Raw genomic sequence first — 230,686 nt, 5'->3', positions numbered from 1 at the left:
CTGGAGCTTCGGCAGCAGCTCGCTCTTGGTGAAGTACGCGAGCCCGCTCGCGTTCCAGCTCATCGACGGGTAGCCGGAACAGCAGGTCGGCTCGTTCTGCGCGGTGACGTAGGAGACGTTGACGCCCTGGTTCTTGTATCCCTGGAGGTACTTCACGAAGTAGGAGGCGTACGCCCCGTAGTCCTCGGCCTTCAGCCAGCCCCCGTTGAGCGAGCCGCTGTCCTTCATCCAGGCCGGCGCCGTCCACGGCGAGGCCATCACGGTCAGGGACGGGTTCAGCTGCAGCGCCTGCCTCGTCAGCGGGACGACGTCCGCGAGGTCGTGCGCGAGGGAGAACTTCGACAGCGACGGGTCGCTCTGGCCGGCCGGCACGTCGTCATAGGTGTAGCCGTACCGGGCCAGGTCCGAGGCGCCCATCGGGTTGCGCAGGAACGACAGGCCGATGCCGTCCGTCGGCGAGAACAGCTTGCGCATGGTCGCGTCCCGGGTCGCCTGGGACAGCGCCCCGCTGCTGTTCATCAGCCAGGCGGCGGTGTCCGTGAAGGACGCGCCGCCGCCGGTGAAGGTCTGGTAGCGGGTGTTCTCGTCCACGGTGATGTTCTCGCCGCCGCCACCCGTCCCGGACTGGAAGGCGAACGGTGCCTGGGCCTGCAGGCCGCGCACGACGTGCCGGCCGGCCGAGTCGTCGGTGGTGGTGAGATAGGCGGTGACCTGCTCACCGGCCGCGTGCGCGGGGGGCACGGCCACGCTGACACCGGCGGCGGAGAGCAGCCCGGCGAGCAGCAGCCGGACTGTGCGGGGGGATCTCCTCATGGTGCGTCGCCCTTCCTCTCGGGTCGACAAAGCTGACAGGGCGTCTTGACTGGTCTGTGCGCCCTTAGTTAACTCACGGCGTGAGCTAAGCCCTGAGTGAACCACGAGAGCCGAGGGAAGGTCCATGCGAAGAACCGCCCTGCTCGCCTCCGCCGCACTGCTCGCCGGTCTGCTGCCCTGGGCGGCGACGGCGCGGGCCGCCGACGAGCCGGCCCCTGTCCCCGTCGACCGCTTCGAGGGTGAGATCCCCTTCGCCACCCAGCCCGCCGAGGGCATCTTCACCTGGGGCGGCGACGGCGACGACCCGCCCACCCTCCGTCTCGCCGACCGCGCCGACGCCCCCGAAGGCGGCAAGGTGCTCGCCGGCGGCTACGACATCAGCGGCTACGGCGGCTTCACCCACGACTTCGCCGCCACCGCACCCGCCCACGACTGGTCCGCCCACCGGGGCATCCGCTTCTGGTGGGACGGCCGGAACAACGGCCGGAAGATCGCCTTCGAGATCAAGGACGGCGGCGCGAACGGCGAGGCCTCCGAACTCTGGACCACCTCCTTCACCGACGACTTCACCGGCTGGAAGCAGATCGAGCTCCCCTTCACCGACTTCGTCTACCGCACCGACTACCAGCCCGTCGGCGGCATCGACCACGTCCTCGGCCTCAAGGAGATGTGGGGCTACGCCCTCACCCTCCCGGCAGGCACCAAGGGCGACTTCGCCCTGGACGACGTCGAGCTGTACGGGACGGCCGACCAGGCGCTGCGCGCCACCGTCACCACCGGCGCGCCCGTCGTCCCCGTCCAGGAGGGCAGGACGGCCGAGGTGCGCGTCACCGTGGCCACCACCGGCGACCAGCCCCTCGCCGACCCGGTCACCGTCACCTACGCCACGGCGGACGGCACCGCGACCGCCGGCACCGACTACACCCCCGTCTCCGGCACCCTCACCTTCCCGGCCGGCACCGCCTCGGGCACCACCCGGACCGTCGAGGTGCCCACCCGCCGGGACCGGGCGGCCGAACCCGCCGAGACCATCCCGCTGAAACTCACGGTCACCGGCGCGAAGGCCCCCACCGAGACCCCGCAGGTCGTCGTCGACGCGCACGGACTGCCCTACCTCGACGCCAGGCTGCCGGTCAGGAAGCGCGTCGCGGACCTGCTCGGCCGGATGTCCCTCGCGGAGAAGGCCGGCCAGATGACCCAGGCCGAACGCGGCGCGATGACCCGGCCCGGCGACATCGCCGGGTACGCCCTCGGCTCCCTGCTCTCCGGCGGCGGCTCGACACCCACGCCCAACACCCCCGAGGCCTGGGCGAAGATGATCGACGGCTTCCAGCTGCGCACCCGGGCGACGCGCTACCAGATCCCGCTGATCTACGGCGTCGACGCGGTCCACGGCCACAACAACCTGACCGGCGCCACGGTCATGCCGCACAACATCGGCATCGGCGCCACCCGGGACCCCTCGCTCGCCCAGCAGACCGGCGCGGTGACGGCCGCCGAGGTCCGCGCCACCGGCGTCCCCTGGGACTTCGCGCCCTGCCTGTGTGTGAGCCGCGACGAACGCTGGGGCCGGTCCTACGAGTCCTTCGGCGAGGACCCCGCGCTCGTCGAGTCCATGGAGACCGTGATCCAGGGACTCCAGGGCCGCGCGGACGGACGGGACCTGAAGCGCGGCGACAAGGTGCTCGCCACGGCCAAGCACTTCGTGGCCGACGGCGGCACCGCGTACGGCTCCTCGACCACGGGGACGTACACCACCGACCAGGGCGTCACCACGGTCACCCGCGAACAGCTGGAGGACGTCCACCTCGCGCCCTACCGCGAGGCCGTCGACCGGGGCGTCGGCACGGTCATGCCGTCGTACTCCTCCCTGGACATCGGTGACGGCAAGGGCGCGGTGAAGATGCACGCCCGCGGCGACATGATCGACGGCGTGCTCAAGGACCGCCTGGGCTTCGACGGCTTCGTCATCAGCGACTGGAACGCCATCGACCAGCTACCCGGCGACTACGCCGCCCACGTCCGCACGGCCGTCGGCGCGGGCCTGGACATGATGATGGTGCCGTACGGCTACAAGGACTTCACGGCCGCGCTCATCGACGAGGTGAAGGCGGGCCGGATCGGCGAGGACCGCGTCGACGACGCCGTCGCCCGCATCCTCACCCAGAAGTTCCGGCTGGGCCTCTTCGAACACCCCTACGCCGACACCGGCGGCGCCGCCGCCATCGGCTCCCCGGCCCACCGCGAGGTGGCCCGCCGAGCCGCCGCCGAGTCGCAGGTGCTGCTGAAGAACGCGGGCGGACTGCTGCCGCTGAAGAAGAGCGAGAAGGTGTACGTCGCCGGGTCCAACGCCGACGACATCGGCAACCAGACCGGCGGCTGGACCCTCACCTGGCAGGGCGCCTCCGGCGACACCGTCCCCGGCACGACCGTCCTCCAGGGCCTGCGCCGGGCCGGCGGCGACGTCACCTACTCCAAGGACGCCTCCGCCCCGACCGGCGGCTACGACGCCGGCGTGGTCGTCGTCGGCGAGACCCCCTACGCCGAGGGCGTCGGCGACGTCGGCAACGGCCACTCCCTGTCCCTGTCCGCCGCCGACCGGGCCGCCGTGGACAAGGTGTGCGGGGCCATGAAGTGCGCGGTACTGATCGTCTCCGGCCGCCCGCAGCTCATCGGCGACCGGCTGGACGAGATCGACGCCCTGGTCGCCTCCTGGCTGCCCGGCACCGAGGGCGAGGGCGTCGCCGACGTCCTCTACGGCGAGCGCCCCTTCACCGGACAGCTGCCCGTCACCTGGCCCAGGTCGGAGGCCCAGCTGCCGGTCAACGTCGGTGACACGTCGTACGACCCCCAGTTCCCCTACGGCTGGGGCCTGACCACCCGCACCCGGATTCCGGAGGGCGGTACCGCCACCCTGCGTGACCTCGGGGCCCGGGCGGCCGCTGCCGAACGGCACGGGGACGACCGGGCCGGGCGCGCGCTGGTCACCAGGGCCCGCCTGCTGGTCCAGCGGAAGGCGGGCGACCACCTCACGCAGGCGGTGTCCCGGCCCTTCGCCGACGCCGACCACCTGCTGCTGACCGGCAGATACGGAAAGGCGGTGGAGAAGCTGGCGCAGGCCTACCGCGCGGCCTGACCTCCGGAGCCGACTGCATGACCGGTTTGGGGAGGCTTCGGGTAGTTTCGAGGTATGAAGGCCGTTCCGCGGACCCGAAGCCTCCCCGCACTGCTGGCCGTCCTGACCCTGGTGCTGGCGACCCTGTTCGCGCTCGCGCCCGGGACGAGGGCGGACACCGGCATCTCCACGATCGCCGCGGCCCTGCGCAAGGGCCCGGTCTACGTCGACCCCGCGGCCCGCGACCAGCTGTCCGCGGCGGACGCCGACACCCTCGCCAAGCGGATCAAGGACGCCGGCAAGCCCCTGTTCATCACGGTCCTCCCGGCCGGCTACCGCACCACGAACCTCTTCACCGACCTGCGCGCGGCCACCGGAGTCACCGGCCTGTACGGCATCCGCCTCGGTGACCGCTTCGACGCCCGCGCCGACTCCTCCGTCATGTCGGCCACGGCCCGGCAGAACCTGGTCACCAGCGTCCAGGGCGAGGACGCCAAGGCCCAGCTGACCGACTTCACCGACCGCGCCCTGGCCAACATGGGCGGCCACGCCCCCAGGGGCTGGGGCGGCTCGGCCGGTGACGGCGGCGGAGCCTCCGCCACGGCACTGGTCACGGCGGCCGTGGTGCTGGTGGCCGCCGGCGCCGGCGGATACGCCCTGGTCCGCCGCGGCCGCAGGCGCCGTGAGCAGGAGCAGCGGGCCGCGCTGGACCGGCTGCGGGTGGTCGTGGACGAGGACATCACCGCCTTCGGCGAGGAACTCGACCGCCTCGACTTCCACCCCTCGGAAGCGGGTGCCGACGACGCCATGCGCGCCGACTACGAGCGCGCCCTGGACGCCTACGACTCCGCCAAACAGCGCATGACGGCGGCGACCAGGCCGGAGGACGTCCGCTCGGTCACCGAGGCACTGGAGGACGGCCGCTTCTCCCTCGCCCAACTGGCCGCACGGCGCGAACACCGCCCGCTCCCGGAGCGCCGGCCGCCCTGCTTCTTCGACCCCCGGCACGGACCCTCGGTCACCGACGCCACCTGGACCCCGCCCGGCGGGGCCGCCCGCCAGGTCCCGGTCTGCGCGGCCGACGCCACCCGGCTGGCCGACGGCCGCGACCCGGTGGTCCGCGAGGTCGACACGGAGTACGGCCGCCGCCCCTACTGGGACGCGGGCCCGGCCTACGGCCCCTGGGCCGGCGGCTACTTCGGCGGCGGCCTCCTGCCCGGCCTCCTCGTCGGCACACTGCTGGGCGGCATGATGGCCACCCCGTCCTACGCGGCCGACTACGGCACCGGCTACGGCGACTTCGGCTCCGGCGGCTACGAGGGCGGCGACGTCTCCGGCACTGACTTCGACGCCGGCGACTTCGGCGGCGGCTTCGGCGACGGCGGGGGCTTCGACGGGGGTGGGGGCGGGGGCGGGGACTTCGGCGGCGGCTTCTGACCCGACGCCGACGACTTCGGTGGGGGTGGGGGCTTCGGTGGGGGAGGCGACTTCGGCGGGGGCTTCGGCGGGGGTGGGTGTTGGGTCGGCTGCGGTGGCCCGTGTGGTACGGGAGCGTTGGGCCGCCCGCTTCTCGGTGATTGCCAGGCTTCCGCGAGCCGAGTCAAGGGCGCTCCCGTTCCGCTGCGCTCCACTCCCGCGTCGCCTTCGGCGATGGCCCTCCGGGCCACCCTTGACACGGCTCGCTCCAGCCCGGAGGAGAAGCGAGCGAGCGGCCCGGAAAGAGGTTGCCCGAGCGCGTTCGCGGCCACCGGCACCACATCGGCACCGCCCTCGGACGGGGCGCGGCCGCCGCTCGCAAGCACGCCGGGCCGGATCAGCGGCTTGCGGCCCCGGGGGGGGGGAGGGTGAGGGGGTGGTTGCGCGTCGTGCGGGGGAGTGGTTGTACGTCCGCGGGTTCCCAGCCCCGGGTGCCCGGGTGAGTCCAGCGGCTTCGGCACGTTGGACCGAGCCCACCCGAGTCCCCACCTCTCACCGCCTCACCGGACGGGGGCTCACCCCTCGCCGACCCATCCGCCCAGCCTCTCCATCGGACGGTCCTACGCCCCCCCACGCCCCCTCCCACCCCTCACTTCGCGGCGATTGGCGGATGTGTGCCAAGGGACGCGGCGAAGGGGCCAGGTCACGGGGTTGGGTGGGGGTGGGAGGGTGGCTCAGATCTGCCAATCGCAGGGCTCGTGTGGCCTGATGGACTGGCGGGGCTGAGGGGGCCACTCGTGGTCGCCGGGTTCTCGGGGGGCCGGCGGACGCCGGGGTCACGCGTTCTTGATCGCGGAGATGTCGAAGACCAGCTTGATCTTGTCGGAGATCAGGACGCCACCGGTCTCCAGGGCGGCGTTCCAGGTCAGGCCCCACTCGGAGCGCAGGAGCTCGGCCTTGCCCTCGAAGCCGACGCGCTCGTTGCCGAAGGGGTCCGTCGCGGCGCCGTTGAACTCCAGGTCGATGGAGATCTGCTTGGTGACACCGAGCAGGGAGAGGTCGCCGGTGATGCGGTAGTCGTCGCCGCCCAGGGCCTCCGCCTTGGTGGAGCGGAACGTCATCGTGGGGAACTCGTCGGTCTTGAAGAAGTCGGCCGACTTCAGGTGACCGTCACGGTCGGCGTTGCCGGTGTCGATGCTCTCCATCTGGATGTCCAGCGTGGCGGTGGACGCGGCGGGGTCCGCACCGTTCAGGCTCAGCGTGCCGGTGAAGTCGTCGAAGCCGCCCTTGACGTTGGTGACCATGGCGTGGCGCGCGACGAAGCCGATCGTGCTGTGGGCCGGGTCGATCGTGTAGTCACCGGTCAGCGCGGTCAGATCGGGGCCGGCGGCGGCCTGTGCGGCGGGGGCGGGGACGGTGGCCTTGCTGCGGCTGAAGATGCCCATGACGTGCTCCTAGTTGAACGTTGAACGAACTCGTGTCTCCGACGGTAGACCCATTCCGTTCAATTTTCAACATCATCCGCAACGTGTTCTCAAGCTTGCACACAGTCACCATGTACACCCTCTGGCGCACCCGGGGAACGCTCGGGCACCATCTGCCTGCACCACCTGCACAGCCGACCCCATAGGAAGCACGGCCCACCGCAGGAAGGTCCCCCATGAAGCTGAAGGCCCGCGCCCTTCTGACCGCGCTCGCCCTCGTCACCGCCCCCGCGGTCGCCGTACTCGGCACCGCCACCGACGCCTTCGCCGTCACCAAGATCAGCCACGCGACCGCCACCTCGATGTTCCGTCAGGCCGGCGTCACCTGGTCGTCCTCCGGCGGCTGCTCCGACCGGAACAACCCCACCTGCACGTCCTTCGAGCAGCTCAACCTCGCCACGGCCCAGGGCGCCCAGACCCTCAAGGGGGCCAGCGGCTGCGCCCTCAACATCACCGGCGGCACCGAGACCGGGCACGCCTCCGGCACCTACTCCCACTGGAACGGCTACAAGCTCGACTACGGCAAGAACACGTGCGTGACCTCGTACATCAAGAACAACTTCACGTACATCGGCCTGCGCGGCGACGGCGCCCCGCAGTACCGGTCCGGCTCCGGCAACATCTACGCCGACGAGGGCAGTCACTGGGACGTCCTGTACTACAACTGCGGCGGCTGCTGAGCCGGCGGGAGGGGGCGGTGACCGGTCCCATGGGTATGAGCCGACGCGCACTCCTGCTGGCCGCCGCCCTCGCCGCCACCCCCGTGGCAGGTGCCCGGGCGGCCGGCGACGACCCGTACGACGTGCTGCGCCGCCGCTGGCTCGGCATCGCGCTCGGCGCCGGGTACGACCCGGCTGCCGAACCGTACGCCTCCCGGCTCCGCCAACTCGGCGAGCAGGCGCGGGAGTTCCGGGCGGCCATGGCCCCCGCTCCGGCCTCCCTCTGGCCCGGGCACCCCTTCGACCCGCCGTCCGGCATCACCTTCAGCTACGGCCGCCTGTGGACCATGACCCAGGCGTACGCGCAGGACGGCACCGGCGTCACCGGCGACCCCGGCCTCCTCGCCGACGTCCTGCGCGGCCTCGACCATCTGTCCGCCACCGTCTACAACCCCGCCACCACCCGCTACGGCAACTGGTGGGAGTGGCAGATCGGCAGCCCCCGACTGTTGACGGACATCACGGCCGCCCTCCACGAACAGCTCGGCCCGGAGCGGGTCTCGGCGGCCTGCGCGGCCGTCGACCACTTCATCCCGGACACGATGCTCACCGACTACTCCGGCACCTCCACCGGCGCCAACCGCGTCGACCTGTGCCGCTCGGTCGCCCTGCGCGGCATCCTCGGCCGGGACCCCGCCCGGATCGCCCTCGCCCGGGACGCCCTCTCCCCGGTCTTCCCGTACGTCACCCGGGGCGACGGCCTCTACGCCGACGGTTCCTTCGTCCAGCACACCCAGGTCGCCTACTCGGGCACGTACGGCCAGGTCCTGCTCGACGGCCTCGGGCGGCTGTTCGCGCTGCTCGCCGGGTCGGCGTGGGAGGTGACCGACCCCGCCCGGCAGAACTTCCTGGACAGCGTCGAGCACGCCTACGCACCGCTCATCCACGACGGGCTGGTGATGGACTGCGTCAACGGCCGCGCCATCAGCCGCGGATACCTGCGCGGCGACGACCAGCACGTCATGCGCAGCGACCACTACCACGGGCAGGCCCTGATCGCCGCCGTGGCCCTGCTCGCGGACGGGGCGAGCGAGGCGGAGCGGCAGCGGTGGCACGGGCGCGTCAAGGGCTGGATCCAACGGGACACGGTGGTCCCGGTGCTGACGTCCCCTCAGTTCGGGGTGGCCGATCTCGCACGGCTGCACGCCATCGCCGGCGCGCCGGTTCCCGCGGCCCCCGAACCCCTCGGCCACCGCCTCTTCCCGGCCATGGACCGCGCCGTCCACCGGACGCCCCGCTTCACCGCCGCCCTCGCCATGGCCAGCGACCGGATCGCCCACTACGAGTGCGGCAACGGCGAGAACCCGCGCGGCTGGCACACCGGATCCGGCATGCTCTCCTGGTGGCCCCGCGGCCGGAGCGACCAGTACACCGACTGGTACTGGCCCACCGTCGACTGGTACCGGCTGCCCGGCACGACCGTGTCGGCCAGACGGCTCCCCGACCGGGCCGGCGGTGAGTGGGGTGCCCCCCGGCCGGACGTCCGCTGGGTCGGCGGGACCACCGACGGCACCCACGCCGCCGTCGGCCAGCACCTCAAGGGCCTCGGCTCCACCCTGGAGGCCCACAAGTCCTGGTTTTTCCTCACCGACGCCGTGGTCTGCCTCGGCGCCGGGATTGCCTGCTCCGACGGCGTCCCGGTGGAGACCGTCCTGGACAACCGCAACCTGGGCGAGAACGGCACCCAGCGCCTCGTGCGCGGCCGGGACTGGGCCCATCTGGAGGAGCACGGCGGATGGATCCTGCCGTACGGCGGCGAGCTGCGCACCCTGCGCGAGGACCGCACCGGGGCCTGGTCCGACATCAACACCACCAGCGACACCGAGCGGCGCACCCGGCGCTGGCAGACCCTCTGGCTCGACCACGGCACCGACCCGGTGGCCGCCGGCTACGTCTACGTCCTGCTGCCCGGCGCCACCCGCGAGCAGACGGCGGCCCGGGCGGGCGACCGGCACTGGCTGTGCGTCCTCGCCAACGACACGGTGTGCCAGGCCGTCGCCGTTCCCCTGCTGGGCCTGACGGCCGCGAACTTCTGGCGGGCCGGTACCGTGGGGGAGCTGACCGTCTCGGCCGGCGCGAGCGTGCTCGTCGTCCGCCGGGGCCGTACCGCCACCGTCCGGGTGAGCGAGCCGCCCCGCACCGGTGCCCCGCTGGAGCTGGTCTGGGACCACCCGGTGCGCGCGGTCACCCGTGCCGACGACAGCGTCGAGGTCCGCTCGGCGGACCGCCGTCTGAGGCTCCGTGTCACTCCGGGGATGGCATGTTCCACCCACGAATGTGAGGTGGCTCTCAGCTGACGGCTTTGTGGTCTACCTACAAGCCGTCGCCCTCCTGAGCAGTCGGAACGGCTGCATTCCGGGATGGTTCTGTTCACTGGTACCAGGAAAACGGGCCGGAGACTGTACAGAGTCGACGGCTCGCTTTTCTTCCGGTCCTTCGTAAGGTCGCTACATGACCGTTTTGGAAGAGACGACGGGTGAGCCGACCGGCGAGCCGACGGACGCACGCGGACGGGTCGCCGAACTGCACGAGATCCGTGCCCAGGCCGTTGCGGGCCCGAGCGAGAAGGCGACCGAGGCGCAGCACGCCAAGGGCAAGCTGACGGCGCGGGAGCGGATCGAGCTGCTCCTCGACCCCGGGTCCTTCCAGGAGGTCGAGCAGCTGCGCCGGCACCGGGCGACCGGTTTCGGCCTGGAGGCGAAGAAGCCGTACACCGACGGTGTCATCACCGGCTGGGGCACGGTGGAGGGCCGTACGGTCTTCGTCTACGCCCACGACTTCCGGATCTTCGGCGGCGCGCTCGGCGAGGCCCACGCCACGAAGATCCACAAGATCATGGACATGGCCATCGCGGCCGGTGCCCCCCTGGTCTCCCTGAACGACGGCGCCGGCGCCCGTATCCAGGAGGGCGTCTCGGCCCTCGCCGGTTACGGCGGCATCTTCCAGCGCAACACCAAGGCCAGCGGTGTCATCCCGCAGATCTCGGTGATGCTCGGCCCGTGCGCGGGCGGCGCGGCCTACAGCCCCGCCCTGACGGACTTCGTCTTCATGGTCCGCGAGACCTCGCAGATGTTCATCACCGGCCCGGACGTGGTCAAGGCGGTGACGGGCGAGGAGATCACCCAGAACGGCCTGGGCGGCGCCGACGTCCACGCCGAGACCTCCGGCGTCTGCCACTTCGCGTACGACGACGAGGAGACCTGCATCGCCGAGGTGCGGTACCTGCTGTCGCTGCTGCCGCAGAACAACCGTGAGAACCCGCCCCGGGTGGACTCCACGGACCCGGCGGACCGCCGCTCCGACGTCCTGCTCGACCTGGTCCCGGCCGACGGCAACCGGCCGTACGACATGACCAAGGTCATCGAGGAGATCGTCGACGACGGCGACTACCTGGAGGTCCACGAGCGCTGGGCGCGGAACATCATCTGCGCGCTGGGCCGCCTCGACGGCCAGGTCGTCGGCATCATCGCCAACCAGCCGCAGGTCCTCGCCGGCGTCCTGGACATCGAGGCGAGTGAAAAAGCTGCACGCTTTGTCCAGATGTGTGACGCTTTCAATATTCCGATCGTCACCTTCCTCGACGTGCCGGGCTTCCTCCCCGGTGTGGACCAGGAACACGGCGGAATCATCCGCCACGGCGCGAAGCTGCTGTACGCCTACTGCAACGCGACCGTGCCGAGGATTTCGCTCATCCTGCGCAAGGCGTACGGAGGTGCTTACATCGTCATGGACTCCCAGTCGATCGGCGCCGACCTCACCTACGCCTGGCCGACGAACGAGATCGCCGTGATGGGCGCGGAAGGCGCCGCCAACGTCATCTTCCGCCGCCAGATCGCCGGCGCGGAGGACCCCGAGGCCATGCGTCAGAAGATGGTCAAGGAGTACAAGGCCGAGCTGATGCACCCCTACTACGCGGCCGAGCGGGGCCTGGTCGACGACGTCATCGACCCCGCGGAGACCCGCGAGGTGCTGATCAAGTCCCTGGCCATGCTGCACACCAAGCACGCCGACCTACCTTCGCGGAAGCACGGCAACCCCCCGCAGTAACCCAGCGGACCCTCCGCGGCAACCCCGCGGACCTCTCTCTCACGGAGACTGACACCCATGAGCACTCCCGACATCCGCGTCGAGAAGGGCCACGCCGAGCCCGAGGAAGTCGCCGCCATCACGGCGATCCTCATGGCCCGCGCCGCCGCCCGCACCGAGCCTTCCGCCCAGACCCACCGGGGCCGCGCCAAGGCGGGCTGGCGCCGCCTGGAGCGCGAGGGCGGCTTCCGGGCGCCGCACAGCTGGCACTGACGTTTCCCGCGCGTGACCGCGGCCCCGCCACTCCCTCCGGGAGGGCGGGGCCGCGGTCACGTTCAGTCGACGGTGACGGTGACGCCGGGCAGGTCCAGCCCGGTCAGGCGTCCCTCGTCCGGGTCGCAGTCCTGAAGCTCCAGCCACCTCAGGCCGGCCAGCGCACGCAGGCCGTCGAGACCGTCGGGCAGCAGACAGTCGTACAGGCCGAGGGTGTTCAGCTCCGGACAGACCGGCACCAGCCGCTCGGACAGGTCGCGTGCCTCGAAGCTGTACAGCATCAACGTGCGCAGACCGGTCAGCGAGGACAGCGGCGCGAGCCGCGGCAGCGGGCCGTGGGGTTCCCCGACGAGGCACAGCAGCTCCACGGCGCCGTACGCGGTCAGGAAGTCCAGCCGGGTTCGCGCCGTGACGCCCGCGAGGGACAGACAGGGCAGCTCCGGCAGCACCGGCAGGCCCTCGGCACCGTCCGGACCGGGCAGCGGCAGCCGCAGCAGCCGCAGCGCGGGCAGCTCCGCCAGGACTTCCGGGTGCCGGAACGAGACCTCACCGAACAGCTGGAGCTCCTTGAGCCCGGGATGCCCCTTCAGCGGCGACAGGTCGGCCGTGCCCCGCACCTGGCAGGTCAGTTCCTCCAGCGGGGGGAGTCCGGCGAGGACGGACATGTCGTGGAGCCCGAACGTGATCCGCAGCGTTGTCAGCGATCTCAGCCGGGCCGCCGCCGACAGCTGGGCCGAGTGCGTCAGCACCACCGCGTGCTGGTGCAACGGAAGCCCGTCCATCACCCGTTCGGCGTAGGCGTCCGCGTCGAAATACGCCCACGCGTCGATGAGCGCGGCGACCACGTCCCGGCGCCGGTCCTGCGCGTACCCCTCCAGCAGCCCCAGCGCCTCCCCGCCGCCGATCAGGGCCGCGGTCCGCACCGTCTGGACCGCCGCGTTCGACGTCAGCCCGGCCAGGGACCGGGGCAGCCGCCGCAGCAGGCTCGGGCCGACCGCCGCCAGCGCGGGCGGGTCCGTCCTCCGGCTCGGCGGCAGCAACGCGGTCACCGCGTCCTGAAGCCGTCCGGCCAGCCCGTCGGAGACCTCCGGCACCGTCTCCTGGCAGGCCGCCGCCAGCAACCGCAGCTTCCTGCCGTACCGGGGTTCGTCGCGGGCCCGGTCCAGGACGCCGCCGAGCAGTTCCTCCCGCTGCGGCCGGTTCGCGTGCCCCGCCGCCATGATGATCGTCTCCCGCCACAGGTCCAGGTGGGCCCGCTCGACCAGGTTGCCGACGCGGTCCTCCTGCGTCGCCTCCTCGGCGGCCAGGTACTCCTGGAACGTCCGGTGGACGAAGTCCAGCCGCCCCTCGGCGGGGGAGCGCAGGATCCCCGAGCGGTCCCGCAGCTGCTCCAGGATCCGGACGCCGTCCTGCTCCTCCACGTGCCGCATCCCGGAGAGCTTCCTGCCGACGTGCACGGCCGCCTGCTCCAGCCCGATCTCGCTGCGGTTGTTGTCCGACAGCCGCCACGCGAGGTCCCTCAGCAGCACCAGCTTGTCGCTCAGGCTCAGCCGGCCGTCCACGGCGCTGGGCACGTTCCGGTCCGTGTCCCGCTCGTGCACCAGGGTGTGCAGGGCGTTGCGGTACAGCTCCATCCGGTCGCGGGGGAGTTGGCGGCCGCGGTTCAGGTGCATCGCGCACAGCATCGCCGCCAGCAGCGGAGTGCCCGCCAGGGACTGAAGATGCGGCCGGTCCTTCAGACTTGTCAGCAACGACTGCTCGTAGCGCGGGAGTTCCTCGACCGCGCACGGCAGGTCGTCGCCGAGTTGCCGTACCGCCCGGTGCCACTGCCGTACGAAGGCCGCGAGGTCCGGCGGGGCCATGCGGTCCAGGTGCAGCGCCGTGAACCCCTCGCGGCGCAGCCAGTCGGCACGTGCCGCCGCGGGACGCGAGGTGACGACCACCCGTACGTCCCCGTAGGCGGTCAGCAGCCTGCGCAGCCACCCGAGGACGCCCCGGCGCTCGCCGTCCAGCAGCTCGTCCACCCCGTCGACCAGCAGCAGGGCCCGGCCGTCGGCGAGCCGCCGCTCCACCCACGCCTTCGGCATGACCCCGGTGATCTGCCCGGCCACCGAGTCCAGCATCGCCTCCGGCCTCGGCAGCTCCCGGCCGCTGTACTCCCGCAGCTTCACGAACACCGGTGTCAGGCCGTTCCAGTCCGCCAGTTCGCCGGTGAAGGCACCCCGCGCCGCCGTGATCGCCAGCCAGCGCAGCAACGTCGTCTTGCCGGAACCAGCCTCGCCGCGCAGCAGCACCCGGGTGGCACCGCCGAGGGCCGCTTCCACCCGCATCCCGGCGCTCTCGCTCGACGGCTCCTCCCAGTCGCTCATCTCGGGGCGCGACGCGGGCAGGGAGCGGACCGTACGGCGCCGGCTCCCGTCGTCCCCGGTCGCCCGCAGACTCACGTACGCGACCGAGAGCCGCACATGCGCCCCCGCCCGGTCCGACGTGCGCCGGAACAGCTCCACCTCGTCCAGGCTCGTGCTGACCAGCTCCAGATAGCGGCGCCGGAAGTCCCCGTCGCGGTCCGTCCCCTCGGGTGCGAACAGGGAACGGTCCGGCAGCCGCTCCAGCACCCGGGCGATCTCCGTGCCCAGGGACGTGGTCCGCGCCAGCAGCTCGCTCAACGCCCGCGCCTCGAAGACCGGCAGGCCCCGCACGATCCGCACGTAGTACTCGACGCACTCCGCGAACAGCAGCTCGAACAGGCGGCCTTCCGCCTCGCCGAAGCCGGCCGGTGGCCGCACCGCCGCCGTCACCCGGCGCACGATCTCGGCCGGATTCGCGTCCGCCCCCAGAACCGCCTCGTCCGACAGGTCCGCCACCGCGAACGTGCCGCACACCGCGTCGACCACGGCCTGCCGGCCGTTCTCCTGAAGACCGGGGAACTCCCGCTCCAGGAACGGCGCCAGCCGGTCGTACACCGCGTCCGCGATCTCCTCGAACTGCCGTTGCACGCCCCGCTGGAACCGCAGCCCCGGCACCCGCAGCCGTACCAGTTCGGCCATGTCCAGCCGGCGTTCCTGCTCCCGCCGCTTCCCTCCGAGCCACATCTGGGCCGCGGCCTTCGCCACGGTCGTCCCCAGCCGTAACGCCGCCACCTCGGCGCCGCTCATCGCCCACCCCCTCCGCCGACGCTCCGCGATCACGGCATTGTCACCCGCCGCACCGGGCCTCGTCCCGCCTTCGCGGCCACGGCCCCGCACACGCACCCGCGCACACGCGGACGGCCCCCGTCCCTCTCGGCAGAGAGGCGGGGGCCGTTTCCGGTCGCGTGGGCGCGGAGCCCTAGCGCAGGCGCGCCATCAGGGCGTGCTCCACCAGCGTGATCAGCGCGCTCTTGGCGTCGGCGCGGTGGCGGGCGTCGGTGGTGATGATCGGGGTGTCGGGGCCGATCTGCAGCGCCTCGCGGACCTCGTCCGGGTTGTACGGCTGGTTGCCGTCGAAGCCGTTGAGGGCGATGACGAAGGGCAGGCCCGAGTTCTCGAAGTAGTCGACCGCGGGGAAGCAGTCGGCCAGGCGGCGGGTGTCCACCAGCACGATCGCGCCGATGGCGCCGCGGACCAGGTCGTCCCACATGAACCAGAAGCGGTCCTGTCCGGGGGTGCCGAACAAGTACAGGATCAGGTCCTGGTCGAGGGTGATACGGCCGAAGTCCATGGCCACCGTGGTGGTGGTCTTGTCCCCGGTGTGGGTGAGGTCGTCGATGCCGGCGGACGCGGACGTCATGACGGCCTCTGTGCGCAGCGGGTTGATCTCCGAGACGGCGCCGACGAACGTGGTTTTGCCCACGCCGAAGCCGCCCGCCACCACGATCTTCGCGGAGGTGGTGGAGCGGGAAGGACCGCCGCTAGAGCTTGCGAAGTCCACTGAGCACCCTTTCGAGCAGTGTCACGTCTGGCTGGCCACCGGCGTTCTCGTCGCCGCCGGGCTGATGGATGGCGACCAGGCCTGCCTCCGCCAAGTCGGCGACGAGAATCCTGGCAACGCCGAGGGGGATCGTGAGCAGGGCCGAGATCTCGGCCACCGACTTGATCTCCCGGCACAGGTTGCAGATCCGCTGATGCTCGGGCAGCTGGCCCTGCATCTGGTGCGGAGCGGCGGTGGTGTGCACCAGTGCCTCGATGGCGAGCTGGTAGCGCGGGCGGGTCCGGCCGCCGGTCATGGCGTACGGACGCACCAGGGGGTTGTTCGACGCCGAGGCCGGGGCGGGCTCGGGGCGGCGCTGCGGCTGGACCGGCTGGATGCGCGGGGCCTGGGGCTGGTCGTACGGGGACGGGCCGGGGCCCTGCGGTGCGTACGGCTGCCGGTGGCTGGGTGCGGAAGGGAAGTTGTACCGGTTCGCCGAACCGTCGCCCTGACCCTGGGCAGGGCCGTACGACCAATTGCCCGAAGACGAACCGCCTGGGGGTGTTGCCACTTTCTCCTCCTCCGACTGCGCCGGGCGCCCATCCCTGTGGAGCCGCGTCCCGAAACCTTACGGCCCCGGGACGCGAAAACGCACCGTCCGATTACTAGTTGAGAAGGCTTCCCTGGAGCTCCGCGCGGAGATCCGGGGTGAGGACCGTGCCCGCGCGGTCCACCAGAAGGGCCATCTCGTACCCGATGAGGCCGATGTCCGCCTCCGGATGGGCCAGCACCGCGAGTGACGAACCGTCCGAGATGGACATGAGGAAGAGAAATCCTCGCTCCATCTCCACAACCGTCTGGTTCACGCTGCCGCCCTCGAAGATGCGCGAGGCACCGGCGGTCAGCGAGGTCAGACCGGAGGCGACGGCCGCGAGCTGGTCGGCGCGGTCGCGGGGGAAGCCTTCGGACATCGCCAGAAGGAGTCCGTCGGCGGAGACCACCACCGTGTGGGACACCCCCGGGGTGTTGTCCACGAAGTTGGTGATCAACCAGTTCAGGTTCTGTGCCGCCTGGCTCATCGGGCTCACACTAACGCTCCTGGTTGTAGGTGCTGTCAGGACCGAGGCCCTGGCCGTTCGTTTCACTGCCTGCGCTGCGTCCGCGCTGGACGCCCCGACGCAGGTTGCTCAGCCTGCCCCGGACGTCCTCCGGGGCGCGGGAGACCTGGGGGCCTCCCTGGGGGGTGGTTTCGGCGGCGCCCTCGACCAGATTGGCCTTGGGTACCCGCCGCGGCAGACCGGAGGCGGTGACTCCGCCCGCCTTGGGCTTGCGGAGCTGCGAGGCCTGCTGCCAGCGCTCGTCGTTCGCCGAACGCCAGCCGTTGTCGTCGCCCGCACCCGGGGTGTTCGCCGGAGCCGGCGCTTCCTGCTGCGGGCGCGCCGTGCCGTTCGGGGAGCCGGCGCCGTTCGAACCGCTCGCGGGGGCGCCACGACGGGGCAGCCCGGCGTCGGTCAGCTCGTGTGCGGCGGGAGAAGCCGTTCCCGGACGGTCGAAGCCTACGCGGTTCCGCTCACTCGCGTCAGCGGCCTGCGGGGATTCCGCTTCCGGAGCGTACTGGGCCGGATAGCCGTGCTGGAAACCGTCCTGCTGCGGCCAGTCGTCCTGGTAGGAGGGCGTCTGGGCAGGTTCCGCATACGGGGCCGTCGGCTCCGGGTAGCCACCGTTCGGGGAGAAGCCCTCGTGCTGCGGCACCTCGCCGTTCGGCGCGTAGTACTGCTCGTCGTACGGCTGCTCGTAGGGCTGCTCGTACCCCGAGTGCTGCCGCTGCTCCTCGTACGCGGGCGCGTCGAAGGACTGCTGCGGCTGCGCCTCGTACGCCTGCTGCCGCTCCTGGTACGCCTGCTGCGGCTGTTCCCGGTACGACTGCTGTCCGGTGAACGGGTCCGTGTAACCGCCGGGGGCCTCGGCCGCCTGCGGGGACTCCGGCTGGTGGTCGTGCTGCGCCTCCAGCGCGGCGCGGCGCTCCTCACGCTTCAGGGAACGGCCGACCGGGTCCAGCCCGCGCAGGTCGTCGGGGACCTCCGTGTAGCGGCTGTCGTCGAAGCCCAGCTCGGCGGCGGTGCGCATCGGCTGCACCTGCGGGAAGCTCTCCCCCCGGAACTCCTGCTCCGGGATGATCTGGGAGACGGTGAACTCCTCGCGGTCCAGTGGCATCTCGCCGCCGCCACCGTGCGTGATCGCGTCCGGCAGCATGACCAGGGAGGTCGTGCCGGCCTGCTCGCCCGAGGGGCGCAGCTGGACGCGGATGCCGTGCCGGTCGGACAGCCGGCCGACCACGAACAGGCCCATGCGCTGGGAGATCGCGGCGTCCACGGTCGGCGGGTTGGCCAGCTTGTGGTTGATGTCCGCGAAGTCCTCGGCCGTCAGGCCGATGCCCTTGTCGTGGATCTCGATCATGACGCGGCCGTCGGGGAGACGGGTCGCGGTCACCCGGACCTTGGTCTGCGGGGAGGAGAACGTGGTGGCGTTCTCCAGCAGCTCGGCCAGCAGGTGCACGAGGTCGGTGACCGCGCGGCCGTGGATCTCGGCCTCCGGCACGCCGGACAGCTCGATGCGCTCGTACTGCTCCACCTCGGAGGAGGCGGCGCGCAGGACGTCGACCAGCGGGACCGGCTGGTCCCAGCGGCGGCCGGGCTCCTCGCCGGCGAGCACCAGGAGGTTCTCGCCGTTGCGGCGCATACGGGTGGCCAGGTGGTCCAGCTTGAAGAGGTTCTCCAGCTGGTCCGGGTCCGCCTCGTTGTTCTCCAGGTCGGTGATCAGGGTCAGCTGGCCCTCGATCAGCGACTGGTTGCGGCGGGAGAGGTTGGTGAAGATCGCGTTGATGTTGCCCCGCAGCAGGGCCTGCTCGGAGGCGAGCCGGACCGCCTCGCGGTGGACCTGGTCGAAGGCGCGGGCGACCTCGCCGATCTCGTCCTTGGTGGTGATCGGGATCGGGGCGACCCGGGTGTCGACCCGGCCGGGGTCGGTGCGGGAGAGCTGGTCGACCAGCATCGGCAGGCGCTGCTCGGCGATGCCGAAGGCGGCGTTGCGCAGCTGGCGCATCGAGCGGCTCATCTGGCGGGCCACGAGACCGGCCAGGATGAACGCGGCCAGCAGGGCGATGACGACCACGGCACCGGTGATGAAGGCGGAGGTCTTGGCGTCGTCGGCGATGCCGGAGGCCTCGTTCACCGCCTTGTCGGCCAGGTCCGACTCGATCTGCCGGTAGGCCTTGTACTTCAGCGTGTTGGCCGCCCACCAGTTCTCGGCCGTGATGCCCTTGCCGGCGAGCTCCTCACGGGTGGAGGAACTGGTGTCCTGCATGGTGGCGAGCGCCGTCACCATGTCGGTCGGGTCGGAGGGCGGGGCGACGTACTTGGGGTCCTCGGCCTTGGCCTGCTGGACCATCGCGGCGCCGTCCGCCTTGATCTTCTCCTTGGCGTCGTCGAGCTTCTGCGCGTCGGCCTCGGTGCCACCGCCCGTGTACTCCTCGATGGCGATGCGCTCGAGGTAGGCGTACGAGGACAGGGAGACCCGCTGGGTCGCCAGGTTCGGGGCGTCCGGGCCGGGCTTGACCAGCAGGTGCGTGCCGATCGACCGCTCCAGCGACAGTGCCGCCTTGGTCAGCGACATGGCGTAGACGGTACGGCCGTAGGAGGTGATGTTTCCGGTGCCCAGGCCGAGTTCGTTGGCGAACTCCATCAGGGGGTGGGCGACGGCGACGTAGCCCTCCTCCGTCTGGACGCCGGTCGTCTTGGAGGTGTAGGCCGCCTGCCGCAGCTGCGACAGCTTCGGTTCGGCCTCACCGAACAGCTTCAGCCGGCGCTGCAGACCGGACTCGTCCGGCGCGCTCTTCGTCGCCTCGTGGAAGGCGGCGGCGGCCTGGTCCGTGGCCTTGCGGGCCTGGTCGACGGTCGCGGCGTCCTTCTTCAGCAGCAGCGGTGCCGCCGTGACGTCACGTTCGTTCTCCAGCGCGTCGGCGTAGCCGAGGGCGGCGCGTACCAGCCGGGCGGTGCTCTCGGCGTCGCGGGCCTGCTGCCAGGTGTCGATCGAGGCCTTCACCTGGAAGCCGCCCATGACGAGACCGACCGCCACGGGTATGAGCAGAATCGCGTTCAGCCGGGTCGGCACCCGCCAGTTCCGCGGGGAGAAACGGCCGCCGCTGGACGCGGGAGTGGCCGCCGGCTCCGCACCGGAAACGGGGGTGGGCGCCGCCGCAGCGCGCGGCGGCGGGGTGAAGTTGCCCCGCGCCGACGGCTCGGGACCGTTCTTGCTTCGCCTCACTCGACCAACAACCTCTCGGCGGTCGGCACCTACGTCGTGCCGCAGTCTCTCAGAGCCCGGTTCGCCACAGACCACTACGGAGTACGTCTTCGACCATTGGGCAGTTCAGGCATTCCAGCACGTGGACCAGCGCACTTCCAAACAGTGGAAACCGGCAGAGCGCGCACTTGTAAGCGCCAGATAAAACGGTCATAAAGAGCGAGCTGCGCCAAAAGGCGGGGCGTTTGTGAGCACAGCGGCACCGCACGACCGCGTCGCGTGGCGATACCGGGCGATTCCTCTGCCGAACTGTTATGAACAGCGGAGCCGACCGTGGCAAAGGCCACAGTCGGCTCCCTGAACCCCTTACGACAACTGCCGTACGGTCCGTCGCACTTGAGTGCTACTTCAAGCGGGCCATCAGAGCGTGCTCCACCAGCGTGATCAGGGCACTCTTGGCGTCGGCGCGGTGCCGGGCGTCGGTGGTGATGATCGGGGTGTCCGGTCCGATCTGCAGCGCCTCGCGCACTTCCTCCGGAGCGTAGGGCTGCTGGCCGTCGAAGCCGTTGAGGGCGACGACGAACGGCAGGCCGCTGTTCTCGAAGTAGTCGACGGCGGGGAAGCAGTCGGCGAGGCGGCGGGTGTCGACGAGGACGACGGCGCCGATGGCGCCGCGGACCAGGTCGTCCCACATGAACCAGAAGCGGTCCTGTCCGGGGGTGCCGAACAGGTACAGGATCAGGTCCTGGTCCAGGGTGATGCGGCCGAAGTCCATGGCCACCGTGGTGGTGGTCTTGTCCCCGGTGTGGGTGAGGTCGTCGATGCCGGCGGACGCGGACGTCATGACGGCCTCTGTGCGCAGCGGGTTGATCTCCGAGACGGCGCCGACGAACGTGGTCTTGCCCACGCCGAAGCCGCCCGCCACCACGATCTTCGCGGAGGTGGTGGCCCGGCCCGCGTCAGAGCTTGCGAAGTCCACTGAGCACCCTTTCGAGCAGCGTCACGTCCGGTGCGCCGCCGTTGTTCTCGTCGCCACCCGGCTGGTGGATGGCGACCAGGCCGGCCTCGGCGAGGTCGGCGACGAGGATCCGGGCCACACCGAGCGGCATGGCCAGCAGCGCGGAGACCTCCGCGACCGACTTGACCTCGCGGCACAGGTGGCAGATCCGCTGGTGCTCCGGGAGCAGTCCCATGAGCGCTGCGGGGTCGGCCGTGGTGCTGATCAGCGCCTCTATGGCGAGCTGGTAGCGAGGCCTGGTCCGGCCGCCGGTCATGGCGTAGGGCCTCACCAGCGGCTGGTCGCCCTCGTCCCCGTACGGCTCCGCGTACGGATCATGATGGGCGGTGGGCGGGGTCATGAATCCTCCGGGCGGGACAGCAAGTCGGTCAGTCGAGCCGTCGGACGAGGCCGGTGGGGGGATTGTGGCGGCCGGACGGTGTTTTCGTGAGGTGGGTGGTGCCGGGGGCGGTCAGTGAAGCAGACTGCCCTGTAGTTCGGCGCGCAGGTCCGGGGTGAGTACCGCACCCGCCCGGTCGACGAGCAGTGCCATCTCGTAGCCGACGAGGCCGATGTCCGCATCGGGATGGGCCAGGACCGCGAGGGACGACCCGTCCGAGATGGACATGAGGAAGAGGAATCCTCGCTCCATCTCCACGACCGTCTGCGCCACGCTGCCACCCTCGAAGATCCGGGATGCCCCGGCCGTCAGGGAGGTCAGCCCGGACGCGACGGCCGCCAGCTGGTCGGCGCGGTCCCGTGGGAAGCCTTCGGACATCGCCAGCAGAAGGCCGTCGGCGGAGACCACCACCGTGTGCGACACCCCAGGGGTGTTGTCCACGAAGTTGGTGATCAACCAGTTCAGGTTCTGTGCCGCCTGGCTCATCGGACTCAACTAACGCTCCTGCTGGTGAGTGGGGCTCGGGAAGCTGCCGGTCTGGCCGCTGCCGGCCTGACGGCCCTGAGCGATACCCCGACGAAGATTGGTCAGCCGTCCGCGTACGTCGTCAGGCGCACGCGAGACCTGCGGACCGGCTTGGTGCTGTTGCTGCTGAGCCGTGCCGGGCACGAGGTTCGCCCGTGGCACGCGGCGCGGCAGGCCGGAGGTGGTGATCCCGCCGGCGGCGGGCTGCCGGACGCGCTCGGCCTGTCGGACGAGTTCGTCGTTCGGCGAAGTGCGCCAGGAACCGGTGTTCTGCGCGGACCGCTGCGGCTGCTGGGGCTGCTGCTGAACGGGCGCGGGTGCCTGCGGCTGCTGCTGCGGCGCGGATGCGCCGTCCTGCTGCTGGCCGTGGAACCAGTTGGTCTCCAGCGTGTCGTACAGCGGGGTACGACCGTCACCCGGGCCGCTGGCCGGCGGCAGCGCCTCCGGCTCGGAGCGGACCGGACGCTGTGGGGCCGGGGGCTGCTGGCGCGGGGCGCCGAAGCCGTCCCGGCCGGCCGGCTGCGGGCGCTCGAACTGCCCGGTGTGGCCGGGGTTCTGGCGGCCGGGCAGGGCGTGCTGGCCGGTGGAGCCACCGTCGTAGCCGCCGTCGTACGCCTGCGGGGCACCCGGGGCCGGGAACTGGCCCGTGTGCTGCGCGCCGTTGTCCGGACGCCCGGCGGCCGGCGTGCCGAACACGTCGGGGCGGACGAACGAACCGGTGCCCTGCTGCTCGGCACCCGGACCGTCGAACCGGCCCGGCTGCTGGGCGGCGTCGGGACGCGCGAACTGGCCCGTGTGCTGGGCGGAGCCGCTCGTGCCGGGCAGCGCGGGGCGCTGGAACTCGCCCGGCGCGGCCGGACCCTGGGCGTCGATGCGGGGTATCTCCGCGGTCGAGCCCGGACCCTGCCGGTCGTCCACCCGCGGCATGCGTGCGGTCTGCGCCGGGTCCTGCTCGTCGTGGCCGCGCGGGGCGTCCAGCGAGGCACGGGACAGCGGGGCCTGGGCGTCGCTCCAGTCCGGCGTGCGGGACGGCGCGTCGGAGCCGGGCAGCTCGGCCCGCGGGCCGCCGCGCGGCGGCAGCTGGGGCTGGCGGCCCTGGTCCGCGGGGGCGCCGGAGCGCTTCTGGCCACGGCCGCCGAAGAAGTCCTGCTGCGGCGCGTTCGGGCCGGCGGCCTGCAGGCCCTGCGGGGCACCCGGCGTCTGACCGCCGAAGCCGCCCGCACCGGAACCGGCGGGCGCGGGCCGGCCCTGCTGCGGGGAACCGGGGCGGCCCTGGGGACCGCGCGCTCCGCCGGGCGCACCCGGACGGCCGCCCTGGCCCGTGCCGGGCAGCGCGGCCCGGGGACCCTGGGCGGAGCCGACCTGGCCGCGCGGGGCCCCTCCGGCACCGAGCAGACCGCCACCGGCCGGGGCGCCACCGAGGGCACCGCCGTTGTTGCCGTTCTGCCGCCGGGCCGCGGCGGCACCCGCTGCGGCCTGCGCGGCGGCCGGACCACCGGTCGAGGGCGCACCGGGCTTGCCCGGAGCGGGCTTCTTGCCGCCCTGGGCGACGTCGACGGGCAGCATGACCAGCGCGGTCGTACCACCGGAGTCGGACGGGCGCAGCTGGATGCGGATGCCGTGCCGCTGCGACAGACGACCGACCACGAACAGACCCATGCGGCGGGAGACGGAGACGTCCACGGTGGGCGGCGAGGCGAGCCGCTCGTTGATCGCCGCGAGGTCCTCGGGGGAGAGGCCGATACCGGTGTCGTGGATCTCGATCAGCACACGGCCGTCGGGCAGCGCGTGACCGGTGACCTTGACCTTGGTCTGCGGGGAGGAGAACGAGGTCGCGTTCTCCAGCAGCTCGGCGAGCAGGTGCACGAGGTCGTTGACCACGCGGCCGGCGACCTCGGTCGTCGGCACGGCGGCCAGCTCGATGCGCTCGTACTGCTCCACCTCGGACGCGGCGGCGCGGAGCACGTCGACCAGCGGGACCGGGCGGGTCCAGCGGCGGCCGGGCTCCTCACCCGCGAGGACGAGGAGGTTCTCACCGTTACGGCGCATACGGGTGGCGAGGTGGTCGAGCTTGAACAGCGAGGACAGCTGGTCCGGGTCGGCCTCGCGGGACTCCAGCTCGGAGATCAGCGACAGCTGGCGCTGGATCAGACCCTGGGAGCGGCGCGAGAGGTTGGTGAACATCGCGTTGACGTTGCCCCGCAGCAGGGCCTGCTCGGCGGCGAGGCGGACCGCCTCGCGGTGCACGTCGTCGAAGGCCGCGGCCACCTGGCCGATCTCGTCCCGGGAGTGCACACCGACGGACTCCACGGAGGTGTCCACGTCCTGCGGGTCGGACTCGGAGAGCTGCTTGACCAGCTCGGGCAGACGGTCCTGGGCGACCTTGGTGGCCGTCTCCTGGAGCCGGCGCAGCGAGCGGATCATGGACCGGGCCACGACGAACGCGCCGACCAGCGAGACACCGAGCACGATGAGGATCAGCACACCGGAGATGATGGCGTCACGCTGGGTGGCGCTCTTCAGCTCGCGGGCCTTCTGTTCCATCTCCTCGAGCAGCGTGTGCTCGATCTTCTTCATCTGCTCGATCTTGGTCGAGCTGGTGTCCACCCAGTCGCGGTAGGAGCGCTTCGGCAGGTCCGCGAGGCCGCCCTTGTTGGCCAGGGCACGCCCGGCGTACTTGTCCGCGGCCTGGATGGTCGGGTTGCCGTCGTCGACCGGCTTCAGGAGTTCCGCGGCGGCGCCGGAGTAGATCTTCCGGAAGATGCTGATCTCGGAGGTCTCGCTCTGCTGCGCCGACTCGGCGTACAGGCGGTCGTTCTCGGAGAGGTTGCCGGCCGCCGTGGTGTTGTCGGGCAGGGCCGCGGCGATGACGGCGCGCTGCACGGACGCGTACTCCTTGGCGGTGGAGAAGGCCGCCAGGGCACGGGTGCGCTGGATCATCTCCGGGTTGCTGGACGCCTCCGCCATGTCCTGCGAGAGGTCGATCAGCTGGCTGATCAGGCGGTGGTAGGACTCGACCGTCTGGGTCGAGTTGTCCTTCGACTGGTAGGCCGTGCGGCGGATCTTCGCCAGGTTCTGCAGCTGGCTGCTCAGGCCGACGAGGCTGTCGCGGACACCGCGGAGCTGACCGTTCTTGGTGGCCTCGTCGATCGCCTCGGAGGCGTCCACGAAGTTCTGGGCGGCGCGGTCCGTCTTCTGCTGGTAGCCCTTGACGGTGTAGTCGGTCGCCTTCAGCCCGTGCGCCAGGGGACCGGCGGACTGGTCGCGCTCCTCCTGGAGCGCCGCGGCCAGCTCGGTGGCCTGCTTGGTCATGTCCGTCAGCAGCTTCATGTTGTCGAGCTGCTGGATGTCGTCCATGTTCTGGTCGATACGCAGCGCGCCCAGCGAGGTGGCCGCGACCACCGGCAGCGCGAGCAGCGACACCAGACGGGTGGAGATGCGCCAGTTGCGCAGGGCCAGCCGCGAACCGGGGCCGGTGGACCCTTGAGCGGACTTCGCCGCGGGCGTGGGGCTGCCCGAGGGTGTCGCCGTCGTGGACGCCGACGAGGCCGACGCGCCGGGGCGCCCGCCGTCTCCGGCCTGGCCCGGGCCCGGGTTCTGGGCGTGCTGGGGCGAGGAGCTGCCCTTCATGGGGCCAGTCCCGTCGTGCGACTCCGGCTCCGCCGAAGCGCTGCCATCCCTCTTGAAACGTCCCTGCACTAGCGTCGCAACCTCTGGACCAGGCGCCCCTCCGCGCGAACGGAAGGACACGGTGTCGGCGTCTGGAGAGCGCCCTGAATACGCCCCCCGGTGGTCTTGAGTGACCGGCGCTGGTTCCCCCTATCTCGCCGCCACTCGGCGCTGAGTGCGCCCCCTGTGCGCCGGCTCGATCCTGCGGCGGTCCGTGGAATTCCAGCACAGTGCAGGATCTCCAACAAGGGCAGTGGACCGAGCTGTGACCTCCGTGACGGCCTGTGAGTGGCGGATTACCAGCCGTGGAACCTGTTTCGGCCAATATCGGGCATACATTGGCGAGTCGCCGCTCGGCGCCCGGTGTCCCAGTCGCCATGATCAGGAGCGGAATGATGGCTTCAGGGGGTCAATGTCCGTTTCGTTGGGGCGGACGGGTAGCCGGAATTGACCGTTTTGCCTGTGAGTTCGTGAGCAAACTCACATGCTTACGGTGAGCAGTTGGCGTCTTCGTCGGGGAATCGGATGTTTAGCCTGACGCTTTACAACGAGCGCCGCTCTGCCAACCCACCCGACACAGAGGCCACAGGACGACAACGGTGAAGACGACGATGATGTTCCGCAACATAGCCAACCCGCGACGCACGACCCTGGCGCACCTCGATGACGCCGGCGAGCTGCACACGCCCGAGCTGCCGGAGCACTCCGTCGACCTCCCCGCCCAGACGGCCAACCCCCGGCGCACCGTCCTCGTCGACGTCCCGGCCGGCGTGGGCGCCGCCGCCGGAGAGTGACCCACCGCCGCGCCGGACGCGGCCGGAAGGGGCCGGGTGACGGTCCCGCCGGCCGCGTCCGTGTTTTCCCGTGTTTTCCCGGGGGATGTCGCCCGCGCGCGTGCGCTGCCGGAGAGGTTTCGGTGACCCGCCCCTGACCTGGGGCGATACCCCCAGAAGCGAACAACTTCGGCTGGCTCCGATAGCCTGAGGCGTCAGTACGCCGGTTCTAGTTGAGGGGCGCAAGGATCCCGTGCGCATCGCCAGGTTCTCCATCGACGGGAACGTAGCCTTCGGCGCGGTCGAGGGCGACAAGCAGGACGAGCTCGTCCTCGACATCATCAAGGGCATTCCGTTCGCGGACTACCAGCTGTCCGGGACGAAGGTGCCGCTGAGCAAGGTCAGGCTGCTCCCGCCGGTGCTGCCCAACAAGGTCGTGGCGTTCGGCCGCAACTACGCCGACCACGCCCGTGAGCTGGGCAACGAGGTGCCCGAGGCGCCGTTCGCCTTCTTCAAGCCCTCCACCTCCGTGATCGGCCCCGGCGACGAGATCCAGTACCCGTCCTTCTCCGAGGAACTGCACCACGAGGCCGAGCTGGCCGTCGTCATCGGCCGGATGTGCCGCGAGGTGCCGCGTGACCGCGTCAAGGACGTGATCTTCGGCTTCACCTGCGCCAACGACGTCACCGCCCGCGATGTGCAGAAGCGCGAGAAGCAGTGGGCCCGGGCCAAGGGTTTCGACACCTCCTGCCCGCTCGGCCCCTGGGTGGAGACGGACCTCGGCCTCGCCCGCGCGAACGACCTGACCATCCAGCTCACGGTCAACGGGGAACAGCGCCAGCTGGGCCGCACGAGCGAGATGATCCACTCCATCGAGGACCTGATCGTCAACATCTCGGAGGCCATGACGCTGCTCCCCGGCGACGTCGTCCTCACCGGCACCCCCGCGGGGGTCGGCCCCCTCAACGTCGGCGACGAGGTCGCCGTCACCATCGAAGGCATCGGCACTCTCACCAACAAGGTTGTCAAGCGTGGCTAGCGCACCCGGCTCCCCCGTACGCGTCCGTTTCTGCCCCTCGCCCACCGGTAACCCCCACGTGGGCCTGGTCCGCACCGCCCTGTTCAACTGGGCGTTCGCCCGGCACCACCAGGGCACCCTGGTCTTCCGCATCGAGGACACCGACGCGGCCCGCGACTCCGAGGAGTCGTACAACCAGCTGCTCGACGCGATGCGCTGGCTCGGCTTCGACTGGGACGAGGGCCCCGAGGTCGGCGGCCCGCACGCGCCGTACCGCCAGTCGCAGCGCATGGACATCTACGCGGACGTCGCGCAGAAGCTCCTGGACGGCGGGTACGCCTACCGCTGCTACTGCTCCCAGGAGGAGCTGGACACCCGCCGCGAGGCCGCCCGCGCCGCCGGCAAGCCCTCCGGCTACGACGGCCACTGCCGCGACCTGTCCGCCGAGCAGGTCGAGGAGTACGAGGCCCAGGGCCGCACCCCGATCGTCCGCTTCCGCATGCCGGACGAGACGATCACCTTCGACGACCTGGTCCGCGGCGAGCTGACCTTCACCCCGGAGAACGTGCCGGACTACGGCATCGTCCGCGCGAACGGCGCCCCGCTGTACACGCTGGTCAACCCGGTCGACGACGCCCTGATGGAGATCACCCACGTCCTGCGCGGCGAGGACCTGCTCTCCTCCACCCCGCGCCAGATCGCGCTGTACAAGGCGCTGACGGAGCTGGGCATCGCCAAGCAGACCCCGGCCTTCGGTCACCTGCCCTACGTGATGGGCGAGGGCAACAAGAAGCTGTCCAAGCGTGACCCGCAGGCGTCGCTCAACCTCTACCGCGAGCGGGGCTTCCTGCCCGAGGGCCTGCTCAACTATCTGTCGCTGCTGGGCTGGTCGCTCTCCGCGGACCAGGACATCTTCACGATCGACGAGATGGTCGCGGCCTTCGACATCTCCGACGTGAACCCCAACCCGGCGCGCTTCGACCTCAAGAAGTGCGAGGCGATCAACGGCGACCACATCCGCATGCTGGATGTGAAGGAGTTCACCGAGCGCTGCCGCCCGTGGCTGCAGGCGCCGTTCGCCCCCTGGGCGCCGGCGGACTTCGACGCGGCGAAGTGGGAGGCGATCGCCCCGCACGCCCAGACCCGGCTGAAGGTCCTGTCGGAGATCACCGAAAACGTCGACTTCCTGTTCCTCCCCGAGCCGGTCTTCGACGAGGCGTCGTGGACCAAGGCGATGAAGGAGGGCAGCGACGCCCTCCTGCGCACGGCCCGCGAGAAGCTGGAGTCCGCGGACTGGACCTCGGCGGAGTCCCTCAAGGAGGCCGTCCTGGCGGCCGGCGAGGCGCACGGCCTCAAGCTCGGCAAGGCGCAGGCCCCCGTCCGCGTGGCCGTCACCGGCCGCACCGTGGGACTGCCGCTCTTCGAGTCCCTGGAGGTCCTGGGCAAGGAGCGGACCCTGGCCCGGATCGACGCGGCGCTGGCGAAGCTCGCCGCGTGACCCGAGCGTGAAAGGGGCGGTACCCGGTGGTCCGGGTACCGCCCCTTCGCCGTCGCGGCTCGTAGCCGCCGACCGGTCCAACGAGCCGCACTCCGGGGCGGGTTCCGTGGAAGATCCGTTGTGGAACGCCGGTGCCGTCATTACGATCACCGCGATCTGGCAAGGACGCCGTGCCCGTCGGAGCAGGTGTCCAGGAACTTGAAGGTGTCCCCGTCGGAGTAGAAGTAGACGGCGCCGCAGGAGTCGCTGGTGGACGCGCTGTCGGAGGCGGACGCCGGTCCCGCCGCGGCGACCGCCAGACCGAGGGCTGCGATGACGACCGTGAGTATCTTCCTGAACACGCGGAGTCCCTTCGTGAGACGCCTGCCGGCCTCACCGTGCCGACGCCGACCACCGGACAGCCCCACACGAGTGAGGCCTGCTTCTCCTACCGCGTCGGCCTCACGGAGAGCGGCGGATACATCATCGGGTCGTACGGTTCCTGGACCCCTTCCTGCGCCTGACGCCCCCGGTCCGGTCCGATCCCCGTCAGTCCCGCCGTTCTCCCGAGGTGCCGGGCGTTCCGGGGTTACGGTCGTGACATGAGCATCAGAGCCGTGGTCTGGGACGTGGACGACACCCTCTTCGACTACACGACCGCGGACCGCGAGGGCATGCGCGCCCACCTTTCGGCCGAGGGCCTGCTCCTCGCGCACGAGGGCGTGGAGCAGGCCCTTCTGCGCTGGCGGGAGGTCACCGATGCCCAGTGGGCCCGGTTCTCCGCCGGTGAGGTGGACTTCATCACACAGCGCCGCGACCGCACCCGGGTCTTCCTGGGCCGGGAGCTGACCGACGACGAGGCCGACGCGTGGTTCCAGCGCTATCTGGCCCACTACGAGGCCGCCTGGAGCCTGTTCCCGGACGTGCTGCCCGCCCTGGAGGCCCTCGCCGCCAGCCACCGGCACGCGGTGCTGTCCAACTCCAGCGTCACGGTCCAGGAGCACAAGCTGCGCACCCTCGGACTCCTCGACCGCTTCGAGGCCGTCCTGTGCGCCGCCGAGCTGGGCGTCTCCAAGCCGGAGGCGGGTGCCTTCCTGGCGGTCTGCGAGGCGCTGGGGCTGCCTCCGCACGAGGTGGCGTACGTCGGCGACCACCCGGAGATCGACGGCCGGGGCGCCGCGGAGGCCGGGCTGCTGTCCGTGTGGATCGATCGCGGAACGGCCGGTGTGCGGGCCGTGGGGGAGGCCGTGGCGCACCGGATCTCGACCCTCGCCGAACTCCCGGCGCTCGTGCGCGCCGATACCCGTTTTGGAGCCCCGTCCACCTTCGGGTAATGTTCTTCCTGCGCCGAGGGGAACGGGCCGAAAGGCCGGAACCTCACGGAGCAAACTAGAACGAGAACCCCTCAGGGGGTTGAGTTCCAGTGGCCTATGGTGTAATTGGCAGCACGACTGATTCTGGTTCAGTTAGTCTTGGTTCGAGTCCAGGTAGGCCAGCTCGCAGAGCTCATCTGCAAAGCCCCCGTTGTGTAGCGGCCTAGCACGCTGCCCTCTCAAGGCAGTAGCGCCGGTTCGAATCCGGTCGGGGGTACTGATCCTGATCTTGTCGGGATCGCTAGGGCCCCCGTTGTGTAGCGGCCTAGCACGCCGCCCTCTCAAGGCGGTAGCGCCGGTTCGAATCCGGTCGGGGGTACTGACTGGTCTAAACCATCATTGGTCTATGGTGTAATTGGCAGCACGACTGATTCTGGTTCAGTTAGTCTTGGTTCGAGTCCAGGTAGACCAGCTCGGACCTGCGGAAACGCAGAGTCCAGGCCCCCGTTGTGTAGCGGCCTAGCACGCCGCCCTCTCAAGGCGGTAGCGCCGGTTCGAATCCGGTCGGGGGTACGCACAGGGAAGGCCCCCCACCTCGGTGGGGGGCCTTCGCCGTTCCCGGGGTTCACTCGAAGCCGTAGCGTCGCGCCGACTCCTCCTCCTGCGCCAGCCGGCGCAGGGCCCCCAGCATCGGCTCGGTCAGCACGGCCCCGAGCACCGCCGTCTCCACCTTCTCCGCCTCCGACGGATGCGTCTCGACGAAGTCGAGGTCGAGCTTCGCCGTCTCGTGCATCAACTTGGCGTACGAGGCGAGCAGTTCGGTATCCCGGTCGTAGCCGAGCCGGCGGAACGCGGCCACCGCCACCACCAGGGAGCGGTACGCGGGCGAGATCGACGTCAGCAGCTTCGCGTTCGACCAGCCCAGCCGGTCCAGCAGCTCCTCAGCCTCCCGGTGTGCCGCCCGCACGAACTCGTCGTCCTCGTCCGGCTCCGGCACCTGCGGCAGCGCCCACAGGGCCGCGCCCAGCCGGATCGTACGGCCGAGGGAGTCGTCGTCCACGTGCCCCAGCACTTCGCGGACGGTCGCCACCGGCAGCCGGCCGACCTGGATCATCGCGCGCACCAGCCGCAGCCGCCGCAGGTGCGTCTCGTCGTACTCGGCGGTCGTCGTGTTGACCTGGCGGCCGGGCGGCAACAGCCCCTCGCGCAGGTAGTACTTGATCGTCGCGGTGGCCACACCGCTGCGTCTGCTCAGCTCGGCAAGCCGCATCCCTTGCGCTCCTTATTGGATAACGGCACTATCCAAACACCGACTGTTGGATAGCGCCGCTCACCGATGAGGGGGAAGGTCATGGTGGCCCGTACGACCGCCGACGCGAAGGGCGACGTCGTCGTCCTGCTGATCGGCATGCGCATCAACCGCTTCCGGGCGGTGCACCTGTGGCTGCCCGTGATGCTCGGGATGCTCCGCATGCTGCGGGAACTGGAGAAGGACCGCGGGCGCGGGCTGCTCGCCAAGGTGCTGCTGACGGCGTCGCCGCGGACGTATTACGTCGTGCAGTACTGGGAGACCAAGGACAAGCTCTACGCCTACGCGACGGCGCCGGACGCCTTCCACCACCGGGCGTGGGCCGCGCTCAACCGCAAGGAGCGCACCGGCAGGCTGCGGGGGCAGGTCGGGATCTGGCACGAGGCGTACGTCGTGCCGGAGGGGTCGTACGAGGCGATCTACGGGGACATGCCCGCGTTCGGGCTGGCCGCCGCGCACGGGCAGGTGCCGCTCGCTGCGCGGGGACGGTACGCGAAGGACCGGTTCGCTCATCGGTCGGGCGAGGGCGAGGGCGCCTAGTCGCCGTAGGGGGCTTTCGCAGGCGCGAGCGGGTGCGTCGTGGTTGATCGCGCGGTTCCCCGCGCCCCTTGCGTCGGCTGTCCTGCCCTGGGGAAACAGGGGGAGAAGCGTGCCCCGCCCTCGGGGGAGGCCTGCCGCGGCGTCGGGGCGGGCCTTTCCCGGGGGCGGGGTCTTCGCTGGACGTCAGCCGGAGCGGCGCAGGGCCTCCGAGAGGCGGGCGGCCGCGTCGATGACCGCCTGGGCGTGCATACGGCCCGGGTGGCGCGTCAGACGCTCGATGGGCCCGGAGACGGACACGGCGGCCACCACACGGTTGGAGGGGCCGCGTACGGGCGCGGAGACGGACGCGACGCCCGGCTCGCGCTCGCCGATGGACTGGGCCCAGCCGCGTCGCCGCACACCCGACAGGGCCGTCGCCGTGAAGCGGGCGCCCTGCAGACCGCGGTGCAGGCGCTCGGGCTCCTCCCAGGCCATCAGGATCTGTGCCGACGAGCCGGCCTTCATCGTGAGGGTCGAGCCGACCGGGACCGTGTCCCGCAGGCCGGACAGGCGTTCCGCCGCGGCCACGCAGATCCGCATGTCACCCTGGCGTCGGTAGAGCTGTGCGCTCTCGCCGGTGACATCACGGAGGTGGGTGAGCACGGGGCCCGCCGTCGCGAGCAGGCGGTCCTCGCCCGCAGCCGCCGCGAGCTCCGCGAGGCGCGGGCCGAGGATGAACCGGCCCTGCATGTCGCGTGCCACCATGCGGTGGTGTTCCAAAGCCACGGCCAGGCGGTGGGCCGTGGGTCGTGCCAGTCCGGTGGCCCCGACCAGACCCGCGAGGGTGGCCGGACCGGACTCCAGAGCGCTCAGGACGAGGGCCGCCTTGTCCAGAACGCCGACGCCGCTACTGTTGTCCATGCAACGATACTCACGTCTCACTCTGTGAAACGCAAGTTCAATTTTCCGTGGAACGCGCCACCCTGGAATCACACAGCGGCCCGCAGACCAACGGGCCCGGCGGTGGACGCCCGGAATCACGACTTCAAGGGCCCTGCAAGGGAACGCCGCTTCCTCAAGATCTCTAGTTTGGCCGGTGCACTTCTGCCGGCCGGAGGGAAAGCGATGGGTAGGACACTCGCGGAGAAGGTCTGGGACGACCACGTCGTCCGGCGCGCCGAGGGCGAGCCCGACCTCCTCTACATCGATCTGCACCTGCTGCACGAGGTGACCAGCCCCCAGGCCTTCGACGGTCTGCGCAAGAACGGCCGCCAGGTGCGCCGCCTCGACCTCACCATCGCGACCGAGGACCACAACACCCCGACCCTCGACATCGACAAGCCCATCGCCGACCCGGTCTCCCGCGCCCAGCTGGAGACGCTGCGCAAGAACTGCGCCGAGTTCGGGGTGCGGCTGCACCCGCTGGGCGACGTCGAGCAGGGCGTCGTGCACGTCGTCGGCCCGCAGCTGGGCCTGACCCAGCCCGGCACGACCGTCGTCTGCGGCGACTCGCACACCTCCACGCACGGCGCCTTCGGCGCGCTGGCGTTCGGCATCGGCACCTCCCAGGTGGAGCACGTGCTGGCCACCCAGACGCTGCCCCTGGCCCGCCCGAAGACCATGGCGATCACCGTCGAGGGCGAGCTGCCCGAGGGCGTCACCGCCAAGGACCTGATCCTGGCGATCATCGCGAAGATCGGTACGGGCGGCGGCCAGGGCTACATCCTGGAGTACCGCGGCTCCGCCATCGAGAAGCTCTCGATGGAGGCCCGGATGACCATCTGCAACATGTCGATCGAGGCCGGTGCCCGCGCCGGCATGATCGCCCCGGACGAGACCACCTTCGCGTATCTCCAGGGCCGTCCGCACGCCCCGGAAGGCGCGGACTGGGACGCCGCCGTCGAGTACTGGAAGACCCTGCGGACCGACGAGGACGCCGTCTTCGACGCCGAGGTCGTCATCGACGCCGCCGCGCTGTCGCCGTTCGTCACCTGGGGCACCAACCCCGGCCAGGGTGCGCCGCTTTCGGCGTCCGTCCCCGACCCGGCTTCGTACGAAGACGCTTCGGAGCGCCTGGCCGCCGAAAAGGCCCTGGAGTACATGGGGTTGGCGGCCGGACAGCCGCTGCGCTCCATCGACGTGGACACCGTCTTCGTAGGCTCCTGCACCAACGGCCGCATCGAGGACCTGCGGGCCGCCGCGGATCTGCTGCGGGGCCGCAAAGTCGCCGACGGCGTACGGATGCTGGTCGTCCCCGGCTCCGCGCGGGTCGGACTGCAGGCCGTCTCCGAGGGCCTGGACGTGGTCTTCAAGGAGGCCGGCGCCGAATGGCGGCACGCGGGCTGCTCGATGTGCCTCGGCATGAACCCCGACCAGCTGGCCCCGGGCGAGCGCTCCGCCTCCACCTCCAACCGCAACTTCGAGGGCCGGCAGGGCAAGGGCGGCCGTACCCACCTGGTGTCGCCGCAGGTCGCGGCCGCCACGGCCGTTCTGGGCCACCTCGCCTCGCCCGCCGACCTGTCCGACGTCCCCGCTGGAGTCTGATCAGCCATGGAAGCATTCACCACCCACACCGGCCGGGCCGTCCCGCTGCGCCGCAGCAACGTCGACACCGACCAGATCATCCCTGCTCACTGGCTCAAGAAGGTCACCCGCGACGGCTTCGAGGACGGGCTGTTCGAGGCCTGGCGCAAGGACCCGGAGTTCATCCTCAACCGCCCCGAGCGGCAGGGCGGCACGGTCCTGGTCGCCGGCCCCGACTTCGGCACCGGCTCCTCCCGTGAGCACGCCGTCTGGGCCCTGCAGAACTACGGCTTCAAGGCCGTGATCTCCTCCCGCTTCGCCGACATCTTCCGCGGCAACTCGCTGAAGAACGGCCTGCTCACGGTGGTCCTGGACCAGAAGATCGTGGACGCGCTGTGGGAGCTGACCGAGCAGGACCCCACGGCCGAGGTCACGGTGGACCTCGAGGCGCGTGAGGTGCGTGCCGAGGGCATCACCGCCTCCTTCGAGCTGGACGAGAACTCCCGCTGGCGGCTGCTGAACGGCCTGGACGACATCTCCATCACGCTCCGGAACGACTCCGACATCGCCGCCTACGAGGCCGGGCGGCCCGCCTACAAGCCGCGGACGCTCCAGGTCTGATCCCGCCGGACCCGGACCCCCGGGCGGGTCGGATTTCGGCCACCTCAACACCCCCTCTGTACCCCCAGTCGCCACGATTGGGGGTACAGCCATGTCTGCACCCGAACGGACCTGCGGTCCTGCGCGGGTTCGCTCAACTTCCCGCGTTATCAAGGTCGTTGTTCGGGTAGGTGAGTGCTGTGTTCGCGGTCTCCGCAAGTGCCTGGAAGGCCATTTGAGGCGGTAGTTGCCCCCTGCGCAGGCGACAACTCGCCCCAGATGGCACAATCTGTGCATGGAACACGACGGCCAACTCCAGCTCTATACGGCGGTCGCGAACCAGCTCAAGGAAGCGCACTCAAGGGTGCGCGCACTGCAAGTCCCGGAGGGCGTACGGATGGCGCTGACCCGGAAGCTGCTGGTCATTACGGCCGCGGCCAAGCACGATCTCGCCGCTGCGGCAAGGCGGCTCGAGCGGTTCAACGCGGACCTCGACGCGGGTCGGATCCCCGGCGATGACCACTGAACGGCCCGAGACCACCGATTCCGTTGCGGCACGAGGGTGATAAGCCCGTTTCGTGTTTGATTTGCGGTATATATCTGCCTAACGTGCGAAAAAGCTTGAACACTTTCGTTCTGGCGAGGTCTCCGAAGGGGAAGACGTGAACAAGGCGCAGCTCGTAGAAGCGATTGCCGACAAGATGGGCGGCCGCCAGCAGGCCGCCGACGCTGTCGATCATGTCCTGGACGCCATCGTCCGCGCGGTCGTCGCGGGCGAGCGGGTCTCGGTCACCGGCTTCGGGTCCTTCGAGAAGGTGGACCGCCCCGCCCGTTACGCCCGCAACCCTCAGACGGGCGAGCGGGTTCGGGTCAAGAAGACCTCCGTGCCCCGCTTCCGCGCCGGTCAGGGCTTCAAGGACCTGGTGAGCGGCTCGAAGAAGCTGCCCCGCGGCGGCGAGGTCTCGGTCAAGAAGGCGCCCAAGGGCAGCCTGACCGGCGGCGCCGCGGCGACGGTCAAGAAGGCCGCCGCCAAGAAGACCACCAAGGCGGCCGCGAAGAAGGTCACGGCCAAGAAGGCGACGCCGGCGAAGAAGACCACGGCGACCGCCGCCGCCGCGAAGAAGACCACGGCGAAGAAGGCGACGCCGGCGAAGAAGACCACGGCGACCGCCAAGACCGCCGCGGCGAAGAAGACCACCGCCAAGAAGGCGACGGCCAAGAAGGCTCCGGCGAAGAAGGTCACCGCGAAGAAGGCCCCGGCCAAGAAGTCGACGGCCCGCAAGACCACCGCCAAGAAGACCACCGCACGCAAGGCGACGTCGTAAGGCCGCCGTAGCACTCACGCGTCGGGCCGGACTCCCCAGGGGAGCCCGGCCCGCGGCGTGTGTAAGGGCAGTTACAGGGTTTGAAGGGTTACGAGGGTGATCCGCAGGGCGTCGCCCCGTCCCTCGGTCTCGATCCGCACGCGCTGACCCGGGCGCAGCAGACGGAGGTCTCCGGCGTCGAAAGCGGCGGCGTCGAAGGGCACCGGGGTGCCGTCGTCGAGCAGCACCTGTCCGCTGCGGGTGTCGGGGTCGTAGGTGTACGCGGTGGCCTGCATGCCAGCAGCGTACTGGGGGTTCCGGCTCCGGGCTTCGCCCGTCCGGCACCGGGCGCGCTCACGACCCCGGGATCAGCAACCCCGCCGACGCGGCGGCCGTGTACGGCCCCACCCCCAGCGTCAGCGCCGTACGCAGGTCGTCCCCGGTGTCCACGTCCTGCCGTACCGATTCGACCCCCCTGAGCAGGAGTTCCGCCGCACCCGAAGCCCGGTGCCGCCTGCGCGAGTCGATGCCGAACGCCGGGCGCAATTCGCGATCACCGGCCGCCGTCAGCAAAGTCGTGCCCAGCTCCGCCGCATCCGCGAGAAACGCCCGTGGGAATTCCGCGGCGACGGTCAGCACCCGGGAGAGTTCCGCCGGACGCAGGGCCGGCAGATCGGCGTTCAGGGCCGCGACCGGAACACCGGGACGGATTTCCCGTACGACGGCCGCCCCATGGGCCAGAGCGGCGTTCAGCCCGTCGCGGGGGGCGTCCGGGACGATCCGCGCGCCCAGGGCCGCGAGCTCCCGGGCGGCCCGCTCGTCGTCCGTGACGACCGCCACATCCGACACCGCCGCGCAGGCCAGCGCCGCGCCCACGGTGTCCTGCGCGAACGCCAGTGCCAGCCCCGGGCGCACCCCGTCGCCGGCGGTGTCCGCGAGCCTGCTCTTGGCCTGCGTCAAAGGCTTCAGGGGGATGACCAAGGTCCACTGCACCGGCGTACCGCCCCTCTCTCGTCCGGCACATTGTCACCCGGGCCGTCCGGCGCCACCCCTACCGGGAGGCGCGCGACGCTCCTCTTGAGGGTGGGGGCCGGTGACGGGCGGGCGTACGGTGTTCTCGACAGACCGGCGGCCCGGGGCCACACTTGTGCGGCCCCCGCCGGGGTGGCAGTCCTAGAGGAAGGTGTCCTTGTGCCCCGCCGCAGAATCGGCTTCTGGTATCGCTTCGCCGCGGTGCTCTGCAAACCGCCGCTGGTGGTTCTGATCAAGCGGGACTGGCGTGGAATGGAGCACATTCCGGCCGAGGGCGGATTTATCACCGTGGTGAACCACAATTCCCACGTGGACCCCTTCGCATACGCGCACTATCAGTACAACACCGGACGGGTTCCGCGATTCCTGGCGAAGAGCGGCCTTTTCAAGAAGGGATTCGTCGGCGCCGCCATGCGCGGCACCGGGCAGATCCCCGTCTACCGCGAGTCCACCGACGCGCTCAGCGCCTTCCGGGCCGCGATCGACGCCGTGGAACGCGGCGAGTGCGTCGCCTTCTACCCCGAGGGCACCCTGACCCGCGACCCGAACGGCTGGCCCATGACCGGCAAGACCGGTGCCGCCCGGGTCGCCCTGCAGACCAAGTGCCCGGTCATCCCGGTCGCCCAGTGGGGCGCCAACGAACTGCTGCCGGCGTACGCCAAGAAGCCGAACCTCTTCCCGCGCAAGACCCACCATGTGCTGGCGGGCCCGCCCGTGGACCTCTCCCGCTTCTACGACCGCGAGATGACCCCCGAGGTGCTGAAGGAGGCCACCGAGGTCATCATGGCGGCCATCACCCGCCGGCTGGAGGAGATCCGCGGCGAGAAGGCGCCCGAGACGCCGTACGACCCGCGCCGCGAGCGGATCGAGCAGCGGCGGCGCACCCAGGTGCAGACGCAGGGCAAGCAAGCGGAAGGGCAGAGCAAGTGAGCAAGCCTGTGCGGGCGGCCGTCATGGGCACCGGTTCGTGGGGCACCGCCTTCGGCATGGTGCTCGCCGACGCCGGCTGTGACGTGACCCTGTGGGCCCGCCGGCCGGAGCTGGCCGAGGCGGTCAACTCCACCCGGACCAACCCCGACTACCTGCCCGGCGTGGAACTCCCCGGGAATCTGCGCGCCACCGCCGACGCCGCCGAGGCGCTGCGCGACGCGGACTTCACGGTCCTCGCGATCCCCTCCCAGACCCTCCGCGCCAACCTCGCCGAGTGGACCCCGCTGCTCGCGCCGGACACCGTCCTCGTCTCCCTGATGAAGGGGGTCGAACTCGGCTCCACCATGCGGATGAGCGAGGTCATCGAGGACGTCGCCAAGGTCGGCGCCGACCGGGTCGCGGTGGTCACCGGACCCAACCTGGCCCGCGAGATCGCCGCCCGCATGCCCGCGCTCGCCGTCGTGGCCTGCACCGACGAGCAGGTCGCCCAGCGGCTTCAGGCCGCCTGCCACACGCCGTACTTCCGGCCGTACACCAACACCGACGTGGTCGGCTGCGAACTCGCCGGCGCGGTCAAGAACGTCATCGGGCTCGCGGTCGGCATCGCCGACGGCATGGGACTCGGCGACAACGCCAAGGGCTCGCTCATCACGCGCGGCCTCGCCGAGACCACCCGGCTCGGCCTCGCGATGGGCGCCGACCCGCTGACCTTCTCCGGACTCGCGGGCCTGGGCGACCTGGTGGCCACCTGCTCCTCGCCGCTGTCCCGGAACCACACCTTCGGCACCAACCTCGGCAAGGGCATGACCCTGGAGGAGACCATCGCGGTCACCCGGCAGACCGCCGAGGGCGTCAAGTCCTGCGAGTCCGTGCTGGATCTGGCCCGTCGGCACGGCGTCGACATGCCGATCACCGAGACGGTCGTCAGCATCGTGCACGAGGGCAAGTCGCCGGTCGCCGCGCTCAAGGAGCTGATGGCCCGCAGCGCCAAGCCCGAGCGGCGCTGAGAACGCCCCGCGCGGCCCCCTCCCGGGCCGCCGGCGCGACGCTGTGCGACCGTCCGCGCGACGCTGAGCGACGGCCCGGGAGCGCGCGCTGACTTGGGCACCACCTCCGGGTACTCTCAACGCGATATGAGCACCGAGAACCTTCCCCAGAGCCCTGAGCAGCCATCACGCAAGCCGCGCGTGGCCGTCGTGTTCGGCGGCCGCAGCTCCGAACACGGGATCTCCGTGGTCACCGCCGGCGCCGTCCTCAAGGCCATCGACCGGACGAAGTACGACGTCCTGCCGATCGGCATCACCGCGGACGGCCGCTGGGCGCTGACGGCCGACGAGCCGGAGCGGATGGGCATCACCGACCGCCGCACCCCCCGCGTCGAGGAGCTGGCGGAGTCGGCCGAGGGCGGCGTGGTGCTCCCCGTCGATCCGGCCAGCCGCGAGGTCGTCTACAGCGAGCCGGGCTCGGTGCCCAAGGCGCTCGGCGAGGTCGACGTGGTCTTCCCGGTGCTCCACGGCCCCTACGGCGAGGACGGCACCCTGCAGGGCCTGCTGGAGCTGTCCGGGGTGCCGTACGTGGGCTCGGGCGTGCTCGCCTCGGCCGTCGGCCAGGACAAGGAGTACATGAAGCGGGTCTTCACCTCCTTCGGGCTCAAGGTCGGCCCGTACCTGGTGATCCGGCCCCGCGAGTGGGCGCAGGACGAGTCCGCCGCCCGCAGGAGGATCGTCGACTTCGCCGGCGAGCACGGCTGGCCGCTGTTCGTGAAGCCCGCCCGCGCCGGTTCGTCGATCGGCATCACCAAGGTCGACGACCTGTCCGGGCTGGACGAGGCGATCGCCGAGGCACAGCGGCACGACCCGAAAATCCTCATCGAGGCGGCGCTGCGCGGCCGCGAGATCGAGTGCGGCGTCCTGGAGTTCGAGGACGGCCCGCGCGCCTCCGTCCCGGCCGAGATCCCGCCGCCGGACGCGCACGCGTACTACGACTTCGAGGCCAAGTACATCGACTCCACGCCCGGCATCGTCCCGGCGCCGCTCACCGAGGCGGAGACGGCCGAGGTGCGCAGGCTCGCGGTCGAGGCGTTCGACGCGGCCTCCTGCGAGGGCCTGGTCCGCGCGGACTTCTTCCTCACCGAGGACGGCGAGTTCGTGATCAACGAGATCAACACCATGCCCGGCTTCACGCCGATCTCGATGTACCCGCAGATGTGGCAGGCGAGCGGGATCAGCTACCCCGAGCTGGTCGACCGCCTGGTGCAGGCGGCGCTGCGCCGCTCCACCGGCCTGCGCTGACCCGGCCGCGTCCGGCGGCGGCTCAGTGCCGCATGGAGGCGACCCCTAGGGGGTTCGTCTTCTTCACGGCCGCCGCCAGGTCCTTCATCACCTGGGCGCTGTCGTCCGGCCCGGACAGCCTCTTCGGCAGCGTCACCTGCACATATGCGGAACGACCGGACGTGGTGAACCGCCAGGTCCCGTCGTCCTCCTTCTCCATCAGCCAGTCCACGCCGTCGACCCCGCCGCCCATCGCGTTGGGGTCGTCCCCCTTCGCCACGGCGGGATCGACCATCTTCGGCGGCCGGACGATGCCGCAGCGCAGTATGATCTCCGGGCTTCCCCAGCCCGCCGTGTAGGCGGACCGGGGCTCGGGGTCCCGGCGGCCCAGTCCGTCCACCTTGTGCGGCAGCACCTCGTCCAGGGCCCGGCAGATCGGGGCGGTCTTCGCGTCGGGGGTGGGAACCGCGACGGTGTGGTCGTCGTCTGCCGTGGAGCAGCCCGCGACCGCGAGCAGCAGGGCCGGCGCGAGCAGGCCGAAAGGCCGGTGACGGAAGAAGTTCACCGGCCAAGCGTAGACGGGGGCTACAGATGCACGACCGGACAGGTCAGGGTGCGCGTGATGCCGTCCACCTGCTGGACCTTGGCGACCACCATGCGGCCGAGTTCGTCGACCGTCTCGGCCTGGGCGCGCACGATGACATCGTACGGACCCGTCACGTCCTCGGCCTGGAGCACTCCGGGGATCTTGCAGATCGTCTCGGCGACGGTCGACGCCTTGCCGACCTCCGTCTGGATCAGGATGTACGCCTGTACCACGGAACCTCCAAGGCGGCCACGAGGATCATGTGGGGAAAAGGAACGCCACGGTATCGCGTCGCCGCTCCCCGCGGGGAGACCTGCGGGAACCGGGCTTGCGCGCCAGGGTGCAGGCACCACGGACGTTGACGGTCACCTGGACCGTGCAGCCGGTCGACACGGCCGCGCGGGCAGACGTCACGACCGCGGCGACAGACACCTCGACCGTATCGGGGACACTGATGACGCGCGACTGGGCACGGCAAGGGAGAGAAGGGGAGCAAGGGACATGAAGGGCACTGTTGGTGAGCTCGGGGAGTTCGGGCTCATCAGGGAGCTCACCTCCCGTCTCACCACCACCCCGGCGGTCCGGGTCGGCCCCGGCGACGACGCCGCGGTGGTCGCCGCGCCCGACCGCCGGGTGGTGGCGAGCACCGACATCCTGCTGGAGGGCCGGCACTTCCGCCGCGACTGGTCCACGGCCTACGACGTCGGCCGCAAGGCCGCCGCGCAGAACCTCGCGGACATCGCGGCGATGGGCGCCGTCCCGACCGCGCTGCTGCTCGGCCTGGTCGTCCCGGCCGAACTGCCGGTCACCTGGCCCACCGAGCTGATGGACGGCCTGCGCGACGAGTGCCAGGTCGCCGGTGCCTCCGTGGTCGGCGGGGACGTCGTACGCGGCGACACGATCATGGTGTCGATCACCGCGCTCGGCGATCTGCGCAACCAGGAGCCCGTCACACGCGCCGGGGCCCAGCCCGGCGACCTGGTGGCCGTCACCGGCTGGCTGGGCTGGTCCGCCGCCGGGTACGCGGTGCTGGCCCGCGGCTTCCGCTCGCCGCGCGCCTTCGTGGAGGCCCACCGGCGCCCCGAGCCGCCGTACCACGCGGGCCCGGCCGCCGCCGCGCTCGGCGCCACCGCCATGTGCGACGTCAGCGACGGCCTGATCGCCGACCTCGGGCACATCGCCGAGGCCAGCAAGGTCCGTATCGACATCCGCTCCGGCGCGATCGACATCCCGACCCAGATGAACGACATCGGGCAGGCCGTCGGCGTGGACCCGCTGCAGTGGGTGCTGACCGGGGGAGAGGACCACGCGATCGTGGCCACCTTCCCGCCGGACGCCAAGCTCCCCGCCCGCTGGAAGGTCATCGGAGAGGTCCTCAACCCCTCCGCGCTGCCCCAGGTGACCGTCGACGGGGCGCCCTGGACCAGCAAGGGCGGCTGGGACCACTTCGGGGACATCGAGTCATGATCACCAGGGTTCTCACGGTGGCCGGCTCGGACTCCGGCGGCGGCGCCGGCATCCAGGCCGACCTGAAGACGATGCTCGCGCTCGGCGTCCACGGCATGAGCGTGCTCACCGCGGTGACCGCGCAGAACTCCCTGGGCGTCCAGGGCGCCTGGGAGCTGCCCGTGGACGCGGTGCGGGCCCAGTACCGCAGCGTGGTCGACGACATCGGCGTGCAGGCCGTCAAGACCGGCATGCTGTCCTCCGCGGAACTGGTCGAGACGGTCGCCGAGTTGATCTCCGGCACGGACGCGCCGGCCGTGGTGGACCCGGTGGGCGTCTCCAAGCACGGCGACCCGCTGCTGGCCGCCTCCGCGCTGGACTCCGTACGGACCCGGCTGCTGCCCGTGGCCACCGTGGCCACCCCGAACCTGGACGAGGTGGCCCAACTCACCGGAGTGCGGGCCGAGTCCGAGCAGGACCTGCGGCGGGCCGCGGCGGCGGTGCTGGAGTTCGGGCCGCGGTGGGTGCTGATCAAGGGCGGCCACCTGTCCGGGGACGCCGTCGACCTGCTCACCGACGGTTCCGAGGAACACCTGCTCAGGGCCCCCCGGTACGACAACCGGCACACCCACGGCACCGGCTGCACCCTCGCCTCGGCGATCGCCTGCGGCCTGGCGAGGGGACGGTCCGTGCCGGAGGCGGTCACGGCGGCCAAGGCGTACGTCACCGGCGCGATCGCCGCCGGGTTCGCCCTCGGCGCCGGCATCGGGCCCGTGGACCACGGCTGGGCGCTCAGGCGGGATACTCCCTGAGCTCGATGGCGGTCGCCGCCTTCTCCGTCAGCCGCTGGAAGAACCCGGCCGGCAGCCGGGAACCCAGCAGCCGGTACACACGGTCCCGGCTGCGGATGCGCCGCTCGGTCGCCGGGGCGAAGAACGGACCCGCGTTGCCGGAGATCTTCTGGCACCCCTTGGCGAAATCCCGGATCCGGTCCCGCACGACGGCCGGCCGCAGCTCGGTGAGACGGACCCGGTCGGCGTGCCCGTCCGGCAGGTCCGGCAGCGCCGGCCCGCGCCACAGCGCGAGGGCGTCCCGCAGGAGGCCCACCGCCCGCGGAGGATCACCGGCGGCGAGCGCCGCACGGCCCTCGGCGGCCAGGAGGGCGAAACGGTGCGCGTCGACGGCGTCCGGGCCGACGACGAGGGTGCAGCCGGCAGGGCCGGCGTCGAGCAGCAGCGTGAGCAGGGCGCGGGGCCGGGGGCCGCCGGGCTCCAGGGGAACGCCGTCATCGGTGTGGATCTCGACCGGGCCCAGGATGCCGAAGCGCATTTGGTGGATTCTGGCAGGTGGCGGCCGCCCGTGGGTACGGCAAAAAGCCGGCCCACCGTGAGGTGGACCGGCTCAGTGCAGCGAACCAAGCAGTGGCCGCGCGCTCAGCTGTTGCGTCAGCGCGAGACCTTGCCGGCCTTGATGCACGAGGTGCAAGCGTTCACGCGCTTCGGCGTCCCGCCGACCACGGTACGCACACGCTGGATGTTCGGGTTCCAGCGGCGGGGCGTACGGCGGTGCGAGTGCGAGATGTTGTTGCCGAAGCCCGGCCCCTTGCCGCAGACGTCGCAGTTGGCAGCCACGGGTCACTCCAAAGACTTCAGATGCACTTACGGTTGATCCCGGCAGGCCGGGATCGAGATCGTAAGAACTGAGATCTTGAGTGGCGTTGCCAGGGGGAATGGCCCGATCAGATCGGGCAACCGGAGCAGCATACAACGACTGCGTCCGTGCAGCGAAACTACCATGGCAGCTCAGGCCCCCGCTCCCGGCCCTCTTCCGGAGAACACCGCTCCGGGGTCTACGCTGCGTCCCACGTCCAGCCAGCTCAGGGAGGCGCAGGTGGCGCAGGTGCCGCAGACATTCTTCGATGCTCTCGCGGTGCGCACCTGGTGCGGTCTGGCGCTCCGGGCACTGGGACGGGCCCGTGAGGAGATCGACGCCATCAACGTCTACCCGGTGGCCGACGGCGACACCGGGACCAACCTCTACCTGACCCTGGAGTCGGCGGCGACGGCCGTGGAGGCGGTGTTCGCCGGCTACGAGACCGGCTGCGCGGAGCCGTCCCCGGCGGACGCGGTACGGGCCATGGCCCACGGCGCGCTCATCGGGGCCCGCGGCAACTCCGGGACGATCCTGGCGCAGCTGCTGCGGGGGATGGCCCAGGTGCTCGTGGAGGCGGGTGACGGCTCTCACATCGACGGTCCGGGGCTGCGGCTGGCCCTGCGCCGGGCCGCCGACTCCGCGCGGCAGGCCGTCGCCCACCCCGTCGAGGGCACGGTGCTCACGGTCGCCTCGGCCGCCGCCGACGCCGCGGAGGGAGCCGAGGGCGACTGCGGGACGGTCGCGCGGGCCGCCTACGAGGGTGCGCGGGCGGCCCTCGCGGCGACGCCGGGCCAGCTGGCCGTGCTGGAGCGGGCCGGTGTGGTCGACGCGGGCGGACGCGGGCTGGTGACGGTGTTGGGGGCGCTGGTGGAGGCGTTCACGGGCGAGGCGGTGCGCGAGGCGGCTCCGTGGGGGGCTCCCTGCCGGGAGGCCCCGTCGCGGGACACCTCCCGGACCCCGGAAGCGGATCACGGCGGGCACGCGCGCGTGGAGAGCGCCGAGGCCGGCCCGTGCGGGGCCGGACTCCGCGCCGACGCGGCCGCCGACCGTGGGCCCGCGTTCGAGGTGATCTATCTGCTGGAGGCCGACGACGCGGCGGTGACTCGGCTGCGCGCGCGGCTCGACGCCCTCGGGGACTCCCTGGTGGTGGTCGGCGGAGACGGACTGTGGAACGTCCATGTGCATGTCGACGACGCCGGCGCCGCCGTGGAGGCCGGGGTCGAGGCCGGGCGGCCGTACCGCATCCGGATCACGCACTTCGGGCTCGGTGACGCGCACACCGGCCGCGAGCGCCCGCCGCGCGAGCGCGCCCAGCGGGCGGTCGTCGCCGTCGTCCCGGGTGAGGGGCTGGCCGGGCTGTACACCGAGGCCGGCGCGACCACCGTGCTCGCCCGCCCCGGAGAGCCGCCCGCCAGCGGGGAGCTGGTGCAGGCGGTCCGGCGCGCCCACGCGCGCGAGGTCGTCCTGCTGCCCAACGACGCCGAGCTGCGCCACACGGCCGCCGCGGCGGCCGAACAGGCCCGTACCGAGGGCATCCGCGTGGCCCTGATCCCGACCCGCTCGGCGGTCCAGGGCATCGCCGCGCTCGCCGTGCACGAGCCGGGGCGCCGGTTCGACGAGGACGTCGTCCAGATGACCTCGGCGGCGGGCGCCACCCGCTACGCCGAGGTCGTCGTGGCCGAACGCCAGTCCTGGACGACGGCCGGCATCTGCCAGGCCGGGGACGTGCTCGGCCTGATCGACGGCGACGTGGCGGTGATCGGCGCGGACGTCACGGCCACCGCGCGGACCGTGCTGGACCGCATGCTCCAGGCCGGCGGCGAGCTGGTCACGCTCGTCGTCGGCGACGAGGCGCCCGAGACCGTCGCCACGCACCTGGAGGCACGCGTACGGGAGACCTACCTGGCCGTGGACACGGTGGTGTACCGCGGCGGCCGGCAGGGAGCGCTGCTCCTCATCGGCGTGGAGTGACCGGAGTGACCGGCGTGACCGGAGTGACCGGCGTGGAGTGACCGACCCGGGGTGGCCGACCCGAGGTGACAGACCCGGGGTGACCGGCCGGAGGTGACCCGTCGGCCTACTCCGCCTCCCGCACCACTTCCGCCCCTTCCGCCTCCGCCGCCGCCTCCAGCAGCTGGGTCGCCTCCGCCCGCCGTGCGTGGACCGTCTCGTCCCCGTCGCCCGTGCCCTCGTAGGCCGCGAGCACGGCACGCGCGCGTGCCGCCGCCCAGGCCGGGCGGCCCAGGTCGGCCTCCAGCCAGCCCGCGGCCAGTTCGGCTCCGGTACGGCCGTGCAGCCCGGCCCCGCCGAGCGTGGCGAACACCGCCACGGCCCGGGTCGTCTGCTCCAGCGCCGCCTCGAACGCGGCCCGGATCGCCGCGTCCTCGGCCTCCTCCGACGCCGAACGGGCCAGCAGCTCCGCGAACTGGCGATGAGTGCCGCCGAGTTCCGCGGACAGCTGCTCCCGGTCCGCCGGGTCCGCCGCCGCCAGCGCCGTCTCGCACTCCCGCACCGCGGACGCCATCAGCTCGCGCGCGTCCGGCGCGCCGGAGTCCCGGCCCAGCGCCAGCCAGGCACGGGCGCGCAGCGAGCGGACCAGGAACTGCGCGTTGCCGAGCGAGCGCCACAGGCCGCCCGCGCGCGTGTAGGCCCGGTCCGCCTCCTCCGTCAGCCCCGCGTTGCCCAGCGACTCGGCGGCGAGATGGGAGAGCGTGGCGTGGTCCTGCTGCTCGGGCCAGTGCCGGGCCAGCTCGGCGGCCTTCAGCCGCTGTTCGGCGGCGGCCCGGTGTTCGCCCAGTTCGCCCAGGCAGTCCCCGAGCCACCAGTGGGCCTGGACCACCGCCCCGTCGCCGTGCGTGTCGGCACTCAGGTCGGCCAGCGCCGACTCCAGCACCTCGGCGGCCTCCGCGTGCCGGCCCCGGCGCAGCAGGAACCCGCCCAGCTGCTGCCGCGCCCAGGCGCCCAGGGTGCCGCTCTCGCCGGCCTCGTCGGCCCAGTGCGCGGCCTCCAGCGCGTGCTCGGCCGCCTCGTCGGCCACGTCCCGCCCGCCGAGCACCTCGGCCAGCTGGAGGTGCAGCTGGGCCCGCCCGACCGGCTCCACGTACGGCCCGCCGTGCTCCAGGGCACCGCGCAGCGCCCGCTCGGCTCCGGCCAGGTCGCCGGCCTGGTGGGCCAGGGCGGCGACCTGCACCTCGTACTCCACCGCGAACCAGGGCAGCCCGGCGGACACGTACGCGCCGGCGGCCCGCCGGAACAGCTCCGCCGCCCGCTCCGCGTCCCCGGTGAGCCCGGCCAGCTCGGCGAGCATCGCCCGCGCCTCCGCGGCCCGCGCCGCCGGCCGTACGTCGTCCCCGCCGCGCCCCTCGACGAGCGCGATCACCTCCCGGGCGGCCGCCTCGGCGTCCGTCAGGGCGGCGTGGGCGTCCCCCGCGGCCCCGCGTCCGGCGGCCTCGTGGACCCGTCGCATCAGGATCCGCGCCCGGCTCATCACGACCGACGCGGTCTGGCGCACTCCGGTGCCCTCGTCCGCGTACAGCGCGAGCACCTCGTCGTACAGGCCGGTGACCGTGGCCAGGGCCGCGTCCACCTCGCCCGCCAGTGCGCGGACGTACGCCCCGCGCGCGCGTGCCGCCAGCGCCTCCCCGGGGTCGCCCGCCTCCGCGTAGAGCCGCGCCGCCCGCTCGAACAGGGCGAGCCCCTCGGGGCCGTGGGCCATCGCCTCGTGGTCGGCCAGCTCCGCGCGGTCACGCGTCGGCAGACCGGCGCCGTCCGGGGCGGCCCGCCCGACCGCCGCCCACGCCTCCAGCGCGTGCGGCTGCAGGGTGTCCGACAGCCGCCGTGCCTCCGCGACCAGGGCGGACAACCCGGGGCCCGCGGCCGTCCCGGAGCTCTCCGGGGCGGGCGGGGGAGGGGCGGCCACCGGTGCCGCCGCCGCCCGTACGGTCCGCACACCCAGCGGCAGCCGCTCCACCAGCGGGTGCTGGGCCATCCGGGCGCGGATCCGGTCGCCGACGCAGGAGGTGCCGTTGCGGCGGTCGAACCGCTCGGCGAGTTCCGTCGCCTCCGCGCGCGCGTGCGCCGCCAGTTCCCGCGCGGTCCAGGTCCGCCCGGCCGGTCCCGGCACCCGCCGCGCGCCGAGACCCAGCTCGGTCAGCCGCTCCGTCAGCAGGGTCACCACGGCCATGAAGTCGAGCCGGCTGCGCGGCTGCCCGGTGTCCGTGAAGTAGGCGGGCCGCTCGGCCAGCAGTTCCAGGCCCCGCGCCTCGTTGCCCGTCAGCGCGCAGAACTCCACATGGTCGGCGTACGCGCCCCGCATGCTCTCCATGGGCCGCACCAGCCGGAAACCGCGCAGATGATGGGCCCGGGCCTCGTCCACGCGGCCCAGGCGCAGCAGCGGGGCCAGCGAGGAGGCCAGCACCGTGTGCGGCTCGTGCGCGCAGGCGAACTCGCCCTCCAGCACCGGCCGCCACAGCTCGACCGCCTCCGCGTCCCGGCCGCACCGGGCCTGCCAGGCGCCCTGCCGGTGCAGCTCGCAGGCGTGGCAGTCGGCCATCCCGTCCCGGTCCGCGGCCAGCCACGCGGTGTACGCCCGCTCCGCGCGCGCGAGGTCCCCGATGTGCTCGGCCACACTGAACTCGGCACCGCGCACCGCCCGTTCGGAGTGCCCGGCGATCCGGTAGCGGTGCTCCATCTCGCCGAGCCACTTCTCGACCGAGGCGAGCGGAACGTGCGGCTGGTCCAGCATGCCCGCCGACATCCACTTGAAGACCCAGTGCAGCGAGTGCGTCTCGTACTCGTCGAAGTCCTCCGGCCGTTCGTCCCACATGCGCAGCAGCCGCGCGAACGGGACGAACATCTTGTCCTTCTCGGAGCTGTAGTTGTAGACCTTCAGCTGGTGTCCGAGCGCCTCGATCACGGCGAGCGGGACGTCGAGCCGCTCGGCCTCGGCGAGCAGCTGCTCCGCGCGCGCGTTGCGGGCCGGGCCCTCCGGCTGCTCGGAGTTCTCCGCCAGCGCCCGGCGCAGCGCGTCGAAGTCCGTGATCTCACTCATCGTCCGTGCCCCTCCCCGTGGGTCGCCCATTCGAGCAGCCCGATGAACGCCCGGTTGAGCAGTGCCGAGTCGGCCGGCCGCAGCGGGCGCTGCGCCATCAGCAGCGCCTGCCCGTAGAGCGACTCGGTCGCGGTGCCGATCAGCTCCGGGTCGCCGAGCGCGCCGATGCGCCGGACGAGCGGGTTGAGGTGGTTGAGCACCAGACGCGCGCGCGGGGCGCTGCCGCGCAGGGAGCCCAGAATGCCCGCCCACAGGTCGTCGGCCTGCTCCTCGGCCGCCGCGCGGGCCTGTTCGTGCCGGGCGGCCCGGTCGTCCAGGTGCAGCGCGGGCACGGTCAGCGGGTGGAAGGCCCGCAGGACGACGTCACAGCCCAGCGGGTCGAGCCGGTCCCGGGCGGCGGCCAGGAAGCCGGACAGCGCCAGCTCCTCGCCCGGGTCGACCGCGTCCAGGTGCGCGGTCACGGTGTCCGCGTCCAGCTCGGCGACCACCGTCCCCGGCCGCACCCGCGGCAGCGCCTCGACCAGTTCGCTGTCGTACGTGTAACCGCCGTTGACCACGCCGACGCCCTGCGCCGAGGCGATCGGCGCGACCTGCCGGTACTCCTCGACCGACCGCGTGAAGTGCACCACCGGGTGCCGCCGCGCGAACTCCTCCAGCGAGACCTGCCCGTCGGTCGTCTCGAACGGCAGCCACGGCAGCATCGTGCGCAGCATCTCCGGATCGTGCCGGGCCAGGGACTTCACGCCCAGGTGGTGCACGGCGAGGAAGGCCGACAGCCGCTCCGGATCACCGGCGGCGAGCCCGGTGAGCCAGGACCGAATCCTTTCGCCCAGCGCCTCCCGTACGGCGGCCAGGGTCTCGTCCTCGTACAGCGCCTCGCGCGACGCCGTCGGCCGCAGGCTGTCGGTGTCCAGGACACAGCGCACGAAGAACGCCCAGTCCGGCAGCAGCTGTTCGGCCCGCTCGGTGAGCAGCATGCCCTTCAGGTGCACCCGGTGGGTCGCCCGCTGAGCGGGGCTGACCGCCGACGGCAGCACGTACGCCACCCCGCGGACCCCGGCCAGCGGCACCCCCAGGTCGATCGAGTCCAGCGGGGTGAACCCGAACAGCTCGTGGCAGTGCCGGGCCAGCGCCACCCTCCTGCCGGCCGGACTCGGATGGGCACGGTCCCAGGGCGCGGGCAGTTCGGTGACCGGCTCGTCACCGACCCGGACGTCGTACGGCAGCAGCGAGCCGAAGTCCCGGGCCAGGGCGCGGACCCGCTCGGGCGCGAGCCACTCGGCCGCCCCGGCCCGCGCCGTCAGGTACACGGTCGTGCCCGGCTCGGGCCGCTCCGCGTCGGACAGCGTCCGCACGGTGTACGACCCGTCGTCCCGGGCCGTCCACTCCACCGGCGGCGCCTCGGGCGCCCGGGCGCTGCGGCTGACGACCCGGATCCGCTCGGCGACCACGAAGCAGGCGAGCAGCCCGATGCCGAACTGGCCGAGGAAGTCCGACCGGGCCTCCTGCAGGCCCTCGGCCCGCTTGGAGCTGCGGCCGATGGTCGCCAGCAGGCTGTGCACGTCGGGCTCGGTGAGCCCGACACCGGTGTCCTCCACCCGCAGCCCGCCGTCCACCGGGTACAGCCGCACCCGCGCCGGGGCGGCCGGGTCGGCGGCCCGCCGGGCGGTGATGGCGTCCACGGCGTTCTGCAGCAGCTCGCGCAGGTAGACCTTGGGACTGGAGTAGAGGTGATGGGAGAGCAGGTCCACCAGACCGCGCAGGTCGACCTGGAACGTGTGAGGTGGGTGAGGTGACTGGGATGCCTGGGCTGACTGCGAGGTCTGGGAGTCCATCGTCACTGCGCCGGAGGGAGAGGTGCGTGCGGCGCGGGGTCGGGCGGTCCCGGCGGGGCGGTGACCGCGAAGGATGGCCGGAGCGCGTCATCCTAGGGCCGGACCAGCCCGCCTGACCAGGAGTTTCCCTGATGTTTACAGCACCTCGCCGAGAAGGAGCAGGGCGGCGTCTACGGCATTGTCAGTGCCGTGGTGTGCAATGGATCTCGTGCCCGCACTGCAAGAACCACTGAAGCAGCCCCTGAAGTCAGTGCTCGGCCCCGCCACCGCCAAGGTGATGGCCGAGCACCTCGGCCTGCACACCGTCGGCGACCTCCTGCACCACTACCCGCGCAGATACGAGGAACGCGGCCAGCTCACCCACCTCGCCGACCTGCCCATGGACGAGCACGTCACGGTGGTCGCCCAGGTCGCCGACGCCCGCCTGCACACCTTCGCCTCGGCCAAGGCGCCCCGCGGCAAGGGACAGCGCCTCGAAGTCACCATCACCGACGGCAGCGGCCGGCTCCAGCTCGTCTTCTTCGGCAACGGCGTGCACAAACCGCACAAGGAGCTGCTGCCCGGCACCCGCGCGATGTTCGCGGGCAAGGTCTCCGTCTTCAACCGCCGTCTCCAACTCGCCCACCCGGCCTACGAACTGCTCCGGGACGACAGCGGCGAAGCCGTCGAGACCTGGGCCGGCGCCCTGATCCCCCTGTACCCCGCCACCGCCAAGCTGGAGTCCTGGAAGATCGGCAAGGCGGTCCAGACGGTGCTCCCCAGTGCCCAGGAGGCCCTCGACCCCCTCCCGGACACCCTCCGCGCCGGCCGCGGCCTGGTCCCCCTCCCCGAGGCCCTGCTCAAGATCCACCGCCCGCACACCAAGGCCGACATCGCCGACGCCCGCGCCCGCCTGAAATGGGACGAGGCATTCGTCCTCCAGGTCGCCCTGGCCCGCCGCCGGCACGCCGACACCCAGCTCCCGGCCGTCCCGCGCCGGCCGAAGCCCGACGGCATCCTCACGGCCTTCGACGACCGCCTGCCGTTCACCCTCACCGAGGGCCAGCAGAAGGTCTCCCGGGAGATCTTCGACGACCTGGCGACCGCACACCCGATGCACCGCCTGCTCCAGGGGGAGGTCGGTTCGGGGAAGGCGCAGCCGCTGGACTCGCTCGTGCTGACACCGTCGGGTTTTCGGCGGATGGGCGACATGCGGGTGGGGGATGAGGTCGTTGTGCCCGCCGGAGAGATCGCCCTCATCGATGGAGTCTTTCCGCAAGGCGAGCGAGATGTGTGGCGCATCGTGCTTTCCGACGACAGTTCCGTGGAATGCGACGACGAACACCTCTGGATCGTTGGCACGAGTTGCGCCTGGCATCGCGGGCAGCCGCCCAAGGTGATGACCACACGGGAAATCCGTCACGACCTGTTCAAGGCCGACGGATCGTCGAAGTGGTACCTCCCGGCGGCGACTCCTGTGGACCTGGGCGACGACTCCGTAATTCCCCTCGACCCCTATCTGTTCGGGCTCCTGCTCGGTGACGGTTCGTTCAGGCACAACCTGCGGATTTCCACCATCGACACAGAGATCCGTGACGCGGTGGGAGCTTCTGTGGGGCCTGAGTGCCGGCTCGTTCCGGTAACTGGTTCCCGAGGTGACTACACGATTCAGCTGACACAGCGGTCGGGCGGAGTCCGCAATCCCGTCATTCAGATCTTGCGTGATCTGGGCCTGTGGGGCCGGGCGTCGCACGGCAAGTTCATCCCCGAAGAATTCAAGAACACATCGATCAAGAACCGTCTGGCTCTCCTGCAGGGCCTCCTGGACACCGACGGCACTGTGGACGCAAACGGCATGAGCATTTCCCTGTGCTCGGCCTCGGTGAGGCTGGCGGAGGACGTCGCCTGGCTTGTGCGGTCGCTGGGCGGCCGGGCGCGCATCCTGCGGAAGAAGTCCGCCTTCACCGTCTCTGTGGCACTGCCGGACGAGTACGCCCCCTTCAGGCTCACACGCAAGGCAGAGCGCGTCGGCCCGCGGCCGAAGTACAACACTTTCCGGCGTGGCATCCGGGCGGTCGAGTACGTGGGGCGCAAGCCGGTCCAGTGCATCAGCGTCGCGCACCCCAGCCGTGCCTATGTCACCGACCACTTCGCGGTGACGCACAACACGATGGTGGCCCTGCGCGCCATGCTCGCCGTCGTCGACGCGGGCGGTCAGGCGGCCATGCTCGCGCCCACCGAGGTCCTCGCCCAGCAGCACCACCGCTCCGTCACCGAGATGATGGGCGAGCTGGCCGAAGGGGGCATGCTGGGCGGCGCCGAGCACTCCACCAAGGTCGTCGTGCTCACCGGCTCCATGGGCATGGCCGCCCGCCGCCAGGCCCTGCTGGACCTGGCCACCGGCGAGGCCGGCATCGTCATCGGCACCCACGCCCTGATCGAGGACAAGGTCCAGTTCCACGACCTCGGCCTGGTCGTGGTCGACGAGCAGCACCGCTTCGGCGTGGAACAGCGCGACGCCCTGCGCGGCAAGGGCAAGCAGCCCCCGCACCTCCTCGTCATGACGGCGACGCCCATCCCGCGCACGGTCGCCATGACGGTCTTCGGCGACCTGGAGACCTCCGTCCTGGACCAGCTCCCGGCCGGCCGTTCCCCGATCGCCAGCCACGTGGTCCCGGCCGCCGACAAGCCCCACTTCCTGGCCCGCGCCTGGGAACGGGTGCGCGAGGAGGTGGAGTCCGGCCACCAGGCCTACGTCGTCTGCCCGCGCATCGGAGACGAGGGCGACGACCCCAAGAAGGCGGGCGGCAAGAAGTCCCCCGAGGACGAGGCGGAGAAGCGCCCGCCGCTGGCCGTCCTGGACGTGGCCGACCAGCTGAGCCGCGGCCCCCTCCAGGGCCTGAGGGTCGAAGTCCTGCACGGCCGTATGCACCCGGACGACAAGGACGCCGTGATGCGCCGCTTCGCGGCCGGCGAGACGGACGTCCTGGTCGCCACCACCGTCATCGAGGTCGGCGTCAACGTCCCCAACGCCACCGCGATGGTCATCATGGACGCCGACCGCTTCGGCGTCTCCCAGCTGCACCAGCTGCGCGGCCGGGTCGGCCGCGGCTCCGCCCCCGGCCTGTGCCTCCTCGTCTCGGAGATGCCCGAGGCGAGCGCGGCCCGCCAGCGCCTGAACGCCGTCGCCTCCACCCTCGACGGCTTCGAGCTCTCCCGCATCGACCTCGAACAGCGCCGCGAGGGCGACGTCCTCGGCCAGGCCCAGTCCGGCGCCCGCTCCAGCCTCCGGGTCCTCGAGGTCATCGAGGACGAGGAGGTCATCGCCGAGGCGAGGGAGGAGGCGGCGGCCCTCGTGGCCGCGGATCCGGAGCTGGAGCGGCTGCCGGGCCTCCGGACGGCCCTGGACGCCCTCCTGGACGAGGAGAGGGAGCAGTACCTGGAGAAGGGGTGAGGCACGGCGCCCCAGCAGGGGCGCGGGACCGTCCTCCGTATGCGGCTACCGACGCGCGGAGGCGTCCGGCCACAATGAACGTACAGCCGCCCACGAAGAAGGACCCCACATGACCCGCGTGATCGCCGGCCGAGCCGGCGGACGGCGCCTCTCCGTACCCCCCGGCACCGGCACCCGCCCCACCTCCGACCGCGCCCGCGAAGGTCTCTTCTCCACCTGGCAGTCCCTGCTGGGCGGCCCCCTGGACGGCGAACGGGTCCTCGACCTCTACGCCGGTTCGGGCGCCGTGGGCCTGGAGGCGCTCTCCCGGGGCGCGCGTCACACGCTCCTGGTCGAGGCCGACGCCCGCGCGGCGAGAACGGTGCGGGACAACGTGCGCAGCCTCGGCCTCCCCGGCGCCGAGGTGAGAGCGGGCAAAGCGGAACAAGTCATCAGGACCGCGCCCCCGGCCGAGCCGTACGACCTGGTCTTCCTCGACCCCCCGTACGCCGTCACGGACGACGATCTTCGCGAGATCCTGCTCACACTCCGCTCGGAGGGCTGGCTCGCTGAGCAAGCGCTCGTCACCGTGGAGCGCAGCACCAGAGGCGGCGAATTCCGGTGGCCGGACGGCTTCGAGGCGATCCGGTCCCGTCGCTACGGCGAGGGAACGTTTTGGTACGGTCGCGCCGCCTCTACGTGCGAAGACGCACGATGACCGGACCGGAGAGCGAGGGATCACAAGTGCGCCGCGCCGTCTGTCCCGGGTCGTTCGACCCGATCACCAACGGACACCTCGACATCATCGCCCGGGCCTCCCGTCTCTACGACGAGGTCTACGTCGCGGTGATGATCAACAAGTCCAAGAAGGGCCTGTTCGAGATCGAGGAGCGGATCGAGCTGATCCGCGAGGTCACCTCCGACTACGCCAACGTCCGCGTGGAGGCGTTCCACGGCCTCCTCGTCGACTTCTGCAAGCAGCGCGACATCCCCGCCATCGTCAAGGGCCTGCGCGCCGTCAGCGACTTCGACTACGAGCTGCAGATGGCCCAGATGAACATCGGCCTCACCGGCGTCGAAACGCTGTTCGTGCCCACGAACCCCACCTACAGCTTCCTGTCCTCCTCCCTCGTCAAGGAGGTCGCGGCCTGGGGCGGCGACGTCTCCCACCTGGTGCCCGCCCAGGTCCTGGAGGCCCTGAACGAGCGCCTGCGCAAGGACTGATGGGGCTACAGTCGTCCCGTCCGTCTCCAACCCGGCTGTAGAGAGTGGCGAGCACAGGTGGACGTGCAGAAGAAGCTCGACGAGATCGTCTCCACGGTCTCCGGCGCCCGGTCCATGCCCATGTCGGCGTCGTGCGTGGTCAACCGCGCCGAGCTGCTCGCGATGCTCGAAGAGGTGCGCCAGGCGTTGCCCGGCTCCCTCGCGCAGGCGCAGGAGCTGATCGGCGGGCGTGAGCAGATGGTCGAGCAGGCCCGCCAGGAGGCCGAGCGGATCATCGAGAACGCGCACGCCCAGCGCGGCTCGCTGATCTCCGACACCGAGATCGCCCGCCGCTCCCAGACCGAGGCCGACCGGATCCTCGCCGAGGCCCGCCAGGAGGCCGAGGAGATCCGCGCCGAGGCCGACGACTACGTCGACTCCAAGCTCGCCAACTTCGAGGTCGTCCTCACCAAGACCCTCGGCTCGGTCGGCCGCGGCCGCGAGAAGCTCCTCGGCACCGGCCCCGGCCTGGACGAGAACGGCTACGAGGACGAGGACGCCCCCGAGCGCAGCCACGACCCGGAGACCCTGCGCCACAACGCCGACCAGTACGTCGACGTCAAGCTGGGCGCGTTCGAGGCGGTCCTCGCCAAGACCCTGGAGGCCGTCGGCCGCGGCCGGCAGAAGCTGCACGGCCGGATCGCCACCGACGACCTCGGCGCCCTCGCCGACGACACCACGACCTTCCAGCACTCCAGCGACGCCGACTACCTGGCCGATCTCGCGGCCCTCGCGGACAGCGACCGCACGGGCCGGCGTCCGCAGGAGCAGCCGGAGCAGCCGGAACCGTCCTACGAGCCGCAGCCCGCCTATTCCCCCTCCCCCGGCTACGCCCCGGCGGCGGCCACTTCCCTCCAGGAGCAGCAGGACCCGTACGCGGGCTTCCCGCGGCAGCCGGAGTACGCCCCGCAGCAGGACCCGTACGGCTACCAGCAGGCCGACCCGTACGCCTACCAGGGCTACGACGTGCAGCAGGCCGCCTACGACCCCCAGCAGGCCCACCAGCCGCAGCAGCCCCAGCACCAGCCGCAGCAGGGCTATGCTCTCGACGAGACCAGCCTCTTCGACACGAGCATGATCAGCGCGGAGCAGCTGAGGGCGTACGAGCAGGAGCGCGGCCTCTAGCCACGTACCCGGATTGGGCGCTGAGCGAAAGGTCCAGTATCCTGGCTCTTCGGTTGCGCGTATGCCCGCGATCACCGCTGCCCGGTAACACCGACGGGCGGCGTCCCCACGAGTTCGAAGATCGAAAGCAGGAATGGCCTCCAACGCCCGCCTTGACCACCGCAACCCCCTCGTGTTCGACACGCACGAGCTGGGTCGGCGTCCTGGCGCGCTGCAGCGCCTGACCCGCACGATCGACGCCCCCCGGGACCTCGGTATCCAGGGAGTCATCGGAGTGCCGGAAGGCGCCCCGCTGGAACTCGAACTCCGACTCGAGTCGGTCCTGGAAGGGGTGCTCGTCACAGGCACCGCCCGTGCACAGGCCGAGGGGGAGTGCGTAAGGTGTCTGGAGCCGGTCGGGCTGGAGCTCGAAGCGGACTTCCAGGAACTGTTCTCGTACCCTGACGCCGACGACCGGGGCCGCGTGATCGCGGAACCGGGCGACGACGCCGAGGACGACGAGGACAGGTTCTTCCTCGAGGACGGACTGTTCGACCTCGAACCTCTGCTGCGCGATGCGGTGGTGCTCGCACTGCCGATGCAGCCGGTGTGCCAGGACGACTGCCCGGGCCTGTGCTCCGAGTGCGGAGTGCGGCTCGCGGACGACCCGGACCACCATCACGACGCCGTCGACATTCGTTGGGCGGCTTTGCAGGGACTCGCCGGTTCACCTGAAGACGGCGAGAAGGACGAGATGAGCGGCGGCGCGCCTCAGTCAGCACGCGCCGACGAGAAGCAGGAGAAGTAGCCGTGGCTGTTCCGAAGCGGAAGATGTCGCGCAGCAACACGCGCCACCGCCGGTCGCAGTGGAAGGCTGCGGTCCCCACCCTGGTTGCGTGCGAGCGCTGCCACGAGCCCAAGCAGCAGCACATCGCGTGCCCGTCTTGTGGCACCTACAACAAGCGCCAGGTCCTCGAAGTCTGAGCGGGCTGGTGAGAGGCACTGTGTCCACGGCGAAGAAGAACTCTCCCCGCGTCAGCGGGGGTGGCCCGGCGGACAACCAGGCCTCGTCCCACACGCTTCTGGAAGGGCGGCTCGGCTACCAGGTCGAGTCCGCCCTTCTGGTGCGTGCGCTGACCCACCGTTCCTACGCGTACGAGAACGGCGGTCTGCCGACGAACGAGCGGCTGGAGTTCCTCGGGGACTCCGTGCTGGGCCTCGTCGTTACGGACACGCTGTACCGCACCCACCCCGACCTGCCCGAGGGCCAGCTGGCCAAGCTGCGGGCCGCGGTGGTCAACTCGCGTGCGCTGGCGGAGGTGGGCCGGGGGCTCGACCTGGGCGCCTTCATCCGGCTCGGCCGGGGCGAAGAGGGCACGGGCGGCCGGGACAAGGCGTCCATCCTCGCCGACACCCTGGAAGCGGTGATCGGCGCGGTCTATCTCGACCAGGGCCTCGACGCGGCCTCCGAACTGGTGCACCGCCTGTTCGACCCGCTGATCGAGAAGTCCTCCAATCTCGGCGCCGGCCTGGACTGGAAGACGTCCCTGCAGGAGCTGACCGCGATCGAGGGACTCGGCGTGCCCGAGTACCTGGTCACGGAGACCGGTCCTGACCACGAGAAGACCTTCACTGCTGCCGCCCGCGTCGGAGGCGTCTCGTACGGCACCGGCACCGGCCGCAGCAAGAAGGAGGCGGAGCAGCAGGCCGCCGAGTCCGCCTGGCGGTCCATCCGGGCCGCGGCGGACGAGCGCGCCAAGGCGGCCGAGGAGGCCGCCGCCAAGGACGACGACGCGTCGTCGTCCGCCACCGCCTGAGCAAGCAGCACCCGAGCGCCCGCCCCGGCCGTCCACGCCGGCGCGGGCGCTCGGCTCATCCACCGGTCCGTACGTTTCCGACGGGGGTCCCGATGCCCGAGTTGCCCGAGGTCGAGGTCGTCCGGCGGGGCCTGGAGCGCTGGGTCGCCCACCGGACCGTCGCCGCGACCGAGGTGCTGCACCCGCGTGCCGTGCGCCGGCACCTCGCCGGGCCCGATGACTTCGCGCACCGCCTCAAGGGCCACCACGTCGGCGCGCCCTGCCGGCGCGGCAAGTACCTGTGGCTGCCGCTGGAGGAGACCAACCAGTCCGTCCTCGCCCACCTCGGCATGAGCGGCCAGCTGCTGGTCCAGCCGCACGACGCGCCGGACGAGAAGCACCTGCGCATCCGCGTCCGGTTCGCCGACTCGCTCGGCACCGAACTCCGCTTCGTCGACCAGCGCACCTTCGGCGGACTGTCGCTGCACGACAACACCCCCGACGGCCTGCCCGACGTCATCGCGCACATCGCCCGCGACCCGCTGGACCCGCTCTTCGACGACGAGGCCTTCCACCGGGCACTGCGCCGCAAGCGGACCACCGTCAAGCGGGCCCTGCTGGACCAGTCGCTGATCAGCGGGGTCGGCAACATCTACGCGGACGAGGCCCTGTGGCGCGCCCGCATCCACTACGAGCGGCCGACGGCGAACCTCACCCGCCCGGTCACGACCGAACTCCTCGGCCATGTGCGGGACGTGATGAACGCGGCCCTCGCCGTCGGAGGCACCAGCTTCGACAGCCTGTACGTCAACGTCAACGGCGAGTCCGGCTACTTCGACCGGTCCCTCGACGCCTACGGCCGTGAGGGCCTGCCGTGCAAGCGCTGCGGCACGCCCATGCGCCGCCGGCCCTGGATGAACCGGTCCAGCTACTTCTGCCCGAGGTGTCAGCGGGCGCCGCGCGTCTCGTCGTAACGCGTGCGGGCCGCGAGGACGTCGTCCATCGCGCCCTCCACACAGTGGATGAGCGCCAGCAGCCGCTCGGCGACCTGCCGGCCCAGGGGCGTCAACCGGTAGTCCACGCGGGGCGGGTTCGTCGGCTGCGCCTCGCGGTGCACCAGGCCGTCGCGCTCCAGCGCGTGCAGCGTCTGGGACAGCATCTTCTCGCTCACCCCGTCGACGTGCCGGCGCAGCTCGTTGAAGCGCAGCGACCCCTCGTACAGCGCGCCGAGCGTCAGCCCGCCCCAGCGGCCCGTGACGTGCTCCAGCGTGCCGCGTGACGGGCACGCCTTGGCGAAGACGTTGTACGCGAGGTCGTCGTGGTCATCGGTGCTGACGGTCATGGCAGCAAGGGTACGCCCGCACAGCGCTAACCACTAGGTTGCACTAACTTCTGGTTAGTGCTTTCCTGTGGTTACCGCTTTTGAGCTGCTCACACAGTCGAGCTGCCGCTTTTCGCTGCCCTTTCGAGGAGTCCGCATGACCACGCCCGTCGTTTCCATCGCCTACCACTCCGGCTACGGCCACACCGCCGTCATCGCCGAGGCCGTCCGCGCCGGGGCCGCCGACGCGGGTGCCGAGGTGCACCTGATCAAGGTGGACGAGATCACCGAGGAGCAGTGGGAGACGCTGGACCGCTCCGACGCGATCGTGTTCGGCTCGCCCACCTACATGGGCACCGCGTCCGGCGCCTTCCACGCGTTCGCCGAGGCCACCTCCAAGCGCTGGTTCGGCCAGGACTGGAAGGACAAGCTGGCCGCCGGCTTCACCAACTCGGGCTCCAAGAGCGGCGACAAGCTGCACACCCTCCAGTTCTTCCAGACGCTCGCCGCCCAGCACGGCATGCACTGGGTCAACCTCGGCCTGCTCCCGGGCTGGAACAGCACCACCGGTTCCGAGAACGACCTCAACCGCCTCGGCTTCTTCGCCGGCGCCGCCGCCCAGAGCAACAGTGACGAGGGCCCCGAGGGCGTCCACAAGGCCGACGTCGCCACCGCGGAGCACCTGGGCCGCCGGGTGACGGAGACGGCGAAGGTGTTCGCGCGCGGACGGGTCGCCGCGTAGGAACGAGCCGGCGCGCCGCCCACGGCCCCGGGATTCCCCTTGGAGGGGACCCGGGGCCGTCGCCGTGATCGGTGGTGGCCGTGCCCGGCGGTACGGCCGCCGCAGGAGGGCGGCCCGGCTTCGCACCGGGTCGGCCGTCGGATGGAAACGGCTACACCGTCCGAGGGGGATCACCCGTTCGAGACGGTCACCGTCCCGAACTGCACCGGCTGACGTAGAAGGCTCCGTCGAAGCGGCCTCCGGCCTGTTACTCAGGTCGGAGGCCGCTTCGCGTTCGTCCGGGGGCCCGGGGCGGAGGGTGCGCTCAGGCTCTCCGGCTGCCGCCGCGGTCGGCTCAGAAGCCGAATTCCTGGGCCCACAAAGGCCCGCCCGAGCCGAAGTGGACACCGACGCCGAGCGTCTTGAAGCCGCAGTTCAGGATGTTGGCGCGGTGGTCGGGGCTGTTCATCCAGGCGGTCATCACGGCCGCCGCGTCGGTCTGGCCCCGGGCGATGTTCTCGCCGCCGAGGCCGGTGACGCCGGCCTTCACCGCCCGGTCCCACGGCGTCCTGCCGTCCGGGTCGGTGTCGCCGAAGAAGCCCCGTGCGGCCATGGCGTCGGTGAACGCCCCGGCCAGCCCGGTCAGCGAGGAGTTCGCCGCCACCGGGCTGCAGCCGGCCTTCGCCCGCTCCTCGTTGACCAGGTTCAGCACCTCGGCCGCGACGACGGCCTCCTGCGACACCGTCACCGGCGCGGACGCCGCCGACGGCGCCTTCGTGGCCGTGTGGGAAGGGGCCGGCTTCGGCTTGGCCGGGGCCGGCGTCTTCGTGGCCGTGCGGTGGGACGGGGCCGGCTTCGGCCTGGTCTGCGACGGGGTCTTCGTGGCCGTGTGGGACGGGGCCGGCTTCGGCTTGGCCGATGTCGCCGGAGCGGACGGCTTGGCCGACGCCGAGGACGGGGACGGCTCGGCCGGCTTCGGGGTCGCGGACGGTTCGGCCGGAGTGGAGGGTGCCGAGGGCTCGGCAGGCTTGGTGGGCTCGGCCGGCTTGGTGGGGACGGTGGGCTTGGCCGAGGTGGCGGACGCCGACGGCTCGGCGGGCCGGGTGGGCTTGGCCGGCTCGGCGGGGGAGCCGGGCTCGGCCGGCCTGGCGGGTGCGGGCCGCTTGGACGGCGTGGTCCTCGGCGCCGGCTTCTCGGCGGCCTTCTTCGACGGCGCCGGCCTGGGGGACGCCGGCTTCACGGGGGAGACCGGCACGGAGCCCGACGTGCTGGAGGAGCGGGGCCGCTCGGTGCCGCCACCGGCGGAGCCGCTCGCGCGACCGCTGTGGCCGGCTCCGGCACTGCCCGAGGTGCCGCCCTGAGCGCTCGCCGTGTTGCTGGGGGCGGCCGCCGTCTGCACATGGTCCCGGCCCGTGGTGTGCGAATCGCCGCCGAGCCGGTAGTTGTCCAGGCCCGGCACCACGCCCGTGGCCACCGCGATCGTGCCGAGGGCGACGGCGACGGACACGCCGAGCAGGCCCGCGCGCACCGGCCGTACGGCCGCCTTGCGCCGCCGGTGGTCAGGGGACGGTCCGCCGTCAGGACCGAAACCGTCCTCGCCGGAACCGTCGTCGCCGGAACCGTGCCCGCCGGAGTCGCCACCGGAACCGTGCCCACCGGAATCGGGCGTGGCTCGCTCCGCTTCGGCGCCCGTCGCGAACAGGTAGGCCTGGGCCTGAGCCGTGGCCTCGGCGTACGCCTCGGGGTTCAGGTAGGGAGCAGTGCCCATGGGTACCGGGCGCGACCCCGTGGACGGACGCGGGGAGCCGTCGCTCCCGGTGCCCGAGCTTTGCGTGTGCGTAGCGCCCGTGACGCGGCCCGTGGCGGCGCGGCCGGCGGCGGAGCGTCGGTGGCGTCCCATGTCCTTGCCCTCTTCCTGGTACGCGCGGCCGGCCCGCTGCCCGCACGGCGAGTGACTCGTCGGCGGGTCACTCCCTCTGGCCGATCCGACTCACTCGATCGAGCGAGTTTTCATATGCGATGCACTGGATCCGGACGGTACCCCATGGCGCCGGGGGACGACGTGTCCCAGGCGACACCGGCCGGTTAGGTTGCACTCATGAGCGAGGAAGTACGACTGGTCGCCTGGGTGCGTGGGCGTGTGCAGGGTGTGGGTTTTCGCTGGTTCACGCGTGCCAAGGCACTGGAGATCGGCGGGTTGAGTGGTTTTGCTCTCAATTTGGCCGACGGGCGGGTCCAGGTGGTCGTGGAGGGGGCGCGGGAGGGCTGTGAGGGGCTGCTGGACTGGCTCCAGGGCACCGACACGCCCGGGCGGGTGGACGGTGTCACCGAGATCTGGGACACACCGCGCGGCGGCTACGACGGCTTCGCCATCCGCTGATCCGGCACCGCGGGGCCCGCGGGTGGCAGTGCCGTGAGCTGCCAGTGGCACGTGCGGAGAGCGGAAACCCCCTGGTGGTTGCCAACAGGGGCGTGGCATGGCAGGCTCCGCTGGTACTGCTGGTCGCCACGCCCTGAGGGTCCGGAGGAGTCGCAGCACCGCCGTCTTCCCGGCCGTGCGCCCCGGTTCGCCCGCCAATACAGGGCGTGATCGTGTTGACCGTCAAACTTTTTGGTGAGACGCTGAAAGCCCCGCGCACCTTAGCTGTTTGGCATGGAGCAATAGCAGAGCAACACCCGGATGTGCCAAGCACCGCGGGTGCGAATCCCTCACGACCCACACCGCATCGGTCGGTCACTCAGTGTGGAGGACCATCCATCATGGCAAAGGCGCTTCTCGGTTACGTCGGCGGCTCCGACCCTCGACTCCTCGCCGAGATGCGACGGCTGCAGCAGCGTGTCCAGGACCTGGAGTCCGAGCTCGTACGGATCCAGGCGGAGAACGAAGCGCTGTCGGCCGCCGCCTCTCAGGACAGGATCATGGAGAGCATCGACGCACACCAGGCGGAGCCTGCGCTGACCTGATCACTGCGTCCGCTCCACGACAGCAGTCGCAGCGGTCGGGCTGCCCGTATCAACCGCTCAGTTGATCCATCGACTGGAACCCAGTCGTTCAGAGTTGCAAGGGACGCTTCGGCGTCCCTTCGTTCTATCCCCCCGCATCCTTTCACCCTCTTTAACGTTTGGTGTGCCCTGCGTGTTCAGCGGTGAAACCGTGGGGTTGCGAGTGTTCGTGGAGTGAGATAGCGGCGCCGGGTAGAGTCCGGCGGCGTGCACCTCAAGGCCCTGACCCTCCGTGGATTCAAGTCGTTCGCCTCCGCGACCACACTCCGCTTCGAACCGGGGATCACCTGTGTCGTCGGCCCGAACGGCTCGGGCAAGTCCAACGTCGTGGACGCCCTCAGCTGGGTCATGGGCGAGCAGGGCGCCAAGTCGCTGCGCGGCGGCAAGATGGAGGACGTCATCTTCGCCGGCACCACCGGCCGCCCGCCGCTGGGCCGGGCCGAGGTGTCCCTGACCATCGACAACTCCGACGGGGCGCTGCCCATCGAGTACGCCGAGGTCACCATCACGCGGATCATGTTCCGCAACGGCGGCAGCGAGTACCAGATCAACGGCGACACCTGCCGTCTGCTGGACATCCAGGAACTCCTGTCCGACTCGGGCATCGGCCGCGAGATGCACGTCATCGTCGGCCAGGGCCAGCTCGACTCCGTCCTGCACGCCGACCCCATGGGCCGCCGCGCGTTCATCGAGGAGGCGGCCGGAGTCCTCAAGCACCGCAAGCGCAAGGAGAAGGCGCTCCGCAAGCTGGACGCGATGCAGGCCAATCTCGCGCGCGTGCAGGACCTCACCGACGAGCTGCGCCGCCAGCTCAAGCCGCTGGGCCGGCAGGCGGCGGTGGCGCGCAGGGCGGCCGTCATCCAGGCGGACCTCCGTGACGCCCGGCTGCGGCTCCTCGCCGACGATCTGGTGGGCCTGCGCGAAGCCCTCCGGACCGAGGTCGCCGACGAGGCGGCCCTGAAGGAACGCAAGGAGACCGCCGAGCAGGAGCTGAAGAAGGCGCTCCAGCGGGAGGCCCTGCTGGAGGACGAGGTACGCCGGCTCACCCCGCGCCTCCAGCGCGCCCAGCAGACCTGGTACGAGCTGTCCCAGCTCGCCGAACGCGTGCGCGGCACCGTCTCGCTGGCCGACGCCCGGGTCAAGAGCGCCACCTCCGCGCCGCCCGAGGAGCGGCGCGGCCGGGACCCGGAGGACCTGGAGCGCGAGGCCGCCCGCGTCCGCGAGCAGGAGGCCGAGCTGGAGGCCGCGCTGGAGGCGGCCCAGCACGCCCTCGACGACACCGTCGGCCACCGCGCCGAACTGGAGCGCGAGCTGGCCGTGGAGGAGCGCCGGCTGAAGGACGCCGCCCGTGCCATCGCCGACCGCCGAGAGGGCCTCGCCCGGCTGACCGGGCAGGTCAACGCGGCCCGCTCGCGCGCCGCCTCCGCCCAGGCCGAGATCGACCGGCTGGCCACGGCCCGCGACGAGGCACGGGAACGCGCGGTGCGCGCACAGGAGGAGTACGAGGCGCTGCAGGCCGAGGTCGACGGCCTGGACGCGGGCGACGCCGACCTGGCCGGGCGGCACGAGGCCGCCAAACGGCAGCTGGCGGAGGCGGAAACGTCGCTGGGCGCGGCCCGCGAGGCCCTCACCGCCGCCGAGCGGAGCCGCGCGGCGACCCAGGCCCGCCATGAGGCGCTGGCCATGGGACTGCGACGCAAGGACGGCACCGGAATACTCCTCGGCGCACGCGACCGCCTCACCGGCATCCTCGGCCCCGCCGCCGAGCTGCTGACGGTCACCCCGGGCTACGAGGGAGCCCTGGCCGCAGCCTTCGGCGTGGCGGCGGACGCGATCGCCGTGACCACTCCGGCTGCGGCGGCCGAGGCGATCGAACTCCTGCGCAAACAGGACGGCGGCAGAGCCTCCCTCATCCTGACCAACACCCCGGACCCCACCCCCCGGACCCCCACCCTCCACGCAGACCCCCACGCCGCCCGGGGCGCGGGGAACGGCGCGAACACCCACGACGCCCCGTCGGCCAACGACGGCGCCCAGGCTCCCCCAAGGGGCGCGGGGAACTGCGCGACAAGCCCCCACGCACCCGCAGACACCCACGCACCCGCAGACGCACCCGCAGACCCCCACACCCCCGCAGCCACCCCCCGACCCGGCGCCCCCGCCATCGCCCCCACCCCCGGCCCCCACTCCCCCCGCACCCCCCTCCTCGCCGCCACCCTCGTCCGCGGCCCAGCCGAACTCCTCCCCGCGGTCCGCCGCCTCCTGCAAGGAATCGCGGTCGTCGACACCCTGGAGGACGCCGAGGCCCTGGTCTACGCCCGCCCGGAGCTGACCGCGGTCACCGCCGAGGGCGACCTCCTCGGCGCCCACTTCGCGCACGGCGGTTCCGCGGGCGCGCCCAGCCTGCTGGAGGTGCAGGCCTCCGTGGACGAGGCCGCCGCCGAGCTCGCCGACCTGGCGGTCCGCTGCGAGCACCTGGCCGAGGCCCAGCACACGGCCGCCGAGCGCCGCGGGCACGCCGCCGCCCTCGTCGAGGAGCTGGGGGAGCGGCGGCGGGCCGCCGACCGGGAGAAGTCGGCCGTGGCCCAGCAGCTCGGCCGGCTGGCCGGACAGGCGCGCGGTGCCGCCGGCGAGGCCGAGCGGTCGGCCGCGGCCGCGGCACGTGCGCAGGAGGCGCTGGAGAAGGCCGTACAGGAGGCCGAGGAGCTGGCCGAGCGGCTGGCCGTGGCCGAGGAGATGCCGGTGGACGAGGAGCCGGACACCTCGGTGCGCGACCGGCTCGCCGCGGACGGGGCCAACGCCCGGCAGACCGAGATGGAGGCCCGCCTCCAGGTCCGTACGCACGAGGAGCGGGTCAAGGGACTTGCCGGGCGCGCCGACTCGCTGGACCGGGCGGCCCGGGCCGAACGCGAGGCACGCGCGCGTGCCGAGCAGCGCCGGGCCCGGCTGCGGCACGAGGCGGCCGTGGCCGAGGCCGTCGCCTCCGGTGCCCGGCAGCTGCTCGCGCACGTCGAGGTGTCCCTCGCCCGGGCGGAGCGGGAGCGCTCCGCCGCCGAGGCCGCCAAGGCCCGGGGCGAGCGGGAACTGGCCGCCGCGCGTACGGCCGGCCGTGAACTGAAAGCCGAACTCGACAAGTTGACGGATTCGGTGCACCGCGGCGAGGTACTCGGGGCCGAGAAGCGGCTGCGCATCGAGCAGCTGGAGACCAAGGCGCTGGAGGAACTGGGTGTCGAACCGGAGGGGCTGGTGGCGGAGTACGGGCCGCGCCAGCTCGTGCCGCCCTTGCCCACCGCCGACGGCGAGCGGCTGCCGGACGACCTCGAGCACCCCCGGAACCAGCCCCGCCCCTTCGTGCGTGCCGAGCAGGAGAAGCGGCTCAGGGCCGCGGAGCGGGCGTACCAGCAGCTGGGCAAGGTCAACCCGCTGGCGCTGGAGGAGTTCGCCGCGCTGGAGGAGCGGCACAAGTTCCTCAGCGAGCAGCTGGAGGACCTGAAGAAGACCCGCGCCGACCTGCTTCACGTGGTGAAGGAGGTCGACGAGCGCGTCGAGCAGGTGTTCACCGAGGCCTACCGGGACACCGCTCGCGAGTTCGAGGGAGTCTTCGGCCGGCTGTTCCCGGGCGGCGAGGGCCGCCTGGTGCTGACCGACCCCGACAACATGCTCACCACGGGCGTGGACGTCGAGGCGCGTCCGCCGGGCAAGAAGGTCAAGCGGCTCTCCCTGCTCTCGGGCGGCGAGCGCTCGCTGACGGCCGTCGCGCTGCTGGTGTCGATCTTCAAGGCCCGCCCGAGTCCGTTCTATGTCATGGACGAGGTCGAGGCCGCGCTGGACGACACCAACCTCCAGCGGCTGATCCGGATCATGCAGGAGCTGCAGGAGGCCTCGCAGCTGATCGTGATCACGCACCAGAAGCGCACCATGGAGGTTGCCGACGCGCTCTACGGCGTCTCCATGCAGGGTGACGGCGTGTCCAAGGTCATCTCCCAGCGGCTGCGCTGAAGCGCTCGGGATTCATCTGAAGATCATCTGACTCCGTGTTCAGTTCTTGAACGCAGAGGGGTCAGGGGTATCTAAAAATTCACAGCCGTTGAAGTATTGACTTCGAAACTTGAAGGCATAGTCTCTGCAACGTTGCCTTTACCTTCAGGTGTAAGCGGTGCAGGCGTATGCGCCACTGGAAGCCTGAAGGGCTCGCCCCCCACCCGGCAGCGTTGCCGCGGCCCGAGGAGTTACACGTGACCAGCACAGCGCAGGCGCCTCAGCCAGGAGCCAGGACGGCTCACCCCGAACATCTCGGGCACGTCATCTTCATCGCGGCGGCTGCCGCCATGGGCGGCTTCCTCTTCGGTTACGACAGCTCGGTGATCAACGGTGCCGTCGAGGCCATCCGCGACCGCTACGACATCGGCTCCGCCGCGCTCGCCCAGGTCATCGCGATCGCCCTGATCGGCTGCGCCATCGGCGCCGCCACCGCCGGCCGCATAGCCGACCGGATCGGCCGTATCCGCTGCATGCAGATCGCCGCCGTGCTGTTCACGATCAGCGCCGTCGGCTCCGCGCTGCCGTTCGCCCTGTGGGACCTCGCCTTCTGGCGCATCGTCGGCGGCTTCGCCATCGGCATGGCCTCCGTCATCGGCCCCGCCTACATCGCCGAGGTCGCCCCGCCCGCCTACCGCGGCCGGCTCGGCTCCTTCCAGCAGGCCGCGATCGTGGTCGGCATCGCCATCTCCCAGCTGGTCAACTGGGGCCTGCTCAACGCCGCCGGCGGCAACCAGCGCGGCCACCTGATGGGCCTGGAGGCCTGGCAGGTCATGCTCGGCGTCATGGTCGTCCCGGCCGTCCTCTACGGCCTGCTGTCCTTCGCCATCCCCGAGTCGCCGCGCTTCCTGCTCTCCGTCGGCAAGCGTGAGCGCGCCAAGGAGATCCTCGCCGAGGTCGAGGGCAAGGACATCGACCTGAACGCCCGCGTCGCCGAGATCGAGCACGCGATGAAGAGCGAGCACAAGTCCAGCTTCAAGGACCTGCTCGGCGGCTCCTTCTTCTTCAAGCCGATCGTCTGGGTCGGCATCGGCCTGTCCGTCTTCCAGCAGTTCGTCGGCATCAACGTCGCGTTCTACTACTCCTCGACGCTGTGGCAGTCGGTGGGCGTCGACCCGACGGAGTCGTTCTTCTACTCCTTCACGACCTCGATCATCAACATCGTCGGCACCGTGATCGCGATGATCTTCGTGGACCGCATCGGCCGCAAGCCGCTCGCCCTCATCGGCTCGGTCGGCATGGTCGTCGGCCTCGCGCTGGAGGCCTGGGCGTTCAGCTACCACCTGGTCGACGGCAAGCTCCCGAGCACCCAGGGCTGGACCGCGCTGATCGCCGCGCACATCTTCGTCCTCTTCTTCGCCCTCTCCTGGGGCGTGGTGGTCTGGGTCTTCCTCGGCGAGATGTTCCCGAACAAGATCCGCGCCGCCGCCCTCGGTGTCGCCGCCTCCGCGCAGTGGATCGCCAACTGGGCCATCACCGCGAGCTTCCCGTCGCTGGCCGACTGGAACCTCTCCGGCACGTACGTGATCTACACCGTGTTCGCCGCGCTCTCCATCCCGTTCGTCCTGAAGTTCGTCAAGGAGACGAAGGGCAAGGCCCTGGAGGAGATGGGCTGATCACCGGCCCCCGAACTCGGGGAGAAGGGCCAAGTCCCCGCTGCCCCTCTCCTCGTACCGTCCGCCGCCCCCGGCCCGGCCCCCACCGGCCCGGGGGCGGCGGTGCCGCACCCACCACCCGGCGGCCGGCCGCCCCGGCCGCCCGAAGCCCCGGCCGCCCGGCGGCCCGGAGGGAGCGATTGGCGGATCCGTTCCACCACCCGCCCCCCCCACACCACGGATCGCACGAGCCTGACCTGCGCAAACGCCGGGCGGCTCCGACCGGCGCCGGAACGGATCCGCCAATCGCCGGCCTCAGCCGCCCAGCCCCGGAAGCACCCGTTCGGCGAACAGGTGCAGGCTTCGCCAGCCCTCCTCCAGCGGCATTCCGCCCACCAGGGGGTGCAGGACGAGACTGTCGGCACCCAGCGCCACGCACTCCTCCGGCGTCAGGATCCGGTACACGCCCTCCGCGCGCAGTTCGTCCACCGTCGTGGCCGCCGACTTCACCGCCGAGCGGATCTGCCCGGACTGCCAGGAGGCGTACGTCCGCGCCTCGTGCAGGAAGTGCTCGCCGTGGTGCGCCCAGGCCCGGTCCGGGTCCTCGGCGATGTGCAGCAGCGGGGTCTCGGCAGCGGGCATCATGACCCAGCCCTCCGTGCCGTGGGCGGTGAGCTGCTCCTTGTAGTACGCCTCCAGCTCCGGCAGATGCGCGCTCGGGAAGAACGGCAGGCCCAGCCGGGCGGCCCGGCGGGCGGCGGCCCTGGAGGAGCCGCCGACCAGCAGCAGGGGATGCGGATCGGTGTACGGCCGCGGGGTGAGCCGTACGCTGCGGCCCCGGTACTCGAACTCCTCGCCCGACCAGGCCTTCAGCAGCGTCTCCAGCAGCTCGTCCTGCAGCCGGCCGCGTCGCTTCCAGTCCACGTCGAAGAGGGCGTACTCCTCGGGCCGGTAGCCGATCCCGGCCACCGTCACCAGCCGCCCGGCGCTCAGCAGGTCCAGTACGGCGATCTCCTCGGCCAGCCGCAGCGGGTCGTGCAGCGGACCGATCACCGCCGACACGGTCACCGCGATCCGGCGGGTGGCCCCGAACACCGCGCCCGCGAAGGCGAACGGCGACGGCAGCCAGTTGTTCTCGGCGCCGTGGTGCTCCTCGGTCTGCACGGTGCTGACGCCGTGCTCGTCGGCGTACGCGGCCATCTCCAGGGCGGCCCGGTAGCGGGCGGAGAGGGCGGCGGGGCTCGCGCCGGGAGCGACGAGGTTGAAACGTACGACCGTGACGGGCATGGGAAAGTCCCCCTCCGGTGCGCTGCGGTGGAGGGGGACGGTAGCTGACGTAGCGTCAGATAGCCAGGAGGGTGACCGGCCGACGGCGCGGTCAGACGGCGGCGGTCGCCCGCTCCTCGGTGGTCTCGGACACCTCGGCCGGGGTGGTCACCGACGGCTTGGGCAGCACCAGGTACAGCAGACCCGAGATCACGACCGTGGCGACCCAGCCGAGGCCGTACTCGCCGATCACGTTGTTCTTCGCGAGCGGGCCGGTGAACCAGTCCGAGGTGGTGAACATCAGGCCCGACAGCAGGCCGATGGCCCAGGCGGCGACGGCGGCGGGGGAGAAGCCGCCCTTGTACCAGTAGGCGCTGGTGCGGGTGGTGTCGGTCATCGCCTCGCCGTCGTACTCCGTGCGGCGCAGCATGTCCGCGCCGAACACGCCGACCCACGCGGAGAAGGCGACCGCCAGCAGCGACAGGAAGGCGATGAACGAGCCCATGAAGCTCGTCGCCACCAGCATCAGCACCCCGCCGAAGATCAGCGAGATCACGGCGTTGACCGAGACCGCCCAGTGCCGCGGCACCTTGAAGCCGAGGGTCTGCGCGGTGAAGCCCGCCGAGTACATCGACATCGAGTTGATCAGCAGCATGCCGATCAGCGCGATGAACAGGTACGGCACCGCGATCCACGTCGGCAGGATCTCGCCGAGGAAGGAGACCGGGTCGGTCGCCGAGGCCAGGTCCGGCGTCGACACCGCCATCACCGCGCCCATCAGCACCATGGGGAGGACGACGACCCCGGCGCCGCCGACCGCCGTGCCCACGATCGCCTTGGAGGACGCCGTGCGCGGCAGGTAACGCGTGAAGTCGGGCGCGGACGGGATCCAGCTGACACCGCCGGCCGCGATCATGCCGACGCCGGTGATCACCGCTGCCGTGGAGCCGGCGCTGTGGTCCATGACCTTGGACCAGTCGGTGTTGGCGACCAGGTAGCCCAGGACCAGCACGGAGAAGACGCCGAAGAAATACGTCGCGTACTTGTTGCACTTCTGCACGGCGTTGATGCCGAGCCCGGAGATCGCGAAGGTCGCGACGACGAACACCAGCAGCGTCACCATGTCCAGCACGCTGTTCGCCTCGATGCCGAACAGGATGTCCAGGATGGTGAGCATCGCGTAGGCGCCGGTGACCGCGTTGATCGTCTCCCAGCCCCAGCGGGCCACCCAGATCAGCGAACCGGGCAGCAGATTGCCGCGCTGTCCGAAGACCGCGCGCGACAGTGCCATGCCGGGCGCGCCGCCCCGCTTGCCCGCGATGCCGATCAGGCCGACGAGGCCGTACGACACGATCGGTGCCGCCACGGCGACGACCAGCGCCTGCCAGATGTTCAGGTGATACGCCACGACCAGGCTCGCGCCCATGGTCAGCAGCAGCACGCTGATGTTCGCGCCGACCCAGGTGGGGAACAGCTCTCGGGTCCGTGCGGTGCGCTCGTGGTCGGGGACCTGCTCGATACCGCGGGTTTCGAGAGCGCCCTCGGTCTCGACGGATTTGCTCATGGAAGAGGTGCCAGACGTGGGGGGACAGTGTGACGGTGGGACTCTACGCGCGTGGATAGAGTTGCCACCATCGTACTTTGCTCCGAGTCCTCATGCTACGTGCAGTTTGTCTCTCGGAGGAAGCCACAAACGGGGCTCTGGTGACACCCATGGCCGATACTGGTCGGGTTATGGAAACCGTCATCCTTGCTGTAGTCATCGCCGTGGTCGTGCTCGGTGCGCTCGGCGGGCTGATCGTGGGCAGCCGACGCCGGAAGTCGCTGCCTCCGCCGCCCCCGAAGACGCCCGACATCACCGCGCCCCCGGCCGAGCCGCACGTCGGCGACGAGGCCGAGACGCCGCGCGACGAACCGCGCCGGACGATCGAGGAGGTGGATCTCCCGGGCGGCCCCGCACCGGTCGTCGTCGAGGAACCCCCCGTTGTCGAGGCTCCCGAGATCGAGATCCCGGAGCCCACCGCAGGCCGGCTGGTCCGCCTGCGCACCCGCCTGTCCCGCTCGCAGAACGCCCTCGGCAAGGGCCTGCTCACGCTGCTCTCCCGCGAGCATCTGGACGAGGACACCTGGGAGGAGATCGAGGACACACTGCTCACCGCCGACGTCGGCGTGCAGCCGACCCAGGAACTGGTCGAGCGCCTGCGCGAACGCGTCAGGGTGCTCGGCACCCGCACCCCCGAGGAACTGCGCGGCCTGCTCCGCGACGAACTCCTCACGCTGGTCGGCACCGACGTCGACCGCACGGTCAAGACCGAGCCCGAGGACCGCAAGCCCGGCATCGTGATGGTCGTCGGCGTCAACGGCACCGGCAAGACCACCACCACCGGCAAGCTCGCCCGGGTGCTCGTGGCCGACGGCCGCACGGTCGTGCTCGGCGCCGCCGACACCTTCCGCGCCGCCGCCGCCGACCAGCTCCAGACCTGGGGCGAGCGCGTCGGCGCCTACACCGTGCGCGGTCCGGAAGCCGGCGATCCCGCCTCCGTCGCCTTCGACGCGGTCAAGGAGGGCAAGGAGATGGGGGTCGACGTCGTCCTCATCGACACCGCCGGCCGCCTGCACACCAAGACCGGTCTCATGGACGAGCTGGGCAAGGTCAAGCGGGTCGTGGAGAAGCACGCGCCGCTGGACGAGGTGCTGCTCGTCCTGGACGCCACCACCGGCCAGAACGGCCTGGTGCAGGCCCGTGTGTTCGCCGAGGTCGTGGACATCACCGGCATCGTGCTGACCAAGCTGGACGGCACGGCCAAGGGCGGCATCGTGGTCGCGGTCCAGCGCGAGCTGGGCGTGCCGGTCAAGCTGATCGGGCTCGGCGAGGGCGCGGACGATCTCGCGCCGTTCGAGCCGGAGGCGTTCGTGGACGCCCTGATCGGCGACTGACCCCGCCCCGGCCCTCCGGAGGTGCCCCGTCGGCCGGGAACGTTCCCGGATGATCGCGAGAAGCGCCCGCCCCCAAGGTGCAGTTGGGGACGGGCGCTTCGCCTTTCGGCGGCGGGTCAGGGACGCGAGCGGTGGGCGACGTACGCCAGGGTGCCCAGCAGGAGCCGTGCCGCCGGGGGCCGGGTCGCGCAGTCCAGCGCGGGCGGGCGCAGCCAGCGCACCGGGCCCAGGCCGCCCCGGTCCGAGGGCGGCGCGGTGAGGTACGTGCCGGGGCCGAGACCGCGCAGGTCGAGGGCGGCCGGGTCGTCCCAGCCCATGCGGTAGAGCAGCCGGGGGAGGTCGGCGGCGGCGCCGGGCGCGACGAAGAAGCGGGCGCGGCCGTCCGGGCCCGCGGTGACCGGGCCGAGGGGGAGGCCCATGCGTTCCAGCCGGACCAGGGCGCGGCGGCCGGCCGGTTCCGAGACCTCGATGACGTCGAACGCCCGGCCGACCGGCAGCATCACCGAGGCGCCCGGGAACTCGGACCAGGCCTTGGTCACCTCGTCCAGCGTGGCCCCGGCCGGCACGTGGGGGGCGAAGTGCAGCGGATGCGCTCCCGGCGCCGGGCAGTCGGACCGGCCGCACGAGCAGACGTCCCCGGCGGCCCGCGCCCCCAGCACCACGTCCCAGCCCCACAGCCCGGTGAACTCGGCGACGGCCGTGCACTCCGCGGAGCGGCCGCGCCGACGCGTGCCGGAGCGGATCTCGCGGATGCCGCCGATCGTGAAGCCCATGCCCCCTCCAACGGGTCCGGCGCGCCGGTGGTTACGACGCGGAACGGGACGGAAGCGGAACGTAACGCTACGGCTCCGCCTTCCCATGCGGTCGCACGGACAAGGCGGCGCCTTGGAGCGCACCGGGTGGCGCACCGGGGTTCATGCGCCCCTGGATGCATCACTCCGCCGACTCCCGGCCGTCCTGTGTCAAGTGAATCGTGCGGAGCCGACCGTGAGTTCATTCGAAGGGGTGGCGAATGGTGGCGTTTCCGGGATCCCCGTGGCTGGACGGGTGATCGTAGGACTACTGTGAGTGTGCGAGTCCTGGGGGCACATGCGCTCGTGGGTATGCCGGAGGCAAGTCGCCAGCTCGTTCGAGGGGTGACAACCGGCGGACGGAGAGCCGTACTTACCGGCATTCTGATAGGGCTTGGCGCATCAGGGCGACACGTGGTCTCAGGAATGGGGGCGTTCCAGTGGGCGGCAACGGCGGTATCGGGACGAACGCTGACAAGCGCCCCAACGAGCTGCTCGGCTCGTGGTTCGTGCGCAGCGGCTGGTCCAAGGGCGAGCTGGCCCGCCAGGTGAACCGCAGGGCACGCCAGTTGGGGGCCAACCACATCTCCACGGACACCTCCCGGGTGCGCCGCTGGCTCGACGGGGAGAACCCGCGCGAACCGATCCCGCGCATCCTCTCGGAGCTGTTCTCTGAGCGCTTCGGCTGCGTGGTCTCCATCGAGGACCTCGGCCTGCGCGCCGCCCGCCAGTCGACCGCCGCCTCCGGCGTCGACCTGCCGTGGACCGGCCCGCAGACGGTCGCCCTGCTCGGCGAGTTCTCCCGCAGCGACCTGATGCTCGCCCGGCGCGGCTTCCTCGGGACCTCGCTCGCCCTGTCCGCCGGTCCCTCCCTCATCGAGCCCATGCAGCGCTGGCTCGTGCCCGCCCCGGGCTCCCCGGTCCCGGCCGAGCCCCGGCCCATGACCGACCCGCGCAGGCCGGGCCGGCTGTCCCAGCCCGAGCTGGACCTGCTGGAGTCCACCACGCGCATGTTCCGCCAGTGGGACGCCCAGTGCGGCGGCGGGCTGCGCCGCAAGGCCGTCGTCGGCCAGCTGCACGAGGTCACCGACCTGCTCCAGGAGCCCCAGCCCGAGGCCACCACCCGCAAGCTGTTCCAGGTCGCCGCCGAGCTGGCCGAGCTGGCCGGCTGGATGTCGTACGACGTCGGCCTGCAGCCCACCGCGCAGAAGTACTTCGTGCTCGCGCTGCACGCGGCCAAGGAAGCCGGAGACAAGCCCCTCGGCTCGTACGTCCTCTCCAGCATGAGCCGCCAGATGATCCACCTGGGCCGGCCCGAGGACGCCCTGGAGCTGATCCACCTCGCCCAGTACGGCAGCCGGGACTGCGCGAGCCCGCGCACCCAGGCCATGCTGTATGCGATGGAGGCCCGCGCCTACGCCAACATGGGCCAGCCCGGCAAGACCAAGCGCGCGGTCCGCATGGCCGAGGACACCTTCGCCGAGGCCGACGAGTGGGACGAGCCGGACCCCGACTGGATCCGCTTCTTCTCCGAGGCCGAGCTGTACGGCGAGAACTCCCACTCCTTCCGCGACCTCGCCTACGTCGCCGGGCGCAGCCCCACCTACGCCTCCCTCGCCGAGCCGCTCATGCAGCGGGCCGTGGAGCTGTTCGCCAACGACCCCGAGCACCAGCGGTCGTACGCGCTCAACCTCATCGGCATGTCCACCGTGCACCTCCTCCAGCGCGAGCCCGAGCACAGCACCGAGTACGCCGCGCAGGCCATGGAGATCGCCAAGAAGGTCCGCTCCGAGCGGGTGAACACACGGATCCGCAAGACGGTCGACACGGCCGTACGCGACCACGGCGACCTCGCCGCCGTCATCGACCTCTCCGACAAGCTCGCCGTCGACCTGCCGGAGAACGCAGAGGCGGTCTGACCCCACAGCACCCCGAGCCCCGGCCGCGGCCGGTCCTCCCGAACTGCCCGACTCGGCTCCCCCATGCCAGGTCATCGAGAGGCCCGCCGCGGCCGGCCCGTTTCCCCGCGCCCGGCCTCTTTCCCCGCGCCCGAACCGGCACCGCCCACGCGTACGCGGTCGCCGTCCGGGCCGCCCGCGCCGCGTGCCGTCTTGCGCATACGGTCGCTCTCCGCCGTGATCACCCGACGCGTGGTTGCCGTGCGATTCCCGGTGGTTGCGCCACGATAACGATCGGTGTGCCCGGCATCCGGCAGTTCATGGACGCGTAACACGCAAGGCGCCTTCGTCACCCCGGCGAAACAACGAGGGGCCTCCACCGAAACCGCGCTGCGCCAGTCTCATGGCGCATAAACCGGCCCGTCCCCCAACCGCCGGACCGCTCAGGCACCGCCCGCACGGGGCCGTATCAACCGACGAGGAGACGCCGATGGCACCAGCCGTCATGCTTGCGGCGGACGCACCCAGACTGTCGTCCGCCAACACAGGCTTCATGCTCATCTGCTCCGCCCTGGTGATGCTCATGACCCCGGGCCTGGCCTTCTTCTACGGAGGCATGGTCCGCGTCAAGAGCACCCTGAACATGCTGATGATGAGCTTCATCAGCCTCGGGATCGTCACCATCCTCTGGGTGCTCTACGGTTTCTCCCTCGCCTTCGGCACGGGCAGCAGCCTCCTCGGCTGGAACGCCGACTGGATCGGCCTCAGCAACATCGGGCTGACCGAACTCTGGGACGGCTACACCATCCCGGTCTTCGTCTTCATGGTCTTCCAGCTGATGTTCGCGATCATCACACCGGCCCTGATCAGCGGCGCCCTCGCCGACCGGGTCAAGTTCTCCGCCTGGGCGCTCTTCGTCGCCCTGTGGGTCACGATCGTCTACGTCCCGGTCGCCCACTGGGTCTGGGGCGCCGACGGCTGGGCCTACAAACTCGGCGTGATCGACTTCGCGGGCGGTACGGCGGTCCACATCAACGCCGGCGCGGCGGCGCTCGGTGTCATCCTCGTCATCGGCAAGCGCGTCGGCTTCAAGCGCGACCCCATGCGCCCGCACAGCCTGCCCCTGGTCATGCTCGGCGCCGGTCTGCTCTGGTTCGGCTGGTTCGGTTTCAACGCCGGCTCCTGGCTCGGCAACGACGACGGTGTCGGCGCGCTGATGTTCGTCAACACGCAGGTCGCCACCGCCGCCGCGATGCTGGCCTGGCTCGCCTACGAGAAGATCCGGCACGGCGCGTTCACCACGCTCGGCGCCGCCTCCGGCGCGGTCGCCGGCCTGGTCGCCATCACCCCGTCCGGCGGCGCGGTCTCCCCGCTCGGCGCGATCGCCGTCGGCGCCGTCGCCGGTGTCGCCTGCGCCGCCGCCGTCGGCCTGAAGTTCCGGTTCGGCTTCGACGACTCCCTCGACGTCGTCGGCGTCCACATGGTCGGCGGCATCCTCGGCTCCCTGCTCATCGGCTTCTTCGCCACCGGCAAGGGCCAGTCGGAAGCGACGGGCGTCTTCTACGGCGACCACTCCTTCGACCAGCTGTGGAAGCAGTGCGCGGGTGTCTTCGCGGTCCTCGCCTACTCCCTGGTCGTCTCCGCCGTCCTCGCCTTCCTCCTCGACCGGACGATCGGGATGCGGGTCACCGAGGACGAGGAGATCTCCGGCATCGACCAGGCCGAGCACGCCGAGACCGCATACGACTTCAGCGGCGCCGGCGGCGGTGTCGCCGGAAGCCTCACCGCCTCGGCCCAGGCCGCCGCGCAGACCAGGAAGGTGGACGCATGAAGCTCATCACCGCCGTCGTGAAGCCCCACCGGCTCGACGAGATCAAGGAAGCCCTCCAGGCCTTCGGCGTCCACGGACTCACGGTCACCGAGGCCAGCGGCTACGGCCGGCAGCGGGGCCACACCGAGGTCTACCGCGGTGCCGAGTACACCGTCGACCTGGTCCCCAAGATCCGCATCGAGGTGCTGGCCGAGGACGACGACGCGGAGCAGCTGATCGAGGTCATCGTCAAGGCCGCCCGCACCGGCAAGATCGGAGACGGCAAGGTGTGGTCCCTCCCGGTCCAGACGGCCGTACGGGTGCGCACGGGCGAGCGCGGGCCGGACGCGCTCTGACACGGGAGAATCCGGGTCGGGGGAAACAGGACGGGAGTCACCGGGTGACGGGTACGGATGTGCACGAAGAGACGGACGACGTGGGACCCGGCGGCTACGCGGCGGCCCGGCTGCGCCTCCTCACCGAGGGGGCGCGGTCCGGGCCGCCGCGCCGTACCGCCCTCGCCGGACTGACCGACGACTGGCTCGCCGGGCTGTTCACCGCGGCCGCCGCGGCACTGCCCGGCGTCTCGCTCGCCGCCGTCGGCGGCTACGGCCGCGGCGAACTGTCCCCGCGCAGCGACCTCGACCTCGTCCTGCTGCACGACGGCTCGGACCCCCGCGCGGTCGCCGCCCTCGCCGACCGGCTCTGGTACCCCGTCTGGGACCTCGGCCTCGCCCTCGACCACTCCGTGCGCACCCCCGCCGAGGCCCGGAAGACGGCCGGCGAGGACCTGAAGGTCCACCTCGGGCTGCTGGACGCCCGCCATCTCGCCGGCGACGCGGGCCTCACCGCCGGCCTGCGCGCCGCCGCCCTCGCCGACTGGCGCAACCAGGCCCCCAAACGGCTCCCGGAGCTCCAGGAACTCTGCGCCGACCGCGCCGCACGCCAGGGTGAACTCCGCTACCTGCTGGAACCCGACCTCAAGGAGGCCCGGGGCGGCCTCCGCGACGCCACCGCCCTGCGCGCCGTCGCCGCCTCCTGGCTCGCCGACGCCCCGCGCGAGGGCCTGGCCGAGGCCCGCCGCGGGCTGCTCGACGTACGGGACGCCCTCCACCTGGCCACCGGCCGCGCCACCGACCGGCTCGCGCTGCAGGAACAGGACCAGGTGGCCGCCGAGCTGGACCTGCTGGACGCCGACACCCTGCTCCGGCAGGTGTACGAGGCGGCGCGGGTGATCGCGTACGCCAGCGACGTCACCTGGCGCGAAGTGGGGCGCGTCCTGCGCTCGCGGGCCGTGCGGCCCCGCCTGCGCGCCATGATCGGCGGCGGCAAGCCGGTCGCGGAACGGTCACCCCTGGCCGAGGGCGTGGTCGAACAGGACGGCGAGGTGGTGCTCGCGCGCACGGCCCGCCCCGAACGCGACCCGGTGCTGCCGCTGCGCGCCGCGGCCGCCGCCGCGCAGGCCGGCCTCCCGCTCTCCCTGCACGCCGTACGCCGCATGGCCGCCACCACCCGCCCCCTGCCCACCCCGTGGCCCGCCGAGGCCCGAGAGCAGCTGGTCACCCTGCTCGGCTCCGGCCGTCCGACGGTCGACGTCTGGGAGGCCCTGGAGGCCGAGGGCCTGATCACCCGCCTGCTCCCCGACTGGGAGCGGGTCCGCTGCCGCCCCCAGCGCAACGCCGTCCACCTGTGGACGGTCGACCGGCACCTGATCGAGACCGCCGTCCGCGCCTGCGAACTCACCCGCCGCGTCAGCCGCCCCGACCTGCTCCTGGTCGCCGCCCTGCTGCACGACATCGGCAAGGGCTGGCCCGGCGACCACTCGGTGGCCGGCGAGATCATCGCCCAGGACGTCGCCACGCGCATCGGCTTCGACCGCGCCGACGTCACCGTCCTCGCGGCACTCGTCCGCCACCACCTGCTGCTGATCGAGACGGCCACCCGCCGTGACCTGGACGATCCGGCCACCGTCCGCTCGGTCGCCGAGGCGGTCGGCACCCAGGGCACCCTGGAGCTGCTGCACGCCCTCACGGAGGCGGACGCCCTCGCGACCGGTCCGGCAGCCTGGTCCGCCTGGCGCGGCTCCCTCGTCGCCGACCTGGTGGGCCGCGTCCGTGCCGTCCTCGCCGGAGACGTTCCCGACGAGCCCGAGCCGGCCGCGCCCAGCGCCGGGCAGGAGCGGCTCGCCATCGAGGCCTTCCGCACCGGCGGCCCGGTCCTCGCCCTGCGCGCCCAGCCGGAACCCGTACCCGACGAGGAACGGTCCGACGACCCGGAACCGCTGGGCGTGGAACTCCTCATCGCCGTCCCCGACCAGCCGGGCGTCCTGCCCGCGGTGGCCGGCGTCCTCGCCGTGCACCGCCTCACCGTCCGCACGGCGGAACTGCGCGCCCTGAGCCTCCCGGACGACGTGGACGACGACAGCACGGTCCTCCTCCTCAACTGGCGCGTCGCCGCCGAGTACGGCTCCCTGCCCCAGGCGGCCCGCCTGCGCGCCGACCTCGTCCGCGCCCTGGACGGCTCCCTCGACATCGCCGGCCGGCTCGCCGAACGGGACGCGGCCTACCCCCGCCGCCGCGGCTGGACCGCCCCGCCGCCCAAGGTGACGGTGGCCCCGGCGGCCTCCCGGCACGCCACGGTCATCGAGGTCCGCGCCCAGGACGCCCCGGGCCTGCTGCACCGCATCGGGACGGCCCTGGAGAAGGCGGGGGTGAGAGTGCGGAGCATGCACGTGTCCACCCTGGGGGCCAACGCCGTGGACGCCTTCTACGTGACGAGCGGCGCGGGTGCGCCCCTGCCCGGCGACGACGCGGCGTCCGTGGCCGGGGTGCTGGAGGAGACGCTGCGGGAGTGACGCGGCGGCCGTCGCCGCCGTGCTCCCCGCGTGACCGGGGGCAGGCGTCCCCGTCCGCCGAACACGGCGGGCGGGGACGAATTGGTTGCCGGGCCGGATACCCTGGAGGGCAGCCCAGACGCCCCCGACTCCGAGGACCGACGCCACCGTGTTCGATACCCTCTCCGACCGCCTTAGCGCGACGTTCAAAAATCTCCGCGGCAAGGGCAGGTTGTCCGAGGCGGACATCGACGCCACGGCCCGCGAGATCCGTATCGCGCTCCTCGAGGCGGACGTGGCCCTGCCTGTCGTCCGCACGTTCATCAAGAACGTCAAGGAGCGCGCACTCGGCGCCGAGGTCTCCAAGGCGCTGAACCCCGCCCAGCAGGTCCTCAAGATCGTCAACGATGAACTGATCACCATCCTCGGCGGCGAGACCCGGCGCCTGCGGTTCGCCAAGCAGCCGCCCACCGTGATCATGCTGGCCGGTCTCCAGGGTGCCGGTAAGACCACCCTCGCGGGCAAGCTCGCCCGGTGGCTGAAGGAGCAGGGACACTCCCCGCTGCTGGTCGCCGCCGACCTCCAGCGCCCGAACGCCGTGAACCAGCTGAGCGTCGTCGCCGACCGCGCCGGTGTCGCGGTGTACGCCCCGGAGCCGGGCAACGGCGTCGGCGACCCGGTGAAGGTCGCCAAGGACTCCATCGACTTCGCGCGGTCCAAGGTCCACGACATCGTGATCGTGGACACCGCCGGCCGCCTCGGTATCGACCAGGAGATGATGCAGCAGGCCGCGGACATCCGCGACGCCGTCTCCCCGGACGAGATCCTCTTCGTCGTCGACGCGATGATCGGTCAGGACGCGGTCAACACCGCCGAGGCCTTCCGCGACGGCGTCGGCTTCGACGGCGTGGTCCTCTCCAAGCTCGACGGTGACGCCCGTGGTGGCGCGGCCCTGTCCATCCGGCAGATCACCGGCAAGCCGATCATGTTCGCGTCGAACGGCGAGAAGCTCGACGAGTTCGACGCGTTCCACCCTGACCGGATGGCCTCCCGCATCCTCGACATGGGTGACCTGCTCACCCTGATCGAGCAGGCGGAGAAGACGTTCAGCCAGGAAGAGGCCCAGAAGATGGCCTCGAAGCTGGCGTCCAAGAAGGGCCAGGACTTCACCCTGGACGACTTCCTGTCCCAGATGGAGCAGGTCAGGAAGATGGGCAGCATCAGCAAGCTGCTCGGCATGCTCCCGGGCATGGGCCAGATCAAGGACCAGATCGCCAACCTGGACGAGCGGGACGTCGACCGCACGGCCGCGATCATCAAGTCGATGACCCCGGGCGAGCGCCAGGACCCGACGATCATCAACGGCTCCCGCCGCGCCCGCATCGCGCGCGGTTCCGGTGTCGAGGTCAGCGCGGTCAAGAACCTCGTCGAGCGGTTCTTCGAGGCCCGCAAGATGATGTCCCGCATGGCCCAGGGCGGCGGTATGCCGGGCATGCCGGGGATCCCGGGCATGGGCGGCGGCCCCGGCCGTACCAAGAAGCAGCCGAAGAAGGCCAAGGGCAAGCAGCGCTCCGGCAACCCGATGAAGCGCAAGCAGCAGGAGCTGGAGGAGGCCCAGCGCCGCGAGGCCGCCGCGCAGAACGGCGGCGCCTTCGGCCTGCCGCAGCAGGGTGGCCAGGACTTCGAGCTGCCCGACGAGTTCAAGAAGTTCATGGGCTGACCGGGCCCGCACCTCGCCGGAGGCGTCCTTCCGCCGGAAGGGCGCCTCTGCGCGTGCCGGTGCGCACCCGGTGTCGTACCGTCCCGGTATGACCAACCCCGCTCCGCCGCGCCGGTCGCCCGACCAGCCCTGGCGTACCGAGGGCGCTCCGGAGGAGCCGCAGCGGCAGCCGCCCGGCGGGCGGAGGATGCGGGGCGGCTGGTGGCGGCTGATCCTCACCGCGCTGATCGTGTACCTGATCGCGAACCTGGTGCTGTCGTACTTCGACCAGGCGAACGAGCCGACGATCTCCTACACCGAGTTCAGCAAGCAGGTGAACGACGGCAACGTCGACAAGATCTACGCCAAGGGCGACTCCATCCAGGGCCAGCTCAAGAAGGAGCGGAAGAACCCGGACGGCGGCGAGTACACCAAGTTCAACACCGAGCGGCCGTCCTTCGCGGACGACGATCTGTGGGCGAACCTGACCAAGCACCAGGTCAACGTCACGGCCGAGCCGGTCGTCCAGCACCGGAGCTTCCTGTCCAACCTGCTGCTCTCGCTGGCGCCGATGCTGCTGCTGATCGCCGTGTGGGTGTTCATCGCGCGGCGGATGAGCGCGGGCCTCGGCGGTGCGGGCGGCATGCTCGGCCGGAAGGCGCCGCCGAAGCCGGTGGAGCTGGTGCCGGGGGAGAAGCGCACCACCTTCGACGACGTCGCGGGCATCGACGAGGTCGAGGGCGAGCTGAACGACGTCGTCGACTTTCTGAAGAACCCCGACGCGTACCGCCGGATGGGCGCCAAGATGCCGCGCGGTGTGCTGCTCGCGGGGCCGCCGGGCACCGGGAAGACGCTGCTGGCGCGGGCGGTGGCCGGGGAGGCGGGCGTGCCGTTCTTCTCCGCCTCGGCCTCGGAGTTCATCGAGATGATCGTGGGCGTGGGCGCCTCCCGGGTCCGGGAGCTGTTCGCGGAGGCCCGCAAGGTGGCGCCGTCGATCATCTTCATCGACGAGATCGACACCATCGGACGGGCGCGCGGTGGCGGCGCCTCGGTGGGCGGGCACGACGAGCGCGAGCAGACGCTGAACCAGATCCTCACCGAGATGGACGGCTTCTCCGGCTCCGAGGGCGTCATCGTGATCGCCGCCACCAACCGCGCCGACATCCTCGACCCGGCCCTGACCCGCCCCGGCCGCTTCGACCGGGTGGTCCAGGTCTCGCCGCCGGACCGCGGCGGCCGGGAGGCCATCCTGGAGATCCACACCCGGGACATCCCGCTCGCCGCCGACGTCGACCTGGCCCAGGTGGCCCGTACGACGCCGGGCATGACGGGCGCGGAGCTGGCGAATCTCGCCAACGAGGCCGCGCTGCTCGCCGTGAAGCGCAAGCAGCAGCAGGTGACCCCGGCCGACCTCTCCGAGGCACTGGAGAAGATCCAGCTCGGCGCGGAGCGGGCGCTGGTGATGCCGGAGGAGGAACGCCGGCGCACCGCCTATCACGAGAGCGGGCACGCCCTGCTGGGCATGCTGCAGCCGGGTGCCGACCCGGTCCGCAAGATCACGATCGTGCCGCGCGGCCGGGCGCTCGGGGTGACCCTGTCGACGCCGGACGCGGACAAGTACGCGTACACCGAGGAGTACCTACGCGGCCGGATCATCGGCGCGCTGGGCGGCATGGCGGCCGAGCACGTCGTCTACGACGTGATCACCACCGGCTCCGAGAGCGACCTGGAGCAGGTCACCAACATCGCGCGCGGCATGGTGTCGCGCTGGGGCATGAGTGAGCAGGTCGGCCGGCTCTCCGCACTCCCGAACGACGCTCAGCAGGCCTACGGCCTCGCCGCCGCCCCGCAGACCCTCGACGTGATCGACGCCGAGATGCGGCGGATCGTGGACGAGTGCTACGAGGAGGCGTGCCGCAAACTCCGCGACCACCGGGGACAGCTGGACGCGCTGGCGCGGGCCCTGCTGGAGAGCGAGACGCTGGAGGAGGCGGACGCGTACCGGATCGCCGGGATCACCCGTCTCACCAAGGGCAGCGACGCCTGAGACACCGGGGGCACCTCCTTCCGGCCGGTCCGGCTCCGGTCCGTGTCCTCCGCCGACCGACCACACCCCGGTCCGCGGGCGGAAGACGGACCCCTAGGGCACCCGGGCGATCAGGTACCGGAAGACGTTGCGCATCCACACGGTGCCGTCCGGGCGCCGGTGCGGGTGCAGGGCCTCCGCCAGCTCCTTGTCGATCTGCTTGGCGTCGCTCGCCGCGACGGCCGCGTCGAACAGGCCGGTCGACAGCAGGCCCCGTACGGCGCTGTCGAGGTCGGCGTACCCGAACGGACACGCGACCCGGCCCGAGCCGTCCGGTTTCAGCCCGGCCCGGCCCGCGACCTCCTCCAGGTCGTCACGCCGGGCGGGCCGCCAGCCGCGCGCGCCGCGCGGCGGATCCGCCGGCCGGGTGGCCACCCGCAGCACGGAGGAGGTGGCGCAGCGCTCCGGCGGCCCCCAGCCGGCCAGCACCACGGCGGCCCCGCGCGCGGCCGACGGAAGCGCGCCGGCGAGCAGCTCGCCGAGCCCCTCGGAGTCGCCCGCGAGGCAGCCGACCGGTTCGAAGACGGTCACCAGGGTGTACGGGGCCGTCCCCGCGCCGTCCGTCCCCGCGCCGTCCGCGTCCGCGGGCGGGCCGTCGAGGAGCCTCGCGGCCGTACGCGCGCGCGTGCCGCGTCCGGCGCCCGCGCCCCTGCCGGGCCGGGTGTCCGGCAGGAGACGCTCGCGGGCCAGGGCGAGCCGTTCGGGGGCGGCGGAGTCGGCGCCGGTGACCGCGGCGCCCCGGGAGGCCGCCATCAGCAGGGCGAGCCCGGAGCCGCAGCGCAGGCCCAGCAGCCGGGTGGCGGGGCCCACTTCGAGTCGGTCGTACACGGCTTCGTAGAGCGGTACGAGCATCCGCTCCTGGATCTCGGACCAGTCACGCGCGCGTGCGCACCGGTCCACGCGGGGTGCCGAATCCGCGTGAGACACGTGCTGCCGCACGAGTGCAGGTGTCATAGAAGTGCCCCAATCCGCCGACAGTCGCCGCTGTGCCCGGTCGTGTGGCCCCCGTGCCGTGCGCGCGCACTTCCCACGTATGCCAGGTAACTCCCGGCTCGCGGTGCCGTCCAGGGGTCGTGGGCCCCGGCTTGGTGCCCGGACACCGGTGTGGCGAGATTTCACGTCCCGGCAATATGAACGGCCCTACGGTGTCCGCACCCGGGTACGGGCCGGTGGCGGGGGGGTGGAGCGGCGCGCGGTAACGTCACGAGGGCCGGGGACGCTGACCGGAGTGAGGCGGCGTACCGAGAGCGGCCGAAACACCTCTTGCGCGGCAGCCGGTCATCGTCGCACCAGCGCTCACGGGTGGGGCGTAGTGCGGACTACGCACCGGCTTGGTAGGAGCTGTGACGCTTCTCCGCAGATCAGCGCACCCGCCCTCGTCAGGACGCATCAGTGGCAACTGACGGGTACGTGCAAATTATTTGGGATGCCCCGGAATAGGAACACAGCGGCACCCCCGCTCGTTGTCATTACGTGAGCACGACACAGACACCACCTGTTCTCGCCGCAGAGCTGGCGCAGGCGTGGGCCGACATTCAGCGGTACCACCCCGAGCTGCCGGACCTTGCCGCGCCAGAGTCCCTGATCGGGGAGTCGTCGTCCGCGTGCGGTCACGAACTCTCCTTCGAGCGACTGCTCCACGAGGCCGTCCACGGCATCGCCGCCGCACGCGGCATCCGCGACACCTCCCGGGCCGGCCGCTACCACAACCGCCGCTTCCTGGCGATCGCCGAGGAGCTGGGCCTGGACCATCCCGAGGAACCGCACCCCAGCAGCGGTTTCTCGCTGGTCACGCTCAACGCCGAGGCGAAGCGGCGTTACCGCCCGACCATCGAACGGCTCCAGCGCGCCCTCAAGGCCCACACGGTGGCCACCTCCGCCGACACCTCCCGCACCTTCCGCGGCCCGGCCGCCCGGCACGGCTCCTCCGGCGGCGGTGTCCGGGTCAAGGCGGTGTGCGACTGCGGCCGCAACGTCCGGGTGGTCCCCTCGGTCCTGGCCCAGGCCCCGATCGTCTGCGGGGGCTGCGGCAAGCCGTTCCGGATCCCGGAGGTCGTAGGGGCGGCGTGACCGAGGCCGCGGACGTACCGGCATCTCGTGGGTGCCGGGACCGCGGCGACGACGGGCCTCCGTGCGGTTCACCACGGGCGGGCGCGGCCGGCACCCTCACCGCACCGGGCGGCCACCCGGCGTACGCACACCTCCACGCCGGGTGCCGCTCAGGCATGTCCCGCGCCGGCTCGTCCCCCCTCGGCCGAGATCGACCCGCAGGGTGTGGCACAATGGCTAGCTGTACTCGACAGTCGCACAGGACCCCTCTCTCCTCCGACTGACGCGTCCATCGGGCACTCGGGTACCGCAACCCCACGCGGCATTCTCGCCGTGCCCAACCACGTCAAATTCAGGAGAGTCCACTCCCGTGGCAGTCAAGATCAAGCTGAAGCGTCTGGGCAAGATCCGTTCGCCTCACTACCGCATCGTCGTCGCCGACTCCCGTACCCGCCGTGACGGCCGGGCCATCGAGGAGATCGGCAAGTACCACCCGACCTACAACCCGTCGGTCATCGAGGTGGACGCCGACCGCGTGGCGTACTGGCTGGGTGTCGGCGCGCAGCCGACCGAGCCCGTTCTCGCCATCCTGAAGAAGACCGGCGACTGGCAGAAGTTCAAGGGCGAGCCGGCCCCCGCGCCGCTGCTCGTCGCCGAGCCGAAGGCCGCGCGTCCGTCGTTCGAGGCTCTCGGCGGTGACGACGAGGGCAAGGGTGAGGCCATCACCCAGAAGAAGAAGGCTGAGAAGAAGGACGAGGCGGCTGCCGAGTCCGAGTCGACCGAGGCCTGAGCAGCATGCTCGAAGAGGCGCTTGAGCACCTCGTGAAGGGCATCGTCGACAACCCTGACGATGTGCAGGTCGCCTCGCGCGACCTGCGCCGCGGGCGCGTGCTCGAGGTCCGGGTCCACCCGGACGACCTCGGCAAGGTGATCGGCCGCAACGGCCGCACCGCGCGCGCTCTGCGCACCGTCGTGGGCGCCATCGGCGGTCGCGGTGTACGCGTCGACCTGGTCGACGTGGACCACGTCCGCTGACGCTTCATCGCAACCGGCTCGGGCCGGGGAGGGCCACAGGGCCGTCCCCGGCCCGTAGTCGTCTACGGAGTCATGCCGTAGGCACACGACAGGAGATTTGGACAGGTGCAGCTGGTAGTCGCACGGGTCGGCCGTGCCCATGGCATCAAGGGCGAGGTCACCGTCGAGGTACGTACCGACGAGCCGGAACTGAGGCTCGCGCCCGGCGCCGTACTGGCCACGGATCCCGCCTCCACGGGACCGCTGACCATCGAGACGGGGCGCGTCCACAGTGGCCGCCTCCTGCTGCGCTTCGCGGGCGTCAACGACCGCACCGCCGCCGAGGCGCTGCGCAACACCCTGCTGATCGCCGACGTGGATCCGGAGGAGCTGCCGGAGGGCGAGGACGAGTACTACGACCACCAGCTCATCGACCTCGACGTGGTCACCGAGGACGGCACGGAGGTCGGCCGGATCACCGAGATCTCGCACCTGCCCTCGCAGGACCTGTTCATCGTGGAGCGCCCGGACGGCAGCGAGGTGCTGATCCCCTTCGTGGAGGAGATCGTCGCCGAGATCGACCTGGAGGAGCAGCGGGCCGTCATCACGCCCCCGCCGGGCCTGATCGACGACCGCGCCGAGATCGCCTCCTCGCGGGACTCCGAGGACTCCGAAAGCTCCGAGGACGGCCAGGGTTCCGCGGCCGCCGGGGAAGAGTCGTAATGCGCCTCGACGTCGTCACGATCTTCCCCGAGTACCTGGACCCGCTCAACGTCTCCCTCGTCGGCAAGGCACGCGCGCGGGGACAGCTCGACGTCCAGGTGCACGACCTGCGCTCCTGGACGTACGACCGCCACAACACGGTGGACGACACCCCGTACGGCGGCGGCCCCGGCATGGTCATGAAGACCGACCCCTGGGGCGACGCCCTGGACACGGTCCTCGCCGACGGCTACGAGGCCGGTGCCCAGGCCCCCGCGCTGATCGTCCCCACGCCCAGCGGCCGCCCCTTCACCCAGGAACTGGCCGTCGAGCTGTCCGAACGCCCCTGGCTGATCTTCACGCCGGCCCGCTACGAGGGCATCGACCGGCGGGTGATGGACGAGTACGCGACCCGTGTGCCGGTCTACGAGGTCTCCATCGGCGACTACGTCCTCGCCGGCGGCGAAGCGGCCGTACTCGTCATCACGGAGGCCGTCGCCCGGCTGCTGCCCGGTGTCCTCGGCAACGCGGAGTCCCACCGTGACGACTCCTTCGCCCCCGGCGCGATGGCCGGCCTCCTCGAAGGCCCCGTCTACACCAAGCCGCCCGTCTGGCGCGGCCGGGACATCCCCGAGGTGCTGCTCAGCGGCCACCACGGCAAGATCGCCCGCTGGCGCCGCGACGAGGCCCTCAGGCGTACCTCCGCCCACCGGCCCGACCTGATCGAGCACTGCGATCCCAAGGCCTTCGACAAGAAGGACCGCGAGATGCTCTCCATCCTGGGCTGGGAACCCGATCCGCGGGGTGAACGGTACGGCCGATTTTGGCGCCGGGCCGACGGCGTGGAAGAATAGACCGCTGTTGTGCGTCCGTCCGGCGTGCGCCCCTGCCACAGGGGGACACGACGCCCGTTCCGGCCCGCACGGCAATCCTCTTGGAACCCTAGTTTCCGTTGATGACCTGTGGCATCAGCGAAGAAAGCAGACGAAATGTCTCACCTGCTCGACACCGTCGACGCCGCGTCGCTGCGCACCGACATCCCGGCCTTCCGCCCGGGTGACACCGTCAACGTCCACGTCCGCGTCATCGAGGGCAACCGCTCCCGTGTGCAGCAGTTCAAGGGCGTTGTGATCCGCCGCCAGGGCTCCGGTGTCCGCGAGACCTTCACGGTCCGCAAGGTCTCGTTCTCCGTCGGCGTCGAGCGCACCTTCCCGGTGCACACCCCGATCGTCGAGAAGATCGAGCTGGTCACCCGCGGTGACGTGCGTCGCGCCAAGCTGTACTACCTCCGTGAGCTGCGCGGCAAGGCCGCGAAGATCAAGGAGAAGCGCGACAACTGAGCGCTTCCCCGGCGTCACAGCGGGGCCGGATAGCATCTGGCTCCGATGGACACCGAAGCACAGCCGACGGAACGCGACCGCTCCTTTGCCCCCGGGACTCCGGGTGCGGAGGGCCGGTCGCGTTTCGCGTTGGTGGCACGGGCCGCCGACTGGGTACCGGGCGGCCGGATCACCCTCTCGCTCCTCACCGCCCTGGCGTTCCTGCTGCTCCTCAACACCCTCGTGATGCAGCCGTTCCAGATTCCGAGCGGATCCATGGAGCAGGGGTTGAGGATCGGGGACCGCGTTCTCGTAAATAAGTTGGCGTACCGTTTCGGTTCCCAGCCGCGCCGCGGTGACGTGGTTGTGTTCGACGGCACGGGGTATTTCGGGGACGCCGACTACATCAAGCGTGTGGTCGGTGTGGGGGGAGACCATGTGGTCTGCTGCGACAAGAAGCGGAGGATCGAGGTGAACGGCCGGGCGGTCGACGAGACTGCGTTCCTCTATCCCGGGGACAGCGCCTCCGGCGTGCCCTTCGACATCGTCGTGCCCTCGGGCCGCCTGTTCGTCCTCGGCGACCACCGCAGCGACTCCAGCGACTCCCGTGACCATCTCGGCTCGCCCGGCGGCGGCATGATCCCCGTCGGCGACGTCATCGGCCGGGCCGACTGGATCGTCTGGCCGTACCGCCACTGGACCCATCTGAGCCGGCCGTCCGCCTACGCGCGCGTGCCCGCCGCACCGGCGGAGGGCGTCCATGGGTAGCCGCGGCAAACCGCGCGGGGTGCCCGCGGACCCCGCCGAGAACCTGCTGCCCACTGGGGTCCGCCGCACCTCCGTGCCCGGCGGCGGCCGTACGCGCGCGGAGCGCCGCAAACTCCAGCGCAAGGTCAAACGCAAGCGCAGGCGCTCGGCCGTCCGGGAGATCCCTCTCCTGGTCGGTGTCGCCGTCCTCATCGCGCTCGTCCTGAAGACGTTCCTCGTCCAGGCGTTCGTGATCCCGTCCGGGTCCATGGAGCAGACGATCCGGATCGGCGACCGGGTCCTGGTCGACAAGTTCACCCCCTGGTTCGGCTCCGAGCCGCAGCGCGGCGACGTCGTGGTCTTCCACGACCCCGGCGGCTGGCTCCAGGACGAGCAGACCACCAAGAAGAACGACCCCGTCGTCGTCAAGCAGCTCAAGGAAGGACTCACCTTCATCGGCCTGCTGCCGTCCGACAACGAGAAAGACCTGATCAAGCGGGTCATCGGGGTCGGCGGCGACCACGTCAAGTGCTGTGACGCGCAAGGGCGCGTCACCGTCAACGGCGTACCGCTCACCGAAGGCGACTACCTCTACCCGGGGAGCGAGCCCTCCTCCACCCCCTTCGACATCACCGTGCCCGAGGGCCGGCTGTGGGTGATGGGCGACCACCGGGACAACTCGGCCGACTCCCGTGCCCACCAGAACACGCCCTACGGCGGAACGGTCTCCGAGGACTCCGTGGTCGGCCGGGCCATGGTCATCGGCTGGCCCGTCGGCCACTGGACGCGTCTGGAAGAACCTAAAACCTTCGCAAGCGTCACCGACTCGGCCTCGGGTGCGACCGCTGCTCCCCAGCGTTCGCATAGGGTTGATCCCGAGCATCCGAACGGAATGACACAGCTCCCGACCCCTGCGGAACTCCCGCTCGTTATGGGAGTGGTGGGCCTGCGTCGTGTGTGGGGCAGGCAGCGGCACAGAGTGAGGAGTTGGCGTGGGGGATGTGGCGGTTGGCGCACGGTCGGGACACGACGGCGAGGAGCACCGCGGGCACCCCGTGGAGCCGGACGTTCCCGTACCGGACGGCGCCATGACCTCCGGGAATGACGCGGACGCGGGCGGCGACGGCACGCAGGACGGCGAGCAGCGGCCCCCCGCCGGCGGCGCGGACGCGGACGCGGACGCGGGGACACCCCGTCCGAGGAAGCCGCGCTCCTTCTGGAAGGAGCTGCCGATCCTGATCGGCATCGCGCTGGTCCTGGCACTGCTGATCAAGACCTTCCTCGTCCAGGCGTTCTCGATCCCGTCCGACTCGATGCAGAACACCCTCCAGGAGGGTGACCGCGTCCTGGTCGACAAGCTCACCCCGTGGTTCGGCTCCGAACCCGAGCGCGGTGAGGTGGTCGTCTTCCACGACCCGGACGACTGGCTGGCGGGCGAGCCGACGCCGAACCCGAACCCGGTGCAGAAGGTCCTCAGCTGGATCGGCCTGATGCCGTCGGCGGAGGAGAAGGACCTGATCAAGCGGGTGATCGGGGTCGGCGGCGACACGGTCGAGTGCAAGGGCAGCGGCCCGCTGAGGGTCAACGGCAAGGCGCTGAACGAGCCGTACGTCTACCCGGGCAACACGCCGTGCAGCGTGGACGACCAGGGCGGCCAGTTCAAGGTGAAGGTCCCCGAGGGCTTCCTCTGGGTGATGGGCGACCACCGCCAGAACTCCCGTGACTCCCGGTACAACCAGTCCGACAGGAACCACGGCATGGTCCCCGTCGACAAGGTCGTCGGCCGCGCGATCGTCAAGGCCTGGCCGATCAACCGCTGGGGCACCCTGCCGATCCCGGACACCTTCGACCAGCCCGGCCTCGACCAGCAGTCCGCCGCCGCCTCCCTGACGGTGGCCCCGCAGGGCATGGCCGTCGCCGCGGTGCTGCCGCTGGCGGTGTGGCGGCGCAGGCGCACGGACCGGACCGGGACCCAGGCGGCACGGAAGGCGCCGGCCGGACGGCCGTGACCCACGAGCCGGCCGGTCCGCAGGATCCGAGGACCGACGGCCGGCCCCGCACGGAAAGCACCTGGCCGAGGCCGCCCGCGGCCTGGAGCCACCCCCGGTGGGCCGGGGGACCCCGGCCGGGAAAGAGGGGCTGCCCCCGCTCGGAACCGACGGGTAGGGTGCGGGTCCATGGGTGGCGAGAGCATGACGCGTACGGCCCCGCACGGCGGCGGCACCGGCACGGCACGGGCCGGCGGTGGCCGGTTCGGACAGCGGCTGTCCGGAGTGGCCGTGGCGCTGGGGCTGGTGCTGTTCCTGGGCGGATTCGCGTGGGGAGCGGTGGTCTACCGGCCGTACACCGTGCCCACCAGCTCCATGACCCCCACCATCGACGCCGGTGACCGGGTGCTGGCCCAGCGCGTCGACGGCGACGAGGTACGCCGCGGCGACGTCGTCGTCTTCGAGGACAAGACCTGGGTCACGGGCGCCAAGGTGGTCAAGCGCGTGGTCGCGGTGGGCGGCGACACCGTCTCCTGCTGCACCGGCGGCAAGCTGACCGTCAACGGCAAGCAGATCGACGAGCCGTACCTGCCCAAGGGCAGCGCGGCCGAGATCACGGACTTCGGCACGGTGACCGTGCCCGAGGGCCGGCTGTTCCTCCTCGGCGACGAACGCCAGGGCTCCCTGGACTCCACCGCCCACCTCGCGGACGCGGCCAAGGGCACCGTGTCCCGCGACACCGTCTCCGCCCGCGTGGAGGCCGTCGTCTGGCCCTGGAAGGGCGCGCTCGAGCGTCCCACCGGCTTCGAGACGCTCGGCGCCCTCTCCCCGCCCGGCCCGCTGCGCACGATCGAGCTGCTCGTCGTGGCCGGCGCGGTCCTGGTCCTCGGCGGCGGCGCCTACGGCCCGATCGCGGGACGCCTGAGCCGCTCCCGCACCCGTACCGCCCGCCCGGAGGCGGCCGGTGCCCGCTGAGACCACGCGGCCGGCCGAGGAGTCGTACGAGGGCGACGGCGGCCCGCGCAAGGTGGCGCGGGTGGTTCTCCTCGACCCCGACGACCGCATCCTGCTCCTGCACGGCCACGAGCCGGACGACCCGGCCGACGACTGGTGGTTCACCCCGGGAGGCGGCCTGGAGGGCGCCGAGACGCGCGAGGAGGCCGCGCTGCGGGAACTCGCGGAGGAGACCGGCATCACCGACGTCGAACTGGGGCCCGTCCTCTGGCGGCGGCGGTGCTCGTTCCCGTTCGCGGGCCGCCGCTGGGACCAGGACGAGTGGTACTACCTGGCCCGTACGCGGCAGACGGCCACCGCGGCGACGGGGCTGACGGAGCTGGAACGGCGCAGCGTCGCCGGAGCGCGCTGGTGGACGTGTCAGGAACTGACCCGGGCACGTGAGACGGTGTATCCGACCAGACTCGCCGGGCTGCTGCGCACGCTGCTCGTCGAAGGTGCCCCGGCCACACCGGTGACCCTCGACACGGAAATCGTCTGAGGGCTCCGGGGACTGGCGCACAATGGTGGGATCGCACGGCTGAAGGGGAACATGCCATGAGCGCCGAGGACCTCGAAAAGTACGAGACCGAGATGGAGCTCAAGCTCTACCGGGAGTACCGAGACGTCGTCGGTCTGTTCAAATACGTGATCGAGACCGAGCGGCGTTTCTATCTCACCAACGACTACGAGATGCAGGTGCACTCGGTTCAGGGTGAGGTGTTCTTCGAGGTGACCATGGCCGATGCCTGGGTCTGGGACATGTACCGGCCGGCTCGCTTCGTCAAGCAGGTGCGCGTTCTGACCTTCAAGGACGTGAACATCGAGGAGCTGAACAAGAGCGACCTGGAGCTGCCGGGCGGCTGATGACCTGCGGTTTCCTGCGGTGTTGCCCGTTCGGGTGACGGAGTTTTCCACAACCGCCGGGTAGTCCACCAAGATCAACACTGGGGGACGGGATGCGTGACGGTTGGCGCCGGAGGTGGTGCCGACATGAACGCACGAGCAGCGATCGGCAAGTACGGCGAGGACCTGGCGGCGCGGTGGCTCGCCGAGGCCGGTATGACGGTCCTGGAGCGCAACTGGCGCAGCGGACGGTCCGGCGAGATCGACATCGTGGCGCGGGACGGTGACGCGCTCGTCGTCTGCGAGGTGAAGACCCGCCGGGGCGGGGACTACGAACACCCGATGGCCGCGGTGACCCCCGAGAAGGCGGCCAGGCTCCGGGCGCTCGCCGAGCACTGGATCCAGGCCCACGGAGGAGCCCCACCGGGCGGCGTCCGCATCGACCTCGTCGGCGTGGTCCTGCCCCGCCGGGGCGCCCCGACCGTGGAGCACGCGCGGGGGGTGGCCTGAATGGCGTTCGCCCGTACGTGCTCGGTGGCCCTGGTCGGCGTCGAGGGCGTGGTCGTCGAGGTCCAGGCAGACCTCGAACCCGGCGTCGCGGCCTTCACCCTGGTCGGCCTCCCCGACAAAAGCCTGACGGAGAGCCGCGACCGAGTCCGGGCGGCGGTGGTGAACTCGGGCGGCGAATGGCCGCAGAAGAAGCTCACCGTCGGTCTCAGTCCCGCCTCGGTCCCCAAGGCCGGCTCGGGCTTCGACCTGGCCGTCGCCTGTGCGGTGCTCGGCGCCGCCGAACGGATCGACCCCCGTGTCCTAGCCGACATCGTCATGATCGGAGAGCTGGGCCTGGACGGTCGGGTGCGGCCGGTCCGGGGCATCCTGCCGGCCGTCCTCGCGGCGGCCGATGCGGGGTATGAGCAGGTGGTCGTACCCGAGTCCGCAGCCGCCGAGGCCGCGCTGGTCCCCGGTGTGTCCGTACTCGGTGTGCGCAGCCTGAGGCAGCTCATCGCGGTGCTGACCGAGGAACCCGTCCCCGAGGAGGCGCCGGAGGAACAGGGACGGCCCGATCCCCTGCTGGCCGGACTACGGGTCCCGGGAACGGGCGCCGCCACCGGCATGCACAGCATCGGCTCCGCACAGCACGACCACGATCACGACTTGGCGGATGTCGTGGGTCAGATCTCCGCCCGCACGGCCGTGGAGGTGGCCGCCGCAGGCGGACACCACCTGTTCCTGGAGGGGCCGCCCGGCGCGGGCAAGACCATGCTCGCCGAACGCCTGCCCCCGGTCCTTCCCCGACTCACGAGGGAGGAGTCACTGGAGGTCACGGCGGTGCACTCGGTTGCCGGGCTGCTTCCCCCGGGCAAGCCGCTGGTCGACGTCGCTCCCTACTGCGCCCCGCACCACTCCGCCACGATGCAGTCACTCGTCGGCGGCGGCCCGGGCATCGCCCGGCCCGGCGCGGTGTCCCTTGCCCATCGCGGAGTGCTGTTTCTGGACGAGGCGCCCGAATTCCACAGTCAGACCCTGGACGCTCTGCGACAGCCTCTTGAGTCGGGGCACGTGGTGATCGCACGCAGCGCCGGTGTGGTCCGTTTCCCGGCGCGGTTCCTGATGGTCCTCGCGGCCAATCCCTGTCCCTGCGGACGCTTCTCACTCCGCGACTCGCTGTGCGAGTGCTCCCCATCGGCGATCCGTCGCTACCAGTCCCGGCTGTCCGGCCCCCTGCTGGACCGGGTGGATCTGCGTGTCGAGGTCGATCCGGTCACCCGGGCCCAGCTCACCGAGCCCGGCGCCCGCGGAGAGTCCACGGCGACCGTGGCCGAGCGGGTGAGGCAGGCCCGGCAGCGGGCCGCAGCTCGCCTCACCGGCACTCCGTGGCGCACCAACAGTGAAGTGCCCGGTCGTGAGCTGCGAGGCCGGTACCACGCCGTCGCCGGGGCAATGGACGAGGCCGAACGCAGCCTGGAGCGGGGTGTGCTCACCGCCCGCGGGATCGACCGGGTGCTGCGCGTCGCCTGGACGGTCGCCGACCTCGTCGGGCACGACCGTCCCGACGCGACCGACGTGGCCCTGGCGTTGCAGCTACGCACCGGTGTCCCCCGAGGGTTGCCGATGGCCATCGGGGCGCTGACGTGACCGGAGGGGAGGATCCCGACGCCGAACTGCTCGGTCGTGTCTTTCTCGGTCGGGTGATCGAGCCGGGGGACGAGGTCGGGGGCCGGTGGGTGCGGGAGTTCGGGGTGGGGGAGGTGGTGCGGCGGCTGCGGTGCGGCAGGGACGCGCTCCCCGGGGTGAGCGGCACCCGGTGGGCGGGGCTCGTCGCGCGGGCCGGGCGGGCCGAGCCGGAGCGGGATCTCGCGGTGGCCCGGGCCGCGGGGGCGCGGTTCGTGTGCCCGGGTGACGGCGAGTGGCCCCGCCAGCTCGACGACCTCGGGGACGGACGGCCCCTCGGGCTGTGGGTGCGGGGCCGGCCCAGCCTGCGCATGTGGGCGCTCCGCTCCGTGGCCGTGGTCGGCGCCCGCGCCTGCACCGAGTACGGCACCCACGCGGCGGCCACCCTCGCCTCCGGCCTCGCCGAGCGCGGGTGGGTCGTGGTGTCGGGCGGTGCCTACGGCATCGACGGCGCCGCCCACCGGGGCGCCCTCGCCGCCCGCGGCGCCACCGTCGCCGTCCTGGCCTGCGGCGTCGACCAGCCCTACCCGCGCGGCCACGCCGCACTGATCGCCCGCATCGCGGAACAGGGACTGGTGGTGGGCGAACTCCCGCCGGGCGACCACCCCACGCCCACCCGGTTCATCCTCCGCAACCGCGTGATCGCCGCCCTGACCAGAGGCACCGTCGTCGTGGAGGCCGCCCGCCGCAGCGGCTCGCTGGCCACCGCGCGGGCCGCACAGCGCCTCGGCCGGTTCACCATGGGCGTGCCCGGCCCGGTCACCAGCGCCCTCTCCGCCGGCGTCCACGCACTGCTGCGCGAGGAGGCCACCCTGGTCACCGATGCCACGGAAGTCGTCGAACTCGTGGGCGCGATGGGTGACCTGGCACCGGCCCGGCGCGGCCCGGTCCTCCCGCGTGACCTGCTGGAACCGGCCACCCGCACGGTGCTCGCCGCCCTGCCCGGCAACCGCGCGGCCCCCACCGACGAGATCGCGCTCGACGCGCGCACCACCCGGGACGAGGCCATCGCGAGACTGTACGAACTCCGTGCACTTGGTTACGTCGAACGACACGGCGATGGCTGGAAGTTGACACGCCAGGCGATGATCTCGGTCCGGACCGGTCGCCGCCCGTGCTGACCGACCGTGTTCGGCCGTCCGGGGGAACCCCCGACGCCCTTGGCGTTTCCCGGAGTTGGCGACTGCTGCCGGTCACGGAGAGCGAGCTGCGGGGCGCGGTCACCCGCCCGGCACGAGCCCCCCGCGCAGGGGTGGAGCCTCGTTGTTCGCACACCGCGACTCCTCAGTCACGCTACGCTCACGACGGTGGTGGCGCAGACCGCGTCAACCCGCCACCAGACCGACACCTCACCCAGTCAGCCCACTTCACCGCACGAACCCCACCCCTTCCCACTTAGCAGCACTTCACGGCACTTCACGGCAGAACGGCACAAGGCGACGAATGCCCCAGCACACCTCCGGGTCCGACCGGGCGGCGGTCCCCCCCACCGCCCGCGACGGTGGCAGCGTGCGACCGCCCGCCCCCTCGACGCTCGACGAGCTGTGGCGGTCGTACAAGGCGACGGGGGACGACCGGCTGCGGGAGCAGCTGATCCTGCACTACTCGCCGCTGGTCAAGTACGTGGCGGGCCGGGTGAGCGTCGGGCTCCCGCCCAATGTGGAGCAGGCCGACTTCGTCTCCTCGGGAGTCTTCGGACTGATCGACGCGATCGAGAAGTTCGACATCGACCGGGAGATCAAGTTCGAGACGTACGCGATCACCCGGATCCGCGGCGCGATGATCGACGAACTGCGGGCGCTGGACTGGATCCCCCGCTCGGTCCGGCAGAAGGCACGGAATGTCGAGCGTGCCTACGCCACCCTGGAGGCGCGGCTGCGGCGGACGCCGTCGGAGGGCGAGGTCGCCGTCGAGCTGGGCATGGAGGTCGACGAACTGCACGCGGTTTTCAGCCAGTTGTCGCTGGCCAACGTGGTCGCCCTGGAAGAGCTGCTGCACGTCGGCGGCGAGGGCGGGGACCGGCTCAGCCTGATGGACACCCTGGAGGACACCGCCGCCGACAACCCGGTCGAGGTGGCCGAGGACCGGGAGCTGCGGCGGTTCCTGGCGCGGGCGATCAACACGCTGCCCGAACGGGAGAAGACCGTGGTCACGCTGTACTACTACGAAGGGCTCACCCTCGCCGAGATCGGCAACGTGCTCGGCGTCACCGAGAGCCGGGTCAGCCAGATCCACACCAAGTCGGTGCTCCAGCTGCGGGCCAAGCTCGCCGGCTTCGGACGGTGAGTGCTCCCTTTCGGGAGGGCCTGTCCGTAAAGTGGTCGACGTGCCAAGGATTCGAGCGGCCTCCGTGGCCGAACACCGGTCGATGCAGCGAGCCGCCTTGCTGGACGCGGCTCGGTCCCTGCTGTCCGAGGGCGGGACGGAGGCGCTGACCTTTCCCGCGCTGGCCGAGCGGACGGGACTGGCGCGGTCGTCCGTGTACGAGTACTTCCGGTCACGGGCCGCGGTGGTCGAGGAGCTGTGCGAGGTCGACTTCCCGGTGTGGGCGGCGGAGGTCGCGGCGGCGATGGAGCGGGCCGGCTCGGCCGAGGGCAAGGTCGAGGCGTATGTGCGCCGGCAGCTGGCGCTGGTCGGGGACCGGCGGCACCGGGCGGTCGTGGCCATCTCCGCGAGCGAGCTGGACGCCGGCGCCCGGGAGAAGATCCGGGCGGCCCACGGAGGGCTCGTCGCGATGATCGTCGAGGCCCTGGGGGAGATGGGGCACGGCGAGCCCCGGCTGGCGGCGATGCTGCTGCAGGGAGTGGTGGACGCTGCGGTGCGGAGGATCGAGCTGGGGGCCGCCGAGGACCCCGCCGCCATCACCGACGCCGCTGTGGCCATGGCCCTACGGGGCGTGACGGGCTGAGCCCTGCCGCGGCACGACCGGCAGCAGCCGCGACGGCCCCCTGCCCAGCAGCCACGGCGGCAGCAGGGACAGCGGGTCGAGATAGGTCTCCCCGCGCAACAGACCCCAGTGGACGCACGTCTCCGGCCCGCAGTGCGCCCCGCCCGGCTCCACCACCCCCACCACCCCTCCCGCGGCCACCCGGTCGCCCTTCCGTACCGAAGGGCGCACCGGCTCGTACGTAGTGCGCAGACCGGTGCCCGCCAGGGCCACCGACACCACGCCCCGCCCGGCCACCCGTCCCGCGAACGTCACCCGGCCGGGCGCCACCGCGCGCACCGGCGAGCCGGCCGGCGCCGCCAGGTCCACGCCCCGGTGGCCGGGGCCGTACGGCGTCGCCGGCGGCTGCCAGCCGCGCAGGACCGGCGGGCGTGAGCCCACCGGCCAGCCGCGCCCGACGGCCGGCACCGGTGCCGCCGGTGCCGGCGCCGGAGCGGGCGGCGGGGCCACTGCCCAGGCCAGGGGCATGAGCGCGACCACCGGCAGGACCGGCGTCAGGAACACCCACAGCGTCACGCATCGCATCACTCGTCGCATGGCGGAACCGTCCCGCGTCCGCGCCGGTCACGGCCGCGCCCTGTGGACTACTCGCCGGTTGTGGAGAGCGCCGTCACCCGGTGCCTCGCCGGTCCCGTACACTTCTTCTGGCGATCCGGGTCACCGGGTCGACTTCGCACGCCCCGGTACGGCAGCCGGCAACGGTTCGTACCAAGCGCCTCTCGGTCCTTCGTGGCACGGCGCATCGCGGGCGTCAGGCGCGACCGCCGTCCGGCGGACGCGGCACAACCGAGAACACCAAGGAGATACGGCCATGGCCGTCGTCACGATGCGGGAGCTGCTGGAGAGCGGCGTCCACTTCGGTCACCAGACCCGTCGCTGGAACCCGAAGATGAAGCGCTTCATCTTCACCGAGCGCAACGGCATCTACATCATCGACCTGCTCCAGTCGCTGTCGTACATCGACCGCGCCTACGAGTTCGTCAAGGAGACCGTCGCCCACGGCGGCACGGTCATGTTCGTCGGCACGAAGAAGCAGGCGCAGGAGGCCATCGCCGAGCAGGCCACCCGCGTCGGCATGCCCTTCGTCAACCAGCGCTGGCTGGGCGGCATGCTCACCAACTTCTCGACCGTCTACAAGCGTCTGCAGCGCCTCAAGGAGCTCGAGCAGATCGACTTCGAGGACGTGGCCGCCTCCGGCCTCACCAAGAAGGAGCTGCTGGTCCTCTCCCGCGAGAAGGCCAAGCTGGAGAAGACCCTCGGCGGTATCCGCGAGATGCAGAAGGTGCCCAGCGCCGTCTGGATCGTGGACACCAAGAAGGAGCACATCGCCGTTGGTGAGGCCCGGAAGCTGAACATCCCGGTCGTCGCGATCCTCGACACCAACTGCGACCCCGACGAGGTCGACTACAAGATCCCGGGCAACGACGACGCGATCCGCTCCGTCACCCTGCTCACCCGTGTGATCGCCGACGCGGTCGCCGAGGGTCTCATCTCCCGCTCGCGCGTCGCCACCGGCGACAAGGGCGAGAAGGCCGCGGGCGAGCCGCTGGCCGAGTGGGAGCGCAACCTGCTCGAGGGTGAGAAGAAGGACGAGGCTCCGGCCGCCGAGGCCGCCGCCCCGGCCGCTGAGGCTGCTCCGGCCGCCGAGGCCGCCGAGGCCGCCGAGGCCGCTCCGGCCGCTGAGGCCGCCGAGGCCGCTCCGGCCGCTGAGGCCGCTCCGGCCGAGGCCGAGAAGGCCGCCGAGGGCGAGCAGGCCTGACGCCGAATCGTCAGCGTTCGACAGCGGGGGCGGCACTGATTCCCACGGCGCCTCCGGCGCGGTGAAGTCCGCCCCCGCTGTTCACCCGTAGGTCGGCACGACGTATGCGGTCCGCGACCCCGGTGGAACGCATACCGTGCGGATCCAGAAGATCTTCCAGACTTCGAGAAAGACTCACAGACTCATGGCGAACTACACCGCCGCCGACGTCAAGAAGCTCCGTGAGCTGACCGGCGCCGGCATGATGGACTGCAAGAAGGCGCTGGACGAGGCCGAGGGCAACGTCGAGAAGGCCGTCGAGGCGCTGCGCATCAAGGGCCAGAAGGGCGTCGCCAAGCGCGAGGGCCGCTCCGCCGAGAACGGCGCCGTGGTCTCCATCATCGCCGACGACAACTCCTCCGGCGTCATCGTCGAGCTGAAGTGCGAGACGGACTTCGTCGCCAAGGGCGAGAAGTTCCAGGCCGTGGCCAAGGCCATCGCCGAGCACGTCGCCAAGACGCAGCCCGCCGACATCGAGGCCCTGCTCGCTTCCGAGATCGAGGCCGGCAAGACCGTCCAGGCGTTCGTGGACGAGGCCAACGCCAACCTCGGCGAGAAGATCGTCCTGGACCGCTTCGCGCAGTTCGGCGACGGCTTCGTGCTCGCCTACATGCACCGCACCATGCCCGACCTGCCCCCGCAGATCGGTGTCCTGGTCGAGCTGGACAAGCCGAACGCCGACGTCGCCAAGGGCATCGCCCAGCACATCGCCGCCTTCGCGCCGAAGTACCTGGCGAAGGAGGAGATCCCGGCCGAGGTCGTCGAGTCCGAGCGTCGTATCGCCGAGGAGACCACCCGCGCCGAGGGCAAGCCCGAGGCCGCGATCGCCAAGATCGTCGAGGGTCGTCTGAACGGCTTCTTCAAGGACGCCACGCTGCTCGGCCAGCCGTACGCGCTCGACAACAAGAAGTCGGTCCAGAAGGTTCTGGACGAGGCCGGTGTCACCCTGAAGCGCTTCGCGCGCATCAAGGTCGGCATCTGAGTCCGTACCGCGATCGAGGCGTGACCCACGGGTAGATCCCCGAGGAATTCCCGGTAGGGTCGACCGCAGTCGTCCGCGTACACCGTCACCCGGTGTGAGGCGGACGGCAGCAGATCTGACGAGGAGGCCATTGCCGCGCATGGGAGCGAAAAGCGACCCCATCGGCAATGGCCTTCTTCGTATGTGCAACACATGAAAGAGGCGGGATCCCCATGACCACCAAGGCCCAGAAGAGCGACGACGGCAAAGTGCGCGGCCGGTTTCTGCTGAAGCTGTCCGGAGAGGCCTTCTCCGGTGGCGGGGGCCTGGGCGTCGACCCGGATGTGGTGCACAAGATGGCCCGCGAGATCGCGGCCGTGGTGCGCGACGGGGCCGAGATCGCGGTCGTCATCGGCGGCGGCAACTTCTTCCGCGGCGCCGAACTCCAGCAGCGCGGCATGGACCGCGCCCGCTCCGACTACATGGGCATGCTCGGCACCGTGATGAACTGCCTCGCCCTCCAGGACTTCCTGGAGAAGGAGGGCATCCAGTCCCGCGTGCAGACCGCCATCACCATGGGCCAGGTCGCCGAGCCGTACATCCCGCTGCGCGCCGTGCGCCACCTGGAGAAGGGCCGCGTGGTCATCTTCGGCGCCGGAATGGGCATGCCCTACTTCTCCACCGACACCACCGCCGCCCAGCGCGCCCTGGAGATCGACGCCGAGGCGCTGCTGATGGGCAAGAACGGCGTGGACGGGGTCTACGACTCCGACCCCAAGACCAACCCCGACGCCGTGAAGTTCGACGCGCTCGGGTACGGCGAGGTCATCACCCGTGACCTCAAGGTCGCCGACGCCACCGCCATCACGCTGTGCCGTGACAACAAGCTCCCGATCCTCGTCTTCGAGCTCCTCGCGGAGGGCAATATCGCCCGTGCCGTCAAGGGTGAGAAGATCGGCACGCTGGTGGGTGACCAGGACAGCCGGGACTGACCGGTACGTCCCCGGCGCCCGGGCCGCGCCACCTGTCCGAGGGACGGACGGGACGCGCCCTGGCCGGGGGATGGACAATGTCCTGCCGGTCGGGAACCGTGCAGGAAGAAGACGCGACGCAGCCGGCCGCCGCCCCGACAGAGGAACCGCAGCCGGGCCTTACTCAAGACACGCAGGAGCAAGTGGTGATCGAAGAGACCCTCCTCGAGGCCGAGGAGAAGATGGAGAAGGCCGTCGTGGTCGCCAAGGAGGACTTCGCCGCGATCCGCACCGGCCGTGCGCACCCGGCGATGTTCAACAAGATCGTGGCCGACTACTACGGTGCCCCGACACCGATCAACCAGCTGGCCTCGTTCTCCGTGCCGGAGCCGCGCATGGCGGTCGTGACCCCGTTCGACAAGACCGCGCTGCGGAACATCGAGCAGGCCATCCGCGACTCCGACCTGGGCGTCAACCCCAGCAACGACGGCAACATCATCCGTGTGGTGTTCCCCGAGCTGACCGAGGAGCGCCGCCGCGAGTACATCAAGGTCGCCAAGAGCAAGGGCGAGGACGCGAAGGTCTCGATCCGTTCCGTGCGCCGCAAGGCCAAGGACGCCATCGACAAGCTGATCAAGGACGGCGAGATCGGTGAGGACGAGGGCCGCCGTGCGGAGAAGGAGCTGGACGACCTGACGGCCAAGTACGTCGCACAGGTCGACGAGCTCCTCAAGCACAAGGAAGCGGAGCTGCTCGAAGTCTGATGAGCGACTCTTCCTGGGGAGCGCCGCCATCGGGGCAGGCCGGGTACTGGGCATCCACCGTCGGTGGGCCGGTCCAGGGGGCTGCCCCGGCGGGTCCCGCGTACGATGCGCCTGTGGCGCAGCAGACTCGCCCCATGCCCATCGTGCCCGACGAACCCGTGTTCGGCGGAGACCAGGACGACGACCGAGGGGCCGCCCGGCTGAGCGGCCCCTTGTTCCGAGACGAGACGTTCCAGGCCCGGGAACTCCCGGCCGAGACCCAGAACCCGGAGCCCATGTCCGACGTCCCGCAGACGCCGCCGGCGCCGCAGAAGAAAAGCGCGGGCCGTGACCTGAGCGCCGCCATAGGGGTCGGCGTCGGGCTCGGTGTGGTGATCGTCGCGTCCCTGTTCATCGTCAAGGCCGTGTTCGTCGGCGTCGTCGCGATCGCCGTCGTCGTCGGCCTGTGGGAGCTGACCAGCAGGCTCCAGGAGCGCAAGGGCATCAAGGCACCGCTCGTGCCGCTCGCGGTGGGCGGCGCGGCCATGGTCGTCGCCGGCTATGTGCGCGGCGCCGAGGGCGCGTGGGTCGCCATGGCCCTCACCGCCCTCGCCGTCCTGGTCTGGCGCATGACGGAGCCACCGGAGGGCTACCTCAAGGACGTCACGGCCGGTGTCTTCGCCGCGTTCTACGTGCCCTTCCTGGCGACGTTCGTGGCGCTGCTGCTCACCGCCGACGACGGCCCCTGGCGGGTGCTGACCTTCCTGCTGCTGACGGTGGTCAGCGACACCGGCGCCTACGCGGTCGGCTGGCGCTTCGGCAAGCACAAGCTCGCCCCGCGCATCAGCCCCGGCAAGACCCGCGAGGGCCTGCTGGGCGCGGTGCTGTTCGCGATGGTCGCGGGCGCCCTGTGCATGCAGTTCCTGATCGACGACGGCGCCTGGTGGCAGGGGCTGCTGCTGGGCCTCGCGGTCGCGGCCAGCGCCACGTTGGGCGACCTCGGCGAATCCATGATCAAGCGGGATCTGGGCATCAAGGACATGGGCACCTTGCTCCCCGGTCACGGCGGCATCATGGACCGCCTGGACTCGCTGCTGCCCACGGCACCCGTGGTCTGGCTGCTGATGGTCGTGTTCGTCGGCAGCGCCTGAACCGGGGCCGCGGTCCCGGCCGGTGATCGCTGGCCGTAAGGCTTACGGGCCTCCGTCCTGAACGCAGGACGGGGGCCCGCCGCCTGTCCCGGAGCTGCGCCGGCGCGAGGGGTGGATCCGCGTCTGTCTCGGGAGCGGATCCGCGTGGGTTCCGAGGCGGGTGGTCGGTGAGCCGGTGAGCCGGTGAGCCGGGAACAGGGCCGCGTACCCGGATGCCGCAGCAGGAATCGGCGGCCGTGCGCCGTGCGCGGCAGACTCCCTCAGAGGACGGCGTTCCCCCTGCCGCCCGGTGACGCAGCAGGGAGTGTGCCCGATGCCCCTCGATCCCGCCCCGCCCCCGGCGGACCGGGCCGCTCCGGTCCGGACCCACGGCCCGCCCGCCCCGCCGGTGAGGTTCTGGCCCGTCGACGACCTGCCCGCGCTCGATCCGGATCCGTTCCTGGACGAGCTGCTGAGCGAGGAACCGGTGGCCCGGATCCGGCTCCCGTACGGGGCCGGCTGGGCCTGGCTCGTCACCCGGTACGAGGACGTCCGCTTCGTCACCTCCGACCCGCGCTTCTCCCGGGCACAGGTCGTCGGCCGCGACGTCACCGCCATGCGCCCGGTGCCGGTGGCCTCGCAGACCGCCGGACTGCAGTACGTCGACCCGCCCCGGCACGCCCTGCTGCGCCGGGTCGTCGCCCGCGCGTTCACCGGCGGGAGCATGCGGCGACTGCGCCCGCTCGCCGAGCGCAGGGCCGCGGAGCTGCTCGACGGGATGGCACGCGCCGGCGCCCCGGCCGACCTCATGGAACATCTGCACGGCCCCTTCCCGATCGCCGTGCTCCGCGACTTCCTGGGCGTGGCGGAGAAGGACTGGCACCACTGGGCAGGGGCGGGCGAGGCCCTGTTGTCAGCGGGCGCCGGGTCCGCGGAACGCGCCCAGGAGGCGGCCGGGGCCACCCGCGCACGGATCGCTGCGCTGCTCCACAGCCGCCGTGCGGAGCCCCGCGAGGACCTGGCCGGAGTACTGGCGCGGGCCGCCGCCACGGGCGAGATCACCGACGACGAGGCGGTCTCCCTCGCCATGGCCGTCCAGGTCAGCGGCGGTCACGCGGTCCGCAACAACAGCGGTTCGATGATGTACGCGCTGCTCACCCACCCCGAGCAGCTGGACCGGCTGCGCAGTGAGCCGGAACTCCTGCCCAGGGCCGTGGAGGAGCTGTTCCGCTACGTCCCCCACCGCAACGGCGTGGGCATCCCCCGGGTCGCCACCGAGGACGTCGAGGTCCGCGGCCGGCTGATCCGCGCCGGCGACGTGGTCTACAACGCCTATCTCGCCGCCAACCGCGACCCCGGGGTGTTCCCCGGCCCCGGCACCCTCGATCTCGACCGCGAGGGCGCCGCCCATATGGCCTTCGGCCACGGCCCGCACCACTGCCTGGCCGCCGTCATGGCCCGCATGGAGGCGGAGGTCATGATCGGCTCCGTCCTGGCCCGCTTCCCCGGCATCCGGCTGGCCGTGCCCCCGGAGGAGGTCGAGTTCCAGCGCCAGGGCCTGATCCGCGGACCGAGAACCCTGCCGGTGACCTGGTGAGGAATGGACTGCCACCGGGAGCGGCGCACGTGAAAAGCCGGTCGTACGTGTGCCGAAGCCGAGGCCTGCGGGGCCTGTCGTGCTGCCGGGGGCCCAGGGGCAGAGGCCGGCGGTCGTCGACTCGGCACAGTGCCTTCCGAGCGCCCGTGCGTCATGATCTGGCGATGGATGAGTACGCGTGGCCCTCGGGCCCTGAGGTGCCGGCCGCGGACGTGGTGCCGGCCGGCTGGGCGGCGACCGTCGCGGCCCTCCCGGTGGGGACCCCGGTCACCGGAGAGGTCATCGGTCGCCAGCCCTTCGGCGTCTTCATACGTATAGACGGCGTGCCGAACGCCATAGCGCTCGCGGAGATCACGTCCATGCCGCAGGGAATGGACCTCCCGGCCCTTGGAGCCTTCGTCGAGGGTGAGGTCTTCTGGCACGCCCACAACCACCAGGTCAGGGTCCGGCTCGACGAGTGGCGGGCAGCCGACGAGTGATCGTCCCTGGGCCGTCCCTGGGCCGTCCGAGGCCGCTCAGGGGCGACGGGTGATGCCTACTAGTGACAGTCGTAGTGAGCGACACCCGCAGGTCACCCAATTGGATCTGCGACACTGGTACAGCCATGCCTAAGCCCGGAGAACTCACTTTTGTCGCGCCGCGCGGAGCCAAGAAGCCGCCGCGGCATCTCGCCGATCTCTCGCCCGCCGAGCGCAAGGACGCGGTGGCCGAGATCGGTGAGAAGCCGTTCCGTGCCAAGCAGCTCTCGCAGCACTACTTCGCGCGGTACGCGCACGACCCGGAGCAGTGGACCGACATCCCCGCCGGTTCGCGCGCCAGGCTCCAGGAAGCGCTGTTCCCGGAGCTGATGACCGTCGTGCGGCATCTGTCCACCGACGAGGGAACCACCCGCAAGACGCTGTGGCGGCTGTTCGACGGCACCCTCGTCGAGTCCGTCCTGATGCGGTACCCGGACCGGGTGACCATGTGCATCAGCTCGCAGGCCGGATGCGGGATGAACTGCCCGTTCTGCGCCACCGGCCAGGCGGGCCTGGACCGCAACCTGTCCACCGCCGAGATCGTCCACCAGATCGTGGACGGGATGCGGGCCCTGCGCGACGGCGAGGTGCCCGGCGGACCGGCGCGGCTGTCCAACATCGTCTTCATGGGGATGGGCGAACCGCTCGCCAACTACAAGCGGGTCGTCGGTGCCATCCGCGCGCTGACCGACCCGGCGCCGGACGGGCTCGGACTGTCCCAGCGCGGGATCACCGTCTCCACCGTCGGACTGGTTCCGGCCATCCACCGGTTCGCCGACGAGGGCTTCAAGTGCCGGCTGGCGATCTCCCTGCACGCTCCCGACGACGAACTGCGCGACACCCTCGTCCCCGTGAACACGCGGTGGAAGGTGCGCGAGGTGCTGGACGCCGGGTTCGAGTACGTAGAGAAGAGCGGGCGGCGGCTGTCGATCGAGTACGCGCTGATCCGCGACATCAACGACCAGGCGTGGCGCGGTGACCGGCTCGGACGGCTGCTCAAGGGCAAGCCCGTGCACGTCAACCTCATTCCGCTGAACCCGACGCCGGGCTCGAAGTGGACCGCCTCGCGGCCCGAGGACGAGAAGGCGTTCGTCGAGGCCATCGCGGCCCATGGTGTGCCCGTCACCATCCGGGACACCCGTGGTCAGGAGATCGACGGAGCCTGTGGCCAGCTCGCGGCCACCGAACGGTAATCTGGCCCGGTCCACACATCTTCATATTCCGACAGGGGAGCGCCACAGCGCTGAGAGTGCGGCGGACAGGGCCGCAGACCCTCTGAACCTCGCCCAGGTCATTCTGGGTAGGGAGTTCGGTCATCACTCAAGCTGTTGCGCCCTGCCCGGGTTCTCCTCGTGAGCCTCCCGGGCGGGGCCGCGTCTCTTCCTGGCCAACCCCAGGAGGACATCCAGTGCAGAACAAGACCTTCGTGGCCGTGGCGGTCGGGCTCGGCCTGATCAGCCTGTCCGCGTGCGGTTCCGGCGACGGCACGTCGTCCGCGGACTCCAAGACCGTGACCCTGGTCAGCCACAACTCGTGGGCCGTCTCCGAGAAGGTGCAGCGCGACTTCGAGAAGCGGTCCGGCTACAAGCTCAGGGTCCTCAACGACGGCGACGCCGGGCAGGCCGTCAACAAGGCCATCCTCACCAAGGGCAACCCGCAGGGCGACGTCTTCTTCGGCGTCGACAACACCCTGCTGTCGCGGGCCCTGGACAACGGGCTGTTCCAGCCGTACGCGGCCAAGGGCCTCGACAAGGTCGGCGCCTCGTACCAGCTCGACAAGGACGAGCACCGGGTCACGCCCGTCGACTACGGCGACATCTGCGTCAACTACGACAAGGCCTGGTTCAGCGAACACAAGCTGACCCCGCCGCGGACCTTCGCCGACCTCGCCAAGCCCGCGTACAAGAACCTCCTCGTCACCGAGAACGCCTCCACCTCCTCGCCCGGCCTCGGCTTCCTGCTCGGCAGCGCCGCCGCGTACGGTGACGACGGGTGGCAGGACTACTGGAAGAAGCTCAAGGCCAACGGCGTCAAGGTGGTCGACGGCTGGGAACAGGCCTACTCCCAGGAGTTCTCCGGCTCCACCGGCGGCAAGAAGGCCGGCGGTGACCGCCCGCTCGTCGTGTCGTACGCCTCCTCCCCGCCCGCCGAGGTCCTCTACGCCAAGAAGCGGCCCAGCACCGCCCCGACCGGCGTCGCCACCGCCACCTGCTTCCGGCAGATCGAGTTCGCCGGACTGCTCGCCGACGCGAAGAACCCGAAGGGTGCCAAGGCGTTCCTGGACTTCTTGATCTCCAAGGAGTTCCAGCAGGACATGCCGCTGAACATGTACGTCTACCCGGTGGTGCGGGGCGCCGAGGTGCCCGCCGAGTTCACCGAGTACGGCCCGGCCGCCGAGGACCCCGAGACCATGGCCCCCGCGAAGATCGCCGCCAACCGTGACCAGTGGGTCAAGTCGTGGACCTCGCTCGTACTGAAGTAGCCGCTCGCAAGAGGGGCACGCGCGGGAGCGCGGCGCGGCTCGGGCTCATGGCCCTGCCCGTCGCGTTCTTCGCGTTGTTCTTCGCCTGGCCGGTGGCCGCGATCGTCACGCGCGGGCTGAAGGTGGACGGGGTCTGGCAGTTCGGGCGGATCGCGGACGTCGTCGGGCAGCCGGACGTCCGGCACGTGCTGTGGTTCACCACCTGGCAGGCGCTCGCCTCCACCGCCCTCACCCTGTTGACGGCGCTGCCCGCCGCCTATGTCTTCGCCCGGCTCGACTTCCCCGGCAAGCAGGTGCTGCGGGCCGTCGTCACGGTGCCGTTCGTGCTGCCCACCGTCGTCGCCGGCAGCGCGTTCCTCGCCCTCGTCGGGCACCACGGGCTGCTCGACGAGCTGTGGGGCGTACGTCTCGACACCACGGTGTGGGCGATCCTGCTGGCCCACGTCTTCTTCAACTTCGCGGTCGTCGTCCGCACGGTCGGCGGGCTGTGGGCCCAGCTCGACCCCCGGCAGGAGGAGGCCGCACGGATGCTGGGCGCCTCCCCGTCGGCCGCCTGGCGCAAGGTCACCCTGCCCGCGCTGGCGCCCGCCGTGGCCGCCGCCGCCCTGATGGTGTTCCTGTTCACCTTCACCTCCTTCGGTGTGGTGCAGATCCTCGGCGGTCCCACCTTCTCCACCCTCGAGGTCGAGATCTACCGGCAGACCTCCGAGGTCTTCGACCTGTCCACGGCGGCCGTCCTCACCCTCGTCCAGTTCGCGGCCGTCGGCGCGATCCTCGCCGTGCACGCCTGGACGGTACGGCGGCGGGAGACCAGCCTGCGCCTGGTCGACGCCGGGGTGACCGCGCACCCGCCGCGCGGAGCCGGACAGTGGGCGCTGCTCGCCGGGGTCCTCGCCACCATCGCCCTGCTCCTGGTCCTGCCGCTCGCCGTCCTCGTCCGGCGCTCGCTGGACGCGGACGGCTTCGGCTACTACCGGGCGCTGACCGACCCGGACGGCGGTACGTTCCTGGTCGCGCCCGTGCACGCGGTGTGGACGTCACTGGAGTACGCCGCCACCGCCACCGCCATCGCCGTGCTGATCGGCGGGCTCGCCGCCGCCGCGCTGGCCCGCCGGGACGCGGGCCGGCTGGTGCGGGGCTTCGACGCGCTGCTGATGCTGCCGCTCGGCGTCTCCGCCGTGACCGTCGGCTTCGGCTTCCTGATCGCGCTCGACGAGCCGCCGCTGGACCTGCGCCAGTCCTGGATCCTGGTGCCGCTCGCCCAGGCCCTGGTCGGCGCCCCCTTCGTCGTACGGACCATGCTGCCCGTGCTGCGGGCGGTGGACGTCCGGCTCAGGGAGGCGGCGGCCGTGCTCGGGGCCTCGCCCTGGCGGGTGTGGCGGGAGGTGGACCTGCCGCTGGTGCGGCGGGCGTTGCTGGTCGCGGCCGGGTTCGCGTTCGCCGTGTCGCTCGGCGAGTTCGGGGCCACCGTGTTCATCGCCCGGCCCGACAACCCCACGCTGCCGGTCGCCGTGGCCCGGCTGCTCAGCCGCCCCGGGGACCTCAACTACGGCCAAGCCATGGCCCTTTCGACCATTCTGATGGTGGTGTGCGCCGCCGCGCTGCTGATCCTGGAGCGGCTGCGCACCGACCGGACGGGGGAGTTCTGATGCTGCTGACCCTGGACGCCGCGACCGTGCGCTTCGGCGGCCGGGCCGTGCTCGACGCGGTCGGCCTGGACGTCGCCGAGCACGAGGTGGTGTGCGTCCTCGGGCCCAGCGGCAGCGGGAAGTCGACGCTGCTGCGGGCCGTCGCGGGCCTGCAGCGGCTGGACTTCGGACGTGTGCTGCTCGACGGCCGCGACCAGTCGGGCGTGCCCGCGCACAAGCGGGGCGTCGGTCTGATGTTCCAGGACCACCAGCTCTTCCCACAGCGGGACGTCGGCGCGAACGTGGCGTTCGGGCCGCGCATGCACGGCGTGTCCAGGGGCGAACGGGACGCCGAGGTGCGTCGGTTGCTGGAACTGGTCGGGCTGCCGGGGGCCGCCCGGCGGGCCGTGGCCTCCCTGTCCGGCGGCGAGCAGCAGCGCGTGGCCCTCGCCCGGGCGCTCGCGCCCCGGCCCCGGCTGCTCATGCTGGACGAGCCCCTCGGTCAGCTGGACCGCTCGCTGCGCGAACGGCTGGTGGTCGAACTGCGGGAGCTGTTCGGCCGGCTGGGGACGACCGTGCTCGCCGTGACCCACGACCAGGGCGAGGCGTTCGCGCTGGCCGACCGGGTGGTGGTGATGCGGGACGGGCGGATCGCACAGTCCGGGACGCCGGTCGAGGTGTGGCAGCGGCCGGCCGACGCGTTCGTGGCCCGCTTCCTCGGCTTCGAGAACGTGGTCCCGGCGACCGTCGCCGGCACGGCCGCCGACAGCCCGTGGGGCAAGCTGCCCGTGCCCGACGGCTCGCCGCAGGGCAGCCGCACCGTCCTGGTCCGCCCCGCCGGGGTCCGTCTCGTGCCGGCCGACCAGGGTCTGCCCTGCACGGTGACCGCCCGCACCTTCCGGGGCACCCATGTGGCCGTCCGTCTCCAGCCGCAGGACGGCCCGCGCCTGGAGGCCGCCTGTGCGCTCCGGGACGCGCCGGAGCCCGGGGTCCCGGTGGGCGTGGAGTTCGACGTGCCGGAAATCGTCGTACTGGACTGATCACGCGCCCCTAGGGTGAGGTCATGCCTTTGCTTCCGCATGACCGTTACTGTGCTGAACTCGTCCACCAAGTCGACGGGTTGAGGGCCGTGGTGACCTCCGGCGCCGACCTGTCCGCGACCGTGCCGACCTGCCCGGACTGGTCCCTGGAGGATCTCGTGCGGCACATGGGGGGTGCCCTGCGCTGGGTGGACGCCCTGGTGCGGGCCCGGGCGCAGGAGAACATCCCCGAGGAGCGGGTGCCGCTGGGCGGCGGGCCGGAGGAGCGCGGTGACGCCGCGGCGCTGGACAAGTGGCTCGCGGACAGCGGCGAGCTGGTCGTCGGCGCGCTGCGCGAGGCCGGCCCGGACGCCGGGGTATGGGGGTGGGCGGGGGAGCTGAACGCCGGCTTCTGGGCCCGCCGGATGACCCACGAGATCACCGTGCACCGGGCCGATGCCGCGCTCGCCGCCGGACTGCCCTACGAGGTCGCGCCGGACATCGCGGCGGACGCGCTGGACGAGTGGCTCCAGCTCGTGGAGTGGATCCAGCGCAACCTGCCCCACGAGGCGGCGGAGGAGCTGCGCGGGCCGGGGCGCTCCCTCCATCTGCACGCCACCGACACCGACCCGGCCCTGAACGCCGAGTGGCTCGTCGAGCTGGGCGCGGAGGGCGTGAGCTGGCGGCGCGGGCACGAGAAGGCCACGGTCGCCCTGCGCGGCCCGCTCACCTCGGTGCTGCTCGCCTTCTACCGCCGGCTGCCGCTGGACAGCCCCGGCCTGGAGGTCCTCGGCGACCGGGAGCTGCTGGAGTTCTGGCTGGAGCGGGCCACCTTCGGCTGACCCCCGCGGGGCCGGGCGCGACCGCGGCCCGGCCCCTGGGGATAGGAGGCCGGGCCGCGGCGCGGTATCGGGGCCGGACGCCGGACGTCAGGCGAGGTACGGCGCCCCCGCTTCAGGCGCTGTACGGTGCCGGGCGTCAGCCGTTGCGGCTCGTGCTGCGGCGGCGCATGCCCAGCCAGACCGCGCCACCGCCGACGACCACCAGGGCCGCCGCGATGCCGGCGATCAGACCGGTGTTGGAGTCGGCACCGGTCTCGGCGAGGTTGGATTCACCGACCGCCGGGGACGGCGCGTTGTTCGAGGTGTCCGCGGGGGCGGACGTGGACTCGGAGGCCGACGGGGTCGGGGTCGCCGACTCGGCCGGCGCGGACTCGGACTCGGACTTGGACGGGGACGGGGACGGCGGCGGGGTGCTGGGGGTCGGCTTAGGGGGCCGGCTCTCCGTCTTGCAGGCGGTGGACGGGGTCACGAGGTCGGGCTGGATGTCCTCGTCGACGGCCTGGTCGGCCTCGACGTGCACCCGGTAGGTGGCACTCGGCTTCCAGTTCTCCGCGAAGGTGATCCGGCTGCCCTTCTTCGACCCCTTGACCGGCTGCTCACCGACCTTCGTCTCGATGCCGCCGATCCCCTTGAGGAAGACGGTGACGGTGGCGTCCTTGGCGGAGGCGTCCGTGTCGGTGACGACGATGACACCCTTGCCGCCGTCGCACTTGGCCTCGGCGGAGAAGTCCTTGATGTTGCAGGCGAGGGCGGAGCCGGCCAGGCCCAGCACCAGCGCCGTCGACCCGGAGGCGACACCCAGGAGGCGCACGGAACGGCGTACGCTACGGCGAGTCATGGACAACGTTTGTCCTTTACAGAGTGCAATTGCGGGGGGCTGTGGGGGCGTTGGGACGACGGATGAGGTGAGGCCCCGGCGCCCCCAGGAGGCTCACAGGTTTATAAGCGCTCCATAAGTAGTGTCAACGCATATGCCGTCAACAGGCGTTGACTTTGCCCGCTTATTAACCGCCCAGACGTTTGATGGCCTCCGGCGCCTGCTCGATCCGGTCAACGAGGGTGATACGGGACTCCATCGCCCGCCCCTCGGCCAGCGACCGGAGCAACGGCCAGGCCGGCAACTCCCGTGTCCAGTGCACGCTGTCCACGAGCACCATCGGGGTCGGCTCACCGCGCGACTCGTAGTAGTTGGGCGTCGCGTTGTCGAAGATCTCCTGTACGGTCCCGGCGGCGCCCGGCAGGAACACCACCCCGGCGGTGGAGCGGGCCAGCAGGCCGTCCTCGCGGGTGGCGTTGGCGAAGTACTTGGCGATGTGCGCGGCGAAGGCGTTCGGCGGCTCGTGACCGTAGAACCAGGTGGGGATGCCCACCGACGCCCCGCCGCCCGGCCAGCGTTCGCGCACCTCGAAGGCGGCCCGCACCCAGTCCGTGACGGACGGCCGGAACGAGGGCGCCTTGGCGAGCAGCCGTAGCGCGTCGTCGAGCATGTCGTCGGCGAACGGAGCCGCGTACGCGCCGAGGTTGGCCGCCTCCATCGCGCCCGGCCCGCCGCCGGTTGCCACCGTGAACCCGGCGCGGGTCAGCTCCCGGCCGAGCCGGGCGGCACCGGCGTAGGCGGTGGTCCCGCGGGCCATCGCGTGGCCGCCCATGACGCCCACCACCCGGGCGCCGGCGAGGAGTTCGTCCAGAGCGTCGGAGACGGCGTCGTCGTGGACGGCGCGCAGCATCGAGCCGAAGATGTCACCGTCGGCCTTGGTCCGCTCGAACCAGGCGTAGGCCCGCGCGTCGGGCGTCGCCTCGTACCCCCCGTCCAGGGACTCGAACAACTCGTCGGGCGTGTAGACGAATCCGCGGTACGGGTCGAAGGGGAGCCCGGGGACCGGCGGGAACACCAGGGCTCCGGACGACCGGACATGGGCGGCGGCCTCGGCGTCCATCGGGCAGCCGAGGAAGACGGCGCCGGCGGTGTCGAGTCGGAGCAGGACGGCGGTGCGGCCGGTCAGGTCGACGGCCTGGACGCGGAACCGGGCGAGTGAGCCGTGCTCGGCGACCACCTCGTCGAACTCGGCGAGGGACTCTATCTCGTGGTCGTGGGCGGCACGGGGCGGCTGGGCGGGTGTCGGATGCACCCGCCCATGCTGGCACGGATGTTCGGGCCGCGGGGGTCAGCCCTGCACGGCCGCCGGGTCCATCCACACGACCTCCCAGGTGTGGCCGTCCAGGTCGTCGAAGGCACGGCCGTACATGAATCCGTGGTCCTGGGTCGTGCCGCTCGCCGTGCCGCCGGCCGCGATCGCCTTCTCCACCAGCTCGTCCACCTTCTCCCGGCTCTCGGCGCTCAGACAGATCAGCACCTCGCTGGTGGTCGTCGCGTCGGCGATCTCCTTCTTCGTGAAGGTCGAGTAGAAGGGCTTGGTCAGCAGCATCGCGACGATGGTGTCGCTGATCACCACGGAGACCGCCTTCTCGTCGCTGAACTGCGGGTTGATCGTGTAGCCGAGTTCCGTGAAGAACTTCTTCGAGGCGTCGAGGTCGTTCACGGGCAGGTTCACGAAGATCATCTGCTGGTACATGCGGGCCTCTCCCGTAGGGGTCGTGCGCGGTTCCCCGCGTTCGAAGGGGTAGACGGCCCGCGCGCCCCGGACTCATCGGTGCCCGGCGATCTTTTTGCCGGCTCTCCGCACGGCGGGGTTCCCCGGGCGGTGGTCAGCGGGCCAGGGGCAGTGCCGACAGGCCGGCGATCCCCAGGGTGAGCGGGGCGAACAGGGCCAGCAGGGCGACCGCGCGCAGAGCGGCGGCCCCGCGCAGCATGGTGGGCGGCGCCCCGAGGCGGAGCAGTGCGGCGGTGGTGCCGGCGCGGCACTGGCGGGCCTCGACGGCCGCGGTGAGCAGGGTGGCCAGCGTGGCCCCGGCGACGACCAGCACGCCGAGGGCGGACAGCGGTCCGAAGGCGCGGGCCGGTCCGTCCTGCAGGACGGTCGTGGCGTAGCCGGCGGAGGCGACCGCGCAGACCACGCCGAGGGGGCGGCCGATCCGGGCGGCCTCCGTCATGAGGACCCGGCCGGCGAGCAGCCGGAGCGCACCCGGGCGGGTGCACTGCAGGAGCAGGCCGCAGAGGTGGGTGAGGCCGGGGCCGGCCAGGACGAGACCGGTGCCGGTGAGGAGCCAGCCGAGGAGCACGGCGAGCGCGGGGGCGGGGGTGGAACGGCCGGCGTAGGCCTGCACGGCCAGACCGGCGGTGCCGAGAGCCACGCCCCAGGGCAGGTCGGCGGGGGTACCGCCGGAGCCGGCGTCGGCCGCCGCGCCGTCCGGGTCCGGGGGTTCGGGGGCGGCCGTGCCGTCCGGCGCCGGGGCCTCGGGACGGTTCGTGCCGTCCGGCGCCGGGTGGTCGCCGTCCGCGCCCACTCTTCCCCACGCCCGGCTTCGCCCGCGCGGGGGCACCTCCGCCGCCCCGGCGGCACGAGTCCCCGCGGGGTGCGGATCGCCGTCCGCGGACCGGTGGCCGGGCCGCTCGCCGTCGCCGGAGCCGCCCGTGTGCCGGTGGCCGGGCCGCGCGTCTCCGTCCGCGTCCCCGGCCCGCGGGTGGCCGGACCGCTGCCCCTCGTCGGTGTGCGCCGGGGGCCGGAGGCCGAGGCGGGCGCCGAAGCGTCCGTACGCTCCGAACGTCTCCTTCGCCGTGACGTTCCCGTACGCCCCGAAGCGGCCGAACCCCCGGGAGCGCCGGGCGGCCGGGCGGGGGTCCCGGGGGCGCAGCGCCACGGCCACCGTCGTGGTCGCCGCGGCCGGGAGCAGGGTGAGCAGGGTCAGCGTCGCCGGGACGGGCAGGGGGCTGCCCGCGGCCAGGAAGTCCGCCCCCGCGCCGTCGAACGGCATGCCCGACAGATCGCCGCGCAGGTGCAGGAAGACCAGCAGCGCCAGCATCGAGCCCAGGGCGCAGGACAGGGCCGTCGTCAGGGCGGAGAGCGCCATGAGGCGGCCCGGGCCGAGGCCCACGGCGGACAGGCCGGGGCGCGGCCGGGCCCCGGGGTCGGTGCGGGCGACCGCGAGCGCGAGGTACACCGTGGCGGCGAGCGGTGCCGCGCACCAGGCCAGGCGCAGCGCGGCGGCGCTCGGGGCCTCCGGGTGGTCCAGGGCGTGGCCGAGGCTGGCCAGGAGCAGAAAGCCGGTACCCGCCGAGGCCGCGGCCACCAGCAGGCGGCGCAGCTGGACGGCGGGCCGGCCGGCGCGGGTCAGACGGAGAGCGAGCACGCGGCCCGGCCTTCCGCGTCGGGGGCGTCCGGCAGGTGCACGGTGTGGACGCGCCGCCCGTCCAGCAGGGCCACCGTGCGGTCGGCGAGGGCGGCGGTGTCGGGGTCGTGCGTGGCGAGGACGACGGTGATGCCGTGCGAGCGGGCGGCCGTGGCGAGGGTGCGCAGCACATGGGTGCGGTCGGCGCGGTGCAGGGGAGCCGTGGGCTCGTCGGCGAAGAGGACGGTGGGCCCGGGGGCGAGGGCGCGGGCGATGGCGACGCGCTGGCGCTCGGCGTGCCGCAGCCGGTGCGGGCGGGCGCGGGCCTTGTCGCCGACGTCCAGGCGCTCCAGCCACTCCAGTGCCGCCACCTTGGCCCGCCGTCGTCCGGCGCCGCGCAGCATCAGCGGGAGCGCGGCGTTCTCCCAGACGTTCAGCTCGGGAACGAGGACCGGCTCCGGGTCGATCCAGCCGAAACGGTCCCGGCGCAGCCGCTCGCGGGCCATCGGGCCGAGCGTGTGCACGGGGGAGCTGTTGAACCAGACCTCTCCCGCGTCGATCGGCACCAGGCCGGACAGACAGCGCAGCAGGGTCGTCTTGCCGCTGCCGCGCGGGCCGCTGACGGCGAGGATCTCGCCCTCCCGTACACCGAGCGAGACCCCGGTGAGACCGGGGGAGCCGTCGCGGTGCGTGAAGTGCAGGGAGCGTGCCCAGAGCACGTCGTTGTCCGGCGGGGCCTCCATGGGCGTACACCTCGGTTCTGATCCGTTTCCCCGTGCCTGTTCCCCCGTCCGGGGGAACGAAGGCTGGGCCGATCGGTCACTGGCACGCTAGGCAGGTCCCGGACGGGAGCCCGGACAGCACACGGCCCCGGGCCGCCGTTCTCACTCGAACGGACGGCGCCGGGGCCGGAACGGTCATCCAGTCGGATGATCAGAGCTTGGTCCACGCCTCCGTGAGGGTGGCCCGCAGGATCTGCTCGATCTCGTCGAAGGTCTCCTGGTTGGAGATCAGCGGCGGGGCGAGCTGGATCACCGGGTCGCCGCGGTCGTCGGCACGGCAGTACAGGCCGTTGTCGAACAGCGCCTTGGAGAGGAAGCCGTACAGGACGCGCTCGGTCTCCTCGTCGTTGAAGGACTCCTTGGTGTGCTTGTCCTTCACCAGCTCGATGCCGTAGAAGAAGCCGTTGCCGCGGACGTCGCCGACGATCGGCAGGTCGTGCAGCTTCTGCAGGGTCTGCAGGAAGGCGCCCTCGTTGTCGAGCACGTGCTGGTTGAGGCCCTCGCGCTCGAACAGGTCGAGGTTGGCGAGACCCACCGCGGCGGACACCGGGTGGCCACCGAAGGTGTAGCCGTGCAGGAAGGTGTTGTCGCCCTTGTAGAACGGCTCGGCGAGCCGGTCGGAGACGATGCAGGCGCCGATCGGGGAGTAGCCCGAGGTCATGCCCTTGGCGCAGGTGATCATGTCCGGGACGTAGCCGAACTTGTCGCAGGCGAAGGTGGTGCCCAGGCGGCCGAAGGCGCAGATGACCTCGTCCGAGACCAGCAGCACGTCGTACTGGTCGCAGATCTCGCGCACGCGCTGGAAGTAGCCGGGCGGGGGCGGGAAGCAGCCGCCGGCGTTCTGCACGGGCTCCAGGAAGACCGCGGCGACGGTGTCCGGGCCCTCGAAGAGGATCTGCTGCTCGATCTGGTCGGCGGCCCAGCGGCCGAAGGCCTCCGGGTCGTCACCGAAGAGCGGCGCGCGGTAGATGTTGGTGTTCGGCACCTTGTGCGCGCCCGGCACCAGCGGCTCGAAGGGGGCCTTCAGACCCGGCAGCCCGGTGATGGACAGGGCGCCCTGCGGGGTGCCGTGGTAGGCGACCGCACGGGAGATGACCTTGTACTTGGTGGGCTTGCCGACCAACTTGAAGTACTGCTTGGCGAGCTTCCAGGCGGTCTCGACGGCCTCGCCGCCGCCGGTGGTGAAGAAGACCTTGTTCAGGTCGCCCGGGGCCTCGTTCGCGAGCCGCTCGGCCAGCTCGACGGCCTTGGGGTGGGCGTAGGACCACACCGGGAAGAAGGCCAGCTCCTGGGCCTGCTTGGAGGCGGTCTCGGCCAGCTCCGTGCGGCCGTGACCGGCCTGGACCACGAACAGACCCGCGAGACCGTCGAGGTAGCGCTTGCCCTTGTCGTCGTAGATGTAGGTGCCCTCACCCCGGACGATGGTCGGGACGGGGGAGTTCTCGTACGAGGACATGCGGGTGAAGTGCATCCACAGGTGGTCGTACGCGGTCTTGCTGAGGTCCTTTGAACTCACGGTTATCGGGTTCCCCACATGTAGGTCTGCTTCTTCAGCTTCAGGTAGACGAAGCTTTCGGTGGAGCGCACTCCGGGCAGGGCCCGGATGCGTTTGTTGATGACGCCCAGCAGGTGGTCGTCGTCCTCGCAGACGATCTCGGCGAGGATGTCGAACGAGCCCGCGGTCATCACCACGTACTCGACTTCCGACATGTCAGTCAGCGCGTCCGCGATCGACTCGACATCACCCTCGACGTTGATGCCGACCATCGCCTGCCTGCGGAAGCCCACGGTGAGCGGGTCCGTGACGGCGACGATCTGCATGACGCCCTGGTCCAGCAGCTTCTGGACGCGCTGGCGCACGGCCGCCTCGGACAGGCCGACGGCCTTGCCGATCGCGGCGTACGGCCGGCGGCCGTCCTCCTGGAGCTGCTGGATGATGGCGAGGGAGACGGCGTCCAGCTGGGGACTGCCGCCGTTCCTGGACTCGCGGGACGAGTCCCTCTGGTCTGCGCTTCGACTGGCCACGACCTCACTGTGCACGACGTCTCGACAGTTCTGCAACCCCCGATCGATGAAATTCGTTGTTTGAGAGGCCCTTGCTTGCGGATTTCGCAGACGGAGTCGCGGTGGGGGTGTTGAAAACGTGGGTGCGCCGATTAGGGTGGGGTGTCTCAGCGATTGGACAGCCGGAGCAGGCTGGACAGGCTGTGGCTCAAACCCTCGAACCAGATCAGGAGGCCGGCAGTGAGCACCGAGCTGCGTCGTCTGCGCAACTACATCGACGGTGAGTTCCGGGACGCCGCCGACGGACGGACCACCGAGGTGGTCAACCCCGCGACGGGCGAGGCGTACGCCACCGCGCCGCTGTCCGGGCAGGCGGACGTGGACGCGGCCATGGAGGCCGCCGCGCGTGCCTTCCCGGCCTGGCGTGACACCACCCCGGCCGAGCGGCAGAAGGCCCTGCTGAAGATCGCGGACGCGTTCGAGGAGCGCGCCGAGGAGCTGATCGCGGCCGAGGTGGAGAACACGGGCAAGCCCACCGGGCTGACCCGCTCCGAGGAGATCCCTCCGATGGTCGACCAGATCCGCTTCTTCGCGGGCGCGGCCCGGCTGCTGGAGGGCCGCTCGGCGGGCGAGTACATGGACGGGATGACCTCGATCATCCGCCGTGAGCCGGTCGGCGTCTGCGCGCAGGTCGCGCCGTGGAACTACCCGATGATGATGGCCGTGTGGAAGTTCGCCCCGGCCATCGCCGCGGGCAACACGGTCGTCCTGAAGCCGTCGGACACCACCCCCGCCTCCACCGTCCTGATCGCCGACATCATCGGCTCGGTTCTCCCCAAGGGCGTCTTCAACGTCATCTGCGGCGACCGCGACACCGGCCGCGCGATGGTCGAGCACCCGACCCCGGCGATGGCCTCCATCACCGGTTCCGTCCGCGCGGGCATCTCGGTCGCCGAGTCCGCCTCCAAGGACGTCAAGCGGGTCCACCTGGAGCTGGGCGGCAAGGCCCCGGTCGTCGTCTTCGAGGACACCGACATCGCCAAGGCCGTCGAGGACATCTCCGTCGCGGGCTTCTTCAACGCCGGCCAGGACTGCACGGCCGCGACCCGCGTCCTGGTCCAGGAGTCCATCCACGACGAGTTCGTCGCCGCGCTGGCGAAGGCCGCGTCCGAGACGAAGACCGGCCAGCCGGACGACGACGACGTCCTCTTCGGCCCGCTGAACAACCCCAACCAGCTCAAGCAGGTCGCCGGCTTCATCGAGCGCCTCCCCGCCCACGCCAAGGTCGAGGCGGGCGGCCAGCAGGTCGGCGACAAGGGCTACTTCTACGCCCCGACCGTCGTCTCCGGCCTGAAGCAGGACGACGAGATCGTCCAGAACGAGGTCTTCGGCCCGGTCATCACCGTCCAGTCCTTCAGCGACGAGGACCAGGCCGTGGAGTGGGCCAACGGCGTCGAGTACGCCCTCGCCTCCTCGGTGTGGACCAAGGACCACGGCCGCGCGATGCGCATGTCGAAGAAGCTCGACTTCGGCTGCGTGTGGATCAACACCCACATCCCGCTGGTCGCCGAGATGCCGCACGGCGGCTTCAAGAAGTCCGGCTACGGCAAGGACCTCTCGGCGTACGGCTTCGAGGACTACACGCGCATCAAGCACGTGATGACGTCCCTGGACGGCTGACGGCCGGCATCTGATCACCGGTACGGCCGCGGCGGCCCCGGACGGGACACCTCCCCGTCCGGGGCCGCCGCGTTGCCGCCCCCGGTGATCGCGAAGGTGTCGACAAGGTGTCGGACAGGCACCGGCCCGCTCGACGCAGCGTCGATTGTCCCTGCCCCCGGCGGGGCGTCATGCTTCCCGGGTGGCCCAGACATCTTCCCGTACGACCGCCTTGTCCCGCCGTTCCCTGCTGCGCGCCCTCGGCGGCACCGCCGCGCTCGGCGCCCTGGCCGGCTGCGGGGTACCCGCCGCCTACGTCGAGCCCGGCGACCGCGCCGTCGCCGACGAGTCCGCGGCCGACAAGAAGCTGACCTGGGCGAACTGGCCGCTGTACATCGACACGGACGACGACGACCCCAACAAGCGGCCCACGCTGGACGCGTTCGAGCAGCGCACCGGGATCTCCGTCGACTACGTGGAGGAGATCAACGACAACGACGAGTTCTTCGGCAAGATCAGCCCCTCGCTGATGAACCACCAGTCCACCGGCCGCGACCTGATCGTCATCAGCGACTGGATGTGCGCCCGGTACGTCCGGCTGGGCTGGGTCCAGGAGATGGACCGCGCCCACCAGCCGAACGTGACGAAGTACCTCGACCCGCTGCTGCGCTCGCCCGCCTTCGACCCGGGACGCCGGTTCACCGTGCCGTGGCAGTCCGGCATCACCGGCATCGCCTACAACCGCCGCAAGCTGGGCCGTGACATCCGGCACGTGAAGGACCTCTGGGCGAAGGACCTCAAGGGCCGGGTGACCCTGCTGTCCGGTCTGGACGAGGCGTTCGCGCTGCTCATGCAGGGCAACGGCGTGGACATCACCCGCTGGACCGCGGAAGACTTCCACCAGGTCTGCGACCAGGTCGAGCGGGAGGTCCACCGGGGCCAGATCCGCCGCTTCACCGGCAACGACTACACCAAGGACCTGGTCAGCGGGGACGTCCTCGCCTGCCAGGCGTACTCCGGCGACGTCATCCAGCTCCAGGCGGACAACCCCGACATCCGCTTCGTCGTCCCCGAGGAGGGCGCCGAGATGTGGGCGGAGTCCCTGATGATCCCCAACCGGGCCCGCCACAAGGCCAGCGCCGAGCGCCTGATCGACTACTACTACGACCCCGAGGTCGCCGCGCGGCTCGCCGCCTGGGTGAACTACGTCTGCCCGGTCCCGGCGGCCCGCGAGGTCCTGGCCGCCGCCAAGGACGAGGACACCGCGGCCCTCGCCGACAACCCCCTGATCTTCCCGAACTCGGACATGCGCCGACGTCTGGCCATAGCCCGGGACATCAGACCCACGGAACGAACGGAGTTCGCCCAGCGCTGGAACAAGATCGTGGGCCTTTAGGGTCTGCCTCAGGACGCGAACTCGGTGCGAAACGAGTGGGCTGCTCGAAGAGGAGTGCGGCGGCCGAAGTCGGCTGATACAACTGCTCCGGTCCGTTCATGAGTGTGCCGCCATCAGGCCATTACTCGACCCTCACCGCGACGAGGCCGGGGTCCGGCAGTTCCGTCGGAGCGGCATCGCCGTACCACGAGAATTCGAGGGCCGAGAGCTTTCCGCCGCTCACCCAGACGAGCAGTTCTCCGACGAGCTCTCCTGAGCCGTCCGTGACCGTGCCGGTGGCCGGGATGATGCCGTCCGCGATCCGTGCTTCCGGGACATCGGCCGGCACTTCCAGGTCGACACTCGGAGACTCGGCCCCCCAGTGGCCGATGACACGGGCCGCAGCAAGCTGACTCCTCAACTCCTTCGCGCCTGGGAATTCCGACGCGAGCAGCTTGGCGACGACGTGCCGTTCGAGGAGGGACAGAGGTCTGCCGGTGAAGCGATCCGTCACGGTGCACCTCCCGGGAACTTGTCTTTGACGAAGGCGGTTCCGACGCCGGGTATCCCGTTGACCCCGGCGCTCCAAGGCCTTGCCGAGGGCCTCCTGCGCGTTGCTGTCGGGCCAGGGTCGCACGCGACGCTGCCGTCAGTGACTGGACGCCGGCGGTCCGCCGCGCCCCGGCTCCAGCGCAGAGACCACGTGGTTCGCCTTCGGACGCCCCGTCGTCAGCCCCGTGTGTCTGGTACGAGAGGGCGGAACGCCGTGAGGACGGTTTCCCAGTCGGATGCGACCGGGTCTTCCTGAGGGAGAGAGCGCCCCAGCTCTTCGGCCGGACGCAGCACAGCGGAGGCAAGCTCTGGAACGGTCGTCCGGGCGATGACGCCGTTCTTGCCGGCGACCGACAGGCCGTCCTTGTTTCGTCTCACCACGAGGTTGAACGACGTGTCGGCGCCGATGTAGCTGAGCACGCGAGCGTCGCCCTGGAGGAATTCGCGCAGGCTGTCAAGCAATTGGACGACCGAGAGGTAGATCATCATTCCCTGGTCGGGGACGTGGCCGGATGAGTTGGCTGTGCCGAGGGCGCCGGTGACGAGCATGTCGCCCATGTCGAAACCGCTGGGGGCGCCCTGGTCGGGCCGTACGGTGAACTGGAACGTGATCACCATTGTGTGAAGGGCTCTCGTGTCGCGATGTCCGGGCAGGCCCGGTCGAGTGCCTGCCGGAAGTCATGGGCCAGTGCGGCCAGCATGCCCTCGACGGCCGTGAGGGAGGCTGTTTCCTTCGCCTGGGCGGGGATCCGGTCGGTCCGTGTCGTGCAGGTCATGGTGACCCGTTCGCCGACCGGGTCGAACGTGATGACCCGTTCGACCCCTTGTCCGTAGAAGTCGATCCGCGCTGGCTCCCCGCGGCGGAGGGCCGTCCGTGCTCGCGGGAGTTGCTCGATGACGGACGACAGGTCGTAGGAGACGTCCACCGGCCACGGATTCTGGCCGAACCCCGCCACATCGAAGCGGCAGTCCGTCTCGGCCAGGAGCTCGCAGGCATCCATGACCAGCGATTCGTAGTCCTCGGCGAGGTCCGGGCGGAGTGCCGGCGGGGTGTGGGAGGTGGGCGGGAACACGGTCATGCGGAACTGCACGGAGCTGCTCACTTCCTCACGATCGGCCGGTGCCGGTGCCGGTGCCGGTGCCGGTGCCGGTGCCGCACATCGCGGTGACCGTGTCCTTCACCAGTTCGTCGATCTGCCGGACGTCGCCGCCGCGCGGCAGTTTCCCGTGCAGGGCCAGTGAGGCGAGGCCGTGGACCAGTGGCCACCAGCCGGCCGGCCGGGCCTCCTGGGGTTCCCCGGTTCCGTCGGTGCCGGCCCGGGCGGAGATGACCGCTAAGGTCCGGTCGCCGGCGGCCGTCACCTCCGGGTGGTCGGGGCTGCACGGCCTGCTGAACATGAGCCGGAACAGGGCGGGGTGGTCCAGGGCGTAGTGCACGTAGGCCTGGGCCAGGGACACGACCTCCTGGCCCGCCGCCGCGGGTTCCACCGCGGCGAGCAGGGTTGCGCGCAGCTCGTGGAAACCGTGCACCGCCAGCGCGGCGAGCAGGGCTTCCTTGTCCGGGTAGTGCCGGTACGGCGCATTCGGCGACACGCCCGCCCGGCGGGCGACCGCCCGCAGCGACACCGCGGCCTCGTCGCTCTCCTCCAGCAGGTCCAGGGCCGCCCGCAGGCACTCCGCCCGCAGATCGCCGTGGTGGTAGCGGACTCCGCTCGATGTTGACACTGCACACTCCCGCCTCCTAATGTGCGCAGTGTATACATCGGGCGTCCCGGTGATCCAGCTCCATGGCGGGATTCCGGCCCGTCGCTCTCCGGTGCCACGCTCCCGCCCCCTCCGGTCCGCCCCACGGCGACGTCCGGTCGCGGGGGCCCGCCGGAGCCGTCCGCGGGAGCCCCCCACCCCCCAGCCGTGCGAACGGAGTGTCATGAAGGCCATAACGATCAGCGAACCCGGCGGCCCCGAGGTCCTGCGATGGACCGAGGTCGAGGACCCGGTACCCGCGGCGGGCGAGGTCGTCGTCGACGTCGTCGCGAGCGCGCTGAACCGGGCGGATGTCGCACAGCGGATGGGTCTCTACCCCGTCCCGCCCGGCGCGTCGCCCTATCCGGGTCTCGAGGTCTCCGGCCGCATCAGCGCCCTCGGCCCGGAAGTGACCGGATGGCGGGTGGGGGACGAGGTCTGCGCGCTGCTGACCGGCGGCGGCTACGCCCAGAAAGTCGCCGTCCCCGCAGGCCAGTTGCTCACCGTGCCCAAGGGGATCGGCCTGGTCGAGGCGGCGGCCCTGCCGGAAGCGGTCGCCACGGTGTGGTCCAACCTCGTGATGACCGGACGGCTGACGGCGGGCGAGACCTTCCTCGTGCACGGCGGGGCCGGCGGCATCGGCACCATGGCCGTCCAGATCGCCAAGGCGCTGGGCGCCCGCGTCGTCACCACCGTCGGAGGACCCGAACGAGCGGCGTTCGTCCGGGAGCTGGGTGCCGATCTGACGGTGGACCACCGCACCCAGGACTTCACCGAGTTCGGCCCCTACGACGTGATCCTCGACGTCATCGGCGGTCAGTACCTGGAACGCAACGTCCGGTCCCTGGCCGTCGACGGGCGTCTGGTCGTCATCGGTCTGCAGGACGGTCTTGAGGGTCGACTCGACCTGGCCCAGCTGCTGTTCAAGCGCGTCTCGGTGCACGGCACCACCTTGCGCTCCCGGCCCACGGAGCAGAAGGCCGCCATCGTGGCCGAGGTGCGGAACGAGGTCTGGCCGATGATCGAGAGCGGAGCCGTGCGGCTGGTCGTCGACCGGAGCCTGCCCATGGCCGAGGCCGCCGAGGCCCACCGGCTACTGGAGGCCGGCGGACACACCGGCAAGATCCTGCTGGTCAACGGCTAGAGACGCTCGTCCGGAGCAGGCCGGAGCAGGCCGGAGCAGGCCAGAGCAAACCGGGTCAGGCCCGAGGAGGCCGGGCTTGCGGGACCGGTCCGGCCTGGTCCGGCCGGATCCCGACGGTAGGCCCCAGGGGCGGCTTCCGCCTCGGGCCGGGGAGTGCGACGGTGTGCTCGCGTCAGCGGCGCGGGGGCGGGAACGGGAGCGGGGGCGGGGGCGGCTGCGTGCCCTGGGCCGCGGAGCGGCGGTGGTCGGTGGCCGGATGTCCGTCCGGCAGCGCATCGTCGGCGGTGTCCCGGCGTGGCTCGGCTCGCCGGCCACCGGCGACGGGTACATCGGGGAGGTGCGCGTCGGGGGGCCGAGCGGCGCACCCGGACAGAATCGGAGGGACGCAGTCCATGGACACCATGCTCGCCGGACGTCTCCACGTCGACAGCGGGACGTTCGGGGTCGAAGAGGTCCCGGTGCCCGTCCCCGGACCGGGGGAGGTACTGATCGAGGTCAAGGCCGCCGGGGTGTGCCTGTCCGACGTGCACCTGATCGACGGCACTCTGAAACCGTTCCTGCCCGTCGGGGAGGTCACCCTCGGGCACGAGGTCGCCGGAGTGATCCACACCCTGGGGCCCGGCCTCCTCGGCGACTGGGCCCCGGGCGCGCGCGTGGCCCTGCAGGCCGGCCAGAGCTGCGGACAGTGTGCCAACTGCCGTCGGCGACGCACGCCGTGCCTCAGCGGCCGCACCCGCGGCGTCGACTACGACGGGGGCTGGGCCCGGTACGCGCTCGCCCGGGAGGACACACTCGCCCCGATCCCGGACCACCTGCCCTTCGACCAGGCCGCGATCATCCCGGACGCGGTCTCCACCCCGTACGCCGCCGTCGTGGTGACCGGAGACGTGCGCCCGGCGCAGGCCGTGGGCGTCTGGGGCGCGGGCGGCCTCGGAGCCCACGGCATCCGGCTGGCCCGGCTGGCCGGTGCCGCGCCGGTCATCGCCGTCGACCCGCTGCCCGGTGCCCGCGAGCGCGCCCTCGCCTTCGGCGCCGACCTGGCCCTGGACCCGGCCGAGCCCGGCTTCGCCGAAGCGGTGCTGCGGGCCACGGCGGGCGGTGGCCTGGACGTCGCGTTCGACTTCGCCGGCGTGCCGGCCGTGCGGGAACAGGCCGCGACCGTGCTGGGCAGGGGCGGTGTGCTGGTTCTCGCCGGACTCACCCCGCATCCGCTCACGGTCACCGAGGGCACGCGGTTCAGCTGGAACCGCAACCAGATCCGTGGACACTACGGCTCCGCGCCCGAACACGTCGAGCAGTTGATCCGGCTCGCCTCCGCCGGCCGCCTCGACCTGGCTCCCTCCATCAGCGACCACATTCCGCTGGCCGACGCCGCGGAGGCGGTTGAGCGGCTGGAGAAGAAGGTCGGCGACCCGATCCGCCTGATCCTCGTCCCCTGAGGGGCCCGGTGGCACGGGGCAGCGCACAGGTCGAGGCCTTGACCCGCCTCGGCTTCGCCTTCGGTGGCGTCCGTGTTCCCACCCGCACCCCCCGCGGCTCTCGTCGCCGTCCGCGGGTGGCCCCCGTGGGGCGTCCCCGCCCTCGGCGTCCACCGGCCCGTCCCCTGAGCAGCGGACGGGCCGGTGCCTCATCCTGGTGGGCAGCGGACGGGCCAGGGCTCACTCCTTCGACGGTGACCGCACACAGGCAGCCGTCGAGGTGAGGCTCCGGCCCGCCCCGCGCGCCCGGCGGGACGCTCCCCGGGCAGGCGGGGCAGGGGCCGTGGGCCCTCAGGCCGCACGCCGGGTGGTTCAGGCGGGCTCTTCGGGGTCGGCGGCGCCGATCACCACCAGGATCTGGTCCGCGGAGACTATCTCGGACAGGGAGCAGCGGATCTCCTCCACCACGCCCGCCGCGGGGGCGAGCACCCGGTTCTCCATCTTCATCGCCTCGACGATCGCCACCGTGTCGCCCTGCCGGACGGAGTCGCCCACGGACACGGGCAGCTGGACCACCGTACCGGGCATGGGCGAGGTGACCGCGTCGGTGCCGGCCGTGCTGTCGTCCTCACCGGCGACGGCGAGCGTCAGGGTGAGCCGGCGGCCGTCCACCACCAGTTCACAGCCGTCGCCCCGGCGCAGTCCCGCCCACCGCGCCTCACCGGCCGTGCCGCGCACCAGCGCACCGTCCGGCGCGCAGGTGACGCCGTACCGCTCGCCGGCCACGGCCACCGTGAGCGCGCCGGCCCGCCGGGAGAGCAGCGCCGCCTCCAGCGGACGGCTGCCGACGCGGCAGGCGACACGGCCCAACGGCGCCTCGGGGTCCAGCAGTTCACGGTCCAGGGCGCCGAGGGACCCGCTCCACGGCGACTCGGCCGTGGTTCCGGCGGGCCGGGCGGGCAGGGCCATCGCCGCCGCGCACGCCGCGGCCACCGGTTCCAGGTCGCGGGGACGTTCCGCGGCCCGGGCGGTGAACTCGTCGACCAGGTGGGTGTCGATCAGTCCGGCGGCCACCCGGGTGTCGCCCAGCAGATCGGCGAGGAAACCCAGGTTGGTGGTGAGGCCGAGGACGGCGGTGTCCCGTATCGCGTGCCGCAGCCGGGTGAGGGCCGCCGGGCGGCCCGGGCCGTGCGCGACGAGCTTGGCGATCATCGGGTCGTAGAAGACCGGGACGTCACCGCTGGTGTCGAAGGCCGCGTCCACCCGGAGACCGGTGGGCCACCGGGCGTCCAGGACCCGGCCGGGGGCGGGACGGAAGTCCGCGTCGGGATCCTCGGCGTACACGCGAACCTCGACGGCGTGGCCGGAGGCGGTGATCTCCTCCTGCGACAGCGGGAGTTCCTCGCCCGCCGCGACCCGCAGCTGCCACTCGACCAGGTCCAGGCCGGTGATGGCCTCGGTGACCGGATGCTCCACCTGCAGACGGGTGTTGACCTCCAGGAAGAAGAACTCCCCGTTGCCGTCCAGGATGAACTCGAAGGTGCCCGCGTTGACGTAGCCGATGGCCCGCGCGCCGCGCACGGCCGCCTCCAGCAGGGCCTCCCGCACCTTCGCCGGCAGGTTGACGGCCGGCGCCTCCTCGACGATCTTCTGGTGCCGGCGTTGCAGCGAGCACTCCCGTTCGAAGAGGTGCAGCACGGTGCCGTGGGTGTCACCGAAGACCTGGACCTCGATGTGCCGGGGGCGGCGCAGATAGCGCTCGACCAGCAGGCGCCCGTCACCGAAGTTCGCGCGGGCCAGCCGGACCGCGGCCTCGACGGCGGGCGCGAGGTCGTCCTCGCGCTCGATGACCCGCATGCCCTTGCCGCCGCCGCCGGCGACCGGCTTGAGGATGACCGGATAGCCGATGCGGGCCGCGTGCGCCCGGATCTCGTCCGCCGACTCGGTGGCGTCCGCCGAGCCCGGCAGCACCGGTACGCCCGCCGCGGCCATCAGCCGCTTCGCGGTGGCCTTGTCGCCCATGGCCGCGATGGTGTCCGCGCCGGGCCCGACGAAGACCAGGCCCGCCTCGGCCACCGCCGCCGCGAACTCCGGATTCTCCGAGAGGAATCCGTACCCCGGGTGCACCGCGTCGCAGCCGGTGCGCAGGGCCGCGTCGACCAGACCGTCGACGCGCAGATAGCTGTCGGCCGCGGGGGAGGGGCCGAGCAGGACCTGCTCGAACGCGCCCTCCAGGTGGTCGGCGGCACCGTCCGCCTCGGAGTGGACGGCGACGTACTCGATGCCGAGGCGGCGGCAGGTGCGGGCGATACGGCGGGCGATCTCACCCCGGTTGGCGATCAGAAGTCGTTTCACCATGACGGTCCATCACATCCTGAACACGCCGAAGCGCGTCTCTCGTTGCGGTGCTGCCGCGGCCAGGGCGAGGCTCAGCGTCAGCCATTCACGGGTGTCGACGGGGTCGACCAGGGCGTCCACCCACAGCCGGGCGGCGACGTAGAGGGGCTGGCCCTCACGGTCGTAGTTGTCCCGGATCGGCTTCTTGAAGGCCTCTTCCTCTTCCGGGGTCATCTCGCTGCCCTGCCTGGCCAGCTGTTCGTTCTTCATCAGCGCCATGACGGTGGCGGCCTGCTCGCCGCCGACCACGGACGTCCTCGCGTTGGGCCACATGGCCATCAGCTGCGGGCCGATGGAGCGTCCGCACATGGCGAGGTTGCCCGCGCCGTAGCTGCCGCCGATCAGCACGGAGAACTTCGGGACGGCGGCGCAGGACGCGGCGTTCACCATCTTCGCGCCGTGCTTGGCGATACCGCCCGCCTCGTACTCGGCGCCCACCATGAACCCGTTGATGTTGTGCAGGAAGAGCAGCGGGATACCGCGCTGCGAGCACAGCTCGATGAAGTTCGCGGACTTCTGGGCGCTCTCGGAGAACAGCACGCCGTCGTTGATCAGCACGCCCACCGGATAGCCGCCGATCCGGCCGGTGCCGCACACGATCGTCGGCCCGAACCGGGCGCGGTACTCGGTGAACTCGCTGCCGTCCAGCAGCCGGGCGAGGATCTCCCGGGCCGGGATCGGCTCACGCGGGTTGGCACTGATGATGCCGGGCAGCTCGGCCGGGTCGTACAGCGGCGGCACCGGTGTCTCGGGCGGCGCGGCCGGGACGTCCCTGCCGTGCCGGGCCGCGATCTCCCGGACCAGGCTGAGCGCGTGCTCGTCGTCGAGGGCGAGGTGGTCGGCGACCCCGCTGGTCGCGGTGTGCAGGTCGGCCCCGCCGAGGGTCTCGGTGTCGACGATCACTCCGGTCGCCGCCCGCACCAGTTGCGGACCGCCCAGGAAGATGGACCCGTTGCCGCGCACGATCACCGTCTCGTCGCACATCGCCGGGATGTACGCGCCGCCGGCGGTGCACGAGCCCATCACGGCCGCGATCTGCGGCAGACCCATGGCGGACATCTCCGCGATGTTGCGGAAGATCCGGCCGAAGTGGTTCTCGTCGGGGAAGATGTCCTCCTGCATCGGCAGGAACACGCCTCCGGAGTCGACCAGATAGATACAGGGCAGCCCGTTCTCGCGGGCGACCTGCTGGGCCCGCAGGTGCTTGCGGACGGTCAGCGGGTAGTACGTCCCGCCCTTCACGGTCGCGTCGTTGGCGAAGACGACCGTGGGCCGGCCCTCCACGATGCCGACGCCGGTGATGATGCCCGCGGACGGTACGGCCTGCTCGTACACCTCGTGCGCGGCGAGCTGGCCGATCTCCAGGAACGGGGTGCCCGGGTCGAGCAGCCGGCTCACCCGCTCGCGGGCGGTGAGCTTGCCGCGCGCGGCGTGCTTGGCCCGCGCCTTGGCGCCGCCGCCGGCCGTGGCCGCCGCGCGCGCCTGCGCGACCCGCTCGCGCAAGGCGTCGTACGCCTCGCTGTTGCGGCGGAACACCTCGCTGGAGGGGCTGATGTTCGAACGCAGAACCGCCATGTCACTTCCCTTCCGTGGCGACGGCCGTGGGTGCCGCCGAGGGGACGGCGATCCGGGTCATGAGCCAGGCGGCGGCGCCCAGTGCGGCGGCCACCGTGGCCCAGGCGAGGTCGGCGTGCAGCAGCGCGGCGCTGGCCGCGGCCACGCCCGCCATCGACTGCTGCAGGAAGCCGCACAGGGAGACGGCGTAGGCGCCGTGCCCCTGCCCGCTGCTGACGGCGGTGGCCATGCTGTTCGGGAACAGCACGGACTGCCCGAACGTGGTCACGCAGTACAGCGCCACGAAGGCCACCAGGGCGCCGCCGTCCGGCAGGCCGGGCACCGACCACAGGACGATCATCAGCACGCCGGCCGCGGTCATCACGACGGACCCGGCGGTCATCAGCCGGCCCGAACCCGTCCTGGAGACCAGCCGGTTGACGGTCATCGCCCCGCCGAAGTAGGCGGCGCCGAGCAACAGCCCGAGACTGCCGTACTGGTCGGTGGCGAGGCCGAAGTGCTGCTGGAAGACGAACGGGCTGACCTCTTGGAGCACCACGATCGTGGCGAACCCGGCGCCGCCCGCCAGGGCCGGCAGCAGGAACGCGCGCTGCCTGCTGATCTCGAGGCAGATCCGCAGCACCTCGGACGGCCGCTGCACGGCACGGCTGGACTCGAACGGCACGGTGAAGGTGAGCAGTACGGCGACCGCGCCGACCGTGGCGAGGACCGCGAACCCGGTCTCCCAGTGGGAGTAGCGGCCGATCAGACCACCGAGGAACTGGCCGCCGCCCATCGCCGTGATGAACGCGATCGACAGCACCGACAGGCGCTTGGCCAGCTCGTCGCCGCTCCACCGGTCCCGTACCAGGATGCGCGCGATGATCGCCGCGCCGCCGGCGCCGATGCCCTGCAGCGCCCGCAGCACCAGCAGCGCCTCGGGGGACCGGGTCAGTGCGATCGCCGCGCTGGTGAGCACGAACAGCGCCAGCGAGGCCAGCAGCGGGCCCCGGCGGCCGTACCGGTCCGCCGCCACGCCCCACAGCACCACCGGAGCCGCGGCACCGATCACGAACACCGAGATGGAAAGCGCCGCATAACTGCGGGACATACCGAAGTCGTCCGCCACGACGGGCAGCGAGGGCAGATAGATCGTGGTGGCCATCTGGGCCATGAAGACCAGCAGACAGGAGAGCGTCATGGTGCGCCGGTTCACCTGAGCCCGGGAATTCCCTTCACCGGCCGTCCTGTTTTCCTCGGCCGTGGAAATCTCAGTCATTCCGGCTCCGCAGTTCATTGACCAGGCGGCCGAAGTGCTCGATGTCCGTCCGCGTCATGTCCGCGCGGAGCATGATGCGCAGTCCGGCCTTTCCGCGGGCGATGACCGGGAAGAAGAGGGCGGAGGTGTAGTACCCCTCGGAAAGGAGGGCGCGGCCGATGCGGACCGTCTTCTCCTCCGAGCCGATGTCGATGAACCGGATGGGCAGTCCGTCGCCGCTCTGCGCGGTGGGCACCAGCGCGTCGAAACGGTCGATGTTCTGCTGCAGCCGCAGCTGGAGTTCCTTCAGCTCGGGCGAACGGTGCAGTTCGGCGGAGGCGGTGATCGCCCCGAGCCCGGCCGTGTTGATCCGCTGCGACCAGGTGAGCGGGCCGCCGTAGCGCAGCGCGAGGTCACGGCGGTGCCGGGAGCCGCGCGGCCCCAGGAAGATCGCGCCGCCGGACGCCCCGAAGCCCTTGTTCAGCGAGGTGATGATCAGGGTGCGGTCGTTGATCTCGCCCATGGTGTCGAGGACGAGCCCGCGCCCCTGGTCACCGCAGGTGGACACTCCGTGCGCCTCGTCGAAGAACAGGAACAGCCCGTACTTCTCCTGCAGCCGCAGCAGTTCGCGCACCGGTGCCCGGCCGCCGGTGCTGTACACCCCGTCGGCGACGTAGGCGACGTTCGGATGGGTGCGGCACAGCTCTTCCAGGGCATCCAGGTCGTTGTGCGCGATGGTCCTGACCTCGGCCTCGTCGGCGACGCTGGGCTTCATCGCGTTCAGGCAGAAGTGCGCGTGCTTGTCGAACACCATGAGCGGCGGCACATCGCCGGTGAAGGCGCCGGAGGCCACCAGGGGCAGTGCGGACCAGGCCGCCGCGGCACAGGAGGCGAGGGTGACCGCCTCCACCCGGAACAGGTCCGAGAGCGCGTCCTCGGCGTCCCGGAGAATCCCGAAGTGCACGCGCATCCGGGAGACCGAGGTGTTCAGCGAGGCGTTCTCCGTGACGGCGTCGGCCGCCGCGCGGATCAGCGCCGGATGGGAGTCCAGACCGAGGTACGAGTACGACGACATGTTGAGGAACTCGTGGCCGTCGGCGCGGGTGGTGTAGCGGCCGGCGCCGAGGTTTCCGGCCACGATTCCGGCCATTCCGGAAGCGGCCGTGACGTTCCAGAAGTCGTTGCTTATCCCGATCGTCTTCTTGATGTTCATGAAGGCATGCAAGGTCGCTCCCGAAGCGCTGCTCAGTCGAGTTCCGAGATTCGCAACCGGTCGTAGCGAATGTCAACGGATGCAACCGGCAATGTTCTGCCGGTCGGGAGGCCTGGCGGGAAATGCGCGGCCGAAAGGGATCGTGCCGGGAAACCGGCAGAAATCTGCCGGTGAAGGCCCGGCGGTGACCTTCCGGGCAAGGGCCCGGTGAAATACCCCCGGTAACGGACCGGCAGAATTCTGCCGGTCGCCGGACCGGAAAAACTTTGCCGGTCGGCGGCTGTTGAAAAGCGCCGCCGCCGTCGGGAAGACTGTGGCCGCCGGCGTTCCCTGGGCTCAGTCGTTCCGCGGGCCGAGGAACGTGAGCCGGAGTCCCGGATAGCCCACGGGCTGCAGCACCTGGGCGACGACGTCGACGGCACGCGGAGCGAAGCGGGGGATGGTCAGACGGAAGGCGTGTCCGTCCCGGTTGGCGATGATGACCGGCCCCTCGTCCCAGATCCGACGGCACTCGGGGTCGGCGAGTGCCGCGCGCAGGATGCCGGTGAGCTCGGGGTGGTCCGGGTACTGGGCCAGGGCGTAGCGCAGCATGGCGAGGTACGCCCGGCCGTGCCGCGGCCAGTCGGCCAGCTGCTCCCGCGCCTCGGGATCGGTCAGCCCCCAGCGGATCAGGTTGGCGCCGGGGAGCCGCACCCACGGGAACCACTCGGCCATCGCCGCGTTGTGCCCGAGTACGTTCCAGGCGTTGTCGGTGAGATAGGCGGGCTGCGCGGGCTGCAGGTCGAGCAGTCGGCGCAGGGGTGTCAGATCGGCGCCGTCACCGGGCGACACGGCGGGGAAGGGCTCGCCGCCGGCGGCGTAGAGGAAGAGGGTGGCCCGTTCGTCGGCGCACAGCCGCAGCGCGTCCGCCAGCGCGGACAGGGTCCGGGCGTCCAGCCGGGGCAGCGTGCCGCGTTCGAGGTCCCGGTACCACCGCTCGCTCATGCCGACCGCGGCGGCGACCTCCGTCTGCGGCAGCGGTCTGCCGAGGCCCAGGGTGCGGCCGGCGCGTGCCCGCCAGGCCCGCAACAGCACCGCGAGCCCCACGGTCCCGTCCGGCAGTTCTGCCGGCCCGATGCGGTCTGTGGAGTTGTCGCGCTGCATGAATCCGGCCCCTGCTCTGACTGCTTCCTCATGCCGTGGCTCGAGTGGGAGCGGTCGGCGCGGGGTTCCGGGCGACGGCTACGCCGGCACTGCCGACCGGCCGGTCACCGTGTGTCAGGTCCCCCGCACAAGGGTAACCCGGTGCGTTCGTGACCCCCCGCGCCGCGGGCCGCGCGAGCGGCGCCGGGCACCCGCCCCCGGCCGGCCGGCCCGCCGCGGGGGCCGGAGCGGGCCGGGTGAACTGCGATGTCGCGGGGTGTCGCGCCGACTGTCAAAAGTTTGTGACATCGGTGCGACGGTCTCCCGCTCCGGCCCGCCTCCGCGCGAGCGGGTGCCGGACCGGGGGGCACTTTTGAACATGTTCAATTCCAGGCGTACGCTCCTGCCATGAGCGACAGAGCCGCCCTGCTCAAGGGCATCCGTGTCTGGCTGGCCCTCTTCGTCGTGTGCCTGGTTCTCAGCGGCGCCACCGCCTTCCCGCTCGTCCACGAACTGCGCTGGACCGAGAGCGGGTTGCGCGCCCTGTCCGTGCCGGAGCACCTGCCCGGGCTGATGACGTGGATCTCCCGGGTGCGGGAGGGGCTGGACACCGTCGACGCCGACTACCCCTTCGTGCTGTACGGCACCGACTGGCTGGCCTTCGCCCACCTCGTCATCGCGGTCGCGTTCTACGGGCCGTACCGCGATCCCGTCCGCAACATCTGGGTCGTCGAGTTCGGGATGATCGCCTGTGCCGGCATCATCCCGCTCGCCCTCCTGTGCGGGCCCGTCCGCGGGATCCCCTTCTGGTGGAGCCTGATCGACATGTCCTTCGGCGTCTTCGGCGTCGTCCCGCTGTACGTCGTACGGAAGAAGATCAAGCGGCTGGAGGCGCTCGGCGCGCCCGCCGTCAGCGGTTGAACGCCGGGAACCCGAACCGCTGGGCGACGGCCTGGCCGTCGCCCTTCGCGTCCGTGGCGTCGACCGAGTAGACCAGGGTCCGGGACAGGTCCCGGGTCGCGGCGATCACCGTGGCGTAGCCCGGCCGCGAGCCGGTCTTGCCCCAGATCACCTTGCCGTCCAGCTCGAAGCGCTCCAGACCCGCGCCGTACGACGCCCCCGGCACGTCGGGCACGGTGAACATCTCCCGCAGCTGCGGCTCGGGCACCACCCGGCCGCGGAACAGTTCCACCAGCAGCCGCTCCAGGTCGGCGGTCGTCGAGATCAGGTCGCCGGCCGCGAACCGGTCGGTCATGTTCCAGTCGGTCACGTCGACCAGCCTGCCGTCCATCCAGTCGTAGCCACGGTTGTGCGGCCCGTGGATCCGGGGGTCCGCGCCGAGGGGGAACGAGCTGTGCCGCATGCCCAGCGGACGGAAGATCCGCACCGCCGCCTGGTGCGCGTACGAGTCGCCGGTCACCTTCTCGATGAGCATGCCGAGCACGGTGTAGTGGATGTTGCCGTAGGTCTGCCGCGTGCCCGGTGTGTACTCCGGGCCCTCGGCGACGGAGGCCGCCACCACCTGGCGGGGCGTCAGCGTCTCGAAGCGGTGCGCGTAGCCCTCCTCGACGGTGTCGCCGAGGGACGCGCCCGGGCGCAGGCCGCTGGTGTAGTTCAGCAGCTGCCGCACGGTGATCGGGGCGAAGTCCTCGGTGAGCAGGCCCGGCATGTAGTGCTGCACGGTGCCGTCGAGGTCGATCCGGCCCTCCGCCGCCAGTTGCAGCACGATCGCCGCGGTGACCACCTTCGTCACCGAACCGGCCCGGAACCGCGCGTTCTCCAGGGCCGGCGCCCCGGTGCGGACGTCCCGCACACCGGCCGTCCCGCGCCAGGTGCCGTCGCCGCCGACGCGGAGCAGCGCGGCGGTCGCGTCGTGGTCGGGGAGCCCGGCGATCGCGGCGGACAGGGCCTCGGTGTCCGGGCCGGCGGTGGAGGTGGCGGAGGCGGGCGGTGCGGGTGTGGCGCTGGTGGCTGCCGGCGCGGGCGTGGCGAACGCGGGGGCGGCCAGCGGGCCGGCGGCCAGCGCGGCGACGAGACCGGTGGCCAGGAGAGCGGATCGGGCGGGACGGCGCATGGCGGGCTCCTCGGGGAGATCGGGCGCGGTTGCGTGATCATCCTCCGGCGGCACGCCGCCGCCGCGGATCCTCACCGAGGAGGGTGTACGACCCTTGCCCGACCCCGATCAACCGTCCTGCACGGCAGGGAAGTTGTCCGGGGTGGCCCCTACGGGAGATCCGGACGCGCCGCCCCCCCCACGGGCACCCGAGGGACGCCGTGGAGGTGACTCAGTGCTCGCGGGTGTAGCGGTCCTGGGCGTCCATGACCTCGTCGCCGTGCTCGAAGGCCCACACCCCGAACGCGTCGATCGGCGCCAGCAACGTCCGCCCCAGCGCCGTGAGTCCGTACTCCACGTGCGGCGGCGAGCCGCCGTACGCCCGGCGGGCCACCAGTCCGTTGAACTCCAGCCGGCGCAGCGTCTCGGTCAGCACCTTCTGGCTGATCCCGCCGATGTCCGCTCGCAGCGCGCCCGGCCGGCGAGGACCCTCCTTGAGGGCCCACAGCACCACCGAGTTCCAGGTGTTGGCGAGCAGGTCGAAGGCCAGGCGGGCCCGGCAGTCGGCGAGGAAGCGCTGGTCATGGCTCACGCACCGAATGGTGCCCCAGCGGCTTCCTAATGTCCTGTCCGTATTCGACGGGCCCGCAGAGGGAGGCAGTTGTGCGCATCGGGATCATCGGTACGGGAGGCATGGCCCAGGCGCTGGGCACGCAGTGGGAGCGGGCCGGGCACGAGGTGGTCGCGGGCAGCCGGTCGCGGGGCGATGTGCGCGCGGCGGTGGAGCACGGCACCGACGCGGTGCTGCTCGCCGTCCCGTACGCGGCGGTCGTGGACGTCGTCGCCGGACTCCGGGACGTCCTGGCCGGGCGGGTGCTGATCGACTGCACGAACGCGGTCGGCCCCGGCTTCGGGCTCCTCACGGCGGGCGGTCCGGCCGCGGCCGAACGGATCGCCGCCGCCGCGCCCGCCGCCCGCGTGGTGAAGGCCTTCAATCTGTGCCACGAGAGCGTCTGGCGGCTGACCCCACCGGTCTTCGCGGGCCGGCCCCTCGCCGTCCCGCTGTGCGGGGACGACGAGGACGCCCTCACCGTCGTACGAGAGCTCGTGCGCGACGTGGGATGTGTGCCGCTGCACGCCGGCGGACTGGACCGGGCCGGGCTGGTGGAGGCGACGGCCGCGCTGCTGATCCGGCTGTGGGCGGGCGAGGGTGCGGACGCCCAGGCCATCGCGCCGCCACTGGAGTTCGCCGGGGTGTAGGACTCCCGTCGGGTTCAGTCCGGGTTTCGAGGGCCCCGGACCCCGGTCCGGACGGGACCCTGGCTGCGCAGGGCGTGCAGGAGGTCGATCCGGTTCGTGGTGATCGAGTCGACGCCCAGGTCCAGCAGACGGCTCAGGGAACGGCGGGTGTCCGGGGTCCACACGGACAGCAGGTGTCCGTCCCGGTGCACACGGGCCGCCAGCTCCCGGCTCACCAGGGAGAAGCGGTAGTTGAGCCAGCGCGGGCGGATCGCGGCCAGCAGCGCGGGCCGGGGCGGCGCCAGGGTCGTCCAGGTCAGGGCGATCTCGGCGGCCGGGTCGGCGGCGCGGACGGCGAGCATCGCCTCCGCGTCCGCGCTGTAGTAGACACGGTCCCGGTCCCCGCTCTGCCGGATCACGTCCAGGGTCCGCTCGACCGTCCTACGGCCGACACGCCCGCACAGGTCCACCATCACCCGGCTGTCACCGGTCGCGGCCAGCGCTTCCTCCAGCGTCGGCACACCACCGGCCGTGAGCCCGCGCAACTCCTCGGCGGACAGCGCGCCCAGCGGCCGCTCGACCTCCCACAGCCGCCGGAGCGTCTCGTCGTGCAGCAGGACGGGCACGCCGTCACGGGTGAGCCGTACGTCGATCTCGACGGCGTCCGCGCCCTGGCCGAGCGCGGAACGCAGCGAGTCGAGGGTGTTCTCGCGGAAGCGGTAGGGGTCGCCGCGGTGGGCCACGGCGGTCACGGTCTGCATGGCCCCCATTGTGGCCGCCCGCGCGGTCGCGGGGATCCGGGGCTCGCGGGGACTCCCGGGGGCCGGCGCGTCAGTGGGCGAGCCAGGCGGCGGTGTAGGCGTCGATCTCCTCCGCGATCCGCGCCTTGCCCGCCGCGTCCAGGAAGGAGGCGTCCACGGCGTTCTTCGCGAGTCCGGCCAGGCCGTGCTCGTCCAGCTCCAGGAGGCGGGCGGCCACCGCGTACTCGTTGTTCAGGTCGGTGCCGAACATCGGCGGGTCGTCGGAGTTGACGGTCACCACGATCCCGGCGCGCACGAACTCCTTGATCGGGTGCTCCTCCAGGGTGCGCACTGCGCGCGTGGCGATGTTGGAGGTCGGGCAGACCTCCAGCGGGATCCGGTGCTCGGCGAGGTGGGCGAGCAGCTTGGGGTCCCGCGCCGAGCTGGTGCCGTGCCCGATCCGCTCGGCGCGCAGCTCGGTGAGCGCGTCCCACACCGTCTCCGGGCCGGTCGTCTCCCCGGCGTGCGGGACGGAGCGCAGGCCGGCGGCGATGGCCCGGTCGAAGTACGGCTTGAACTGCGGCCGGGGCACGCCGATCTCCGGACCGCCGAGCCCGAACGACACCAGGCCCTCCGGACGGATCCGGTCCTCGGTGGCCAGCCGTGTCGTCTCCTCGGCCGCCTCCAGACCCGCCTCGCCGGGGATGTCGAAGCACCAGCGCAGCACGGTTCCGAACTCGGACTCGGCGGCCTTCCGGGCGTCCTCGATCGCGGCCATGAAGCCCAGTTCGTCGATGCCGCGCCGGGTGGAGGAGAAGGGGGTGATGGTCAGCTCGGCGTACCGCACCTGCTGGCGGGCCAGGTCGCGGGCGACCTCGTAGGTCAGCAGCCGGACGTCCTCCGGGGTGCGGATCAGGTCGACGACCGACAGATACACGTCGATGAAGTGCGCGAAGTCGGTGAACGTGAAGTAGTCGACCAGGGCCTCGGGATCGGTGGGCACCTTGGAGTCGGGGTGCCGGGCGGCCAGCTCCGAGACGATGCGGGGGGAGGCGGAGCCGACGTGGTGGACGTGCAGTTCGGCCTTGGGCAGTCCGGCGATGAAGGTGCGCAGATCGCGGTCGGCGGTGCCGGTGGCGGGTACGGAGGTGTCGGTCAAGGGGTCCTCCCCGGAAAGGGCGCCCGCGGACCAGGTCGGTGGACCGTGGTCCCGGCGCGGTGATCGGCTGATCGGTGGCGCGGGTTCATCGTAGGCCCCGGGCCGTGGCGTCCCGGCCTGCCCGTAGCATGACAGGACGTCCAGCAGAGGGGGCCATCCGCCATGTCCGACGAGGTGCCGCAGTCCACGATCGGCGAGCAGGCCACCGGGCACGGGTCCGCGATGCCTCCCGTGTCCCTGTACAAGGGCGCGATGACACCGGACGCGGACGAGCCCCCGGCGCAGGCCCGGCCTTCGGCCTCGGTGACGGACTCGGCAGCCGTGCGGGACTCAGGATCCGTGCGGGACTCGGGGTTCGTGCGGGATGCGGTGTCCGTGCCGGACTCGGTAACCGTGCGGGACTCAGGATCCGTGCGGGACTCGGGGTTCGTGCGGGATGCGGTGTCCGTGCCGGACTCGGTAACCGTGCGGGACTCAGGTTTCGTGCGGGACGCGGTGTCCGTGCCGGACTCGGCAACCGTGAGCGACTCGGTATCGGTGACGGACTCGGGTTCCGGGCGGGAGGCGGGATCCGTGCGGGACGCGGCCCCGGTCTCCGGCTCCGTGCACGACCGGCAGCCCTCGGGCGCGGAGCCGACGCCTGCGGTCGAGCCCGCCGACGCCGCCCCCGCGCAGTGGGCTCAGCCGACGCCTCCGGCCGAGCCCGTCGGCACCACCCCTTCGCCGTGGGCCGGCCCCGACGAGGGCACCGCGTCCACGGCGTCCGCACCCCAGCCGAACCCGTTCGCACCGCCGGCTCCCGCCTCGCAGTCGAACCCGTTCGCACCGCCGGGCCCCGCACCCCAGCCGAACCCGTTCGCGGCACCGGCCCCCGCACCGCAGCCGAACCCCTTCGCGGCCCCGGCCCCCACGCCGCAGCCGAACCCGTTCGCACCTCCCGCCGGGTTCACGCCTCCGGTGAATCCCTTCGCGCCGCCCTCGCCCGCGTCGGCGGCCCCCGTGAACCCCTTCGCGCCGCCGGCGACCCCCGGCGCACCGCACGGGACGGACCCGGTGCCCCCGCCGCCCATCGCCCCCGACGGTCCCGGCCAGGTGCCGTACGGCTACCCGGGCACCGCACCGGCGTACGGTCACCCGGGCCTGCCGCACGCGCCGTACGCCGGCGTCCCCTACCCCGGCGTCCACGGTTACGGCTGGCCCGGCATGCAGCCGGTCCCCAGCAATGGCTTGGGGACGGCCGCACTGGTGCTGGGCATCCTGTCGGCGGCCGGCTTCGTGCTGTGGCCGATCGCCATCGTGCTGGGCATCCTGGCGGTGATCTTCGGCGCCGTGGGCAGGGGCAAGGCCCGCCGTGGCGAGGCGACGAACCCGGGCGTGGCCCTGGCCGGCCTCATCTGCGGCATGACGGGCATCGGCCTGGCGCTGGCCTTCTTCATAGCGATCGTCGCGACCCGCACCTGACCCGGAGCGGGGCCGCCGCCCGGTCACCGGCCCGGTTCGAGACTCACGCGACGTCGCGGCTCCCCCCGCTTCGGGCCCCCACGACTCCGAACCCCACCACTCCGAGCCCCGCACGCCTCGGCCGCCAGCCACGCAGGGCTACGCCCCCGCTCCCGTCAGCTGTTCCCGGGCCTCCATCAGGGCGAAGCCCAGCAGGTTCAGGCCCCGCCAGCGCTCCGGCTCCGCGGCCGCCTCGTCGTCCGCGGCCAGGCCGATGCCCCATATCCGGTCCACGGGGCTCGCCTCCACCAGCACCCGGTTCCCGGTGTTCAGCAGGAACAGCCGGAGATCGTCCTGGGCCGCGAACTTGTGCACGCTGCCCTCGACCACGATCCGGAAGCGCTCCCGCTCCCATGTCTCCTGGTCGAAGTCCCTGACCAGCCGCCCCGCCTTCTTCGCCTCGGCGGGATGCTCCGCGGCCAGCACCCGGCGCTCCGCCTCCGCGTCCCCGAACAGCCGGGCCTTGCCCGCCATCATCCAGTGCTCGGCCGTCGCGTACTCCACACCGTCGACCACGAAGGGGGACGGCCACCACTGGCTCAGACAGCTCGCGCCGACCCGTCCGTCGGGCCGCGGCCGGTGCCCCCAGAAGTGCAGGTACCTGATTCGGCTGCCCGCCCGGACCTCCCTGGTCAGGGCTTCCAGACCGTCGATCTTTCCCATGCACGCGAGTGTGGCACGCACCACTGACACACCGTCCGTCCTTTTCCATCCTGACTCGACACCTGGTCGACAGATTCCGTCGCGTAACCAAAAGGCAACAACGGAATCACTTGTTGGAGTCCTATTGCTCTGTCAGGATCGGCACTCAAATCGAGCTGGAGCTACGCCAGCCACCCCCGGGACGGGGCGAACGGCGGAGGAGAGCGACATGCACAACCCGGGCACCGCCACCCCGGAACGATTTCCCGCACAGGACCGTTTCGCGGACGGCGCGCAATTCATCGCCGGACGGCTGACCAAGGGCACCTCGGGCCACCACCACGCCGTGGTCGACCCCGCCACCAGCGAGGAGGTGTACCGCTACGAGCTGGCCGGCGCCGACGACGTCGACGCGGCCGTCGCCGCCGCGCGCGAGGCGTTCCCGGCCTGGGCCGCCGCCACGCCGGGCGAGCGCTCGGACGCGCTGCACCGCTTCGCCGCCGTGCTCGCCGAGCGCGCCGAGGACTTCGCCCGCGCCGAGTCCCTCCAGTGCGGCAAGCCGCTCAAGCTCACCCGCGAGTTCGACGTGCCCGGGACCATCGACAACACCGCCTTCTTCGCGGGCGCCGCCCGGCACCTGCAGGGGCAGTCGGCCGGTGAGTACTCCGGCGACCACACGTCGTACGTCCGGCGCGAGCCCATCGGCGTCGTCGGCTCCATCGCGCCCTGGAACTACCCCCTCCAGATGGCCGCCTGGAAGATCCTCCCGGCGATCGCCGCGGGCAACACGATCGTCCTCAAGCCCGCCGAGCTGACCCCCCTGACCTCGCTGCTGTTCGCCCAGGCCGCCACGGACGCGGGCCTCCCGGACGGCGTGATCAACATCGTCACCGGCACCGGCAAGGAGGCCGGTGAGCGCCTCGTCGGGCACCCGGACGTCGCCATGACCTCCTTCACCGGGTCCACCGCCGTCGGCAAGCGGGTCGCCGAGATCGCCACCGCCACGGTCAAGCGGCTGCACCTGGAGCTGGGCGGCAAGGCTCCCTTCGTCGTCTTCGACGACGCCGACCTGGAGGCCGCCGCGCACGGCGCCGTCGCGGGCGCGCTCATCAACACCGGGCAGGACTGCACGGCCGCCACGCGCGCGTACGTGCAGCGTCCGCTGTACGAGGCGTTCGTGGAGCGGACGGCCGCGCTGATGGAGACCGTACGGCTCGGGGACCCGTTCGCGGCCGGCACTGACCTCGGACCGCTGATCTCGCACGTCCAGCGCGACCGGGTCGCCGGCTTCGTGGACCGTGCGCGCGGCTACGCGCGCGTGGTGACCGGCGGTGAGATCCCGCAGGGCGAGCTGAAGAACGGCGCCTACTACCGGCCCACCCTGGTCGCCGACGCGGCCCAGGACAGCGAGATCGTCCAGTCGGAGATCTTCGGTCCGGTACTGGTCGTACTTCCGTTCGACGGCGATGATGAGGGGATCCGACTGGCCAATGACACCCCGTACGGCCTCGCCGCCTCCGCGTGGAGCACGAACGTCTACCGCGCGAACCGGGCCACCCGCGAGATCAAGGCGGGCTGTGTCTGGGTCAACGACCACATTCCGATCATCAGTGAGATGCCGCACGGCGGCTATAAGGCCTCGGGCTTCGGCAAGGACATGTCGGCGTATTCCTTCGAGGAATACACGCAGGTCAAGCACGTAATGTTCGACAACACGGCGGTGGCCGAGAAGGACTGGCACCGCACCGTCTTCGGGGACCGCTAGAGAACGACCAGGCCAGTGACCAGGCCGATCCCTCCCGAAAGGGCACCACGCGCATGGAGCAGTACGAGCCCGACCGCCTGACCCCGCCCCAAGTGGCCGCGATGCGGCGCAGCCTGCGCAGCGGCCGGGCCGCCCTGACCCGCCGGTCGCTGCTGCGGGCCACCGCGGGCGGCGCGCTCGCGGCCGGCGGCCTCGGAGCGCTGAGCGGCTGCGGGATCCCCGCGGCGGGCAAGAGCCAGGGCGGCACCTCGGCCCAGGACCACTCGGCCCAGGAGAAGACCGTGAACTTCTCCAACTGGACCGAGTACATCGACGTCGACGACAGCGGCAAGCACCACCCGACGCTGGAGACCTTCCGCAAGCGGACCGGGATCACGGTCAACTACACCGAGGACATCAACGACAACAACGAGTTCTTCGGCAAGGTCAAGCCGCAGCTCGCCGCGGGCCAGGACACCGGCCGGGACATCATCGTCCTCACCGACTGGCTGGCCGCCCGGCTGATCCGCCTCGGCTGGGTCCAGAAACTGGACCCGTCCAACCTGCCGCACGCCTACAGCAACCTGTCGGCCCAGTTCCGCAACCCGGACTGGGACCCCGGACGGGCCTACTCCTATCCCTGGCAGGGCATCTCCACCGTCATCGCCTACAACAAGAAGGCGCTCGACGGCATCGAGGTGAGGTCGGTCTCCGACCTGCTGGACAACCCCAAGCTCAAGGGGCGTGTCGGCTTCCTGTCCGAGATGCGCGACAGCATCGGCATGACCCTGCTCGACATGGGCAAGGACCCGGCGCGCTTCACCGACGACGACTTCGACGCGGCCGTCGCCCGCCTGCAGAAGGCCGTCGACAAGGGACAGATCCGCCGCTTCACCGGCAACGACTACACCTCCGACCTCACCAAGGGCGACTTCGCGGCCTGTGTCGCCTGGGCGGGTGACGTGGTCCAGCTCAAGGCGGACAGCCCGGACGTCGACTTCGTCATCCCCGACAGCGGCTACGTGACGTCGACCGACAACATGTGCATCCCCAACAAGGCGCGTCACAAGACGAACGCCGAGCGGCTGATCGACTTCTACTACGAGCCCGAGCAGGCCGCCGCGCTCGCCGCCTACATCAACTATGTGACGCCCGTCGACGGGGTGAAGCCCTACCTTGCGAAGATCGACCAGGACGCCGCGGACAACCCGCTGATCGTCCCCCACAAGGCCATGCAGGCGAAGTCCCATGCCTTCCGCTCCCTGAGTCAGAAGGAAGAGACGGCCTACGAAGAGAAGTTCGCGAAGCTCACAGGGGCGTGACGACGATGAAGACGACACCTGACAACAGCGGCGACGTCCGCCTCTCCGGTATCTCCAAGACCTACGACAACGGCTTCACCGCCGTACAGCCGCTGGACCTGACCGTGCCCGAGGGCTCGTTCTTCGCCCTGCTCGGTGCCTCCGGCTGCGGCAAGACCACCACCCTGCGCATGATCGCCGGCCTGGAGGAACCTTCCTCCGGGACCGTGCGCCTCGGCGACCAGGACGTCACCCATCTGCCGCCGTACAAGCGGCCGGTCAACACCGTGTTCCAGTCCTACGCGCTCTTCCCGCACCTCGACATCTACGAGAACGTCGCCTTCGGCCTGCGCCGGCGCGGTGTCAAGAGCGTGAAGAAGCAGGTCGAGGAGATGCTGGAGCTGGTCCAGCTGGGCGAGCAGGCGCGCAAGAAGCCGCACCAGCTCTCCGGCGGCCAGCAGCAGCGCGTCGCCGTGGCCCGCGCCCTGATCAACCACCCCAAGGTGCTCCTGCTGGACGAGCCGCTCGGCGCCCTCGACCTCAAGCTGCGCCGCCAGATGCAGCTGGAGCTCAAGCGCATCCAGACCGAGGTCGGCATCACCTTCGTCCATGTCACGCACGACCAGGAGGAGGCCATGACCATGGCCGACACGGTCGCCGTGATGAACGGGGGCCGGGTCGAGCAGCTGGGCGCGCCGACCGACCTGTACGAGAACCCGCGGACCACGTTCGTCGCGAACTTCCTCGGCACCTCCAACCTCATCGAGGCCGAGGTCGACACGAAGAACGGCGCCGACATCGTGCTCAAGGCGGGCGGCGGCAAGCTGGTGCTCCCCGAGGCGCGATGTTCCGCCCCGACGACGGCCGGCGGCAAGGTCCTGGTCGGCATCCGGCCCGAGAAGATCGCCCTCACGCACGCCGACGACGCCGGCTCCATCCCCGAGGGACGCAACCGCGTCACCGGCAAGATCGCCGACGCCAGCTTCATCGGCGTGTCGACGCAGTACGTGATCGACACCCCGGTCTGCGACGAGTTCGCCGTCTACGCGCAGAACGTCGAGCGCGACGGCCGGCTCGTCCCCGGCGCCGACGTCGTCCTGCACTGGAGCCCCGCCCACACCTTCGGCCTCGACGCCGCCCAGGACATCGACGCGGGCACCGAGGAAGAGGCGGCCTGATGTCGACGCTCACCGAGGCACCCCCGCCGCTCGCCCCCGCCGAGCCCGAGCAGAAGCCCGTCCGCAAGCGTGGCCGGTTCACCCCGTACTGGCTGCTGCTGCCCGGCATCCTGTGGCTGGTCGTCTTCTTCGCGCTGCCGATGATCTACCAGGCCTCCACCTCCGTGCAGCAGGGCTCCCTGGAGGACGGCTACAAGATCACCTGGCACTTCGCGACCTACTGGGACGCGCTCGCCGAGTACTGGCCGCAGTTCCTGCGCTCCGTCTTCTACGCCGCCGCCGCGACCCTGCTGTGCCTGGTGCTCGGCTATCCGCTGGCCTATCTGATCGCCTTCCGCGCGGGCCGCTGGAAGAACCTGATCATGATCCTGGTGATCGCGCCGTTCTTCACCAGCTTCCTGATCCGCACCCTGGCCTGGAAGACGATCCTCTCCGACAGCGGCCCGGTCGTGCACACCCTGAACTCGCTGCACGTCCTGGACCTGACCAACTGGCTCGGCTGGACGGCCGGCGACCGGGTCCTGGCCACCCCGCTCGCGGTCGTCTGCGGTCTGACGTACAACTTCCTGCCGTTCATGATCCTGCCCCTGTACACCTCGCTGGAGCGGATCGACGGACGGCTGCACGAGGCGGCCGGCGACCTGTACGCCAAGCCGTGGACCACCTTCCGCAAGGTGACCTTCCCGCTGTCGATGCCGGGCGTGGTCTCCGGGACGCTGCTGACCTTCATCCCGGCGGCCGGTGACTACGTCAACGCCGAACTCCTCGGCTCCACCGACACCCGCATGATCGGCAACGTCATCCAGACGCAGTTCCTGCGCATCCTGGACTACCCGACGGCCGCGGCCCTCTCCTTCATCCTCATGGCCGCGATCCTGGCCATGGTCACGCTCTACATCCGCCGGTCCGGGACGGAGGACCTGGTCTAAATGCCCGTCGTCAACTGGCTCAAGCGCCGTCTCGTCGTCATCGCCGGACTGCTGACCCTCGCCTATCTGCTCCTGCCCAACGTCGTCGTCACGGTGTTCTCCTTCAACAAGCCGAAGGGACGCTTCAACTACGAGTGGCAGCAGTTCTCCACGGACGCCTGGAAGGACCCGTGCGGCGTCGCCGACATGTGCGGCTCGCTGTCCATCAGCCTCCAGATCGCCGTGTGGGCGACGGTCGGCGCCACCCTCCTCGGCACGATGATCTCCTTCGCGCTGGTCCGCTACCGCTTCCGCGCACGCGGCGCCGTCAACTCGCTGATCTTCCTGCCGATGGCGATGCCCGAGGTCGTCATGGCCGCCTCGCTGCTCACCCTGTTCCTCAACATGGGCGCGCAGCTCGGCTTCTGGACGATCCTCATCGCCCACATCATGTTCTGCCTGAGCTTCGTCGTCACCGCCGTCAAGGCGCGCGTGATGTCGATGGACCCGCGCCTGGAGGAGGCCGCCCGGGACCTGTACGCCGGTCCCGTGCAGACCTTCCTGCGGGTCACCCTGCCCATCGCGGCACCCGGAATCGCCGCGGGCGCGCTGCTGTCCTTCGCGCTCTCCTTCGACGATTTCATCATCACCAATTTCAACGCCGGCTCGACCGTCACTTTCCCGATGTTCGTCTGGGGGTCGGCGCAGCGCGGAACTCCCGTGCAGATCAATGTGATCGGTACGGCCATGTTCCTCATCGCCGTGCTGTTCGTCCTGACCTCGATGGTCATCACCAATCGCCGCAACAAGCAAAAGGCATAAGCCCCTGTAGGGAGTTGAAATCATGGCCCCAAGCGCCATGAGCCGTGGCAAAGACAACTGGATGTCTTCTCTCTCCGAAGCCCAGCCGGTCGCGTACTGGCTGGAAGATCCCGGAAAGCCCCCCGTCGAGCCCGCCCTCACCGGCACCGACACCTGCGACCTGCTGGTCGTCGGCGGCGGCTACAGCGGGCTGTGGACCGCGCTGAACGCCAAGGAGCGCGACCCGCAGCGCGATGTGGTGCTCCTGGAAGGCCGCGAGGTGGGCTGGGCCGCCTCCGGCCGCAACGGCGGCTTCTGCGCCGCCTCCCTCACGCACGGCCTGCCCAACGGCCTCTCCCGCTGGCCGGACGAGATCCACAAGCTGGAGGAGCTGGGCCGGCGCAACCTCGACGAGATCGAGGCCGCCGTGGCCCGGCACGGCATCGACTGCGACTTCGAGCGCACCGGCGAGATCGACGTCGCCACCGAGACCTACCAGGCGTGGGAACTGCGGGACTGGCACCGTGAGCTGGAGGAGAAGGGGCTCGCCGACGGCTTCGAGTTCCTCGACGCCGACGCCGTGCGCGAGCAGGTGAACTCGCCCACCTTCGAGGCCGGCCTGTGGGACCGCCGGGGCGTGGCCATGCTCCACCCGGCGAAGCTGGCCTGGGGCCTGAAGCAGGCCTGCATCAGGCTCGGGGTGCGGGTCTACGAGCACACGCCCGCCCTGACCCTGAAGCAGTACGGCGCCGGGATGGCCGTACGCACGCCGTACGGCGCGGTCCGCGCGCGCCGCGTCGCGCTCGGCACCAACATCTTCCCGAGCCTGCTGCGGCGCGTGCGGTCGTACACCGTCCCGGTCTACGACTACGCGCTGATGACGGAGCCGCTCAGCGCGGACCGGCTGGCGGAGATCGGCTGGAAGAACCGGCAGGGGCTGGGCGACAGCGCCAACCAGTTCCACTACTTCCGGCTGTCCGCCGACAACCGCATCCTGTGGGGCGGCTACGACGCGATCCATCACTACGGCGGCCGGGTGCGCGCCGAGTACGACGACCGGCCCGAGACGTACGCCAAGCTCGCGGGTCACTTCTTCACCTGCTTCCCGCAGCTGGAGGGCGTCCGCTTCACCCACGCCTGGGGCGGGGCGATCGACACCTGCTCGCGCTTCTCGGCGTTCTTCGGCACCGCCCACCAGGGCAAGGTGGCGTACGCGGCCGGATACACCGGTCTCGGCGTCGGCGCGACCCGGTTCGGCGCGGACGTGATGCTGGACCTGCTGGACGGGGAGCGCACCGAGCGGACCGAGCTGGAGATGGTCCGCAAGAAGCCGCTGCCGTTCCCGCCGGAGCCCTTCGCCTGGACCGGGATCGCCCTCACCAAGTGGTCCCTGGCCCGCGCCGACGCCCACGGCGGCCGGCGGAACCTGTGGCTGCGCACGATGGACCGGCTGGGCTTGGGCTTCGACAGCTGACCCGTCACCCGCCCCCGCCCCCCTGGTCCCGTCCCCCCGGGCCCCGGCCCCCGGCGGACCGCTCGCCCCGCCAGGCGGCGTACAGCGTGGAGAGACCGATCGCCACGGTGGACACCGCCTCGGGCGGGATACCGGTCAGGACGAGGATGACTCCGGTCAGCAGAACCGCGAGAAAAGCCACAAGATCGGTTCGCCCTCGGGGGCCGCGCATTGATAAGCCTTTCTGGTCTTACGTCGGGGGGCGGGAGAAAGACTGGTGCGGTCGTCCGGTGTTGCGCCAGGCGGCACAGTTGCCACCTGCCGCAACACCCGGACGCCGAAGCGTGAGGGGGCGGGATGAGCGTTCTGGTGCCGTTGGGCGGCGACCTTCCGGAGGAGTCGCGGGCGCTGGCGGAGGCGTTACGGCGGCTGTTCGACGGGCTGGGCATCAGCGTGCGCCGGTACGCCGCCCGCCGGCACCGGGACCCCGGCTCCCTGTCCCGGTTCCTCAACGGCACCCGCATACCGCCCTGGGAGTTCGTCCACGACCTGATCCGCGACGTCGCCGAGGAGCAGGGCCGCGCCCCCACGCCCGAGGCGATCGAGCTGATGCGGCGGCTGCACCGCACGGCGCTGGCGTACGGCGGGTCCGCGCTGAACCGGGTCCAGGCCCTGGAGGACGAACTCGCCGACGCCGACCGCCAGTCGCTGCGGTCGGCCGCCCTCGTCCGGGCGCTGGAGGGGGCGCTGGCGGACACACAGCAGCGCGCCACCGACCTGGAGTTGCAGATCCGCCAGCTGCACGGCCACCAGGACCGCACGGCCGCCGAGAAGAACAAGGCCTTACAGCTGTACGAGGACCAGGTGACCGCCCTGCTGAGGGAGCGGCAGGACCTGATGGAGCAGGTGGAGGCGCTCGGCGAGGAGCTGAAGGACGCCCACGCCCGGCGGGTGCGCGCGGAGCGGCGGTGCGAGGAACTGGAACGCCAGCTGGTCGCGGCCGAGGAACAGGTGCCCCAGGAGGACACCGTTGCGGAGGGACCGCGCGCGGAGCCGCCGGCCGCGGACGGAACGCGGGCGGTCCGCCCGGGTCCGGACGGCCCGCGCGCGGGCGCCCCGGCCGCGGACGTCCCGCGGGAGGCGCCCTCGGGGGAGCGAGCCCCGGCCCGGCACGGGCTGGACCCGCGGTTCGTCTTCGAGACCTTCGTCGTCGGCGACACCAACCGGTTCGCCCACGGCGCGGCCCGGGCCGTCGCCGAGGCACCGGCCACCCTGTACAACCCGCTCTTCGTCTATGGGACGTCGGCCATCGGCAAGACCCATCTGCTCTGCGCGATCGGCCACCACGCCCACCGGACCCGGCCGGGCACACGGGTGCGCTACGTGACGGCCGAGACGCTCGCCCACGAGTATCTCGGCGCGGGCCGCGGGCGTGGCCTCGACGCGTTCCGCCGGCGCTATCTGGACCTGGACCTGCTCCTGGTGGACGACATCCAGCTCCTCACCGGCCAGGGCGGGGCGCACGAGGAGTTCCGGCGGCTCTTCGACGAGCTGCAGGGCGCGCGGAAGCAGATCGTGGTCTCCTCCGACCGCCCGCCCAAACAGCTCGCGCACCTGGGCGACCGGCTGCGCGGCCGCCTGGAGTCCGGGCTGATCACCCACGTCCAGCCGCCCGAGCGGGCGGTGCGGGTCACCCTGCTGCGCCGCAAGGCGGAACAGGAGGGCATCGACGTGCCCCCCGAGACGCTCGACCACATCGCCTCGCACGTCCAGCGCAACGTCCGGGAGCTGGAGGGCGCTCTCGTGCGGGTCCGTGCCTTCGCGTCGCTGAACCGGCAGCCGATGGACGTCCAGCTCGCCGCCATCGTGCTGCGTGACCTGGTCCCGGACCGCGGGCCGTCCCGCGAGGAGGACGCGGCCCGGCGGATCATCGAGATGACCGGCGGCTATTTCGGGGTGACGGCCGAGGCACTGTGCGGCAAGGAGCGGAGCCGCGCGCTGGTGACCGCCCGGCAGATGGCCATGTACCTGTGCCGTGAACTCACCGACCTGTCCACGTCGCGGATCGGCCAGCTCTTCGGCGGCCGTGACCACGATTCCGTCGACTACGCGGACCGCAAACTGCGTGCGCTGATGGCCGAACGGCGGTCCATCTACAACCAGATGACCGAGCTGACCGCGCGGATCAAGGCGGTCGACGGGCCGCCCACCGACCGGTGGGTGTGAGCCGGTTCACTCCAAAGAGGTGCCGCGACCCGCGTAATGCTCTCCGGAAGGCCTCCCTCTCTCCCTCTGACGCGACCGCGTCGCACGAGAGCACGAGAGCACGAGAGAGGGAGGCTTTCTGATGACTGGGGCGAAGACGGCGGTCGAATGGCTGGCATCCGTCGCACCGGACCCCGAGGCCTGCCGCTGGGAGTGGGAGCGCAGCCCCCTCGGGGTCGCCCTGCTGCCCGCCGGCAGGGCCTGGGACGTGCTGATCCTGCCGGGGGACCTCGGCTGTCCGACCCTGGACGTACTCACCCGGATCCTGGACCAACCCGGCCCGGTGCTCGCCGACTTCGGCGACAACCGGGTCGGGTTCCTCGTGCCCCCGGGCACCGCGGCCCGCTGGCTCGGCACCGGTATCCGTACCGCCGGACCGGGCACCTGGATCGTCGTGCCGTACCCCGGCCGGTCGGCCCGGGGGGTGCGCTGGCTGGTGCCACCGGACGGTTCGGGCACGCTGACCGACCCGGCGCTGCTGGAACTGGCGATGCACGAGGCGGCGGCGGGGCCGGCCCGGAAGAGAGACCTGGGCGGGTAGCGGCCGCACACCTTGACAAGAGGATTGGTCTGGACCAAGTTGTGTGCGCTCCGCCCGTCCAACTCCCCAGACCACGGAGGCCCTTGTGGACCGCGCAAGACGTCCCCGATCCGTCCTCGCCGTGCTCACGGCCGCGCTGCTGGCCGTGCCCGGTGTCACCGCGCTCTCGTCGGCCGCCCGTGCGGCCGACGCGGACGCCGCGACCAACGGCGGCTTCGAGTCCGGCCTGACCGGCTGGACCTGCACCGCCGGCACGACGGTCGGCTCACCCGTGCACAGCGGCGCTGCCGCGTTGCAGGCCACCCCGGCCGGCAGCGACAACGCCCAGTGCGGCCAGACGGTGACCGTCCAGCCCAACGCCCAGTACACCCTGTCCGGTTACGTCCGCGGCTCCTACGTCTACCTCGGCGCGAGCGGCACCGGCACCACCGACGTCTCCGCCTGGACCCAGTCCGCCCCCGACTGGCAGCGGCTCAGCACCACCTTCCGCACGGGCGCCGCCACCACCAGGGTCACGATCTACACCCACGGCTGGTACGGCACCGGCGCCTACCAGGCCGACGACATCACCCTGGTCGGCCCCGGCGGCAGCGGCACCGGCCAGCCGCCCGCGGCTCCGGCCGGCCTGCGGACCACCTCGGTGACCTCGTCCTCCGTCGGTCTGTCCTGGTCGGCGGTGACCGGTGCCACGAGCTACGCGGTCTACCGCGACGGGGTCAAGACCCAGACGGTGACCGGCACTTCGGCGACCGTCTCCGGTCTCACGGCCTCGACCGCCTACGGCTTCCAGGTCACCGCCGCCAACGACGCCGGCGAGTCCGCGAAGTCCACGGCGGTGACCGCGACGACCAGCGCCGGCACCGGAGGCGGCGGATCGGGCGGCCTGCCCGCCCACGCCCTCGTCGGCTACCTCCACGCGAGCTTCGCCAACGGCGCCGGCTACACCCGCCTCGCCGACGTGCCCGACAGCTGGGACGTCATCGACCTGGCCTTCGGCGAGCCCACCTCGGTCACGTCCGGGGACATCCGCTTCAACCGCTGCCCGGATGGGGGCACCTCCCGCTCGAGCGAAGCCGAGAGTGGGGGAGAGTGCCCGAACGCCGAGTCCGACGCCGACTTCAAGGCGGCCGTCAAGGCCAAGCAGGCGGCCGGCAAGAAGGTGCTGATCTCGATCGGCGGCCAGAACGGGCAGGTCCAGCTGACCACGACCGCGGCCCGCGACGCCTTCGTCTCCTCGGTCTCGAACATCATCGACACCTACGGCCTCGACGGCCTCGACATCGACTTCGAGGGCCACTCGCTGTCGCTGAACGCGAACGACACCGACTTCAGGAACCCGACCACCCCCGTGATCGTGAACCTCATCTCGGCACTGAAGACCCTGAAGGCGAAATACGGCTCGAAGTTCGTGCTGACGATGGCCCCGGAGACCTTCTTCGTGCAGAACGGCTACCAGTACTACGGCACCGGCAAGTGGGGCGGCCAGGACCCGCGCTGCGGTGCCTACCTCCCGGTGATCCACGCCCTGCGCGACGACCTCACCCTGCTGCACGTCCAGGACTACAACTCGGGACCGATCATGGGCCTGGACAACCAGTACCACTCCATGGGCGGCGCCGACTTCCACATCGCCATGACCGACATGCTCCTGGCCGGCTTCCCGGTCGCCGGCGACCAGAACAACGTCTTCCCGCCGCTGCGCCCCGACCAGGTCGCCATCGGCATGCCCGCGTCGACCAACGCCGGCAACGGCTACGTCTCCCCGTCCGAGGTCACCAAGGCCCTGGACTGTCTGACGAAGAGGACGAACTGCGGTTCGTACGCGACCCACGGGACCTGGCCGGCGCTGCGCGGTCTGATGACGTGGTCGGTGAACTGGGACCGCTACGCGAACTGGGAGTTCCAGAAGAGCTTCGACGCCTACTTCGGCTGAGGCGTCCTGTCCGGCCGAGAGCGAGGCCGGGCACGAGGGACAGGGTGGTCAGCAGCACGGTGCCCAGACACCAGCTGGCCACCACGTCCAGCGGCCAGTGATAGCCGCGCCGCACCAGGCCGTACGACACCCCGAGCACGAGGACCGCGCAGCAGCCGGCCAGGATCCGGCGGACGGCCGCGGAGCGCAGCCAGGGGAGCAGGAGCAGGGTCGCGGAGCCGTAGGCGACGGCCGCCGTGGCCGTGTGCCCGGAAGGGAAGTAGCCGGTGCCCGGGGGCACCGCGGCGGTACCCGGCCGCGCGGTCCACTCCTTGAGCGGGACGACGATCGCCGGGACCAGCGCCATCAGGACGGCGGCGGCCAGCGGCGGCAGCCACCACCGGGGCAGACCGGCGGCGCGGCCCCGCCACAGGACGCCGGCCGCGGCGAGCGCGAGCACCGGGACGGCGACCTGGATCTCGCCGAGGTCCGACAAGAGCTCGGAGAACCGGTCCGGACGGACCAGGGCCCGGCTGAGCCGGGCGTCCGCGCCGAGCAGCGGGCCATGGGCCACGACCTGCCAGGTGATCAGGGCGAGGAGGACGGCCGGAAGGCCCAGGAGCAGGACACGGCGGACTACGGTCGACACGGCGCCCAGCTTGGCAGACATACCCGGAACCACGGAGAAGGAGGTCGGCCGCCCCGGAACAGGGGGGGTGGTTCCGAGGCGGCCGTCCGGACCGGAACGTCGCGCGCCCCGGGGGGTTTGGGGCGGCGACCGTCCGATCGGTGAGGAGATCCCGGAACCGTCAGGCGCCGGATGTGTGCGCGAGGGCACGACCAGGTCGAAGCTGGGGAGGCCTCGGCCCGGAGTCGCCCACAGTCCCCTGTGGGCGGGGTGTATCTCTCATCTGGAGAGAACCTACGGCAGGCCGAGGCGCTTGGGCAGACGGATACCGCTCCCGTCATCCACCCCGCACACGTTCTTCACACGGCCTGCCGCAGGCGCGCTTCAGAGGTGCAGACCTGTCGCTCAGATGCGCGCGAACGCCTGCTCGATGATGTCGAGGCCCTCGTTCAGCAGGTCCTCGCCGATGACCAGCGACGGCAGGAAGCGGAGCACGTTGCCGTAGGTGCCGCAGGTGAGAACCAGCAGGCCCTCGGCGTGGCAGGCCTTGGCCAGGGCGGCGGTGGCCTCCGGGTTCGGCTCCTTGGTCGCGCGGTCCTTGACCAGCTCGATCGCGATCATGGCGCCGCGGCCTCGCACGTCACCGATGATGTCGAACTTCTCGGCCATGGCGGTGAGGCGGCCCTTCATGACCTCCTCGATGCGCTTGGCCTTGCCGTTGAGGTCCAGCTCCTTCATGGTCTCGATGGCGCCGAGGGCACCGGCGCAGGCGACCGGGTTGCCGCCGTAGGTGCCACCGAGGCCGCCGGCGTGCGCGGCGTCCATGATCTCCGCGCGGCCGGTGACGGCGGCGAGCGGCAGACCGCCGGCGATGCCCTTGGCGGTCGTGATCAGGTCCGGCACGATCCCCTCGTCCTCGCAGGCGAACCACTGGCCGGTCCGGCAGAAGCCGGACTGGATCTCGTCGGCGACGAAGACGATGCCGTTGTCGTTGGCGAACTTCACGATCTCCGGCAGGAAGCCCTTGGCCGGCTCGATGAAGCCACCCTCGCCGAGGACCGGCTCGATGATGATCGCGGCGACGTTGTCCGGGCCGACCTGCTTGGTGATCTGGTCGATGGCCTGCTTGGCGGCCTCGGGGCCGGCGTTCTCCGCACCGGTCGGCCAGCGGTAGCCGTACGCCACCGGCACGCGGTACACCTCGGGCGCGAACGGACCGAAGCCGTGCTTGTACGGCATGTTCTTCGCGGTCAGCGCCATGGTCAGGTTGGTGCGCCCGTGGTACCCGTGGTCGAACACGACCACGGCCTGCCGCTTGGTGTACGCACGCGCGATCTTGACCGCGTTCTCGACGGCCTCGGCGCCGGAGTTGAACAGCGCGGACTTCTTGGCGTGGTCGCCCGGGGTCAGCTCGGCCAGGGCCTCCGCGACCTCCACGTAGCCCTCGTACGGGGTGACCATGAAACAGGTGTGGGTGAAGTCGGCGAGCTGGGCGCTCGCGCGCCGCACGACGGCCTCGGCGGACGCGCCGACGGAGGTCACGGCGATGCCGGAACCGAAGTCGATGAGACGGTTGCCGTCGACGTCCTCGATGATGCCGCCGCCGGCCCGCGCGGTGAAGACGGGCAGCACCGAGCCCACGCCCTGCGCGACCACGGCGGTACGGCGGGCCTGCAGCTCCTGCGACTTCGGGCCGGGGATGGCGGTGACGACGCGGCGCTCCTGCGGAAGTGCGGTCATGGGGGGCTCCCTGATGATCTTGCGTACCGGGCGGTCCCGGGCGGTTCCGGGCGGTGCGTTTTCGGACGCATACCTTCTTTTCTCGCAGGCTAAGACCGGTTGTGGGGGGTGGGCATGCTCCATGTGGGCGTTGTCGGCGGGCCGCGTTGTCCGCGATGGACATAGTCCGCCCGGGCGGCTGTGGCTCGTCTCGGCCACGTAAGCGGTGAACTCCCCTTGTCGGCGCGTTAGATTGGCTCGCTGACGGTGGACGGAACGGCTGGTCAGGGGGCAAGGTCGATGGACAGCGACGGGACGAGGGACGCCCGCGGCACCCACCCGAACCCTGTACCGCGCCCGACGGCGCCAATGGAGGGGGCGGGGATGCCACCGATGCCGCCGGGTGCGCCGCCGGCACCCTTGGCGCCGCCCGGCGCACCGCCGAAACCGGACGGCTCCCTCTTCCTCACCTGGCTGCGAACCCCCCGCCCGGACGCCCCCCCAGGCATCTGGCGCCTCGGCCACCGCCCCCGGCCCCAGGAAACCGTCGGCCGCGTCTCCGACCGGGCGCTGCTGACGGGAGCCGTGGCTGCCCTGATCGCGGCCCTGCTCGTGTGGTCGTTGTGGGTCAACAACCTGGTGCCCCACAAGAGGATCCCGCTCGAACTGGTGACGCCGTCCGACTGGTGGGGCTTCAACCCGCCCCGGGCCGCCCTCACCGCGAGCGCTGTCTACGACAGTGTCTTCGCGACCCTCGTGCTGTACTACTTCGCGCGCGTGGGCAACTGGAAAGAGGTCGTCCGGCGGTACGTGACCGACCGACCAGGGCCCTCCCGCGCTCTGCGCGCCGCCGTCCTCGGGGCGCTCGTCGCCTGGCTGGTCGTCTGGCACGGCCTGCTGTCGTATTACAAGCTCGCCGTGAGCGTGATCCCCGCCGACTGGTTCGTCGTGCCCGGTGACCCGGTCGGCACCGTGCATCGCCTGCAGATCCTCAAGATCGTGCTCACGGTTCTAGCCCTGGGACCGTTCGCCCTGGCAGGGGACTGGCTGGGACTTCTGCGCGGTCTCCAGCGCCCCCGGGCGGTGGCTGAGCATCCTGAGACGGCCGTACCAGAGCCCGTCACGGACTGGCCCGACCTGCATGCCTACGGTCAGAGCGCGACGGCGGAACGGCTCGCCGAAGAGGCGCGCGCCGGCCGGATGAACGACGTGGACTGCGTGAGGATCCGTCGTGCCTGGAGCTCCGTGGTGGCCGATCCTGCACGTCTGGGCGCGTTCACCTCGGCCGTGCGCGACGACGGCGCCCGCGCATGCCTGCACCCTTCAGGACAACGCGATCTCCCCATCCGGATGGCGCCCCATGACCTGCTGACCGCCCAGGTGCGCATCGGACGGTACGCGGACGTCGAGCGCACACCGCCTGCCCGCCGTGCCGCGGGTGCGGCATTGGATTCCGGCACGCTGGGGACTTCCCTGCTCGTGATCGGCCCGTCCGGCTCGGGCAAGACGGAGCACCTGGTACGCCCGATCTGCGAATCCGTCGCCCTCCAGGCCCTCGCGGGACAGGCGGCCCTGATCGTGGTCTGTGCCGCCGGGACCCCCCTGGGAGCCGATCAGGCCTACGACATCGTGATCCGGCCAGGGGACCGCACGTCGGCATACGACATCGATCTCTACGGCGGATCCGACGACCCGGACGAGGCGGCCATGCTCCTCGCGGACGTTCTCGCAGGCGACTGGGCCGAGGTCGAGCTGCGGCGGGCGGGAACGGTACTGGCACAGTTGCTGGGGCCCTTCCGGGCCGTGCACGGCCGGTTCCCCTCCGTACCGGAACTCCGGGAGTTGCTGGACGGCGAGCCTTCGGCGCTGAACCGGCTCAAGGCCATGCTCGACGAGCGGGATCACTCTCCTCTGCACCGGGAGCTGGACGCGCGGGCCCGGCAAACGGGCACCCACGGAGACCCGGGGATACTGCTCGCCGACCGGCTCGCCTGCCTGGACCGTCCTGCATTTTCCGGCTTCTTCGACACGTCCGGGGACACACGGCCGTTCACACTGAGGTCGCTCGACCACCCACTGAGGGTCAGGGTCGACCTGCCGGAGAGGGCCCACCCGGAGGCGGCTCAACTGCTGGCCCGGCTGTTGCTCGCCCAGTTCACGGCGAGCACGGCTGTGCGTCGAGACCGCTCCCTCTTCGCCTGTCTCGTTCTCGCTGATGCGACGCACGCGATCACCGCAGGGTCCGTGCGTGCCCTGCGGGGCCTGCGAGAGAGCAACGCCGGCGTTCTCCTGAGTCTGCGGGCCCTGGGAGACGTCCCGGAGCACCTGAGGCAGCCGCTGATTGCCGCGGTCGGCTGTCATGCCGCCTGCTCGGGTATCACCACCTGGGAGGGCGCCCTGTTCGCCCAGGCATGGGGTACGGAGTGGGTGGAGACGACGGAGGTCGCCAAGCACACGGTGTTCGCGGACCAGCCGTTGACCCGCTTGATCCATGCTGTCCGGAAACTTGGCACGGGGAAGCCGGTCACCACGGACGCCGTCACCGTTCGGCAGGTCGAGCGGGAGCGGTGGTCGGCTTCTGAGTTGGCTCATGGGGTGCCGCCGGGGCACGCCGTGCTGTCGTTGACCACCGTGCAGGGCGAGCACGCCCCACCGCTGCTGGTCGATCTGCGGGGGTGAGCGACGGCACCGGACCGTACGGTGAGGCAGAATCGGCCTAGGCCGTTCATACGCGGCGGCCAAAAGATCACGTGATCGCCGGATCCCCTCACCGTGAAGGCCGCATGCCCCCGACTCTCGCCTCGCTCGTCCACCACTCGGCGCTCAAGCTGACCGTGCGCGCCGGCGAGGACCGCCTGGACGTGCCCGTCCGCTGGGCGCACGTCAGCGAGCTGGCCGACCCCGTGCCCTACATGGAGGGCGGCGAGCTGCTCCTGATCACCGCGCTCAAGCTGGACGCGGAGGACCCGGAGGCGATGCGGCGGTACGTGCGGCGGCTCGTCGGCGCCGGTGTGGTCGGGCTCGGCTTCGCCGTCGGCGTCAACTACGAGGAGATCCCCGAGCCCCTCGTCGACGCCTGTGCACAGGAGGGCCTGCCCCTGCTGGAGGTGCCCCGCCGCACCCCCTTCCTCGCCATCAGCAAGGCCGTCTCCGCGGCGATCGCCGCCGACCAGTACCGCGCGGTCACGGCCGGCTTCGCCGCCCAGCGCGAGCTGACCAAACAGGCGCTCACCACCGGCCCCGAGGGCGTGCTCACCGTACTGGCCGCCCAGGTCGACGGCTGGGCGGCGCTGTACGACGCGTCCGGCGCCGTCGTCGCCGCCGCGCCGGAGTGGGCCGGCCGCCGTGCCGCCCGGCTCACCGCCGAGGTCGAACGGCTGCGGGAGCGCTCCGCCCCCGCCTCCTCGGTGGTCGGCGGCCCCGAGCACGAGGACCGGGTGGAACTGCACTCCCTCGGCACCGGCCGGCGCCCGCGCGCGGCCCTCGCCGTGGGCACGGCCGCCGCCCTGGGCACCGCCGAGCGGTACGCCGTGCACTCCGCCATCGCCCTGCTCACCCTCACCACCGAACGCTCCCGCTCCCTGCACGCGGCCGAGCAGCGCGTCGGCGCGGCGGTGCTGCGCATGCTCCTCGCCGGGGAACCCGATCACGCCCGCGCCGTCGCCGGAGACCTGTACGGAGGGCTGCTGGACGCCCCGTTCCGGATGATCGTCGCCGAGTCCGGTTCCGGTACGGCGGGTGAGCCGCTGAGCGAACTCGCGGAGACCGTGGAGTCCGCCGCGGCCCGGTCCGGGGAGGCGGTGCTGGTCGTACCCGAGGGGGAGCGGCTGGTGGTGCTGGCCGCGGACGGGGGCGCGGCGGTGGCCGCGTCCGCCGCGGACGCCGCCGCGCGGGAGGCCGAGCGCGCACTCCCCGAGCAGGGCCGCGCGGACGACGACGAACTGGTCGTCGGCCTCTCGGCGCCCTCCGGCCCGATCGCGGCGGCAGCGGCGTACAAGCAGGCCGAGCAGGCGCTGTCGGTGGCGCGGCGGCGGGGGCGGGTGTTCGTCGAGCACGAGCAGCTGGCCGCCGGGTCCGTGCTGCCGCTGCTGGCCGACGACGCGGTGAAGGCGTTCGCCGACGGACTGCTGCGGGCGCTGCACGAGCACGACGCGACGGGGCGGGGCGATCTGGTCGCCTCGCTGCGGGCGTGGCTGTCGCGGCACGGCCAGTGGGACGCAGCCGCGGCCGACCTGGGGGTCCACCGGCACACGCTGCGGTACCGGATGCGCAGGGTCGAGGAGATCCTGGGGCGGAGCCTGGACGATCCCGACGTCCGGATGGAGCTGTGGCTGGCCCTGAAGGCGACCTCCCCGGAGTAGCGCGCGGGCCGAGTGGTCCCCACAGCGCCGAGTAGTCCAAACAGTAGTGCCCGCTCCGTGCACTGCTACGACTCGGACAAACGACCCTCGGCCGCCCCCGCCCTACCGTGGACCACGCAAGCCAAGCACACCCCCCAACGCGGAAGGGCCGGGACTCGTACATGACTTCCACCCATGCCTTCTGGCTCGCCGGCCGCCAGGTCACCGGCGAGGACACCTTCGACGTCACCTCCCCGTGGGACGGCCGCCTCGTGGGCAAGGTCGGCGTGCCGACCGACGCCCAGGTCGAGGAGGCCGTGGCCGCCGCGTACGCCGTGCGGGACGAGTTCGCCGCCACCCCGGCGCACGTGCGTGCCGCCGCGCTCGACCACGTCAGCAAGCGCCTGGTCGAGCGCACCGAGGAGATCGCCCAGCTGATCTCCGCCGAGAACGGCAAGCCGATCAAGTGGGCCCGGGGCGAGGTCGGCCGTGCCGTCTCCGTGTTCCGGTTCGCCGCCGAGGAGGCCCGCCGGTTCAACGGCGGCGAGGCCCAGCGGCTCGACACCGACGCCGGCGGCCAGGGCCGGCTCGCGCTCACCCGCCGCTTCCCGAAGGGCGTCGTGCTCGGCATCGCGCCGTTCAACTTCCCGCTGAACCTGTGCGCCCACAAGGTCGCCCCGGCGATCGCCGCCGGCGCCCCGATCATCCTGAAGCCGGCCCCGGCCACCCCGCTGTCCGGCCTGATCCTCGGTGACCTGCTCGCCGAGACCGACCTGCCGGCCGGCTCCTGGTCGATCCTCCCGGTCACCAACGACCGCATGCCCGCCTTGGTCCAGGACGAGCGCCTGCCGGTCATCTCCTTCACCGGTTCCGAGACGGTCGGCTACGCGATCATGGACTCGGTGCCGCGCAAGCACTGCACCCTGGAGCTGGGCGGCAACGGCGCGGCGGTCGTGCTGGCTGACTTCGCCTCCGACGCGGACCTCGACTGGGCCGCGACCCGCATCGCGACCTTCTCCAACTACCAGGGCGGCCAGTCCTGCATCTCCGTGCAGCGCGTGATCGCCGACGCGTCCGTGTACGACCGGCTGCTGCCGCGCATCGTCGCCGCCGTCGAGGCCCAGGTCACCGGTGACCCGAGCGACGCCAAGACGGACGTCGGCCCGCTGGTCACCGAGGACGCCGCCAAGCGCGTCGAGTCCTGGGTCAAGGAGGCCGTCGAGGCCGGCGCCAACCTGCTCACCGGCGGCGACCGGGACGGCGCCGCCTACGCGCCGACCGTCCTCACCGACGTACCGGCGGGCGCGACGCTCGCCTGCGAGGAGGTCTTCGGACCGGTCCTCACCGTGCAGAAGGTGGACGGCGAGGCCGAGGCGTTCGCCGCGGTCAACGACTCCAAGTACGGCCTCCAGGCGGGCGTGTTCACCCACGACCTGCAGGCCGCCTTCCGTGCCCACCGCGCCCTGGAGGTCGGCGGTGTGGTGATCGGCGACGTCCCGTCCTACCGCGCCGACCAGATGCCGTACGGCGGCGCCAAGCAGTCCGGCGTGGGCCGCGAAGGCGTGCGGTTCGCGATGGAGGACTACACCTACGAGCGCGTACTGGTCCTCACCGGTCTCGCGCTCTGACCTGCCACGGACAGGTCAGACGGAACGGCCGCAGCCCACTGTGCGGGGGCTGCGGCCGTTCCTGCTCTCCGGACGCGGAGTACCCGCGGCCGGACGCGTCCGCGACTCCGGGCGGGCTTTCGACCCGATCGGACCGCGAGGGGTGGTGAGGTGCGGCCGTTTCGGGTACCAACGATCCAGTAGCACTGGTCGGTAACGAACGGTCCGAATCGTCCCCTTTCGCGGCGAGGTGAGCCTCAATGTCCGCCACCACCACCCCACGCACCAACGTCACAGAGCGCGAGGCCCGTCAGGTGGCGGAGGCCGCCCGGCAACAGGACTGGCACAAGCCCAGCTTCGCCAAGGAGCTGTTCCTCGGGCGCTTCCGGCTCGACCTCATCCACCCCCATCCGCTCCCCGACGCCGAGTCCGTCCGGCGCGGCGAGGAGTTCCTCACCAAGCTGCGCGCCTTCTGCGAGACGGCGATCGACTCCGCCCGCATCGAGCGCGAGGCCCGCATCCCCGACGAGGTCGTGGCGGGCCTGAAGGAACTCGGCGCGCTCGGCATGAAGATCGACCCGAAGTACGACGGCCTCGGCCTCACCCAGCTCTACTACAACAAGGCGCTCGCCCTGGTCGGCTCCGTCAGCCCCGCCGTCGGCGCCCTGCTCTCCGCCCACCAGTCGATCGGCGTACCGCAGCCGCTGAAGATGTTCGGCACCCAGGAGCAGAAGGACGCCTTCCTGCCCCGCTGCGCCCGCACCGACATCTCGGCCTTCCTGCTCACCGAGCCGGACGTGGGCTCCGACCCGGCCCGCCTCGCCACCACGGCCGTACCCGAGGGCGACGACTACGTCCTCGACGGGGTGAAGCTGTGGACCACCAACGGGGTGGTCGCCGACCTGCTCGTCGTCATGGCCCGGGTGCCGAAGTCCGAGGGGCACAAGGGCGGCATCACCGCGTTCGTGGTGGAGGCGGCCTCGGAGGGCATCACGGTCGAGCACCGCAACGCCTTCATGGGCCTGCGCGGCATCGAGAACGGCGTCACCCGTTTCCACCAGGTGCGGGTCCCCGCCGCCAACCGGATCGGACCCGAGGGCGCCGGGCTGAAGATCGCGCTCACCACGCTGAACACCGGCCGGCTGTCGCTGCCCGCCATGTGCGCGGGCGCCGGCAAGTGGTGCCTGAAGATCGCCCGCGAATGGGCGGCGGAACGCGAGCAGTGGGGCAAGCCGGTCGCGCTGCACGAGGCCGTCGGCTCCAAGATCAGCTTCATCGCGGCCACCACCTTCGCGCTGGAGGCGGTGCTCGACCTGTCCTCCCAGATGGCCGACGAGGACCGCAACGACATCCGCATCGAGGCCGCCCTCGCCAAGCTCTACGGCTCCGAGATGGCCTGGCTGATGGCCGACGAACTGGTCCAGATCCGCGGCGGACGCGGCTACGAGACGGCCGAGTCCCTCAAGGCGCGCGGCGAGCGCCCGGTCCCGGCCGAGCAGATCCTGCGCGACCTGCGCATCAACCGCATCTTCGAGGGCTCCACCGAGATCATGCACCTGCTGATCGCGCGGGAGGCCGTGGACGCCCACCTCTCGGTCGCCGGTGACCTGATCGACCCCGACAAATCCCTTTCCGACAAGGCCAGGGCGGGCGCCAGCGCGGGTGTCTTCTACGCCAAGTGGCTGCCGAAGCTGGTCGCCGGCCCCGGCCAGCTCCCCACGGCCTACGGCGAGTTCAAGCACCACGTCGACCTCTCCGGCCACCTGCGCTACGTCGAGCGCACCGCCCGCAAGCTGGCCCGGTCCACCTTCTACGCCATGTCCCGCTGGCAGGGACGGATGGAGACCAAGCAGGGCTTCCTCGGCAGGATCGTGGACATCGGCGCCGAACTGTTCGCGATGAGCGCGGCCTGTGTCCGTGCCGAGCGGCTGCGCGGCGAGGGCGAGCACGGCCGCGAGGCCTACCAGCTCGCCGACGCCTTCTGCCGCCAGGCCCGCATCCGGGTGGACGAACTCTTCGACCGCCTGTGGACCAACACCGACGACCTGGACCGCAAGGTGGTCGAGGGCGTCCTCGGCGGGGCCTACACCTGGCTTGAGGAGGGCGTCCTCGACCCCTCGGGGGAGGGGCCCTGGATCGCCGACGCGACCCCCGGACCCTCCGCCCACGAGAACGCCCGCCGTCCCTTCGGCGGCCAGGACACGTCCACCTGAGCGCGGCCGGGGGAACCCTCCCGGCCGAGGACGGGACCGGGGGCGGGACCGGGGAGGCCGTTCACCCGCACGGCTGAACCCCCACAGTGGCGAGGGCCGAGCGCGGCCCGGCAGGCGATCGCGAGCCAGTCGCATCGCCCGGCCGGGCCGCGCCGCCGTGTCACCGCCCGGCGGGCAGCCGCGGTGTCACCGATTGGCAGGTATACGGAGGGCACGTCCCCCCGCTCCGACGGATAGTGAGGGCAGGACGTCCCCCGGCAGCTGCCCGTCCGTCCCCCGCACAGGAGGTCCGATGCCCGCTTCCCGGTCCATGGCCGCGCTCACCGGTATCGCGCTGCTCGGCCTCGCTCTCACCGCCTGCGACGACCAGGCCAACGGCCAGATCGTCGCCCACAACGGCGACCGGCACGTGGAGACCGTCTCGAACCTGGTGATCGGGGGGTGCCACCGCTTCCCCGAGGGCGTGACCCGCGTCGACAACTACACGACGAGCAGCCTCCTCATGTACACGACGCCCGACTGCACGGTGCCCCGGGGCGGGGCGAGCGCCTACCTGGACGGGCCCTCGGCCGGCGAAGCCGTCGAGGCCACCGGCCTGTGGCGCAGCTTCTCCTTCGCACCCGAGTGACCCCGACCGGCGCCGGACCACGCCGGACTCGCACCGGACCACGCCGGACTCGTGCCGGACCCGCACCGGACCCGCGCCGGCGGTCACGGAACGCGGCGCTCCGCCCGGCGCGCGGAACCCTCGACGCACTCGACCGAGGGACGCACTGTCCGGGCCGTCACCGCTTGCGGCAACAATGGGGGGATGACCGACAGTCCCGCCCGTCCGGCACCCCTCGCCGACCCGCACCTCGTCTACGACCCCGTCCACGCCGACGGCCCCAAGGACGTGGTGATCCTCGGCTCCACCGGATCCATCGGCACCCAGGCCATCGACCTCGTGCTGCGCAATCCCGACCGCTTCCGGGTCACCGCCCTCTCCGCGAACGGCGGCCGGGTGGCCCTCCTCGCCGAGCAGGCGCACCGACTGCGGGTGCGGACCGTGGCGGTCGCGCGCGAGGACGTCGTACCCGCGCTGCGCGAGGCGCTCGCCGCCGAGTACGGCAGCGGGGAGCCGCTGCCCGAGATCCTCGCCGGGCCCGACGCCGCCACCCAGGTCGCCGCCTCCGACTGCCACACCGTGCTCAACGGCATCACCGGCTCCATCGGCCTCGCCCCGACCCTGGCCGCCCTGGAGGCGGGCCGGACGCTCGCGCTCGCCAACAAGGAGTCGCTGATCGTCGGCGGCCCGCTGGTCACCGCGCTCGCCAAGCCGGGCCAGATCATCCCGGTGGACTCCGAGCACGCCGCCCTCTTCCAGGCGCTCGCCGCCGGCACCCGCGCCGACGTCCGCAAGCTCGTCGTCACCGCCTCCGGCGGCCCCTTCCGCGGCCGGACCAGGACCGAGCTGGCGCACGTCACCGTCCAGGACGCCCTCGCCCACCCCACCTGGGCGATGGGCCCGGTGATCACCGTCAACTCGGCGACCCTCGTCAACAAGGGACTGGAGGTCATCGAGGCGCACCTGCTCTACGACATTCCCTTCGACCGCATTGAGGTGGTCGTGCATCCCCAGTCGTATGTCCACTCGATGGTCGAGTTCACCGACGGATCCACGATCGCCCAGGCGACGCCCCCCGACATGCGCGGGCCGATCGCCGTCGGTCTGGGCTGGCCCGAACGGGTTCCGGACGCCGCGCCCGCCTTCGACTGGAGCAAGGCATCCACCTGGGAGTTCTTCCCGCTGGACAACGAGGCCTTCCCCTCGGTGAACCTCGCCCGGCACGTGGGGCAGCTCGCGGGGACGGCTCCGGCGGTGTTCAATGCGGCCAACGAGGAGTGCGTCGAGGCCTTCCTGGGCGGCGTGCTGCCCTTCAACGGGATCATGGAGACCGTCACCCGGGTGGTCGAGGAGCACGGCACCCCGGCCACGGGAACCTCACTCACCGTGTCGGACGTCCTCGAAGCGGAGACCTGGGCCAGGGCCCGGGCCCGTGAACTCACAGCCACGACGGCGACCGCGGAGGCGCGTGCATGACGACCTTGATGTTCATCCTCGGCATAGCGGTCTTCGCGGTCGGCCTGCTCGTCTCGATCGCGTGGCACGAGCTGGGGCACCTGTCCACGGCCAAGCTCTTCGGCATCCGCGTACCGCAGTACATGGTCGGCTTCGGCCCGACCATCTGGTCGCGCAGGAAGGGCGACACCGAGTACGGCATCAAGGCCATCCCGGCGGGCGGCTACATCCGCATGATCGGCATGTTCCCGCCCGACGACGAGGGCCGGGTCTCCGCCCGCTCCACCTCGCCGTGGCGCGGCATGATCGAGGACGCCCGCTCGGCGGCCTTCGAGGAGCTCAAGCCGGGCGACGAGACGCGCATGTTCTACACGCGCAAGCCGTGGAAGCGCGTCATCGTCATGTTCGCGGGCCCCTTCATGAACCTGGTGCTCGCGATCGGCCTGTTCTTCACCGTGCTCATGGGCTTCGGCATCCAGCAGCAGACCACCACGGTCGCCGCGGTCTCGCCCTGCGTCATCGCGCAGAGCGAGAACCGCGACAGCTGCAAGAAGTCCGACCAGCCCTCCCCGGCCGCGGCCGCCGGCATGAAGGCGGGCGACAAGATCGTCTCCTTCGACGGCAAGCCGACCCGGGACTGGAACACGCTCTCGGACCTCATCCGTGACAGTGCGGGCCGGGACGTGGCCGTCGTCGTCGAGCGCGGGGGCCGGGAAGTGACCCTGCACGCGAAGATCGCCACCAACCAGGTCGCCAAGAAGGACTCCAGCGGCACCTACGTCCAGGGCCAGTACGTGAAGGCCGGCTTCCTCGGCTTCAGCGCCGCGACCGGTGTCGTCAAGCAGGACTTCGGCGAGTCCGTGACCTGGATGACCGACCGGGTCGGCGACGCCGCCGACTCCCTCGTCGCCCTGCCCGGGAAGATCCCCGCCCTGTGGGACGCCGCCTTCGGCGACGGCCCCCGCGAGCCGGACTCCCCGATGGGCATCGTCGGCGCCGCCCGCATCACCGGCGACATCGCCACTCTCGACATCCCCGCCTCCCAGCAGGTGGCGATGTTCGTGATGCTGCTCGCCGGATTCAACCTGTCCCTGTTCCTGTTCAACATGCTCCCGCTGCTCCCGCTCGACGGCGGGCACATCGCGGGCGCGCTGTGGGAGGCCCTGCGACGCAATGTCGCCCGGGTGCTGCGCCGGCCCGACCCCGGCCCGTTCGACGTCGCCAAGCTGATGCCGGTGGCGTACGTGGTGGCCGGCATCTTCGTCTGCTTCACGGTCCTCGTCCTCATCGCGGACGTCGTCAACCCCGTCAAAATCTCCTAGACACCCGGCGTTCCAGGCGGCCCGGAAGCCCATCGTTCCGGGCCGCCTTCCATCGGGTGGGTTTACCCGACGGATGTGCTGGCGCCTGCCCCGGTGCCGTAATCTCGGACTCTGGGGCCCGCCGTTCACGGGACCGGATCTTGATCCACGACTTGGGGTTGCACAGCAGATGACTGCGATTTCTCTCGGCATGCCGTCCGTTCCGACCAAGCTCGCCGAGCGCCGGAAGAGCCGGCAGATCCAGGTCGGAAGCGTGGCGGTCGGCGGGGACGCGCCCGTCTCGGTCCAGTCGATGACGACGACCCGTACGTCCGACATCGGCGCCACCCTCCAGCAGATCGCCGAGCTGACCGCGTCCGGCTGCCAGATCGTCCGTGTGGCCTGCCCCACCCAGGACGACGCGGACGCCCTCGCGACCATCGCCCGCAAGTCGCAGATCCCGGTGATCGCGGACATCCACTTCCAGCCGAAGTACGTCTTCGCCGCCATCGAGGCGGGCTGTGCCGCGGTCCGTGTGAACCCGGGCAACATCAAGCAGTTCGACGACAAGGTCAAGGAGATCGCCAAGGCCGCCAAGGACCACGGCACCCCGATCCGCATCGGCGTCAACGCCGGCTCCCTCGACCGCCGCCTGCTCCAGAAGTACGGCAAGGCCACCCCCGAGGCGCTGGTCGAGTCCGCCCTGTGGGAGGCGTCCCTCTTCGAGGAGCACGACTTCCGCGACATCAAGATCTCCGTCAAGCACAACGACCCGGTCGTGATGATCGAGGCCTACCGGCAGCTCGCCGCGCAGTGCGACTACCCGCTGCACCTCGGTGTGACCGAGGCCGGCCCCGCCTTCCAGGGCACGATCAAGTCGGCGGTCGCCTTCGGCGCGCTGCTCTCCCAGGGCATCGGCGACACCATCCGAGTCTCCCTGTCGGCCCCGCCGGCCGAGGAGGTCAAGGTCGGCCTCCAGATCCTGGAGTCGCTGAACCTCAAGCAGCGCGGTCTGGAGATCGTCTCCTGCCCGTCCTGCGGCCGCGCCCAGGTCGACGTGTACAAGCTCGCCGAAGAGGTCACCGCGGGCCTGACCGGCATGGAGGTCCCGCTGCGCGTCGCCGTCATGGGCTGCGTCGTGAACGGCCCCGGCGAGGCCCGCGAGGCCGACCTCGGCGTCGCCTCCGGCAACGGCAAGGGCCAGATCTTCGTCAAGGGCGAGGTCATCAAGACCGTCCCCGAGTCCAAGATCGTGGAGACCCTCATCGAGGAGGCCATGAAGCTGGCCGAGAAGATGGAGGCCGAGGGCGCGGCCTCCGGCGAGCCGACCGTCTCGGTGGCGGACTGAGACCGGCACCTCCCGTTCGGCCCGCGGCCCGGGGCCCGGCCCCGCCCGGGGTCTCGGCCTGGGGTGCGCGGAGTCTCGGCCCGGGGTCTCGGCCTGGGGTCCCGCGCGGAGTCTCGGCCGGGGGGCCTGCGCTGAGCCGCGGCAGTCCTGGGCTGAGCCGTGGCCCGGGTCCCGCACTCGCGCGCGCGGGGCCCGTCGTGCCGGTTCCCTTCTCCGCCGGTCCCGGCGGCGCTGCCGCCTCCCGGACGCGGTCGCGAGCCCGGCGCGGTGACCGGTCACGGACACTCCTCGACCGCCCCGCGACCGGATGCCCCCGGCTCCGGGGCGCACGGCCGGAGCAGCGCAGTTATAGTGCCGGGACCAGCAGAACCCCAGGGTGAGGCCCCGTACGTGTTGACCCAGACCACCTCCCGGGTGCTCGAACCGAGCGACCTTGACGCCGCGCTCGCGGTCCTCCGCCGCGAGCCGGTCGCGAACGCCTTCGTGGCCTCCCGGGTCCAGGTCGCGGGCCTCGACCCGTGGCGCCTGGGCGGCGAGATGTGGGGCTGGTACGAGGACGGCATGCTCACGTCCCTGTGCTACGCGGGCGCCAACCTCGTCCCCATCTGCGCCACCCCGCGCGCCGTCCGAGCCTTCGCCGACCGCGCCCGCCGGGCCGGCCGCCGCTGCTCCTCCATCGTCGGCCCCGCCGAATCCACCGCCCAGCTGTGGCGGCTGCTGGAGCCGCACTGGGGCCCCGCCCGCGAGGTCCGCTCCCACCAGCCGCTCATGATCACCGACCGCATGCCGGCCGGCATCGCCCCCGACCCCGGCGTCCGCCGCGTCCGCAAGGACGAGATGGAGACGATCATGCCGGCGTGCGTGGCGATGTTCACCGAGGAGGTCGGCGTCTCCCCGCTGTCCGGCGACGGCGGCCTGCTCTACCAGGCCCGGGTCGCCGAACTGGTCGGCTCCGGCCGTTCTTTCGCCCGCGTCGACGAGCAGGGCCGGGTCGTGTTCAAGGCGGAGATCGGCGCGGCGACCCCCCAGGCCTGCCAGATCCAGGGCGTGTGGGTGGCCCCCGAGTACCGGGGCAAGGGCCTGGCGGCCCCCGGCATGGCGGCGGTGCTGCGCTACGCCCTGGCGGACGTGGCCCCCCTCGTCAGCCTGTACGTCAACGACTTCAACACGGCGGCGAGAAGGACGTACCGCAGGGTGGGCTTCCAAGAGGTGGGAGCTTTCATGAGCGTGCTGTTTTGACCTCCCTGTACCCTCCCGGCATGGACCTCGTGATCGGCCCCCTGGACCTCGCAGCCCACGTCGACGAGGCCCTGGCCGTCCAAGCCCTCGCCTTCGGACTCGGCCCGGACGAAGTCGCCGTACGCCGCCAGATCGTCCAGCGCCACATGCAGTACCAGGGCGCACGGGCCCTCGGCGCCACCAGCCGGGGGCGGCTGGTCGGGTTCGTCTACGGCATGCCCAACAGCCGTACCCACTGGTGGTCCACCGTCGTGGAGCCCTACCTCCGCGCGGGCGGCAACGACTTCTGGCTCGACGACTCCTTCGTCATCACCGAGCTGCACGTCCACCCCGGCCACCAGAACCGCGGCATCGGCCGGCGCCTGATCACCACCATCACCGACACCGCCGCCGAGCCCCGCTCGATCCTCTCCGCGATCGACACCGACAGCCCCGCCCGCGGCCTCTACCACTCCCTCGGCTATGTCGACCTCGCCCGCCAGGTGCACTTCCCGAGCGCGCCCCGGCCGTACGCGGTGATGGGCGCCCCGCTGCCGCTCCGCAGGCGTTAACCGATTTCCACCGGCCCGTCCAGCCCGGATAACCTCCTGCCAACACCTCCCCCACTCTCGGCTTCGCTCGAGCGGGGGGACCCCCACCCGGCAGGAGTACGAGAACCATGGCGAACGCACCGGTCCAGCGCATGTCCCAGTTGATGGCGAAGACGCTGCGCGACGACCCGGCGGACGCCGAGGTCCTCAGCCACAAGCTCCTCGTCCGCGCCGGCTACGTCCGCCGTACGGCCGCCGGCATCTGGAGCTGGCTGCCCCTCGGCAAGAAGGTCCTGGCCAACGTCGAGCGCATCGTCCGCGAGGAGATGGACGCCATCGGCGCGCAGGAGGTCTCGCTGCCGGCCCTGCTGCCGCGCGAGCCCTACGAGGCCACCGGCCGCTGGGACGAGTACGGCCAGGAGCTGTTCCGGCTCAAGGACCGCAAGGGCGGCGACTACCTCCTGGGCCCCACCCACGAGGAGATCTTCACCCTCCTGGTCAAGGACCAGTGCACGTCCTACAAGGACCTGCCGGTGATCCTCTACCAGATCCAGTCCAAGTTCCGTGACGAGGCCCGTCCCCGCGCCGGCATCCTGCGCGGCCGCGAGTTCCTGATGAAGGACTCGTACTCCTTCGACACGGAGGACGAGGGCCTCGCCCAGTCCTACGCCCTGCACCGCCAGGCCTACCAGCGGGTCTTCGAGCGCCTCGGTCTGGACTACCGCATCTGCGCGGCCACCGCGGGCGCCATGGGCGGCTCCAAGTCCGAGGAGTTCCTCGCCCCGGCCGAGGCCGGCGAGGACACCTTCGCGGACTGCCCCAACTGCGACTTCGCGGCCAACACCGAGGCGATCACCTACGCGCTGCAGGCGGTCGACGGCTCGGCCGTCCCCGCGGCGGAGGAGATCCCCACCCCCGACACCCCGACCATCGAGACCCTGGCCGCGTCCCTCGGCGTCCCGGCCTCCGCCACGCTGAAGAACCTGCTGGTCAAGGTGGACGGCGAGATCGTCGCCGTGGGCGTGCCCGGCGACCGTGAGGTGGACATGGGCAAGGTCGAGGCGCACTTCGCCCCGGCCGTCGTCGAGATGGTCACCGAGGCGGACTTCGCCGAGCGCTCCGACCTGGTCCGCGGCTACGTCGGCCCGCAGGGCCTGGGCGAGAAGGTCACGTACATCGCCGACCCGCGCGTGGCGCCCGGCACCGCCTGGATCACCGGCGCCAACAAGGCGCACACGCACGCGAAGAACGTCGTCGCCGGCCGTGACTTCGAGGTCGACGCGTACGTGGACGTCGTCGTGGTGCAGGAGGGCGACCCCTGCCCGAAGTGCGGCACCGGCCTGAAGCTGGACCGCGCCATCGAGATCGGCCACATCTTCCAGCTGGGCCGCAAGTACGCCGACGCGCTCAAGCTGGACGTGCTCGGCCAGAACGGCAAGCCGGTCCGCGTCACCATGGGCTCCTACGGCATCGGCGTCTCCCGCGCCGTCGCCGCGCTCGCCGAGCAGTCCGCCGACGACAAGGGCCTGGTGTGGTCCAAGGAGGTCGCCCCGGCCGACGTGCACGTGGTCGCCGCGGGCAAGGCGCTGCAGACGGAGCTGGCGCTCGACGTCGCCGAGAAGCTCGCCGCGGCGGGTGCGCGCGTCCTGGTGGACGACCGGGCGGGGGTCTCCCCGGGCGTGAAGTTCACCGACGCCGAGCTGATCGGTGTCCCGCAGATCCTGGTCGCCGGCCGCCGCTCCGGCGAGGGCGTCGTGGAGCTGAAGGACCGCAGGACCGGTGAGCGCGAGGAACTGCCCGTCGAGGAAGCGATCGCCCGCCTGACGGCCTGACGGCCCGCCCCGACCGAGCGACCGCCACGCCTCCGCAAGGAGCGCGGCGGTCGCTCGGCGTGCGGCTGGCAGGCCGCGGCGCTGTGCCCCACGCCGGGACCGTCCGCCGCGCGGCTCCCCGGCGTGCGTGCGCCTCACCGGACCCGGGCCTGCCCGACCGCGACCTCCGGACCGAGGCCGGCCCCAGAAGGGGCGCGGGGAACTGCGCGAGCAGCCACGACGAACCCTGCGCCCACATGACGTCCCGCGCCACCCCGGACGGACCCGCGCCACCCCGGACGGACCCGCGCCACCCCGGACTGACCCGCTCCGGCCCACGCTGGGCCGATTCGGCTTCCTCCGGACCGCCCCGCCGGAGCGTCCTAGAGCCAGCCGGCGAACTCGAGCAGCAGCTCCCCGTCCTTCGGCCGCCCAACCCGCAGCGCGCGTACGCCGGACTCCACCGCCCGGAACAGCGTCCACCCCCGAAGCCGCTCCTGATCCACCTCCAGCGACTCCGCGAGCCGCTTGATCCGGCGCCGGGTGATGGACGGGCCGGACGGCGACGCGATCAGGTCCTCCACCCGGTCCCGGACCAGCCGCGCCAGGTCGAAGGCGCTCTCGCCGACCACCGGGTCCGGGCCCACCGCGAGCCACGGCATCCGCTCGCCCGCGAGCACCTTGCTCTGCCGGAACGTGCCGTGCAGCAGCAGGTGCGCGGGCGGCTCGGCCAGCAGCTCCGTACGGGCGGCGAGCGCCGACTCCACCAGGGGGGCAGTCTCCGGCTCGGTCCCGGCGCTCGCCCGCATGGCCACCGCCTGCCGTCCCGTGCGCTCGGCCACCGTCTCGAAGACGTGCCCGGCCGGCGGCTCGACCCACAGCCTGCGCAGCGTCCCCGCCGCCTCCAGCAGCGCCTTCGCCTCCGGCAGCGACCGCACCGACACGTCCGGGTGCAGCCGCTCCAGCAGCAGCGCCCCGTCGTCCGCGTCGGCCTCCAGCAGCTGTACGGCGCCCAGCCCCGCCCAGTGCGCCAGTGCCGCGCGCTCGCTCTCCGGGCGGGCCCGGGACGGCGCCAGCTTCAGCACGGCCGGGGTGCCGTCCGGCCGCCGCACGAGCACCACCAGGCTGCTGCGCCCGCCCGGCACCTGCACCCGCTCGACGGTCAACTCGCGCCGGCCGACGGCCCGCTCGGCCACCGTGGGCAGCTGCGCCAGCCAGTCGTCCCCGGCCGGTGCCGTCTCACCGAGCGCACGCACCAGGCGCGGCGGCGGTTCGAAACCCATGCGCGAGTCGTTCCCTTCCTGTCGAGGCCCTGCCGTGAAAGCCGGCCCTGCCCTACCGCTGCCTAGCGCTTCGCCGAGGCGGAGGCCGACGGGGTCGTGCCGGCCGCGCCCGTCTGCTCACCGGACCGCTCCGCGAGCCCAGGGAAGGCTACGCTCTCCCCGCCCCAGCGCACCGCCCGGACGGTGGCCTCACGCAGCGCCGCGGCGGCATCGGCCCGGCGCTCCGCGGTCGCCGCCCGCACCAGGTCCGAGTACACCCCGGCCACCCGCTCCTCCAGCCGCGCGGCCAGCCGCACCGCGGCCGTCCCGTCCTGCACCGGGAACGGCAGCGCGTACGCCGCGCTCGCGGCGACCGGAGCGCCGCCCAGGTCCCGCACCGCGCGCACCAGCGCGTCCCGGCGCGCCCGGTGGGCGTCGTACGCCGCCCGCGCCTCGGCCCGGCGCCGCTCGCCGATCCGCCCGCCGACGACGCCGTACCCGTACACCGTCGCGTGCTCCGCCGCCAGCGCCGCCTGCAGCGCGGTCATCTCGGCCTGTCCGGCCTGCTCCGTCCCGTCGCTCACCGGGCCCCCTCCGTCAGCAGGTACGCGTGCGCGGCCCCGGCCGCCGCGACCGACGCCAGCAGCCGCGCCAGGTCGCCCGGCGCCTTCAGCAGGTCCTCGGCGCGCTGGTCGGCCAGGGCGCGCTCGGCGGCCGCCAGCCCGGCGACGGCGTCCTTCTCGGCGGCCGGGACGGGGGTGGCGGAGGCCCGGGCCGTGGCCGTGACGGTCGCCGTGGCGGCGTCCGTCGCGCCCTCCTCGAAGGCCGCCGCGTGCGCGGCCACCTGCGCCCGCAGCGGGCGCAGCCGGTCCGCCAGCCCGGGATGCGCGGCGAGCACGGCGTCGTACCGCTGAAGCAGCCCGTGGCTGTCCCGGGCCGCACGCGCGCGTGCCCGGGCGGCGGCCGAGGGGCCGTCGTCGCCGGAGTCCGGACCGGCCGAGCAGCCCACCAGCAGGGCGGCACCGGCGGCCGAGGCGAGCAGGGATCTTCTGCGCGGTCCCGAGCGGGTGCGCGGCGGTGGGGGATACGGCACTGCGGGCGTCCTCGGGAACTCGTACGGAGGGAACGGCGAGGGCGGCACAGCCGACGGGCGGCGCACCCGTGATCACCGTACCCGCGTGCCCGGTGCCCACCACTCACCGGCACCGCCCGGCCACGGGTGGACGGCATCAGTCCCCGCGACCGGATACCCTTTGACCAGACACGCGACCCATCCCACAACAGCACACGCGGCCGAGGAGTCACCCGGATGAGCACCACCCAGAGCGAGAGGCTGCGAGAGCTGCTCGAACCGCTCGTCACCTCTCAGGGGCTGGATCTCGAAGAGATCGCCGTGGACTCCGTAGGACGCAAGCGGGTGCTGCGCGTGGTCGTCGACTCCGACACCGGGGCCGATCTGGACGCCATCGCCGATGTGAGCCGTGCGCTCTCGGCGAAGCTCGACGAGACCGACGCGATGGGCGACGCGGCCTACGACCTGGAGGTCGGAACCCCCGGCGCCGAGCGCTCCCTCACCGAGCACCGGCACTTCGTGCGCGCCACCGACCGGCTGGTGAAGTTCCAGCTGGCCGAGGACGGCGAACTGGTCGCGCGGATCCTGAAGGTCGACGACGAGGGCATCGACGTCGAGGTCCCCGGGGTCAAGGGCCGCAAGGCCACCAGCCGCAGACTCGCCTTCCCGGAGATCGAGAAGGCGCGCGTGCAGGTCGAGTTCAACCGCAAGGACAAGAAGGACATGAAGGAAGAGGAGGAGGCGTAGCCGTGGACATCGACATGAGCGCCCTGCGGGGCTTGGTCAGGGAGAAGGAGATCTCCTTCTCCCTGCTGGTCGAGGCGATCGAATCGGCCCTCCTCATCGCCTACCACCGCACCGAGGGAAGCCGCCGACACGCGCGCGTGGAGCTCAACCGGGAGACCGGGCACGTGACCGTGTGGGCGAAGGAGGACCCCGAGGACCTCGAGGAGGGCCAGGAGGCCCGCGAGTTCGACGACACCCCGTCCGGATTCGGCCGTATCGCCGCCACCACCGCCAAGCAGGTGATCCTGCAGCGGCTGCGTGACGCCGAGGACGACGCGACGCTCGGTGAGTACGCCGGCCGCGAGGGCGACATCGTCACCGGCGTGGTCCAGCAGGGCCGCGACCCGAAGAACGTGCTCGTGGACATCGGCAAGCTGGAGGCCATCCTGCCGGTGCAGGAGCAGGTTCCCGGCGAGACCTACCCGCACGGCATGCGGCTGCGCTCGTACGTCGTGCGCGTGGCCAAGGGCGTGCGCGGCCCCTCCGTGACCCTCTCCCGTACGCACCCCAACCTGGTGAAGAAGCTCTTCGCCCTGGAGGTGCCGGAGATCGCCGACGGCTCGGTGGAGATCGCGGCGATCGCCCGTGAGGCCGGTCACCGTACGAAGATCGCCGTACGGTCCACCCGTACGGGCCTGAACGCCAAGGGCGCCTGCATCGGCCCCATGGGCGGCCGGGTGCGCAATGTGATGGGCGAGCTGAACGGCGAGAAGATCGACATCGTCGACTGGTCGGACGATCCGGCCGAGATGGTCGCGAACGCCCTGTCACCCGCTCGGGTGAGCAAGGTGGAAGTCGTCGACATGGCCGCCCGCTCCGCCCGGGTGATCGTGCCGGACTACCAGCTGTCGCTGGCGATCGGCAAGGAGGGCCAGAACGCCCGCCTCGCCGCCCGGCTCACCGGCTGGCGCATCGACATCCGGCCCGACACCGAGCAGCCCGGGGAATAGTTCCGAGCCGTTTGCCGCTGAGATCACGACAACAACCGTTCGATTCTTGCCCCAAAGGGGTGAGGTCGCTACGGGGAGGTAGACTTATCCGTGTCTGGCCGGACGCACACCCGAGCATGCCCTGAACGCACCTGTGTGGGGTGCCGGGAGCGGGCGGCCAAGGACGATCTCCTGCGGATCGTGAGGATCGAGGACGCGTGCGCCCCCGATCCTCGCGGTACGCTGCCCGGCCGGGGTGCCTATGTGCACCCCGCCCTGGTCTGTCTCGACCAGGCGGTACGCCGCCGGGCGTTCTCGCGGGCACTGCGCGCCCCGGGAGCGCTCGACACAAAGGCGTTGCGCCAACACGTCGAGCGGACAACAGTTGCCGAGCAGGCAACGCTGTAAGACATGCCGCACGGAACCCCGCGCGGCCTGGTACCTCGCGAGTCGAAAGCAGGTCGAGATTGCGATGAGCACTCGATGAGTACGCGATGAGTACGCCCATGAACTAGCGACGGTCCGGCTTCAACCCGGACCTCAAAGGAGCGAAGTGGCTAAGGTCCGGGTCTACGAACTCGCCAAGGAGTTCGGTGTCGAGAGCAAGGTCGTCATGGCCAAGCTCCAGGAACTCGGTGAATTCGTCCGTTCGGCGTCTTCGACGATCGAAGCGCCGGTTGTACGTAAGCTGACCGACGCCTTCCAGGGCGGTGGCAAGTCCTCCGGGAAGCCCGCCCCGCGCAAGGCGTCCCCCAAGCCCGCCGCGCCCTCTCCGGCGCAGGCGGCCCGTCCGGCTGCCCCGAAGCCGGCGGCCCCCAAGCCCCCGACGGCGCCCGCTGCCCAGCAGCCGGCCGCCCCGTCGGCTCCCTCGGCGCCCGCGCCGGCCCCGGGCCCGCGTCCGGTTCCGGGTCCGAAGCCCGCGCCGCGTCCGGCCCCGGCCGCTCCGGAGTTCACCGCTCCGCCGGCCGCTCCGGCAGCGCAGGCCCCGCAGGCCCCGCAGGCCCCGGCCGCGCAGGGTCCGCGTCCCGGCGCCCGTCCGGGTGCCCCGAAGCCCGGCGGCCGTCCGGCCGGCGGTCAGGGTCAGGGTCAGGGCCGTCCCGGTCAGGGTGGCGCGCGTCCCGGTGGTCAGGCCCCGCGTCCGGGTGCCCGTCCGGCCGGCCCGCGTCCGGGTAACAACCCCTTCACGTCCGGTGGCAACGCCGGCATGGCGCGCCCGCAGGCGCCCCGTCCGCAGGGCGGCCCGCGTCCGGGCGGCCCCGGTGCCCCCGGCGCCGGTCCCCGTCCGCAGGCGCCCGGCGCCCAGGGCGGCGGTCCGCGTCCCCAGGCTCCGGGCGGTTCCCGTCCGTCGCCGTCCGGCATGCCCCGTCCGCAGGGCGGTCCGCGTCCCGGCCCGGCCGGTCCGCGCCCGAACCCCGGCATGATGCCGCAGCGTCCGGCTGCCGGCCCGCGTCCCGGTGGCGGTGGCCCCGGCGGCCGTGGCCCCGGTGGCGGCGGTCGTCCCGGTGGCGGCGGCGGTCGTCCGGGCGGCGGCGGCTTCGCCGGTCGTCCCGGTGGCGGTGGCGGCGGCTTCGCCGGCCGTCCCGGTGCTCCCGGTGGCGGTGGCGGCGGTTTCGCCGGCCGTCCCGGTGGTCCCGGTGGTGGCGGCGGCGGTCGTCCCGGCTTCGGTGGCCGTCCGGGTGGTCCCGGTGGCCGCGGTGGCACGCAGGGCGCCTTCGGCCGTCCCGGTGGCCCCGCGCGTCGTGGCCGCAAGTCGAAGCGGCAGAGGCGCCAGGAGTACGAGGCCATGCAGGCCCCGAGCGTCGGCGGCGTGATGCTGCCGCGCGGCAACGGCGAGGCCATCCGCCTCTCCCGCGGCGCGTCGCTCACGGACTTCGCGGAGAAGATCAACGCCAACCCGGCGTCGCTCGTCGCGGTCATGATGAACCTCGGCGAGATGGTCACGGCCACGCAGTCCGTCTCCGACGAGACGCTGCAGCTCCTCGCGGGCGAGATGAACTACACGGTTCAGATCGTCAGCCCCGAGGAGGAGGACCGCGAGCTGCTCGAGTCCTTCGACATCGAGTTCGGCGAGGACGAGGGCGACGAGGAGGACCTGGTGGTCCGCCCGCCGGTCGTCACCGTCATGGGTCACGTCGACCACGGTAAGACCCGACTGCTCGACGCCATCCGCAAGACGAACGTCATCGCGGGCGAGGCCGGCGGCATCACCCAGCACATCGGTGCCTACCAGGTCGCGACCGAGGTCAACGACGAAGAGCGCAAGATCACCTTCATCGACACCCCGGGTCACGAGGCGTTCACCGCCATGCGTGCCCGTGGTGCGAAGTCGACCGACATCGCGATCCTGGTCGTCGCGGCCAACGACGGCGTCATGCCGCAGACGGTCGAGGCGCTCAACCACGCCAAGGCGGCCGACGTGCCGATCGTGGTCGCGGTCAACAAGATCGACGTCGAGGGTGCCGACCCGACCAAGGTGCGCGGTCAGCTGACCGAGTACGGCCTGGTGGCCGAGGAGTACGGCGGCGACACGATGTTCGTCGACATCTCCGCCAAGCAGGGTCTGCACATCGACTCGCTGCTGGAGGCCGTGGTCCTCACGGCCGACGCCTCGCTCGACCTGCGGGCCAACCCGCACCAGGACGCGCAGGGCATCTCGATCGAGTCCCGTCTCGACCGCGGCCGTGGTGCCGTGGCGACGGTCCTCGTCCAGCGAGGCACGCTGCGGGTCGGCGACACGATGGTCGTGGGCGACGCCTACGGCCGAGTGCGCGCCATGCTCGACGACAACGGCAACAACGTCGCCGAGGCCGGTCCGTCCACGCCGGTCCAGGTCCTGGGCCTGACCAACGTCCCGGGCGCGGGCGACAACTTCCTGGTGGTCGACGAGGACCGTACGGCCCGTCAGATCGCCGAGAAGCGTGCCGCCCGTGAGCGCAACGCCGCCTTCGCCAAGCGCACGCGCCGCGTGTCGCTGGAGGACCTGGACAAGGTCCTGAAGGCCGGCGAGGTCCAGCAGCTGAACCTGATCATCAAGGGTGACGCGTCCGGTTCGGTCGAGGCCCTCGAGTCCTCGCTGCTCCAGCTGGACGTCGGCGAAGAGGTCGACATCCGCGTCCTGCACCGCGGCGTCGGTGCGGTCACGGAGTCCGACATCGACCTGGCGATGGGCTCCGACGCCATCGTGATCGGCTTCAACGTCCGCGCGGCCGGCCGCGCGGCGCAGATGGCCGAGCGCGAGGGTGTGGACGTCCGGTACTACTCGGTCATCTACCAGGCGATCGAGGAGATCGAGGCGGCCCTCAAGGGCATGCTCAAGCCGGAGTACGAAGAGGTCGAGCTGGGTACGGCGGAGATCCGCGAGGTCTTCAAGTCGTCCAAGCTGGGCAACATCGCCGGTGTCCTGGTCCGGTCGGGCGAGGTCAAGCGCAACACCAAGGCGCGCCTCATCCGCGACGGCAAGGTGGTCGCGGAGAACCTCACCATCTCCGGTCTGCGTCGCTTCAAGGACGACGTCACCGAGATCCGCGAAGGGTTCGAGGGCGGTATCAACCTCGGCAACTTCAACGACATCAAGGTCGACGACGTCATCGCGACGTACGAGATGCGGGAGAAGCCGCGGGTGTAACGCCTACGGTCCGTGCCGGCCGACGGGACTCTCGGGTCCCGTCGGCCGGTGCGCCGTTTGCGGCCCCTCGCGGCTCGTACGCACGGTCCACGGAGCGTAATATCCGTCGATCGTGCGGGCCCCTTCGTTGTACGGTTCTTGATGTCCCCGGCCGCACGGATCCGGGGCCATCGATCCCGTACCGGCGGGTGAACCGGCTACACACATGTATGTGGGGACTCTGTCCTTCGACATCCTCCTCGGCGACGTCCACTCGCTGAAGGAAAAGCGCTCCGTCGTCCGCCCGATCGTCGCCGAGCTCCAGCGGAAGTACTCCGTGAGCGCGGCCGAGGTGGACCACATGAACCTCCACCGGCGGGCGATCATCGGCCTTGCCATGGTCTCCGGCGACGCGGCGCACGTCACCGACGTACTGGACCGGTGTGAGCGGCTCGTCGCCGCCCGCCCCGAGGTGGAACTGCTGTCCGTGCGAAGGCGCTTCCACGGCGACGACGACTGACCTGAAGAACGCAAGCAAGAGAAAGAACGGGAGACGGACCAGTGGCCGACAACGCGCGGGCGAAAAGGCTGGCGGACCTCATCCGGGAGGTGGTGGCCCAGAAGCTGCAGCGCGGGATCAAGGACCCGCGGCTCGGCTCGCACGTCACCATCACGGACACTCGGGTCACGGGTGACCTGCGGGAGGCGACCGTCTTCTACACGGTCTACGGCGACGAGGAGGAGCGGCAGGCCGCCGCCGCGGGCCTGGAGAGCGCCAAGGGCATCCTGCGCTCCGAGGTGGGCCGCGCGGCCGGGGTGAAGTTCACGCCGACCCTGACCTTCGTCGCGGACGCCCTGCCGGACACCGCCCGGACCATCGAGGACCTCCTCGACAAGGCCCGGCAGTCCGACGAGAAGGTCCGCGAGGCGGCCACGGGCGCCTCGTACGCCGGCGGCGCCGACCCCTACCGGAAGCCGGCCGACGACGAGACCGACACGGACGGCGACGCCTCGGAATGACCCACAAGCACACCACGCCCGACGGCCTCGTCATCGTCGACAAGCCGTCGGGCTTCACTTCGCACGACGTGGTCGCCAAGATGCGCGGGATCGCGAGGACCCGCCGCGTCGGCCACGCCGGCACCCTGGACCCGATGGCGACCGGCGTCCTGGTCCTCGGGGTCGAGCGCGCCACCAAACTCCTCGGGCACCTCGCGCTCACCGAGAAGGAGTACCTGGGCACCGTCCGCCTGGGCCAGAACACCGTCACCGACGACGCCGAGGGCGAGATCACCTCGTCCACCGACGCCTCCAAGGTGACCCGGGACGCCATCGACGCCGGTATCGCCAAGCTCACCGGCGACATCATGCAGGTGCCGTCCAAGGTCAGCGCCATCAAGATCGACGGCGTCCGGTCCTACAAGCGGGCCCGTGAGGGCGAGGAGTTCGAGATCCCCGCCCGGCCTGTCAGCATCTCGTCCTTCGCGGTGTACGACGTCCGGGACGCGGTCGCCGAGGACGGCACGCCCGTGCTCGACCTGGTCGTGTCGGTGGTCTGCTCCTCCGGCACCTACATCCGCGCCCTCGCCCGTGACCTGGGCGCCGACCTCGGCGTCGGCGGCCACCTCACCGCCCTGCGCCGCACCCGGGTCGGCCCCTACAAGCTGGACGCGGCGAAGACGCTGGACCAGCTGCAGCAGGAGCTGACCGTGATGCCGATCGCCGACGCCGCGACCGCGGCCTTCCGGCGCTGGCAGGTCGACGCCAAGCGGGCCCGGCTGCTGCTGAACGGCGTCCGGCTGGAGATGCCGGAGGAGTACGCGGGCGCCGGTCCCGTGGCCGTCTTCGACACCGAGGGCCGCTTCCTCGCACTCGTCGAGGAGCACCGGGGCAAGGCGAAGAGCCTGGCCGTCTTCGGCTGACCCGTCCCGGGAGCACCACTCGGGTCACCCCTCGCGCTTGTGCCATGGAGCGGGCGTGCTCCGGGTCACCCCTCGCGCTTGTGGCGTGGGGTGGGTGTGACCTGGGCCGGCTCTCGCGCTTGTGGCGTGGGGTGGGTGTGACCTGGGCCGGCTCTCGCGTTTCGGCCGTGGGGTGGGTGTGACCTGGGCCGGCTCTCGCGTTTCCGCCGTGGGGTGGGTGTGACCCGGATCGGCCCCCGCGATTTCCGGCACGGAGCGGGCGGCGCTCGTGCCGCCCCGCGTGCTTCTGCCGTGGAGCGGCGGCCGGCCACGAGATCGGCCCCGGCCGCCGCTCCACGATCCCCCCTCGGTTCCCCCACCCCTAGGGTTATCCAGCAGCCCTCGCCTATTCACCCGACCGGGCAGGCGCTCGGAGTGAACCAGGGGAGCGGAAGGGGGCGCGTTCACCGCGCGATCTGTCCCGCCGATCATCGCGCGCCTACCGTCGACGACAGGGCACGGGGACGGGCGGGGAGGTACGGCCATGGCGGGACGGGGCCCGCGCACCGGAGGCGGGCGCCGGGATCACCAGGACGACGCGGGGGAGCCGGGTCGCTCCGGTCACGCGCGTCGCACGGGCGGTCGCAAGGCGCGGGAGGGACGTGCGACGGAGGGCCGCGCGTTCGGGGAGAGCGTGTACGGAGAGGGCACGTACGGCGGCCCGGGAGCGTACGGCGTTCCGCACACGTACGGCGGTCCGCACACATACAGCGGCTCGGGGGCGTACAGCGGACCGGGCGCGTACGGAGGCCGGGGTGCCGACGAGACCGCCCGGGACACCGGCGAGGAGACCGGTGCCGTCTGCGCCGTGGACACCGGACGCGTCGACGCCGCCCTCGTACGGATCCGCGACCTGGCCGGCCGCCCGCGCGGCGTCGGCTTCCTCGCCGACCACGAGGGCACCCTGCTCACCAGCCACGAGACCGTCGACGGCCTGCCCCGGCTGGTGCTGCACGCCACCGGCGAACGCACCTGCGTGGTCGGCGCCGACGCCGTCACCCCGCTGCCCGGGCTGGACCTCGCCCTGGTGCGGACCGAGGGCCTCGACGTGGAGCCGCTGCCGCTGACCGTGCGGGAGCGGATCGACGCCGGCACCTACGTCCAGGTCGTCGCCGGCTGCTGGCGACAGGCGCGGGTACTGGCCGCCACCGAGGCGACGTACACCGCCACGGACCGCTTCCACCTCCTGGCCGACGCGCTGGAGCTGGCCATCGGCACCGCCGGCCGGGACGCGCTCCGGCTCGGCGGCGGCGCGGCCGGCGGACCGGTGCTCGACGCCCGTACCGGCGCTGTCGTCGGCGTCCTCGGCACCGCCCTGCACACCGCCCGGCGCGACGCGGGCTTCGCGGTCCCGCTGCGGCCCGCCGACGGCGCCCTCGCCGCCCTGCTCGCCCGCAACGCGGCCACCGTCCCCGGCTACGGCGCCGACCTCAACCTCGCCGGCATGCTCCAGCTGACCACGACCTCGGTGGGCCAGGACGGTCCCCCGGGAGCCCTCACCGGCCATCCGGACGGCACCGAGCCGGTCGAACGCGCCGACATCGCGCGGGAACTCGCCGCCTTCACCGACGGCGACCGGCCCGTGCTCGCACTGGTCGGTGCCCCGGGCAGCGGCCGTACGACGGAACTCGCCGCCCTCGCCGCCCGCCGCACCCGGGGCGAGCGGCCCGCTCCCACGCTGTGGCTGCGCGGCGCCGATCTGACGGACACCGACGGCTCGGTGGCCGACGCCGCCCGGCGCGCCCTGGCGCGTGCCGCCCGGATCGTCGCCGCCTCCCGTTCCGTCCGGCCCGAAGACCTCGGTGACGTCACCCCCGAACACCTGGCCCGGCTCGCGGCCCGGGCCGGACGCCCGTTGCTGCTCCTCCTCGACGGCCCCGAGGAGATGCCCCCGGTCCTCGCCCACCGCCTGCCCGAGTGGACCCGGGGCACGGCGGACTGGCTGCGCGAGACCGGTGCCCGCCTGGTGGTGGCCTGCCGGGAGGAACACTGGGAACGCGCCGGGAAGGCGTTCGTCCCGGCCGGGCCCGCCGTTCCGGTGGGCGGCGACGAGCCGGAGTGCGTGCCCGGAGACGCTGCCGTGGCGGCGGGCGAGGGCGTGGGCGACGGCGAGGACGCGGGCGGAGGCAGAGACGGAGGCGTGGGGCCGGGCGGCGCCGGTGGCCCGCTGCCGGCCTGTGTGCGGGTCGGCGACCTCAGCGACGACGAGGGACGGCGGGCCCGGGCCCGCTACGGGATCCCGGACGGCGTGCTCGCCGAACGGGACGCCCGGCACCCGCTCACACTCCGGCTGCTGTCCGAGGTCCGGTCGGCCGTTCCCGACGCCGCCGTCACCGGCCCCCTCGACCGGCACGACGTCTTCGCCGCCTACCTCGACCTGATGTGCCTGCGCGTGGCGGTCCGCCTCGCCGCCGCCGGCGGGCTGCGCGGTACGGCCGTACGACGGCTCGCGGCGCGGGTGGCCGGGCAGGTGCACGAGGCCGCCCGGCGCAGCCTCGGCCCGGGGCAGGGCGAGCTGGACCGCGAGTCGTTCGAGGCGGTGTTCCCCTGGGGCCCGGCCCCGGCCCGGCTCGGCGGCGGCACCGGCTGGGCCTCCGCCGTCCTCACCGAGGGCCTCCTCGTGCCGGCCGGCGACGGCTACCGCTTCGCCCACGAGGACCTGGCCGACTGGATCCAGGGCATGCACCTGGACCTGGACGAGGCACTGCGCGCCCTGGTGCACCGCGCGAGCGAGCCGTGCGGCACCCACCGCCCCGTCCCCGTGCCGCACCACCGCGTCGGCCCCGTCGTACAGTCCCTGCTGCTCCTGGCCCGCCAGCAGGGTGTCCACCAACTCTGCGCGCGCCTGGAGGAGTTGGTCGACGCGCTGGACCACGACACCGGCTCCTGGTGGGCCGCCAGGCTGCTCGCCCGGACCCTGCTCCAGGTCCCGGACGCGAGGCCGTACACCGACGTGCTGTGCCTGCTCGCCGACCGCGTCGTCGCCTGGCGCCGCGCCCGGCGCCCCGTGCCGGCCGAGTTCGGCCCCGCCTTCTGGACCGCGCTGCCCCTCACCGACGCCGAGCGCCTCGACCTGCTGCGCCCGCTGGTGCTGGCGGACGCGGCGCCGCCCACAGAGGGCGACCGCTACCTGGACGCCGTCGCCCAACTTCTCGCCGCCGCCCCGGACGCCGTGCAGCCCCTGCTCACCCGCTGGTTCGACGACGAGCGGCCGTTGCCCGCGACGCCGCACGCCACCGTGGCCACCGCGGCACAGGCGCTGCTGCACACCCACCGGCACGGCGCCCTGGACGGGCTCACCGAGGTGCTGGTGGCCTGCGCCCACCGGCGCGCCGACGAACTGCTCGGTGTCCTCGCCGAGGAGGAGCCGTCGGCCGTCTGCCGGGCGGTCGACCGCTGGGCGCACGACGAACGCCCCGCCCGCCGGGTGGCGGCGGTGGCGTTCGGGCTGCGCGCGGCGCCGCACGTGCGCTCCGAGGCGGACCGCGGGCTGCTGCGCTACGCCGCCCTCGCCCTGCTCGCCCGCCCAGCCGACTGCACCCTGCACGGCGGTGCCCTGGGTGTGCTGGTCCGCGACCCGCACACCCGCGACCGGTACCTGCCCGCCGCCCTGCGCCACTTCGCCGACGGTGACCCGCAGTTCCCGCCGAGCGCCCTGGTCCCGGCCCTGACCACACACCCGGAACCGGTCCTGGAGGCGTTCCGCGCCCGTCTGCGCGCCCCGGACGCCGGCGGCCCGGAGTCCGGGGCGGCCCTGCGCACCCTCGCCGAGGTCACCACCCCGGCCCTCGCCGGCAGGGTCGCCGCCCTGGTCCGGGAGGCGGTGCGGCTGCGCCCGGAGACCGCCGGACATGTCGCCGGCTATGTCGACCGCGGCCTCGAACAGGGCCCCACCGCCCGCCCGGTCCTGCTGCCCCTCGTCACCGGCCTGCTCGACGGCGGCCCGGAGCCGGTCCGGGCGGCCTTGGCCACCGTCCTGGCCGCCGCCGGCACGCCCGCCTCGCGCCCGCTCCGCCGCGAGCTGCTGGAGTTCCTGCTCGCCCGGGAGCAGGACCCGGCCGTCCTGGACGCCGTCCTGCACGCGGCGGTGGCCCCGGGGGACGAGGCGGGGGAGGGGACAGGAGAGGGGGCGGGGGCCCCGTCCCCGGACGAGGACCGCGACCGGTGCGGGGACGGCCTGAGCAGGGACGGCCTGAGCGGGGACGGCCTGAACGGGGACGGCCTGAACGGGCACGGGTACCGCCGGGAGGACGAGATCCGGGGCCTGATCCACCGCACCGGGCTGCTCCTCGTCCGCACGCCCGAGGGTGCCACCCGTTTCGACCGCGGTCTGGTCGAGCTCGGCCGGCACGTGCCCGGTTTCGCCGCGCGCATGGCCGGCTGGCTGACCGACGCCCCCGACGACTGGGCCGCCGTGGTGGGCCCCAGTGCCCGCCGCATGATCGAGAACCTGGCGGGCGTACGGGTGCCGGCCTGAGCGGGCGGGGACGCGCGCGTGCGGGTCCGAGCGGGCATGGGGCGTACGGGAACCGGACCGTGCGGCACCGTGGAACGTGCGCCCCGTCACAGCCCCCATGCCGATGCCGGCGCGGAGCACCCGGCATGGCACCCTTAGACCTGCACAACGAGGTCAAGGTAGATACGGACACGGGTTCGAGGAGCGGTCACAGTGCAGCGCTGGCGTGGCTTGGAGGACATCCCCCAGGACTGGGGGCGCAGCGTCGTCACCATCGGTTCGTACGACGGCGTCCACCGCGGCCACCAGCTGATCATCGAGCACGCCGTCGGCCGCGCGCGCGAACTGGGCGTCCCGGCGGTCGTGGTGACCTTCGACCCGCACCCCAGCGAGGTGGTCCGCCCCGGCAGCCACCCGCCGCTGCTCGCCCCGCACCACCGCCGTGCCGAACTGATGGCCGAGCTGGGCGTCGACGCGGTGCTCGTCCTCCCGTTCACCACCGAGTTCTCGAAGCTCTCGCCCGCCGAGTTCGTGGTGAAGGTCCTGGTGGACAAGCTGCACGCCAAGGCGGTCGTGGAGGGCCCGAACTTCCGCTTCGGCCATAAGGCGGCCGGCACCGTCGAGTTCCTCACCGAACAGGGCAAGGTCTACGACTTCGAGGTCGAGGTCGTCGACCTGTACGTCACCGGTGACGCGGGCGGCGGCGAGCCGTTCTCCTCCACGCTGACCCGCCGCCTGGTCGCCGAGGGCGATGTCGCGGGCGCCCGCGAGATCCTGGGCCGCCCGCACCGCGTGGAGGGCGTCGTCGTCCGCGGCGCCCAGCGCGGCCGGGAACTGGGCTTCCCGACGGCCAACGTCGAGACGCTCCCGCACACCGCCATCCCCGCCGACGGCGTGTACGCCGGATATCTGCACGTCGAGGGCGAGGCCATGCCGGCCGCGATCTCCGTCGGGACGAACCCGCAGTTCGACGGCACCGAGCGCACGGTGGAGGCGTACGCCATCGACCGCGTCGGCCTCGATCTGTACGGCCTGCACGTCGCCGTCGACTTCCTCGCGTACGTGCGCGGCCAGGCGAAGTTCGAGACGCTGGAAGCCCTGCTGGAGCAGATGGCCGTGGACGTGAAGCGCTGCCGGGAGATCGTCGCCGCCGAGGCGTAGGTCTCGCGCCCCGCAGCGCGGACACGGCGAAACCGAGACACGGATCAACGAAACGGAGAAGGGCGGCCGGTGCGTCGAGCACCGGCCGCCCTTCGTCGTGCCGGCCTACTGCTGCTGGGGCGGGGCCTGCGGCGGCTGCTGGCCCTGCGGCGGCTGGGGATAGCCGTACGGCTGGCCGGGCTGCTGCGGCGGGTACGGCTGCTGGTCCGGCGCCGCCTGCGGATGGGGCTGCTGCCCCGGGGCGGCCTGCGGGTAGGGCTGCTGGCCCGGCGCGGCCTGCGGGTACGGCTGGCCCTGCTGGCCCGGCGCCGCCTGTCCGTAGGGCTGCTGGCCCGGAACCTGCGGGTACGGCTGGCCCTGCTGGGCCGGGTAGGGCTGCTGGCCCGGAGCGTACGGCTGGGCCTGCGGATGGGGCTGGCCCTGCGGATGGGGCTGCTCCTGCGGATAGGGCTGGTCCTGCGGATAGGGCTGTCCCGGCATCGGCTGGCCCGGCATGGGCTGAGCCGGCATCGAATGGCCCGGCATCGGCGGGGCGGCCACCGGCGGCGGGTTGCCGTCGCTCGTCCACAGCCCGTGCGCCTGCTGGTGGCGGGTGAAGTCCTCGGCGACCAGCGCGGCCAGGTTGAAGTACGCCTCGCGCGTCTTCGGCCGCATCATGTCGAGGTCGACCTCGGCACCGGCGGCCAGATGCTCGTCGAAGGGCACGACCACGACCGCGCGGGTCCGGGTCTCGAAGTGCGACACGATGTCATCGACCTTGATCATCTTGCCGGTCTCGCGGACCCCGGAGATCACGGTGAGGGACCGGGAGACCAGGTCGGCGTACCCGTGCGCGGACAGCCAGTCCAACGTCGTACTGGCGCTGCTCGCACCGTCCACGGACGGCGTCGAGATGATGATGAGCTGGTCCGCGAGGTCGAGCACGCCGCGCATGGCGCTGTACAGCAGACCGGTGCCCGAGTCGGTCAGGATGACCGGGTACTGCCGGCCGAGAACGTCGATCGCGCGCCGGTAGTCCTCGTCGTTGAACGTGGTCGAGACCGCCGGGTCCACGTCGTTGGCGATGATCTCCAGCCCGGACGGCGCCTGGGAGGTGAACCGCCGGATGTCCATGTACGAGTTGAGGTACGGGATCGCCTGGACGAGGTCACGGATGGTGGCCCCGGTCTCCCGGCGCACCCGTCGGCCGAGCGTTCCGGCGTCCGGGTTGGCGTCGATGGCGAGGATCTTGTCCTGCCGTTCGGTGGCGAGGGTCGAGCCGAGCGCGGTCGTCGTGGTGGTCTTGCCGACGCCGCCCTTGAGGCTGATGACCGCTATCCGGTAGCAGGACAGCACCGGCGTACGGATCAGCTCCAGCTTGCGCTGCCGCTCGGCCTCCTCCTTCTTGCCGCCGAGCTTGAACCGGCCGCTCGCCGCCGTGGGCCGTCCGCTCTTCGCCTTCTGCCTCTTGTTGTTGAGCAGCCGGTCCGCGGACAGCTCGACGGCAGCCGTGTAACCGAGCGGCGCGGCACCGGGGTTGGTCGGCTGCCGCTGGTCGTGCTGCACGGGCTGCGGCCACGCGGCACCGGAGCGGGGGTCAACCGGCGCCTGCGGGGCCTGGGACGCGTCGGGGGCGACGGCCGGGCCACTGCCGTCCGGGCTCTGCGGGGGCTGGGGGAAGCCGTAACCGCCCTGCGGCGCGGGGGGAGTGGGCGCGCCGGGCTGCGGGAAGCCGTAACCGCCGGGCGGTGTGGGGGCGTTGGGGTTCGGCTGGGGCGCCGGGGGCTGGGGGAAGCCGTAACCACCCTGCTGTGCCGGGGGAGTGGGCACGCCGGGCTGCGGGAAGCCGTAACCGCCGGGCGGTGTCGGGCCGTTGGGGGTCGGCTGCGGGCCGGCCGCCGGCGAGGTGGGCTGGTTCGGCTGGTTCAGTTGGCTGGGCTGGTTGGGCTGGTTGGGCTGGTTCCACGCGGCGGGCGCGGGCTGCGGCGCCTGCGGCTGGAAGGGCGGCTGCTGGCCGGGTGCGCCGGCCGGACCCTGAGCGGGTCCGCCTGACGGTCCCTGGCCGGGTGCGCCTGCCGGTGCCTGACCGGTCGGCCGCGGTTGCTCACCGGGCATCGGTCCGGGCTGCTGCGGGGCGGTCGGCTGCGGCGCGGGCTGCCCGGTCTGCGCGGGCCACTGGGCCGCGGGAGCCGGTGCGGCGGGCTGGTACGAGGGAGGCAGCGGGGGCATCCCGGCCTGCGGCGCGGGCGGCGGGGTCCAGCCGGGCTGGGCACCCTGGGGACCCGGGGGAACGGGCGGTACGGCGGAGTGCGGGACACCGGGACCGGCCTGAGGGACGCCGGGCTGCTGAACACCGGGCGCCGGGGCGCCGGGGTGGGCCGCGGCGGGCTGAGGGAAGCCGGAGCCGCCCGGCTGCGGGGCACCGGTCTGCGGGACGCCCGGCTGCTGGGCGTCAGTGTGCGGCGCGGCGGCGGGCTGGGCAACGGCGTCCGAGACACCGTCACCCGGGGTGCTGTCACCTGCGGTGCCGTCACCCGTGGTGCGTTCACCCGGCATGCCGTGAGACGGAGTGCTGTCCTGCGGCGCGCCCGGCTCAGGCGCGGTGCCCGCGCTCACGGCACCCGCGGCCACGGCGCCCGAGGTCTCCGGGACGTCGTAAGGCGCCGCGTCGGACTGCGCCGGGTCGGACTGCATCGGGTCGGCCTGCGCCGCGTCGGCGGGGCCCTCCGGGGCGTCGGGACGTACGGCGTCGGCGGCACCGCCCTCGCCGGCGGCCTTCTCGGCGACGCCCTCCTCGGAGGCGGTGTTCTCGGCGACGGTCTTCTCGTCCGCGGTCGGCTCCGCGGTACCCGGCGCGGCCGAGCCCTCGGTGGCGTCCGCCGGGCCACTCTCGCCCTGCTCCTCGGCCCCGCCGGACGGAGAGCCCTCGGCGTCGGCGGTCTCCGCGACGGCGTCCTCCCGCGTGGCGGCCTCGCCGCCGGACTCCCCGGCGCTCGCACCCTCGACGGAGCCCTCGGTCCCGAGCGTGTCCGGGGCACCGGCGGATCCCGCGGCATCCGAGGCGCCGGCGGCCGTGACGTCAGACGCGTCCGGGGCACCGGCGGAACCCGTGGCTTCGGAGCTGTCCGGGGCACCAGTGGAACCCAAGGCGCCGGAGGCGTCCGGCGCCCCGGCGGAGCCCTCGGCACCGGAGACGGCCCCGGTGCCCTCCTGGCCCGCCGCGGCAGAGCCTGCCGCCGGGCCCTCGCCCGCGGGCCCGTCCGGCTTCCCGAGCGCTGACGCGCGCTCGGCGATCTCGGCCATCTGGCGCTTCAGGGCGACGGCGGAGAACCGCATGGTCGCCCCGCTCTCCAGGTCACCGTTGTCCGGCTCCGGCTCCGGCTCCGGCCCGACCGCGGCGGACGCGGCCGGCGCGTCCCGCCGGTCGGACTGGGGCTGCTGCGGCTCGAAGCCCTCGGGCAGCTGCACCGGGACGGGCTGGCCGGCCGGAGGCGTGGGCTGCGCGGCCGGGGCGTACGGAGCACCCTCGGCGGGAGCCGGGGGAGCGTAGGGGCCGTTGGGCGCGGGCGCGGGCACCGGCGGGGCGTAGGGCGTGCCCTGCGGCGGAGTGAACGGGTGCCCCTGCGCGGGCGGTGCGTAGGGGGCACCCTGCGGCCCGGTGAACGGAGTGCCCTGCGGAGGGGTGCCCGTCGGCTGGGCGGCCGGCGGTGGCGTAGGAGCCGACGGGAACGACGGCACCCCGGAGGCGGCCGGAGCGCCCGGGTCACCGACGGCACCGGAGCCGCTCGGCCCGCCGAAACCGCTCACGCCCGCGGAGCCGGCCGGGGCGCCGGAGCCCCCCGAAGTGCCGGACGCGTTCTGCGTGTACCAGGCGGGGGGAGCGTAGTCGATGGTGAACTCGCCGGTGGTCTCGACGGCCTCCGCGTCGGGCTGGTCATCGCCGGGTGTGTCCCAGCCCCCGCGCATCCCGTCCCGATCGCTGCTCACAGTTCCTCCTGGTGTGGTCGAGCACCCTCATGCCGTGCCGGGGCGACCATGTCGTGTCGTACCGAGTCGTCCGTAGTCGTTCGGGGCAGTCCGGTTCACCGGTCCTCCCCCAGGACACCGACACCCGGGTCCACGGGTCCTGTCATCGCGCCCGCACCCAGCCTAATCACCATGAGCCACACCTCGGCAGGCCCGCCCGTCTCTCCGCACCCGACCACCAGGTCACCGCACGTCCGGAGAACGCCGCCACGGCCGTGGAACCGCACACGACACCCTGAATAAAAGGGACAGGGAAGGGCAGTTCAGTCCATCCGTCGAGGCGTGCCCAACAATCCGATCTCGGCGTCGGTGGGTTGCGTCAGCACGTACTGCCGGTCACGGTCGGTGCACCACAGGGTGACGCCGTCGGGCAGCGCCGGCAGCGACTCCACCTCGGTCCGCGACAGCCCCATCGTGCGCCCCAGTTCGCCCGCCTCGTCCGGCGACACCCGCTGGATGCCGGCGAGCCGCGCCTGCCGCAGCAGCCGGGGCGCCACAGGGCTCAGATACGGCAGCAGGGTCAGCACCGACTGCCAGGGCCCGGACACCACCCGGCCGCGCGGGGGCCGCATACCGCAGTCCCGCACCACGAGCACCGGCGTACCGGCCGAGGCGCCCTGCGGCGGGACCCGACCGACCTCGTACACGGAAAGTCCGTTCTGCCCGCCGCCCATGGCGTGCACCATCTGCATCCACGCCTGCGGCCGTCCGGTCTCCACGGCGACCCGGGCACCGGTGGCCGCCGAGCGCAGCGCCAGCACCTGCGCGGTCCACAGGCCGCCGATCAGGACGACGTCGTACGGGGTGGGGCGGTTGATGCCCAGCACGGCCGGCTGGCCCTCGGCGTCGACACCGGCCACCACGCCGTCGTCTCCGATGGGCAGGGCGAGCAGGTCCAGTTGCTGCGCGGACAGCCCGTGCCGGCCGTGCCGGGGCCCGATCAGACCGAGCCCGTTCCGCAGCCGCTCGACCGTCCGCCGCGTCCCGGACGGCTCCTGCGTCCCCCGCCCGGGCGCGCCCGGCGCCGGAGCGGTCGTGGGAATCGTCGTCACCGCACACCTCCGAGGGGCAGAGTGGCCAGCATGCCGGGCAGCTGCTCACGGTCGAGCCGGGCCAGGCCGGCTCCGGACTGCCGGGCCGCTCCCTCCAACGCGCGCCGCGCCGCCACGAGTTCGTCGTCGCTGCGGCCGGTCACCCGCAGGTGCCCGCACAGCGACACCTCCTGCCGCTCCCCGCGTGCGAGCGTCAGGCTGAAGGTGGTCGCCAGGGCCGGTATCGCCGTGACCCCGGCGACGAACTGCGGCAGGGACTCGGCCCGGCCGCCGCCCAGCTGGGGCCATCGGCGCACCCAGTACGTGGTGTGCCGCCGGTTGTCGCAGCGCCAGCTGCGCCCGGACTCCTCCGTGCGCCGCTCCCGGGTCTCGCTGCGCCCCGCCTCGGCGGTGACCAGCGGGTTGGCGCACGCCGAGGTGGCGAGAGCCGCGACCAGCTCCTCCTCGTCCAGCACCCGCGCCCGGAACCCGGCGCCGGCCAGCCGGCTCGCCAGATGGTCCGCGACCCGCACGACGCACTTCTGCGCCCCCTCGGGACCGCCGCCGCGGGCGGCCACGGCCTCCGCGCACAGCTCGGGGTCGAGCTTCAGCGCGATCCAGGTGATGCGCACCGCCGGGGCGCCGGTCTGCTCCTGCAACGGCAGGTAGTTGGCGACGGCCACGGACTGCTGGGGCAGGTGCAGCGCGGGCGCCGGCTGGGTGTGCAGCACGATCTGGGCCGACTCCAGGCGGATGCCGTCCACCTCCAGCGCGTCCCGCACCAGGCCCAGCGGCAGCGGCTGGCGGGTCCGCTCGGCCCGCAGCGCGGTCGCGTCGGCCTCCACCTGCAGCACGGCCGTGACGAACGTGCCGTCCCCGACGATGCCGACCGGACGCCGGTCACGCGCGCCGTACGAGTTCGTACGCAGGGCAGGCTCGCACTCCACCGCCGGGACCAGTCCGGGTTCCGTGCCCGGCGGTATCGGGGTGTTGGCGGCCCGCTTCTGCCGCGCCCGCAGCTCCCGCGCGGTGGCCAGCCACTCCGGCAGGGACCGGCCCCGCCGCCGTACGAAGGCCACCAGGACCAGCAGCAGCGCGACCACCGCGGCCGGCACCAGGGCCGCCATGCCGATGGCCCAGCCGACCAGCAGCACCGCCGCCGCCAGCTCCACCAGCACGAGCCGTTGCAAACGGAACGAGCCGGCCCGGCCCGGCCGCTGCCTGAGGCCGAGCGCGACCTGCTGCCGCTCCCCGCCGCGCTGGGCGGACCCCTGGCGCGGCGGCGTCCCGGACCCGGCCGCACCACCTCGTGCCGCCGACCGGCCGCGCGCCCGCGTCCGTGTTCCGGAAGCCATCACTCCATCCCCCCGATTTGCTCACAACTCGCTGGAACCAGGCCACTGAACAAGGCCCTTGAGGGCCCAGGTACCCTACCCGCTCCACGAGACCCGCTCCGTACCAGGCATAGTAGGGGCCGGGTCCGACAACGGAGGGCGGGGGAGCGTGGTCCCCGGGCGCGCTCCGCGTGAGACACGGGGAGAAACAGGCACAGATGGCATCTCGGCGGGACCAACTCAACGCCTACACCTTCGCGAAGCGCCGCATGCTCGCGTCGTTCGTGCAGTCGTCACCGGATGGCTCCGACGAGGGGGCGCCCCGGCCGCTGCGCGCGATCCTGCCCAGCGCGATCGTCGGCGTGATCGTGCTGGCCGCCTTCGGCGCCTGGGGCATGTTCAAGCCGACCGCGCCGGAGGGCTGGGACAAGCCGGGGCAGAAGGTGATCATCGCCAGCAAGTCCACCACCCGGTACGTCGTGCTGGAGACGAAGCACAAGGTCCAGCTCCACCCGGTCCTCAACATGGCGTCGGCCAAGCTCGTCCTCGACACCCAGAGCGACGTCGACGTCGTCACCGTCGACGAGTCGATCCTCGACAACGGCAAGATCCCGCACGGTGTCACCATCGGTATCCCCTACGCCCCCGACCGGCTGCCCTCCGGCAAGGAGGCGGGCGCGGCCAAGCAGTGGGCCGTCTGCGAACGCCCGAGCGGCAGCGGCAGCTCCATCCAGAAGGCCGCGTTCGTCCTGGCCGCCCGGGACCAGGACAAGCTCCAGGGCACCAGGGAGAAGCTGCACGGCGGCGAACTCCTCTACGTCGCCACCCCGGACAAGAAGCAGTACGTCGTCGACGCGCAGGGCCGCGACTACCCGGTGGACGCCGACGACAGACTGCTGCTCCAGACCCTCGTGGGCGCCGACAGCACACCGCAGCAGGTGACCAAGGAGTGGATCGAGACCCTGCACGCCGGCGACGAGATCGACTTCCCGCCGGTCACCGGTGTCCCCGGCGCCGCCGCCAACGCCCCCGGCCAGCTGGACGAACAGGCCAACCGCGTCGGCATGGTGCTCCGGGCGCCGGTCAACGGCCAGGAGGAGTACTTCGTCGTACTCCCCGGCCGGGTCGCCCCCGTCTCCGACTTCGTCGCCCAGCTCCTGCTCACCAGTGAAAACCTCGTGAAGCTCAATCAGGCCGGACACGCCCTCGAGGTCAGCGCGGGCGCCATCACCCGGGGCGCGCCGTTCGCCGCCGAGCACAAGTGGCCCACGGAGAAGCCCAAAGCGGTCAACAGCCCCTCCACGGCCGACGGCAGCCGCAACACCGTCTGCAACGTCCTGAACCACGTCGACCCCGACAACGGCGAGACCACCCTGAGCACCTGGGCCGGCACCGACTTCCCGGCCGTCCTGCCCACCGGCTCCTCCAGCGCGTACGTCACCGCCGGCTCCGGCCAGCTGTACCGCCAGTTCCAGGGCTCGAAGACCACGGTCGGCGGCGTGTTCCTGGTCACCGACACCGGCTTGCGCTACGCCCTGCAGTCCAACGACGACAGCGCCGGCGACGACCAGGGCATCGGCGTCTCGGCCAAGAAGCGCAAGGAACTCCAGCAGGAGGCCAAGCTGGCGCAGACCCGCCTCGGCTACGCCGACGTGCGCCCCGCCCCCATCCCCGCGCCCTGGTCGGAGTTCCTGCCGACCGGCCCCCGCCTGTCGACCGCGGCGGCCCGCCAGCCGCAGGGCTCCTGAGGGGTTACGACGATGCTTCTGAGGGCCGGGACGACGACACCCGCACTCCGCCGCACCACCCTGGCGACGACCGTGGCCCTGGCCGCCACCTTGCTGGCGGCGCCGGCCGCCACGGCGGACCCGGGCTCCGACCAGTGCACGTTCGCCAAGACGAACCACAAGTACGCCAGCACGCCCTGGGCGCTGCAGCGCGTCAACCTCGACGAGCTGTGGAGCGAGTCGAAGGGCAAGGGCATGAAGGTCGCCGTCATCGACACGGGCGTCGACACGTCCAACCCGCAGCTCACCGCCGCCGTCAACGCGTCCCTGGGCGCCAACTTCCTGCCGAAGAAGGACAAGAAGGGGCAGCCCATCGAGGACCGCGGCAACGAGAAGGGCACGACCGACACGGTCGGCCACGGCACGCGGGTGGCGGGCATCATCGCGGCCCGTCCCATGAAGGGCACGGGGTTCGTCGGACTCGCGCCCGAGGCCACGATCATTCCGATCAAGCAGAACGACTCGGAGGGCCACGGCACGGCCTCCACCCTCGTCACGGCCATCCGGCACGCGATCAAGGAGAAGGCCGACGTCATCAACATCTCCCAGGACACGGCCGGCGCCGCTCCGGACGAGGACCTGCACAGGGCGGTCGAGGACGCACTGGCCGCCAACATCGTCGTGGTCGCCTCGGCGGGCAACGACGGCCTGGACGGCAACTCGAAGAACACCTACCCCGCGTCCTACGAGGGCGTCCTCGCCGTCGCCGCCTCCGACCGCAACAACGAACGCGCGGCCTTCTCCCAGCCGGGCGACTTCGTCGGCGTCGCGGCACCCGGCGTCGACATGATCTCCACGGTCCCGAAGGGCGGCCACTGCTCGGACAACGGCACCAGCTTCTCCGCGCCGTACGTGGCCGGCGTGGCCGCGCTGATCAAGGCCAAGCACCGCCGCTGGACGCCCCGCCAGATCGTGGCCCAGATCGAGCAGACCGCCGAACGCTCCATTCCCGGCCACGACCGCCTGGTCGGCTGGGGGGTGGTGGACCCGGTCCGCGCCCTCACGGAGGATGATCACCCGATCGAGTCGCCCCGCCCCGATGCGGGCCTCACCCACGCGGAGGCCCCCACCCCCGCCGAACTGACTCTGGGCGAAACCCCTCAGGAACGCACGGCCCGCTTCGCGACGTACGTCGCCGTGGGCGTGGCGGTCCTGGTGGCGGGTCTGAGCGGAGGAGCGGTGGCCCTCCGCGACGCCCGCCGCAGGCGTCGCGCCCTGGAAAGCCGTCCATGAAGTCCATGACGGTCCTCCTGTTCGTCCTCTCCGCGGTCCTCGTGGCCATGGCCTGCGTCAGGGCGGACCGGGTCCGCGCCTGGCGGGAGTCCCTCAACCCCTCGGCCACCGAGCTTCCCGACTCAGCCTTCGTCGTGGCCCGGATCACCTTCCTCACCCTGGCCGCGTTCGGTGTCTACTACGGCTTCCAGAGCGTCTCCCTCGCCGACGGCATGGCATGGAGCGACGACGAATTGGCCAGCGCGGTCAGCGGCGCCACGGACTCCCTGGACGGGGAGGTCGTCTACGCCGGCCCCCACGAAGGCGTGCCCACGGACTTCGACGGCGAGTACCCCCTGAAGGTCGAGGACGAGGTGGCCGAACACGGCGGCGGCGACGCACCCGGCCTCGGCGTGGACGCGACACCGACCGACCCGGGCGCGTCCGACGAGGCGTACTACACCGTCACGGCCGACGGAACCCCGTCGGCGTTCTGCCTGCACGTGAAAGTGGGGCGGGACAAGAGCGGCGACTACGAGGCACCTGGGATCGCGGGCCGGTCATACCCGCAGAAGGCCTACACCTACAGCGTGACGAGCCGAGAGGGCGAGTGCTGAACCGCTCGTCACGGCCGGCTCCGACGTCGCATCAGCGGCCGGAGAGGGCCCGGCAGGCGTCACTCCCGGCCACGGCAGCCGCATACCCCTCGACGAAATCGCGCATGGCCGACGCCTCCACCTCATGCGAGGTCCGCACCGTGGCCCAGAGGCTGCTGTCCGCCGAGGCGGACGCCGGACAACCGACGAGGCCGACGGCTCCCGTCTTCGAGTAGATGACGCGGCCGCCGGCCGCAGTCGCGTCGGTCGGATCCACACCGTACGCGGAGGCGGCCACGTCGTGCGCGGTGGTGTCCGCATCGTGCTTCTCCACGGCGCTGGAGAAGACGATCTCCCCCTCCACCGAAAGCCGGCAGCGCGTGGCACCGACCGCCGACGACGACTTTGCGCTGATCCTCTCACCGGCCGGCAGCAGCGGCTCCAGCAGAGAGCGGGCCACGTCGGTGCCGCACACATCGCCGGGTACGGCGTACTCGCGGGTCGGTGACGGCGACGAACAGGCAGCCGTCAGACCGACCAGCAGTGCCGCCCCCAGAAGAGAAGCCGCGGAGCGGACCCCGCCCCCGGAGATGTCGCGCATATCGCCTTCCAACGCAGTGAGTGAGAGCGCGCCCGGCCGGCCCCGGCTCAGGCCGGGATCTCGGTGTCCATGTCCTTGGCCATCGCGTGGATATCGGTGGTGGCGTCGTTGAAACCGGTGGCCGTTCCTTCGCTGACCCAGGTGTCTACCTTGTCGGCGTAGCCGGCGTGGTAAGCCTTGGCCGCTTCATGAGCCGCGGTGTAGTTGATGTTGTTGGTGGAGTCCTTGATGGTCTCCCACCGAGTGGCGATGTCCTGGCCCGCCTCGGCCTGGTACTGGCCGGAGTCGTCCTTGTAGAAGGCTTCCAGAACCATGGACGTCACCGTACCGGCGGCACCGCCCACACCGGCGCCCACGGCGGGACTGGCGATGAAACTCGTTCCGACGCCGACACCCGTACCGACGAACCCGGAGATGAAGTTCTTCTTCTGGCTCACGGCGAAGTCGTAGTCGCTGTCCTTCTCGCTGGCGGGGCCGAGAACGGCTTCCTGCCGCCCCTGGGCGAGGAGACCGTTGAACTCGCCCGCCTTGCGGGAAATGCTCGTGATGGTCTCTTGCGGGTCGTGGGGGTACCGCTGGGCCGCGGGCAGATCCGGGTTCAGGTGGTAGTCCATCAGGCTCGCGGTGTACGCCTTCTCGCCGACGTTCAAGGCGGCGTACCCCTCGGGGTTCTGGCTGACCGTGACGAGGAAACGGGTCACCGCGCTGTGGTCGAGCTGAGCGTCCGTACCGGCGAGGGGATAGAGCAGGTCCCAACCCGACTTGCCATCCTTGACGGTGGGGCCGTCGGCCATGGCGCGGTGGATGTCGGGCAGGTACTCGGAACCGATCTGGCCGAGGCTGTCCGACATGTACGAGTGGTCCTTCACGCGGGAGGGATCGTCGGAGACCGAGTCGACGAGCGCACGCATGAGCTTCGCCTGATCGGCCGAGTGGGGAGGCGTGTCGTCGGTCGGCAGCTCACCCGCAGGATGTCCGGTCGTGGCGGCTTCCAGCGCCAGCGCGAGATTGTTCTGGCCCGTGAAGGTCTCGTCGCCATGCAGATTCGACTCCTGCGGCCACTGCCGCTCCTCGAACAGGTACTGGAAGTTCGACAGCGACACCTTGCCCTTCTTGCCGTTGCCGTCCGTGTCCCGTTCGAAGGGGTTGTCCGGGTCGTCCTTGGAGACGTACTGCTGGTTGAAGAAGTCGGTCGCCGCGTCGGGGCTGTTGGACAGGCCCTTGAGATAGCCGGTGAGCGGGTCGTTGCCGCTGTCGTCGCCGATCCGGTTCAGCCACGAACTCCCGCCCATGTGCTGCCACGCGATGTTCCGGTGCTCACCGTTGCCGGTGAGCTTCCGCTCGGTGGCCATGAGCTCGGTTCCGTAGTCCTTCAGGAACTGGTCGTCGTAGTCACCGGTCCGCATCAGGTTGCTCATGACCTGGAAGCCCATGGGGCCACCCCGGCCGCCCCAGAGCGGCTTGTCCCCGATGTCGATCATCTTGCGCTTCCACTCGGTCATGTCCGCGGAATCGCTCTGCGTGGCGTGGGCCAGCGTCAGCCCCAGGTTCCGTTGCAGGTCGTCGAACTGGTCGAGACGCTTGTGCCCCAACTCCCAGTCGCCCCGGTTGGGATCGCTGATCCCGGTCCAGAACTCCAACGTCTTCTGCGGGCCGAGGTCGGTGGCGAAGCGCTCGCCGAACAGCGGGTCGTTCGCGTACTTCTTCAGCCCCGCGTTGAGCCGGTCGAAGTCCTCGACGGACAGGTCGTCGGGGTCCTTCCTGGCGAGCTTGGCCAGCTCGTCGGCCTCCCTGACGGCATCCGCCGCGGTGTTCCGGTCCTTGTAGCTGGCGTCGGAGAAGCCCAGCCGGGACTGGTCGACGATCGCCATGAGCACCGTCTTGGCCGAGTTGTCGCTCTCGGTGGCCTTGCTGAGGATGCCCTGGATCTCGTCGCGGAGCTCGTCGACGTCCTTCTGGTCGGTCGCGCTCGTCTTGCCGCTGGGGTCGGAGCTCCAGTCGGGCCGCGTGTTGCCCCTGACCGTGAACTTGCCGTCCCCGGCGTCGGTGACGGTCAGGTTCTTCTTCCGCCCGCGTGAGACGGCGTCCGTCAACTGCTGGTGATACGACTTCAGCTCGCCCTGAGTGTCGCGCAGGACGTTGCGGATGGTGGTCGCCTGCGTGTGGGCGTCGCCGAACTCGCCGGCCGTCTTGCCGATGAACTCCCTCGAGACCTGTGCGTTCACTCCGGCCCAGTCGGCCTTGAGTGCGGCCTTGTGCAGGTCGTCCTCGGCGTCCTTCTTCAGGTCGGCGAGGTGGTCCACGAGCGTCGACCAATCGGTCACCGCGTCGTCGAGTAACTTGAAGTTGGCGTGGTACAGAGCGTTGAAGTCCATGGGGTGCCGTCATCCTTCGGGGGTAGCGGTGTCAGCTGACGCGGAGGGAGGTCCCGCCGTCTCCTGCCGGTGCCGCTACTCCTTCTTCTTGCTCTTGTCCCCGTACACGGAGTTCTTCTCGCCCGGCGCCCCGACCCGTTCGTCGAACCCGTCGTCCAGCGCGTCGATGCTGCTCATCTGCCGCTGGATGTAGTTCTCGTCGTTCGCGTGCATGGCCTTGGTGGTCTGCATGTGGTTCGAGATCTGGGCGCAGGCGTCCATCAGGGACTTCAACTGCTCCTCCCAGCGGTTCGACACGTGCTGGAGCCCGGCGCCGAGGGCAAAGCCCTGCTTGGAGAGATCGCCGGCCGCGGAGTCGCTGCTGGGGGTCGCCACCCGGGCCTTGTCCCAGAGCTGGTCGTAGAGATGGTGGGCGGAGCCGCCGATCTTCTCCAGGTCTTTGCGGCCCACCTTGAGGTCGCCGGTCTCGCTGGGGAGGGTGTAGGAGCCGCCGCCACCCGGGTCGACATGGTTGAGCTGTATGTTCGGCGACTGCCCCTGGCCAGCCTGCGCCTTCAGTTGCTCCCATTCGTCCCATGCCATGGAAGGGCCCCTTCCCCGCGGTTAGTCCGGTGACGGGTCAAGCTAGCAACCCATGCTGGGGAAAATCGCGCCATGTCTGTTATGTGCGATGTGTCGCGCGTGAAAATTCGGCGGAGGAGGGTTTGGGGCGGCGCTACCGACCTGCTGGAGGGGGCGCCTGTCGGGGCTGCCGGGGATCGGGATCGCTGGGAGGCGAACTGTTCGGCAACGGCTGGTCCGGTTGCCGCTGTCGGGTGAGGTTTTGTGGTTGCAAAGTCACTCCCCGGTCCGCCTCCACTGTGGCGCTCGGCACGTGCCTGTGAAGCTTCTGCGCAGATGCCGGGCCCCTTCTGTCGTTATTGACCGTCATGTCGATCTCGGTCAGCCATGAGCCGGTCACTTCGGGACAGCATTGCAACTGAACTGTCGAAGAGTTCAGTTGGCCGCGATTTACACAGTGACTACAGTGGTCGGGGATGGATCCGAGGTTGGGCTGCGTGCCCCTCGGTCTGTCCAGCTGTACCAACGGGGAGACGGGGAAGGGGTCGCGGTGGGCGACGGTGGCGGCTCGGATCTGAGGCGCGGCATCGATGCGCTGAAGGAGTTCAAGGGCAAACTCGACAATGCGCTGACCGACTTCGAGGAGGGGCACGGAAGCCCGTCCAAGCTCGCGCAACAGTCGCTCAGCCGGGGGTCGTTCGGAGGCACGAACGCCCCGTTCGACGAGGCGGGCGACCTGCACACGGCGTACGAGACGGTCCACACGCGCCTCACTCACCTGTCGAAAACCCTGGGCATGCACATTGAGGCGCTGAAGCTGGCCTCGCACGCGGCCGATGTCACGTACGACGGCAACGATGACGAAGTCCAACGCCGGTTCTGGCAGATTCGGGCGCATCTCGATGCGCAGTACCGGGACGACGTGAAGAAGGCCGCTCCCGCCGACAAGCAGGCGGGGGAGCACAAGGGCGACAACAAGTCGACGGGGAAGACGGACCTCTCGTGAGCGACGACTGGAAGCAGAAACCCGAGTACAAGTCCGCTGCGCAGCAGGTCGACAAGGAGGTCGGCGAGCAGGTCGCGCCGATCACGACCGCGCAGGGCATGCTGGCCCACATGCCGTTCTTCGGCGGTGGTGTCCGGGTCAACCTGGTCGGATCGACGAACTTCGAGGACCACGACCTCAACGACATGATCGACCTGGTCGAGCATGCCAATCCCGAGCACCTCGAGTCGACCAGCAAGTCCCTGTTCGACGCCGGCAAGGCCATCCGCAAGGCCGCGACGGACCTGGAGCAGCACCTCAAGGTCGACTGGAAGGGCCAGGGCGCCGACTCCTTCCACGACTGGACGCGGCTGCTCATCCAGTACACCAACGGGCTCGCGGGCTATGCCGATGAGGCCGGCACGCACATCTCCGTGGCGGCCACCGGTCTCGCCTCCGCCCGCACTGCCATGCCGCCCAGGGACACCCGGCCGGCGGACGAGCAGAAGCGGCCCTCCGAGCTGCCCAAGGCCAAGCAGGTCGACAGCAATCCGGACTACGCGGCCGCGGTGAAGGCCGAGAAGAACCGCCAAGAGGCCATCAACCAGATGAACCGGCTGGCCTCGTACTACAAGGTCGCGGCGACGGACCTGAGCAAGCAGAAGGAGCCGGAGCCGCTCAAGCCGATCACGGATGTCGGAGTGCCGAGGGCGGCCTATGACAGTGGGAGCCGGCGGTACGGTTCGGGGGCCTCGTCGGCAGCTTCGTCGGCGCCGACGGCCACGGTTCGAGACGATTTCGCGGAAGGCCACACCGGAACGGGCACGTCGCACGGGACGGAGGTCAACGGGCACGTACCGCACGTGCCGCCCATCAGGGAAGTCCACGAGCCCGTCGGGCCTTCCGGCCACGATGTCGGAACGGAAATCAACACCACGACCACGCTGCCTCCCCAGCCGACTCCGACTCCTCCCGCCCCTCCGGCACCCACCCCGCCGACAACCGGCGGAGGTGGCTGGCAGCCGCCCCCGTTGCCGCCGGGGCCGACGGTGCCTCCCGTCACGCCGACCTCAGGTCGTACTCCCGGCTACAAGCCGACCGGTCGGCCTCCCGTGACCGCGCAGGGGCGCACCGGTCCTTCGAGCACCGGAAGTGGCCGAGTGCCGCAGGGCCCCACGGGCCAGCCGGGACGTACCGTCTCCGGCGGCCGCGTTCCGCAGGGGCCGATGGGTCAGGCGGGACGTTCCGTGCCCGGCGGTCGCACGCCGCAGGGCCCGATGGGCCAGGCCGCTCGTGCGATGGGGCGGACGGCACCGGCGGGTCAGTCGGGTGCTCGGGGACCCGTTCAGTCCGGCCCTTCGCCGATGGGGCGCAGTGTCACCGGCGGAACCCCGAAGAACACCAACACGCCTGGCGGACGTACCGGCACCACCGGTCCCACCGGTCCGGTACGTAACGGTGTCGTGGGAGGCAAGCCCGTCACGGGCCGCACGTCCGGAGGGACGACGAATCCCCGTGTCCCGCGCGGTATGGTCGTCGGCGCCAATGAACCGGCTTCCACTACGCCGGCAAAGGGCACCATCGGCCAGCGAGGCGTTGTCGGCGCCGCTACGCCGAAGACCCAACCCGGTGCGGGCCAGGCGGCGCTGCGCTCGGCGAGCAACCCCGAGGGTGTCATCGGAGCGCCCCGTAACTCTGCGAAGGGCCCTGAGTCGAGCGGTGCGGGGCTCGGTCGCGGAGCGATGGGCAGCCGTCAGGCCCCGGGTGCTGAGGCCGGCCGTACCGGGGGGACGGGCGAGAAGGAACAGCGCCACCCGTCGCGGAAGCGGCGCGATGAGCCTCAGACGAGCGACTGAAACACGAGCGAGGACGTACACAGGCATGAAGCCAGGGACCGGTCGACGCGGCACGAGGATGGCCCTCCTGACGAGGCGCAATGCACGGCGCCTGTCGGCCGTGTGTTCGGCACTCGGCGCGCTCGTCATCACGTCGGCGACGCTTGCTCCGGAAGCTGCGGCCTTGGACGTTCAGTCCAAGGAGTGGTACCTGGACGCGATGGGTGCCGAGGACATCTGGAAGATCAGCACGGGCAAGGGGGTGAAGGTTGCCGTAATCGATGGTGGGGTCAATCCGTCAACCTCTTCCCTCAAGGGTCAAGTTCTGGTTGATGAAGTGCCCAAGCCCGTGGCTTATCACGTCACCCACGACGACAACGGACACGGCACGTCCATGGCCGAAATTATCGCGGGCACGGGAGCCGGTGGGGGAATCAAGGGCCTCGCTCCGAATGCTAAGATCATTCCCTTCCGGGTAGATCTGGGGCAATTGAGGGGAGCTGATGAGATCAGCAAGACCCCCGATGGTGCCACAGCAATTCGAGCAGCCGCCAACACCGATGCAAAAATCATCAACATGTCCATGGGTGGCGGTGCCCCGAGTGACGAAGAGCAAGCCGCTGTGAAGTATGCGGTGTCCAAGGGTAAGTTGCTCTTTGCTTCCATCGGAAATGATGGGGACAGAGGTAACATGTCGTCGTACCCTGCCAATTACTCCGGCGTAATCGGTGTGTCCGCGATCGACAAGTCCGGAACCGTGGGCAAGTTCTCCACATTCGGAGACTATGTGGACCTCGCGGCTCCGGGGCTGCACATCCCCTCTTGGTGCGACGGTACGTTCACCGAGTACTGCGACACCGACGGCACCAGCCCCGCCTCCGCCATCGCCTCGGCCTCCGCCGCTCTGGTCTGGTCCGTTCACCCGGACTGGACGGCCAACCAGGTCCTGCGGACCCTCATCGACACGGCAGCTCGTTCGTGGGCGAAGGACAAGCCCAGTAAATACCTGGGCTACGGCGGTATGCGCCCCCGGCGTGTGCTCATCAACAAGAACATCAACCCCGGGCCGGCCGACGTCGATCCCCTGGCCAAGGAGAACGGCGACGGCACCTCGCCGTCCCCCAGCTCCTCGGCCAAGGACCCCTCCGGCAAGCCGACCAAGGACGCCGGCTCGGCCGGCGGGCCCACCTCTGCCGCCGCGAAGGACACCGACTCCGGCAGTGGTGGCCAGACTTGGGTGATCATCGGCGCCGTAGCCGCCGTACTAGTCATCGGAGGCGCCGGTTTCGCCGTGCTGCGTGCACGCCGTAACTCCTGAGCGGTCTCCCGCATACCTGCTCCCTCACCGAGTGAGCAGAAGCCCGCTTGCCGTCGGTGCTGACGCCTGACTCATGGCCCAGTACGCCGGCAAGGTCAGTTCACAACGAAAGGCATGGAAATGGCTTCAGGGCGTCAGAAGGTCAGCGACGGCGACATCATTGCCCTTGAAAAGGAGCTTGCGCACCGCTTCGAGGGGATCAAGGGCCAGCTCCGGGATCTGCAGAGCATCATCGACAGCCTCGAAGGCCACTGGAAGGGCATCGGCGCCGGCGCGTTCAACACCAAGCAGACCGAGATCAACGAGCGCATGGTCCGGATCGGCAACATCCTCGCCAAGTACATCGAGGCCATGAGCAGCACCCGGAAGATCAAGGACGGCACCGAAGACGAGATCCGCTCGCAGGTGCAGAGCATCGACGTCGACTACGGCGGCTCGCACTCCGCGCTGTCCAGCTACTGATCCCGGCCAGGCCACAACATCTCAGCACGGAGGTAATCATGAGCGCCCAGAACCTCGGCGACCTCGAAGTCTCGTACGGCAACCTCGACCACACCGCCACCCAGCTGGCCGACCACGCGCGGCGCCTCGAGGAGAGCCTCGAGGCCATCAAGCAGAAGGTCGCCGGTGTGGCCGACATGTGGGAGGGCGAGGCCCACACCACGTACACCGAGCAGCAGGCCGCCTGGGACCGTGAGGCCACCGGTATCCACGAGGCCCTCGTCGCCATCGGCAAGGTCGTGCACGCGGCCGGCGGTGACTACCAGGGCGGCGACCGGAAGGCCGCCGGCTACTTCATGTAGGCCGGCTCGGCCGGCCGAGCCGGCCGAGCCGCCTCAGGAGTCGGCCGTACCGGCCGGCACGCCACCGCAGCAGGGTGGGCACGCACGGGAGGTGCCCACCCTCTGTCGTGCCGCACGGCCGCGGCAGAGCGAACACGACGCGGGACAGGGAATGAGTGTCACAGAGGGCGCCACGGGCGTGGCCGCCGGCGGAGGAGCGGGTACAGCCGCCGCGTCGCGGCGGAGGGTGGGCCCGTACACCCTGATCACCGCCCTGGACGACCCTCGGACCAAGGTGCCCGTCCCCGAGCGCCGGTACATCGCGCGCAGCGCCGACGGCCGGCACACCGTCCTGCTCTCCCTCCCGCACTCCGGCGGCGATCCCCTGCGCTTCCTCGCCGAAGCCGACGGCTCCCGCTTCCTCCTCGGCCCCTGCGTGTTGCCTGTCACGGCCCTCGCCGCGCCCGGCGAGGCCGCGTGGTGCGCCCGCCCCTATCTGCCCGTCCTGCCGCTGCCGACGGCCTTCGCCGTGCACGGCGGACCGCTGCCCGAGCGGACGGTACGCGCGCTCGGCGTGGCCCTCGCCGAGACCCTGGCCGTGCTGCACGGGCAGGGCCTGACCTTCGCGGGTGTGTCACCCGCGGCCGTCCTGCTCGCCGCCGACGGTCCTCGCCTCTCCTGCTTCGGCGCCGTACGGGCCGCCGCCCCGGACGGCACGCCCCGCTCCGGGCTGCCGGGCCTCGAAGCGGGCAGCCTGCCGCCGGAGCAGGCGTCCGGCGGACGTCCGCGCCCCCTGGGGGACGTGTACGCCCTCGGAGCGACGCTCGCGTACGCCGCCACGGGCCACACGGCTCCGGAGCGCGACGAACTCCCGGCCGCGCTGCGTACCGTCATCGGCCGGTGCCTCACCCGCGACCCCGGCGCCCGCCCGCAACTGGCGGAGCTGATCGCCGCGCTGGCCGGTGAGTCCGCCGCCGACTCCGCCGGTCTCCTCACCCCCGGCTGGCTCCCGGGCCGGTTGATCGCCGCCCTCGCGCACCAGTCGGCGGCCGTCCTCACGGCGGAGACCTCCGTCGGGCCCGCTCCCGCCCACCCCTCCCACCGTCAGAACTGAAGACGGCCGATGCCCTCCCCCCTCACCCACGACGACCCCCAGGAGATCGGCCCCTACCGGCCCGTCGCCCGCCTCGGCAGCGGCGGCATGGGCACCGTCTACCTGGCGCGCACCGCGGGCGGCCGTACCGTCGCGCTGAAGACGATGCACGCCCGCATCGCCTCCGACCCGGCCTTCCGCACCCGCTTCCGGCTGGAGACCGACGCGGCACGGGTCGTGGGAGAGCGGTACGGCGCCGGTGTCGTCGACGCGGACGCACGGGCCGAGACACCCTGGCTGGCCACGGAGTACGTGCTCGGGCCGCCGCTGGACGACGCCGTCGGGCTGTGCGGTCCGCTGCCCGAAACCACCGTTCGGGCGCTCGGTGCCGCCCTGTGCGGGGCGCTGGGCCAGCTGCACGCCTCCGACGTCGTCCATCGTGACCTCAAGCCGTCCAACATCCTCGTCACCGCCTACGGTCCGAAGGTCATCGACTTCGGCATCGCCCGCGCGGCCGGGGACGAGCACCTCACCCGCGTCGGGGCCGCGGTCGGCACGCCCGCCTTCATGTCGCCCGAGCAGGCCGGCGGACAGGAGCACTCGGCGGCCGGTGACGTGTTCGCGCTCGCCGGGCTGCTCGTCTTCGCGGCCACCGGGCACCCGCCCTTCGGCCATGGCCAGGCGGCCGACCTGCTCTACCGGGTGCAGTACACCGAGCCGGACCTGACCGGCGTCCCGGAGAGCCTGGTCCCCGTACTCGCGCAGTGCCTCGACAAGAACCCCTTCCGCCGGCCGACGACCGACCGGCTGGCCTCCCAGTTGCACGACGGAGCAGGGGAGTTCGCCGATCATCTGCCGGACACGCTGCTGGCCGACATCGCGCGGCGGGCGACCGAGGTCTGGCAGATCGTTCCCGATCGGCTGCCCGCTCCGGCCGACGTGCCGGACACCGCACCGACGGCGGCGCCCGCTCGCTGGTCGCGTCGGCGGTTGCTGCTCACCGGGACGGGCGCGACAGCGGCACTGACAGCCGCCGGTGCCGGGGCGTGGGCCCTGACCCGGCGGTCCGGAGCGCAGCCGCGGCCGGCCCCCGGACCGAGCAACAGCCTGCTGCCCAGGAAACAGCTGGACTCCCTCTGGCAGATCCAGATCCGCCCGGACGACCTCTTCGCGGACGTCATGCCCCAGGGGCAGCTCCATGTGGTGGACGACATGGTCGTGACCGTGGCGTCCGAACTGACGGGCGTGGTGGCGCGGACGGGCCACCGGCAGTGGTCCCAGCACCTGATGGACAGCGACTGGGAGGTCGCGTCCGACGGCGGGCGGCTGCTCGGTCTGGGCCCGTCGGACGATCGCGCGAACGGCAGGGCCGGCGGCGATCCGCTGCTCCTGGCCTCGATCAACCTCCGCACCGGAGAGCTGGCCGACCCCACGGTGTCCCTCGGCGACTTCAACGGGGAACTGGTGGCGGACCAGATGGTGTGCACGGCGAACGGTGTCGCCTACGTGGCGGCGGGCCGGGGAAAGTACGTCGACACCACCTTCTCGGCCGCCCAGACCTGGTACCTGTTCGCCTACGACATGGACGCCGGCAAGCTGCTGTGGACGAAGCCGCTGCCCGCCCGGCGCCCGGGCTCCGTCCGGCTCTACTTCCTGTCCGGCTCCGTCGTCGGACGTCACCTCGTGGCTCTCCAGGAAGCCGACGACGGCACCGTCCACGCCGTCGTGCGCGACATCCGTAACGGCACCGTCCGCTGGGACCGCCCCCTCGACGGCGTCAAGGCCGGCCGTGTGCAGCAGCCGCTGACCGCCGACGACCACCACCTTTATGCCGGCGCCGGCCGACTGCGCGCCCTGCGGCTCGGCGACGGAACAGTGGCCTGGGACACCAGGACCACCAGACCGGGGCGCACATACGGGCTGCCCGCGCTGAAGGACGGGACGCTGTACGCGGTGGAGAAGGGCCTCGGGCTCGTCGCGTTCGATCCGGTGAGCGGCCGCGTGAAGTGGGAGGAGAAGGGCGGCCAGGGCGCGGGGGCCGATCTGAACGCCGCGCCCGTGATCGGCACCGCGTACGGCTACAGCAGGCGCGGGTCCAGGCTGTGGGCCGTCGACCTCTCCACCGGTGCCCCGGCGCATTCCTACAAGACCACCGGCAACCGCTTCATCGCCCATGAGAAAGCCAAGGCGGTCATCGCGCAGGGCGGCGGCTTCCTGGCGGCCTTCCCCCTGCGGTGAGCCGTCCGGTGCGAAGAGAGAGCGATCAGCGATGAGACCCCTGGAGACCGGCGACCCGATCCGCCTCGGCCCGTACCGGCTGCTCGGAGTCCTGGGCGAGGGCGGCATGGGCAAGGTCTACGTCGGCCAGGACCACGCCGGTACGGTCGCCGCGGTGAAGGTCCTCCGCCCGGAACTGGCCCATGACACCCACCTCGCCCAGCGCTTCGTGCGTGAGGCCCTGGCGGCGCGGGCGGTCCGCAGCCCCGGCGTGGCGGCGGTGCTGGGCGCCCAGACCGAGGGCGGCCGGCCATGGATCGCCACCGAGTTCCTCGCCGGACCGACCCTCGACCAGATCGTGGACCGGCACGGCCCCCTCGACGACCCCAGGCTCCGTGCCCTGGCCGCGTCGGTCGCGCGCACCCTGCGGGACATCCATGCCGCCGGCTTCGTGCACCGCGACCTCAAGCCGCCGAACATCGTGCTCACCGCCACCGGCCCGAGGATCATCGACTTCGGCATCGCGCGCCCCGAACACGGCCTGACCCTCACCACCACCGGCCAGATCCCGGTCACCCCCGGGTACGGCGCCCCCGAGCAGGTCCTCGGCCGCCGTGTCACCCCCGCCGCCGACGTCTTCTCGCTCGGTGCCGTCCTGGTCTACGCGGCCACCGGGCACCGCGCGTTCCAGGGCGCGCACGTGGCGGCCGTCCAGTACGAGGTCGTCCACGGCGAGCCCGACTGGCAGGGCATCACCCCCGGGCAGCACGCGCTGATCGTGCCCTGCCTCGCCAAGGACGCGAACCTCCGGCCCGCTCCGGAACAGATCGCCACCGTCTTCGCCGGGCCGAAGAAGGCCGACGCGGTGTGGAAGCGCGGGCCCGTGGCGGACGCGGTCAAGGAGCGGGAGCGCGAGGTACGAGAGCTGTCCGCGCCGCTGCTGACGACGCAGACCGGGGCGGGCCCGTCCAGAAGGCGCCTGCTCACCGGGGTCGCGGCCGGCGGTGCCGTACTCGCGGCGGCCGGGACCGGGACCGGATGGTGGCTGCTTCGCGGCAGCGGGAGCGGCCGGCACCGCACCGAACTGTTCACCTACCCGCCCGCCGTGAAGACGCCGACGGCGCGCCTGCTCTCCGCCGACGACGGCGACTACATCATCGGGGGCTCACCCGAGCCCCTGTGGACGACGACCGGGGTGACGAGCGGTAGGGCACCCGGACCGTTGCCGATACGGGACGTCGTCATCGTCGGCAACCCCGTCACCGGTGTGGTGGCGCTCAACGCCGTCGACGGCAAGCGCCGCTGGAGCGCTCCGACGATGCAGATGACCTGCCGCTTCCTGTCCCTCTCCGACCGGCTGCTCGTGGCGGCCGACGACGCCGGCACGCTGCACACCTTCGTCCCGTCGACCGGAGAGCCCAAGTGGACGGCGAAGGCAGACGTCGAGATGCTGCTGACCTCGGACGCGGAAGCGGTCTACCTGCTGACCAAGGACCAGCGTCTGCGGGCCGTGGGCCGCGCCGACGCCAGGATCCGCTGGACCGTCCCCGTACCGGCGGACTTCCGCGGCAAGTTCCTCCCCAGATCCGTCGCCCACCGGGGAAGGCTGGTCGTCACCACGACCACCGGGCATGCCATGGCCGTCGACACCGGCACCGGTCGCACCGAGTGGACCGCCCGCGGCCTGGCCAAGGACCGGTATCTCTTCCCGGCGGTCCGGGACGGCGTCGTCTACCTCAACGGCAGGACGCTCTCCGCGCGCCGGATCTCGGACGGCGGGCAGCTGTGGTCACACACGAAGCGGCACTACTACGACAGCAGGAACTACGAGTGGTCACGGCCCTGCGTCTACGGCGACATGCTCTACTCGAGCGCCTGTGACGACTACGGCTACCCCTACGGCTTCGGCCTCCCGGAGGGAAAGAAGCGGTGGGACGGCGGACTGGCGGTGAACAGCAATGATCACCCCATCGTCCTGCAGGGCAACGGTGTCTGGCTGCTGGACGGCTCCACCGTGCGGGCCGTGAGCAAGGACGATCCGACGGAGGTGTGGTCGTACGATCTCCAGTCCGGCGCCGACGACACCGCCTTCGCGGCCCACGGCAACCGCGTCTTCGTGACCACCCCCACGTCCCTCCGAGCCCTCCCGGTCTTCTGACCGCCCCACACAGCCGACGGCATCGCGAAGTCCCCGGTGGAACCGGTGCCCGCCGCGCAACCGAGATGCCGAATCCGGCGGCCGAACGGCCGCCGGATTCAGAAAATGTGCGACTGATGCCACTGCTCTGGAGTCGCCTCAGTACTCCACATCCACCAACCCGGTCTGAACCAACGGCTTCCCCCGCTTGCGGGACACGAAGACGCCCCGGCCCGCGGGCATCGGACGCGGGCGGACTCCGCCGAGGACGTCGCCCTCGCCCGGGTCGCCGGCCATGACCAGGCCCTGGGCGCCGAGTTCCTTCATGCGCTGCATGAACGGCTCGTAGGACGCCCGCCCCGCGCCCGCCGAGGAGCGGGCGATGATGAAGCGGACACCGACGTCGCGGGCGAAGGGCAGCATCTCCACCAGTCCGCTGAGCGGGTTGCCGCTGGACGTGGAGACCAGGTCGTAGTCGTCGATGACGACGAACACCTGCGGGCCCCGCCACCAGCTCCGGTCCCGCAGCTGCTGCGCCGTGACGTCGGCGGTCGGCGTACGGCGCTGCATCAGGTCGGCCAGCGCCGCCATGTGGTGGTCCATCTGGCTCGACATCGGGATGTACTCCGCCAGATGGGACGCCGGCGTGATGTCCAGCAGCGAGCGGCGGTTGTCCACCACGAAGAACTTCGCCTCGTCGCCGCCGTACCGCAGCGACAGCTGCCTGATCAGCAGCCGCAGCAAGTTGGACTTGCCGGACTCGCTCTCGCCGAAGACGAGGAAGAACGGGTCCTGCTCGAAGTCGACGAAGACCGGCTCCAGGTTCTCCTCGTCCAGCGCGAAGGCGACGCCCCGATCCCGGAACCGGTCGCCCGGCGGCAGTTCGAGCGCCTCCAGCTGGCGCGGCAGCAGCCGCACCTTGGGGGCGCCCGGCGCCTGCCAGTGGCGCCCGACCTCGGTGGTGAGCGCGGCCGTGGCCTCGGCCAGGTCCGTGTCGGAGGTGAGACCGTCGATGCGCGGCACCGCCGCCATGAAGTGCAGCTTCTGCGGGGAGAGACCCCGGCCGGGGACACCCGCGGGGACGTTCACCGCCACCTTGCGGTCGATCTCCGAGTCCATCACGTCACCCAGCCGCAGCTCCAGGCGGTTCATCAGGTGGTCCTTGAGGTTCGACCGGACCTCCATCGAACGGGACGCCGTCAGCACGAGGTGGATGCCGTAGCCGAGACCGCGCGCGGCGATGTCCAGGACCGCCGGCTCCAGGCCCTCGTAGTCCGTACGGAAGTTGCCCCAGCCGTCGATGACGAGGAAGACGTCCCCCCACGGCTGGTCCGTGACCGAGATCTCGCCGCGGGCCCGCCGGGTGCGGAAGTCGGCGATCGAGGCGATGCCGGCCGTGCGGAAGTACTCCTCACGGCGGGTCAGGACGCCGTACACCTCGGAGACCGTACGGCGGACACGCTCGGGGTCCAGGCGCGAGGCGATGCCACCGACGTGCGGCAGGCCGTCCACCGCGGCCATACCGCCACCACCGAAGTCCAGCCCGTAGAACTGCACCTCGTGCGGGGTGTGCGTCAGCGCGAAGGAGCAGATCAGCGTGCGCAGAAGCGTGGACTTGCCGGACTGGGGACCGCCGAGGATCTGCATATGGCCCGCCGCGCCCGAGAAGTCGAGCATCAGACGGTCGCGGCGCTGCTCGTACGGCTTGTCGACCAGACCGGCCGGGACGATCAGGCGGCCCGCGCTTTCGTAGCCGGGCTGGGTCAGACCGCGGCCCTGCACCGCCACCAGGCCGGGCAGCAGCGCGTCCATCGACGGCGGACTCTCCAGCGGCGGCAGCCACACCTGGTGCGCCGCCGGGCCCTGCGCCTCCAGCCGGCGCACGATCACGTCGAGGACGGTGTCGGCCAGCGCCTCGTCCACCTCGGGCTCGGACTGCGTGCGCTGCTGCGGGATCGCGGTGTACTGCACCGGCACCTCGGTGGCCGTGAACAGCACCGGCCGCCGGTCCACCGGCAGCTGCCCGCCGGGCAGGGCCGCCCGCTGCGCCCCCGCGCGGTACACGCCGGAGACGTACGCCGCCTTGAACCGGACCATCTCGTCCGTGCCGAACTTCAGGAAGCCGGAACCGGGGACGTTCGGCAGTTCGTAGGCGTCGGGGACGCCGAGCGCGGCACGCGACTCGGCCGCGGAGAAGGTGCGCAGACCGATCCGGTACGACAGATACGTCTCCAGGCCGCGCAGCCGGCCCTCCTCCAGACGCTGCGAGGCGAGCAGCAGGTGCACGCCCAGCGACCGGCCGATACGGCCGATCTGCACGAACATCTCGATGAAGTCCGGCTTGGCGGTCAGCAGCTCGCTGAACTCGTCGATCACCAGGACGAGGGACGGGATCGGCTGCAGCGGGGCACCCGCCGCCCGCGCCTTCTCGTAGTCGTGGATGTTGGCGTAGTTGCCCGCGTCGCGCAGCATCTCCTGGCGGCGGTTGAGCTCGCCGCGGATCGAGTCGCCCATGCGGTCGACCAGGGTGAGGTCGTCGGCGAGGTTGGTGATGACGGCCGCCACGTGGGGCATCTGCGCCATGCCGGCGAAGGTCGCACCACCCTTGAAGTCCGCGAGGACGAAGTTCAGGGTCTCCGAGGAGTGGGTGACCGCGAGACCCAGCACCAGTGTGCGCAACAGCTCCGATTTGCCGGAACCGGTCGCGCCGACGCACAGGCCGTGCGGACCCATGCCCTCCTGCGCGGCCTCCTTCAGGTCCAGCATCACGGGCCGGCCGTCCTCGCCCAGACCGATCGGCACCCGCAGGCGTTCCGCGAGCGCACGCGGGCGCCAGGTCCGCTTGGTGTCGACGGACGCCGCGTCCCCGAGCCCCAGCAGGTCGGTGAACTCCAGGTTGGCGAGCAGCGGTTCGTCGTCGTCACCGCCGGACGCCATGCGCAGCGGCGCCAGCTGCCGGGCCAGCGCCTCGGCGGACTCGTAGGACAGGACGTCCGGGCTGCCCTCGTACACCTCGCCGTGCCCGGACTCCAGGCGCAGCAGGCCGGGCTGTACGACGATCGACAGGTCGCCGCCCGCCGTCGTGAGCTCGCCCGGCACCACCTCGACCACGGTGACGCCCTGGAGCCCCTCCGGGTTGGCGAGTATCGAGTCCGGCAGCAGGGACAGGTCGTCCAGCACCAGCACGATGTGCGGTTCGTCCAGCAGCGGCGCCGCGCCGGGGTGGAAGCGCGGGCGGCCGTTCAGCCGTGCGGCCAGCAGGTCCTCCAGCTCGCGCGGGTCGGAGCCGATCAGCCGGCGCGAACCGGCGCCGTCCACCGCACCGGGCGCCTGCACATGCGGCAGCCACTTCGCCCAGTCCCACTGCGGCAGCGCCTCACGGCCCGCGGCCACCGCGATGAGCAGGTCCTGCGGGGAGTGCAGCGACGCCAGCGAGCCGACCAGCGCGCGGGCCGAGGCGCGTACGGACTGCGCCTCACCGCTGACCGTGACGTGGTAGAAGGCGCGCAGCGACACCGCCATCGGCAGGTCGCCGACGGTGCCGTGGGCGGCAAGGAAACGCTGCATCGCGCCCGCGGTCAGCGGCTCCAGCTGCTCCACCGGACCCGTCTCGGGGGCGAGCAGCGGGGTCGCCAGCGGCTGCGGGCCGAGACCGATGCGGACGTGCGAGAAGTCCTCGTCGCCGGGCCGCCGCTCCCACACCCGGCTGCCCTCGGCGACGAGCGCCCAGAGCTGCTCGGGGGAGGGGTGCAGGTAGTACTGCGCGTCCCGCTGCGACTTCGCCGTGGAGACGGCGGACTTGCGCGTCTGCGACAGGTAACTGAGGTAGTCGCGGCGCATGTCGGCCAACTGGCCCTGGGAGCCCCGGCGGAAGCGCACCACCATCGCGATGGACATCGCCACCGTCGAGGCGATCATGATCATGCCCATGATCTTCATGAACGGCTGGCCGTTCGTGAAGAAGAAGACCACCGAGCCGCCCATGCCCAGGGTGGGCAGGAGCTGCATCAGCACGCTCTCCTGAGGCCCCCGCGGCAGTTCCGGCGGTGGCTGGACAGCGACCTCCTCCGTGGGCACTTCGGACGGCAGCGCCCTAGGGGGGCGCTTTACGACAATCTGGCTCACCGCTCACCAATTCCCTTGCCCGACCCAGGCTTTCCGCCCACCGCCCCGTGTCCGGCGAGCGCAGGCCGCCGCGTGATCCTACTGAGTTCATCCGGCACGGGTGAGCGGTAGGGTGCCGAATGTTCGCGTGAGCACACGCCGAGCAGGCTGGATGTACCGGGACAAACCTCTCAACGGAGAGGCGGGAAGACCCCGGAATCCCGCCGTGCGGCACCCGCGCCGCCGCGCACCGGTCAAACCGGCACGGGACCTTCACGACATAGACGCACCACCACCACTGAGGGGGAGCAGCAGGTGAGCATGACGGCCGCCGCCACCGGCGGACCCGGGACGGGAGCCCCTTCCGCGTCCGGCACCGGACTCGGCTTCTGCCGGGTCACCATCGTCGCGCCGGACAGCCGTATCGACGTGGCACTGCCCGACGACGTCCCCGTCGCCGACCTCTATCCGGAGATCCTCCGGCTGTCCCAGCAGAGCCCCGCGGCGGGCGCCCCGGTCGGCTACCACCTCGTCCGCACCGACGGCACCGTGCTGGACAGCGCCCGTTCCTTCGCCGCCCAGCGCATCCTCGACGGCGAACTCCTCACGCTGCGCCCGTTCGCGGAGTCCCTGCCGCCGGCCGTCTTCGACGACGTCGCGGAGGCCGTGGCCTCCTCCGTCACCAAGCAGCACAGGCTCTGGAGCGGCGACCTGACCCGGGCCGCGGGCCTCGTCGGCGGCGGAGTCCTGCCCGCGCTGCTCGCGTTCGTGGCCTGGACCGCCGACCCGCGCCACGACATGCACGGCCTGGCCGGCATCCTCGCCGCCGTCACCGGCATCCTCCTGGTCGTGCTCGCCGCGGTCCGCGCCCGCGTCTACGACGACCGCGGCTCCGCCGTCGCCCTCGGCCTCGGCGCGCTGCCCAACATCGGCGTCGCGGGCAGCGGACTGCTGCCGCTGAGCGACGGGGAGGGCATCGGCAGACTCCAGTTCCTGCTGGCGTGCGCCGCGGTCCTCGTCGCCGCCCTGATCCTCACTCTGTGCTCACCGCACGGCGACGGCCCCTTCGTCGCCTTCGTGTTCGCCTCGACGGTCGCCCTGATCGTCGTCTTCGTCGCGACCCTCACCGACTGGGCCCCCCGGGAGATGGCCGGCCTGTGCGCACCGGTCGCCGTCGGCGCACTCGCCTTCCTGCCCGGCATGTCCATGCGGTTCGCCCGGCTGCCGATCGGCTTCGAGAACCCCAGCAGCGGCACCCCCCGCTCCGCCTACGGCACCGAGACCGCCGCCCAGGAGCCGGTGGACACCGACCGCATCGAGGCGCAGGCGCGACGCGGCCACGAACTCCTCGTCGGCCTGGTCGGCGGCTGCGCACTGCTCGCGGTCGGCGCGTCGGCCGTGCTCGGCTTCTCCGACGACATCTGGGCCCAGCTGCTCGCGTGCGTCACCGGCATCGGCATGCTCATGCGCGCCGGCCTCTTCCGGTACACCGCCCAGGTCGCCGCCGTGCTCGCCGCCGGCCTCGCCTCCCTGGTCCTCCTCGGCCTCGGCCTCGCGCTGAACCCGCCGCCGCACATCATGCTGGCGGCGCTGGCCGGCGACCGTACCGACCTCGACATCCGCACCATCTGGCTGATCGCGGTCATCGCCCTGGCCACGGCCCTGGTGACGGCCCTCGGCCTGATCCTGCCGCGCGGCGGGCTGACCCCCTTCTGGGGGCGCTTTCTGGAGATCTGCGAGGGCTTCGTCCTGCTGACCCTGATCCCGCTCACCCTGGCCGTCTTCGACGTGTACGCGAAGGCTCGCGCCATGACCAGCTAGAAGCGGGACGGACAGGAACGGAAGAAGGGGCGGCACGCGCGCGTGCCGCCCCTTCTCGTGTGCACCGCTCACCGCGCGTCGAGATCCCGCGCGCCGCTCACTGCACGTCGAGGCCCCCGTTGTGGGCCATGGGCTTCAGATCGAACTCCCCGTCCCGGGCTCCCAGCACGAACGCCCGCCACTCCGCCTCCGTGTAGCGCAGCACGGTGTCCGGATCGAGGGAGGACCGCATCGCCACCGCCCCGCCGGGCAGGTAGGCGATCTCCACCCGCTCCTCGTGCTCCTCCGTGCCCGGCGCGCAGTGCCACTCGGCACCCGAGATGTCGAGCGCGTACAGTTCGTCCCGCTCCCGCTCCTTGCGCGCCTTGATCTCCGCTTCCGTCTCCGCCATCGTGCAGCGACCCCTTCCCGAGGTAGGTACGGTCCCGGCGCTCACCCTAGTGGCGGGCACGGTCCCCTCAGGGCGGTTCGCCGACCGGGCGCAAGGTACCCGCCATCGCCTGGTACCCTCAGTGACGGCCGTTTGTGTACGCACCCCCGGAACCGTTCGGTGTTCCGGTGGCAGCGCCCAGCGGATCCCGCCTCCGAGTAACGGAAGCTCCCCCGAGACGAAGACCGGGGGCGCTCGGTGGCCATCACAGACTATGAGGAGTACGCGTGTCGCTCGACGCCGCTACGAAGAAGCAGATCATCGCCGAGTTCGGCCAGAAGGAGGGCGACACCGGCTCCCCCGAGGTCCAGGTCGCCATGCTCTCGCGCCGGATCTCGGACCTGACCGAGCACCTCAAGACCCACAAGCACGACCACCACTCCCGCCGTGGTCTGCTGATCCTGGTCGGTCAGCGCCGCCGTCTGCTGCAGTACCTCGCCAAGAAGGACATCCAGCGCTTCCGTGCGCTGGTCGACCGCCTCGGCATCCGCCGCGGTGCGGCGGGCGCCAAGTAGGACGCCGTGAGGGGAGCGGTTCCCGGGAGGACTCGGGACCGCTCCCTTTGCCGTATGCGGGGCTCCGCCGCGCACCCGGCACCCTCCGCCGTCCAGGCGGAAACATGCGGAGTGTCACTCACGCTTTGTAGTGTGGTAGCACAACGCAATACGGACGACACAGCACGACAAGAAAAGGAGACGCGCACCACGCCGCCGCCGGTCCTCGGTAGTGGCCCCCGGGGGGAAGCGAACCCCGGGTGCTTCGATCGAAGACCGGCCCGCACCGCACGGAGCGCCTCTCCACCACCGTCCCCCTGCCACACGGGCAGCCGAGGGACGAAAGACGACAAGTAACGGAGAAAACGCTAGTGGAGAACGAGACCCACTACGCCGAGGCCGTCATCGACAACGGCCCGTTCGGCACCCGCACCATCCGCTTCGAGACGGGCCGCCTGGCCAAGCAGGCCGCCGGCTCCGCCGTGGCGTACCTGGACGACGACACCATGGTGCTGTCGGCCACCACCGCCTCCAAGAACCCCAAGGACCAGCTCGACTTCTTCCCCCTCACGGTGGACGTCGAGGAGCGGATGTACGCCGCCGGCAAGATCCCCGGCAGCTTCTTCCGCCGTGAGGGCCGGCCGTCCGAGGACGCGATCCTCACCTGCCGCCTGATCGACCGCCCGCTGCGCCCGTCCTTCAAGAAGGGCCTGCGCAACGAGATCCAGGTCGTCGCCACGATCATGGCCCTCAACCCCGACCACCTGTACGACGTCGTGGCGATCAACGCCGCGTCCGCGTCCACGCAGCTGGCCGGCCTGCCCTTCTCCGGCCCGATCGGCGGCGTCCGCGTCGCGCTGATCCGTGGCCAGTGGGTCGCGTTCCCGACGCACACCGAGCTCGAGGACGCCGTCTTCGACATGGTCGTCGCCGGCCGCGTCCTGGAGGACGGCGACGTCGCGATCATGATGGTCGAGGCCGAGGCCACCGAGGGGACCATCAAGCTGGTCGAGGGCGGCGCCGAGGCGCCGACCGAGGAGGTCGTCGCCGCCGGTCTGGAAGCCGCGAAGCCCTTCATCAAGGTGCTCTGCCGGGCCCAGGCCGACCTCGCCGCCAAGGCCGCGAAGCCGACCGGCGAGTTCCCGATCTTCCTGGACTACCAGGACGACGTCCTGGAGGCGCTCACCGCCGCCGTCCGCCCGGAGCTCGCCTCCGCGCTGACCATCGCCGGCAAGCAGGAGCGCGAGGCCGAGCTGGACCGCGTCAAGGGTCTCGCCGCCGAGAAGCTCCTGCCGGAGTTCGAGGGCCGCGAGAAGGAGATCTCCGCCGCGTACCGCTCGCTCACCAAGCAGCTGGTCCGTGAGCGCGTGATCAAGGAGAAGAAGCGCATCGACGGCCGCGGTGTCACCGACATCCGCACCCTGGCCGCCGAGGTCGAGGCCATCCCGCGGGTCCACGGTTCCGCCGTGTTCGAGCGTGGCGAGACCCAGATCCTGGGCGTCACCACCCTGAACATGCTCCGCATGGAGCAGCAGCTGGACACCCTCTCCCCGGTGACCCGCAAGCGCTACATGCACAACTACAACTTCCCGCCGTACTCCACCGGTGAGACCGGCCGCGTCGGCTCCCCGAAGCGCCGCGAGATCGGCCACGGCGCCCTCGCCGAGCGCGCCCTCGTGCCGGTCCTGCCGACGCGCGAGGAGTTCCCCTACGCGATCCGCCAGGTCTCCGAGGCGCTGAGCTCCAACGGCTCGACGTCCATGGGCTCGGTCTGCGCCTCCACCATGTCGCTGCTGAACGCCGGTGTGCCGCTGAAGGCCCCCGTCGCCGGTATCGCCATGGGCCTGATCTCCCAGGAGATCGAGGGCGAGACGCACTACGTCACCCTCACCGACATCCTCGGTGCGGAGGACGCCTTCGGCGACATGGACTTCAAGGTCGCCGGCACCAAGGAGTTCGTGACCGCCCTCCAGCTCGACACCAAGCTGGACGGCATCCCGGCCTCCGTCCTGGCCGCGGCCCTCAAGCAGGCCCGCGACGCCCGCCTCCACATCCTCGACGTGATGATGGAAGCGATCGACACGCCGGACGAGATGTCCCCGAACGCCCCGCGGATCATCACCGTCAAGATCCCGGTGGACAAGATCGGTGAGGTCATCGGCCCCAAGGGCAAGATGATCAACCAGATCCAGGAGGACACCGGCGCCGAGATCACGATCGAGGACGACGGCACCATCTACATCGGTGCCGCCGACGGCCCGGCCGCCGAGGCCGCCCGCGCCACGATCAACGGCATCGCCAACCCGACGATGCCCGAGGTCGGCGAGCGGTACCTGGGTACGGTCGTCAAGACGACCACCTTCGGTGCGTTCGTCTCCCTGCTGCCCGGCAAGGACGGTCTGCTGCACATCTCGCAGATCCGCAAGCTGGCCGGCGGCAAGCGCGTGGAGAACGTCGAGGACGTCCTCGGTGTGGGCCAGAAGGTCCAGGTCGAGATCGCCGAGATCGACTCCCGCGGCAAGCTCTCCCTGGTCCCCGTGGTCGAGGGCGAGGAAGGCAACGACGAGACCAAGGACGACGCCGAGCAGTGACGTCCCGTAGCTCGCAGGTGACGGCCCGCCCCTCCTCGGAGGCGCGGGCCGTTGCCCGTACCCAAACCCTCATCAAGGGCCGGAACGGCATCGGCACGGTCCGTAAGACCACCCTCCCGGGCGGTCTGCGCATCGTCACCGAGACCCTGCCCTCGGTCCGCTCCGCGACCTTCGGCATCTGGGCGCACGTCGGCTCCCGCGACGAGACCCCCGCCCTGAACGGCGCCACGCACTACCTGGAGCACCTGCTCTTCAAGGGCACGGCGCAGCGCAGCGCGCTGGACATCTCCGCCGCCCTCGACGCCGTCGGCGGCGAGATGAACGCGTTCACGGCCAAGGAGTACACGTGCTACTACGCGCGCGTGCTCGACACCGACCTGCCGCTCGCCATCGACGTCGTCTGCGACATGCTGACCGGCTCACTGATCCTGGAGGAGGACGTCGACGTCGAGCGCGGCGCGATCCTCGAAGAGATCGCCATGACCGAGGACGACCCGGGCGACTGTGTGCACGACCTGTTCGCGCACACCATGTTCGGCGACAACGCCCTCGGCCGCCCGGTCCTCGGCACGGTCGACACCGTCAACGCCCTCACCGCCGACCGCATCCGCCGCTTCTACAAGAAGCACTACGACCCGACCCATCTGGTGGTCGCCTGCGCCGGCAACATCGACCACAACAAGGTCGTACGCCAGGTCCGCGCCGCCTTCGAGAAGGCGGGCGCCTTCCGGACCCCGGACGCCCGGCCCATCGCCCCGCGCGACGGCAGCCGTACGATCCGCACCTCCGGCAAGGTCGAGTTGCTCGGCCGCAAGACCGAGCAGGCGCACGTCGTCCTCGGCATGCCCGGCCTCGCCCGCACCGACGACCGCCGCTGGGCGATGGGTGTGCTCAACACCGCCCTGGGCGGCGGCATGTCCTCCCGCCTCTTCCAGGAGGTCCGGGAGAAGCGCGGCCTCGCCTACAGCGTGTACTCGTACACCTCCGGCTTCGCCGACTGCGGCCTCTTCGGCGTCTACGCCGGCTGCCGGCCCAGCCAGGTGCACGACGTGCTGCGGATCTGCCGCGAAGAACTCGACCAGGTCGCGCGGAACGGCCTCTCCGACGACGAGATCGCCCGCGCCGTCGGCCAGCTCCGGGGCTCCACGGTCCTCGGCCTGGAGGACACCGGCGCGCTGATGAACCGTATCGGCAAGAGCGAGCTGTGCTGGGGCGAGCAGATGTCCGTGGACGACATGCTGGCGGAGATAGCCGCAGTGACTCCGGACGACGTCCGCTCGGTCGCCCGCGACATCCTGGGACAGCGTCCGTCGCTGTCGGTCATCGGCCCGCTCAAGGACAAGCAGGCCGCCCGGCTGCACGACGCGGTCGCCTGAAACCCCACCGGTTAGGAAGCAGGAACATGAGCAAGCTGCGCGTGGCGGTCCTCGGTGCCAAGGGCCGGATCGGCTCCGAGGCGGTCAGGGCGGTCGAGGCCGCCGAGGACATGGAACTGGTCGCCGCCCTCGGCCGGGGCGACAAGCTGGAGACCCTGGCGGAGACCGGCGCCGAGGTCGCCGTCGAGCTGACCACCCCCGCCTCGGTCATGGGCAACCTCGACTTCTGCGTGCGCCACGGCATCCACGCCGTCGTCGGTACGACGGGCTGGACCGAGGAGCGCCTCGCGCAGCTCAAGGGCTGGCTCGCCCAGTCCCCGGAGACCGGCGTGCTCATCGCGCCGAACTTCTCCATCGGGGCCGTGCTGACGATGAAGTTCGCGCAGATCGCCGCGCCGTACTTCGAGTCGGTCGAGGTGGTCGAGCTGCACCACCCGAACAAGGTGGACGCCCCCTCGGGCACCGCCACGCGCACGGCCCAGCTCATCGCCGATGCCCGCAGGGCCGCAGGCATGCCCCAGGCGCCGGACGCCACCGTCACGGCCCTGGACGGCGCGCGGGGCGCGAACGTCGACGGCGTCCCGGTGCACGCGGTCCGCCTGCGGGGCCTGCTGGCCCACCAGGAGGTCCTGCTCGGCGGCGAGGGCGAGACCCTCACCGTCCGGCACGACTCGCTGCACCACAGCAGCTTCATGCCGGGCATCCTGCTCGGCGCACGCCGTGTCGTGACGACTCCAGGCCTGACCTTCGGCCTGGAGCACTTCCTGGACCTGAGCTGAGACAGACCCTCCCATGCGCGCGAAGATCACTTACCTCGTCACGGCCGCCGTCCTCGTCTTCTACTTCGTCCTGGTCGGCAGCCGCGGCGTCATGCTCATCCAGTCCGGCACGCTCATCACCGTCACCTTCGGCGTGGCGGTGCTGATCCTGCCGTTCATCGGCCTGTGGTTCCTCTGGCAGAACACCCAGTTCGTCCGCAAGGCCAACCAGCTCGCCGCCGAACTCGACGCCGCGGGTGAACTGCCGGTCGACGAGCTGAAGCGCCTGCCCAGCGGCCGGATCGACCGGGAATCGGCCGACGAGGTCTTCGCCAGGCGCAAGGCCGAGACGGAGGCGACCCCCGACGACTGGCGCTGCTGGTTCCGGCTCGCCGTCGCTTACCACGACGCCCGTGACACCCCACGCGCCCGCAAGGCGATGCAGCGCGCCATCGCCCTGCACGACGGGCGGCCCGTCCCGGCGTGACCCCACCGGGCGGCACACAGCGGCCGCCCCGGAGCCGTACCCACGTCCCCGCCCGGACACCGGCGAAATCGAAGTCACCGGTCTGCGCACGCCGGCCGCGCGCCGGCGAATCCGGAGTCACCGGTCTGCGCACGCCGGCCGCGCGCCGGCGAATCCGGAGTCACCGGTCTGCGCACGCCGGCCGCGCGCCGGCGAAACCGGAGGCACTGGTCTGCGCACGCCGGCCGCGCGCCGGCGAAACCGGAGGCACTGGTCTCCGCATGGCGGTCCGGCGCCGGCGAATCCGGAGGCACCGGTCTCCGCGTGGCGGTCCGGCGCCGGCGAACCGGAGGCACCGGTCTCAGCGCGGCGCTCCCGCGCCGGCGAAACCGAAGGGGCCCGGCCCGCGTCATCGCGGGCCGGGCCCCTTCGGCCGGCCGTGGGATCAGCCGCGCCGGTTCTCCGCGGCCCACGCCTCCACCACGTCCGCCGCCCGGTCGAAGGCCACCGGCCGGCCCAGGAAGTCCAGGCTGTGCGTGGTCAGCAGTGGCGGGGTGTCCTCGGCGGAGCGGTCCTTGCGGACGAGCGCCAGGGCCTGGCCCTGCACCGTCCGCGGCAGCCCCAGCCAGCGCACCGGCTGCTGCACCGTCCGCACCGAGACCACCCGCGCCCACGGCATCGTGCGCGTCATCAGGAAGCCGGTCCGGCGCAGCCCCCGCCTGCTCACCCACACTCCCATGCGCAGCAGCCGCAGCGAGCTCGCCACGATCGCCAGGCCCACGACGAGGACCACCCCGCCGGACGAGGCCGACCCCGTCAGCGCGATGAGCACCGCGGCGAACAGGACGAACGAGGCGAGCAGCAGCCCCAGCGCGGCCACACCCACCCGCCAGGGCCCGGGCCGGTAGGGACGCCGCCAGTGGTCCGGGTCGGCGTAGGGCAGCGCGCTCTCGGCTGCCGTCTCGAAGCTGCGGTCGGCCGTCAGAAAGGGCAGGGGCACGGCTGGTCCTCACTCGGTCCTCGCATGGGCTGTGCCCGGTGAGGCTATCCGGCCGTGTTGACGCTCACCAGCCTTGAGCGTCCGGAAGGGTCAGTGCTCCCGTTCAGTGCCCCTGGGACGCCTGGGACTGCTGAGCCGGCGTACCGGACGGCGTGGAGAGCGCCGGAGTGCCGATGATCAGGGCACCGACGAGCCCGGCGGCCAGGGTGAGACCCAGCAGCCAGCGCCCGGCCATCTCGCCGAGGGAGGCCCGCCGACGGGGCGGGGGAGTGACATTGCTGCGGAACCTTTGCGCCTCGGCCAGGAAGGCGAAGGGTACGGGCTCGCGCCGACGGAACATGACGGCTGCAGCTCCTTTCGGGGGTGGGAGATCGAATGTGTACGCCTCACCGGTACAGACGACCGGCTGACACAAAAGGTGCCCTTGTCCCGAAAAATTCGTCGCTGAGTTTTTCGGGCCGACGTGCCGAGGTACCGGCCGGGGCCCCGGCGGGTGCCCCGTAAGGTGGTCGCCAACCACAGCAGTGACGGAAGGACCCCGACCCCCGTGACCACCCCCGAGTCGCTCACGTTCCGCAGCGACGTCACCGTCGAGCTGGTGAAGTCCAGCGCTTCGGACGCCGACGTGCTCTTCGCCGCCCGTGTGTCCACCGCCGGCGAGCAGTCCCTGGACGAGCTGAAGAAGGACCCCGAGCGCTCCAAGGGCCTGATCAACTTCCTGATGCGCGACCGGCACGGCAGCCCGTTCGAGCACAACTCGATGACCTTCTTCATCAGCGCCCCGATCTTCGTCTTCCGCGAGTTCATGCGGCACCGGGCCGGCTGGTCGTACAACGAGGAGTCCGGCCGCTACCGCGAGCTCGAATCCGTCTTCTACGTCCCCGACGCCTCCCGCAAGCTGGTGCAGGAGGGCCGCCCGGGCAAGTACGTCTTCGTCGAGGGCACGCCGGCCCAGCAGGAGGCCGTGAGCAGCACCCTCCGGGAGTCCTACGAGCAGGCGTACGCGGCCTACCAGAAGATGCTGGCCGAGGGCATCGCCCGCGAGGTCGCCCGCGCCGCCCTCCCCGTGGGCCTCTACTCCTCGATGTACGCCACCTGCAACGCGCGCTCGCTGATGCACTTCCTCGGCCTGCGCACCCAGCACGAGCTGGCCAAGGTGCCGTCCTTCCCGCAGCGGGAGATCGAGATGGTGGGCGAGAAGATGGAGGCGGAGTGGGCGAAGCTCATGCCGCTGACGTACGCCGCCTTCAATGCGAACGGGCGTGTGGCCCCATAACGAAGCCTTGTTCCCCTGCCGGGAACGGATGTATGGATCAGCCTGGCGAAGTGTCCGTATTGCGGCATTTAGAGAAGTTCATCTAGCCTGATCAAACGGACCCGGCACTGCTTGAACCCCCGAGCAGGCAGTGCCGGGCTCCTTCTTTGTCCTGACTTTCCCGACACCCCACGGGCACACCTCGCATCGAGCACCGAGTAGCGTGTTACCCATGGCTCCGACCTCGACTCCGCAGACCCCCTTCGGGCGGGTCCTCACCGCCATGGTCACGCCCTTCACGGCGGACGGCGCACTCGACCTCGACGGCGCGCAGCGGCTCGCCGCCCACCTGGTGGACGCAGGCAACGACGGCCTGATCATCAACGGCACCACCGGCGAGTCCCCCACCACCAGCGACGCGGAGAAATCGGACCTCGTACGAGCCGTCCTGGAGGCCGTCGGCGACCGTGCCCACGTCGTCGCCGGCGTCGGAACCAACGACACCCACCACAGCGTCGAGCTGGCCCGCGAGGCCGAGCGCGTCGGCGCCCACGGCCTCCTGGTCGTCACGCCGTACTACAACAAGCCCCCCCAGGAGGGCCTGTACCGGCACTTCACGACCGTCGCCGACACCACGGGCCTGCCGGTCATGCTCTACGACATCCCCGGCCGCAGCGGCGTCCCGATCAGCACCGAGACCCTCGTCCGGCTCGCCGAGCACCCCCGGATCGTCGCCAACAAGGACGCCAAGGGCGACCTCGGCCGCGCCAGCTGGGCCATCGCCCAGTCCGGCCTCGCCTGGTACTCCGGCGACGACATGCTCAACCTGCCGCTGCTCTCCGTGGGCGCGGTCGGCTTCGTCTCGGTCGTCGGCCACCTGGTCACCCCCGACCTGCGCGCCCTCGTCGACGCGTACGTCTCCGGTGACGTCGTCAAGGCCACCGAGATCCACCAGAAGCTGCTCCCGGTCTACACCGGCATGTTCCGCACCCAGGGCGTCATGACCACCAAGGCCGCCCTCGCCCTGCAGGGCCTGCCCGCCGGACCGCTGCGTTCGCCCATGGTCGAGTGCTCTCCCGAGGAGATCGCCCAGCTCAAGATCGATCTTGCTGCCGGCGGGGTACAGCTCTGACAACAGACTTGGCATCACACGGGCTTCACAACTGAATCGACAACAGCAGACGCGGGCCACCGGTGCCCGCACCCCACAACGACAACTGCTTCTGCACGAACGTCACGCGCGCCACGTGCCCGACCGGTACGTGGCGCGCGTGGTTGAGGAGAGTCTTTTGAGTCATCCGCACCCTGAACTCGGCCCGCCGCCGCCGCTCCCCGAGGGCGGCCTGCGGATCACCCCGCTCGGCGGTCTCGGCGAGATCGGCCGAAACATGACGGTCTTCGAGTACGGCGGCCGTCTGCTGATCGTCGACTGCGGAGTGCTCTTCCCCGAGGAGGAGCAGCCCGGAATCGACCTGATCCTGCCGGACTTCTCGTCCATCCGGGACCGTCTCGACGACATCGAGGGCATCGTCCTCACCCATGGCCACGAGGACCACATCGGCGGCGTCCCCTTCCTGCTCCGCGAGAAGCCGGACATCCCGCTGATCGGCTCCAAGCTCACGCTGGCCCTGATCGAGGCCAAGCTCCAGGAGCACCGGATCCGTCCGTACACCCTGGAGGTGGCGGAGGGGAACCGCGAGCGCGTCGGCCCCTTCGACTGCGAGTTCATCGCCGTCAACCACTCCATCCCGGACGCGCTGGCCGTCGCCATCCGCACCCCCGCCGGCATGGTGGTGCACACCGGCGACTTCAAGATGGACCAGCTCCCGCTGGACAACCGCCTCACCGACCTGCACGCGTTCGCCCGGCTCAGCGAGGAGGGCATCGACCTCCTGCTCTCCGACTCGACGAACGCCGAGGTGCCGGGCTTCGTCCCGCCCGAGCGGGACATCTCCAACGTGCTGCGGCAGGTCTTCGCCGGCGCCCGCAAGCGGATCATCGTGGCGAGCTTCGCCAGCCACGTCCACCGCATCCAGCAGATCCTGGACGCCGCCCACGAGTACGGCCGCCGGGTCGCCTTCGTCGGCCGCTCCATGGTCCGCAACATGGGCATCGCCAGGGACCTCGGTTACCTGAAGGTTCCGCCGGGCCTGGTCGTCGACGTCAAGACGCTGGACGACCTGCCCGACCACGAGGTCGTCCTGGTCTGCACCGGCTCCCAGGGCGAGCCGATGGCGGCCCTGTCCCGCATGGCCAACCGGGACCACCAGATCCGCATCGTCGACGGTGACACGGTCATCCTGGCGTCCTCGCTGATCCCCGGGAACGAGAACGCGGTCTACCGCGTCATCAACGGCCTCACCCGCTGGGGCGCCAACGTCGTCCACAAGGGCAACGCCAAGGTGCACGTTTCCGGCCACGCGTCCGCGGGCGAGCTGCTGTACTTCTACAACATCTGCCGCCCGAAGAACCTGATGCCGGTCCACGGCGAATGGCGCCACCTGCGCGCCAACGCCGAGCTGGGTGCGCTCACGGGCGTGCCCCACGACCGGATCGTCATCGCCGAGGACGGTGTGGTGGTCGACCTGGTCGAGGGCAAGGCCAAGATCTCCGGCAAGGTCCAGGCCGGTTATGTCTACGTCGACGGCCTCTCGGTCGGCGACGTCGGCGAGCCGGCGCTGAAGGACCGCAAGATCCTCGGTGACGAGGGCATCATCTCGGTCTTCGTGGTCGTGGACGCCTCCACTGGCAAGATCACCGGCGGGCCGCACGTCCAGGCCCGCGGTTCCGGTATCGAGGACTCGGCGTTCGCAGCCGTACTCCCGAAGATCACGGAGGTCCTGGAGCGGTCCGCCCAGGACGGCGTCGTGGAGCCGCACCAGCTCCAGCAGCTCGTCCGCCGGACCCTCGGCAAGTGGGTCTCGGACACGTATCGCCGCAGGCCGATGATCCTGCCGGTGGTCGTGGAGGTCTGACGCCCCGTCGGCACGGGCCAGGAGCGGGGCGCCTCGATTTGCATCGGGGCGCCCCGCTCCAGTACGTTTACGGCTCTGCCCGACCGGGAACCCCAGCACTTCACGCGCTGGACACAGTTGCCCGGGGCGGGGCGGGAAAACCGACTCAGAACTTCTGATAAAGTCGGAACCGCCGGAAAGGAAAACGCGAAAGCGGAGACCTGGAAAGCACCGAGGAAATCGGATCGAGAAAAGATCTGATAGAGTCGGAAACACCGAAGGGAAGCCCGGAGGAAAGCCCGAGAGGGTGAGTACAAAGGAAGCGACCGTTCCTTGAGAACTCAACAGCGT

At 71.6% G+C, this 230,686-nt stretch carries 191 protein-coding genes, 5 tRNA genes and 1 pseudogene (1 of these 197 cut by a window edge); 131 read left to right on the top strand and 66 right to left on the bottom strand.

Annotated elements, in window-relative coordinates:
* Nucleotides 1–813, bottom strand: the 5' end (the start) of a protein-coding gene (locus FHS34_RS28335) for a ricin-type beta-trefoil lectin domain protein (protein ID WP_184970489.1). The gene continues 1,053 nt to the left of window position 1, outside the view; only the first 813 of its 1,866 coding nucleotides appear in the window; it begins with the start codon at nucleotides 811–813; the stop codon falls past the left edge of the window.
* Nucleotides 814–937: 124 nt separating this feature from the next.
* Here FHS34_RS28335 and FHS34_RS28330 point away from each other — a divergent pair, with 124 nt between their 5' ends.
* Nucleotides 938–3,949: a glycoside hydrolase family 3 protein gene (locus FHS34_RS28330; protein WP_184970487.1), complete on the top strand. Its 3,012-nt coding sequence runs from the start codon at nucleotides 938–940 to the stop codon at nucleotides 3,947–3,949.
* A 54-nt stretch (nucleotides 3,950–4,003) separates the two neighbouring features.
* Nucleotides 4,004–5,365: a hypothetical protein gene (locus tag FHS34_RS28325; RefSeq protein ID WP_184970485.1), complete on the top strand. Its 1,362-nt coding sequence runs from the start codon at nucleotides 4,004–4,006 to the stop codon at nucleotides 5,363–5,365.
* Nucleotides 5,366–6,180: 815 nt separating this feature from the next.
* Here FHS34_RS28325 and FHS34_RS28320 read toward each other — a convergent pair.
* Nucleotides 6,181–6,789, bottom strand: a complete 609-nt coding sequence (locus FHS34_RS28320; RefSeq protein WP_184970483.1) for a YceI family protein — start codon at nucleotides 6,787–6,789, stop codon at nucleotides 6,181–6,183.
* A gap of 215 nt (nucleotides 6,790–7,004) precedes the next feature.
* Between FHS34_RS28320 and FHS34_RS28315 the strand changes: the two genes are divergently transcribed.
* The 4 genes from FHS34_RS28315 (at nucleotide 7,005) to FHS34_RS28300 (ending at nucleotide 11,846) form a co-directional block, all read left to right on the top strand.
* A complete protein-coding gene (locus tag FHS34_RS28315) occupies nucleotides 7,005–7,508 on the top strand; it encodes a hypothetical protein (RefSeq protein WP_184970481.1) in 504 nt (167 codons plus the stop codon).
* Between the two features lie 29 nt (nucleotides 7,509–7,537).
* On the top strand, nucleotides 7,538–9,844 hold the full coding sequence (locus FHS34_RS28310) for a polysaccharide lyase 8 family protein (RefSeq protein WP_184970703.1): 2,307 nt from the start codon (nucleotides 7,538–7,540) through the stop codon (nucleotides 9,842–9,844).
* 154 nt (nucleotides 9,845–9,998) lie between these two features.
* On the top strand, nucleotides 9,999–11,594 hold the full coding sequence (locus FHS34_RS28305; RefSeq protein WP_184970479.1) for an acyl-CoA carboxylase subunit beta: 1,596 nt from the start codon (nucleotides 9,999–10,001) through the stop codon (nucleotides 11,592–11,594).
* Between the two features lie 57 nt (nucleotides 11,595–11,651).
* Nucleotides 11,652–11,846, top strand: coding sequence for an acyl-CoA carboxylase subunit epsilon (locus FHS34_RS28300; RefSeq protein ID WP_184970477.1), 195 nt, complete (start codon nucleotides 11,652–11,654; stop codon nucleotides 11,844–11,846).
* Between the two features lie 62 nt (nucleotides 11,847–11,908).
* Here FHS34_RS28300 and FHS34_RS28295 read toward each other — a convergent pair whose 3' ends face one another.
* From FHS34_RS28295 to FHS34_RS28255, 9 genes are all read right to left on the bottom strand, one after another.
* Entirely contained in the window at nucleotides 11,909–15,001 is a 3,093-nt protein-coding gene (locus tag FHS34_RS28295) for an NACHT domain-containing protein (RefSeq protein ID WP_184970475.1), read from the bottom strand.
* 172 nt (nucleotides 15,002–15,173) lie between these two features.
* Nucleotides 15,174–15,755, bottom strand: coding sequence for a GTP-binding protein (locus FHS34_RS28290; protein WP_026248371.1), 582 nt, complete (start codon nucleotides 15,753–15,755; stop codon nucleotides 15,174–15,176).
* Nucleotides 15,736–16,305: a DUF742 domain-containing protein gene (locus FHS34_RS28285; RefSeq protein WP_184970473.1), complete on the bottom strand. Its 570-nt coding sequence runs from the start codon at nucleotides 16,303–16,305 to the stop codon at nucleotides 15,736–15,738. The genes FHS34_RS28290 and FHS34_RS28285 overlap by 20 nt, the downstream gene beginning before the upstream one ends.
* A 94-nt stretch (nucleotides 16,306–16,399) precedes the next feature.
* On the bottom strand, nucleotides 16,400–16,813 hold the full coding sequence (locus FHS34_RS28280; RefSeq protein WP_030948713.1) for a roadblock/LC7 domain-containing protein: 414 nt from the start codon (nucleotides 16,811–16,813) through the stop codon (nucleotides 16,400–16,402).
* 10 nt (nucleotides 16,814–16,823) lie between these two features.
* Nucleotides 16,824–20,057, bottom strand: coding sequence for a sensor histidine kinase (locus FHS34_RS28275; RefSeq protein WP_184970472.1), 3,234 nt, complete (start codon nucleotides 20,055–20,057; stop codon nucleotides 16,824–16,826).
* Between the two features lie 382 nt (nucleotides 20,058–20,439).
* Nucleotides 20,440–21,015: a GTP-binding protein gene (locus FHS34_RS28270; protein ID WP_184970470.1), complete on the bottom strand. Its 576-nt coding sequence runs from the start codon at nucleotides 21,013–21,015 to the stop codon at nucleotides 20,440–20,442.
* The gene (locus FHS34_RS28265) at nucleotides 20,996–21,394 is read right to left on the bottom strand and encodes a DUF742 domain-containing protein (protein ID WP_009190816.1); all 399 of its coding nucleotides are present in this window, start codon (nucleotides 21,392–21,394) and stop codon (nucleotides 20,996–20,998) included. The genes FHS34_RS28270 and FHS34_RS28265 overlap by 20 nt, the downstream gene beginning before the upstream one ends.
* A gap of 111 nt (nucleotides 21,395–21,505) precedes the next feature.
* Nucleotides 21,506–21,919: a roadblock/LC7 domain-containing protein gene (locus tag FHS34_RS28260; RefSeq protein WP_184970701.1), complete on the bottom strand. Its 414-nt coding sequence runs from the start codon at nucleotides 21,917–21,919 to the stop codon at nucleotides 21,506–21,508.
* A 9-nt stretch (nucleotides 21,920–21,928) separates the two neighbouring features.
* On the bottom strand, nucleotides 21,929–25,657 hold the full coding sequence (locus FHS34_RS28255; protein WP_184970468.1) for a sensor histidine kinase: 3,729 nt from the start codon (nucleotides 25,655–25,657) through the stop codon (nucleotides 21,929–21,931).
* A 569-nt stretch (nucleotides 25,658–26,226) separates the two neighbouring features.
* Between FHS34_RS28255 and FHS34_RS28250 the strand changes: the two genes are divergently transcribed.
* The 3 genes from FHS34_RS28250 (at nucleotide 26,227) to gltX (ending at nucleotide 28,916) form a co-directional block, all read left to right on the top strand.
* A complete protein-coding gene (locus FHS34_RS28250; RefSeq protein ID WP_184970466.1) occupies nucleotides 26,227–26,421 on the top strand; it encodes a hypothetical protein in 195 nt (64 codons plus the stop codon).
* A gap of 232 nt (nucleotides 26,422–26,653) precedes the next feature.
* Nucleotides 26,654–27,439 carry a fumarylacetoacetate hydrolase family protein gene (locus FHS34_RS28245; protein ID WP_184970463.1) on the top strand — a complete coding sequence of 262 codons (786 nt, stop codon included), beginning with the start codon at nucleotides 26,654–26,656 and terminating at the stop codon, nucleotides 27,437–27,439.
* Nucleotides 27,432–28,916, top strand: coding sequence for a glutamate--tRNA ligase (gene gltX / locus FHS34_RS28240; protein WP_184970461.1), 1,485 nt, complete (start codon nucleotides 27,432–27,434; stop codon nucleotides 28,914–28,916). Before FHS34_RS28245 ends, gltX begins: the two co-directional genes overlap by 8 nt.
* A gap of 146 nt (nucleotides 28,917–29,062) precedes the next feature.
* Here gltX and FHS34_RS28235 read toward each other — a convergent pair whose 3' ends face one another.
* Complete coding sequence (locus FHS34_RS28235) at nucleotides 29,063–29,257, bottom strand: hypothetical protein (RefSeq protein WP_184970459.1); 195 nt, start codon at nucleotides 29,255–29,257, stop codon at nucleotides 29,063–29,065.
* A gap of 240 nt (nucleotides 29,258–29,497) precedes the next feature.
* On the opposite strand from FHS34_RS28235, the gene FHS34_RS28230 reads away from it, so the two are divergent.
* The 6 genes from FHS34_RS28230 (at nucleotide 29,498) to FHS34_RS28205 (ending at nucleotide 30,781) form a co-directional block, all read left to right on the top strand.
* Nucleotides 29,498–30,229: an HAD family hydrolase gene (locus tag FHS34_RS28230; RefSeq protein WP_184970458.1), complete on the top strand. Its 732-nt coding sequence runs from the start codon at nucleotides 29,498–29,500 to the stop codon at nucleotides 30,227–30,229.
* A gap of 90 nt (nucleotides 30,230–30,319) precedes the next feature.
* Nucleotides 30,320–30,391, top strand: a tRNA-Gln gene (locus FHS34_RS28225).
* 21 nt (nucleotides 30,392–30,412) lie between these two features.
* Nucleotides 30,413–30,485: transfer RNA gene (locus FHS34_RS28220), tRNA-Glu, on the top strand.
* Nucleotides 30,486–30,514: 29 nt separating this feature from the next.
* A tRNA-Glu gene (locus FHS34_RS28215) sits at nucleotides 30,515–30,587 on the top strand.
* Nucleotides 30,588–30,608: 21 nt separating this feature from the next.
* Nucleotides 30,609–30,680: transfer RNA gene (locus tag FHS34_RS28210), tRNA-Gln, on the top strand.
* 28 nt (nucleotides 30,681–30,708) lie between these two features.
* Nucleotides 30,709–30,781, top strand: a tRNA-Glu gene (locus tag FHS34_RS28205).
* Nucleotides 30,782–30,833: 52 nt separating this feature from the next.
* On the opposite strand, the gene FHS34_RS28200 is transcribed toward FHS34_RS28205, so the two are convergent.
* Nucleotides 30,834–31,478, bottom strand: a complete 645-nt coding sequence (locus FHS34_RS28200; RefSeq protein ID WP_184970456.1) for a MerR family transcriptional regulator — start codon at nucleotides 31,476–31,478, stop codon at nucleotides 30,834–30,836.
* A gap of 81 nt (nucleotides 31,479–31,559) precedes the next feature.
* Here FHS34_RS28200 and FHS34_RS28195 point away from each other — a divergent pair, with 81 nt between their 5' ends.
* Nucleotides 31,560–32,057: a DUF4188 domain-containing protein gene (locus FHS34_RS28195; RefSeq protein ID WP_225817640.1), complete on the top strand. Its 498-nt coding sequence runs from the start codon at nucleotides 31,560–31,562 to the stop codon at nucleotides 32,055–32,057.
* A gap of 183 nt (nucleotides 32,058–32,240) precedes the next feature.
* Here FHS34_RS28195 and ndgR read toward each other — a convergent pair whose 3' ends face one another.
* Complete coding sequence (gene ndgR / locus FHS34_RS28190; protein WP_009320373.1) at nucleotides 32,241–32,957, bottom strand: IclR family transcriptional regulator NdgR; 717 nt, start codon at nucleotides 32,955–32,957, stop codon at nucleotides 32,241–32,243.
* A gap of 204 nt (nucleotides 32,958–33,161) precedes the next feature.
* Between ndgR and leuC the strand changes: the two genes are divergently transcribed.
* The 4 genes from leuC to FHS34_RS28170 all read left to right on the top strand — a co-directional run bounded on the left by leuC (nucleotide 33,162) and on the right by FHS34_RS28170 (nucleotide 36,484).
* Entirely contained in the window at nucleotides 33,162–34,580 is a 1,419-nt protein-coding gene (leuC, locus tag FHS34_RS28185; protein WP_184970452.1) for a 3-isopropylmalate dehydratase large subunit, read from the top strand.
* A gap of 6 nt (nucleotides 34,581–34,586) precedes the next feature.
* Nucleotides 34,587–35,180 (top strand): 3-isopropylmalate dehydratase small subunit, encoded by a 594-nt coding sequence (leuD, locus tag FHS34_RS28180; protein ID WP_184970450.1) that lies wholly within the window; start codon nucleotides 34,587–34,589, stop codon nucleotides 35,178–35,180.
* Between the two features lie 274 nt (nucleotides 35,181–35,454).
* Complete coding sequence (locus FHS34_RS28175; protein WP_184970448.1) at nucleotides 35,455–35,685, top strand: SCO5555 family protein; 231 nt, start codon at nucleotides 35,455–35,457, stop codon at nucleotides 35,683–35,685.
* A gap of 136 nt (nucleotides 35,686–35,821) precedes the next feature.
* Nucleotides 35,822–36,484 (top strand): HU family DNA-binding protein, encoded by a 663-nt coding sequence (locus FHS34_RS28170; RefSeq protein ID WP_184970447.1) that lies wholly within the window; start codon nucleotides 35,822–35,824, stop codon nucleotides 36,482–36,484.
* A gap of 71 nt (nucleotides 36,485–36,555) precedes the next feature.
* On the opposite strand, the gene FHS34_RS28165 is transcribed toward FHS34_RS28170, so the two are convergent.
* Together FHS34_RS28165 and cofC are read right to left on the bottom strand one after the other, a co-directional pair.
* Complete coding sequence (locus FHS34_RS28165; RefSeq protein WP_184970444.1) at nucleotides 36,556–36,759, bottom strand: hypothetical protein; 204 nt, start codon at nucleotides 36,757–36,759, stop codon at nucleotides 36,556–36,558.
* Between the two features lie 58 nt (nucleotides 36,760–36,817).
* Nucleotides 36,818–37,456, bottom strand: a complete 639-nt coding sequence (gene cofC, locus FHS34_RS28160; protein ID WP_184970442.1) for a 2-phospho-L-lactate guanylyltransferase — start codon at nucleotides 37,454–37,456, stop codon at nucleotides 36,818–36,820.
* 198 nt (nucleotides 37,457–37,654) lie between these two features.
* On the opposite strand from cofC, the gene FHS34_RS28155 reads away from it, so the two are divergent.
* The 3 genes from FHS34_RS28155 to FHS34_RS28145 all read left to right on the top strand — a co-directional run bounded on the left by FHS34_RS28155 (nucleotide 37,655) and on the right by FHS34_RS28145 (nucleotide 40,716).
* Nucleotides 37,655–38,425, top strand: a complete 771-nt coding sequence (locus tag FHS34_RS28155) for a lysophospholipid acyltransferase family protein (RefSeq protein WP_184970440.1) — start codon at nucleotides 37,655–37,657, stop codon at nucleotides 38,423–38,425.
* Nucleotides 38,422–39,432, top strand: coding sequence for an NAD(P)H-dependent glycerol-3-phosphate dehydrogenase (locus FHS34_RS28150; RefSeq protein ID WP_184970438.1), 1,011 nt, complete (start codon nucleotides 38,422–38,424; stop codon nucleotides 39,430–39,432). The genes FHS34_RS28155 and FHS34_RS28150 overlap by 4 nt, the downstream gene beginning before the upstream one ends.
* A 126-nt stretch (nucleotides 39,433–39,558) precedes the next feature.
* Nucleotides 39,559–40,716, top strand: a complete 1,158-nt coding sequence (locus tag FHS34_RS28145) for a D-alanine--D-alanine ligase family protein (RefSeq protein WP_184970436.1) — start codon at nucleotides 39,559–39,561, stop codon at nucleotides 40,714–40,716.
* Between the two features lie 22 nt (nucleotides 40,717–40,738).
* On the opposite strand, the gene FHS34_RS28140 is transcribed toward FHS34_RS28145, so the two are convergent.
* Nucleotides 40,739–41,260: a DUF3515 domain-containing protein gene (locus tag FHS34_RS28140; RefSeq protein ID WP_184970434.1), complete on the bottom strand. Its 522-nt coding sequence runs from the start codon at nucleotides 41,258–41,260 to the stop codon at nucleotides 40,739–40,741.
* 20 nt (nucleotides 41,261–41,280) lie between these two features.
* Nucleotides 41,281–41,514 (bottom strand): Lrp/AsnC family transcriptional regulator, encoded by a 234-nt coding sequence (locus tag FHS34_RS28135; protein ID WP_184970432.1) that lies wholly within the window; start codon nucleotides 41,512–41,514, stop codon nucleotides 41,281–41,283.
* Nucleotides 41,515–41,782: 268 nt separating this feature from the next.
* On the opposite strand from FHS34_RS28135, the gene FHS34_RS28130 reads away from it, so the two are divergent.
* Together FHS34_RS28130 and thiD are read left to right on the top strand one after the other, a co-directional pair.
* Complete coding sequence (locus FHS34_RS28130) at nucleotides 41,783–42,748, top strand: thiamine-phosphate kinase (protein WP_030649164.1); 966 nt, start codon at nucleotides 41,783–41,785, stop codon at nucleotides 42,746–42,748.
* Entirely contained in the window at nucleotides 42,745–43,539 is a 795-nt protein-coding gene (thiD, locus tag FHS34_RS28125; RefSeq protein WP_184970430.1) for a bifunctional hydroxymethylpyrimidine kinase/phosphomethylpyrimidine kinase, read from the top strand. The genes FHS34_RS28130 and thiD overlap by 4 nt, the downstream gene beginning before the upstream one ends.
* On the opposite strand, the gene FHS34_RS44215 is transcribed toward thiD, so the two are convergent.
* On the bottom strand, nucleotides 43,520–44,056 hold the full coding sequence (locus FHS34_RS44215) for an AfsR/SARP family transcriptional regulator (protein WP_372478598.1): 537 nt from the start codon (nucleotides 44,054–44,056) through the stop codon (nucleotides 43,520–43,522). The two genes, thiD and FHS34_RS44215, sit on opposite strands and share 20 nt — an antisense overlap.
* A 116-nt stretch (nucleotides 44,057–44,172) precedes the next feature.
* Nucleotides 44,173–44,358: a 50S ribosomal protein L28 gene (gene rpmB / locus FHS34_RS28110; protein WP_004924906.1), complete on the bottom strand. Its 186-nt coding sequence runs from the start codon at nucleotides 44,356–44,358 to the stop codon at nucleotides 44,173–44,175.
* A 259-nt stretch (nucleotides 44,359–44,617) separates the two neighbouring features.
* On the opposite strand from rpmB, the gene FHS34_RS28105 reads away from it, so the two are divergent.
* Nucleotides 44,618–46,351 (top strand): fatty acid kinase ATP-binding subunit FakA, encoded by a 1,734-nt coding sequence (locus FHS34_RS28105; protein ID WP_184970428.1) that lies wholly within the window; start codon nucleotides 44,618–44,620, stop codon nucleotides 46,349–46,351.
* A gap of 106 nt (nucleotides 46,352–46,457) precedes the next feature.
* Here the strand turns inward: FHS34_RS28105 and FHS34_RS28100 are convergent, their stop codons facing one another.
* Together FHS34_RS28100 and FHS34_RS28095 are read right to left on the bottom strand one after the other, a co-directional pair.
* A complete protein-coding gene (locus FHS34_RS28100; protein ID WP_184970426.1) occupies nucleotides 46,458–49,430 on the bottom strand; it encodes a tetratricopeptide repeat protein in 2,973 nt (990 codons plus the stop codon).
* Nucleotides 49,427–51,265 (bottom strand): HSP90 family protein, encoded by a 1,839-nt coding sequence (locus tag FHS34_RS28095; RefSeq protein WP_184970424.1) that lies wholly within the window; start codon nucleotides 51,263–51,265, stop codon nucleotides 49,427–49,429. The genes FHS34_RS28100 and FHS34_RS28095 overlap by 4 nt, the downstream gene beginning before the upstream one ends.
* 199 nt (nucleotides 51,266–51,464) lie before the next feature.
* Between FHS34_RS28095 and FHS34_RS28090 the strand changes: the two genes are divergently transcribed.
* From FHS34_RS28090 to mutM, 8 genes are all read left to right on the top strand, one after another.
* Nucleotides 51,465–54,698 carry a helicase-related protein gene (locus FHS34_RS28090; RefSeq protein WP_184970422.1) on the top strand — a complete coding sequence of 1,078 codons (3,234 nt, stop codon included), beginning with the start codon at nucleotides 51,465–51,467 and terminating at the stop codon, nucleotides 54,696–54,698.
* Nucleotides 54,699–54,807: 109 nt separating this feature from the next.
* The gene (gene rsmD / locus FHS34_RS28085) at nucleotides 54,808–55,395 is read left to right on the top strand and encodes a 16S rRNA (guanine(966)-N(2))-methyltransferase RsmD (RefSeq protein ID WP_184970420.1); all 588 of its coding nucleotides are present in this window, start codon (nucleotides 54,808–54,810) and stop codon (nucleotides 55,393–55,395) included.
* Nucleotides 55,396–55,421: 26 nt separating this feature from the next.
* A complete protein-coding gene (coaD, locus tag FHS34_RS28080; protein WP_184970699.1) occupies nucleotides 55,422–55,901 on the top strand; it encodes a pantetheine-phosphate adenylyltransferase in 480 nt (159 codons plus the stop codon).
* A gap of 57 nt (nucleotides 55,902–55,958) precedes the next feature.
* The gene (locus FHS34_RS28075) at nucleotides 55,959–57,065 is read left to right on the top strand and encodes a F0F1 ATP synthase subunit B (protein WP_184970417.1); all 1,107 of its coding nucleotides are present in this window, start codon (nucleotides 55,959–55,961) and stop codon (nucleotides 57,063–57,065) included.
* Nucleotides 57,066–57,198: 133 nt separating this feature from the next.
* Nucleotides 57,199–57,852: a YceD family protein gene (locus FHS34_RS28070; RefSeq protein WP_184970415.1), complete on the top strand. Its 654-nt coding sequence runs from the start codon at nucleotides 57,199–57,201 to the stop codon at nucleotides 57,850–57,852.
* A 2-nt stretch (nucleotides 57,853–57,854) separates the two neighbouring features.
* Nucleotides 57,855–58,028 (top strand): 50S ribosomal protein L32, encoded by a 174-nt coding sequence (gene rpmF / locus FHS34_RS28065; protein WP_003951102.1) that lies wholly within the window; start codon nucleotides 57,855–57,857, stop codon nucleotides 58,026–58,028.
* 8 nt (nucleotides 58,029–58,036) lie between these two features.
* Nucleotides 58,037–58,861 (top strand): ribonuclease III, encoded by an 825-nt coding sequence (gene rnc, locus FHS34_RS28060; RefSeq protein WP_225817641.1) that lies wholly within the window; start codon nucleotides 58,037–58,039, stop codon nucleotides 58,859–58,861.
* 92 nt (nucleotides 58,862–58,953) lie between these two features.
* Nucleotides 58,954–59,814, top strand: coding sequence for a bifunctional DNA-formamidopyrimidine glycosylase/DNA-(apurinic or apyrimidinic site) lyase (mutM, locus tag FHS34_RS28055; RefSeq protein ID WP_184970413.1), 861 nt, complete (start codon nucleotides 58,954–58,956; stop codon nucleotides 59,812–59,814).
* Here the strand turns inward: mutM and FHS34_RS28050 are convergent.
* A complete protein-coding gene (locus tag FHS34_RS28050) occupies nucleotides 59,787–60,182 on the bottom strand; it encodes a winged helix-turn-helix transcriptional regulator (RefSeq protein ID WP_184970410.1) in 396 nt (131 codons plus the stop codon). The genes mutM and FHS34_RS28050 overlap by 28 nt on opposite strands.
* A gap of 136 nt (nucleotides 60,183–60,318) precedes the next feature.
* Here FHS34_RS28050 and FHS34_RS28045 point away from each other — a divergent pair, with 136 nt between their 5' ends.
* Nucleotides 60,319–60,903 (top strand): flavodoxin family protein, encoded by a 585-nt coding sequence (locus tag FHS34_RS28045; protein ID WP_184970408.1) that lies wholly within the window; start codon nucleotides 60,319–60,321, stop codon nucleotides 60,901–60,903.
* Between the two features lie 334 nt (nucleotides 60,904–61,237).
* Here the strand turns inward: FHS34_RS28045 and FHS34_RS28040 are convergent, their stop codons facing one another.
* Entirely contained in the window at nucleotides 61,238–62,650 is a 1,413-nt protein-coding gene (locus tag FHS34_RS28040) for a CAP domain-containing protein (RefSeq protein WP_225817642.1), read from the bottom strand.
* 330 nt (nucleotides 62,651–62,980) lie between these two features.
* Between FHS34_RS28040 and FHS34_RS28035 the strand changes: the two genes are divergently transcribed.
* From FHS34_RS28035 to FHS34_RS28020, 4 genes are all read left to right on the top strand, one after another.
* A complete protein-coding gene (locus FHS34_RS28035; protein ID WP_184970404.1) occupies nucleotides 62,981–63,262 on the top strand; it encodes an acylphosphatase in 282 nt (93 codons plus the stop codon).
* A gap of 380 nt (nucleotides 63,263–63,642) precedes the next feature.
* On the top strand, nucleotides 63,643–63,846 hold the full coding sequence (locus tag FHS34_RS28030; protein ID WP_031167290.1) for a hypothetical protein: 204 nt from the start codon (nucleotides 63,643–63,645) through the stop codon (nucleotides 63,844–63,846).
* 246 nt (nucleotides 63,847–64,092) lie between these two features.
* Complete coding sequence (locus FHS34_RS28025; protein WP_184970402.1) at nucleotides 64,093–67,884, top strand: SMC hinge domain-related protein; 3,792 nt, start codon at nucleotides 64,093–64,095, stop codon at nucleotides 67,882–67,884.
* Nucleotides 67,885–68,120: 236 nt separating this feature from the next.
* Nucleotides 68,121–69,539 carry a sugar porter family MFS transporter gene (locus FHS34_RS28020; RefSeq protein ID WP_184970400.1) on the top strand — a complete coding sequence of 473 codons (1,419 nt, stop codon included), beginning with the start codon at nucleotides 68,121–68,123 and terminating at the stop codon, nucleotides 69,537–69,539.
* A 294-nt stretch (nucleotides 69,540–69,833) separates the two neighbouring features.
* On the opposite strand, the gene FHS34_RS28015 is transcribed toward FHS34_RS28020, so the two are convergent.
* Nucleotides 69,834–70,805, bottom strand: a complete 972-nt coding sequence (locus tag FHS34_RS28015; RefSeq protein ID WP_184970398.1) for an LLM class flavin-dependent oxidoreductase — start codon at nucleotides 70,803–70,805, stop codon at nucleotides 69,834–69,836.
* A gap of 91 nt (nucleotides 70,806–70,896) precedes the next feature.
* Nucleotides 70,897–72,348: a cytosine permease gene (locus FHS34_RS28010; protein WP_184970396.1), complete on the bottom strand. Its 1,452-nt coding sequence runs from the start codon at nucleotides 72,346–72,348 to the stop codon at nucleotides 70,897–70,899.
* Between the two features lie 170 nt (nucleotides 72,349–72,518).
* Here FHS34_RS28010 and ftsY point away from each other — a divergent pair, with 170 nt between their 5' ends.
* The gene (ftsY, locus tag FHS34_RS28005; RefSeq protein ID WP_184970394.1) at nucleotides 72,519–73,721 is read left to right on the top strand and encodes a signal recognition particle-docking protein FtsY; all 1,203 of its coding nucleotides are present in this window, start codon (nucleotides 72,519–72,521) and stop codon (nucleotides 73,719–73,721) included.
* A 116-nt stretch (nucleotides 73,722–73,837) separates the two neighbouring features.
* Here ftsY and FHS34_RS28000 read toward each other — a convergent pair whose 3' ends face one another.
* Entirely contained in the window at nucleotides 73,838–74,494 is a 657-nt protein-coding gene (locus FHS34_RS28000) for a bifunctional DNA primase/polymerase (protein ID WP_184970392.1), read from the bottom strand.
* Between the two features lie 458 nt (nucleotides 74,495–74,952).
* On the opposite strand from FHS34_RS28000, the gene nsdA reads away from it, so the two are divergent.
* From nsdA to ftsH, 6 genes are all read left to right on the top strand, one after another.
* Complete coding sequence (gene nsdA / locus FHS34_RS27995) at nucleotides 74,953–76,431, top strand: transcriptional repressor NsdA (RefSeq protein WP_184970390.1); 1,479 nt, start codon at nucleotides 74,953–74,955, stop codon at nucleotides 76,429–76,431.
* Between the two features lie 469 nt (nucleotides 76,432–76,900).
* The gene (locus FHS34_RS27990) at nucleotides 76,901–78,241 is read left to right on the top strand and encodes an ammonium transporter (protein WP_184970388.1); all 1,341 of its coding nucleotides are present in this window, start codon (nucleotides 76,901–76,903) and stop codon (nucleotides 78,239–78,241) included.
* A complete protein-coding gene (locus tag FHS34_RS27985; RefSeq protein WP_184970386.1) occupies nucleotides 78,238–78,576 on the top strand; it encodes a P-II family nitrogen regulator in 339 nt (112 codons plus the stop codon). Before FHS34_RS27990 ends, FHS34_RS27985 begins: the two co-directional genes overlap by 4 nt.
* Nucleotides 78,577–78,620: 44 nt before the next feature.
* Nucleotides 78,621–81,074 (top strand): [protein-PII] uridylyltransferase, encoded by a 2,454-nt coding sequence (locus FHS34_RS27980; protein WP_184970384.1) that lies wholly within the window; start codon nucleotides 78,621–78,623, stop codon nucleotides 81,072–81,074.
* A gap of 148 nt (nucleotides 81,075–81,222) precedes the next feature.
* The gene (gene ffh / locus FHS34_RS27975) at nucleotides 81,223–82,773 is read left to right on the top strand and encodes a signal recognition particle protein (protein WP_184970382.1); all 1,551 of its coding nucleotides are present in this window, start codon (nucleotides 81,223–81,225) and stop codon (nucleotides 82,771–82,773) included.
* Nucleotides 82,774–82,861: 88 nt separating this feature from the next.
* Nucleotides 82,862–84,799: an ATP-dependent zinc metalloprotease FtsH gene (ftsH, locus tag FHS34_RS27970; RefSeq protein ID WP_184970380.1), complete on the top strand. Its 1,938-nt coding sequence runs from the start codon at nucleotides 82,862–82,864 to the stop codon at nucleotides 84,797–84,799.
* Between the two features lie 93 nt (nucleotides 84,800–84,892).
* Here the strand turns inward: ftsH and FHS34_RS27965 are convergent, their stop codons facing one another.
* Entirely contained in the window at nucleotides 84,893–85,792 is a 900-nt protein-coding gene (locus tag FHS34_RS27965; protein ID WP_184970378.1) for a class I SAM-dependent methyltransferase, read from the bottom strand.
* A gap of 519 nt (nucleotides 85,793–86,311) precedes the next feature.
* Here FHS34_RS27965 and FHS34_RS27960 point away from each other — a divergent pair.
* The 17 genes from FHS34_RS27960 to FHS34_RS27880 all read left to right on the top strand — a co-directional run bounded on the left by FHS34_RS27960 (nucleotide 86,312) and on the right by FHS34_RS27880 (nucleotide 99,576).
* The gene (locus FHS34_RS27960) at nucleotides 86,312–86,908 is read left to right on the top strand and encodes a hypothetical protein (RefSeq protein ID WP_184970376.1); all 597 of its coding nucleotides are present in this window, start codon (nucleotides 86,312–86,314) and stop codon (nucleotides 86,906–86,908) included.
* A gap of 349 nt (nucleotides 86,909–87,257) precedes the next feature.
* Nucleotides 87,258–87,677, top strand: a complete 420-nt coding sequence (gene rpsP, locus FHS34_RS27955; RefSeq protein ID WP_184970374.1) for a 30S ribosomal protein S16 — start codon at nucleotides 87,258–87,260, stop codon at nucleotides 87,675–87,677.
* Nucleotides 87,678–87,682: 5 nt separating this feature from the next.
* A complete protein-coding gene (locus FHS34_RS27950) occupies nucleotides 87,683–87,922 on the top strand; it encodes an RNA-binding protein (protein WP_005479813.1) in 240 nt (79 codons plus the stop codon).
* Between the two features lie 105 nt (nucleotides 87,923–88,027).
* Nucleotides 88,028–88,624, top strand: coding sequence for a ribosome maturation factor RimM (gene rimM / locus FHS34_RS27945; protein ID WP_184970372.1), 597 nt, complete (start codon nucleotides 88,028–88,030; stop codon nucleotides 88,622–88,624).
* Nucleotides 88,624–89,457 (top strand): tRNA (guanosine(37)-N1)-methyltransferase TrmD, encoded by an 834-nt coding sequence (gene trmD / locus FHS34_RS27940; RefSeq protein WP_184970370.1) that lies wholly within the window; start codon nucleotides 88,624–88,626, stop codon nucleotides 89,455–89,457. Before rimM ends, trmD begins: the two co-directional genes overlap by 1 nt.
* 135 nt (nucleotides 89,458–89,592) lie before the next feature.
* Nucleotides 89,593–89,943 carry a 50S ribosomal protein L19 gene (rplS, locus tag FHS34_RS27935; RefSeq protein WP_184970369.1) on the top strand — a complete coding sequence of 117 codons (351 nt, stop codon included), beginning with the start codon at nucleotides 89,593–89,595 and terminating at the stop codon, nucleotides 89,941–89,943.
* A gap of 45 nt (nucleotides 89,944–89,988) precedes the next feature.
* A complete protein-coding gene (lepB, locus tag FHS34_RS27930; protein ID WP_184970367.1) occupies nucleotides 89,989–90,690 on the top strand; it encodes a signal peptidase I in 702 nt (233 codons plus the stop codon).
* Nucleotides 90,683–91,774, top strand: a complete 1,092-nt coding sequence (gene lepB / locus FHS34_RS27925) for a signal peptidase I (protein WP_184970365.1) — start codon at nucleotides 90,683–90,685, stop codon at nucleotides 91,772–91,774. The genes lepB (FHS34_RS27930) and lepB (FHS34_RS27925) overlap by 8 nt, the downstream gene beginning before the upstream one ends.
* Nucleotides 91,662–92,678, top strand: a complete 1,017-nt coding sequence (gene lepB / locus FHS34_RS27920; RefSeq protein ID WP_184970363.1) for a signal peptidase I — start codon at nucleotides 91,662–91,664, stop codon at nucleotides 92,676–92,678. Before lepB (FHS34_RS27925) ends, lepB (FHS34_RS27920) begins: the two co-directional genes overlap by 113 nt.
* Nucleotides 92,679–92,846: 168 nt before the next feature.
* On the top strand, nucleotides 92,847–93,632 hold the full coding sequence (gene lepB, locus FHS34_RS27915; RefSeq protein WP_184970361.1) for a signal peptidase I: 786 nt from the start codon (nucleotides 92,847–92,849) through the stop codon (nucleotides 93,630–93,632).
* The gene (locus tag FHS34_RS27910) at nucleotides 93,622–94,152 is read left to right on the top strand and encodes an NUDIX hydrolase (RefSeq protein WP_184970359.1); all 531 of its coding nucleotides are present in this window, start codon (nucleotides 93,622–93,624) and stop codon (nucleotides 94,150–94,152) included. The genes lepB (FHS34_RS27915) and FHS34_RS27910 overlap by 11 nt, the downstream gene beginning before the upstream one ends.
* A gap of 56 nt (nucleotides 94,153–94,208) precedes the next feature.
* On the top strand, nucleotides 94,209–94,517 hold the full coding sequence (locus tag FHS34_RS27905; RefSeq protein ID WP_014675276.1) for a DUF2469 domain-containing protein: 309 nt from the start codon (nucleotides 94,209–94,211) through the stop codon (nucleotides 94,515–94,517).
* Nucleotides 94,518–94,643: 126 nt separating this feature from the next.
* Nucleotides 94,644–95,006: a YraN family protein gene (locus tag FHS34_RS27900; RefSeq protein WP_184970357.1), complete on the top strand. Its 363-nt coding sequence runs from the start codon at nucleotides 94,644–94,646 to the stop codon at nucleotides 95,004–95,006.
* Entirely contained in the window at nucleotides 95,007–96,632 is a 1,626-nt protein-coding gene (locus FHS34_RS27895) for a YifB family Mg chelatase-like AAA ATPase (protein ID WP_184970355.1), read from the top strand.
* Nucleotides 96,629–97,789 (top strand): DNA-processing protein DprA, encoded by a 1,161-nt coding sequence (dprA, locus tag FHS34_RS27890; protein WP_184970353.1) that lies wholly within the window; start codon nucleotides 96,629–96,631, stop codon nucleotides 97,787–97,789. Before FHS34_RS27895 ends, dprA begins: the two co-directional genes overlap by 4 nt.
* Before the next feature lie 322 nt (nucleotides 97,790–98,111).
* Complete coding sequence (gene whiG, locus FHS34_RS27885) at nucleotides 98,112–98,954, top strand: RNA polymerase sigma factor WhiG (RefSeq protein ID WP_184970352.1); 843 nt, start codon at nucleotides 98,112–98,114, stop codon at nucleotides 98,952–98,954.
* A gap of 64 nt (nucleotides 98,955–99,018) precedes the next feature.
* Nucleotides 99,019–99,576, top strand: a complete 558-nt coding sequence (locus tag FHS34_RS27880; RefSeq protein WP_184970694.1) for a TetR/AcrR family transcriptional regulator — start codon at nucleotides 99,019–99,021, stop codon at nucleotides 99,574–99,576.
* On the opposite strand, the gene FHS34_RS27875 is transcribed toward FHS34_RS27880, so the two are convergent.
* On the bottom strand, nucleotides 99,556–100,152 hold the full coding sequence (locus tag FHS34_RS27875) for a peptidoglycan DD-metalloendopeptidase family protein (RefSeq protein WP_184970350.1): 597 nt from the start codon (nucleotides 100,150–100,152) through the stop codon (nucleotides 99,556–99,558). The genes FHS34_RS27880 and FHS34_RS27875 overlap by 21 nt on opposite strands.
* A 274-nt stretch (nucleotides 100,153–100,426) precedes the next feature.
* On the opposite strand from FHS34_RS27875, the gene rpsB reads away from it, so the two are divergent.
* The 12 genes from rpsB (at nucleotide 100,427) to FHS34_RS27815 (ending at nucleotide 113,304) form a co-directional block, all read left to right on the top strand.
* Nucleotides 100,427–101,374 carry a 30S ribosomal protein S2 gene (gene rpsB, locus FHS34_RS27870; protein WP_184970348.1) on the top strand — a complete coding sequence of 316 codons (948 nt, stop codon included), beginning with the start codon at nucleotides 100,427–100,429 and terminating at the stop codon, nucleotides 101,372–101,374.
* A 184-nt stretch (nucleotides 101,375–101,558) separates the two neighbouring features.
* The gene (gene tsf, locus FHS34_RS27865) at nucleotides 101,559–102,395 is read left to right on the top strand and encodes a translation elongation factor Ts (protein WP_184970346.1); all 837 of its coding nucleotides are present in this window, start codon (nucleotides 101,559–101,561) and stop codon (nucleotides 102,393–102,395) included.
* 212 nt (nucleotides 102,396–102,607) lie between these two features.
* Entirely contained in the window at nucleotides 102,608–103,366 is a 759-nt protein-coding gene (gene pyrH, locus FHS34_RS27860) for a UMP kinase (protein WP_184970344.1), read from the top strand.
* A 185-nt stretch (nucleotides 103,367–103,551) separates the two neighbouring features.
* The gene (gene frr / locus FHS34_RS27855; RefSeq protein WP_184970343.1) at nucleotides 103,552–104,109 is read left to right on the top strand and encodes a ribosome recycling factor; all 558 of its coding nucleotides are present in this window, start codon (nucleotides 103,552–103,554) and stop codon (nucleotides 104,107–104,109) included.
* Entirely contained in the window at nucleotides 104,109–105,239 is a 1,131-nt protein-coding gene (locus FHS34_RS27850; RefSeq protein ID WP_184970341.1) for a phosphatidate cytidylyltransferase, read from the top strand. The genes frr and FHS34_RS27850 overlap by 1 nt, the downstream gene beginning before the upstream one ends.
* 313 nt (nucleotides 105,240–105,552) lie before the next feature.
* Entirely contained in the window at nucleotides 105,553–106,815 is a 1,263-nt protein-coding gene (locus tag FHS34_RS27845) for a cytochrome P450 (RefSeq protein WP_184970339.1), read from the top strand.
* A gap of 164 nt (nucleotides 106,816–106,979) precedes the next feature.
* Entirely contained in the window at nucleotides 106,980–107,294 is a 315-nt protein-coding gene (locus FHS34_RS27840; protein WP_184970338.1) for a S1 domain-containing protein, read from the top strand.
* Nucleotides 107,295–107,419: 125 nt separating this feature from the next.
* On the top strand, nucleotides 107,420–108,526 hold the full coding sequence (rlmN, locus tag FHS34_RS27835) for a dual-specificity RNA methyltransferase RlmN (protein ID WP_184970337.1): 1,107 nt from the start codon (nucleotides 107,420–107,422) through the stop codon (nucleotides 108,524–108,526).
* Between the two features lie 215 nt (nucleotides 108,527–108,741).
* Nucleotides 108,742–109,815, top strand: a complete 1,074-nt coding sequence (locus FHS34_RS27830) for a thiamine ABC transporter substrate-binding protein (RefSeq protein ID WP_184970334.1) — start codon at nucleotides 108,742–108,744, stop codon at nucleotides 109,813–109,815.
* A 47-nt stretch (nucleotides 109,816–109,862) separates the two neighbouring features.
* Complete coding sequence (locus FHS34_RS27825) at nucleotides 109,863–111,464, top strand: ABC transporter permease (protein WP_184970332.1); 1,602 nt, start codon at nucleotides 109,863–109,865, stop codon at nucleotides 111,462–111,464.
* A complete protein-coding gene (locus FHS34_RS27820) occupies nucleotides 111,464–112,483 on the top strand; it encodes an ABC transporter ATP-binding protein (RefSeq protein ID WP_184970330.1) in 1,020 nt (339 codons plus the stop codon). The genes FHS34_RS27825 and FHS34_RS27820 overlap by 1 nt, the downstream gene beginning before the upstream one ends.
* Nucleotides 112,484–112,506: 23 nt before the next feature.
* Nucleotides 112,507–113,304 carry a maleylpyruvate isomerase family mycothiol-dependent enzyme gene (locus FHS34_RS27815; RefSeq protein ID WP_184970328.1) on the top strand — a complete coding sequence of 266 codons (798 nt, stop codon included), beginning with the start codon at nucleotides 112,507–112,509 and terminating at the stop codon, nucleotides 113,302–113,304.
* Nucleotides 113,305–113,440: 136 nt separating this feature from the next.
* Here the strand turns inward: FHS34_RS27815 and FHS34_RS27810 are convergent, their stop codons facing one another.
* The 7 genes from FHS34_RS27810 to FHS34_RS27780 all read right to left on the bottom strand — a co-directional run bounded on the left by FHS34_RS27810 (nucleotide 113,441) and on the right by FHS34_RS27780 (nucleotide 120,353).
* Entirely contained in the window at nucleotides 113,441–114,142 is a 702-nt protein-coding gene (locus FHS34_RS27810) for an LAETG motif-containing sortase-dependent surface protein (RefSeq protein WP_184970327.1), read from the bottom strand.
* 166 nt (nucleotides 114,143–114,308) lie between these two features.
* Entirely contained in the window at nucleotides 114,309–115,433 is a 1,125-nt protein-coding gene (locus tag FHS34_RS27805; RefSeq protein ID WP_184970325.1) for an LOG family protein, read from the bottom strand.
* 36 nt (nucleotides 115,434–115,469) lie between these two features.
* The gene (locus tag FHS34_RS27800) at nucleotides 115,470–115,877 is read right to left on the bottom strand and encodes a VOC family protein (protein WP_184970323.1); all 408 of its coding nucleotides are present in this window, start codon (nucleotides 115,875–115,877) and stop codon (nucleotides 115,470–115,472) included.
* A 133-nt stretch (nucleotides 115,878–116,010) separates the two neighbouring features.
* Nucleotides 116,011–117,552 carry a hypothetical protein gene (locus FHS34_RS27795; protein WP_184970321.1) on the bottom strand — a complete coding sequence of 514 codons (1,542 nt, stop codon included), beginning with the start codon at nucleotides 117,550–117,552 and terminating at the stop codon, nucleotides 116,011–116,013.
* Complete coding sequence (locus tag FHS34_RS27790) at nucleotides 117,534–118,274, bottom strand: ABC transporter ATP-binding protein (protein WP_184970319.1); 741 nt, start codon at nucleotides 118,272–118,274, stop codon at nucleotides 117,534–117,536. The genes FHS34_RS27795 and FHS34_RS27790 overlap by 19 nt, the downstream gene beginning before the upstream one ends.
* A gap of 190 nt (nucleotides 118,275–118,464) precedes the next feature.
* Nucleotides 118,465–119,829 (bottom strand): aspartate aminotransferase family protein, encoded by a 1,365-nt coding sequence (locus FHS34_RS27785; protein WP_184970317.1) that lies wholly within the window; start codon nucleotides 119,827–119,829, stop codon nucleotides 118,465–118,467.
* A gap of 2 nt (nucleotides 119,830–119,831) precedes the next feature.
* The gene (locus FHS34_RS27780; RefSeq protein WP_184970315.1) at nucleotides 119,832–120,353 is read right to left on the bottom strand and encodes an Lrp/AsnC family transcriptional regulator; all 522 of its coding nucleotides are present in this window, start codon (nucleotides 120,351–120,353) and stop codon (nucleotides 119,832–119,834) included.
* Nucleotides 120,354–120,557: 204 nt separating this feature from the next.
* Between FHS34_RS27780 and FHS34_RS27775 the strand changes: the two genes are divergently transcribed.
* Both FHS34_RS27775 and FHS34_RS27770 read left to right on the top strand, forming a co-directional pair.
* A complete protein-coding gene (locus FHS34_RS27775; protein ID WP_184970313.1) occupies nucleotides 120,558–121,997 on the top strand; it encodes a gamma-aminobutyraldehyde dehydrogenase in 1,440 nt (479 codons plus the stop codon).
* 181 nt (nucleotides 121,998–122,178) lie between these two features.
* Nucleotides 122,179–123,372 (top strand): ABC transporter substrate-binding protein, encoded by a 1,194-nt coding sequence (locus FHS34_RS27770; RefSeq protein WP_184970311.1) that lies wholly within the window; start codon nucleotides 122,179–122,181, stop codon nucleotides 123,370–123,372.
* Nucleotides 123,373–123,493: 121 nt separating this feature from the next.
* On the opposite strand, the gene FHS34_RS27765 is transcribed toward FHS34_RS27770, so the two are convergent.
* The 4 genes from FHS34_RS27765 to FHS34_RS27750 all read right to left on the bottom strand — a co-directional run bounded on the left by FHS34_RS27765 (nucleotide 123,494) and on the right by FHS34_RS27750 (nucleotide 125,628).
* A complete protein-coding gene (locus FHS34_RS27765) occupies nucleotides 123,494–123,865 on the bottom strand; it encodes a hypothetical protein (protein WP_221509544.1) in 372 nt (123 codons plus the stop codon).
* A gap of 215 nt (nucleotides 123,866–124,080) precedes the next feature.
* Complete coding sequence (locus FHS34_RS27760) at nucleotides 124,081–124,521, bottom strand: hypothetical protein (RefSeq protein WP_184970309.1); 441 nt, start codon at nucleotides 124,519–124,521, stop codon at nucleotides 124,081–124,083.
* Nucleotides 124,515–125,006: a hypothetical protein gene (locus tag FHS34_RS27755; protein WP_184970307.1), complete on the bottom strand. Its 492-nt coding sequence runs from the start codon at nucleotides 125,004–125,006 to the stop codon at nucleotides 124,515–124,517. Before FHS34_RS27755 ends, FHS34_RS27760 begins: the two co-directional genes overlap by 7 nt.
* 4 nt (nucleotides 125,007–125,010) lie before the next feature.
* Nucleotides 125,011–125,628 carry a TetR/AcrR family transcriptional regulator gene (locus FHS34_RS27750; protein WP_184970305.1) on the bottom strand — a complete coding sequence of 206 codons (618 nt, stop codon included), beginning with the start codon at nucleotides 125,626–125,628 and terminating at the stop codon, nucleotides 125,011–125,013.
* Between the two features lie 202 nt (nucleotides 125,629–125,830).
* Between FHS34_RS27750 and FHS34_RS27745 the strand changes: the two genes are divergently transcribed.
* Both FHS34_RS27745 and FHS34_RS27740 read left to right on the top strand, forming a co-directional pair.
* Nucleotides 125,831–126,790 carry an NAD(P)H-quinone oxidoreductase gene (locus tag FHS34_RS27745; RefSeq protein WP_184970303.1) on the top strand — a complete coding sequence of 320 codons (960 nt, stop codon included), beginning with the start codon at nucleotides 125,831–125,833 and terminating at the stop codon, nucleotides 126,788–126,790.
* 392 nt (nucleotides 126,791–127,182) lie between these two features.
* Nucleotides 127,183–128,229 carry a zinc-binding dehydrogenase gene (locus tag FHS34_RS27740; RefSeq protein ID WP_184970301.1) on the top strand — a complete coding sequence of 349 codons (1,047 nt, stop codon included), beginning with the start codon at nucleotides 127,183–127,185 and terminating at the stop codon, nucleotides 128,227–128,229.
* Nucleotides 128,230–128,580: 351 nt separating this feature from the next.
* On the opposite strand, the gene FHS34_RS27735 is transcribed toward FHS34_RS27740, so the two are convergent.
* The 5 genes from FHS34_RS27735 to FHS34_RS27715 form a co-directional block, all read right to left on the bottom strand.
* On the bottom strand, nucleotides 128,581–130,566 hold the full coding sequence (locus FHS34_RS27735) for an ATP-binding protein (protein ID WP_184970299.1): 1,986 nt from the start codon (nucleotides 130,564–130,566) through the stop codon (nucleotides 128,581–128,583).
* Between the two features lie 9 nt (nucleotides 130,567–130,575).
* The gene (locus FHS34_RS27730) at nucleotides 130,576–132,180 is read right to left on the bottom strand and encodes a carboxyl transferase domain-containing protein (RefSeq protein ID WP_184970297.1); all 1,605 of its coding nucleotides are present in this window, start codon (nucleotides 132,178–132,180) and stop codon (nucleotides 130,576–130,578) included.
* 1 nt (nucleotide 132,181) lies between these two features.
* On the bottom strand, nucleotides 132,182–133,360 hold the full coding sequence (locus FHS34_RS27725) for an MFS transporter (RefSeq protein WP_184970295.1): 1,179 nt from the start codon (nucleotides 133,358–133,360) through the stop codon (nucleotides 132,182–132,184).
* Between the two features lie 70 nt (nucleotides 133,361–133,430).
* Complete coding sequence (locus tag FHS34_RS27720) at nucleotides 133,431–134,630, bottom strand: 8-amino-7-oxononanoate synthase family protein (RefSeq protein WP_225817643.1); 1,200 nt, start codon at nucleotides 134,628–134,630, stop codon at nucleotides 133,431–133,433.
* Nucleotides 134,631–134,966: 336 nt separating this feature from the next.
* Nucleotides 134,967–135,773: a helix-turn-helix transcriptional regulator gene (locus tag FHS34_RS27715; protein ID WP_184970291.1), complete on the bottom strand. Its 807-nt coding sequence runs from the start codon at nucleotides 135,771–135,773 to the stop codon at nucleotides 134,967–134,969.
* Nucleotides 135,774–136,160: 387 nt separating this feature from the next.
* Between FHS34_RS27715 and FHS34_RS27710 the strand changes: the two genes are divergently transcribed.
* Nucleotides 136,161–136,673 carry a hypothetical protein gene (locus FHS34_RS27710; RefSeq protein WP_184970289.1) on the top strand — a complete coding sequence of 171 codons (513 nt, stop codon included), beginning with the start codon at nucleotides 136,161–136,163 and terminating at the stop codon, nucleotides 136,671–136,673.
* Here the strand turns inward: FHS34_RS27710 and FHS34_RS27705 are convergent.
* Entirely contained in the window at nucleotides 136,663–137,826 is a 1,164-nt protein-coding gene (locus FHS34_RS27705) for a serine hydrolase domain-containing protein (RefSeq protein ID WP_184970287.1), read from the bottom strand. The genes FHS34_RS27710 and FHS34_RS27705 overlap by 11 nt on opposite strands.
* A 211-nt stretch (nucleotides 137,827–138,037) precedes the next feature.
* Nucleotides 138,038–138,397, bottom strand: coding sequence for a winged helix-turn-helix transcriptional regulator (locus tag FHS34_RS27700; protein WP_184970285.1), 360 nt, complete (start codon nucleotides 138,395–138,397; stop codon nucleotides 138,038–138,040).
* A 71-nt stretch (nucleotides 138,398–138,468) separates the two neighbouring features.
* On the opposite strand from FHS34_RS27700, the gene FHS34_RS27695 reads away from it, so the two are divergent.
* Complete coding sequence (locus FHS34_RS27695; RefSeq protein WP_225817644.1) at nucleotides 138,469–139,065, top strand: NADPH-dependent F420 reductase; 597 nt, start codon at nucleotides 138,469–138,471, stop codon at nucleotides 139,063–139,065.
* Between the two features lie 14 nt (nucleotides 139,066–139,079).
* On the opposite strand, the gene FHS34_RS27690 is transcribed toward FHS34_RS27695, so the two are convergent.
* Nucleotides 139,080–139,805, bottom strand: coding sequence for a glycerophosphodiester phosphodiesterase (locus FHS34_RS27690; protein WP_184970281.1), 726 nt, complete (start codon nucleotides 139,803–139,805; stop codon nucleotides 139,080–139,082).
* Between the two features lie 70 nt (nucleotides 139,806–139,875).
* Nucleotides 139,876–141,078, bottom strand: a complete 1,203-nt coding sequence (locus tag FHS34_RS27685) for an adenosine deaminase (RefSeq protein ID WP_184970690.1) — start codon at nucleotides 141,076–141,078, stop codon at nucleotides 139,876–139,878.
* 27 nt (nucleotides 141,079–141,105) lie between these two features.
* On the opposite strand from FHS34_RS27685, the gene FHS34_RS43525 reads away from it, so the two are divergent.
* Nucleotides 141,106–142,404 (top strand): DUF4190 domain-containing protein, encoded by a 1,299-nt coding sequence (locus FHS34_RS43525; protein WP_263978440.1) that lies wholly within the window; start codon nucleotides 141,106–141,108, stop codon nucleotides 142,402–142,404.
* Between the two features lie 138 nt (nucleotides 142,405–142,542).
* On the opposite strand, the gene ybiA is transcribed toward FHS34_RS43525, so the two are convergent.
* Nucleotides 142,543–143,106 carry a riboflavin biosynthesis intermediates N-glycosidase gene (gene ybiA, locus FHS34_RS27675; RefSeq protein ID WP_184970279.1) on the bottom strand — a complete coding sequence of 188 codons (564 nt, stop codon included), beginning with the start codon at nucleotides 143,104–143,106 and terminating at the stop codon, nucleotides 142,543–142,545.
* Nucleotides 143,107–143,314: 208 nt separating this feature from the next.
* On the opposite strand from ybiA, the gene FHS34_RS27670 reads away from it, so the two are divergent.
* From FHS34_RS27670 to FHS34_RS27645, 6 genes are read left to right on the top strand one after another with little or no spacing between them, the layout of a single operon-like run.
* Nucleotides 143,315–144,850 (top strand): gamma-aminobutyraldehyde dehydrogenase, encoded by a 1,536-nt coding sequence (locus FHS34_RS27670; protein ID WP_184970277.1) that lies wholly within the window; start codon nucleotides 143,315–143,317, stop codon nucleotides 144,848–144,850.
* 53 nt (nucleotides 144,851–144,903) lie between these two features.
* Nucleotides 144,904–146,151 carry a polyamine ABC transporter substrate-binding protein gene (locus tag FHS34_RS27665; RefSeq protein WP_184970275.1) on the top strand — a complete coding sequence of 416 codons (1,248 nt, stop codon included), beginning with the start codon at nucleotides 144,904–144,906 and terminating at the stop codon, nucleotides 146,149–146,151.
* Between the two features lie 5 nt (nucleotides 146,152–146,156).
* The gene (locus FHS34_RS27660; RefSeq protein WP_184970273.1) at nucleotides 146,157–147,308 is read left to right on the top strand and encodes an ABC transporter ATP-binding protein; all 1,152 of its coding nucleotides are present in this window, start codon (nucleotides 146,157–146,159) and stop codon (nucleotides 147,306–147,308) included.
* Entirely contained in the window at nucleotides 147,308–148,237 is a 930-nt protein-coding gene (locus FHS34_RS27655; RefSeq protein ID WP_184970271.1) for an ABC transporter permease, read from the top strand. Before FHS34_RS27660 ends, FHS34_RS27655 begins: the two co-directional genes overlap by 1 nt.
* Nucleotides 148,238–149,038, top strand: a complete 801-nt coding sequence (locus FHS34_RS27650) for an ABC transporter permease (RefSeq protein WP_184970269.1) — start codon at nucleotides 148,238–148,240, stop codon at nucleotides 149,036–149,038.
* A gap of 22 nt (nucleotides 149,039–149,060) precedes the next feature.
* A complete protein-coding gene (locus FHS34_RS27645; protein WP_184970267.1) occupies nucleotides 149,061–150,491 on the top strand; it encodes an NAD(P)/FAD-dependent oxidoreductase in 1,431 nt (476 codons plus the stop codon).
* 4 nt (nucleotides 150,492–150,495) lie between these two features.
* Here the strand turns inward: FHS34_RS27645 and FHS34_RS27640 are convergent, their stop codons facing one another.
* The gene (locus FHS34_RS27640; protein WP_184970265.1) at nucleotides 150,496–150,672 is read right to left on the bottom strand and encodes a hypothetical protein; all 177 of its coding nucleotides are present in this window, start codon (nucleotides 150,670–150,672) and stop codon (nucleotides 150,496–150,498) included.
* 155 nt (nucleotides 150,673–150,827) lie between these two features.
* Between FHS34_RS27640 and dnaA the strand changes: the two genes are divergently transcribed.
* The 3 genes from dnaA to FHS34_RS42770 all read left to right on the top strand — a co-directional run bounded on the left by dnaA (nucleotide 150,828) and on the right by FHS34_RS42770 (nucleotide 155,209).
* A complete protein-coding gene (gene dnaA, locus FHS34_RS27635) occupies nucleotides 150,828–152,696 on the top strand; it encodes a chromosomal replication initiator protein DnaA (RefSeq protein ID WP_184970263.1) in 1,869 nt (622 codons plus the stop codon).
* 121 nt (nucleotides 152,697–152,817) lie between these two features.
* Nucleotides 152,818–153,276, top strand: coding sequence for a hypothetical protein (locus FHS34_RS27630; protein ID WP_184970261.1), 459 nt, complete (start codon nucleotides 152,818–152,820; stop codon nucleotides 153,274–153,276).
* An 85-nt stretch (nucleotides 153,277–153,361) separates the two neighbouring features.
* Entirely contained in the window at nucleotides 153,362–155,209 is a 1,848-nt protein-coding gene (locus FHS34_RS42770) for a chitinase (RefSeq protein ID WP_225817645.1), read from the top strand.
* A 97-nt stretch (nucleotides 155,210–155,306) separates the two neighbouring features.
* On the opposite strand, the pseudogene FHS34_RS42765 reads toward FHS34_RS42770, so the two are convergent.
* Both FHS34_RS42765 and gabT read right to left on the bottom strand, forming a co-directional pair.
* A pseudogene (locus tag FHS34_RS42765) lies at nucleotides 155,307–155,555 on the bottom strand (phosphatase PAP2 family protein); the annotation flags it as partial.
* A 666-nt stretch (nucleotides 155,556–156,221) separates the two neighbouring features.
* Nucleotides 156,222–157,556, bottom strand: coding sequence for a 4-aminobutyrate--2-oxoglutarate transaminase (gene gabT, locus FHS34_RS27620; RefSeq protein WP_184970257.1), 1,335 nt, complete (start codon nucleotides 157,554–157,556; stop codon nucleotides 156,222–156,224).
* Between the two features lie 363 nt (nucleotides 157,557–157,919).
* Between gabT and FHS34_RS27615 the strand changes: the two genes are divergently transcribed.
* From FHS34_RS27615 to FHS34_RS27565, 11 genes are all read left to right on the top strand, one after another.
* A complete protein-coding gene (locus tag FHS34_RS27615; protein WP_308288316.1) occupies nucleotides 157,920–160,214 on the top strand; it encodes a type IV secretory system conjugative DNA transfer family protein in 2,295 nt (764 codons plus the stop codon).
* 104 nt (nucleotides 160,215–160,318) lie between these two features.
* Nucleotides 160,319–161,896 carry a PucR family transcriptional regulator gene (locus tag FHS34_RS27610; protein WP_184970253.1) on the top strand — a complete coding sequence of 526 codons (1,578 nt, stop codon included), beginning with the start codon at nucleotides 160,319–160,321 and terminating at the stop codon, nucleotides 161,894–161,896.
* A 161-nt stretch (nucleotides 161,897–162,057) separates the two neighbouring features.
* On the top strand, nucleotides 162,058–163,503 hold the full coding sequence (locus FHS34_RS27605) for an aldehyde dehydrogenase family protein (protein ID WP_184970252.1): 1,446 nt from the start codon (nucleotides 162,058–162,060) through the stop codon (nucleotides 163,501–163,503).
* Between the two features lie 239 nt (nucleotides 163,504–163,742).
* A complete protein-coding gene (locus FHS34_RS27600) occupies nucleotides 163,743–165,695 on the top strand; it encodes an acyl-CoA dehydrogenase family protein (protein ID WP_184970250.1) in 1,953 nt (650 codons plus the stop codon).
* A 292-nt stretch (nucleotides 165,696–165,987) separates the two neighbouring features.
* The gene (locus tag FHS34_RS27595) at nucleotides 165,988–166,323 is read left to right on the top strand and encodes a hypothetical protein (protein WP_184970248.1); all 336 of its coding nucleotides are present in this window, start codon (nucleotides 165,988–165,990) and stop codon (nucleotides 166,321–166,323) included.
* 183 nt (nucleotides 166,324–166,506) lie between these two features.
* On the top strand, nucleotides 166,507–167,778 hold the full coding sequence (gene dxr / locus FHS34_RS27590) for a 1-deoxy-D-xylulose-5-phosphate reductoisomerase (RefSeq protein ID WP_184970245.1): 1,272 nt from the start codon (nucleotides 166,507–166,509) through the stop codon (nucleotides 167,776–167,778).
* On the top strand, nucleotides 167,775–169,079 hold the full coding sequence (locus FHS34_RS27585; RefSeq protein WP_184970242.1) for a M50 family metallopeptidase: 1,305 nt from the start codon (nucleotides 167,775–167,777) through the stop codon (nucleotides 169,077–169,079). The genes dxr and FHS34_RS27585 overlap by 4 nt, the downstream gene beginning before the upstream one ends.
* Before the next feature lie 169 nt (nucleotides 169,080–169,248).
* The gene (gene ispG, locus FHS34_RS27580) at nucleotides 169,249–170,406 is read left to right on the top strand and encodes a flavodoxin-dependent (E)-4-hydroxy-3-methylbut-2-enyl-diphosphate synthase (RefSeq protein ID WP_184970240.1); all 1,158 of its coding nucleotides are present in this window, start codon (nucleotides 169,249–169,251) and stop codon (nucleotides 170,404–170,406) included.
* Between the two features lie 390 nt (nucleotides 170,407–170,796).
* The gene (locus FHS34_RS27575) at nucleotides 170,797–171,645 is read left to right on the top strand and encodes a GNAT family N-acetyltransferase (protein WP_184970238.1); all 849 of its coding nucleotides are present in this window, start codon (nucleotides 170,797–170,799) and stop codon (nucleotides 171,643–171,645) included.
* A 20-nt stretch (nucleotides 171,646–171,665) separates the two neighbouring features.
* Nucleotides 171,666–172,196, top strand: coding sequence for a GNAT family N-acetyltransferase (locus FHS34_RS27570; RefSeq protein WP_184970236.1), 531 nt, complete (start codon nucleotides 171,666–171,668; stop codon nucleotides 172,194–172,196).
* A gap of 107 nt (nucleotides 172,197–172,303) precedes the next feature.
* Nucleotides 172,304–174,007 carry a proline--tRNA ligase gene (locus FHS34_RS27565; RefSeq protein WP_184970234.1) on the top strand — a complete coding sequence of 568 codons (1,704 nt, stop codon included), beginning with the start codon at nucleotides 172,304–172,306 and terminating at the stop codon, nucleotides 174,005–174,007.
* 362 nt (nucleotides 174,008–174,369) lie between these two features.
* Here FHS34_RS27565 and FHS34_RS27560 read toward each other — a convergent pair whose 3' ends face one another.
* From FHS34_RS27560 to FHS34_RS27550, 3 genes are all read right to left on the bottom strand, one after another.
* On the bottom strand, nucleotides 174,370–175,269 hold the full coding sequence (locus FHS34_RS27560; protein ID WP_184970231.1) for an aminoglycoside phosphotransferase family protein: 900 nt from the start codon (nucleotides 175,267–175,269) through the stop codon (nucleotides 174,370–174,372).
* Nucleotides 175,270–175,331: 62 nt separating this feature from the next.
* A complete protein-coding gene (locus FHS34_RS27555) occupies nucleotides 175,332–175,796 on the bottom strand; it encodes a ferritin-like domain-containing protein (RefSeq protein ID WP_184970686.1) in 465 nt (154 codons plus the stop codon).
* A gap of 32 nt (nucleotides 175,797–175,828) precedes the next feature.
* The gene (locus tag FHS34_RS27550; protein WP_184970229.1) at nucleotides 175,829–176,341 is read right to left on the bottom strand and encodes a hypothetical protein; all 513 of its coding nucleotides are present in this window, start codon (nucleotides 176,339–176,341) and stop codon (nucleotides 175,829–175,831) included.
* Between the two features lie 216 nt (nucleotides 176,342–176,557).
* Here FHS34_RS27550 and rimP point away from each other — a divergent pair, with 216 nt between their 5' ends.
* The 9 genes from rimP (at nucleotide 176,558) to FHS34_RS27505 (ending at nucleotide 189,217) form a co-directional block, all read left to right on the top strand.
* Nucleotides 176,558–177,067 carry a ribosome maturation factor RimP gene (gene rimP / locus FHS34_RS27545; protein WP_184970227.1) on the top strand — a complete coding sequence of 170 codons (510 nt, stop codon included), beginning with the start codon at nucleotides 176,558–176,560 and terminating at the stop codon, nucleotides 177,065–177,067.
* A 2-nt stretch (nucleotides 177,068–177,069) separates the two neighbouring features.
* Entirely contained in the window at nucleotides 177,070–178,056 is a 987-nt protein-coding gene (gene nusA / locus FHS34_RS27540) for a transcription termination factor NusA (RefSeq protein WP_184970225.1), read from the top strand.
* Between the two features lie 90 nt (nucleotides 178,057–178,146).
* Nucleotides 178,147–178,443 carry a YlxR family protein gene (locus FHS34_RS27535; protein WP_184970223.1) on the top strand — a complete coding sequence of 99 codons (297 nt, stop codon included), beginning with the start codon at nucleotides 178,147–178,149 and terminating at the stop codon, nucleotides 178,441–178,443.
* A 145-nt stretch (nucleotides 178,444–178,588) separates the two neighbouring features.
* The gene (gene infB, locus FHS34_RS43850) at nucleotides 178,589–181,660 is read left to right on the top strand and encodes a translation initiation factor IF-2 (protein ID WP_184970221.1); all 3,072 of its coding nucleotides are present in this window, start codon (nucleotides 178,589–178,591) and stop codon (nucleotides 181,658–181,660) included.
* A gap of 205 nt (nucleotides 181,661–181,865) precedes the next feature.
* Nucleotides 181,866–182,159, top strand: coding sequence for a DUF503 domain-containing protein (locus FHS34_RS27525; RefSeq protein ID WP_184970219.1), 294 nt, complete (start codon nucleotides 181,866–181,868; stop codon nucleotides 182,157–182,159).
* Nucleotides 182,160–182,200: 41 nt separating this feature from the next.
* Nucleotides 182,201–182,659 carry a 30S ribosome-binding factor RbfA gene (gene rbfA, locus FHS34_RS27520; protein WP_184970217.1) on the top strand — a complete coding sequence of 153 codons (459 nt, stop codon included), beginning with the start codon at nucleotides 182,201–182,203 and terminating at the stop codon, nucleotides 182,657–182,659.
* The gene (gene truB / locus FHS34_RS27515; RefSeq protein WP_184970214.1) at nucleotides 182,656–183,561 is read left to right on the top strand and encodes a tRNA pseudouridine(55) synthase TruB; all 906 of its coding nucleotides are present in this window, start codon (nucleotides 182,656–182,658) and stop codon (nucleotides 183,559–183,561) included. Before rbfA ends, truB begins: the two co-directional genes overlap by 4 nt.
* Before the next feature lie 523 nt (nucleotides 183,562–184,084).
* A complete protein-coding gene (locus tag FHS34_RS27510) occupies nucleotides 184,085–188,077 on the top strand; it encodes a trypsin-like peptidase domain-containing protein (RefSeq protein WP_225817646.1) in 3,993 nt (1,330 codons plus the stop codon).
* A 192-nt stretch (nucleotides 188,078–188,269) separates the two neighbouring features.
* Nucleotides 188,270–189,217 carry a bifunctional riboflavin kinase/FAD synthetase gene (locus FHS34_RS27505; protein WP_184970212.1) on the top strand — a complete coding sequence of 316 codons (948 nt, stop codon included), beginning with the start codon at nucleotides 188,270–188,272 and terminating at the stop codon, nucleotides 189,215–189,217.
* A 105-nt stretch (nucleotides 189,218–189,322) separates the two neighbouring features.
* Here the strand turns inward: FHS34_RS27505 and FHS34_RS27500 are convergent, their stop codons facing one another.
* The 3 genes from FHS34_RS27500 to eccE form a co-directional block, all read right to left on the bottom strand.
* On the bottom strand, nucleotides 189,323–193,183 hold the full coding sequence (locus FHS34_RS27500; protein ID WP_184970210.1) for an SCO5717 family growth-regulating ATPase: 3,861 nt from the start codon (nucleotides 193,181–193,183) through the stop codon (nucleotides 189,323–189,325).
* A gap of 302 nt (nucleotides 193,184–193,485) precedes the next feature.
* Complete coding sequence (locus tag FHS34_RS27495; protein WP_184970208.1) at nucleotides 193,486–194,274, bottom strand: hypothetical protein; 789 nt, start codon at nucleotides 194,272–194,274, stop codon at nucleotides 193,486–193,488.
* Nucleotides 194,271–195,608 carry a type VII secretion protein EccE gene (eccE, locus tag FHS34_RS27490; RefSeq protein ID WP_184970206.1) on the bottom strand — a complete coding sequence of 446 codons (1,338 nt, stop codon included), beginning with the start codon at nucleotides 195,606–195,608 and terminating at the stop codon, nucleotides 194,271–194,273. Before eccE ends, FHS34_RS27495 begins: the two co-directional genes overlap by 4 nt.
* 197 nt (nucleotides 195,609–195,805) lie before the next feature.
* On the opposite strand from eccE, the gene eccB reads away from it, so the two are divergent.
* Genes eccB through FHS34_RS27475 form a run of 3 tightly spaced genes read left to right on the top strand, consistent with a single transcriptional unit; the run spans nucleotide 195,806 to nucleotide 199,203 of the window.
* Nucleotides 195,806–197,335 carry a type VII secretion protein EccB gene (eccB, locus tag FHS34_RS27485; RefSeq protein ID WP_184970204.1) on the top strand — a complete coding sequence of 510 codons (1,530 nt, stop codon included), beginning with the start codon at nucleotides 195,806–195,808 and terminating at the stop codon, nucleotides 197,333–197,335.
* A gap of 12 nt (nucleotides 197,336–197,347) precedes the next feature.
* Nucleotides 197,348–198,607, top strand: a complete 1,260-nt coding sequence (gene mycP / locus FHS34_RS27480) for a type VII secretion-associated serine protease mycosin (RefSeq protein ID WP_184970202.1) — start codon at nucleotides 197,348–197,350, stop codon at nucleotides 198,605–198,607.
* Complete coding sequence (locus FHS34_RS27475) at nucleotides 198,604–199,203, top strand: hypothetical protein (RefSeq protein ID WP_184970200.1); 600 nt, start codon at nucleotides 198,604–198,606, stop codon at nucleotides 199,201–199,203. The genes mycP and FHS34_RS27475 overlap by 4 nt, the downstream gene beginning before the upstream one ends.
* A gap of 31 nt (nucleotides 199,204–199,234) precedes the next feature.
* Here FHS34_RS27475 and FHS34_RS27470 read toward each other — a convergent pair whose 3' ends face one another.
* The 3 genes from FHS34_RS27470 to FHS34_RS27460 all read right to left on the bottom strand — a co-directional run bounded on the left by FHS34_RS27470 (nucleotide 199,235) and on the right by FHS34_RS27460 (nucleotide 202,740).
* A complete protein-coding gene (locus tag FHS34_RS27470) occupies nucleotides 199,235–199,783 on the bottom strand; it encodes a hypothetical protein (RefSeq protein WP_184970198.1) in 549 nt (182 codons plus the stop codon).
* 47 nt (nucleotides 199,784–199,830) lie between these two features.
* Nucleotides 199,831–202,158: a hypothetical protein gene (locus FHS34_RS27465; RefSeq protein WP_184970196.1), complete on the bottom strand. Its 2,328-nt coding sequence runs from the start codon at nucleotides 202,156–202,158 to the stop codon at nucleotides 199,831–199,833.
* A gap of 75 nt (nucleotides 202,159–202,233) precedes the next feature.
* On the bottom strand, nucleotides 202,234–202,740 hold the full coding sequence (locus FHS34_RS27460; protein ID WP_184970193.1) for a hypothetical protein: 507 nt from the start codon (nucleotides 202,738–202,740) through the stop codon (nucleotides 202,234–202,236).
* A gap of 529 nt (nucleotides 202,741–203,269) precedes the next feature.
* Here FHS34_RS27460 and FHS34_RS27455 point away from each other — a divergent pair.
* The 8 genes from FHS34_RS27455 to FHS34_RS27420 all read left to right on the top strand — a co-directional run bounded on the left by FHS34_RS27455 (nucleotide 203,270) and on the right by FHS34_RS27420 (nucleotide 213,107).
* Nucleotides 203,270–203,725, top strand: coding sequence for a DUF2563 family protein (locus tag FHS34_RS27455; protein WP_184970191.1), 456 nt, complete (start codon nucleotides 203,270–203,272; stop codon nucleotides 203,723–203,725).
* Nucleotides 203,722–205,560 carry a mediator complex subunit 15 domain-containing protein gene (locus tag FHS34_RS27450; RefSeq protein ID WP_184970189.1) on the top strand — a complete coding sequence of 613 codons (1,839 nt, stop codon included), beginning with the start codon at nucleotides 203,722–203,724 and terminating at the stop codon, nucleotides 205,558–205,560. Before FHS34_RS27455 ends, FHS34_RS27450 begins: the two co-directional genes overlap by 4 nt.
* Nucleotides 205,561–205,585: 25 nt before the next feature.
* Nucleotides 205,586–206,857 carry a S8 family serine peptidase gene (locus FHS34_RS27445; protein WP_446697034.1) on the top strand — a complete coding sequence of 424 codons (1,272 nt, stop codon included), beginning with the start codon at nucleotides 205,586–205,588 and terminating at the stop codon, nucleotides 206,855–206,857.
* Nucleotides 206,858–206,977: 120 nt separating this feature from the next.
* Nucleotides 206,978–207,319: a WXG100 family type VII secretion target gene (locus tag FHS34_RS27440; protein WP_184970185.1), complete on the top strand. Its 342-nt coding sequence runs from the start codon at nucleotides 206,978–206,980 to the stop codon at nucleotides 207,317–207,319.
* A 38-nt stretch (nucleotides 207,320–207,357) separates the two neighbouring features.
* The gene (locus FHS34_RS27435; RefSeq protein ID WP_184970183.1) at nucleotides 207,358–207,660 is read left to right on the top strand and encodes a WXG100 family type VII secretion target; all 303 of its coding nucleotides are present in this window, start codon (nucleotides 207,358–207,360) and stop codon (nucleotides 207,658–207,660) included.
* Nucleotides 207,661–207,811: 151 nt separating this feature from the next.
* Nucleotides 207,812–208,753: a protein kinase family protein gene (locus FHS34_RS27430; protein WP_184970181.1), complete on the top strand. Its 942-nt coding sequence runs from the start codon at nucleotides 207,812–207,814 to the stop codon at nucleotides 208,751–208,753.
* A gap of 9 nt (nucleotides 208,754–208,762) precedes the next feature.
* Entirely contained in the window at nucleotides 208,763–210,970 is a 2,208-nt protein-coding gene (locus tag FHS34_RS27425; protein ID WP_184970179.1) for a serine/threonine-protein kinase, read from the top strand.
* A gap of 31 nt (nucleotides 210,971–211,001) precedes the next feature.
* Nucleotides 211,002–213,107, top strand: coding sequence for a serine/threonine-protein kinase (locus FHS34_RS27420; RefSeq protein WP_184970177.1), 2,106 nt, complete (start codon nucleotides 211,002–211,004; stop codon nucleotides 213,105–213,107).
* Between the two features lie 138 nt (nucleotides 213,108–213,245).
* On the opposite strand, the gene eccCa is transcribed toward FHS34_RS27420, so the two are convergent.
* A complete protein-coding gene (gene eccCa, locus FHS34_RS27415; protein WP_184970175.1) occupies nucleotides 213,246–217,211 on the bottom strand; it encodes a type VII secretion protein EccCa in 3,966 nt (1,321 codons plus the stop codon).
* 300 nt (nucleotides 217,212–217,511) lie between these two features.
* Between eccCa and eccD the strand changes: the two genes are divergently transcribed.
* Nucleotides 217,512–219,011: a type VII secretion integral membrane protein EccD gene (gene eccD, locus FHS34_RS27410; RefSeq protein WP_184970684.1), complete on the top strand. Its 1,500-nt coding sequence runs from the start codon at nucleotides 217,512–217,514 to the stop codon at nucleotides 219,009–219,011.
* Nucleotides 219,012–219,108: 97 nt separating this feature from the next.
* On the opposite strand, the gene FHS34_RS27405 is transcribed toward eccD, so the two are convergent.
* Nucleotides 219,109–219,402, bottom strand: a complete 294-nt coding sequence (locus FHS34_RS27405) for a DUF397 domain-containing protein (RefSeq protein WP_184970173.1) — start codon at nucleotides 219,400–219,402, stop codon at nucleotides 219,109–219,111.
* Nucleotides 219,403–219,668: 266 nt separating this feature from the next.
* Between FHS34_RS27405 and rpsO the strand changes: the two genes are divergently transcribed.
* From rpsO to FHS34_RS27380, 5 genes are all read left to right on the top strand, one after another.
* Nucleotides 219,669–219,956 carry a 30S ribosomal protein S15 gene (gene rpsO, locus FHS34_RS27400; RefSeq protein ID WP_055632174.1) on the top strand — a complete coding sequence of 96 codons (288 nt, stop codon included), beginning with the start codon at nucleotides 219,669–219,671 and terminating at the stop codon, nucleotides 219,954–219,956.
* Nucleotides 219,957–220,306: 350 nt separating this feature from the next.
* On the top strand, nucleotides 220,307–222,526 hold the full coding sequence (locus tag FHS34_RS27395) for a polyribonucleotide nucleotidyltransferase (protein ID WP_184970171.1): 2,220 nt from the start codon (nucleotides 220,307–220,309) through the stop codon (nucleotides 222,524–222,526).
* Entirely contained in the window at nucleotides 222,523–223,902 is a 1,380-nt protein-coding gene (locus tag FHS34_RS27390) for a M16 family metallopeptidase (protein WP_184970169.1), read from the top strand. The genes FHS34_RS27395 and FHS34_RS27390 overlap by 4 nt, the downstream gene beginning before the upstream one ends.
* 26 nt (nucleotides 223,903–223,928) lie before the next feature.
* A complete protein-coding gene (dapB, locus tag FHS34_RS27385; RefSeq protein WP_184970167.1) occupies nucleotides 223,929–224,681 on the top strand; it encodes a 4-hydroxy-tetrahydrodipicolinate reductase in 753 nt (250 codons plus the stop codon).
* Nucleotides 224,682–224,694: 13 nt separating this feature from the next.
* A complete protein-coding gene (locus tag FHS34_RS27380) occupies nucleotides 224,695–225,147 on the top strand; it encodes a tetratricopeptide repeat protein (protein ID WP_184970165.1) in 453 nt (150 codons plus the stop codon).
* 424 nt (nucleotides 225,148–225,571) lie between these two features.
* On the opposite strand, the gene FHS34_RS27375 is transcribed toward FHS34_RS27380, so the two are convergent.
* A complete protein-coding gene (locus FHS34_RS27375; RefSeq protein WP_184970163.1) occupies nucleotides 225,572–226,126 on the bottom strand; it encodes an SCO5741 family PH domain-containing membrane protein in 555 nt (184 codons plus the stop codon).
* A 103-nt stretch (nucleotides 226,127–226,229) separates the two neighbouring features.
* Nucleotides 226,230–226,466 carry a hypothetical protein gene (locus FHS34_RS27370; RefSeq protein ID WP_184970161.1) on the bottom strand — a complete coding sequence of 79 codons (237 nt, stop codon included), beginning with the start codon at nucleotides 226,464–226,466 and terminating at the stop codon, nucleotides 226,230–226,232.
* Between the two features lie 207 nt (nucleotides 226,467–226,673).
* Here FHS34_RS27370 and thyX point away from each other — a divergent pair, with 207 nt between their 5' ends.
* The 3 genes from thyX (at nucleotide 226,674) to FHS34_RS27355 (ending at nucleotide 230,356) form a co-directional block, all read left to right on the top strand.
* Nucleotides 226,674–227,402, top strand: a complete 729-nt coding sequence (gene thyX, locus FHS34_RS27365; protein ID WP_184970159.1) for an FAD-dependent thymidylate synthase — start codon at nucleotides 226,674–226,676, stop codon at nucleotides 227,400–227,402.
* Between the two features lie 211 nt (nucleotides 227,403–227,613).
* Nucleotides 227,614–228,513, top strand: coding sequence for a 4-hydroxy-tetrahydrodipicolinate synthase (gene dapA / locus FHS34_RS27360; RefSeq protein WP_184970157.1), 900 nt, complete (start codon nucleotides 227,614–227,616; stop codon nucleotides 228,511–228,513).
* A gap of 157 nt (nucleotides 228,514–228,670) precedes the next feature.
* Nucleotides 228,671–230,356, top strand: a complete 1,686-nt coding sequence (locus FHS34_RS27355; protein ID WP_184970155.1) for a ribonuclease J — start codon at nucleotides 228,671–228,673, stop codon at nucleotides 230,354–230,356.
* Nucleotides 230,357–230,686: the final 330 nt, after the last annotated feature.

This window comes from Streptomyces echinatus, assembly GCF_014203595.1.
GTDB classification, from domain to species: domain Bacteria; phylum Actinomycetota; class Actinomycetes; order Streptomycetales; family Streptomycetaceae; genus Streptomyces; species Streptomyces echinatus.
The sequence above is the reverse complement of the archived record's forward strand: the minus strand, read 5'-3'. Positions and strand labels throughout refer to the sequence as shown.

Bases quoted from the DNA above. Each gene is read 5' to 3' on its own strand.
- FHS34_RS28330 (WP_184970487.1), top strand. From the start codon at position 938: ATGCGAAGAACCGCCCTGCTCGCCTCCGCCGCACTGCTCGCCGGTCTG.
- FHS34_RS28325 (WP_184970485.1), top strand. From the start codon at position 4,004: ATGAAGGCCGTTCCGCGGACCCGAAGCCTCCCCGCACTGCTGGCCGTC.
- FHS34_RS28320 (WP_184970483.1), bottom strand. From the start codon at position 6,789: ATGGGCATCTTCAGCCGCAGCAAGGCCACCGTCCCCGCCCCCGCCGCA.
- FHS34_RS28315 (WP_184970481.1), top strand. From the start codon at position 7,005: ATGAAGCTGAAGGCCCGCGCCCTTCTGACCGCGCTCGCCCTCGTCACC.
- FHS34_RS28310 (WP_184970703.1), top strand. From the start codon at position 7,538: ATGGGTATGAGCCGACGCGCACTCCTGCTGGCCGCCGCCCTCGCCGCC.
- FHS34_RS28305 (WP_184970479.1), top strand. From the start codon at position 9,999: ATGACCGTTTTGGAAGAGACGACGGGTGAGCCGACCGGCGAGCCGACG.
- FHS34_RS28300 (WP_184970477.1), top strand. From the start codon at position 11,652: ATGAGCACTCCCGACATCCGCGTCGAGAAGGGCCACGCCGAGCCCGAG.
- FHS34_RS28295 (WP_184970475.1), bottom strand. From the start codon at position 15,001: ATGAGCGGCGCCGAGGTGGCGGCGTTACGGCTGGGGACGACCGTGGCG.
- FHS34_RS28280 (WP_030948713.1), bottom strand. From the start codon at position 16,813: ATGAGCCAGGCGGCACAGAACCTGAACTGGTTGATCACCAACTTCGTG.
- FHS34_RS28265 (WP_009190816.1), bottom strand. From the start codon at position 21,394: ATGACCCCGCCCACCGCCCATCATGATCCGTACGCGGAGCCGTACGGG.
- FHS34_RS28260 (WP_184970701.1), bottom strand. From the start codon at position 21,919: ATGAGCCAGGCGGCACAGAACCTGAACTGGTTGATCACCAACTTCGTG.
- FHS34_RS28230 (WP_184970458.1), top strand. From the start codon at position 29,498: ATGAGCATCAGAGCCGTGGTCTGGGACGTGGACGACACCCTCTTCGAC.
- FHS34_RS28200 (WP_184970456.1), bottom strand. From the start codon at position 31,478: ATGCGGCTTGCCGAGCTGAGCAGACGCAGCGGTGTGGCCACCGCGACG.
- FHS34_RS28195 (WP_225817640.1), top strand. From the start codon at position 31,560: ATGGTGGCCCGTACGACCGCCGACGCGAAGGGCGACGTCGTCGTCCTG.
- ndgR (WP_009320373.1), bottom strand. From the start codon at position 32,957: ATGGACAACAGTAGCGGCGTCGGCGTTCTGGACAAGGCGGCCCTCGTC.
- leuC (WP_184970452.1), top strand. From the start codon at position 33,162: ATGGGTAGGACACTCGCGGAGAAGGTCTGGGACGACCACGTCGTCCGG.
- leuD (WP_184970450.1), top strand. From the start codon at position 34,587: ATGGAAGCATTCACCACCCACACCGGCCGGGCCGTCCCGCTGCGCCGC.
- FHS34_RS28175 (WP_184970448.1), top strand. From the start codon at position 35,455: ATGGAACACGACGGCCAACTCCAGCTCTATACGGCGGTCGCGAACCAG.
- FHS34_RS28165 (WP_184970444.1), bottom strand. From the start codon at position 36,759: ATGCAGGCCACCGCGTACACCTACGACCCCGACACCCGCAGCGGACAG.
- FHS34_RS28145 (WP_184970436.1), top strand. From the start codon at position 39,559: ATGAGCACCGAGAACCTTCCCCAGAGCCCTGAGCAGCCATCACGCAAG.
- FHS34_RS28130 (WP_030649164.1), top strand. From the start codon at position 41,783: ATGAAGGGCACTGTTGGTGAGCTCGGGGAGTTCGGGCTCATCAGGGAG.
- thiD (WP_184970430.1), top strand. From the start codon at position 42,745: ATGATCACCAGGGTTCTCACGGTGGCCGGCTCGGACTCCGGCGGCGGC.
- FHS34_RS44215 (WP_372478598.1), bottom strand. From the start codon at position 44,056: ATGCGCTTCGGCATCCTGGGCCCGGTCGAGATCCACACCGATGACGGC.
- FHS34_RS28100 (WP_184970426.1), bottom strand. From the start codon at position 49,430: ATGAGTGAGATCACGGACTTCGACGCGCTGCGCCGGGCGCTGGCGGAG.
- FHS34_RS28095 (WP_184970424.1), bottom strand. From the start codon at position 51,265: ATGGACTCCCAGACCTCGCAGTCAGCCCAGGCATCCCAGTCACCTCAC.
- FHS34_RS28090 (WP_184970422.1), top strand. From the start codon at position 51,465: ATGGATCTCGTGCCCGCACTGCAAGAACCACTGAAGCAGCCCCTGAAG.
- rsmD (WP_184970420.1), top strand. From the start codon at position 54,808: ATGACCCGCGTGATCGCCGGCCGAGCCGGCGGACGGCGCCTCTCCGTA.
- FHS34_RS28070 (WP_184970415.1), top strand. From the start codon at position 57,199: ATGGCCTCCAACGCCCGCCTTGACCACCGCAACCCCCTCGTGTTCGAC.
- mutM (WP_184970413.1), top strand. From the start codon at position 58,954: ATGCCCGAGTTGCCCGAGGTCGAGGTCGTCCGGCGGGGCCTGGAGCGC.
- FHS34_RS28050 (WP_184970410.1), bottom strand. From the start codon at position 60,182: ATGACCGTCAGCACCGATGACCACGACGACCTCGCGTACAACGTCTTC.
- FHS34_RS28045 (WP_184970408.1), top strand. From the start codon at position 60,319: ATGACCACGCCCGTCGTTTCCATCGCCTACCACTCCGGCTACGGCCAC.
- FHS34_RS28040 (WP_225817642.1), bottom strand. From the start codon at position 62,650: ATGGGCACTGCTCCCTACCTGAACCCCGAGGCGTACGCCGAGGCCACG.
- FHS34_RS28035 (WP_184970404.1), top strand. From the start codon at position 62,981: ATGAGCGAGGAAGTACGACTGGTCGCCTGGGTGCGTGGGCGTGTGCAG.
- FHS34_RS28030 (WP_031167290.1), top strand. From the start codon at position 63,643: ATGGCAAAGGCGCTTCTCGGTTACGTCGGCGGCTCCGACCCTCGACTC.
- FHS34_RS28015 (WP_184970398.1), bottom strand. From the start codon at position 70,805: ATGCCCGTCACGGTCGTACGTTTCAACCTCGTCGCTCCCGGCGCGAGC.
- FHS34_RS28010 (WP_184970396.1), bottom strand. From the start codon at position 72,348: ATGAGCAAATCCGTCGAGACCGAGGGCGCTCTCGAAACCCGCGGTATC.
- ftsY (WP_184970394.1), top strand. From the start codon at position 72,519: ATGGAAACCGTCATCCTTGCTGTAGTCATCGCCGTGGTCGTGCTCGGT.
- FHS34_RS28000 (WP_184970392.1), bottom strand. From the start codon at position 74,494: ATGGGCTTCACGATCGGCGGCATCCGCGAGATCCGCTCCGGCACGCGT.
- FHS34_RS27990 (WP_184970388.1), top strand. From the start codon at position 76,901: ATGGCACCAGCCGTCATGCTTGCGGCGGACGCACCCAGACTGTCGTCC.
- FHS34_RS27985 (WP_184970386.1), top strand. From the start codon at position 78,238: ATGAAGCTCATCACCGCCGTCGTGAAGCCCCACCGGCTCGACGAGATC.
- ftsH (WP_184970380.1), top strand. From the start codon at position 82,862: ATGACCAACCCCGCTCCGCCGCGCCGGTCGCCCGACCAGCCCTGGCGT.
- FHS34_RS27965 (WP_184970378.1), bottom strand. From the start codon at position 85,792: ATGACACCTGCACTCGTGCGGCAGCACGTGTCTCACGCGGATTCGGCA.
- FHS34_RS27950 (WP_005479813.1), top strand. From the start codon at position 87,683: ATGCTCGAAGAGGCGCTTGAGCACCTCGTGAAGGGCATCGTCGACAAC.
- trmD (WP_184970370.1), top strand. From the start codon at position 88,624: ATGCGCCTCGACGTCGTCACGATCTTCCCCGAGTACCTGGACCCGCTC.
- rplS (WP_184970369.1), top strand. From the start codon at position 89,593: ATGTCTCACCTGCTCGACACCGTCGACGCCGCGTCGCTGCGCACCGAC.
- lepB (WP_184970367.1), top strand. From the start codon at position 89,989: ATGGACACCGAAGCACAGCCGACGGAACGCGACCGCTCCTTTGCCCCC.
- lepB (WP_184970365.1), top strand. From the start codon at position 90,683: ATGGGTAGCCGCGGCAAACCGCGCGGGGTGCCCGCGGACCCCGCCGAG.
- lepB (WP_184970361.1), top strand. From the start codon at position 92,847: ATGGGTGGCGAGAGCATGACGCGTACGGCCCCGCACGGCGGCGGCACC.
- FHS34_RS27905 (WP_014675276.1), top strand. From the start codon at position 94,209: ATGAGCGCCGAGGACCTCGAAAAGTACGAGACCGAGATGGAGCTCAAG.
- FHS34_RS27900 (WP_184970357.1), top strand. From the start codon at position 94,644: ATGAACGCACGAGCAGCGATCGGCAAGTACGGCGAGGACCTGGCGGCG.
- FHS34_RS27895 (WP_184970355.1), top strand. From the start codon at position 95,007: ATGGCGTTCGCCCGTACGTGCTCGGTGGCCCTGGTCGGCGTCGAGGGC.
- whiG (WP_184970352.1), top strand. From the start codon at position 98,112: ATGCCCCAGCACACCTCCGGGTCCGACCGGGCGGCGGTCCCCCCCACC.
- FHS34_RS27875 (WP_184970350.1), bottom strand. From the start codon at position 100,152: ATGCGACGAGTGATGCGATGCGTGACGCTGTGGGTGTTCCTGACGCCG.
- rpsB (WP_184970348.1), top strand. From the start codon at position 100,427: ATGGCCGTCGTCACGATGCGGGAGCTGCTGGAGAGCGGCGTCCACTTC.
- tsf (WP_184970346.1), top strand. From the start codon at position 101,559: ATGGCGAACTACACCGCCGCCGACGTCAAGAAGCTCCGTGAGCTGACC.
- pyrH (WP_184970344.1), top strand. From the start codon at position 102,608: ATGACCACCAAGGCCCAGAAGAGCGACGACGGCAAAGTGCGCGGCCGG.
- FHS34_RS27850 (WP_184970341.1), top strand. From the start codon at position 104,109: ATGAGCGACTCTTCCTGGGGAGCGCCGCCATCGGGGCAGGCCGGGTAC.
- FHS34_RS27845 (WP_184970339.1), top strand. From the start codon at position 105,553: ATGCCCCTCGATCCCGCCCCGCCCCCGGCGGACCGGGCCGCTCCGGTC.
- FHS34_RS27840 (WP_184970338.1), top strand. From the start codon at position 106,980: ATGGATGAGTACGCGTGGCCCTCGGGCCCTGAGGTGCCGGCCGCGGAC.
- rlmN (WP_184970337.1), top strand. From the start codon at position 107,420: ATGCCTAAGCCCGGAGAACTCACTTTTGTCGCGCCGCGCGGAGCCAAG.
- FHS34_RS27825 (WP_184970332.1), top strand. From the start codon at position 109,863: ATGGCCCTGCCCGTCGCGTTCTTCGCGTTGTTCTTCGCCTGGCCGGTG.
- FHS34_RS27820 (WP_184970330.1), top strand. From the start codon at position 111,464: ATGCTGCTGACCCTGGACGCCGCGACCGTGCGCTTCGGCGGCCGGGCC.
- FHS34_RS27815 (WP_184970328.1), top strand. From the start codon at position 112,507: ATGCCTTTGCTTCCGCATGACCGTTACTGTGCTGAACTCGTCCACCAA.
- FHS34_RS27810 (WP_184970327.1), bottom strand. From the start codon at position 114,142: ATGACTCGCCGTAGCGTACGCCGTTCCGTGCGCCTCCTGGGTGTCGCC.
- FHS34_RS27800 (WP_184970323.1), bottom strand. From the start codon at position 115,877: ATGTACCAGCAGATGATCTTCGTGAACCTGCCCGTGAACGACCTCGAC.
- FHS34_RS27790 (WP_184970319.1), bottom strand. From the start codon at position 118,274: ATGGAGGCCCCGCCGGACAACGACGTGCTCTGGGCACGCTCCCTGCAC.
- FHS34_RS27760 (WP_184970309.1), bottom strand. From the start codon at position 124,521: ATGGTGATCACGTTCCAGTTCACCGTACGGCCCGACCAGGGCGCCCCC.
- FHS34_RS27745 (WP_184970303.1), top strand. From the start codon at position 125,831: ATGAAGGCCATAACGATCAGCGAACCCGGCGGCCCCGAGGTCCTGCGA.
- FHS34_RS27740 (WP_184970301.1), top strand. From the start codon at position 127,183: ATGGACACCATGCTCGCCGGACGTCTCCACGTCGACAGCGGGACGTTC.
- FHS34_RS27735 (WP_184970299.1), bottom strand. From the start codon at position 130,566: ATGGTGAAACGACTTCTGATCGCCAACCGGGGTGAGATCGCCCGCCGT.
- FHS34_RS27730 (WP_184970297.1), bottom strand. From the start codon at position 132,180: ATGGCGGTTCTGCGTTCGAACATCAGCCCCTCCAGCGAGGTGTTCCGC.
- FHS34_RS27725 (WP_184970295.1), bottom strand. From the start codon at position 133,360: ATGACGCTCTCCTGTCTGCTGGTCTTCATGGCCCAGATGGCCACCACG.
- FHS34_RS27720 (WP_225817643.1), bottom strand. From the start codon at position 134,630: ATGAACATCAAGAAGACGATCGGGATAAGCAACGACTTCTGGAACGTC.
- FHS34_RS27715 (WP_184970291.1), bottom strand. From the start codon at position 135,773: ATGCAGCGCGACAACTCCACAGACCGCATCGGGCCGGCAGAACTGCCG.
- FHS34_RS27710 (WP_184970289.1), top strand. From the start codon at position 136,161: ATGAGCGACAGAGCCGCCCTGCTCAAGGGCATCCGTGTCTGGCTGGCC.
- FHS34_RS27705 (WP_184970287.1), bottom strand. From the start codon at position 137,826: ATGCGCCGTCCCGCCCGATCCGCTCTCCTGGCCACCGGTCTCGTCGCC.
- FHS34_RS27690 (WP_184970281.1), bottom strand. From the start codon at position 139,805: ATGCAGACCGTGACCGCCGTGGCCCACCGCGGCGACCCCTACCGCTTC.
- FHS34_RS43525 (WP_263978440.1), top strand. From the start codon at position 141,106: ATGTCCGACGAGGTGCCGCAGTCCACGATCGGCGAGCAGGCCACCGGG.
- ybiA (WP_184970279.1), bottom strand. From the start codon at position 143,106: ATGGGAAAGATCGACGGTCTGGAAGCCCTGACCAGGGAGGTCCGGGCG.
- FHS34_RS27670 (WP_184970277.1), top strand. From the start codon at position 143,315: ATGCACAACCCGGGCACCGCCACCCCGGAACGATTTCCCGCACAGGAC.
- FHS34_RS27665 (WP_184970275.1), top strand. From the start codon at position 144,904: ATGGAGCAGTACGAGCCCGACCGCCTGACCCCGCCCCAAGTGGCCGCG.
- FHS34_RS27660 (WP_184970273.1), top strand. From the start codon at position 146,157: ATGAAGACGACACCTGACAACAGCGGCGACGTCCGCCTCTCCGGTATC.
- FHS34_RS27655 (WP_184970271.1), top strand. From the start codon at position 147,308: ATGTCGACGCTCACCGAGGCACCCCCGCCGCTCGCCCCCGCCGAGCCC.
- FHS34_RS27650 (WP_184970269.1), top strand. From the start codon at position 148,238: ATGCCCGTCGTCAACTGGCTCAAGCGCCGTCTCGTCGTCATCGCCGGA.
- FHS34_RS27645 (WP_184970267.1), top strand. From the start codon at position 149,061: ATGGCCCCAAGCGCCATGAGCCGTGGCAAAGACAACTGGATGTCTTCT.
- dnaA (WP_184970263.1), top strand. From the start codon at position 150,828: ATGAGCGTTCTGGTGCCGTTGGGCGGCGACCTTCCGGAGGAGTCGCGG.
- FHS34_RS27630 (WP_184970261.1), top strand. From the start codon at position 152,818: ATGACTGGGGCGAAGACGGCGGTCGAATGGCTGGCATCCGTCGCACCG.
- gabT (WP_184970257.1), bottom strand. From the start codon at position 157,556: ATGACCGCACTTCCGCAGGAGCGCCGCGTCGTCACCGCCATCCCCGGC.
- FHS34_RS27615 (WP_308288316.1), top strand. From the start codon at position 157,920: ATGCCACCGATGCCGCCGGGTGCGCCGCCGGCACCCTTGGCGCCGCCC.
- FHS34_RS27610 (WP_184970253.1), top strand. From the start codon at position 160,319: ATGCCCCCGACTCTCGCCTCGCTCGTCCACCACTCGGCGCTCAAGCTG.
- FHS34_RS27605 (WP_184970252.1), top strand. From the start codon at position 162,058: ATGACTTCCACCCATGCCTTCTGGCTCGCCGGCCGCCAGGTCACCGGC.
- FHS34_RS27600 (WP_184970250.1), top strand. From the start codon at position 163,743: ATGTCCGCCACCACCACCCCACGCACCAACGTCACAGAGCGCGAGGCC.
- FHS34_RS27595 (WP_184970248.1), top strand. From the start codon at position 165,988: ATGCCCGCTTCCCGGTCCATGGCCGCGCTCACCGGTATCGCGCTGCTC.
- dxr (WP_184970245.1), top strand. From the start codon at position 166,507: ATGACCGACAGTCCCGCCCGTCCGGCACCCCTCGCCGACCCGCACCTC.
- FHS34_RS27585 (WP_184970242.1), top strand. From the start codon at position 167,775: ATGACGACCTTGATGTTCATCCTCGGCATAGCGGTCTTCGCGGTCGGC.
- ispG (WP_184970240.1), top strand. From the start codon at position 169,249: ATGACTGCGATTTCTCTCGGCATGCCGTCCGTTCCGACCAAGCTCGCC.
- FHS34_RS27570 (WP_184970236.1), top strand. From the start codon at position 171,666: ATGGACCTCGTGATCGGCCCCCTGGACCTCGCAGCCCACGTCGACGAG.
- FHS34_RS27565 (WP_184970234.1), top strand. From the start codon at position 172,304: ATGGCGAACGCACCGGTCCAGCGCATGTCCCAGTTGATGGCGAAGACG.
- FHS34_RS27560 (WP_184970231.1), bottom strand. From the start codon at position 175,269: ATGGGTTTCGAACCGCCGCCGCGCCTGGTGCGTGCGCTCGGTGAGACG.
- FHS34_RS27555 (WP_184970686.1), bottom strand. From the start codon at position 175,796: ATGACCGCGCTGCAGGCGGCGCTGGCGGCGGAGCACGCGACGGTGTAC.
- rimP (WP_184970227.1), top strand. From the start codon at position 176,558: ATGAGCACCACCCAGAGCGAGAGGCTGCGAGAGCTGCTCGAACCGCTC.
- FHS34_RS27525 (WP_184970219.1), top strand. From the start codon at position 181,866: ATGTATGTGGGGACTCTGTCCTTCGACATCCTCCTCGGCGACGTCCAC.
- truB (WP_184970214.1), top strand. From the start codon at position 182,656: ATGACCCACAAGCACACCACGCCCGACGGCCTCGTCATCGTCGACAAG.
- FHS34_RS27510 (WP_225817646.1), top strand. From the start codon at position 184,085: ATGGCGGGACGGGGCCCGCGCACCGGAGGCGGGCGCCGGGATCACCAG.
- eccE (WP_184970206.1), bottom strand. From the start codon at position 195,608: ATGGCTTCCGGAACACGGACGCGGGCGCGCGGCCGGTCGGCGGCACGA.
- eccB (WP_184970204.1), top strand. From the start codon at position 195,806: ATGGCATCTCGGCGGGACCAACTCAACGCCTACACCTTCGCGAAGCGC.
- mycP (WP_184970202.1), top strand. From the start codon at position 197,348: ATGCTTCTGAGGGCCGGGACGACGACACCCGCACTCCGCCGCACCACC.
- FHS34_RS27475 (WP_184970200.1), top strand. From the start codon at position 198,604: ATGAAGTCCATGACGGTCCTCCTGTTCGTCCTCTCCGCGGTCCTCGTG.
- FHS34_RS27470 (WP_184970198.1), bottom strand. From the start codon at position 199,783: ATGCGCGACATCTCCGGGGGCGGGGTCCGCTCCGCGGCTTCTCTTCTG.
- FHS34_RS27465 (WP_184970196.1), bottom strand. From the start codon at position 202,158: ATGGACTTCAACGCTCTGTACCACGCCAACTTCAAGTTACTCGACGAC.
- FHS34_RS27460 (WP_184970193.1), bottom strand. From the start codon at position 202,740: ATGGCATGGGACGAATGGGAGCAACTGAAGGCGCAGGCTGGCCAGGGG.
- FHS34_RS27445 (WP_446697034.1), top strand. From the start codon at position 205,586: ATGAAGCCAGGGACCGGTCGACGCGGCACGAGGATGGCCCTCCTGACG.
- FHS34_RS27440 (WP_184970185.1), top strand. From the start codon at position 206,978: ATGGCTTCAGGGCGTCAGAAGGTCAGCGACGGCGACATCATTGCCCTT.
- FHS34_RS27435 (WP_184970183.1), top strand. From the start codon at position 207,358: ATGAGCGCCCAGAACCTCGGCGACCTCGAAGTCTCGTACGGCAACCTC.
- FHS34_RS27430 (WP_184970181.1), top strand. From the start codon at position 207,812: ATGAGTGTCACAGAGGGCGCCACGGGCGTGGCCGCCGGCGGAGGAGCG.
- FHS34_RS27425 (WP_184970179.1), top strand. From the start codon at position 208,763: ATGCCCTCCCCCCTCACCCACGACGACCCCCAGGAGATCGGCCCCTAC.
- FHS34_RS27420 (WP_184970177.1), top strand. From the start codon at position 211,002: ATGAGACCCCTGGAGACCGGCGACCCGATCCGCCTCGGCCCGTACCGG.
- eccD (WP_184970684.1), top strand. From the start codon at position 217,512: ATGACGGCCGCCGCCACCGGCGGACCCGGGACGGGAGCCCCTTCCGCG.
- FHS34_RS27405 (WP_184970173.1), bottom strand. From the start codon at position 219,402: ATGGCGGAGACGGAAGCGGAGATCAAGGCGCGCAAGGAGCGGGAGCGG.
- dapB (WP_184970167.1), top strand. From the start codon at position 223,929: ATGAGCAAGCTGCGCGTGGCGGTCCTCGGTGCCAAGGGCCGGATCGGC.
- FHS34_RS27380 (WP_184970165.1), top strand. From the start codon at position 224,695: ATGCGCGCGAAGATCACTTACCTCGTCACGGCCGCCGTCCTCGTCTTC.
- FHS34_RS27370 (WP_184970161.1), bottom strand. From the start codon at position 226,466: ATGTTCCGTCGGCGCGAGCCCGTACCCTTCGCCTTCCTGGCCGAGGCG.
- dapA (WP_184970157.1), top strand. From the start codon at position 227,614: ATGGCTCCGACCTCGACTCCGCAGACCCCCTTCGGGCGGGTCCTCACC.